The sequence below is a fragment of the Nocardia anocheti genome, from assembly GCF_029675105.1.
Classification (GTDB): domain Bacteria; phylum Actinomycetota; class Actinomycetes; order Mycobacteriales; family Mycobacteriaceae; genus Nocardia.
Genome location: NZ_JAQQFV010000002.1, coordinates 573,178 through 764,281, shown reverse-complemented (window position 1 = coordinate 764,281; position 191,104 = coordinate 573,178). Strand labels below are relative to the sequence as shown.

The 191,104-nt window shown below is 69.4% G+C and carries 192 protein-coding genes, 2 tRNA genes, 3 pseudogenes and 3 riboswitches (1 of these 200 cut by a window edge); of the genes and pseudogenes, 104 read left to right on the top strand and 93 right to left on the bottom strand.

Annotation, left to right across the window (positions count from 1 at the left end):
• A pseudogene (locus QC180_RS07570) lies at positions 1-1,203 on the bottom strand (Fe-S oxidoreductase); the annotation flags it as partial.
• Between the two features lie 505 nt (positions 1,204-1,708).
• On the opposite strand from QC180_RS07570, the gene QC180_RS07565 reads away from it, so the two are divergent.
• Positions 1,709-2,404 (top strand): DUF8020 domain-containing protein, encoded by a 696-nt coding sequence (locus tag QC180_RS07565; protein ID WP_278261880.1) that lies wholly within the window; start codon positions 1,709-1,711, stop codon positions 2,402-2,404.
• A 74-nt stretch (positions 2,405-2,478) separates the two neighbouring features.
• Here QC180_RS07565 and QC180_RS07560 read toward each other — a convergent pair whose 3' ends face one another.
• The 6 genes from QC180_RS07560 to QC180_RS07535 all read right to left on the bottom strand — a co-directional run bounded on the left by QC180_RS07560 (position 2,479) and on the right by QC180_RS07535 (position 12,072).
• Positions 2,479-3,312: an NRDE family protein gene (locus QC180_RS07560; protein WP_278261879.1), complete on the bottom strand. Its 834-nt coding sequence runs from the start codon at positions 3,310-3,312 to the stop codon at positions 2,479-2,481.
• 87 nt (positions 3,313-3,399) lie between these two features.
• On the bottom strand, positions 3,400-4,662 hold the full coding sequence (locus QC180_RS07555) for a S1 family peptidase (RefSeq protein WP_278261878.1): 1,263 nt from the start codon (positions 4,660-4,662) through the stop codon (positions 3,400-3,402).
• Between the two features lie 154 nt (positions 4,663-4,816).
• Complete coding sequence (locus QC180_RS07550) at positions 4,817-6,163, bottom strand: S1 family peptidase (protein WP_278261877.1); 1,347 nt, start codon at positions 6,161-6,163, stop codon at positions 4,817-4,819.
• Positions 6,164-6,271: 108 nt separating this feature from the next.
• The gene (locus QC180_RS07545) at positions 6,272-7,390 is read right to left on the bottom strand and encodes a hypothetical protein (RefSeq protein ID WP_278261876.1); all 1,119 of its coding nucleotides are present in this window, start codon (positions 7,388-7,390) and stop codon (positions 6,272-6,274) included.
• 27 nt (positions 7,391-7,417) lie between these two features.
• Positions 7,418-10,036, bottom strand: coding sequence for a LuxR C-terminal-related transcriptional regulator (locus QC180_RS07540; RefSeq protein ID WP_278261875.1), 2,619 nt, complete (start codon positions 10,034-10,036; stop codon positions 7,418-7,420).
• Positions 10,033-12,072: an Hsp70 family protein gene (locus QC180_RS07535; protein ID WP_278261874.1), complete on the bottom strand. Its 2,040-nt coding sequence runs from the start codon at positions 12,070-12,072 to the stop codon at positions 10,033-10,035. The genes QC180_RS07540 and QC180_RS07535 overlap by 4 nt, the downstream gene beginning before the upstream one ends.
• Positions 12,073-12,287: 215 nt before the next feature.
• Here QC180_RS07535 and QC180_RS07530 point away from each other — a divergent pair, with 215 nt between their 5' ends.
• From QC180_RS07530 to QC180_RS07520, 3 genes are all read left to right on the top strand, one after another.
• Positions 12,288-13,811, top strand: coding sequence for a dynamin family protein (locus tag QC180_RS07530; RefSeq protein WP_278261873.1), 1,524 nt, complete (start codon positions 12,288-12,290; stop codon positions 13,809-13,811).
• Between the two features lie 120 nt (positions 13,812-13,931).
• Positions 13,932-16,787: an IniB N-terminal domain-containing protein gene (locus tag QC180_RS07525; RefSeq protein WP_278261872.1), complete on the top strand. Its 2,856-nt coding sequence runs from the start codon at positions 13,932-13,934 to the stop codon at positions 16,785-16,787.
• Positions 16,784-18,595 carry a dynamin family protein gene (locus tag QC180_RS07520; protein ID WP_474646404.1) on the top strand — a complete coding sequence of 604 codons (1,812 nt, stop codon included), beginning with the start codon at positions 16,784-16,786 and terminating at the stop codon, positions 18,593-18,595. Before QC180_RS07525 ends, QC180_RS07520 begins: the two co-directional genes overlap by 4 nt.
• Positions 18,596-18,665: 70 nt before the next feature.
• Here the strand turns inward: QC180_RS07520 and QC180_RS07515 are convergent, their stop codons facing one another.
• Positions 18,666-18,935 (bottom strand): hypothetical protein, encoded by a 270-nt coding sequence (locus QC180_RS07515; RefSeq protein WP_278261870.1) that lies wholly within the window; start codon positions 18,933-18,935, stop codon positions 18,666-18,668.
• Positions 18,936-19,288: 353 nt separating this feature from the next.
• Here QC180_RS07515 and dnaK point away from each other — a divergent pair, with 353 nt between their 5' ends.
• The 7 genes from dnaK (at position 19,289) to QC180_RS07480 (ending at position 25,868) form a co-directional block, all read left to right on the top strand.
• Positions 19,289-21,151: a molecular chaperone DnaK gene (gene dnaK, locus QC180_RS07510; RefSeq protein ID WP_278261869.1), complete on the top strand. Its 1,863-nt coding sequence runs from the start codon at positions 19,289-19,291 to the stop codon at positions 21,149-21,151.
• A gap of 35 nt (positions 21,152-21,186) precedes the next feature.
• Entirely contained in the window at positions 21,187-21,711 is a 525-nt protein-coding gene (grpE, locus tag QC180_RS07505; RefSeq protein WP_278261911.1) for a nucleotide exchange factor GrpE, read from the top strand.
• A 21-nt stretch (positions 21,712-21,732) separates the two neighbouring features.
• Positions 21,733-22,920, top strand: coding sequence for a molecular chaperone DnaJ (gene dnaJ / locus QC180_RS07500; protein ID WP_278261868.1), 1,188 nt, complete (start codon positions 21,733-21,735; stop codon positions 22,918-22,920).
• Between the two features lie 128 nt (positions 22,921-23,048).
• The gene (locus tag QC180_RS07495; RefSeq protein ID WP_278261867.1) at positions 23,049-23,396 is read left to right on the top strand and encodes a heat shock protein transcriptional repressor HspR; all 348 of its coding nucleotides are present in this window, start codon (positions 23,049-23,051) and stop codon (positions 23,394-23,396) included.
• Positions 23,397-23,586: 190 nt separating this feature from the next.
• A complete protein-coding gene (locus QC180_RS07490) occupies positions 23,587-23,919 on the top strand; it encodes a hypothetical protein (RefSeq protein ID WP_278261866.1) in 333 nt (110 codons plus the stop codon).
• 91 nt (positions 23,920-24,010) lie between these two features.
• Entirely contained in the window at positions 24,011-25,180 is a 1,170-nt protein-coding gene (locus tag QC180_RS07485) for a globin domain-containing protein (RefSeq protein WP_278261865.1), read from the top strand.
• A gap of 112 nt (positions 25,181-25,292) precedes the next feature.
• Positions 25,293-25,868 (top strand): suppressor of fused domain protein, encoded by a 576-nt coding sequence (locus QC180_RS07480; RefSeq protein ID WP_278261864.1) that lies wholly within the window; start codon positions 25,293-25,295, stop codon positions 25,866-25,868.
• Here the strand turns inward: QC180_RS07480 and QC180_RS07475 are convergent.
• The 3 genes from QC180_RS07475 to QC180_RS07465 form a co-directional block, all read right to left on the bottom strand.
• Complete coding sequence (locus QC180_RS07475; protein WP_278261863.1) at positions 25,865-26,620, bottom strand: FAD-binding oxidoreductase; 756 nt, start codon at positions 26,618-26,620, stop codon at positions 25,865-25,867. The two genes, QC180_RS07480 and QC180_RS07475, sit on opposite strands and share 4 nt — an antisense overlap.
• 14 nt (positions 26,621-26,634) lie before the next feature.
• Positions 26,635-27,795 carry an FAD-binding oxidoreductase gene (locus QC180_RS07470; RefSeq protein WP_278261862.1) on the bottom strand — a complete coding sequence of 387 codons (1,161 nt, stop codon included), beginning with the start codon at positions 27,793-27,795 and terminating at the stop codon, positions 26,635-26,637.
• 236 nt (positions 27,796-28,031) lie between these two features.
• The gene (locus tag QC180_RS07465; RefSeq protein ID WP_278261861.1) at positions 28,032-28,397 is read right to left on the bottom strand and encodes a hypothetical protein; all 366 of its coding nucleotides are present in this window, start codon (positions 28,395-28,397) and stop codon (positions 28,032-28,034) included.
• Between the two features lie 88 nt (positions 28,398-28,485).
• Here QC180_RS07465 and QC180_RS07460 point away from each other — a divergent pair, with 88 nt between their 5' ends.
• The 4 genes from QC180_RS07460 to QC180_RS07445 are packed head-to-tail and all read left to right on the top strand — an operon-like array spanning position 28,486 to position 31,527.
• The gene (locus QC180_RS07460; RefSeq protein ID WP_278261860.1) at positions 28,486-29,010 is read left to right on the top strand and encodes a DUF3558 domain-containing protein; all 525 of its coding nucleotides are present in this window, start codon (positions 28,486-28,488) and stop codon (positions 29,008-29,010) included.
• Positions 29,011-29,025: 15 nt separating this feature from the next.
• Entirely contained in the window at positions 29,026-29,403 is a 378-nt protein-coding gene (locus tag QC180_RS07455) for a hypothetical protein (protein ID WP_278261859.1), read from the top strand.
• Complete coding sequence (locus QC180_RS07450) at positions 29,404-30,735, top strand: hypothetical protein (protein ID WP_278261858.1); 1,332 nt, start codon at positions 29,404-29,406, stop codon at positions 30,733-30,735.
• Between the two features lie 33 nt (positions 30,736-30,768).
• Positions 30,769-31,527 (top strand): ESX secretion-associated protein EspG, encoded by a 759-nt coding sequence (locus tag QC180_RS07445; protein ID WP_278261857.1) that lies wholly within the window; start codon positions 30,769-30,771, stop codon positions 31,525-31,527.
• Here QC180_RS07445 and QC180_RS07440 read toward each other — a convergent pair whose 3' ends face one another.
• A complete protein-coding gene (locus QC180_RS07440; protein WP_278261856.1) occupies positions 31,528-31,977 on the bottom strand; it encodes a hypothetical protein in 450 nt (149 codons plus the stop codon). It lies immediately after the preceding gene.
• A gap of 49 nt (positions 31,978-32,026) precedes the next feature.
• Positions 32,027-32,269: a hypothetical protein gene (locus tag QC180_RS07435; RefSeq protein ID WP_278261855.1), complete on the bottom strand. Its 243-nt coding sequence runs from the start codon at positions 32,267-32,269 to the stop codon at positions 32,027-32,029.
• 667 nt (positions 32,270-32,936) lie between these two features.
• Between QC180_RS07435 and QC180_RS07430 the strand changes: the two genes are divergently transcribed.
• The gene (locus QC180_RS07430) at positions 32,937-33,419 is read left to right on the top strand and encodes an Ltp family lipoprotein (protein WP_278261854.1); all 483 of its coding nucleotides are present in this window, start codon (positions 32,937-32,939) and stop codon (positions 33,417-33,419) included.
• 216 nt (positions 33,420-33,635) lie between these two features.
• Positions 33,636-34,376, top strand: coding sequence for a hypothetical protein (locus QC180_RS07425; protein WP_278261853.1), 741 nt, complete (start codon positions 33,636-33,638; stop codon positions 34,374-34,376).
• Between the two features lie 97 nt (positions 34,377-34,473).
• Here QC180_RS07425 and QC180_RS07420 read toward each other — a convergent pair whose 3' ends face one another.
• The 3 genes from QC180_RS07420 to QC180_RS07410 are packed head-to-tail and all read right to left on the bottom strand — an operon-like array spanning position 34,474 to position 38,093.
• Positions 34,474-35,625, bottom strand: a complete 1,152-nt coding sequence (locus tag QC180_RS07420; RefSeq protein WP_278261852.1) for an antitoxin YezG family protein — start codon at positions 35,623-35,625, stop codon at positions 34,474-34,476.
• Positions 35,625-36,134 (bottom strand): hypothetical protein, encoded by a 510-nt coding sequence (locus QC180_RS07415; RefSeq protein ID WP_278261851.1) that lies wholly within the window; start codon positions 36,132-36,134, stop codon positions 35,625-35,627. The genes QC180_RS07420 and QC180_RS07415 overlap by 1 nt, the downstream gene beginning before the upstream one ends.
• Positions 36,135-36,167: 33 nt before the next feature.
• On the bottom strand, positions 36,168-38,093 hold the full coding sequence (locus QC180_RS07410) for a DNA/RNA non-specific endonuclease (protein WP_278261850.1): 1,926 nt from the start codon (positions 38,091-38,093) through the stop codon (positions 36,168-36,170).
• Positions 38,094-38,307: 214 nt separating this feature from the next.
• Between QC180_RS07410 and QC180_RS07405 the strand changes: the two genes are divergently transcribed.
• Both QC180_RS07405 and QC180_RS07400 read left to right on the top strand, forming a co-directional pair.
• Positions 38,308-39,138 (top strand): hypothetical protein, encoded by an 831-nt coding sequence (locus QC180_RS07405; protein WP_278261849.1) that lies wholly within the window; start codon positions 38,308-38,310, stop codon positions 39,136-39,138.
• A 6-nt stretch (positions 39,139-39,144) separates the two neighbouring features.
• Positions 39,145-39,600 (top strand): hypothetical protein, encoded by a 456-nt coding sequence (locus tag QC180_RS07400; protein WP_278261848.1) that lies wholly within the window; start codon positions 39,145-39,147, stop codon positions 39,598-39,600.
• A gap of 707 nt (positions 39,601-40,307) precedes the next feature.
• Here the strand turns inward: QC180_RS07400 and QC180_RS30320 are convergent.
• The 5 genes and pseudogenes from QC180_RS30320 to QC180_RS07375 all read right to left on the bottom strand — a co-directional run.
• Positions 40,308-40,709, bottom strand: a pseudogene (locus QC180_RS30320) (WXG100-like domain-containing protein); the annotation flags it as partial.
• 3 nt (positions 40,710-40,712) lie between these two features.
• Positions 40,713-41,030, bottom strand: a complete 318-nt coding sequence (locus QC180_RS07390) for a WXG100 family type VII secretion target (protein WP_278261846.1) — start codon at positions 41,028-41,030, stop codon at positions 40,713-40,715.
• Entirely contained in the window at positions 41,027-41,515 is a 489-nt protein-coding gene (locus QC180_RS07385; protein WP_278261845.1) for a YbaB/EbfC family nucleoid-associated protein, read from the bottom strand. Before QC180_RS07385 ends, QC180_RS07390 begins: the two co-directional genes overlap by 4 nt.
• Positions 41,516-41,623: 108 nt before the next feature.
• Positions 41,624-42,337, bottom strand: a complete 714-nt coding sequence (locus tag QC180_RS07380; protein WP_278261844.1) for a DUF6882 domain-containing protein — start codon at positions 42,335-42,337, stop codon at positions 41,624-41,626.
• 244 nt (positions 42,338-42,581) lie between these two features.
• Positions 42,582-43,571 carry an NADP-dependent oxidoreductase gene (locus QC180_RS07375; RefSeq protein ID WP_278261843.1) on the bottom strand — a complete coding sequence of 330 codons (990 nt, stop codon included), beginning with the start codon at positions 43,569-43,571 and terminating at the stop codon, positions 42,582-42,584.
• Between the two features lie 220 nt (positions 43,572-43,791).
• Here QC180_RS07375 and clpB point away from each other — a divergent pair, with 220 nt between their 5' ends.
• From clpB to QC180_RS07335, 8 genes are all read left to right on the top strand, one after another.
• On the top strand, positions 43,792-46,365 hold the full coding sequence (gene clpB, locus QC180_RS07370) for an ATP-dependent chaperone ClpB (RefSeq protein WP_278261842.1): 2,574 nt from the start codon (positions 43,792-43,794) through the stop codon (positions 46,363-46,365).
• Between the two features lie 63 nt (positions 46,366-46,428).
• Positions 46,429-47,217 (top strand): DUF5666 domain-containing protein, encoded by a 789-nt coding sequence (locus QC180_RS07365; RefSeq protein WP_278261841.1) that lies wholly within the window; start codon positions 46,429-46,431, stop codon positions 47,215-47,217.
• 68 nt (positions 47,218-47,285) lie between these two features.
• The gene (locus QC180_RS07360) at positions 47,286-48,395 is read left to right on the top strand and encodes a type III secretion system chaperone family protein (RefSeq protein ID WP_278261840.1); all 1,110 of its coding nucleotides are present in this window, start codon (positions 47,286-47,288) and stop codon (positions 48,393-48,395) included.
• 58 nt (positions 48,396-48,453) lie between these two features.
• Entirely contained in the window at positions 48,454-49,260 is an 807-nt protein-coding gene (locus QC180_RS07355) for an SDR family NAD(P)-dependent oxidoreductase (protein WP_278261839.1), read from the top strand.
• A gap of 22 nt (positions 49,261-49,282) precedes the next feature.
• On the top strand, positions 49,283-49,846 hold the full coding sequence (gene pyrE / locus QC180_RS07350; RefSeq protein WP_278261838.1) for an orotate phosphoribosyltransferase: 564 nt from the start codon (positions 49,283-49,285) through the stop codon (positions 49,844-49,846).
• Positions 49,847-49,914: 68 nt separating this feature from the next.
• A complete protein-coding gene (locus QC180_RS07345; protein ID WP_278261837.1) occupies positions 49,915-50,973 on the top strand; it encodes a beta-ketoacyl-ACP synthase 3 in 1,059 nt (352 codons plus the stop codon).
• A 1-nt stretch (position 50,974) separates the two neighbouring features.
• Positions 50,975-51,670 carry a lysoplasmalogenase gene (locus QC180_RS07340; RefSeq protein WP_278261836.1) on the top strand — a complete coding sequence of 232 codons (696 nt, stop codon included), beginning with the start codon at positions 50,975-50,977 and terminating at the stop codon, positions 51,668-51,670.
• A 97-nt stretch (positions 51,671-51,767) separates the two neighbouring features.
• Entirely contained in the window at positions 51,768-52,769 is a 1,002-nt protein-coding gene (locus QC180_RS07335; RefSeq protein WP_278261835.1) for an alpha/beta fold hydrolase, read from the top strand.
• Here QC180_RS07335 and QC180_RS07330 read toward each other — a convergent pair.
• Entirely contained in the window at positions 52,751-53,551 is an 801-nt protein-coding gene (locus QC180_RS07330) for an SDR family NAD(P)-dependent oxidoreductase (RefSeq protein ID WP_278261834.1), read from the bottom strand. The two genes, QC180_RS07335 and QC180_RS07330, sit on opposite strands and share 19 nt — an antisense overlap.
• A gap of 126 nt (positions 53,552-53,677) precedes the next feature.
• Here QC180_RS07330 and QC180_RS07325 point away from each other — a divergent pair, with 126 nt between their 5' ends.
• Positions 53,678-54,361, top strand: coding sequence for a TrmH family RNA methyltransferase (locus tag QC180_RS07325; RefSeq protein WP_278261833.1), 684 nt, complete (start codon positions 53,678-53,680; stop codon positions 54,359-54,361).
• Positions 54,362-54,539: 178 nt separating this feature from the next.
• Positions 54,540-55,628, top strand: a complete 1,089-nt coding sequence (locus QC180_RS07320) for a glycoside hydrolase family 76 protein (RefSeq protein ID WP_278261832.1) — start codon at positions 54,540-54,542, stop codon at positions 55,626-55,628.
• Position 55,629: 1 nt separating this feature from the next.
• Here the strand turns inward: QC180_RS07320 and QC180_RS07315 are convergent, their stop codons facing one another.
• Positions 55,630-56,328 (bottom strand): DedA family protein, encoded by a 699-nt coding sequence (locus tag QC180_RS07315; RefSeq protein WP_278261831.1) that lies wholly within the window; start codon positions 56,326-56,328, stop codon positions 55,630-55,632.
• A 5-nt stretch (positions 56,329-56,333) separates the two neighbouring features.
• On the bottom strand, positions 56,334-56,990 hold the full coding sequence (locus QC180_RS07310; protein WP_278261910.1) for a DedA family protein: 657 nt from the start codon (positions 56,988-56,990) through the stop codon (positions 56,334-56,336).
• Positions 56,991-57,142: 152 nt separating this feature from the next.
• Here QC180_RS07310 and fbaA point away from each other — a divergent pair, with 152 nt between their 5' ends.
• Both fbaA and QC180_RS07300 read left to right on the top strand, forming a co-directional pair.
• Positions 57,143-58,216 carry a class II fructose-bisphosphate aldolase gene (gene fbaA, locus QC180_RS07305; protein ID WP_278261830.1) on the top strand — a complete coding sequence of 358 codons (1,074 nt, stop codon included), beginning with the start codon at positions 57,143-57,145 and terminating at the stop codon, positions 58,214-58,216.
• A gap of 36 nt (positions 58,217-58,252) precedes the next feature.
• Positions 58,253-59,371, top strand: a complete 1,119-nt coding sequence (locus tag QC180_RS07300) for a BTAD domain-containing putative transcriptional regulator (protein ID WP_278261829.1) — start codon at positions 58,253-58,255, stop codon at positions 59,369-59,371.
• Here the strand turns inward: QC180_RS07300 and QC180_RS07295 are convergent.
• Positions 59,368-59,694 carry a winged helix-turn-helix transcriptional regulator gene (locus QC180_RS07295; RefSeq protein ID WP_278261828.1) on the bottom strand — a complete coding sequence of 109 codons (327 nt, stop codon included), beginning with the start codon at positions 59,692-59,694 and terminating at the stop codon, positions 59,368-59,370. The genes QC180_RS07300 and QC180_RS07295 overlap by 4 nt on opposite strands.
• Positions 59,695-59,851: 157 nt before the next feature.
• On the opposite strand from QC180_RS07295, the gene QC180_RS07290 reads away from it, so the two are divergent.
• Positions 59,852-60,679 carry an NAD(P)H-binding protein gene (locus QC180_RS07290; RefSeq protein WP_278261827.1) on the top strand — a complete coding sequence of 276 codons (828 nt, stop codon included), beginning with the start codon at positions 59,852-59,854 and terminating at the stop codon, positions 60,677-60,679.
• A 12-nt stretch (positions 60,680-60,691) separates the two neighbouring features.
• Here the strand turns inward: QC180_RS07290 and QC180_RS07285 are convergent, their stop codons facing one another.
• From QC180_RS07285 to QC180_RS07275, 3 genes are all read right to left on the bottom strand, one after another.
• On the bottom strand, positions 60,692-61,750 hold the full coding sequence (locus tag QC180_RS07285; RefSeq protein ID WP_278261826.1) for a fused (3R)-hydroxyacyl-ACP dehydratase subunits HadA/HadB: 1,059 nt from the start codon (positions 61,748-61,750) through the stop codon (positions 60,692-60,694).
• A gap of 98 nt (positions 61,751-61,848) precedes the next feature.
• Positions 61,849-62,514, bottom strand: a complete 666-nt coding sequence (locus QC180_RS07280; RefSeq protein WP_278261825.1) for an Rv0361 family membrane protein — start codon at positions 62,512-62,514, stop codon at positions 61,849-61,851.
• 1,190 nt (positions 62,515-63,704) lie between these two features.
• Entirely contained in the window at positions 63,705-63,896 is a 192-nt protein-coding gene (locus QC180_RS07275) for a hypothetical protein (protein WP_278261824.1), read from the bottom strand.
• 1,028 nt (positions 63,897-64,924) lie between these two features.
• Here QC180_RS07275 and QC180_RS07270 point away from each other — a divergent pair.
• Positions 64,925-65,359, top strand: coding sequence for a DUF3151 domain-containing protein (locus QC180_RS07270; protein ID WP_278261823.1), 435 nt, complete (start codon positions 64,925-64,927; stop codon positions 65,357-65,359).
• Positions 65,360-65,422: 63 nt separating this feature from the next.
• A complete protein-coding gene (locus QC180_RS07265; protein WP_278261909.1) occupies positions 65,423-66,550 on the top strand; it encodes an FUSC family protein in 1,128 nt (375 codons plus the stop codon).
• Between the two features lie 4 nt (positions 66,551-66,554).
• On the opposite strand, the gene QC180_RS07260 is transcribed toward QC180_RS07265, so the two are convergent.
• Genes QC180_RS07260 through QC180_RS07250 form a run of 3 tightly spaced genes read right to left on the bottom strand, consistent with a single transcriptional unit; the run spans position 66,555 to position 68,853 of the window.
• A complete protein-coding gene (locus tag QC180_RS07260; RefSeq protein WP_278261822.1) occupies positions 66,555-67,400 on the bottom strand; it encodes a glycosyltransferase family 2 protein in 846 nt (281 codons plus the stop codon).
• 11 nt (positions 67,401-67,411) lie between these two features.
• Positions 67,412-68,197 (bottom strand): site-2 protease family protein, encoded by a 786-nt coding sequence (locus QC180_RS07255; protein ID WP_278261821.1) that lies wholly within the window; start codon positions 68,195-68,197, stop codon positions 67,412-67,414.
• On the bottom strand, positions 68,194-68,853 hold the full coding sequence (locus tag QC180_RS07250) for a hypothetical protein (protein ID WP_278261820.1): 660 nt from the start codon (positions 68,851-68,853) through the stop codon (positions 68,194-68,196). The genes QC180_RS07255 and QC180_RS07250 overlap by 4 nt, the downstream gene beginning before the upstream one ends.
• Before the next feature lie 178 nt (positions 68,854-69,031).
• Here QC180_RS07250 and QC180_RS07245 point away from each other — a divergent pair, with 178 nt between their 5' ends.
• From QC180_RS07245 to QC180_RS07235, 3 genes are all read left to right on the top strand, one after another.
• Complete coding sequence (locus tag QC180_RS07245; protein ID WP_278261819.1) at positions 69,032-70,321, top strand: adenylosuccinate synthase; 1,290 nt, start codon at positions 69,032-69,034, stop codon at positions 70,319-70,321.
• 219 nt (positions 70,322-70,540) lie between these two features.
• Entirely contained in the window at positions 70,541-71,593 is a 1,053-nt protein-coding gene (locus tag QC180_RS07240; RefSeq protein ID WP_278261818.1) for a hypothetical protein, read from the top strand.
• A gap of 236 nt (positions 71,594-71,829) precedes the next feature.
• Positions 71,830-72,123: a hypothetical protein gene (locus QC180_RS07235; RefSeq protein ID WP_278261817.1), complete on the top strand. Its 294-nt coding sequence runs from the start codon at positions 71,830-71,832 to the stop codon at positions 72,121-72,123.
• 9 nt (positions 72,124-72,132) lie between these two features.
• On the opposite strand, the gene QC180_RS07230 is transcribed toward QC180_RS07235, so the two are convergent.
• The 3 genes from QC180_RS07230 to QC180_RS07220 form a co-directional block, all read right to left on the bottom strand.
• Complete coding sequence (locus QC180_RS07230; protein ID WP_278261816.1) at positions 72,133-72,951, bottom strand: alpha/beta fold hydrolase; 819 nt, start codon at positions 72,949-72,951, stop codon at positions 72,133-72,135.
• 84 nt (positions 72,952-73,035) lie between these two features.
• A complete protein-coding gene (locus QC180_RS07225) occupies positions 73,036-73,608 on the bottom strand; it encodes a methylated-DNA--[protein]-cysteine S-methyltransferase (RefSeq protein ID WP_278261815.1) in 573 nt (190 codons plus the stop codon).
• Positions 73,609-73,657: 49 nt separating this feature from the next.
• Positions 73,658-73,903, bottom strand: a complete 246-nt coding sequence (locus QC180_RS07220) for a hypothetical protein (RefSeq protein ID WP_278261814.1) — start codon at positions 73,901-73,903, stop codon at positions 73,658-73,660.
• Positions 73,904-73,965: 62 nt separating this feature from the next.
• On the opposite strand from QC180_RS07220, the gene yczR reads away from it, so the two are divergent.
• The gene (gene yczR, locus QC180_RS07215) at positions 73,966-75,468 is read left to right on the top strand and encodes a MocR-like transcription factor YczR (RefSeq protein WP_278261813.1); all 1,503 of its coding nucleotides are present in this window, start codon (positions 73,966-73,968) and stop codon (positions 75,466-75,468) included.
• A gap of 1 nt (position 75,469) precedes the next feature.
• Here yczR and QC180_RS07210 read toward each other — a convergent pair whose 3' ends face one another.
• On the bottom strand, positions 75,470-75,844 hold the full coding sequence (locus tag QC180_RS07210) for a hypothetical protein (protein WP_278261812.1): 375 nt from the start codon (positions 75,842-75,844) through the stop codon (positions 75,470-75,472).
• Positions 75,845-75,921: 77 nt separating this feature from the next.
• Positions 75,922-77,019: a CaiB/BaiF CoA transferase family protein gene (locus QC180_RS07205; protein ID WP_278261811.1), complete on the bottom strand. Its 1,098-nt coding sequence runs from the start codon at positions 77,017-77,019 to the stop codon at positions 75,922-75,924.
• Positions 77,020-77,144: 125 nt separating this feature from the next.
• Between QC180_RS07205 and QC180_RS07200 the strand changes: the two genes are divergently transcribed.
• A complete protein-coding gene (locus tag QC180_RS07200; protein ID WP_278261810.1) occupies positions 77,145-77,627 on the top strand; it encodes a DUF456 domain-containing protein in 483 nt (160 codons plus the stop codon).
• 1 nt (position 77,628) lies between these two features.
• Here QC180_RS07200 and QC180_RS07195 read toward each other — a convergent pair whose 3' ends face one another.
• Complete coding sequence (locus QC180_RS07195; protein ID WP_278261809.1) at positions 77,629-78,498, bottom strand: amidohydrolase family protein; 870 nt, start codon at positions 78,496-78,498, stop codon at positions 77,629-77,631.
• Between the two features lie 130 nt (positions 78,499-78,628).
• A complete protein-coding gene (locus QC180_RS07190; protein ID WP_278261808.1) occupies positions 78,629-80,017 on the bottom strand; it encodes an FAD-dependent oxidoreductase in 1,389 nt (462 codons plus the stop codon).
• A 162-nt stretch (positions 80,018-80,179) separates the two neighbouring features.
• On the opposite strand from QC180_RS07190, the gene QC180_RS07185 reads away from it, so the two are divergent.
• From QC180_RS07185 to QC180_RS07175, 3 genes are all read left to right on the top strand, one after another.
• Positions 80,180-80,638, top strand: coding sequence for an Rv0361 family membrane protein (locus QC180_RS07185; protein WP_278261807.1), 459 nt, complete (start codon positions 80,180-80,182; stop codon positions 80,636-80,638).
• Positions 80,639-80,683: 45 nt separating this feature from the next.
• Positions 80,684-80,800, top strand: a riboswitch (SAM riboswitch).
• Between the two features lie 14 nt (positions 80,801-80,814).
• Positions 80,815-81,231, top strand: a complete 417-nt coding sequence (locus QC180_RS07180) for a rhodanese-like domain-containing protein (RefSeq protein ID WP_278261806.1) — start codon at positions 80,815-80,817, stop codon at positions 81,229-81,231.
• Between the two features lie 11 nt (positions 81,232-81,242).
• On the top strand, positions 81,243-82,451 hold the full coding sequence (locus QC180_RS07175; protein ID WP_278261805.1) for an O-succinylhomoserine sulfhydrylase: 1,209 nt from the start codon (positions 81,243-81,245) through the stop codon (positions 82,449-82,451).
• 3 nt (positions 82,452-82,454) lie between these two features.
• Here the strand turns inward: QC180_RS07175 and QC180_RS07170 are convergent, their stop codons facing one another.
• The 4 genes from QC180_RS07170 to QC180_RS07155 form a co-directional block, all read right to left on the bottom strand.
• Positions 82,455-82,877 carry a type II toxin-antitoxin system VapC family toxin gene (locus tag QC180_RS07170; RefSeq protein ID WP_278261804.1) on the bottom strand — a complete coding sequence of 141 codons (423 nt, stop codon included), beginning with the start codon at positions 82,875-82,877 and terminating at the stop codon, positions 82,455-82,457.
• On the bottom strand, positions 82,874-83,119 hold the full coding sequence (locus tag QC180_RS07165; RefSeq protein ID WP_278261803.1) for a type II toxin-antitoxin system Phd/YefM family antitoxin: 246 nt from the start codon (positions 83,117-83,119) through the stop codon (positions 82,874-82,876). The genes QC180_RS07170 and QC180_RS07165 overlap by 4 nt, the downstream gene beginning before the upstream one ends.
• A gap of 81 nt (positions 83,120-83,200) precedes the next feature.
• The gene (locus QC180_RS07160) at positions 83,201-84,298 is read right to left on the bottom strand and encodes an SPFH domain-containing protein (protein ID WP_278261802.1); all 1,098 of its coding nucleotides are present in this window, start codon (positions 84,296-84,298) and stop codon (positions 83,201-83,203) included.
• A 14-nt stretch (positions 84,299-84,312) separates the two neighbouring features.
• Positions 84,313-84,546, bottom strand: a complete 234-nt coding sequence (locus QC180_RS07155; protein WP_278261801.1) for a hypothetical protein — start codon at positions 84,544-84,546, stop codon at positions 84,313-84,315.
• Between the two features lie 104 nt (positions 84,547-84,650).
• Between QC180_RS07155 and QC180_RS07150 the strand changes: the two genes are divergently transcribed.
• The 3 genes from QC180_RS07150 (at position 84,651) to QC180_RS07140 (ending at position 86,480) form a co-directional block, all read left to right on the top strand.
• A complete protein-coding gene (locus QC180_RS07150; protein ID WP_278261800.1) occupies positions 84,651-85,265 on the top strand; it encodes a DJ-1/PfpI family protein in 615 nt (204 codons plus the stop codon).
• On the top strand, positions 85,262-85,720 hold the full coding sequence (locus QC180_RS07145) for a MarR family winged helix-turn-helix transcriptional regulator (protein WP_278261799.1): 459 nt from the start codon (positions 85,262-85,264) through the stop codon (positions 85,718-85,720). The genes QC180_RS07150 and QC180_RS07145 overlap by 4 nt, the downstream gene beginning before the upstream one ends.
• Before the next feature lie 100 nt (positions 85,721-85,820).
• Positions 85,821-86,480 (top strand): chymotrypsin family serine protease, encoded by a 660-nt coding sequence (locus QC180_RS07140; protein ID WP_278261798.1) that lies wholly within the window; start codon positions 85,821-85,823, stop codon positions 86,478-86,480.
• A 57-nt stretch (positions 86,481-86,537) separates the two neighbouring features.
• Here the strand turns inward: QC180_RS07140 and QC180_RS07135 are convergent, their stop codons facing one another.
• The 4 genes from QC180_RS07135 to QC180_RS07120 form a co-directional block, all read right to left on the bottom strand.
• The gene (locus QC180_RS07135) at positions 86,538-87,086 is read right to left on the bottom strand and encodes a YceI family protein (protein WP_278261797.1); all 549 of its coding nucleotides are present in this window, start codon (positions 87,084-87,086) and stop codon (positions 86,538-86,540) included.
• Positions 87,083-87,700 (bottom strand): FMN reductase, encoded by a 618-nt coding sequence (locus QC180_RS07130; RefSeq protein WP_278261796.1) that lies wholly within the window; start codon positions 87,698-87,700, stop codon positions 87,083-87,085. The genes QC180_RS07135 and QC180_RS07130 overlap by 4 nt, the downstream gene beginning before the upstream one ends.
• On the bottom strand, positions 87,697-88,785 hold the full coding sequence (locus QC180_RS07125) for an LLM class flavin-dependent oxidoreductase (RefSeq protein WP_278261795.1): 1,089 nt from the start codon (positions 88,783-88,785) through the stop codon (positions 87,697-87,699). Before QC180_RS07125 ends, QC180_RS07130 begins: the two co-directional genes overlap by 4 nt.
• A 78-nt stretch (positions 88,786-88,863) precedes the next feature.
• Entirely contained in the window at positions 88,864-89,625 is a 762-nt protein-coding gene (locus QC180_RS07120) for an HAD-IIA family hydrolase (protein WP_474646403.1), read from the bottom strand.
• 152 nt (positions 89,626-89,777) lie between these two features.
• On the opposite strand from QC180_RS07120, the gene fgd reads away from it, so the two are divergent.
• The 5 genes and pseudogenes from fgd to QC180_RS07095 all read left to right on the top strand — a co-directional run bounded on the left by fgd (position 89,778) and on the right by QC180_RS07095 (position 94,830).
• Positions 89,778-90,788, top strand: coding sequence for a glucose-6-phosphate dehydrogenase (coenzyme-F420) (gene fgd, locus QC180_RS07115; protein WP_278261793.1), 1,011 nt, complete (start codon positions 89,778-89,780; stop codon positions 90,786-90,788).
• Between the two features lie 52 nt (positions 90,789-90,840).
• Positions 90,841-90,990: pseudogene (locus QC180_RS30215) on the top strand (type II toxin-antitoxin system Phd/YefM family antitoxin); the annotation flags it as partial.
• Positions 90,991-91,088: 98 nt separating this feature from the next.
• Entirely contained in the window at positions 91,089-91,487 is a 399-nt protein-coding gene (locus tag QC180_RS07105; protein ID WP_278261791.1) for a type II toxin-antitoxin system VapC family toxin, read from the top strand.
• A gap of 68 nt (positions 91,488-91,555) precedes the next feature.
• Entirely contained in the window at positions 91,556-93,634 is a 2,079-nt protein-coding gene (gene pta / locus QC180_RS07100; RefSeq protein WP_278261790.1) for a phosphate acetyltransferase, read from the top strand.
• Complete coding sequence (locus QC180_RS07095) at positions 93,631-94,830, top strand: acetate kinase (RefSeq protein ID WP_278261789.1); 1,200 nt, start codon at positions 93,631-93,633, stop codon at positions 94,828-94,830. The genes pta and QC180_RS07095 overlap by 4 nt, the downstream gene beginning before the upstream one ends.
• A 13-nt stretch (positions 94,831-94,843) precedes the next feature.
• Here the strand turns inward: QC180_RS07095 and QC180_RS07090 are convergent, their stop codons facing one another.
• The 3 genes from QC180_RS07090 to QC180_RS07080 all read right to left on the bottom strand — a co-directional run bounded on the left by QC180_RS07090 (position 94,844) and on the right by QC180_RS07080 (position 99,711).
• On the bottom strand, positions 94,844-97,153 hold the full coding sequence (locus QC180_RS07090) for a serine/threonine-protein kinase (protein WP_474646402.1): 2,310 nt from the start codon (positions 97,151-97,153) through the stop codon (positions 94,844-94,846).
• Between the two features lie 117 nt (positions 97,154-97,270).
• Complete coding sequence (locus tag QC180_RS07085; protein ID WP_278261787.1) at positions 97,271-98,233, bottom strand: glutamate ABC transporter substrate-binding protein; 963 nt, start codon at positions 98,231-98,233, stop codon at positions 97,271-97,273.
• On the bottom strand, positions 98,230-99,711 hold the full coding sequence (locus tag QC180_RS07080) for a hypothetical protein (protein ID WP_278261786.1): 1,482 nt from the start codon (positions 99,709-99,711) through the stop codon (positions 98,230-98,232). The genes QC180_RS07085 and QC180_RS07080 overlap by 4 nt, the downstream gene beginning before the upstream one ends.
• 133 nt (positions 99,712-99,844) lie before the next feature.
• Here QC180_RS07080 and QC180_RS07075 point away from each other — a divergent pair, with 133 nt between their 5' ends.
• Entirely contained in the window at positions 99,845-100,480 is a 636-nt protein-coding gene (locus QC180_RS07075; protein ID WP_278261785.1) for an NUDIX domain-containing protein, read from the top strand.
• A gap of 146 nt (positions 100,481-100,626) precedes the next feature.
• On the opposite strand, the gene thiE is transcribed toward QC180_RS07075, so the two are convergent.
• Positions 100,627-101,325: a thiamine phosphate synthase gene (gene thiE / locus QC180_RS07070; RefSeq protein WP_278261784.1), complete on the bottom strand. Its 699-nt coding sequence runs from the start codon at positions 101,323-101,325 to the stop codon at positions 100,627-100,629.
• Positions 101,326-101,404: 79 nt separating this feature from the next.
• On the opposite strand from thiE, the gene thiO reads away from it, so the two are divergent.
• From thiO to QC180_RS07040, 6 genes are all read left to right on the top strand, one after another.
• Complete coding sequence (gene thiO, locus QC180_RS07065; RefSeq protein ID WP_278261783.1) at positions 101,405-102,499, top strand: glycine oxidase ThiO; 1,095 nt, start codon at positions 101,405-101,407, stop codon at positions 102,497-102,499.
• A complete protein-coding gene (gene thiS, locus QC180_RS07060; protein WP_278261782.1) occupies positions 102,496-102,711 on the top strand; it encodes a sulfur carrier protein ThiS in 216 nt (71 codons plus the stop codon). Before thiO ends, thiS begins: the two co-directional genes overlap by 4 nt.
• The gene (gene thiG, locus QC180_RS07055; RefSeq protein WP_278261781.1) at positions 102,704-103,462 is read left to right on the top strand and encodes a thiazole synthase; all 759 of its coding nucleotides are present in this window, start codon (positions 102,704-102,706) and stop codon (positions 103,460-103,462) included. Before thiS ends, thiG begins: the two co-directional genes overlap by 8 nt.
• Positions 103,463-103,555: 93 nt before the next feature.
• On the top strand, positions 103,556-104,488 hold the full coding sequence (locus QC180_RS07050; RefSeq protein WP_278261780.1) for an ABC transporter ATP-binding protein: 933 nt from the start codon (positions 103,556-103,558) through the stop codon (positions 104,486-104,488).
• The gene (locus QC180_RS07045) at positions 104,488-105,243 is read left to right on the top strand and encodes an ABC transporter permease (RefSeq protein ID WP_278261779.1); all 756 of its coding nucleotides are present in this window, start codon (positions 104,488-104,490) and stop codon (positions 105,241-105,243) included. The genes QC180_RS07050 and QC180_RS07045 overlap by 1 nt, the downstream gene beginning before the upstream one ends.
• A 196-nt stretch (positions 105,244-105,439) precedes the next feature.
• Positions 105,440-106,306: an adenylate/guanylate cyclase domain-containing protein gene (locus QC180_RS07040; RefSeq protein WP_474646401.1), complete on the top strand. Its 867-nt coding sequence runs from the start codon at positions 105,440-105,442 to the stop codon at positions 106,304-106,306.
• 1 nt (position 106,307) lies between these two features.
• Here the strand turns inward: QC180_RS07040 and QC180_RS07035 are convergent, their stop codons facing one another.
• Positions 106,308-106,460 carry a hypothetical protein gene (locus tag QC180_RS07035; protein ID WP_278261778.1) on the bottom strand — a complete coding sequence of 51 codons (153 nt, stop codon included), beginning with the start codon at positions 106,458-106,460 and terminating at the stop codon, positions 106,308-106,310.
• Between the two features lie 84 nt (positions 106,461-106,544).
• On the opposite strand from QC180_RS07035, the gene QC180_RS07030 reads away from it, so the two are divergent.
• From QC180_RS07030 to QC180_RS06990, 9 genes are all read left to right on the top strand, one after another.
• The gene (locus tag QC180_RS07030) at positions 106,545-108,260 is read left to right on the top strand and encodes an acyclic terpene utilization AtuA family protein (RefSeq protein ID WP_278261777.1); all 1,716 of its coding nucleotides are present in this window, start codon (positions 106,545-106,547) and stop codon (positions 108,258-108,260) included.
• Complete coding sequence (locus QC180_RS07025; protein ID WP_278261776.1) at positions 108,257-109,408, top strand: acyl-CoA dehydrogenase family protein; 1,152 nt, start codon at positions 108,257-108,259, stop codon at positions 109,406-109,408. The genes QC180_RS07030 and QC180_RS07025 overlap by 4 nt, the downstream gene beginning before the upstream one ends.
• Positions 109,405-111,003 (top strand): acyl-CoA carboxylase subunit beta, encoded by a 1,599-nt coding sequence (locus QC180_RS07020; RefSeq protein ID WP_278261775.1) that lies wholly within the window; start codon positions 109,405-109,407, stop codon positions 111,001-111,003. The genes QC180_RS07025 and QC180_RS07020 overlap by 4 nt, the downstream gene beginning before the upstream one ends.
• A gap of 11 nt (positions 111,004-111,014) precedes the next feature.
• Positions 111,015-113,009, top strand: a complete 1,995-nt coding sequence (locus QC180_RS07015; RefSeq protein ID WP_278261774.1) for an acetyl/propionyl/methylcrotonyl-CoA carboxylase subunit alpha — start codon at positions 111,015-111,017, stop codon at positions 113,007-113,009.
• Entirely contained in the window at positions 113,006-114,166 is a 1,161-nt protein-coding gene (locus QC180_RS07010) for an acyl-CoA dehydrogenase family protein (protein WP_278261773.1), read from the top strand. Before QC180_RS07015 ends, QC180_RS07010 begins: the two co-directional genes overlap by 4 nt.
• A 64-nt stretch (positions 114,167-114,230) precedes the next feature.
• On the top strand, positions 114,231-115,013 hold the full coding sequence (locus QC180_RS07005) for an enoyl-CoA hydratase family protein (protein WP_278261772.1): 783 nt from the start codon (positions 114,231-114,233) through the stop codon (positions 115,011-115,013).
• A 4-nt stretch (positions 115,014-115,017) separates the two neighbouring features.
• Positions 115,018-115,629 (top strand): TetR/AcrR family transcriptional regulator, encoded by a 612-nt coding sequence (locus QC180_RS07000; RefSeq protein WP_278261771.1) that lies wholly within the window; start codon positions 115,018-115,020, stop codon positions 115,627-115,629.
• A gap of 72 nt (positions 115,630-115,701) precedes the next feature.
• Positions 115,702-115,908 carry a DUF2191 domain-containing protein gene (locus QC180_RS06995; protein ID WP_278261770.1) on the top strand — a complete coding sequence of 69 codons (207 nt, stop codon included), beginning with the start codon at positions 115,702-115,704 and terminating at the stop codon, positions 115,906-115,908.
• The gene (locus tag QC180_RS06990) at positions 115,899-116,330 is read left to right on the top strand and encodes a PIN domain-containing protein (RefSeq protein WP_278261769.1); all 432 of its coding nucleotides are present in this window, start codon (positions 115,899-115,901) and stop codon (positions 116,328-116,330) included. Before QC180_RS06995 ends, QC180_RS06990 begins: the two co-directional genes overlap by 10 nt.
• A 51-nt stretch (positions 116,331-116,381) precedes the next feature.
• On the opposite strand, the gene QC180_RS06985 is transcribed toward QC180_RS06990, so the two are convergent.
• Together QC180_RS06985 and QC180_RS06980 are read right to left on the bottom strand one after the other, a co-directional pair.
• Complete coding sequence (locus QC180_RS06985; protein ID WP_278261768.1) at positions 116,382-118,442, bottom strand: glycosyltransferase family 39 protein; 2,061 nt, start codon at positions 118,440-118,442, stop codon at positions 116,382-116,384.
• Complete coding sequence (locus tag QC180_RS06980) at positions 118,439-119,824, bottom strand: bifunctional glycosyltransferase family 2/GtrA family protein (RefSeq protein WP_278261767.1); 1,386 nt, start codon at positions 119,822-119,824, stop codon at positions 118,439-118,441. The genes QC180_RS06985 and QC180_RS06980 overlap by 4 nt, the downstream gene beginning before the upstream one ends.
• Positions 119,825-119,944: 120 nt before the next feature.
• Here QC180_RS06980 and QC180_RS06975 point away from each other — a divergent pair, with 120 nt between their 5' ends.
• Entirely contained in the window at positions 119,945-120,433 is a 489-nt protein-coding gene (locus tag QC180_RS06975) for a DUF6790 family protein (RefSeq protein WP_278261766.1), read from the top strand.
• Here QC180_RS06975 and QC180_RS06970 read toward each other — a convergent pair.
• The gene (locus QC180_RS06970; protein ID WP_278261765.1) at positions 120,430-121,059 is read right to left on the bottom strand and encodes a class I SAM-dependent methyltransferase; all 630 of its coding nucleotides are present in this window, start codon (positions 121,057-121,059) and stop codon (positions 120,430-120,432) included. The genes QC180_RS06975 and QC180_RS06970 overlap by 4 nt on opposite strands.
• A gap of 108 nt (positions 121,060-121,167) precedes the next feature.
• Between QC180_RS06970 and QC180_RS06965 the strand changes: the two genes are divergently transcribed.
• Entirely contained in the window at positions 121,168-121,893 is a 726-nt protein-coding gene (locus QC180_RS06965; protein ID WP_278261764.1) for a TetR/AcrR family transcriptional regulator, read from the top strand.
• Positions 121,894-121,935: 42 nt separating this feature from the next.
• On the opposite strand, the gene QC180_RS06960 is transcribed toward QC180_RS06965, so the two are convergent.
• The 4 genes from QC180_RS06960 to thiD all read right to left on the bottom strand — a co-directional run bounded on the left by QC180_RS06960 (position 121,936) and on the right by thiD (position 124,870).
• Positions 121,936-122,538, bottom strand: coding sequence for a TetR/AcrR family transcriptional regulator (locus QC180_RS06960; RefSeq protein WP_278261763.1), 603 nt, complete (start codon positions 122,536-122,538; stop codon positions 121,936-121,938).
• Complete coding sequence (locus QC180_RS06955) at positions 122,535-123,506, bottom strand: NADP-dependent oxidoreductase (protein WP_278261762.1); 972 nt, start codon at positions 123,504-123,506, stop codon at positions 122,535-122,537. The genes QC180_RS06960 and QC180_RS06955 overlap by 4 nt, the downstream gene beginning before the upstream one ends.
• Positions 123,503-123,940, bottom strand: a complete 438-nt coding sequence (locus QC180_RS06950; protein ID WP_278261761.1) for a nuclear transport factor 2 family protein — start codon at positions 123,938-123,940, stop codon at positions 123,503-123,505. Before QC180_RS06950 ends, QC180_RS06955 begins: the two co-directional genes overlap by 4 nt.
• Positions 123,941-124,030: 90 nt before the next feature.
• Positions 124,031-124,870, bottom strand: coding sequence for a bifunctional hydroxymethylpyrimidine kinase/phosphomethylpyrimidine kinase (gene thiD, locus QC180_RS06945; RefSeq protein WP_278261760.1), 840 nt, complete (start codon positions 124,868-124,870; stop codon positions 124,031-124,033).
• Positions 124,871-124,947: 77 nt separating this feature from the next.
• On the opposite strand from thiD, the gene QC180_RS06940 reads away from it, so the two are divergent.
• The 4 genes from QC180_RS06940 to QC180_RS06925 all read left to right on the top strand — a co-directional run bounded on the left by QC180_RS06940 (position 124,948) and on the right by QC180_RS06925 (position 128,942).
• Positions 124,948-126,084: a GTP-binding protein gene (locus tag QC180_RS06940; protein ID WP_278261759.1), complete on the top strand. Its 1,137-nt coding sequence runs from the start codon at positions 124,948-124,950 to the stop codon at positions 126,082-126,084.
• A gap of 180 nt (positions 126,085-126,264) precedes the next feature.
• Positions 126,265-127,071, top strand: a complete 807-nt coding sequence (locus QC180_RS06935; RefSeq protein ID WP_278261758.1) for an ABC transporter permease — start codon at positions 126,265-126,267, stop codon at positions 127,069-127,071.
• A gap of 94 nt (positions 127,072-127,165) precedes the next feature.
• The gene (locus QC180_RS06930) at positions 127,166-127,915 is read left to right on the top strand and encodes an ABC transporter ATP-binding protein (protein ID WP_278261757.1); all 750 of its coding nucleotides are present in this window, start codon (positions 127,166-127,168) and stop codon (positions 127,913-127,915) included.
• A 31-nt stretch (positions 127,916-127,946) separates the two neighbouring features.
• Positions 127,947-128,942 carry an ABC transporter substrate-binding protein gene (locus QC180_RS06925; protein ID WP_278261756.1) on the top strand — a complete coding sequence of 332 codons (996 nt, stop codon included), beginning with the start codon at positions 127,947-127,949 and terminating at the stop codon, positions 128,940-128,942.
• Between the two features lie 46 nt (positions 128,943-128,988).
• Here QC180_RS06925 and QC180_RS06920 read toward each other — a convergent pair whose 3' ends face one another.
• Positions 128,989-130,233, bottom strand: coding sequence for a KasA/KasB family beta-ketoacyl-ACP synthase (locus tag QC180_RS06920; RefSeq protein WP_278261755.1), 1,245 nt, complete (start codon positions 130,231-130,233; stop codon positions 128,989-128,991).
• A 39-nt stretch (positions 130,234-130,272) separates the two neighbouring features.
• Between QC180_RS06920 and QC180_RS06915 the strand changes: the two genes are divergently transcribed.
• From QC180_RS06915 to QC180_RS06900, 4 genes are all read left to right on the top strand, one after another.
• Positions 130,273-130,836 carry a TetR/AcrR family transcriptional regulator gene (locus QC180_RS06915; protein ID WP_278261754.1) on the top strand — a complete coding sequence of 188 codons (564 nt, stop codon included), beginning with the start codon at positions 130,273-130,275 and terminating at the stop codon, positions 130,834-130,836.
• A gap of 117 nt (positions 130,837-130,953) precedes the next feature.
• On the top strand, positions 130,954-132,468 hold the full coding sequence (locus QC180_RS06910; RefSeq protein ID WP_278261753.1) for an MFS transporter: 1,515 nt from the start codon (positions 130,954-130,956) through the stop codon (positions 132,466-132,468).
• A 69-nt stretch (positions 132,469-132,537) separates the two neighbouring features.
• Positions 132,538-132,969 (top strand): SRPBCC domain-containing protein, encoded by a 432-nt coding sequence (locus QC180_RS06905; RefSeq protein WP_278261752.1) that lies wholly within the window; start codon positions 132,538-132,540, stop codon positions 132,967-132,969.
• The gene (locus QC180_RS06900; RefSeq protein ID WP_278261751.1) at positions 132,959-133,288 is read left to right on the top strand and encodes an ArsR/SmtB family transcription factor; all 330 of its coding nucleotides are present in this window, start codon (positions 132,959-132,961) and stop codon (positions 133,286-133,288) included. Before QC180_RS06905 ends, QC180_RS06900 begins: the two co-directional genes overlap by 11 nt.
• A gap of 1 nt (position 133,289) precedes the next feature.
• Here QC180_RS06900 and QC180_RS06895 read toward each other — a convergent pair whose 3' ends face one another.
• Both QC180_RS06895 and QC180_RS06890 read right to left on the bottom strand, forming a co-directional pair.
• A complete protein-coding gene (locus QC180_RS06895) occupies positions 133,290-134,084 on the bottom strand; it encodes a thioesterase family protein (RefSeq protein WP_278261750.1) in 795 nt (264 codons plus the stop codon).
• A 47-nt stretch (positions 134,085-134,131) separates the two neighbouring features.
• The gene (locus QC180_RS06890; RefSeq protein ID WP_278261749.1) at positions 134,132-134,305 is read right to left on the bottom strand and encodes a hypothetical protein; all 174 of its coding nucleotides are present in this window, start codon (positions 134,303-134,305) and stop codon (positions 134,132-134,134) included.
• 134 nt (positions 134,306-134,439) lie between these two features.
• Between QC180_RS06890 and QC180_RS06885 the strand changes: the two genes are divergently transcribed.
• The gene (locus tag QC180_RS06885) at positions 134,440-134,742 is read left to right on the top strand and encodes a hypothetical protein (protein WP_278261748.1); all 303 of its coding nucleotides are present in this window, start codon (positions 134,440-134,442) and stop codon (positions 134,740-134,742) included.
• Between the two features lie 4 nt (positions 134,743-134,746).
• Here the strand turns inward: QC180_RS06885 and QC180_RS06880 are convergent, their stop codons facing one another.
• The 13 genes from QC180_RS06880 to QC180_RS06820 all read right to left on the bottom strand — a co-directional run bounded on the left by QC180_RS06880 (position 134,747) and on the right by QC180_RS06820 (position 148,706).
• Positions 134,747-135,517 (bottom strand): HEAT repeat domain-containing protein, encoded by a 771-nt coding sequence (locus QC180_RS06880; RefSeq protein ID WP_278261747.1) that lies wholly within the window; start codon positions 135,515-135,517, stop codon positions 134,747-134,749.
• Positions 135,505-135,711, bottom strand: coding sequence for a hypothetical protein (locus tag QC180_RS06875; RefSeq protein ID WP_278261746.1), 207 nt, complete (start codon positions 135,709-135,711; stop codon positions 135,505-135,507). The genes QC180_RS06880 and QC180_RS06875 overlap by 13 nt, the downstream gene beginning before the upstream one ends.
• A 295-nt stretch (positions 135,712-136,006) precedes the next feature.
• Complete coding sequence (locus QC180_RS06870) at positions 136,007-136,660, bottom strand: response regulator (RefSeq protein ID WP_278261745.1); 654 nt, start codon at positions 136,658-136,660, stop codon at positions 136,007-136,009.
• Positions 136,657-137,664: a sensor histidine kinase gene (locus tag QC180_RS06865; protein WP_278261744.1), complete on the bottom strand. Its 1,008-nt coding sequence runs from the start codon at positions 137,662-137,664 to the stop codon at positions 136,657-136,659. Before QC180_RS06865 ends, QC180_RS06870 begins: the two co-directional genes overlap by 4 nt.
• A complete protein-coding gene (locus QC180_RS06860) occupies positions 137,661-139,103 on the bottom strand; it encodes a serine hydrolase domain-containing protein (RefSeq protein WP_278261743.1) in 1,443 nt (480 codons plus the stop codon). The genes QC180_RS06865 and QC180_RS06860 overlap by 4 nt, the downstream gene beginning before the upstream one ends.
• Before the next feature lie 97 nt (positions 139,104-139,200).
• Positions 139,201-140,820 carry a phosphomethylpyrimidine synthase ThiC gene (thiC, locus tag QC180_RS06855; RefSeq protein WP_278261742.1) on the bottom strand — a complete coding sequence of 540 codons (1,620 nt, stop codon included), beginning with the start codon at positions 140,818-140,820 and terminating at the stop codon, positions 139,201-139,203.
• 308 nt (positions 140,821-141,128) lie between these two features.
• Complete coding sequence (locus QC180_RS06850; RefSeq protein WP_278261741.1) at positions 141,129-143,384, bottom strand: MMPL family transporter; 2,256 nt, start codon at positions 143,382-143,384, stop codon at positions 141,129-141,131.
• Positions 143,385-143,511: 127 nt separating this feature from the next.
• On the bottom strand, positions 143,512-143,694 hold the full coding sequence (locus QC180_RS06845) for a hypothetical protein (protein ID WP_278261740.1): 183 nt from the start codon (positions 143,692-143,694) through the stop codon (positions 143,512-143,514).
• A 59-nt stretch (positions 143,695-143,753) separates the two neighbouring features.
• The gene (gene fahA, locus QC180_RS06840; RefSeq protein ID WP_278261739.1) at positions 143,754-144,935 is read right to left on the bottom strand and encodes a fumarylacetoacetase; all 1,182 of its coding nucleotides are present in this window, start codon (positions 144,933-144,935) and stop codon (positions 143,754-143,756) included.
• On the bottom strand, positions 144,932-146,134 hold the full coding sequence (locus QC180_RS06835; RefSeq protein WP_278261738.1) for a homogentisate 1,2-dioxygenase: 1,203 nt from the start codon (positions 146,132-146,134) through the stop codon (positions 144,932-144,934). Before QC180_RS06835 ends, fahA begins: the two co-directional genes overlap by 4 nt.
• Positions 146,135-146,198: 64 nt before the next feature.
• Positions 146,199-147,014 (bottom strand): exodeoxyribonuclease III, encoded by an 816-nt coding sequence (locus QC180_RS06830; protein ID WP_278261737.1) that lies wholly within the window; start codon positions 147,012-147,014, stop codon positions 146,199-146,201.
• Positions 147,015-147,056: 42 nt separating this feature from the next.
• On the bottom strand, positions 147,057-148,004 hold the full coding sequence (locus QC180_RS06825) for an N-acetylglutamate synthase, CG3035 family (RefSeq protein WP_278261736.1): 948 nt from the start codon (positions 148,002-148,004) through the stop codon (positions 147,057-147,059).
• A 111-nt stretch (positions 148,005-148,115) separates the two neighbouring features.
• A complete protein-coding gene (locus QC180_RS06820) occupies positions 148,116-148,706 on the bottom strand; it encodes a peptide deformylase (RefSeq protein WP_278261735.1) in 591 nt (196 codons plus the stop codon).
• Between the two features lie 180 nt (positions 148,707-148,886).
• Here QC180_RS06820 and QC180_RS06815 point away from each other — a divergent pair, with 180 nt between their 5' ends.
• The 5 genes from QC180_RS06815 to QC180_RS06795 all read left to right on the top strand — a co-directional run bounded on the left by QC180_RS06815 (position 148,887) and on the right by QC180_RS06795 (position 153,173).
• A complete protein-coding gene (locus QC180_RS06815) occupies positions 148,887-149,189 on the top strand; it encodes a DUF3263 domain-containing protein (RefSeq protein WP_278261734.1) in 303 nt (100 codons plus the stop codon).
• 48 nt (positions 149,190-149,237) lie between these two features.
• Complete coding sequence (locus tag QC180_RS06810; RefSeq protein WP_278261733.1) at positions 149,238-149,816, top strand: LytR C-terminal domain-containing protein; 579 nt, start codon at positions 149,238-149,240, stop codon at positions 149,814-149,816.
• Between the two features lie 90 nt (positions 149,817-149,906).
• Complete coding sequence (gene sodC, locus QC180_RS06805; RefSeq protein WP_278261732.1) at positions 149,907-150,602, top strand: superoxide dismutase[Cu-Zn]; 696 nt, start codon at positions 149,907-149,909, stop codon at positions 150,600-150,602.
• 10 nt (positions 150,603-150,612) lie between these two features.
• Entirely contained in the window at positions 150,613-151,755 is a 1,143-nt protein-coding gene (locus QC180_RS06800; RefSeq protein ID WP_278261731.1) for a glutamate--cysteine ligase, read from the top strand.
• Positions 151,756-151,805: 50 nt separating this feature from the next.
• A complete protein-coding gene (locus QC180_RS06795) occupies positions 151,806-153,173 on the top strand; it encodes a phosphatase PAP2 family protein (protein ID WP_278261730.1) in 1,368 nt (455 codons plus the stop codon).
• A 105-nt stretch (positions 153,174-153,278) separates the two neighbouring features.
• Here the strand turns inward: QC180_RS06795 and mnhG are convergent, their stop codons facing one another.
• From mnhG to QC180_RS06755, 8 genes are all read right to left on the bottom strand, one after another.
• Complete coding sequence (gene mnhG, locus QC180_RS06790) at positions 153,279-153,650, bottom strand: monovalent cation/H(+) antiporter subunit G (protein WP_278261729.1); 372 nt, start codon at positions 153,648-153,650, stop codon at positions 153,279-153,281.
• Positions 153,647-153,907, bottom strand: a complete 261-nt coding sequence (locus QC180_RS06785; RefSeq protein ID WP_278261728.1) for a monovalent cation/H+ antiporter complex subunit F — start codon at positions 153,905-153,907, stop codon at positions 153,647-153,649. Before QC180_RS06785 ends, mnhG begins: the two co-directional genes overlap by 4 nt.
• The gene (locus QC180_RS06780; protein ID WP_278261727.1) at positions 153,904-154,458 is read right to left on the bottom strand and encodes a Na+/H+ antiporter subunit E; all 555 of its coding nucleotides are present in this window, start codon (positions 154,456-154,458) and stop codon (positions 153,904-153,906) included. The genes QC180_RS06785 and QC180_RS06780 overlap by 4 nt, the downstream gene beginning before the upstream one ends.
• The gene (locus QC180_RS06775; RefSeq protein ID WP_278261726.1) at positions 154,455-156,050 is read right to left on the bottom strand and encodes a Na+/H+ antiporter subunit D; all 1,596 of its coding nucleotides are present in this window, start codon (positions 156,048-156,050) and stop codon (positions 154,455-154,457) included. Before QC180_RS06775 ends, QC180_RS06780 begins: the two co-directional genes overlap by 4 nt.
• On the bottom strand, positions 156,047-156,430 hold the full coding sequence (locus QC180_RS06770; RefSeq protein WP_278261725.1) for a Na(+)/H(+) antiporter subunit C: 384 nt from the start codon (positions 156,428-156,430) through the stop codon (positions 156,047-156,049). Before QC180_RS06770 ends, QC180_RS06775 begins: the two co-directional genes overlap by 4 nt.
• Positions 156,427-159,216, bottom strand: a complete 2,790-nt coding sequence (locus tag QC180_RS06765; RefSeq protein ID WP_278261724.1) for a Na+/H+ antiporter subunit A — start codon at positions 159,214-159,216, stop codon at positions 156,427-156,429. The genes QC180_RS06770 and QC180_RS06765 overlap by 4 nt, the downstream gene beginning before the upstream one ends.
• A 114-nt stretch (positions 159,217-159,330) precedes the next feature.
• Positions 159,331-160,617, bottom strand: coding sequence for a hypothetical protein (locus QC180_RS06760; protein ID WP_278261723.1), 1,287 nt, complete (start codon positions 160,615-160,617; stop codon positions 159,331-159,333).
• A 39-nt stretch (positions 160,618-160,656) separates the two neighbouring features.
• The gene (locus QC180_RS06755; RefSeq protein ID WP_278261722.1) at positions 160,657-162,855 is read right to left on the bottom strand and encodes an AAA family ATPase; all 2,199 of its coding nucleotides are present in this window, start codon (positions 162,853-162,855) and stop codon (positions 160,657-160,659) included.
• Positions 162,856-162,993: 138 nt separating this feature from the next.
• Here QC180_RS06755 and QC180_RS06750 point away from each other — a divergent pair, with 138 nt between their 5' ends.
• Entirely contained in the window at positions 162,994-163,359 is a 366-nt protein-coding gene (locus tag QC180_RS06750; RefSeq protein WP_278261721.1) for a hypothetical protein, read from the top strand.
• Here QC180_RS06750 and QC180_RS06745 read toward each other — a convergent pair.
• The 5 genes from QC180_RS06745 to QC180_RS06725 all read right to left on the bottom strand — a co-directional run bounded on the left by QC180_RS06745 (position 163,356) and on the right by QC180_RS06725 (position 168,383).
• Positions 163,356-163,703 (bottom strand): UBP-type zinc finger domain-containing protein, encoded by a 348-nt coding sequence (locus QC180_RS06745; protein ID WP_278261720.1) that lies wholly within the window; start codon positions 163,701-163,703, stop codon positions 163,356-163,358. The genes QC180_RS06750 and QC180_RS06745 overlap by 4 nt on opposite strands.
• Before the next feature lie 130 nt (positions 163,704-163,833).
• Complete coding sequence (locus QC180_RS06740; protein ID WP_278261719.1) at positions 163,834-165,273, bottom strand: ATP-binding protein; 1,440 nt, start codon at positions 165,271-165,273, stop codon at positions 163,834-163,836.
• A gap of 8 nt (positions 165,274-165,281) precedes the next feature.
• The gene (locus QC180_RS06735) at positions 165,282-166,949 is read right to left on the bottom strand and encodes an NAD(P)/FAD-dependent oxidoreductase (RefSeq protein WP_278261718.1); all 1,668 of its coding nucleotides are present in this window, start codon (positions 166,947-166,949) and stop codon (positions 165,282-165,284) included.
• A 26-nt stretch (positions 166,950-166,975) separates the two neighbouring features.
• Positions 166,976-167,167 carry a hypothetical protein gene (locus QC180_RS06730; protein WP_278261717.1) on the bottom strand — a complete coding sequence of 64 codons (192 nt, stop codon included), beginning with the start codon at positions 167,165-167,167 and terminating at the stop codon, positions 166,976-166,978.
• 187 nt (positions 167,168-167,354) lie between these two features.
• Positions 167,355-168,383 (bottom strand): beta-ketoacyl-ACP synthase III, encoded by a 1,029-nt coding sequence (locus tag QC180_RS06725; RefSeq protein ID WP_278261716.1) that lies wholly within the window; start codon positions 168,381-168,383, stop codon positions 167,355-167,357.
• A 240-nt stretch (positions 168,384-168,623) separates the two neighbouring features.
• Between QC180_RS06725 and QC180_RS06720 the strand changes: the two genes are divergently transcribed.
• From QC180_RS06720 to QC180_RS06680, 9 genes are all read left to right on the top strand, one after another.
• Positions 168,624-168,896 carry a GlsB/YeaQ/YmgE family stress response membrane protein gene (locus QC180_RS06720; protein ID WP_278261907.1) on the top strand — a complete coding sequence of 91 codons (273 nt, stop codon included), beginning with the start codon at positions 168,624-168,626 and terminating at the stop codon, positions 168,894-168,896.
• 69 nt (positions 168,897-168,965) lie between these two features.
• Entirely contained in the window at positions 168,966-169,679 is a 714-nt protein-coding gene (locus QC180_RS06715; RefSeq protein ID WP_278261715.1) for a phosphatidylserine decarboxylase, read from the top strand.
• Positions 169,676-170,548 (top strand): CDP-alcohol phosphatidyltransferase family protein, encoded by an 873-nt coding sequence (locus tag QC180_RS06710; RefSeq protein WP_278261714.1) that lies wholly within the window; start codon positions 169,676-169,678, stop codon positions 170,546-170,548. The genes QC180_RS06715 and QC180_RS06710 overlap by 4 nt, the downstream gene beginning before the upstream one ends.
• Positions 170,549-170,783: 235 nt before the next feature.
• Positions 170,784-171,665 carry an RNA polymerase sigma-70 factor gene (locus tag QC180_RS06705; protein ID WP_278261713.1) on the top strand — a complete coding sequence of 294 codons (882 nt, stop codon included), beginning with the start codon at positions 170,784-170,786 and terminating at the stop codon, positions 171,663-171,665.
• 82 nt (positions 171,666-171,747) lie between these two features.
• A complete protein-coding gene (locus QC180_RS06700) occupies positions 171,748-172,833 on the top strand; it encodes an NAD(P)/FAD-dependent oxidoreductase (protein WP_278261712.1) in 1,086 nt (361 codons plus the stop codon).
• A gap of 53 nt (positions 172,834-172,886) precedes the next feature.
• Entirely contained in the window at positions 172,887-173,615 is a 729-nt protein-coding gene (locus tag QC180_RS06695) for a Clp protease N-terminal domain-containing protein (protein WP_278261711.1), read from the top strand.
• A gap of 214 nt (positions 173,616-173,829) precedes the next feature.
• On the top strand, positions 173,830-175,455 hold the full coding sequence (gene groL, locus QC180_RS06690) for a chaperonin GroEL (protein WP_278261710.1): 1,626 nt from the start codon (positions 173,830-173,832) through the stop codon (positions 175,453-175,455).
• Between the two features lie 142 nt (positions 175,456-175,597).
• The gene (locus QC180_RS06685; protein ID WP_278261709.1) at positions 175,598-175,939 is read left to right on the top strand and encodes a hypothetical protein; all 342 of its coding nucleotides are present in this window, start codon (positions 175,598-175,600) and stop codon (positions 175,937-175,939) included.
• Entirely contained in the window at positions 175,933-176,274 is a 342-nt protein-coding gene (locus tag QC180_RS06680) for a type II toxin-antitoxin system PemK/MazF family toxin (RefSeq protein ID WP_278261708.1), read from the top strand. The genes QC180_RS06685 and QC180_RS06680 overlap by 7 nt, the downstream gene beginning before the upstream one ends.
• A gap of 6 nt (positions 176,275-176,280) precedes the next feature.
• Here QC180_RS06680 and QC180_RS06675 read toward each other — a convergent pair whose 3' ends face one another.
• On the bottom strand, positions 176,281-177,030 hold the full coding sequence (locus QC180_RS06675; RefSeq protein ID WP_278261906.1) for a DUF6585 family protein: 750 nt from the start codon (positions 177,028-177,030) through the stop codon (positions 176,281-176,283).
• Between the two features lie 213 nt (positions 177,031-177,243).
• Between QC180_RS06675 and QC180_RS06670 the strand changes: the two genes are divergently transcribed.
• Positions 177,244-178,020 (top strand): alpha/beta fold hydrolase, encoded by a 777-nt coding sequence (locus QC180_RS06670; protein ID WP_278261707.1) that lies wholly within the window; start codon positions 177,244-177,246, stop codon positions 178,018-178,020.
• Here the strand turns inward: QC180_RS06670 and QC180_RS06665 are convergent.
• Positions 178,017-178,964, bottom strand: a complete 948-nt coding sequence (locus QC180_RS06665; protein ID WP_278261706.1) for an SMP-30/gluconolactonase/LRE family protein — start codon at positions 178,962-178,964, stop codon at positions 178,017-178,019. The genes QC180_RS06670 and QC180_RS06665 overlap by 4 nt on opposite strands.
• Before the next feature lie 114 nt (positions 178,965-179,078).
• Between QC180_RS06665 and QC180_RS06660 the strand changes: the two genes are divergently transcribed.
• Complete coding sequence (locus tag QC180_RS06660) at positions 179,079-179,528, top strand: MarR family winged helix-turn-helix transcriptional regulator (RefSeq protein ID WP_278261705.1); 450 nt, start codon at positions 179,079-179,081, stop codon at positions 179,526-179,528.
• Between the two features lie 51 nt (positions 179,529-179,579).
• Here the strand turns inward: QC180_RS06660 and QC180_RS06655 are convergent, their stop codons facing one another.
• Entirely contained in the window at positions 179,580-180,032 is a 453-nt protein-coding gene (locus QC180_RS06655; protein ID WP_278261704.1) for an SRPBCC family protein, read from the bottom strand.
• A 144-nt stretch (positions 180,033-180,176) separates the two neighbouring features.
• Positions 180,177-180,292, top strand: a riboswitch (SAM riboswitch).
• A gap of 14 nt (positions 180,293-180,306) precedes the next feature.
• Between QC180_RS06655 and QC180_RS06650 the strand changes: the two genes are divergently transcribed.
• The 6 genes from QC180_RS06650 to QC180_RS06625 all read left to right on the top strand — a co-directional run bounded on the left by QC180_RS06650 (position 180,307) and on the right by QC180_RS06625 (position 184,237).
• Positions 180,307-181,074: an AfsA-related hotdog domain-containing protein gene (locus QC180_RS06650; protein WP_278261703.1), complete on the top strand. Its 768-nt coding sequence runs from the start codon at positions 180,307-180,309 to the stop codon at positions 181,072-181,074.
• The gene (locus QC180_RS06645) at positions 181,071-181,790 is read left to right on the top strand and encodes an HAD family hydrolase (protein ID WP_278261702.1); all 720 of its coding nucleotides are present in this window, start codon (positions 181,071-181,073) and stop codon (positions 181,788-181,790) included. The genes QC180_RS06650 and QC180_RS06645 overlap by 4 nt, the downstream gene beginning before the upstream one ends.
• Positions 181,784-182,626: a hypothetical protein gene (locus QC180_RS06640; RefSeq protein ID WP_278261701.1), complete on the top strand. Its 843-nt coding sequence runs from the start codon at positions 181,784-181,786 to the stop codon at positions 182,624-182,626. Before QC180_RS06645 ends, QC180_RS06640 begins: the two co-directional genes overlap by 7 nt.
• A 60-nt stretch (positions 182,627-182,686) precedes the next feature.
• The gene (locus QC180_RS06635; protein ID WP_278261700.1) at positions 182,687-184,069 is read left to right on the top strand and encodes a hypothetical protein; all 1,383 of its coding nucleotides are present in this window, start codon (positions 182,687-182,689) and stop codon (positions 184,067-184,069) included.
• Positions 184,070-184,083: 14 nt separating this feature from the next.
• Positions 184,084-184,156: transfer RNA gene (locus tag QC180_RS06630), tRNA-Lys, on the top strand.
• An 8-nt stretch (positions 184,157-184,164) separates the two neighbouring features.
• Positions 184,165-184,237, top strand: a tRNA-OTHER gene (locus tag QC180_RS06625).
• A gap of 130 nt (positions 184,238-184,367) precedes the next feature.
• Here the strand turns inward: QC180_RS06625 and QC180_RS06620 are convergent.
• The 3 genes from QC180_RS06620 to QC180_RS06610 all read right to left on the bottom strand — a co-directional run bounded on the left by QC180_RS06620 (position 184,368) and on the right by QC180_RS06610 (position 186,749).
• Positions 184,368-184,868, bottom strand: a complete 501-nt coding sequence (locus tag QC180_RS06620) for a DUF5063 domain-containing protein (protein WP_278261699.1) — start codon at positions 184,866-184,868, stop codon at positions 184,368-184,370.
• Positions 184,869-184,948: 80 nt separating this feature from the next.
• Positions 184,949-186,145, bottom strand: a complete 1,197-nt coding sequence (locus QC180_RS06615; protein ID WP_278261698.1) for an MFS transporter — start codon at positions 186,143-186,145, stop codon at positions 184,949-184,951.
• Positions 186,123-186,749, bottom strand: coding sequence for an FMN-dependent NADH-azoreductase (locus QC180_RS06610; protein ID WP_278261697.1), 627 nt, complete (start codon positions 186,747-186,749; stop codon positions 186,123-186,125). The genes QC180_RS06615 and QC180_RS06610 overlap by 23 nt, the downstream gene beginning before the upstream one ends.
• Positions 186,750-186,967: 218 nt before the next feature.
• Positions 186,968-187,083: riboswitch (SAM riboswitch) on the top strand.
• 45 nt (positions 187,084-187,128) lie between these two features.
• Here QC180_RS06610 and QC180_RS06605 point away from each other — a divergent pair.
• The 4 genes in view from QC180_RS06605 to QC180_RS06590 are tightly spaced (each overlapping or abutting the next) and all read left to right on the top strand, a layout consistent with a single transcriptional unit that may run on beyond the window.
• Positions 187,129-188,292, top strand: coding sequence for an ABC transporter substrate-binding protein (locus QC180_RS06605; RefSeq protein ID WP_278261696.1), 1,164 nt, complete (start codon positions 187,129-187,131; stop codon positions 188,290-188,292).
• Positions 188,292-190,127 (top strand): ABC transporter permease, encoded by a 1,836-nt coding sequence (locus QC180_RS06600; RefSeq protein WP_278261695.1) that lies wholly within the window; start codon positions 188,292-188,294, stop codon positions 190,125-190,127. Before QC180_RS06605 ends, QC180_RS06600 begins: the two co-directional genes overlap by 1 nt.
• Complete coding sequence (locus QC180_RS06595) at positions 190,108-191,001, top strand: ABC transporter ATP-binding protein (protein ID WP_278261694.1); 894 nt, start codon at positions 190,108-190,110, stop codon at positions 190,999-191,001. The genes QC180_RS06600 and QC180_RS06595 overlap by 20 nt, the downstream gene beginning before the upstream one ends.
• Positions 190,991-191,104, top strand: the start of a protein-coding gene (locus QC180_RS06590) for an ABC transporter ATP-binding protein (RefSeq protein WP_278261693.1). The gene runs 633 nt beyond the window's last position; the window shows 114 of its 747 coding nt (coding positions 1-114); the start codon lies at positions 190,991-190,993; the stop codon falls past the right edge of the window. The genes QC180_RS06595 and QC180_RS06590 overlap by 11 nt, the downstream gene beginning before the upstream one ends.

Below are 191,104 nucleotides of genomic sequence, written 5' to 3'. Positions count from 1 at the left end.
GGCACCACAGCTCGTGCAGCTCCACAGGACTTCGGGGTCGATGACACCGTTGACGTCCTCGCCACCGATCAGCGGACGCTCCGCCTCGAGACGCGCCGCCTCGGAGATCTTGGCCAGCTTGGCCTCGTCGGGCTTGCCGTCGGCGTCGACCAGGCCGATCTCGTCGCCACCGGGATCCTTGCGGCCACCGGCCAGCAGGTAGGGGGCGGCGGCGTAACCGTGGTCGCGCAGCGACATGATCAGCAGCTTGGGCGAGAGCGGCTTACCGGTGTTCCAGGCGGGGCACTGCGACTGGCAGCGACCGCACTCGGTGCAGGTGCTGAAGTCCAGCCAGCCCTTCCAGGAGAAGTCCTCCATGCGGCCGACACCGAGGTTGTCGACATCGGGGTCGACGTTCTCCATGTCCAGGACCTTGCCGTTGGACATCATCGGCTTGGCCGCGCCCAGGGCGACGCTGCCGTCGGCCTCGCGCTTGAAGTAGATGTTGAAGAAGGCCGAGAAGCGGTGCCAGGCCACACCCCAGGAGATGTTGCGGCCGACCACGAACAGCCAGACCATGCCGGACATCAGCTTGACGAACGCGAAGATCGAGATCAGCGTGACGTTGGCCGGGATGAGCTTGGCGATCTGGCCGGTGACCGGGTCGGTCCAGGCGGAGTGTCCGGTCAGCGACAGCACACCGGCCTTCACCAGCACCATGCCGATGCCCTCGGTGAGCACGACCCACTCGACGAAGTACGCCGGACCGAACTTGGAGCCGCTGAAGCGGGAGATCCGCGCGGGAATGCGCGGGTGGTTCAGCTGGCGGATGATCATCAGGGTGCCGATGCCGACGACGGTGCCGACGCCCAGGATCTCGTCACCGAGGTGGAACCACCAGGTCTCGCCGATGAACGGCCACGCCCAGGTGGGATCGAAGGTCTGCCCGTAGGCCATGAACCAGAACTGCGCACCGGCCAGGAAGCCGATCATGACCAGCCAGTGCGCCCAGCCGACGGTGCGGAACTTGTTCATGCGGGTGTGCGCGATGAACTCGACCATCATGGTCTTGAAGCGCGGGAAGAACGGTCGCCACCGGTCCGGCGCGGACTGGCCGATCGTCACGGCTTTGCCGATCTTCCAGGCGCCGCCGAGGAACGACGCCCAACAGAACAGGCTGAGCACAGCTCCAATCGTGCCCAACGTGATTGTCAGGGCATTCATGTCGCGACCTTTCTTTAGAGGCAACACGAGGGTCGTGCGGGCGAGAGACTCACCCGGTTGGCTCGTATCGTAACCGGCGCTAAGTTACCGGCCAGTAACTACCGGTGTCCACCGTAGGATCGGCATTTGTGCTCTGACCTTGTTTACTGGGGCTTGACCTGGGATTTGCCTGTGAGCAATCTCACATAAAAGTTTGCTCCAAGATTCCCACGTCTGCTGGTGAACACCGTAAACCGCGCGTGAACTGCGGTGGAGCTAAGGTCAGGCTTACTAACTCGTTCGAGAATCCGTCTGGTCTACCGGGTTTCATTCCATTAAGCTGCGGCTGTTCTGTCTGCTGTGCCGGTCTTCACACTGCTCGGGGAGAAGTAAGGGACATCTCACGGATGTCACCGCTTGACGAGTCTCGCGTGTCGCGGATCGCACGCCGCACCACACCTGATGGATTGGAACCTGAATGAACTTCCGTAGGACCACTGCGGCTGCCGCACTGGTTATCGGGGCGATGACCGTGGCTACCGGCGTTTCGCATGCCGAAGAAGCGCCGCAGGACATCAAGTACTCGGTGAAGCTCGTCGACAAGACCGTCGTCGCCACCGTCAAGAACGGGACCGTCGCGCTGGTCGAGCAGGACGGCGAGACCCCCGAGGCGCCCAAGACCCAGGTCGCCGAGATCAAGGACAGTCGGGGGGCTGTCGTGGTCTCGCTGCCGATCGCCTTCACCATCAACGGCACCGACATCCCGACCAAGGCCGAGGTCGTCAAGGACTCGACCGTGCTCGAGCTGACCCCGGAGAAGCCGGAAGGCGTCGACGTCTCGGCCAGCCAGGTGGGCGTCAACCCGGTCATCAAGGCCGAGTCGATCGCCTCGGTGCAGGAGAACCAGAAGGCCATCAACGACTTCTCCTCGAAGTTCAGCATCGGCACCGCCATCGGCACCTTCGTCGGTTCGGCCATCGGCGCGGTCGTCGGCTGCATCGCGGGCGGCATCGTCGGCGTCGGCGTGTTCTCGGTTCCGCTGTGCCTCGGCGGCATCGTCGGCGGCGCCGCGATCGGTGGCGTCATCGGCATGATCGCCATCGGCGGTCCGACCATGCTGGTCGCCGGTCTGGAGCTGCTCAACATCCTGCAGGCGCCGGACGGCACCACCGCGTGGGCCGAGAAGCCCAAGACGGTCGCCACCCCGGCTCCGGCGAACTGATTCGGCTCCGCCCGAACAGCTTTCCCGCGAAGGCCCCGCTCCCCTCGGAGCGGGGCCTTCCGCGTTCCGTACCGCTAACCCAGCCGCCCGGACGCCGTTTCGGCCCCCTGGACGACCCCGTGCGGACCGAACGACCGCTCGGCCATGACGTAACTCCCGTCGGCCCGCACCAGCAGCACCGTGCTCGCCCTGGTGCCGTGCAGATCGTGCGCGACGAACCGCGCCGAGACCGCCCGCTCGAACTCCGGCGCGATCCCGGTACGCGGCAGCAGCTCGGCCGCCGCCTCGGTGCGGTCGGCCAGCAGCGCGAAGTAGTCGTCGACGGAATCGGGTGCGGTCGCGATGATGTCGCGCAGTTCGGTCAGCCCGTCGGCGACCTTCGGCCAGACCGGCGGCGCGCCCACCCCGGTCACCTCGAACTCCTGGGGACGACTGTGCACAACCTCGCCGGGCGCCGAAACCAGATGCGCCCCGTTCGACAGCCCGTGCAGTCCCGGCGCGAGCTCGGCGGGCGCGGTGCCGCTGCGATTGGATTGCCACCACAGCGCGTCCGCGTCGCCGGTGAGCAGGTTGTAGCCGAGGTAGCGGGCCGGGTCGATCGCGGTCTGATAGGCGCCGGGTGCGGTGTCGGCGCGCAGGAAGTCCATCAGCAGGGCGCCGCGGGAACGCGCGTCCGGCACGCGGTCCAGGGGATCGCGCACATTGGTGACGGTGGCGAAGCGGGCGTCGGCCGGACGGAACCCCAGCCAGGTGCCCGGCGCGTCGGCGCCCAGATCACGCCCGGCCAGCAGGCCGTCGGGCCAGCGCGTCAGCGATTCGGTGGCGCGGGTGTAGAACTCGTCCCGGTTGGCCGCCACGATCAGCCGATACTCCGGGTGCGCGCGCCAGGCGAGCAGAACCAAACACATGCCCCCAGCTTGCCGCAGACGCCGGAAGGGCCGGTAGCGCGCTGCTACCGGCCCTTCCGAGCTGCTCTGTTGCCGCGGGTTCCGCGATCAGTTGGTGCGCACCGACAGACCCGGGTTGTCCGACAGGACGACGCTCAGCGGCTGCGCGAACAGCTGCGGGACGTCACCGGTGATCGCGCCGATGATGTTGGGGATCTCGCAGATCGGGTAGTCGGCGACCGACGACGCGCTCGAGATGCCCAGCGCCAGCCGCCCGGTGACGATGGCGCCGCCCGAGTCGCCGGGCAGGGCGCAGATGTTGGCCGAGAAGCTCTGGGTCATCTGTCGGTCGCCCACCTGCACGGTCTGGTCGACGCCGTTGATGATGCCGCAGCTGAAGCCGGTGCGCGCACCCGACTTGCAGACCGGCGCGCCGACGACCGGCACCGCGACGCCCTCGACCGCGATCGGGGCGTTGCCCGGCACGCGGACCAGGTTGTTCTCGAAGCGCGGGCGGGCGTTGTCGTTGATCGAGATGATCGAGTAGTCCTGCGCGCCGAGCACCGACTTCTGGAAGGTGCCCAGCTGGGCACCGGCGCGGTCGCCGTTGATCTCGTAGATCGCGGCGGCGGAATCGCTACCGGCGGTGCCGAGGTCGGGGTTGCAGTGACCGGCCGAGATGTTGACGACGTTGCCCGAGCGGTCGGTGCCGTTGAAGCCCAGCGAGCAGCGCAGCGAGCTGCGGCCCACGATCGAGGCGTAGCCGTCGCCACCGGCCAGCGCGCCGTTGCCGTCACCGGCGACGGGGGTGGCGGTCAGGTCGACGCGCTCACCGGCGACCGGCGGCGCGGTGACGACCACGCGGGCCGGGTCGATGAAGCTGGGCAGCGGCAGCCCGGCCTGCTCCACGCGCACGGCGATGGCGTTGTTGACGGTGTCGATGACGACACCACGCACCAGGTTGGCGACCTCCGGCGGCGCGGCGGCCAGCCAGGTCTCGAACGCGGTCTTCTCTCCGCGCAGCATGGACTCGCTCTTGGCGACGTTGCGCACCTCGAACCCGGCCGACTCGGCCGCGGCCCGCGCCTCGTCCGCACCCGGGCCGTGCGACAGCGCGATCACGGCCTTGCCCTGGTCGCTCAGCCAGGAACCGGCGAAGACCTGCGGGAACTGGCGCTGCGCGGTGGTGGAGAACGCGGCCACCTGCTGGGCGACGTCGGCGCGGTGCAGGTACTCCTCGGGGGAGATCTTCAGGTCGCGGGTGACCGCCTCGATCAGCTGGGCGGGCAGGTCGCCCGCGGGGGCGGGCTGCGCGTCGGCGACTGCCATCGTGGGGCCGAACAGCAGAATCGCCGCGGACGCGGCGATCACGGATTTGCGCGCTCTTCTCGAGCTGCGCGCGGACGAGGTTCGACCCATACGTGGCAGGAGCATGATCGAACTATATGGGCTCGGGCGGGTTATGCCTACTCGGACCGGGCAAGAGATTTCGCTCACCCGGTCCGGTCGGCGTTTCGGGGCGGACTCAGCCCGCGTTCGGCTTGGTGCGCACCGTGATTCCGCCGATCGCGCCCGCCGCGTCGGCCAGGATCGGCCGGATCGGGATGCCGAGCGAGGCGGTGCCGCCGTAGGGCGCGAGCTGGGTGTTGGCCTCGGCGCAGTTGGGGGCGTCGGCGGCGTTGGAACCGCTGGTGATGCCCAGTGCCAGGGTGCCCGAGACGATCGCGCCGCCGCTGTCGCCGCCCAGGGTGCAGGCGCTGTTGGCGAAGCCGCGGATCGTCTTGCTGACGCCCTCGGCCGTGAACAGCTGGGTCTCCACGTGATCGGCCGAGACGAAGCCGCAGGTGAAGGTCGAGGACTGCCCGGTCTTGCAGACGGGCGCGCCGGTCACCGGCTCGGCGGTGCCGGTGATGGTGAGGGTGGTGCCCTCCGCGCCGCGCACGCGCGGCTGGTCCATGCCCGCGTTCACCGCGCGCTCGTTGAGCCGGATCACCGAGTAGTCCAGCGCGGCGGGCCCGCCGAGCACCGAGTGGGCGAAGCTGCCGACCTCGGGGCTGTTGGGGATGTCGCGCACGTTGGGCACGTAGACCGGGGCGGTGCCGCCGTTGTCGATGTTCGGATTGCAGTGGCCCGCCGAGATGTTGAGGGCGCTGCCCGCGTCGTCGGTGGCGTTGAAGCCGAACGAGCACACGTCCACGCCGCGCAGCGAGGTGTCGTGCAGGTCCTTGGTCGCGGTGATGTAGGTGTCGCCGCCCATCGGCCGACGTTCCACCGGACCGCCGCCGCCGGGGGAGAGCACCACCTTGATGGTGGCGATCAGCGTCGGCAGGTTGAGCAGATGCCCGGTGGGGGTGTTGGCGACATTGAGCACCAGCTGGCTGTTGAGGGTGTCGATCGCGACCGAGCTGATCGGCTCGGAGATCTCGCGCGGCAGGCTCGCGATCCACTGGCTCAGCTGCACCAGCGCGCCCTCGAGGCCGTTGGCCGAGATCGGCGCGAGCTGGGTCTGGTAGCCGTCGGCCGCGGCGAGCTTGCCCGTCTCGGCGTCGGTGACCGCGACGACGGCCTTGCCCTCCGGCGTCAGCCAGGCACCGGCGAAGGTGTCGGGGTTCGCGGCGCGGAAGTCGGTCGCGTACTGGCGCAGCTGCTGCGCGCGGGCGGCGCGGTCGAGGTACTCGACCGGTGTCATGCCCAGGTCGCGGGACAGCGCCGTCACCATTTGCGCGGGTAAGGCGTCCGCGGCGAGCTGAAGGGGCGCATCGGGTTCCGCCGTGGCGGGACCGGAGCCGAGCAGTGGTGCCAGGAGAACAGTCGCGGCGAACCCGGCGGAGGCTGCCTTGACCGCGGCGCGACGCGCCACCAACTTGCGCATGAAATCCCTTCGTCGGCACGAGTGACCGGCGACACTGCCGATGGCTGTGATGTCGGTCGCCGCATCACTCTAGGGCACGGCCGCGACACAGGCGCGACAACGTCTGCCCTACCGCTGATAGTCGTAGCCCGGGATCCGCAGTGGTGACGGAAGATTCCCCGGCGGGTAGTCCTCGAAGGGGATCAGCGGACGGGTGGTGCTGCGACTGGGGGTGGTCGGCTCGGTGGTGGTCGGCGCCGGTTGCTCGGTGGTGGTGGTCGGTTCCGGCGGCGCCTCGGTGGTGGTCGTCGGTTCCGGTTCGGGCGCGGTGGTGACGGGCGCGGGCGGCGTGCTCGTCTCGTCGACCGGCGGCGGCAGCGGGGCCGGGGTGGGTTGCTCGGTCGACTCCGGTCGCGCGTCCGAGATCGACGGCGGGGCCGCCGGTTCACCACCGCGCAGCAGCACCGACACCGCGATCCCGCCGAGCAGCAGACCGATCAGCGCGGCCACCGCGATGAGCAACGGCGTGCGGTTACGCGCGGGCGGTGGTGCGGCGGCGGGCGGCGGTTCGGCGGGCAGCACCGCGGCGGGCACGGCCATCGCCTTGGTCGGCAGCACGGCCGCGGGCATGGCCGCCGAATACGCCTGCGCGGTCGCCGCTGTCTTCTGCACCGCGGGCATCACATCGGTGACGACCAGCGAGTTCTCGGTGACGATCGGGTCCGGCGGCGTCGCGCCCGCCGGGGTCGCCAGCACCGCGACCAGCGCGGCCTCGGCCGCCGAGGTGACATACGAACGACCCGGCGCGACCCCGGCGGCGGGCTGGGGCAACTCGTCCTCACCCAGCAGCGCCACCGACTTCAGGCCCAGATAGTCCAGCGCCTCGCGCACCCCGCGCACGACCTCGGTGCTCCACTGCGCCGGATGCGTCGCGTAGAACTCGGCCGGTCCGCTGAGGTGCTCGGTGGTCTGATCGATGAGACAGAACATGGCCGTGGCCAGCAGATCCTCGGCCCGATAGGCTTCGCCGCCGTCGACGTCGACGCCCGCCGGATCGCCGATCGCGCGCACGAACCCGCTGATCGAGTGCGCGTGCCCGGAGGGCGCGGGGCCGCCCAGGGCCGCGTCGCCGTCGTCGGACATGTGCAGCACCGACTCGCGCACGAGGTGGATCGGCGGGCCGTCCTCGGTGACCACCGCGGCGACGCACTCGTCGTCGGCGATGCGCAGGCCCACCCCAGTGGCCATCCGGTTTACCTCCCTACCCCGGGCCGGTCACACCAGCAGTGAACCGTGTCCCATCGCGCGGAGCATCGACAATAATTCGGATCGGGATCGCGCGCCTATCCGACGTCGGATTCGCGCGACGTGATGCTCCACCGTCTTCGCGGAAATGTACAGCCGTGCGCCGATCTCCCGGTAGGTCAGCCCGAGCAGCACCAGCTCGGCCACCTCCCGTTCGCGATCGCTGAGCGCCTGCGGTTCGACCAGCGGTCTCGGTCCCGCCTGTGGGTCATCAGTGCTGGTCACAGCCGAATCCAGGCGTGCGGGCACCCGGACCGAAGCGGCCAGCTCGAGCAGGTCGGCGGGGTCCTCGACCACCCGCGCGGCGTCCTCGGCCAGCCGCGCCGCGTCGTAGGCGTGTCCCCGCGCGGCCAGCGCGAGCACCGCCGCGCGCACGGCAGTGACATCGGCCTCACCCCGGCGCACCCGCAGCCAGGTCCGTCCGGCGTCGGCGAGCACCGCCGCGTGCGCGTCGCCCTCGGCGGCGGCCTGCTTCAACGCGTGCGCGTGCGGCAGCAATCTCTGCGGGGCGTCCTCGGCGAGCGCGGCCTGGACGCCGTACCAGTGGAAACCCGCGGACCACGCCGTCACCGGCCCGCGCACCAGCCCCGCGGCCGCCTCGACCAGCGGCCGCACCCGCCCCTCGTCGCGCACCGCGATCCCCGCCAGCCACAGCTGACCGACCGCCCGCAGACTCAACAGATCGACATCGACCTTGTCGAACACGGGCACCGCGACGGTCCAGGCCCGCCGCAGCGTCGGCAGATCCCCACTGCGTCGAGCCAGCTCGACCGCCAGGCCGTGCGCCAGCAGGCGGTCCCGGACCGGGAGGGTGACCTGACCGAGCGTCGCCAGAATCGCGGCCGCCCGCTGCTCGTCACCGGTGGCCAGGGCGACGCTGGCGGCGAGGACGGCGTGGTGGTGATCGGTCGACGCGGATCGGAGGCCGCGCACGGGGTCGCGCCGGTCGGTCGACAGGGGGAATGGCACGCTGTCGTGACGCGCGGTCGTCCGGCTGGCCGCGTCTTCTTTGGCGAGCGGCGCGTGATCGAGTTCCGCCGGTGCGTGGTCTGTGCCCGGCTGCCCGGCGACGGCCCACAGCACCGCGGCGGCGCGATCGGGTTCGCCGATGCTCAGGTCGAGGAGGGTGGCGACGGCGGTCACGGTGCACGGTCCGGTGTGGTGGTCGGTGTGCAGGGCTTGGTTGAGATCGGTGAGGGCGGTCGAGGGCAGGGTTCGGGCGCGGGCAGTGTCGAGCGAAGCGAGCAGGGCGCGGGCGACCAGGCGTGGACCGGCGGTGGACTCGGTGGGCGGCCAGTGGTCGGCGTCGGTGGCCATCTCGGTGGCGGCGGTGCCGTCGCCCGCCAGGGCCAGGACGGTGGTGGCCACGGCCCAGTCGGCGCCGACGCGGCGGGCGCCGAGCCAGCGATAGAGGGCGGCGGCCCGCTGGACGAGGCCGCGGCGGGTGAGCACGGTCGCGCAGATCCGGACGGCGGCGGCGAGGTCGGTGGGGGCGGTGTCGGCGCGGTCGAGGATCGGTTCGGCCAGGCGCAGGGCGGTGTCGTCGTCCCCCGCCGTGGCGGCCGCCTCGGCCCAGGGGAGGGCGATCCGGCGAGGGTCGGCGCCAGCGGCGGCCGCGGCGGCGTAGTAGCGGGCGGCGTCGTGTCGCTGGTGTTCGGCCGCGTGGCAGAGGAATTCGGCCAGCCGTTCGTCGCGCACGCCCGACTCCGCGAGCAGCAGCCCGGTGTGGTCGCGCAGCAACCCGGCGGCCAGGCGGGTGTCGAGCAGCCTGCGCTGCACCCCCACATAGCGCCGATCGCCGAGCAGCACCCGCAACTGCGGGACGGCGGCCTTCAACAGCAGATCCGCGTCGGTGACCAGCGCGCTCGTCCTGGCCCGCACCAGCAGATCCCGCGCGACCGGCGGTTCGAGGTCGAGCACCTCGGCCAGCTCGGCCGCGTCGAGCCCGGTGCCGGTCGCGGCGACGACCAGCGTGTCGAGCAGAGCCGGGTCGGCACCCGAGAGCTGCGCCCGCGTCCACATCGCCAGCGCGTCGTCGACGGCGGCCATCCCCTGATCCAGCCGCGCCGCGCCCGCCGCCAGCAAGGCCGCCACCACACCGCCGTGCACGCCCGCGGTCTGGGTGTGGATGTAGTCGATGATCGGACGCGGCACGGTGACGCCGAGTTCGCGTGCCAGCGAACCGATATCGCCGCTGCCCAGCGCCCGCAACTCCACCGTGCGCCCGTGCCGAGCCACGGTCTCACACAGCGCACGCAGCGCGGGCTGCTGCGGACGCGGCTGCGTCGCGCACAGGAAAGACTTCGTTCCCGAAGCGATCTCCGAGCTCAACGCTTCGAGCTGCTCGGCCGAAAGCGTGTGCAGATCATCGAGGACGACGACAGCCCCGCTGTCCGGTGCCACCGGCACGCTCCCGATCACCGCGAGCCCCCGCCCTCGCAATCGCTGCCGTGCCGCGTCGAGCAGCACCGACTTCCCCGTGCCCGACCGCCCCGACAGCAACAGGACAACCGGTTTCTGCGGTGCGGCTTCGATGGTGCGGAGGATCTCGCGGGCGTTCGGCAGGCAGTCGAGCGCGATCGGCCTCAATTGCCGCCTCCCAGCAGCTCACCGGGCAGTTTTGTGACACCGCCGACCGTCCCCTCCACCACCTCACCGGCACCGTCGATGATCTTGCCGGGAACCTGGCCGAGATTCGGGTACTGCGGCTGCTGTGGCTGTTGCGGTGCGGGCGCGGGAGACGTGGTGGTCGGCGGTGTTTGGGCGGGCGGCGCCGGAGCGGGTGAGTTCTGCGACGGCGGAGTCTGCTCGGGCGCGGGCGACTGCGGCGTGCCCGCCTGCGGTGACCCCGGCTGCGGCGCACCGCCCTGAGGCGTGCCACCCGCAGACGCCTCACCCTGCGGTGCGCCTCCCTGCGGGGCTCCGTTGGCGGCCTGAGTCTGGTTGGGCTGCACCGAATTCGGCGTTGTCACCGCGGGGGTGACGGTTCCGGGAATCGGTTGCCCGTCCGCGTCGAGTAGGGGAGCGCCGGGAACCGGCTTGCCGTCCGCGTCGAGTGTCGGCGTCCCGAGCACCGTCTTGCCCTCGGCGTCGACGGCCGCGATGGGCGTCACCGCATTCGTCGCCGGGGCGCCGGAACTCGTGGCCGCCGCGTCGGCGGAGCTGGGCGTCGGCGTACTGGCGGAACCGAATTGCGGTGCCAGGGCGATGGTTGCGGCGGTCAACGCGCCGAAGGCGGCGAGGGCGGCGGCCACGACGGCCAGCCGCTTGCGCGACTTCCGCGGCGATGCCTCGTCGTCCTCGGGCAGGCCAGTGTCGGCGAACAGGCTGATATCGCCGGAATATCCCTTGTCTGCCAACCGATTCGCGCCGCTGGACTCGCCCGATCGATACCCGGGCGTGGTCCGATCATCGCGCCGCGAACTGGAAGCCGTCTCGGCGAGTTCACTCCCGGTATCCGCCCGCCGGTCGTCCGAAGAACCCCCGAACCGTTCGTCGTCGAACAGTCCGGGTTCCGCGGCCGCCACGCCCGCCATCGGCGACTCGCCGCTGTGCGCGCTCACCGGCTCGGTATACGCGGAGTACGCGAGCTCGCCAGAAGAAACTGCGCCATAAGAAGATTCGGATGCCAACAGATCGGCCGCCAACTCGGCCGCCCCCGCCGCGCTCGCCGTGGCCGGATCCGCGCAGGCCACCACCGGCAACCCGAACTCCGCCGAAACCAACTCCGCCACCAGCGGAATCGCCCCACCCCCGCCGGTCAGCAACACCGCCCGCACATCGCCGAATTCGATCCCCGCCTGTCGCACCGCGGTACGCACCAGGTCGAGAGAGTCCCGCAGGTCCGCACGCACCACGTCCTCGAACTCGCCGCGCACGATCCGCACCGGCCCACCGGTTCCGAGCGCGCCCACCGACACCACCGTCGCGGTGTCGCGCGAGAGCTCTTCCTTGGCGATCCGGCAGCGCTCGCGCAGCGCCGCCAACTCGGCCTCGACCACCGGATCGAAGGGGTCGAACTCGGTGTCACCGAGCGCGTGCGCGAGCACATAGCGCATCGTCAGCAAATCGAATTCCGCACCGGCGATGGTGTCGCTGTGGGTCGGGGTGCCGAGGAGTCCCGATTCGTCGCCGGTGCGCACCACCGAGACGGTCAGCCCGCTCGCGCCGAGGTCGTAGACGATCAGCGCGCCGTCGTCGAGCAGTCCGTGCTCGGCCTCGTAACGGCGCAGCACCGCGAGCGGTTCCGGGATCAGCACCGTCGTCCCGGCGTCCGCCGCGTCGAGCGCGTCCCGCACGGCGCGTACCTGGTCATCCGCCCACCAGCCCGGATGGCAGGCGATCACCGTCGGTTCCGCGCCGGTCTCGGCGGCGATGTCGGTGATCAGGCTGGTCGTCGTGCGGGCGACGAGGTCGGCAGCGGCGTGGATGGACCCGTCGTCGGCCAGCATCGGCACCGGATCGCCGACCCGGGCGAGGAACCCGTCGAGCGCGTACCCGGGCGCGACTTCCACCACGCTGGGGCGCTGGATCACCGCCACCGGCACACCACCGTCGGCCGTCGTCGCGACGGCCACCGAACGGGATGCGCCGACAGTGATGCCGAGCGGGAGACGGTCAGTCATGAGAACCTCTTGCCAATGCGTGAGCGGTGGACACCATCGAGCGAACTATCCCGATAGTCGGTTGCTGCCCGAAAGCTGTTACGCCGCCGCTCAGGATCCCCTAACCTCCGCTAACCATCCCGCCGGAGTTGGACGCTTGATCACCGAGCGGCGACCGCCCGCGGAGCGTGGTGATCACGCGTCCAGGCCGGTTCGGGCGTCGGTAGGGTGTCCGCGTGAACTACCCCGCGCACGCACATTCGGTCGGTCTCGGCGAGGCTCAGCTGTTGGTGGCGAGTGCCGCGCGGGAGTTCGGTGGCGACCCGGACGCGCAGGTGCTGCTGCGCGAGTGCGACGAGCGGCTGCGTCAGCCGTTGCGGGTGGCACTGGCCGGGTCGATCAAGGCGGGGAAGTCGACCCTGCTCAACGCGCTCGCCGGGCAGAGCATCGCCCCGACCGACGCGACCGAGTGCACCCGCGTGGTCACCTGGTACCGCACCGGCGCCACGCCCACGGTCACCGCGTTCGCCGCCGACGGCGCCGCCGCCAATGTCGCCCTGCGCCGCGGCGCGGGCGCGCACGGACTCACTTTCGAACTCGACGACCTGCGCTGGAACCCTGCCGGGCCGCACGCCGTCGACCATCTCGAAGTGCGCTGGCCGACCCCCGCCCTCGCGCGCACCACCATCATCGACACGCCCGGCACGTCCTCGCTCTCCCGCGAGGTCTCCGAGCGCACCCTGCGCCTGCTCACCCCCGCCGACCTCGACGCCGACGCGGTCTCGATGCCCGGCGCCGACGCCGTCGTCTACCTGCTGCGCCGACTCGACGCCGCCGACCTGCACTTCCTCGAACAGGTCGGTGCCGGTGGACCCGCGGGACCGCTCGGCGTGGTCGGGGTGGTCTCGCGCGCCGACGAGATCAGCGCGGGCCGCATCGACGCGCTGCATTCCGCGCGTCAGGTGGCGGCGCGCTTCGCCACCGAACTCGAGCGCACCGGGCTGTGCCAGGCGGTCATCCCCGTGGCCGGGCTGCTCGCCTTCGCCGCGGCCACCCTGACCCAACCCGAATTCCTCGCCTTCGCCGCCCTGGCCGCGCTCCCCGCCGACACCCTCGAACTCGCCCTGCTCTCGGCCGACCGCTTCGCCCGCCCCGACATCGTCCTGCCGGTCCCCGCGCCCATACGTGCCCAATTGCTCGACCGCTTCGGCATGTTCGGCGTCCGCATGGCCACCGAGTTGGTCCGCACCGGCATCCGCGACGCCGCCACCCTGGCCGCCGAACTCGCCGCCCGCAGCGGCATCGACGACCTGCGCACCGTCCTGGACGTGCAGTTCGGTCAGCGCGCCGAGCAGCTCAAGGCCCACTCCGCCCTCACCACCCTCGACCGCGTCCTCACCGCCCACCCCGGCCGCGCCGACCACCTGCTCCCGCGCGTGCGCACCCTGCTGGCCGACGTCCACGGCTTCGCCGAACTGCGTCTGCTCGGCCGCCTGCGCACCGACGAATTGCCGCTGCCCGCCGACGATCTCGCCGAACTGTTCCGCCTGATCGGCGGCGCGGGCGTCGCCGCGCACGTGCGCCTGGGCCTGCCCGCCGACACCGATCCGGGCACCCTGCGCGCCCACGCCGCCGACGCCGCGCGCCGCTGGCGCACCCGTGCCCGCCACCCCCTGATCGACCAGGCCACCGCCGCCGCCTGCCTGACCGCGGTGCGCAGCGCCGAGGGAGCACTCAGCCAGTTATCGCCGCCCGCGTAACGAAACCGTCGCGGATCGGGACAAGCTTTTCGAACACTCGCATGGCCAGCGTGACAAGCATCCCCGACAGACGAGTACGGATCCGGCGCATTAGCCCCGATCTGGAGGAGCTGACCCCGAATGACCCCCACCGCGATCCTCGAGTTCATCCTGAACCTGCTGCGCGACCCCGAGGCCGCAGCAAACTATTGCAAGGCCCCCGTCCAGGTCCTCTGCGACGCCGACTTGCCTGTCACCCCCGCCCAGATCGCCACCCTGGCCCCCACCATCTGCCAATCCCACAACCTCGACACCACCCCCCTCCACTCCATCATCGCCGCGGGCGCCACCACCGCGACCACCGACCTCGGCCTCACCACCGCCGCAGGCAGCACCCTCGCCGCCGACCTGGGCGCGGACGCGAACCTCGGCTTGGACGCGGGCGCAGACACGAACCTGGGCTTGGGCGCCAACCTGGGCGCGGACCTCGGCCTGGGCGCGGGCGTAGGCGCGGGCCTCGGCGCGGGCGCTGACCTCGGCCTGGGCGCAGACGCGAACCTCGGCCTCGGCACAGGCATCGGCACGGACCTCGACCTCGGCGCCACCATCGGCACCGACCTGGGCCTCGACACCGACCTGTCCACCGGTCTCAACGCCGCCCTCGACCTCGGCACCGACCTGGCCGCGAACATCGGCATCGGCCTCGGCGCAGGTGCGGGCGCCGCCCTCGACGGAGCCCTCGACCTGGGCGCCGATCTGGCTGGCAACGTGGGCGCTGCCCTCGGCGCGGGCCTCGGCATCGGCGCGGGCACCGCACTCGACGGAACTCTCGACCTCGGCACCGACCTGGCCGCGAGCGCAGGCGCCGGTGTGGCCGCTGGTCTCGACGGAGCCCTCGATCTCGGCGCGGGTGCGGGTGTGGCTGCTGGTCTCGACGGAGCTCTCGATCTCGGCGGCGACCTGGTTGGCAACGTGGGCGCTGGTCTCGGTGTAGGCGCGGGCGCCGCTCTCGACGGCGCTCTCGACCTCGGCACCGACCTGGCCGCGACCGTCGGCGCCGGTCTCGGCGCGAGCCTCGGCCTGGGTGCCGACTCGGCCACCGCCATCGACACCGGCCTCGGCGCGGTCGCCGACCTGGGAGCCGTTCTCGGCGCTGATCTCGGCGCCACTGTGGGCGCTGGCACCGAAGCCACCGTCGGTCTCGGCACCGACTTGGCCGCCGGTGTCGACGCGACTCTCGGCCTCGCCGCCGGAGTCGGTGCGGGTGTGTCGGGTGCCCTCGCGGGCGCAACGGGCCTGGGTGGCGAGCTGACCGGTTCTCTCGCAGGCGGTACGGATCTCGTTGCAGCCCTTGGCGGTTCACTTGCCGGAGCGGCGGATCTCGGTGCGGGTATCTCCGCGGTAGTGGGCGGTGCCGCGGGGCTCGGCGGTGCGCTCGACGGTGCTGCTGGCTTGGAGACCTCGTTGAACGGTGCGGTGGACGCCGCGGCCGGGGTGGGCGCCGGGCTCGGTGCCGGTGTATCCGGTGCGGTTGACACGTCGGCGGGCATCGGTGCGGCGGTTTCGGGTGCGACTGGTGCGGCGGCGGGTCTCGGTGCGGCCGTTTCCGGTGCGGTCGACTCGGCCGCTGTTCTCGGTGCCGATGTGTCGGGTGGGCTCGGTGTAGCGGCTGGGGTCGGGGCGGATGTCGATGCTGCGGCTGCGGGTATCGTGGAATCCGGTGTCGGCCTGGGCACCTCGCTCGATTCCGCTGTGAGCACCGGGCTTGAGACCTCCCTGTCCGGGGCGAGTGGACTCACCGGCCAGGTCGGTGCGGGAGTCGGAGCTGCCGCGAACGCCGGTGTCGCCGCGGCATCTTCGTTGACCGGAGCTGCTACCGCGACCACCCAGATCGGCCTCGGCAGTCTCGCCAGTGCGGGCGTGGAACTTGTCGGAACCGGTTCCGCCGGAGCCGATCTCGGCGGTCAGATCGCCGCAGGACTCACAACAGGCGCGGGCCTCACCACCGGCGCCCAAGCCGCCGTCGACGCCGCGACCACAACCGGTCTCGAAACCTCCGCTAGCACAGCCTTCTCCACCGCGACATCCCTCTCGACCGGCCTGACCGCCGCCGCAGAATCCGGCGCCACCCTCACCGGCCAACTCGGCTCGTCCTTCGACACAGCCCTGTCCGGCGCAGCGGGTACCGGTGCCGCCCTGAGCGGCCAGTTCGGTTCGGCACTCGACACAACCCTGTCCGGCGCAGCGGGCACCGGCGCCGCCATGGGCGGTCAGTTCGGTTCGGGTCTAGACACGGCTCTGTCCGGCGCAGCAGGCACCGGCGCCACCCTGACCGGTCAGTTCGGTTCTGGCCTCGACGCCAGCCTGTCCAGCGCAGCCGGTACGGGCACGGCCGTAAGCGGTCAGTTCGGTTCGGCGCTCAACACGACCCTGTCCGGCGCGGCTGACACTGCCGCCGCGTTGAACGGCCAGTTCGGTTCGGCGCTCGACACCACCCTGACCGGCACCACCGACACCGCCCTGAACGGGGCACTCGATTCCAGCGCAGCCCTCACCGGCGCCGCCGACCTCGTCGGCGCCACCACCGTCAGCTCCGCCCTCCAGTCCTCCTTCACCAGCGCCGCGAACTCCGGCCTCACCGCAGGCGGCTCCCTCACCTCCGGCGCAGACAGCGCCCTGAGCACCGGCCTGGCCACCGGCGGATCGTTCGCCACCGGCACCACCACAGTCGAATCCACCGCCGACACCTCAACCGGCATCTGGTCCGACCCCGACCTCTCCGGAGCCTTCGGCGCCGACCCCGCCATCGCCGAACCCACCCCGGAACCCACCATCGGCGTAGCCTCCGGCCTCGGCACCACCTGGTCGAACATCGACCCGGACAACGCCTTCGGCCCCGGTCTGCACGACTCGCCGCTCACCGGCAACAGCAGCCTCCTCGGTGACTCCACGGCCCCGACCGACCAGCATCTCGACCCCGCCGGTCTGTTCCACTGAGCCGAGAAGCGACGGAGAAAGCGGTGGACACGGTGCTCGCGGTGCTCGACGACACCGTGGCGGCCGCCCGCGCCGCGGGTCGCGACGACCTGGTCGCCCGGCTGGAGACAGCCGCGGCCAGGATGCGCGACCCGCGCAGGCGGATCATCGTCGCGGGCCAGCGGGATCAGGGCAAGAGCCGCTTCGTCAACGCCCTGCTGAATCTGGATGTCTGCCCGGTCGGTGACGAACTCACCACCACCATCCCGATCCAACTGGCCCACGCCGACCAGCCCAGAGCCGAATTGATCCTCGCGGCAACGGGTTCCGAGGAGCATGTCGAGTTCCCCCTCGCCGACCTCTCGACGATCGACGCCCGCACCCCCCTCGCGGCGGGCAGGCAGATCATCCGCATCGATGTCCACCTGCCCAACCCCCTGCTCGCCGACGGCATCGTCCTCGTCGACACCCCGGCCATCGGCGGCACCGGCACCACCCTCGGTGTGCTGGAAATGCTCCCCGCCGCCGATGCCGTGCTCTTCCTCACCGACGCCTCGACCGAGCTCACCGCCCCGGAACTCACTTTCCTGCGCCAGGCTCGTGAATTATGTTCGGCCACAGTGGTATTGATGACGAAGACAGATCTCTATCCGCACTGGCGCCAGGTCTTCGCCGCCGACCGCACCCACCTCGCCGCCGCCGAACTAACCGTCCCCCTCCTCCCGGTCTCGTCCTTGCTGCGCGCCCACGCCGTGCGCCTGCAGGACGCCCAACTCGGCGCCGAGTCCGGCTTCGGCGAGCTGTTCCAATTCCTGCGCGACCAGGTGGTGACCCGTGACGAGGCCACCGCCCGCGCCGGGGCAATGAAGGAAATGTCTTCCGCCGCCGAACATCTGGCGCTCACCGTCGGCAGCGAACTGGTGGCCCTGCGCGACCCGCGACAGGCAGCCGCGGCGGTCGCCGAACTACACGCAGCGAAAACCGCTGCCCAGCAACTACATCGCCGCACCGCCGCCTGGCAGCAGACCCTCGCTGACGGCATCACCGACCTCGCGGGCGATGTCGATCACGACCTGCGGGAACGTCTGCGCACCATCTCCCGCGAGGGCGAGGAATGGATCGACGAGCACGATCCCGGCCGCCACTGGAACGCCATCACCGAATGGCTCACCGGCACAGTCGATACCGCGCTCGGTGAGAACCTGCTCTTCGCGCACACTCGCGCCGAGGCCCTCGCCGAGCGCGTGGCCGAACACTTCCGGGAGCTCGGCGCGGTGGAACTGCCCGCCGCGCTCGACCATTCCGGCGCGGTCGGCGGCACGGCCACCCTGGGTGAACTCGAACCCGACATCGGCCTGGTCTCCAAGGTCCTCGTCGGTATGCGTGGTTCCTACGGCGGCGTGCTGATGGTCGGTCTCGCGACGACGTTCGCGGGCCTGGCCATGCTGAACCCGATCTCACTCGGCGCGGGCATGCTCGTCGGCGGCAAGGCCTACCGCGACGACAAGCAGGCCAGGATGACCCGTCGGCGCGGCGAGGCCAAGAACGCCGTGCGCCGTTTCCTCGACGACGTCGCCTTCCAGGCTGGCAAGGATTCCAAGGACCGCATGCACCGCATCCACCGGTCCCTGCGCGACCACTACGCGGGCATCGCCGAACGCAGCCTGCGCTCGATCGACGAATCCCTCACCGCCGCACAGGAAGCCGCGAATGCCGAGGCGTCGCACCGGGCGCAGCGCATCGGCACGCTGGAACGTCAGCTGACCGCCGTCGCCGCGCTGCGCCGCTACGCCGAGCAGTCCCTGGCGAGCCTGGAACCGGCGACCTGACCGTCGAGTGGGCGGGCCTGCTCCCTCTCGCGACTAGTGCACATCAGGCCCGCCCAAATCCGGAAACCCCTCAGATGAAGTAGGCGGTGCCCGAGGAACTGCCGGTGCCGTACCCGAGGCTCTTGGCGAATTCCTTGAGCGCGATCAGCGCGTGCCCGACCGGTCCGGGATCGCTGCACGAGCCGCCCACCGAGGAGAAGGTGCAGCCGTCGTCGGCGACCGCACCGGCGTCGGCCGCCGCGGTGCCGGTGCCGAGCAGCGCGCCGCCGGTCATCGCTGCGGCCACGGCCGCCCCGCCGAGCGCTCGCCGCCACCGAACCTTGCCCATAGATCCACGCATGCTGTCGAAAATAGCGGTTCACCCCCGCTCACCACCCCTCCACGGATGCCCCCAAAATTCGGGGCGACCGTCCGGTCTCATCCGCCCACAGGTTCCGTCACGATCGAGCATCGCCCGTCGCGGTTGAGTCCAGGCCGCGCAAGAATGGCTAGGGTTCGGCAGGGGGTGGGAAATTTTTTCGCGGCGGCGGGAATGGATCGTCGCAGCTGCTGGTTGTCCTGATCAACAAGGTTGAGTGAAGCAGACTCAAGTCTGGGTTGACTCCGGCAGGGCCCGGAGGCAGGATTGAGCCCACCACGCTCAGCGTTGCTCGAGACTATTGCCCTAGAACGTCCAAACAGGAGGAAATCACTATGGCTCGTGCGGTCGGAATCGACCTCGGGACCACGAACTCTGTCGTCGCCGTGCTGGAAGGCGGTGAGCCGGTCGTCGTCGCGAACTCCGAGGGTTCGCGCACCACCCCCTCGATCGTCGCCTTCGCCAAGAACGGCGAGGTTCTCGTGGGTCAGCCCGCGAAGAACCAGGCGGTCACCAACGTCGACCGCACGATCCGCTCGGTCAAGCGCCACATCGGCACCGACTGGACCGTCGAGATCGACGACAAGAAGTACACGCCGCAGGAGATCTCCGCGCGCACGCTGATGAAGCTCAAGCGTGACGCCGAGGCCTACCTCGGTGAGGAGATCACCGACGCGGTCATCACCGTCCCCGCCTACTTCGAGGACGCCCAGCGTCAGGCCACCAAGGAAGCCGGTCAGATCGCCGGTCTGAACGTGCTGCGCATCGTCAACGAGCCCACCGCGGCCGCGCTGGCGTACGGCCTGGACAAGGGCGACAAGGAACAGACCATCCTGGTCTTCGACCTCGGTGGCGGCACCTTCGACGTCTCGCTGCTGGAGATCGGTGAGGGCGTCGTCGAGGTCCGCGCGACCTCCGGTGACAACCACCTCGGCGGCGACGACTGGGACGAGCGCGTCGTCACCTGGCTCGTCGACAAGTTCAAGGCCAGCTCGGGCATCGACCTGACCAAGGACAAGATGGCCCTGCAGCGTCTGCGCGAGGCCGCCGAGAAGGCGAAGATCGAGCTGTCCTCGAGCCAGTCGACCTCGATCAACCTGCCCTACATCACCGTCGACGCGGACAAGAACCCGCTGTTCCTCGACGAGCAGCTGACCCGCTCGGAGTTCCAGAAGATCACCTCCGATCTGCTGGATCGCACCCGCGCGCCGTTCCAGTCCGTCATCAAGGACGCGGGCATCAACGTGGCCGACATCGACCACGTCGTGCTCGTCGGTGGTTCCACCCGTATGCCCGCCGTCTCCGAGCTGGTCAAGGAACTGACCGGCGGCCGTGAGCCGAACAAGGGCGTGAACCCGGACGAGGTCGTCGCCGTGGGCGCCGCCCTGCAGGCCGGTGTGCTCAAGGGTGAGGTCAAGGACGTCCTGCTGCTCGATGTCACCCCGCTGTCGCTGGGTATCGAGACCAAGGGTGGCGTGATGACCAAGCTCATCGAGCGCAACACCACCATCCCCACCAAGCGGTCGGAGACCTTCACCACCGCCGACGACAACCAGCCGTCGGTGCAGATCCAGGTCTTCCAGGGTGAGCGCGAGATCGCCTCGCACAACAAGCTGCTCGGCTCCTTCGAGCTGACCGGCCTGCCCCCGGCCCCGCGCGGCGTGCCGCAGATCGAGGTCACCTTCGACATCGACGCCAACGGCATCGTGCATGTCACCGCGAAGGACAAGGGCACCGGCAAGGAGAACAAGATCAAGATCCAGGACGGCTCCGGCCTGTCCAAGGAAGAGATCGACCGGATGGTCAAGGACGCCGAGGCGCACGCCGCCGAGGACAAGACCCGCCGCGAAGAGGCCGAGACCCGCAACCAGGCCGAGTCGCTGGTGCACCAGACCGAGAAGTTCATCACCGAGCAGAAGGCGAGCGAGGGCGGCGCGCAGGTGTCGGCCGAGCTGCTGGCCGATGCCGAGAACGCGGTCGCCGAGGCCAAGAAGGCGCTCGAGGGCACCGACATCGCGGCCATCAAGACCGCGGTGGAGAAGCTGGCGACCGAGTCGCAGAAGGTCGGCCAGGCGATCTACGAGTCGCAGGCCGCCCAGGACGCGCAGACCGGCGCCGCCGGTAACGGCGCTTCCCCGGCCGACGACGACCAGGTCGTCGATGCCGAGGTCGTCGACGACCCGGCTGACAAGAAGTGACCGAGGCCAACTCCGGGGAGGAGTTGATCGAAGACATCGTCGAGGACACCGACGCCCCCGCCGAGGCGGAGGCGGACGTTCTCGACGCCGAGACCGAGGCGCCGGTCAGCGACGAGCTGGCCGAGCGCACGGCCGACCTGCAGCGGTTGACCGCGGAATACGCGAACTACCGCCGCCGCGTCGAGCGCGACCGGCAGGCCAACATCGACGCCGCCAAGGCGTCGGTGGTCAACGAACTGCTCGGCGTGCTCGACGATCTGGACCGGGCCAGGGCGCACGGCGACCTGGAGGCGGGCCCGCTCAAGTCCGTCGCCGACAAGCTCGAGACCGCGCTCACCAAGCAGGGTCTCGTCGAGTTCGGCGCCGTGGGCGAGCCCTTCGACCCGACGCTGCACGAGGCCGTGCAGCACGAGGGTTCCGGTTCGGATCCGGTGATCGGTCTGGTCATGCGCAAGGGCTATCGGTTCGGCGAGCGCGTGCTTCGGCACGCACTCGTCGGGGTAACCGACGCCGAGGACGCCGAGGCATCGGATCCGGATGCCGACGCCGACAACGAATAAGGCGAGAGGAGGAGATGCCCGGTGAGCCAACGGGAGTGGATCGAGAAGGACTTCTACAAGGAGCTGGGTGTCTCCGCCAGCGCCTCGCAGGACGAGATCAAGAAGGCCTACCGCAAGCTGGCCCGCGACCTGCATCCGGATTCCAATCCGGGCGACACCAAGGCCGAGGAGAAGTTCAAGGCCGTCAGTGAAGCCAACGCGGTGCTGTCGGACCCGGCCAAGCGCAAGGAGTACGACGAGACCCGTCGCCTGTTCGCGGGCGGCGGTGGTGGCGGCCGTGCCTACGGCGGGTTCAACCCCGGTGCGGGCGGCGGCTTCTCGCAGGACTTCAACATCGGTGACATCTTCGGTCAGGCCGGTGGCGCTGGCGCGGCCGGTGACGGCGGGCTCGGCGATCTGCTGGGCGGGCTGTTCAACCGGGGCGGCGGCGCGCGCGGTGCGAGCCGTCCGCGTCGCGGCGCCGATGTGGAGACCGAGACCACGCTGGGCTTCCGCGAGGCGGCCCAGGGTGTCACGGTGCCGTTGCGGATGACCAGTCCGTCGCCGTGTACGACCTGTCACGGATCGGGCGCCAAGCCGGGCACCAGCCCTCGGGTGTGCCCGAACTGCAACGGGGCCGGTGTCGTCAGCCGTAATCAGGGCGCGTTCGGTTTCAGCGAGCCCTGCGACGACTGCCGCGGCACCGGGTCGATCATCGACGACCCGTGCTCGGACTGCTCGGGCACCGGCATCCAGAACCGGACCCGCACCATCACGGTGCGGATTCCGCCGGGTGTCAGCGACGGGCAGAAGATCCGGCTGGCCGGGCAGGGCGAAGCGGGCCTGCGTGGGGCGCCCTCGGGCGACCTCTACGTCACCGTGCACGTCAGCCAGGACAAGGTCTTCGGCCGCCAGGGTGACGACCTCACCCTGGTGCTCCCGGTGAGCTACAGCGAATTGGTGCTGGGGACAACTGTTTCCGTGCCGACGCTGGACGGCCGGGTCGGTGTGAAGGTGCCCGCGGGCACTGCCGACGGGCGTATCCTGCGGGTACGCGGTCGTGGTGTGCCCAAGCGCGGCGCGGCGGGCGGCGCCGGTGACCTGCTGGTCACGGTGAAGGTCGCGGTTCCGCAGGCGCTGGACTCCGACGCCACCGATGCGCTCAAGCGCTATCAGGAGGCCGAGAAGGCCAGTGGCTTCGATCCGCGTGCGGGATGGGCGGGTGCTTGATGCCGCGCATCGAGCTCAGCGCCCGGAGGAGGTAGCGCAGCGTGACCACGGAGGGCGTCGGGAGAGGCGCAGATCGGCACGATAGTCCGAAGTCCGCGTCGGGTGGTGGCTCGCGCGCCGAGTTCTTCATGATCTCGGTGGCGGCCCAGCTGGCGGGTATGCACGCGCAGACGTTGCGCACCTACGACCGGCTGGGTCTGGTCACGCCCCAACGCACTTCGGGCGGCGGACGCCGGTACTCGGCCCGCGACGTCGAACTGCTGCGCGAAGTGCAGCGGTTGTCGCAGGACGAGGGCGTCAACCTGGCGGGCATCAAACGCATCATCGAGCTCACCAACCAGGTCGAGGCGTTGCAGCAGCGCGTCGAGGAGATGAGCGCGGAGTTGGAGCGGTTGCGGGCCGGATACCGGCCCGACCTGACCCCGCCCCAGCGCAGTACCGCACTGGTGGTGTGGCAGCCGCGTCACCGGCGCTGAGAACGTTCGTCACGCCGAACCCCCGGTTCGATATCCATTGCGATGGATGCGGACCGGGGGTTCGTTCGTGTTCGGTCAATGACCGGCGATCGGCTGGTGATTATTCAGCAACCTCTTTATTCCTGATCTTGTTGTCCGAAAGGTCCGGTCCAGCCCTGTGAGGTGCGGATTTATGCTGGGGAACCGGTAAATGTTTGCTGGCGGGACGCTGAATTCGGATCAGCGCAAGGGTATTTCGACACTGCACACGGGACGCTCCAGTGTGCATGTCCCGCGTGTCATGGCACGGCGCGTCGCCGTCGCCTGTCCGGTGGCTGTAGCGGAAAAGTCGCTCTACCAGGCATATTGGGTCGCGTATGCCGGTTATGCCCCGAAGATCGCGGAAGCGTCCGGTCATGTTGATGGCCGTTTTACCGTCGCCAGGTCTGTTTCTGAGGGATACTGCCGCATCCTGCCTGGTATTTTTAGAATTACACGCGTGATGTTTAAGAGTACGATTCCGAACCTGGCAAACCTCGCCTAGACTTCTCGCATCGGCTGCTGACGAGTGTCCTCCCAGCCCGTCACTCGCCGGCGCGGACTGCGTTCGATGGCGAAACGAGGTTGTGACACATATGGATTCGCGGACTGTCGCTTTGATCCGTACCACGTTCAAGGCGGTTGCTGCGGAAGACGGTGGGTCCGAACGGCTGTCGAGGTCGTTCTACTCGATCCTGTTCACGGACTACCCCCCGATCCGTGACTACTTCCCGGCGGCCATGGACGCCCAGCGCGACCGTCTGGTCACCGCGATCGGCTACGCGCTCGACCGGCTGGAAGAGCCGGACAAGCTGCTGCCGTTCCTGGCCCAGCTCGGACGCGACCATCGCAAGTACGGTGTGCAGCCCGCGCACTATGTCGCGGTGGCCAATTCGCTGAAGTCGGCCATGCGTCAATTCGCGGGCACCGAGATGTGGACCGACGAGGTCGCCACCGCCTGGGACGAGGGCCTGGCCATGATCAGCGGCGCCATGATCAGCGCCGCCGAGAAGGAGGCCACCCCCGCGGTGTGGACCGCCTCGGTGGTCGAATGCCGCGAGGTGCTGCGCAATCTGTCGATCATCCGGGTGCAGCTCGACCAGCCGATGGAATACGCGGCGGGCCAGTACCTCAGCGTGCAGATCCCCGCGCGGCCGCGGATGTGGCGCTACCTGTCCCCGGCCAATCCCGCCAATGCCAACGGCGAGATCGAATTCCACGTGCGCAGTGTGCTCGGCGGCTGGGTGAGTCCCGCGATGGTCGCGCACACCAGCGTCGGTGACCAGTGGCAGCTCGGCTCCCCCCTCGGCGGCCTCGGCGTCCCGCGCAACACCAAACGCAAGATGCTCATGGTCGGCTGCGGCACCGGCATAGCCCCCCTGCGCGCGCAGATCATGTCGATGGCCCAGCGCCGGGTCAACCCGAAGGTCCACCTCTTCGTCGGCGGCCACCACCCCTGCGACCTCTACGACCTACAGGTCCTCAGCCAACTCGCCGTCGCCAACAAATGGCTCTCGGTCACCCCCGTCACCGAAAGCGACGAAAACCCCTGGTGGTACTTCGATTCCGGCGAACCCACCACCGACCTCCCCGGCCTCGAACCCCGCATGACCGGCCAGATCGGCAAGGTCGTCGCCTCCTACGGCCCCTGGTCCGACCGCGACGTCCAAATAGTCGGCTCCCCCTCCATGGTCCAAACCACCAAGTTCCGCCTCATGGCCGCAGGCACCCAAGCCGACTCCATCCGCCACGACCCCCTGTTCTGAGGCCTCACTCCCGAGAAACCTCCTCAACCATTCGGCGATTGCCCGGCTGAGGTGATGATCGCCGCTGCTAGGGTGATCCGGCTACGCCGGGTGGGAGTCGGAAGGGTTCACGGTGGGTGCTTCTCCGTTGTTACGGGCGGTTTTTCGTGATGTCTGGCAGCTGTACGGTCCCGAGGACGAGGGCTATGTCTTCGAGGACGGACCCGGCCCGATCGGGCATATCGACGTACTGGTGTATCGCCCGACACCGCGCATCCCGGTGACCACCTTCGCCACGGTCGGCATGGCCGCGGGCGAGATGCCCGCGACCCCGGGCCCGGGCGCCGGTGGCCGGGCCGAACTGCGGTTCTCCTGGCGCGGACATCCCACCCCGGAGTGGGAATCCGACGTCGCCCAGCTGATGGCCAATCTCGCCGCCTACCCCTGGATCACCGACCAACAACTCGGCTGGGGCCACATGATGACCCTCGAAGACGACTTCCCCGGCTTCCCCGACTGCCGCACAGTGATGTTCGCGGGCCCCCTGTTCCCCGACGCCCAGGACATCTTCGACGCCGACGGCACCACCGTCCGCATCCTGAACGTCGTCCCCCTCACCGACTCCGAAACCGCCCGAGCCCGCACGATGCCCTCCGGCCACTTCCTCACCGAACTGATGACCGAGGTAGACCTCTTCAGCCCGCGCTAGGCCCCTTCGGTGGTGATGTTCGCGGCGGGTGTTCCCGTATCGAGCAGCCGGTCGACGGTGGTCCGCACCATCGCGGGCGACCCACACACCAGCACTCGCTGCTGCGTGAACGGTCCGTGCGAGGCGGCGACATCGGCGAGTGTCCCGTAGAACATCTCCTCGGGCGCGAACCCGATATCGGAGCGCGTCTGCTCGTGCCATTCGTCGCGAATGGCGGGATCGTCGGCACTTTCCACCACGGGAATGACTGTCAGCCAGGGCAATTCCCCCGCCAGGAGGAAAAGCATGTCCGAGGCGTAGAGGTCGCGGGGAGAGCGTCCGCCGTAGAAAAGGTAAGTGCGGGGCGGGGTTTCGCGGCGGGCGAGGTCGAGAATCTGCGCGCGCATGGGCGCCAATCCCGTGCCACCGGCGATCATGACGACCTCCGTCGCCTCGGGATCGATCCAGAAAACCCCGTGCGGCGCGTGGATTCGCCACTGATCACCGGGCTTGGTGTCGCTCACGATCGAATCCGAGCACCACCCGCCGGGCACCGTGCGCACATGGAATTCCAGCTTCCCGTCCAGCGAGGGCGGCAGCGCGGGGGAGTACCGCCGACGCACGCCGGGATGCTGCGGCACCTCCACCTCGACCGACCCGCCCGCCGCGAACGGCACGAAATCGCCGATCAACCGGATCACGGCCAGGTCGTTGCGCAGACGGTGATGACCGACGACGGTCGCCGTCCACGCGGGATCGGGAAACTCGCTCACGAGCGCTCCTTGACTCAGCCGACGGGATCGGCGGCGATGATCTGGCTGGGTGTGCCCGCCCGGATGAGCGCCCGGCGGGTGTCGGCGATCATCCGCGGCGACCCGGCGATCTGGATCTGCCGGTCGGCCCAGTTGCCGAAGCTGGTCACCACCGCACCCAGATTACCGATCAGCCGCCGATGCATGCCGACCGGCGGCTCGGCCGAATCCTGCGGATACCACCAGGGATTGGTGTCCTCCTCGCACACCGGCACCACCGTCAGCCACGGGTTCGACTGCGAGAGCTGCCACATGTTGTTCACGTCGTACAGGTCGCCCGGATACCGGCCGCCGACGAAGAAGTGCACCCGCGGATTGATCCCGCGCTGACTCATCTCGATCAGCTGCGCGCGCAGTGGCGCGATACCCGTCCCCGAACCGATGAGCAGCACGTCGCGACCCGATTCCCGGTCCACGTGCAACCCGCCGAGCGGCCCAGCGATCTTCCACCGGTCGCCCACCTTGGTGTCGTTGACGATCGCCGGGCTCACCCAGCCACCGCTGATCCGCCGCACATGGAACTCGACCTCGCCATACGGATTGGCCGGAATGGCGGGGGAGTAGTAGCGCCACATATTCGGCCGCTGCGGAATGGCGACCGGCACGTACTGGCCCGCCTTGAACGGGATCGGCCCGTCGGCCTGTAGCCGCACGATCGCCAGATCGTCGAGCACCCGGCGGTGTCCCACGACCGTCGCGTCCCAGTACGGCTGCGACTTGTCCTCGTTCGCGCCGATCGCCATCGACGCCGAGACGAGGATGGTGATGTCGCTCCAGCCCTCGTGCAGCTCGCGGGTCCAGCGATTGCCGTGGTAGGTGCGCAGCGCGCCGAGCAGCGCGCGGCCCGCCATGTCGTAGTGATCAGCCTCGACCCCGTATTTGCGGTGGTCGCGAGCCAGTTGCTCGAGGAATTTCTGCGCGCGGTCGAAGTCCTCGAGATTGTCGAGGACGAACTGCAGCGCCGTGACGAGCCGCTTGGGTTGCATGTCCATCGCGGGCGGGAACAGCTCCCGCAGCCTCGGGTCCTGCGCGAACAGGTGACCGTAGAACGCGCTGATCAGCCGCTCGGGACCGCCCGGTGCCTCCGACACCCCGCGGAAATCGGCGCGGACCAGCGCAAGCGAACGCGCATCCACGTCGTCAAGCTCCCTTTCCCTGGAATTGCTGCGATGTGGCCCCGCCCGACGGCGGTCACCGGTTCCAGTATCCCCCGAAACCGCTGGTTGGGTGCAGGGATGCTCATCACGCCACCCCACGAGCCGCACGGATCCTATCGATCGGGGTCGCCGATCCCCCGCAATTGCGCTCGCGAGTCCTCAGAAATCGGCTGCTTGGGGCGGCGTCGGAAGGGGTACTCCAGGCGCTCGGCCGGTCAGCCGGTGACAGTCGCGACGGCTCGTTGCCGGTCGGCCTCGGCCACCTCGCCGAGGGTGAACCCGCGCGCGACGATGTGCTGGACGAGCGCGGGCTCCGGCGGCAGGCCGTACTTGCGCAGATAGTGCGGGACGGCGCCGGGCCAGACGAACACCCCGTCGGTCTGGAAATTCATCGGCACATCCCGCTCGGCGGGGGCGAAATCGTCGGCGCTGTAGCTGCGCGCGCTCAAGACCACCGGCGCGTGCTCGAGATAGGCCAGCACTCGATCACGGATCTGAGGGTCGACGGGCGGCCGGTTCACCACCGGTTTGCCTTCGGAATCACGCCCGTCGAAGGGCGCCGAAAGTCGGAGATCGGTCATAGTCGATCAACTTACGCGGCCACCGTACGTGTCGGGTGTTCGTGCTAATGTGCCTGGTCAGAGCAGTAACCGGCGAGAAGGGGTGGGGATGAAACGCGCAGGTATGGCGGTGGTGACGGCCGGTGTGGTTGTCCTCGGAGTCGCGGGATGTGACTCTGGGGAGCCGTCGTCGCAGGGGGCTACGACGACGGCCGCACCGGTGCTGTGGGATCCGTGTTCGGAGATCTCGGATGCGGTGTTGACGGAGGCGGGGGTTGATCCGTCGACGGAGGAATCGGGTGTCGGCGGGCATGCGCAGTCGGGGTGGAAGATCTGTGCATGGGACGCCCCTGATTACTCCCTCACGGTGTACACGACCAACAAGACTGTCGGGGAATTCGAGCAGAAGCCGGGCAACGTCGAGTTCCAGGACGTGACTATCGCGGGTCGCGCGGGTCGACAGTTCAAGGTGCAGGGCGCATCGAAAGACCTCGGCTGCGACGTCGTATTCCCCGCTGAACAGGGTGTCGTCCAGTTGGAGATCCTGAACTCGCCGCTCGAGTCCGGGCTGGACGACCCGTGCGTGTATCTGGAGCGCGTCGGCCAGGTTCTCGTTCCGATTCTTCCGAACTGACCTTGGGGAGGGTTTATGAGTGATCGCACCGTCTACAGCTCATTGCTCGACCAGGCCAAGGCCGGAGAGGTCTACCTGAACGACGAAGCTGCGGCCTATCACATGTTCAAAGCCTGCGACGACCGTCTCTCGGACCTCCGGGAGATCCTCGGCATCACGCGGCGAGTGCAGAACGTCAGCGGATTCGGCGACTTCCAGATGGGCAAGGAACTCGAATCGAAGTTCCTCGCGCAGGCGACCGGCGAGGACAACTCGATCGACGCCGTCGTGCTGAAGGACATCGAGGCCGTGCAGCAGCTTCGCGAGGTCTTCTCCATTTCCTTCAAACGCGTAGCGGGCAAAGACATCGAGAACGCCAACGCCCTCGACTACGTCACCGAGCAGGTGAACTGAATGTCCTACCCCAATATCAGCGGCCTGGACCTCTTCGGCGGCCTCCGCAATTTCGTCACGTCCCCCTTCGGCGGCGACGACAACGAACTCGACTCCTCCGATATCGCCGACATCCAGGACCGGTACAACACCCAGCGCGACCGCACCCGCCAGCGCGCCAGCGACCTCGGTTTCGACGGCGACTACCGCCCGGCCGTGGTCACCAAGACCGACCCGTTCGAGGGCACCGTCGCCGAGCTGCGCGCCAAGGTCGACAAGATCGATATCACCGCCGTCAGCGATCTGATCAGCGCGTGGAACGAGATCTCCACCCGCAACAGCACCTCACTCGACGAATTCCGCAAGCAGATCTCGCGTGGCATGTCGCCCGACGTCTGGTCGGGTGCCGCGGCGACGGCGGCGGCGCAAACTGTGGCCGCCTACGACATCACCGGCAAGAAGGTCACCACGGCGGCCGCGCTCACCAGCAACAAACTGGACGAGCTGCGCACCGGCCTCGAGCCCACCAAGCGCCTGGTGCCCTTCGCCCCCGAGCACCGCAGCGGCGTGGACAACGCGCTGGGCCTGTTCCAGGGCCGCGCGTGGCGCAATGACGATGTGGCGCAGGAGAATGCGCGCGTCGAAGCCGTGCGCGTGCTGCAGACCGTTTACGCGCCGGTCATCCACGAGTCCGACGAGAAGGTCCCGGTCATCCCGATCCCGAAAACCGTCGAACCCGGCGGCACTCCCGAGATCCCGGGCGGCTCCCAGATCCCCGGCAACCAGAATTCGTCCAACCCGAACTCCGGCCAGCCGTCGTCTCCGACCACCCCCGCGGCCACCACCCCGGCCACGGACCCCGGCGACACACCCACCACCGACGACCCGTCGACCGACAGCCCATCGACCGACGACGACCCCACCACCCCGGATTCGACCACCCCCGACTCCACCACCCCGCAGTCCACCGTGCCCGCGGGCACCACCCCCGCCTCGACCCCGACCACTCCAGGTTCCGGCCTCCCCTCCGGAAGTCCCGGCGGCGCAGGCACTCCCGGCGGCGGCTCGCCCGGCGGTGGCACCCCGGGCGCGGGAACTCCCGGTGGCGCGGTGCCCGGTTCGCCCAACGCGGGCGCCACCGGCGCGGCCGTCAGAGCGGGCGGCGCGAGCTCCGGCACTGCGGGCCGTTCCGGCTCGCCCGGCATGATGGGCCCCGGCGCGCGCGGCGGCGGCCAGGACGACGAGTCGAGCAAGGCGATCCCCGACTACCTCATCACTCAGGAACACGGTGACGAGCTCACCGGTCTGGACAACCTGCCCAAGATGGTCCCGCCGGTCATCGGCGGAGATTAGCCGCGAATCCTGATGGAACAGAGTAGATCTCCCGTGCGCACCTGGCATCTCACCGCTCTCGACTTCCGCACCCTCTGGGAAGCGGCAGGCCGCGACGTCCTCCCGTATCCGCTGCACCACCGACACACCGACGTCGAATCCCAGGCCGAGATCCTGCGCCTGCGCGGCAAAGCCGCCGAGAACCTGATGGCCGAGTTCGACAGCGACCTCGACCGCGCCATGGCCGCCCTGCTCGTTCCGCACGCCCGCGTGGAGGTCGCGGGCGCCACCCGTGGCGTCCGCACCATCCGCGCGCACGGCGGCACCCGAGACACCTACGCCGCCTTGGCGATCCAGGCCCCCGGCCCCGAAACCAACCCCGGCGACATCACCCTGCACCTGTTCCCCCCGAAGTCCCTGGCCGCCGCCGTGTTATCCACCCTCCCGCGCGTGCGCGCCGGTACCGGCCGCGAAATCCGCGTCACCGCAGCCGAACTCGCCGCCCCCCGCCCCGACACCCGCGACCCCTGGGACCCCACCCCCCGCGAGCAGCTGGAAACCTTCCTCACCAAACCCACCGACACCCTCACCCACATCGGCGTCTACGCCCACGCCAGCGTCGACAATCGCCACACCGACGCCCGCGACGACTTCCAGCTACACGACATCACCGGCGACGGCCGCTACGTCTTCTACGGCGACACCACCTTCATCGCCAAACCCACCACCACAACCCGCATCCACCAAACCCTCACCACCATCCTCTCCACCACCGCCGCCAAGGCCCGCACCGCCACCTACGGCGCCCTCTGATCAACCCGCGAGTGCCGCGAGCTGCCCGGTCTCACCACCCAACAGCCGCCGCGCCCGCACCAAATGATCTGCGGCGGCAATGATTCGGTCGTAGTACGTGGTGGTGTCCGGAATCCCGTAGTGTTCGGCGAACCATCGCGCGACCTCGGTCCACGAGTAGAGGGCATAACCGTCACCACTCATCGGCGCGGGAAATCCGCCGGGCCCCCGCTCACCGTTCGCCAGTCGGCGGACCGCCTCGTACGTCCGGCTGGTCCTGGCCGCGATCGTCTTCAATGTGACGAGATCTTCGGTACGAACCCCCACCACCTCCAACCCCGCGGCTTCCGCCTGCGCGACCGCGCCGACGACCGCCGTAGCCAACGAGTCGGCATTCCGGTGCACATGCAGCACCGGCACTGTGCGCGGCCCGAACTCCGGTGTCGAGTCGTCGAGACCCGCATCGAACAACGCATCGAGCTCGTCCTCGGTCGGTGTGCGGTCGAGGACCAGCGTGAATTCATGCTGACTCATGGCTTTCCTTCATATCGGTGTGCTGTCGCGCGAACCGTCGGATGGCATCCGCGTTGTCCTCGGGCACGCGCGGGGTCGACCAAATGGCGATCGTGTCGCCAGTTGCCAGGTGACGGACGAGTCCCCACCGGTGACCGCGATGCACTTCCACGATCTCGAACTGACTCAGATCGAGATCGCCGAGTGCTGCATTGATCGCCTTCTTCGGGTGCCGCCCCCTGCTGACCATGTGGTGTGACTATACACCACATGGTGTGTAATCACACCACCGAATCGGAGCACCCAAAGGTGCCGGTGTCGTAACCATCCCTGCCCGGCTCCCCGCTCACTGACCCCGATTCGCGACCTCGGCCAACACCGGTAGCCCCACGCCCGATGCGGCGTGTGGCGGGGTTGGACCCGGTCGAAGGTGTGCACTCCCGAACCGACCAGGTGCGTACGTGCGAGGCGTACGACGATGGTTCTCGCAGGAGGCTGGGTGTCAGGGCTGTCTGCCCATCGGTCGGGCTCTCCGATAACGACCGGCAGGAGCGGCCACGCCTGGACACGACACAGTCAGCTCGTCACGCGGGGCAGACCTCACCCCGAAGACGACGATGGCCCGACGCCATGAGGCATCGAGCCGTTGCATGTAGGATTTCATCCCACGGTGCGAACAGCTTGTTCCTGTTTCGTACCCAGGCCGTTCGGTGAGTTGGCGCTCACCGGGCGGCCGTCCTTGCTGGTGTGACGCTACACACTCCGCCGTCACCGAGCAACGAGTCGGCACATTCCTGAATGACGCAGTGCGCGGCGGTCGTTCAGCCATGCCGTGTCGGTGGGCTGTGTCATCCTGTGCTGTTCTCGCACGTGCGAGACGCGTCGGCGACGACGCACCTCTCCAGTAGGAGCAAGAGATGATCGAGCAGTTCCCCGCCGAGCAGACCAGCGTTCTGTCGGCCGCGCCGAAGAAGCGGACGACGTGGCCGCTGTTGGTCGGCGCCCCGCTTCTGGCTCTCGCCATGGCGGCTCCGGTGTGGAACAGCGCCGCGGCCGTGGCAGACGTCGCAGCGACGCCCACGTTCGCATTCGCTTCGCCTGCCAGAGAACAGGTCACCTCCAGCCAGCGCAACGCCATCCAGTCCGCCCAGGACTACCTCGAGATTTCGGCCTTCTCCCGTAGCGGGCTGATCGAACAGCTCGAGTACGAGGGCTACTCCACCGAGGACGCTACTTTCGCGGTGGACAGCCTGAATACGGACTGGAACGAGCAGGCGGCACGCAGCGCCAAGCAGTATCTCGAGCTGAGCTCGTTCTCCCGGACAGGGCTGATCGAACAGTTGGAGTACGAGGGCTTCACGCGCGAACAGGCCGTCTACGGAGTCGATGCCGCGTACTGACAGTCTCTTTCGGCGATGACCGTGCACCGCCCACCCAGACCGAGCCTCTTCGCTCGACGGTGGTGCGGTGTCGCGGAGCGGCCTCGTCACACGTCGACCCGCGCCCGATTCCGAACCTTTCTGTGCGCGCGACAGCAACTCAGATCGCGAAATCCGGACACCTACTCAAAGTTGCGAAACAGCGCCTGTCCCAAGTTGACTGGGACGTTGCAGGACTTGACCGACGAAGACCTCCGGATGCAGTACAACGGCGATATGTGGACGCTGATGGACGAGTTCTGGCAGTCGTGGGGTCGGCTCGTCGAACCTCCCATGGCGCCCGCGTACCAATCCCGGATCTTTCCCGCCGAGCTGTGGCAGCAGATGAACTTCCTGCACGAACCCGAACCGGCGAGCATCGAGTACCCCAGCTTGCGGGTGGTCCGCAGCGAGGACGGCGTGCTGGTGAGCAGCTGCGGCTTGTCCTGGCCCGCGCGATGGTCCGACGCGGAGCCGACCAATGGTTTCGAAGTCGAGGTCTACGCGGCATCGAGCACGGTGCCGTCGGATGCCGACGCGGCCGCGGTCGCGAGCGGCTGGCTGGGCAGGCTGGTGGCCCGCATCGCCAACCTGATCAGCCGCGACGGCTTCGCGTTCACCCACGCGCTCGAGCGCTACGGCACGCTGTCCATCGGCCTCGGCGAATTCGACCTGCCCGCCGAACTGGCCGAAACGTACCTCGACGAATCCGGGTACGCGACGGTCCTTCTCGGCATGGACATCGCCGACGTGCCCCGCACCATCACCGGCCCCCTGTCGGAAATCCGACTCGTCCACATCAAACTGCTGACACCCGCCGAAACAGAATTCTGCGTCTCCGGCACCACCGGAGTCACCGACGCCCGATCCGCCCTGGCCCAGCGCTTCACCTCAGCAGGCGACGCCCTCTGGACCAACCCCCGCCCATCGGTAGCCTGACCAGTCCCACTCCGTGCCGAGCGAGGGCTCTCGAAAAGAGTTGTTGCACGACTCTTTTCGGAACGGTAGGTTCGCTAGTTTTTCGCTACCGTTAAATCTATAGCAGCCTGTCGGGATTTGTATCAGCTATGGTTACCGCTTCCGATAGCCACGGTGGCGTCCGTGAAGAATCTCTCGGAAATACCTGAAGATCATAAGCGTACATACCGACTGATAGCCTAGGAATAAATTCCGGTTGTTCGTCGTAGCTGTATTCTACGTTGAACCGTCCCGACGTATCGAGTGAATATTTTGCTGTGAACCAAGTGCCGCGGCCTGGCTGGTACGACGATCGCCGGTGTTGTGACCACAGCTCATGTAGGGGCTCTTCCGACCATTCCGCATAATCGCGTCGACCTTCGTGCACAGCGACGCGCTTGTCCTGGACAGTCAGCGGCCGGAGAATTCTCGAACGAGCGCCGACGGCGTTGGTGTATTCCAACGTGCCATGCCGACACAGTCCTGCCTCTCTGTAGGTGTAGGTCAGGGAGTGCCACCCATTGGGAACGCCTTGCTGTAGGTGCCTTCCTATGTTTTCGAGGACAGCGTTGTCTCGATACGGATCGTCATGCCAGGGTGCGATTGAATGTGCCGTGCTGCAAGGCTCGGCTGGGTGGATCGTATAGCCAGTGCTTACAAACGTTCGGATCGAATCTGGATCGCGTTCAGCATCGTCCTCGACGATATTAATCGTGAAATCCACAGGTTGGGGATCACGACGAACATTTTCGGCATTTGGGCTCAGGTACCAGCCGGGCTCGTGGTTTGCCGAGTCGAGCTCGTCAATCAGCCATTTTGGTAGGTTTGACGTATCGCGCGGAAAGTGCTCGAAATCTCGAGCATAATCGTCGGGCGACAAACCCATCTCGACCGGAAGCTTGGAGTCATAGTCGAATGCGAAATTGTAGTCGCCGTCTTGGTCGAATTCGTAAACTGCGGCCAGCCAAGTGCCCTTGCCCGGCTCGAACATCGAAGTTCGAAGCGTGTGAAAAAGTTCGATCAGCTCAGGCGAGGGAAAAAGGGGAATTTCAGAAGATTGGTCGGTGATTGCGACCGACTTGTATGCATGATGATCGATAGTCGAATAGATCGTGTACCTGATCCGAGTCCAACCGGTCGGAGCGGATTCGATCAGATAATCACTGTATTCTTCGTGTAGTTCGTTGAGATCTTCCTCGGTCAACGCTGACGCTGAGTTGTCCGGAGTCATCAGTGTCCCTTCGTCGACTGCTGTGTGTTGTGTCCGGGCTCGGTGGTCTCTGACCTGTTCATTTCGACATTGGCGATCTTGGTGCGGAGCCAGTCGGGGATATGTGTTTCGGGGCGGGGATACTCGATGAGATCGAGGGCATACGTTTCGTTGGACCATTCTGGCGTGTACTGATCGACTGCGGGGAGACTGTCATAGTCGAACATCGATTCGTAGCCGCCAGTGCTGTCGATGGTGATCTTCATCGACAGCCACGTTCCTCTGTCCGGTCGGTACATCATTCGTCGGAGGGAATCTACTTCGCGGTACACCGTGCTAGGGACATCATGTCGTTTGATGATCGAGTTGTCGTCGGTAATCTGCAAATCATATGTACTGACGCTTGTTGTGCAGTGTGCCGAGAAGGATATCGTCTTCCACTTCGTCGGTGCGTGGTCGACAATGATTTGTCCGATGAGTTGTAGTGCGCGCTCCTCGAGGAGGCGTGGATCGGGCTCCATAGTCGTCATCGTCCGCACTACCTTTCGTCATTGTGCACGCCGTCAGCGGCGGGGAGGCATATTATCGTACCGGAACGGCGGTATGGTGACTCCGTCGACAGTGTAGGTCACCTCTAGGAACTTCGGTGCCCTCGAATCCGGATCGTTCGGGTCGTACTGCAGGTCGATCCGTGCGTTGACTGTCGGCGGTGGTTCCCGCGAAAGTATGTCTTCCCAGAGCATTTCCAACCTTCGCCAGTTATCGGTCGGCGTCGTGTTGGATTGACTCTGATTGAGCAATTCGAGCATCGGGACCATGTTTATCGCCTCGCCAGGACCGTCGAATTCGGTTCCGAACAGATGGCCGCCATTGAATGAAACTATCTCATACAGGAATGCTTCTTGTGGTGTCGGTTCACGACCGAACTCGCGTTTGAACTCGGCGACCGTCTCGGCATTTATGCGGCGGTATTCTCGCGGCCCGTCCCGTCCGATCGGGCTCTGGTCTGGGCCACGTCGAAGATCGTTCGATACGGTGTGTTCCAGCCGACCCTCAGCTTGGACTACTCGACCTTGCGAATCGGTCGAGTATATGAACTTTTGATCGACGGTGTATACGGCGTCGGGAAGTGGATGCCGGAGGTCGGGATTGAATCCTTCGCCGGGGATTCCGCGTGGTGTGCCGATTCCAGAATTCGTGACCACCTCCGAGATCCGGCCATCCGGGCCAGTAATGAAAAGTCCGCGGTCACGGCCCGATCTGTCGGTGACTCTGTAGGCGGTATTCGGAGCCAACGGTATCGGCGCCCCAGCGTCCCGCACTCGACGTCCAGGAACACGCCCGAATGGTCTGCTGCGGACAGGCGATAGAGGGTGGGTGGGTCCGATGTTTTCGACTGGCCTGTCGCCGATGAGGTCCGAGTACGGGTTGGGTGTTATCCCTGGTCGTTGGAATGCGCTCCGCGCTGCCGAGGAGTGCCGACTGCTCTCGTAGTCGACCGGTTTGGTAGTGCCTGGCGGATTCGGGTCACTCCCCGCCGGGGTTGTCGTTCCGTTCGGATGGTGCGTCTGCCATTGTCCGTCCGGCGGAACTCTAGGGCTGGTTGTGCCGTCCGGATTCGTCACCGAGCTGGCGCTGAAGACGTTGCCGTTGGTGTCGGTCCAGGCGGCTTGGGTGGGGGCCAGGACTTCTACGCCGAGGTGTTGGGCGAGGCGGTTGGCGAAGTCGTTGGAGGAGGCGTCGCAGCCGATGAGGCGGATGGGGGTGGTGCCGTCCCAGGTGGAGCGGCGGAGGAGGTCGCCGTATTGCTCGGGGGTGAGGGTTTGGCCGCCTACTACGGCGTGGCCGTCGGGGGTGATGTGGGTGTCGGCGGTGAAGCGGGTGGGGTCGGCGGGCACTCGGTGGGGGAGGTCGCCCATGGTGGGATCGCCGCGGTGGTGGGAGACGCCTGCGGGGGTTTGTTCGGCGTGGTTGTTGTGGATGGCGTCAAGGTCGACGGTGGTGTCGGTTGTGGGGTCGATGGTCGGGTCGGTGTTGGGGTTCGTGTTGACGGTGGGAGTGGTGTCGACCGTCGGGTTGGTGTTGGCCGTGGGGGTGGTGGTGACGGTTGGGTTGGTGTTGACCGTGGGGGTGGTGTGCTGGTTGGCCCAGGAAGGGATGGTGGCTCGGGCCAGGTCGGCTCGGGAGATGTCGGAGCCGAGTTGGCGGATGTCGTCGGGGGTGACGGTGGGGGTGGTGGTCGGGGGGAGGCCGAGGTTGGCGCGGACGGTGTTGGCGAGGTCGGTGAGGGAGGGGTTGGTGTCGGCGTCGATGGTGAGGTCGGCGGTGGTGGGGTTGGTGGTGGGGACCACGTCGACCATCAGCCAGTCGCCGAGGGGGAATTGGGTGCCCTGGTTGAAGGTGAGGTCGGTGGCGAGTTGGGTGCGGTCGGTGACCGTGTCGATCGTGGTGGGAGGTGTTGTGGGGGAGGCGGTTACGGCGGCGGTCACGCGGATGACGCGGACCGGCTGGCCGAACGTGTTCGGGTAGCTGGCGCTGCGGTAGGGGCGGCCGGTGGTGGGGGTGACGTGGAGGGCCTGGTCGTTGGCGGGGGTTACCGGGCGGAGGGATTCGCGGGCCTGGCGGGCTCGGGTGGAGTTTTCCAGGTCTTGGGGGGTGAGGGTGGGGTCGGCGGGGTGGGTGTTGGTGGCGGGGGTGGTGTCGGTGGAAGGGCTGTTGGTGGCGGTCGACTCGGTTGCCGGGGGTGTGTCTGTGGGGGTCGACTCCGTCGGGGGCGACGCTTGGGTGGGATCGGCGTCGGTCGACGGGGTGGGCGGCGATGTCGCGTCTGGTGATGGAGTGGTTGGCGTCGCGGGGCCTGGCGATGGGGTGGTTGGCGACGCCGGGTTTGTTGACGGGGTGTGGTCGGGGGTCGGTGTCGCGTCGGAAGTTGGTGTCGAGTCGACGGGCGGGGCGGTTTGTCGCGGCGCGTCTGTGGAAGGGTTTGTGGGGGTGCGCGGGGGCGTCGGGTTGGTCGACGGGTTTCGCGGTGGGGCGGTCGTTGGGTTCTGTGGGCGCGCGGACGTGGGTGGGGTGGTCGGCGGGGTGGTGCCGTTGGTGGGAGTTGGGCGCGTGGTTGTGGATGGTTGGGGAGTAGTCGTCGGCTGGCTCGTCGATGGACTGACCGGCATGGCAGTCATCGGGGGGACCGAGCTGGTCGGTGAGCTGGGGGTGGAAGGGGTTGTCGGCGTGATGTTTCCGGCCGGTTGGGCTGTGGTCGGGGCCGTGGGGGCCATTGTTGCCGCGGCGGTGGTGGTGTCGGCCGACTGTGGGGTGCGGTTCGGGTCGGTCTGGGTGTTCGGGGTGAGCGAGGGGGACGACGGTGTGCCGGGGGTGGACGGGGTGCCCGGGGTTGTGGGTTGGGTGGTCGTGCCAGGGGTGGTGGGGGAGGTGCCGGGGTTGGTCGACGTGGTGTCGCTGGGGGTCGACGGTTGTGTGGTCGACGGGGAGGGCGTCGTGGCGGCGGGGGGTGACGGGGTGACCGGCTGGGTCTGAGCTGGGGTGTCGGTTGAGGGGAGGTCCAGCGACGACGGGGTCTGGGGTGACGGGGTCGTCGGGTTTTGGTTGGGGGAGCCGGTGTCGGTGGGTGTGGAAGGGCTGGGGGTGGTGTCGCTCGGCGTCGAGGGGTTGGTGGCGGGTGTGGATGGATTGGTGTCGCCGGGCGTGGAGGGGCTCGGGGAGTTGGTGCCGGGTGGGTTCGGTGAGGTGTCGCCTGGCGTCGACGGGCTGGGTGAGGTGTTGCCCGGTGAGCTGGGGGACGTATCGCCTGGCGTAGTCGGGCTGGGCGAGTTGTCGGTGGGCGAGTTCGGGGTCGGTGAGGACGGGGATGGGGAATCGGCTCCCGGTGAGCTGGGTGACGGTGAACCGTCGCCCGGCGAACTCGGCGACGGGGATGAATCTCCCGGCGAGCTCGGCGAATCACCGCTAGGTGAGGAGGGATTCGTGCTCGCGGGTTGAGTTCCGCCGTCGCCGTTGGGTGTTGACGGGGAATTGGGGGCGCCGGTGGAGACGGGTGAGGCCGAGGGAGTGGTGTCGCCTGGGGTGGAGGGGGTTTCGGTGCCTGAGGGGGTGGCGGGGGCGTCGGTGCCGGGGACCTCGCCCAGGTCGGGAACCTCGGGGGCGGTGGTGGTTCCGCCGTTGTGGAGGCTGGATTCGATGCCGCTCTGGAGGCCGCCCGCGCCCGCGCTGGTGAAGGTGTCGACGCCGATGTCGAGTTTGAATTCCTGGCCGGTGAGAGCGGAGTTGAGGCCTGCGGTGGCGACCTGGGCGGAGAGGTCGGCGCCGAGTTCGGTGGCGGCGCCGGTGAGGGTTTGGGTGGCGAGTTTGCCGACCTTGTTGGAGATGTTGTCGCCGACGCCGCCGAGTTTGTCGCCGAGGCCGCCGCCCACGGCGCCGCCGACCGCGCCGCCGAAGGTGGCCAGGCCGAGGTCGGCCCAGCCGAATTTGTCCATCGAGCGGTCGCCGTTGGCGACCTGGATGGTGCGGGCGAGAGCGTCTATGCCGCCCTCTTCCAGTGCCTCGAAGGCCGCCCCCTTCAGCGCCGCGCGGGCCGCGGCCTTGGCGATGCCGCGCGCGATCATCCGGGTGATCAGCTGTTTCATCGCGATGCGCACTGCGACTTGCGCGGCGACGCGGGCCGCTACACCGGCGGCGGCGCCGATGCCGGTCCAGGCGGTGGCGATGGCGGCGGCGATCTCGACGGCGGCCACGATCATCGTGCCGATGATCACGAGCTTGGTGTGCTCGATGTCGTTGGCGCCGTCTTCGAGGATCTCGGCCTGTTTCTCGCACCATTTGCGGATGGCGGTGAAGGCGGCCTCGTCGCCGGACAGCAGTTTGTCGCGGTAGGCGGCGATCGCGTCGTGGGCCTCGCCCTCCGAGAGCGCGGTCAGGGTGGCGGTCAGCGCGGCGGCGGCGGTGTCGTCGACGGTGTCGAGGGTTTTGGCGGTGGTGGTCCAGGCGTCGGCGAGCCGGCGCATGGCGGTTTCGTCACCGTCGGGCCAATCTCCCGCGCCCAGAATGTATTTCGCGACCCACTGCAGTGAGTCGGGGATCTCGATGCCCACTGGCTAGGTTCCCGTCGACTGCTTCAGGGCGGCGGCCTGGGTGGTGTCCTGCTCGACGAGTTTGTCGGCCAGGGTGACCATGTTCGTGCCGAGTTGGGTCATCGTGGTGGCCAGATTGGCGACGGCCTTCTTGCCCTGCTCGACGCCCGGTGTGTAGTTCTGGGCGAAGGCGGTGCCGGTTTCGTCGGCGCCCCAACATTCGCCCTCGGCATCCAGGGCAGCGGTGAGGGCTTGGAGTGCGGAAGTCAGTGTGGTGGCGGCGGATTCGTAGGAACCCTTGGTGTTGCGCAGGGCGTCGGGGTCGACGTCGATCGAGCTCAACGCAGGTACCCCCGGTTGCGGAAGTACTCGTCCTCGTCATCGATGGGTGCCGCGGGTGGTGGGGTCGTCTCCGGTGGTGTGCGGAACTGGGCCATCAGGTCTTTGGTGTTCGGCGCGCCGGGGATGAGGTCGGGGAGGTCGGGGAGTTCGGCGGCGAGCTCGGTCAGCGGGGCGAGGGCCTGCTCCTGGCCCTGCGCCACGGACTGTTGCGCGGCGTGGATGGTCGCGGTGATCGCGGCGCCCAGCTTCTCCGGTGTCGAACGACGGAACGCCTCCGGCTCGACGTGGACCTCGATGACGCCGCCCGCGTTGGCGGTGACGCGCACCAGGTTGTCGTCCGACCACCGCGTCACCGGTTCGGCCGCCTTGCTCTGGGCGGCGAGCAGGGCGGCCGAATCCCGTTGATAGGCATCGAGCATCTGATCGATCTGCGAACGCAGGGCCGCGTTGCTGTCACGCGTGAACTCGGGCAGATCGTCGGTCATCGCGAATCCCACTCTCGGCAACAGGGTGTCGAGATATTGGACGCGCGGGGTTCGCGGAGAGATCCCTAATGTGTGCTATGTCTCATTTCGCGAGGGTTCGCTACGAAATCAGTTGGCGCCCAGGTGGGCATCGATGCCGGTGACTCGGGCCCATTCGTCGAAGGTGAGTCGCGCTTCGAGGGCGGGGCCGGTGAGGGTGGCGTGGCGGTGGTCGTCGGACCAGTGGATGGTCAGGCCGCGGTGGTTGGCGTAGGAGTGCACGGCGCGGCGGTGGTCGGTGATCGGGAATTCGGTGAGGGCCTGCTGGAGGACGCGCATCACGCGGGAGGATTCGGGGGCGGGCAGGGCGAACAGGGGGTGTTCGATGAGGAAGGCGGCGCGGGTGCCGCCGCCGACGGGGCCGCTGTAGGCGGTCCAGACGCCGGAGATGGCCTTGGCGGCGTCCATGAAGACGTTCACCACGGCCTCGGGGCGATCGGTGGGGGTGGGCAGCGCCGCGAACGGGACCTCCACGTCGGCGAGCGCGCTGATGCCGTAGCGGGTGCCGGTCTCGCGCACCGACTGGGCCAGGCCGGTGACGGTCTCCGGATATCCGGCCGGATTCCCCCACGACCACAACCACGACTGCGGGCCGGGCGCCGCCGAGCCGAGCAGGTGCATGCGCTCGCACTCGATCGGCTGGTCGCCGGTCAGCGTGAACCGGCCAGCGCGCAGATCGACACTCCACCCCCGGTCGCCGACGACGTCCGCGAGATGCAGCTGATGCTCGAACGAGTAGAGGGCGGCATCGTCCAGCAGATTCGACAGTGTCAATTCGGACATATCGACGAGCCTACCGAGATCGAGTCCCGTTGCTTCGCGGACGATTCGGGTGACAGTGCTCGCGGGGCTCAGTCATCGAGGCGGTCTGCGCCGAAGGCCGCCTCGATCTCGGCGCTCTCTACCGCCGCGTCAGCCGTTCCGGCGAACCGCGCGAGCCGTGCCTCGAGGTCGCTGGTCGCTACCTCTCGCGGTACCTGGATCGGTTGAAGTTCGCCGTCCGAACGCCCGTGTGGTCGGCGGGTGGTCATATCGCCAGGACGGTTTTTCCTCGGGCGTTGCCTGTGCCGAGGATGGTGGGGGCGGCTTCGAGGGGGACGGTCATCTGGACGGGGACGACGACGTCGCCCGCTGCTACGCGGGCGAGGAGGCGGGTGAGTTCGGGGGCGCGGCCCTTGGATTCGAAGTTGCCGCCGGTGATGTCGCGGGCGCGCAGGGCGGCTTCGTCGGCGGCCCAGGTGGTGGAGTAGGCGTGGCCGCCGCGGCGCACGAGGGTGGCGTGGCGGGCGAAATCGGCGGCGGGGCTGATCAAGTCGAACAGGACGTCGATGCCGTCGGGGTGGGTGAAGTGGACGGCGTCGGTGACGCTGGAGTCGCGGTAGGCGGCGGGGTCGGGGTCGACGAGGTTCGGGTCGGCGGGACGCGGCCGGGTGTAGTCGATGGTTTCGGCGGCGCCGAGGCGGGCGACCTGGTCGGCGGCGTCGCCGCGCGCCGTCGCGATGACGTGCGCGCCCGCGATATTGGCCAGCTGCACGAGGAACGAGCCGACGCCGCCGGTCGCGCCGACGATGAGCACCGTCTGGTCGGGCTGGATGTGCGCGGCGTCGACCAGGTCCTGCGCGGTGACACCGGCGATCGGCAGCGCGGCCGCGGCCACCGAGGTGACGCCATCGGGAATCGGCACGAGCGTCGCGTCTTCGGGCACCACCGAGAACTGCGCCCAGCTGCCGTGTCCGGCGGGCGCGGTGAGGAATTTGCCGACCACCTTGTCGCCGATGGCGAACTTGGTGACCCCGCTGCCCACCGCCGAGACCGTGCCCGCGCCGTCGACGCCGAGGATCATCGGGAAATCGGTCGGCATCTTGCCCTCGAGCAGGCCGTCGGCCATCTTCAGATCGAAGGGGTTGACCCCCGCCGAGTCCAGGGCGACCTGCACCTCGCCGGGGCCGGGCTCGGGCACCGGCACGTCGGCCAGCTCCGGGGTGCCGCCGAACTTCTGAACCACGATCGCGCGCATGTCGACGAACTCCTCGCATCGGTGAGAGCCGGGCAGGGGTAATCCTAGGCGGAACCCCTTCCGACATGCGGTGATCGACGGGCTTCGGTGGTGTCGCGGCGTACCGTCGAAGCGGTGCCGGGCCCCTGTCGACACGCTCAAACTTGAGCGGAATAGACTCAACTCTGACGCCGTTGGATGAAACGACAACAAAACGCGCTCCAACACACACGGAGGATCAGTGGATTCGTTCAATCCCACCACCAAGACTCAAGCGGCGCTGACCGCCGCGCTTCAGGCCGCGTCGGCGGCGGGCAATCCGGAGATTCGTCCGGCGCACTTGCTGGTGGCGTTGCTGGATCAGACCGATGGCATCGCGGCTCCGCTGCTCAAGGCCATCGGCGTGGATCCGGCGACGGTCGAACGCGAGGCGGGTGACATCGTCGACAAGCTGCCGAGCGCGACCGGTGCCACCACCACCCCGCAGCTCGGGCGCGAGGCGCTGGCCGCGGTCACCGCGGCGCAGCGGTTGGCCACCGAGCTCGGCGACGAGTACGTCTCCACCGAGCATCTGCTGGTCGGGCTGGCCACCGGCGATTCCGAGGTGGCCAAGCTGCTGCAACGGCACGGGGCGACCCCGGAGGCGCTGCGCGAGGCGTTCACTGCGGTGCGCGGCAGCGCGCGCGTCACCAGTCCCGATCCGGAGGCCAGCTACCAGGCACTGGAGAAGTACTCCACCGACCTGACCGAGGCCGCGCGCGCGGGCAAGCTCGATCCGGTGATCGGGCGCGACACCGAGATCCGTCGCGTGGTGCAGGTGCTGAGCAGGCGCACCAAGAACAACCCGGTGCTCATCGGCGAGCCGGGCGTGGGCAAGACCGCCATCGTCGAGGGCCTGGCCCGGCGCATCGTCGAGGGTGACGTGCCCGAGTCGCTGCGCGGCAAGAAGGTGATCTCGCTGGACCTGGGCGCGATGGTCGCGGGCGCGAAGTACCGGGGTGAGTTCGAGGAGCGGCTCAAGGCCGTGCTCGACGACATCAAGAACAGCGCGGGCGAGATCATCACCTTCATCGACGAGCTGCACACCATCGTCGGCGCGGGCGCGACCGGCGATTCGGCGATGGACGCGGGCAACATGATCAAGCCGCTGCTGGCGCGCGGTGAGCTGCGACTGGTCGGCGCGACCACGCTCGACGAGTACCGCAAGTACATCGAGAAGGACGCGGCGCTGGAACGGCGCTTCCAGCAGGTGCTGGTCGGGGAGCCGTCGGTGGCCGACACCATCGGCATCCTGCGCGGCATCAAGGAGCGCTACGAGGTGCACCACGGCGTGCGGATCACCGATTCCGCGCTGGTGGCGGCCGCGACGCTCTCGGATCGCTACATCACCTCGCGGTTCCTGCCGGACAAGGCGATCGACCTGATCGACGAGTCGGCCTCGCGGCTGCGCATGGAGATCGACTCGCGGCCGGTGGAGATCGACGAGGTCGAACGCGCGGTACGGCGCCTCGAGATCGAGGAGGTGGCGCTGGAGAAGGAGACCGACGCGGGCTCCAAGCAGCGGCTGGAGAAGCTGCGTCAGGAACTGGCCGACGATCGCGAGAAGCTCGGTCAGCTCACCACCCGCTGGCAGAACGAGAAGAACGCCATCGACTCGGTGCGCGTGCTCAAGGAGCAGCTCGAGGCGCTGCGCGGGGAGTCCGAGCGGGCCGAACGCGACGGTGACCTGGGCAAGGCCGCCGAACTGCGCTACGGCCGGATTCCCGCGCTGGAGAAGGACTTGGCCGCGGCCGAGCAGGCCAGCGGGGCGGCCGCCGACGGCGAGGTGATGCTCAACGAGGAGGTCACCCCGGACGACATCGCCGATGTGGTGTCGTCGTGGACGGGTGTGCCGGTGGGCCGGATGCTCGAGGGCGAGACCGCCAAGCTGCTGCGGATGGAGACCGAGGTCGCCGGGCGTGTGGTCGGGCAGGAAGAGGCCGTGCGGGCGGTGTCGGACGCGGTGCGTCGCGCCAGGGCCGGGGTCGCCGATCCGGACCGGCCGACGGGCTCGTTCATGTTCGTCGGACCGACCGGTGTGGGTAAGACCGAGCTGGCGAAATCGCTGGCCGACTTCCTCTTCGCCGACGAACGCGCGATGGTCCGCATCGACATGAGCGAGTACAGCGAGAAGCACTCGGTGGCTCGCCTGGTCGGCGCGCCGCCCGGATACGTGGGCTACGACCAGGGCGGACAGCTCACCGAGGCGGTGCGCAGGCGGCCGTATTCGGTGGTGCTGTTCGACGAGATCGAGAAGGCGCACCCGGACGTGTTCGACATTCTGCTGCAGGTGCTCGACGAGGGCAGGCTCACCGACAGCCAGGGCCGCACGGTCGACTTCCGCAACACCATCCTCATCCTCACCTCGAACCTCGGTGCGGGTGGCGACAAGGACGAGGTGATGGCGGCGGTGCGGCGCGCGTTCAAGCCGGAGTTCATCAACCGGCTCGACGACGTGGTGATGTTCCACGCGCTCGACGCCGAGCAGTTGGAGTCGATCGTCGACATCAACCTGCGTCAGCTGCAGAAGCGGCTGGCCCAGCGCAGGCTGACCCTCGACGTGAGCACCGAGGCCAAGCAGTGGCTGGCCGTGCGCGGCTACGACCCCGCCTACGGCGCGCGGCCGCTACGCAGGCTCATCCAGCAGGCCATCGGCGACAGCCTGGCCAAGGAACTGCTCTCCGGCGCGATCGTCGACGGGGACACCGTGCGGGTGAGTGTGGACGACGCCACCGACAAGCTGCTCGTCGGGCGCGAGGTTGTCCACAGCTCGTGATTTGTCCACAGCCCGGTGCGTGAGGGCCTCCCAAACGCACCGGGCTGACCTACGCTGGAGCCCATGACGAACCCGAACGATCCGTGGGGGCAACACCCGGAGGATTCGCCGACCGAACGGTTGGGTTCGCCGGGTGTGGAATCGACCAAGCCGTACGGCTCGGGGTTCGACGAGTGGGGGCAGCCGTCGAACCCGACCCAGGCCCTACCACCCCACGACGCGCAGTGGGGTGCCTATGAAAGTGGTTATCCCGCAGCGCAACCGCCCCCGCAGCAGGCTCCGCCGCCCGGCTACGGCCCGGGTTATCCCGGTGCGCCGCCGCCGGGGTATCCGCCGCAGCCGCACGGCGGTGACCAGGGCCCGCCGCCCAAACGCAACACCGGATTGTGGATTCTGCTCGGACTGGGCATCCTGGCGCTGATCGCGGTCGGCGGTGTGCTGGCCGGGCTCATGCTCAGTGGCGGCGGTTCCGACGACGACACCCTGGCCACCGCGCCGACGAGCACCCAACCGCTGGTGCCGCCGACCTTCGGTCAGCCGACCACTCCGGTCACCCCGCCCGACACGCCCGGCCTCCCCGGATTGCCCGGTTTGGGCGGTGGCGAGGACCTCGGTGCGACGATGGGCAGCATCACGGCCAACACCGGCACCGAGATCACCATGAGCACGCTGGGTGGTTCGACGGTGCGGGTGCTGATCGACGATGCGACCCAGGTGATCTCGCTGACCAGCACGAAGGCGAGCGAACTCCCGGTCGGCGACATGGTTATGGTGCAGGGCGACAAGAATCCAGACGGGTCGATCCACGCCGAGATCATCATCAGCACGGCGTTACCGAGCGGCCCCCGATGAGCGACCCGCGCGTCGAATCCCCGGTGCTGCCGGGCAATCACGGCGACGGCTGGATAGGCTAGGCGACGATGACGGCTATGTGGTTCGGGTTGGCGGCGATCGCACTCGTGGGTGCGGTCGTGCTGCTGTATTTCGATCGGGTCCAGCGACAGCGGACCGGGCACGCCAGGCAGGTCTGGGCGAAGTCCCAGGGCTATACCTATGTCTCGGTGGAGCCCGCGCTCGCCTCGACCTGGCGTCGCGGCGCGCTGGCCAAGCTCGGCTACCTCTCGGCGGTCGACGTGGTCTCCGGTATTCGCAAGGGCGAGAAGTTCGTGCTCTTCGACCTCGAGGACGCGGCCACCCTGGTGGCGGTGCGCAGGCAGATCGGCTCGGAGATCGATGTCGACATGCGTCTCAAGACCGCGGCCCCGCCCAAGGACCACGACCTGGAACTGCTCGGCGCCATCGGTGACCGGGTGGTGTTCGCCACCGATCCCGAGATCGCCCGCCACGCCGTCGACCAGCGCATGGTCGGCTTCATCGAATCGCTCACCGACACCATGCAGATGCTGTGGAGTGAGGGCAACTGGACCCTGGGCATGCTGCCGGTCGGCAGCGGCGCCAAGGACTGGGAGTCGGCGATCGACGCGGTGCTGCGCCTGTCGGGTCTGCTGCACGTGCTGCCGCCGGTGGCCGAACCCAACGAGTACAACCGTCCGCGCTCCAACGCCGACGAGCCGCTGGGCGAGGGCTTCCGCCCCGAATACGACGACGAGCTCGACGACGCCGCGCCCCTCGACCTCGAGGACCGCGGCCGCGCCCGCTTCCCCGGCCCCGACGACGAGGACGATCGCTACCGTCCGCAGCCCGAGCGCGCCCCCGCCAACCGCGCGCCCGCCGCGTCGGAGGACGACTACCCGTTCGAGCCGCGTCCGGCCGCCAACCGCCCGCCGCGCCCCGCCGACTACGACCCCGACCTCGACGATCCCGAGTTCGAGGACCAGCCCGCGCCCGGCCGCCGCCCGCTCGGCGAGCCCCCACGTCGGCCCTCGTTGGCGGTGGTCCCGGAGCCGCGGCCGCGCGTCGAGCCGCCGCGTCCGCGATCGGAGTCCGACGACGACGACTCGGAGCCGGGTCGTCCCGGTGGTCCGTTCCATCCGGGTTTCCGGCCGTATCAGGGGCCGGTTCCCAAGTGATCCCGGGCCGTGGTGACCCCTCGCCACGGCCTTTTCCGTCGAACCGAATCGACCAGCGATGACCGATAGTTCCGCGCGCCTGCCCGGCGCGTCCCGCCCCGTCGCCATGATCACCGGACCGACGTCCGGCATCGGCGAGGGTTTCGCCCACCGCCTCGCCGCCCTCGGCTACGACCTGGTGCTCGTCGCCAGGAACGAGACCCGGCTGCGCGCGCTCGCCGACGAACTCGCGCGTCGCTACGACACCGGCACCGAGGTCCTGGCCGCCGACCTCGCCGATGACGACGACCGCGCCCTGGTCGCCGAGCGCGCGGGCAAGGGCATCCAGTTCCTGGTCAACAACGCGGGCTTCGCGCACTCGGGCGAGTTCTGGACGCTCGAGCCCGGTGAGCTACAGGCCCAGCTCGACGTCAACGTCACCTCGGTCCTCCAGCTGACCAGGGCCGCGCTGCCCGCGATGGTCGCCGCCGCGTCCGGTTCGATCGTGAACGTGGCCAGCGTGGCCGGGCTGATCCCCGGACGGGGGTCGACCTACTCGGCCTCCAAGGCCTACGTCGTATCCTTTTCCGAAGGGTTGGCGGGCGGCCTGGTGGGTACCGGGGTGCGCGTGCAGGCGCTGTGCCCCGGATTCGTGCGCACCGAGTTCCACGAGCGCGCCGGGATCGAGATGGATTCGGTGCCGAAGCGGATGTGGCTCGAGGTCGATCAGGTGGTCGACGGGAGCCTGCGCGACCTCGACTCCGGCCGGGTGATCAGTGTGCCCGGTGTGCAGTACAAGGTGCTCACCACGGTGGCCGGGTTCGTCCCGCGGACCCTGATGACCCGGATGAATCGCGGACTGTTCAACGCACGCGGAAGGACCTAGGCATGAGAGGAACACAGCCATCATGATCGACCAGGCACGTCAGGCGCTCACCGAGGCCGATCGCGACCGACTGGCCGCGCTCGTGCGCGAGCTCGCGGTCGTGCACGGCAAGGTGACACTGTCCTCGGGCAAGGAGGCCGACTACTACGTCGACCTGCGCCGCGCGACGCTGCACCACCAGGCGGCCCCGCTGATCGGCTCGCTGCTGCGCGAGCTCGTGGCCGACTGGGATTTCGACGCGGTCGGTGGGCTCACCATGGGCGCCGACCCGGTCGCGATGGCGGTGATGCACGCTCCCGGTCGCCCGATCGACGCGTTCGTGGTGCGCAAGGCCGCCAAGGCGCACGGCATGCAGCGCCAGATCGAGGGCCCCAATGTGGTGGGCAAGCGGGTGCTGGTCGTCGAGGACACCACCACCACCGGCAACTCGCCGCTGACCGCGGTGCGCGCGCTGCGTGACGCGGGGGCCATCGTGGTGGGCGTGGCCACGGTCGTCGACCGGGAAACCGGCGCCGACCAGGTGATCGCCGAGGAGGGGCTGGAATATCGGTCCATCCTCGGACTCGATGACCTTGCTCTGAGTTAGCCTGAACAGCGCCAAGCCCGGGCGACGATGTGGTCGCCCGGTAATTCTGAAGGACGTGTGAGTCACCTGTGGTGAGCATTGCAGTAAACAAAGGTCGCGACAACGTTGCGATGCTCGGGATCGGTGCCTACCGTCCGCAGCGCATCGTCAGCAATGCCGAGGTGTGCGAGACCCTCGACTCGACGCCCGAGTGGATCTTCGAGCGCACCGGTATCCACAACCGGCGCTGGATCAGCGGTGACGAGACCATCCGCTCGATCGCCGCGGCCGCGGGCGAGCGCGCGCTGAACAACACCCCGCTTGACCGCACCAAGATCGGCGCGGTCATCCTGTGCACCTCGAGCTGGCTCAAGCTCACCCCGCACGGCGCCCCCTCGGTGGCCTCGGATCTGGGCCTCAACGGCGTCGCCGCCTTCGACCTCACCTCCGGCTGCGGTGGCTTCGGCTACGGACTCGGCGTCGCCGCCGACCTGATCCGGGCCGGTTCGGCCGACTACGTGCTGGTGATCGGCGCGGAGACGATGACCGTGGGCCTGGACAAGTCCGACCGCGGCACCGCGATGATCTTCGGTGACGGCGCGGGCGCCGTGGTCGTCGGTCCGGCGGAGGAGAACGGTATCTCGCCGACGGTGTGGGGCAGCGACGGCGAGAACGCCGAGGCCATCGCCCAGAACATCGACTTCCTGGCCTTCCAGGACCGCGCCCAGAAGATGCAGGGCACCGATCCCGAGGTCGAGCCGGTGGGTCAGATGTCGCTGCGGATGGAGGGCCCGAAGGTCTTCCGCTGGGCCGCGGTGACGCTGCCGCGCGCGCTCTCGGCGGCGCTGGAGAACTCCGGGGTGGCCAAGGAGGACATCGAGGTCTTCATCCCGCACCAGGCCAACGCCCGGATCAACGAGCTGATGAAGAAGAACCTCGGCCTGGCCGAGGGCATCCCGATGGCCAACGACATCGAGAACACCGGCAACACCTCCGCCGCCTCCATCCCGCTGGCCATGGAGGAGATGCTGGTGACCGGCAAGGCCAAGGGCGGACAGCTCGCGCTGCTGCTCGGCTTCGGCGCCGGACTGAGCTACGCGGGCCAGGTCGTCACCCTGCCGCCCGCCCCGAAGGAACCGAGTTTCTGACGTGCGCGCGCTGCGGGTCGGCTATCTCACGGCGGCGGCGGTCACCGTCTTCGGTGCCGTCACCGGCCGCGAGCGGCTGCAATGGGTCGCCAAGCCGCTGCTGATGCCGCTGCTCGCGGCCGACGCGGTGACCAGCGGAAACGAGCTCGATCCGGCCGAACGCCGGATCCTGCTCGGCGCGCTGGCCGCCGCCACCGTCGGTGACGTGCTGCTCATCGACCCCGACGACGATCGCCGCCTGATCGCGGGGGCGTCCTCGTTCGCGGTGATGCAGACCGGCTACTCGCTGCTGTGGTGGCGTCGCGGTGCCCGCCCGCGCGCGGAGATCGCCGCGCCCCGGGTACTCGCCTGGCTGGGTGCGGCGGGTTTGCTGCGCGCCAAGGCCCCGAACCTGGCCCTACCGCTGAGTGCCTACGGCGCGACCCTCGGCACCGCCGCCACCCTGGCCTCCGATCCGGCGCTCGCACCGGGTGCGAAGAACATCGCGGGCCTGAACATTCCGGATGCCGATCCGCGCAGCCGGTACGGTGTGGGCGCGCTGCTGTTCACCGTCTCCGACGGGTTGATCGTGCTGCGCCGGTTGTTCGCCCGCGAGGAGCGCACCCGCCGTGTCACCGAGGGCGTCATCCTGGCGACCTACGCGGCCGCCCAGTATGTCCTCACTGTTCCGCCTCCGCGCGATCCTGACCAGAGCTAGGACTATGGGGTTCGCCGGTGCCCGGTGATTCCAGGGGTCATCCACGGCTAACGCTGGGGGTACCTTGGGCGCAATATTTCTGGCGCACGCTTCGGGGATGAACGGGAAAGTGCGGTTCGTCGAGGTGCACGGGTATCGGCGCGCGTACCGGATGGCGGGGTCGGGGCCGCCGGTGTTGCTGATCCACGGGATCACCGACAGCTCCGGGACGTGGGCGCCGGTGTTCGACAAGCTGGCCGAGCACTACACCGTGATCGCGCCCGATCTGCTCGGTCACGGCGAATCCGCCAAGCCGCGCGCCGATTACGCGGTGGCCGCCTACGCCAACGGCATGCGTGATCTGCTCAGTGTGCTGGGGATCGACCGGATCACCCTGGTCGGGCACTCGCTCGGGGGCGGGGTGGCGATGCAGTTCGCCTACCAGTTCCCGGAGAAGGTGGAGCGGATCGCGCTGGTCTGCCCGGCGGGGATGGGTGCGGGCGTGCATCCGGCGTTCCGGCTGGCGACGTTGGCCGGGGCCGGTCCGGCGCTGATGGCCATGACCAGCTGGCCGGTTCGCACGGCGGTGCTGACCTCGATTCCGCTGGTCCGGGCGCTCGGCGGCCTTGGCCTCGGGCCCGACGCCGAATACGTGCTGCGCCTCTACGGCGACCTCGCCGACCCCGGCGCCCGCAATGCGTTCCTGCGCACCATCCGCGCCGCCGCCGACCGGCGCGGCCAGACCATCACCATGCTCGACCGCGGCTACCTGGCGGCCCACCTGCCCACCATGGTCATCGGCGGCACCCGCGACACGGTCATCCCGTCCGGTCATGCCGAACGCGCCCACCGCGCCTTCCCCGGCAGTCGCATCGAGATCTTCCCCGGCGCGGGCCATTTCCCGCACCACTACGACCCCGAACGCTTCGTCGCCCTCATCCACGATTTCGTCCAGCACACCGAACCCGCCGTCTTCGACCCACTGCGCTGGCAACGCACCCTCCGGCGCGGCCGCCCGATCGTGGCCCTCCCGTCCCCGGGAACCGGCCCGTCCGTGGGTCTGCCGAGCGCGGCGCCCACCGTGGGCGAAGACCGAAGTCCTCAGCGCAGCCTGCCGTAGGCCACGCGCAGCAGCGGCGCGACCAACCCGCGCGGGGTGTACTGCCCACCGACGGTCTGCGCCTTGGCGAACAGCCCGGGAACCACCCGTCGACGCCCGGCGGCCAGGCCGGTGAGCGCCTTCTCGGCCGCGTCCTCGGCCGACACCCACAGCGGGCCCGGCACCAGATCGTCGAGGTTGGACACCCCGGCGGCCTCGCCGTATTCGGTGCGAACCGGCCCGGGCGCGAGCAACGTGCACACCACGTTGGTTCCGTTCAGCTCGCCGTGCAGGGATTCGGCGAGAGTGTTGGCGAACGCCTTGGTGGCGGCGTAGGTGGCATTGCGCGGGCCGGGCTGGTTGCCCGCGGTGGAACCGGTGATCAGGATGGCGCCGCTGTCACGCGCCAGCATGCCCGGCAGGACGGCCAGCGTGAGGTCGTGCACGGCGACACAGTTCAGCTCCACCTCGCGACGCTCGCGCTCGGCGTCCGCGTCGGCCAGGTCGCCGTAGGTGGCGTAGCCCGCGTTGTTGCACAGCACGGTGACGGTGCGGGTGGACAACTCGTCGCACAGCGCCGCGCGGGCGGCACGATCGGCCAGGTCGACGGCGCTGACCTCGACCTCCACATGATGCGCGTCGCGCAACCGCGCGGCGAGCTCCCGGAGGCGGTCTTCGCGCCGCGCCACCAGGATCAGCGACTGGCCGCGCCGGGCGAGCCCTTCGGCCAGCGCGGCGCCGATCCCGGACGACGCGCCGGTGACCACCGCGCGGCTACCGGTGACGGGAGTGGGCAGAGGCATGGGTTCCCCTTTCGGTCGATTCGGCATCGATGGTGGCTGGCCGGTGCCGAGGGTGGGCCGCGCCGCGCCGCAGGGCGGTCAGGTCCGGTTCCGGGCGGGTGGGTCGGCGGGCCTAGCATTCTCGGGGTGAGTGAGTCTGCGCAGGAGCCCGACACCCAGGTCATCGGACCGACCGAATGGGGCGAGCATCCGCACGGACTCGGCCCGTGGGAGCAGGAGTACGGCACGCCGCCGCCCACCGACGAACGCTATGACCCGGTGCTGCTGGCCGAGGGGGACCGGCGCAATGTCGTCGATGCCTACCGGTACTGGACCAGGGAGGCGATCGTCGCCGACATCGACGCGCGCCGCTTCCCGTTCCACGTCGCCATCGAGAACTTCGGCCACGACGCCAATATCGGCACGGTCGTGCGCACCGCCAATGCCTTCGCCGCCGCGGCCGTGCACATCGTCGGCCGACGGCGCTGGAACCGGCGCGGCGCGATGGTGACCGACCGCTACCAGCACCTGCACCACCACGCCGACCTGACCGAGTTGCGCGCCTACGCCACGGCCCAGGATCTGACCGTGGTCGCCGTCGACAATGTCCCCGGCGCGGTCCCCCTCGAGACCGCCCAGCTGCCCGAGCGCTGTCTGCTGCTGTTCGGGCAGGAGGGCCCCGGCGTCAGTGATGACGCGAAAGACGCAGCGGCCCTGACGGTTTCGATCGCGCAGTTCGGTTCCACCCGCAGCATCAACGCGGGCGTGGCGGCGGGCATCGCCATGCACGCCTGGATTCGCCAGCACGCCGACCTGTCCACGGCCTGGTGAACCGGATGGCGGCGAGCGGTGTGATCGAATCGGCCTCGGAACGGTAACGGAACGGGCGCGGAAACCGGGCGGCAGCTGGCACCATGGTGCCATGACCTCGCGCAGCGGCCGGCGCCCACAGCCCTCTGATCGCGCCGGATCCGTGCCGACCCCGGCGCTGTGGTCCGAGCGTGCCGACATGGCCGAGTCCGCGATCGTCTCGCGGCACCTGCGCACGCTGTGGGGTTGTCCCGGAACGGAATTGGGTGTCGTGGGCTGGCCCGCCACCCGTCGCGAGCGGGCCTTCGCCAGCTGGCACTACTGGTGGCAGGCGCATCTGCTCGATGTCGCCGTCGACGCGGCCAACCGCGTCCCGACCCCGGCCCGCCGCCGTCGCATCGGCGCGATCGCCCGCGCGCACCGACTACGCAACATCACCGGCTGGACCAACCGCTACTACGACGACATGGCCTGGTTGGCGATCGCGCTGGAACGCGCCGAACGCACCCAGGAACTCACCACCGCGCGCCGCGGTCTGATCGCCCTCGAACAGCAACTGCACGGCGCGTGGGCCCCCGAACTCGGCGGCGGCATTCCGTGGCGGGTGCGTTCGGACTTCTTCAACGCTCCGGCCAACGGCCCGGCCGGTATCGCGCTGCTGCGCCTCGGCCGCGTCGAACGGGCCCAGGAGATGGCCGACTGGCTCGACGCCACCCTGCGCGATCCGGAATCCGGCCTGATCCTCGACGGCATCCACCTGCCCTCGGGCGAGATCGAACGTCCAGTGTTCAGCTACTGCCAGGGTGTGGTGCTCGGCCTGGAGACCGAACTGGCCGTGCACACCGACGACGATCGGCACGTCGAACGGGTCGGTCGCCTGCTGGCCGCGGTCGAGGAACACATGACCACCCGCTCGGTGATCGCCGGTGGCGGCGGTGGTGACGGCGGCCTGTTCAACGGCATCCTCGCCCGTTACCTCGCGGTCGTCGCGCTGATGCTGCCCGGTGACGGCAAGCAACAGCAGAGCGACCGGCGCACGGCCGCGGCCATCGTCAAGGCCTCGGCCACCGCCGCATGGGCCAATCGGCTCGAGGTCGAGGGCGAGCCGCTGTTCGGCCACGACTGGAGCAAACCGGCCCGGCTGCCCGGCGGCAGCGCGGGCGCGGGCAAGTTCACCGCGGGCGGCTCGGTGACGGCCTCGACCGTCCCCGAACGCGACCTGTCGGTGCAGCTCTCGGGCTGGATGCTGATGGAAGCCGCCTACCAGGTGACCGCCGCCGGGCTGTGACTCAGCGCTCCGACTCGGCGGCCAGGCGCGGCGTCTGGTCCAGGTCGTAGTCCTCGGCGGGCTTGGCCATCTCCTGGCGGTAGTGGCGGATGCCCAGGACGGTCCCGATCACCAGTCCGGCGACGAGGGTGCCGATCACCACGGGCATCAGCCAGGAGACCCGCTCCAGGAACTCGCCCGCGTAATAGCCGATGAGCAGCAGCACCGGCGCCCAGATGATCGCGCCGAGCGTGCTGGCGATGGTGTAGCGGCGGTGGTCCATCCCGGCCGCGCCCGCCACCATCGGGCACAGCGTGCGCACCCACGGAATCCAGCGCGCCACCAGCACCGCGAAGAACCCGTGCCGTTCCAGCAGCGCGGTGACCTTGGCCAGGTTCTCGGTGTTGATATAGCGGCCGTTCTTGCGCGCGACCAGGCGATGCCCGGTGCGGTGGCCGACCACATAGCCCACCTGGTTACCGGCGATCGCCGCCAGCATGGTGCCCACCGACAGCGCCCACACCTGGGATTCGCCGTTGGCGTGCGAGGCGAGCACGATGCCCGCGGTGATCAGCATCGAGTCGCCGGGCAGGAACAGCCCGATGATGAAGGCGCACTCGAGGAAGACGAAGACCAGCACCACCGTGCAGACCACGGCGGGGCCCGCCGAGATCAGCGGATCGAAGGTGCCCAGAGCGTGTGTCGACGGTCCCGCTGTCACTGCGATCAGTGCGTCTCGTTCGCCGACGCGGCCAGCTCATTGGCCTGCACGGGCTCGGCGGGCGCGTTGCGCCGCTCGAGCACCTTCTTACCGACGGTGATGATGGCGGGCAGGATCGAGACGAACACGATCAGCAGGAAGATCGCCTCGATGTGGTCGCGGATGAAGCCGACATTGCCGAGGAAGTAGCCCAGCACCGTGACGCCACCACCCCAGAGCACCGCGCCGACGATGTCGAAGGCCACGTACTTGCGGTAGTCCATCTTCGACACACCCGCCAGCACCGGCATGAACGTGCGCACGATCGGCACGAACCGGGCCAGGATGATCGTCTTCGGGCCGTGCTTTTCGAAGAACTCGTGCGTCTCGGTGATGTATTGCTTCTTGAAGAAACGGCTGTCCTCCTTACGGAAGATGGCCGGGCCGATCTTGCGGCCGATCCAATACGCGCACTGATCACCGAGGAACGCGGTGACGATCACCGCCGGAACCAGCACCCATACCGACATCGGCGCGTTCTCCTGCGCGGCCAGCATGCCGCCGGTGAACAGCAGCGAGTCACCGGGCAGCAACGGGAACAGCAGACCGGTCTCGATGAAGACGATGGCGAGGATGGCGGGTAGGACCGCGTTCTTCAGCCAGGTCTCCTGGAGCAGATACATCGGGTCCAGCAACTGGGTCAACGCGAGGTTGTTCGTCACTGCATCGGATACCGCCAGCAAAGTCACGGCCCCCACAGTACCGGGCGAATCTGTGACGTGAGCACCGGTGAACCCGTCCTTGCCTTCCTAATTTAGGGTGTGGCCTGACAGAATTGGTTTTTCGCTCCCGACACACGGAGGTCACTGCTGTGCCTATCGCGACTCCGGAGGTCTACGCCGAGATGCTCGGCCGGGCCAAGGCGCACTCGTTCGCATTCCCGGCCATCAATTGCACTTCGTCGGAGACGATCAACGCCGCCATCAAGGGCTTCGCGGACGCGGGCAGCGACGGCATCATCCAGTTCTCGACCGGTGGCGCCGAGTTCGGCTCCGGCCTGGGTGTGAAGGACATGGTCACCGGCGCGGTCGCGCTGGCCGAGTTCGCGCACGTGGTCGCCGCCCGCTACGACGTGACCATCGCACTGCACACCGACCACTGCCCCAAGGACAAGCTCGACACCTACGTGCGCCCGCTGCTCGCGATCTCGCAGGAGCGCGTGAACAACGGCCTGAACCCGCTGTTCCAGTCGCACATGTGGGACGGTTCGGCCATCCCGATCGACGAGAACCTCGAGATCGCCAAGGAACTGCTGAAGCTGTCGAAGGCCGCCAACATCATCCTCGAGGTCGAGATCGGCGTCGTCGGCGGTGAAGAGGACGGCGTCGAGGCCGAGATCAACGACAAGCTCTACACCTCGCCCGAGGACTTCGAGAAGACCATCGACGCCCTGGGCGCGGGGGAGAACGGCAAGTACCTGCTGGCGGCCACCTTCGGCAATGTGCACGGTGTGTACAAGCCGGGCAACGTGGTGCTCAAGCCCGAGGTGCTGGCCGAGGGCCAGCGGGTGGCCGCGGCCAAGCTGGGCCTGGACAGCGACGCCCAGCCCTTCGACTTCGTCTTCCACGGCGGCTCCGGCTCGCTGAAGTCCGAGATCGAGGACTCGCTGCGCTACGGCGTGGTGAAGATGAACGTCGACACCGACACCCAGTACGCCTTCACCCGCCCGGTCGCCGGTCACATGTTCGCCAACTACGACGGTGTGCTGAAGATCGACGGTGAGGTCGGCAACAAGAAGGTCTACGACCCGCGCAGCTACCTGAAGAAGGCCGAGACCTCGATGGCCGAGCGCGTGCTCGAGGCCTGCAACGACCTGAAGTCGGCCGGACGTTCCGTCAGCGGTTCCTGACCGGCCTCTCGTATCGATCTGACGGGGCCCGAGCTCATGAGTCTTGATGTCCGTGTGCTCGGGCCCGTTCGACTGCTCGTCGGCGGTGAGCCGGTGGCGGTCGGCGGGCCCAAGCCGCGCGCTCTGCTTGCCGCGCTCACTGTCAACCGGCGGCGCGCGGTGTCTTCCGCGGTGCTGGCCGAGATGGTGTGGAACGAGGATCCGCCGGACTCCTATGCCGCGAGTCTGCAGGTGTTCGTCTCCAATATCCGCAAGGCGCTGCGCAACGCCGGGGTGGATTCGGCGCAGGTGCTGCGCACCGAGGGGGCGGGCTACCGCCTCGAAATCCCGGACACCGCGTGCGATCTCGGCCGTTTCGAGACCGCGCGGGAGGCGGGCTCGCGCTGCTTCGAGCTCGGTGACCATCCCGGCGCGTCCAATCTGTTCGGTGCCGCGCTGCGCGAATGGTCGGGTCGCGCCCTGGCCGATCTGGCCGGACTGCAGTTCGCCGACGGCTTCGCCACCGCCATGAACGAGGAGCGTCTGCTCGCGGCCTCGGCCCGCGTGGACGCCGAGATCGCCTGCGGGCGCGCGTCTTCGGTGATCGGCGAGCTGGTCACGATGACCAACGAGCATCCGCTGCGCGAACCGCTGTGGGGTCAGCTGATCACCGCGCTGTACCTGTCCGGCAGGCAGGCCGACGCGCTCGAGGCGTGCCGTCGGGTGCGCGGTGTGCTCGCCGAGGAACTCGGGATCGATCCCGGCGCCGCGCTGATCGAGCTGGAGCAGCGGGTGCTGCGCCAGGAGCCGCTGAATGTGTTGACCGCCAAGCGATCCGATCAGGTCGCCGCGGCCATGACCGAGACGGTCACCGAGGTCCCGCGCTCGATCCGCAACGGCAATCTGCGCTTCGCCGACGGCCGCACGATCCCGATTCCGCACGGCGGCATCAGGATCGGGCGGATGACCGACAACGAACTGGTCCTCGACGACCCCAAGGCCAGCCGCTACCACGCCCACATCATGCCCAGCCGGGCCGGACTGCTGATCAAGGATCTGCACTCGGCCAACGGCGTGTACGTGAACGAAGTACCCATCGACAGTGGGGCTCTGCTGGCCGACGGGGATGTCATCCGGATCGGCGCGACCCTGCTGACCTTCCTCGCGGTGGCCTAGCGGCTCAGGCGCTGCTTCGTGTCGTAGCTCTCGCGCGCCCGGTCGACCTCGGTGAGGTTCACCGACCATTCGGCCAGCGCCGCGAACAGTGGTGCCAGGCTGCGTCCGAGATCGCTGATCTCGTAGACCACCCGTGGGGGCACCTCCGCGAAGTAGGTGCGCGCGATCAGTCCGTCGCGCTCGAGCTGCCGCAATCGCTCGGTCAGCACCTTGGGCGTGATCGTGCCGATCCGCCGCTGCAACTCGACGAATCGATGCGGGCCGTGCTGATGCAGCACCCAGAGGATCGGCGTGGTCCAGCGGGAGAACACGACGTCGACCACGGGTGCGATCGGGCATGCGTTCTCCGGGGCGACGTCATCGCCTGGGTTCCATGCTGTGTCGCTCGTCACGTATCCATTACTTTCCTCTAGGTACCTACTATCTCTACGATAGTAGCGTCGCCCGAGTACACAGACGAACTCGGAAAGAGGAACGAACATGATCGTGGTGACCGGAGCGACGGGCAATATCGGGCGGCCGTTGGTGGAGGCGTTGGTCGCGGCTGGTGAGCGAGTGACAGCGGTCTCGCGCGGGGTGACGGGCGCCGATGTGCCCGCGGGAGTGCGGTGGCAGCAGGCCGATCTCGCCGAGCCGACGGATCTCGCGGCGGCCTTCGAGGGAGCCGAGTCGCTGTTCCTGTTGACCTCAGGGGATTTCGTCGCCGACGGCGGCCAGGTGACCGAGGTGATGGACATCGCGAAGGGTGCCGGAATCCGGCGGGTCGTCCTGCTGTCCTCGCAAGGGGTCGGCACCGGCAGCCATCCGTCGGCGATGGAGGACACCGTCCGGGAATCCGGTGTCGAGTGGACGATGCTGCGGCCGGGCGGATTCGCGTCCAACGCGGTGCAGTGGGCGGAATCGGTGCGCGCGCGACGCATGGTCGCGGCGCCGTTCGGCGATGTCGCGCTGCCGGTCATCGACCCGACCGATATCGCCGCTGTCGCCGCCGTCACCCTGCTCGACAGCGGGCACGGCGGCCGCGCCTACGACCTGACCGGGCCGGTGGCGATCTCGCCGCGTGAGCAGGTCGCCGATATCGCGGCGGCGTTGGGCGAGCCGGTGCGCTTCATCGAATTGTCGCGCGCCGAAGCCAAGGCCGAGATGGTGCGGTTCATGCCCGAACACATCGTCGAGTCGACCCTGGACATCCTCGGCTCACCCAAACCTGTTGAGCGGCAGGTCAGCCCGGATGTCGAACGGCTGCTCGGGCGCGCTCCGCGCACCTTCGCGGAGTGGGTCGCCCGCAACAGCGCGGCCTTCGCCTAGTCGGAAAACGCCTCAGGTGAGGCGGATTTCGGCGGCGGCGCGCCCGAAGAGCTTGCGGCCGTCGGAGATTCCGCTCAGCAGGACGGTGGCCGCGCGGCGCTCGGGGTCGATCGACTTGATCTTGCCGGAGAACTCGATGAGGCCCGCCTCGGTGGGCGGCACGGGGACGAAGCCGGAGAAGCGCACGCTCAGCTTCTCGATGGCGGTGGGGTCGCCGAGCCAGTCGGTGAGGTACTGCGCCGTCAGGCCCATGGTGAGCAGGCCGTGCGCGACGACGGTCGGCAGTCCGGCCAGTTCGGCGGCGCGGTCGCTGAAGTGGATGGGGTTGGGGTCGCCGGAGACGCCCGCGTAGTTGGCCAGATCGCCGCGGGTCACCCGGGCGGTGGCGGTGGGCAGCTCCGCGCCCTTGACCAGGGAGTCGAACTCGGGAGTGGTGTTCACCGGCGCGGTCTCGCGCACGCCGCCGGGGCGGACCGGGCCGGTGTGGCGGAACAGCACGTCGGCGGTGTCGACACCGGCGATCACCGCGGGGCGCGGATGCATGCTGATGTTCTCGACGGCCTCGACGATGTTCGGGTCCACCTCGACGCCCTTGCGGGCCACGATGGTGGTGGTGCCCTGCACGGTGATCTGGTCGTGCTGGTTCACCAGCTTGAACCCCACCACGATGAAGTCGTTGTCACCGAACTGGCGGATCGACTCGATATCGATCTCGGTGCTGATCCGGTCACCGGCCAGGATCGGGCGGAAGATCTCGAAGACCTGGTCGGTCTGGAGCACGCGGGAGATGTCGTACTCGGTCAGCACGCTGTCGAGCAGGGCGCGCGTGGCGCTCATGCCGATCACCGAGGCGAAGGTCGGCGGCGCGATGACACCGTCGTAGCCGAGCTTGCGCGCGTCCACTTCGTGCTGGTGGGCGGGATGCAGATTCTGCACGGCCCTGGCGAATTCCCGGATCTTCTCGCGACCGACCTCATAGTGATCACGGAAGCCGAAACGCTGGCCGACCAGCGTCGTATCCGGGACCACAGCTTCGATGTCCGGCTGCGACACTGTCTGTTCCCTGCTCATGATCCGGAAAATGTTACCGGGGCGTACAGCAGGAAGACCAGTTATGTGTGACCCGTCATAGCGGGCAGCTCGCCCACTACGACGGGTTCAGCACCAGGTCACGGGGTTCCCGCGGGGTCGCAGACCTTCCACTCGCCGTCCGTGCGCTGCAGATCGAAGGTTCGCGCGGTCTGCTTCGAGGGGTCGCCCTCGGTGGAGACCGTGGCCTCGGCCAGCGCGGTGTCACCGGTGATGCGCACCGCGTTCACGCTGGATACGACCGGAATCGAGCCGTGCTCGGCCGAGATCTTGTGCACGGTGTCGAACTGCTGGGCGCTGATGCCCTGATAGAAATCGTGCAGTTCGCCGCAGGTGCTGGCGCGCAGATCGTCGAGGTTTCCGCTACGCAGCGCGTCGGTGTAATCACCGATAGCCGCCTTGACCTGACCCTCCGGCGAATTGTCCCCGCCGGTCATCAGCGCGATGACCGTGCCGAGCAGCGCGATCACGACCACGGCCGCGCCCCCGACCGCCAGCCACCACTTCTTCGACCGCTCCGGAGTGGCCGTCTCACCGGACCCCTCCGCGCCGACCCGCTGCGGCGGTGCCACCTGCCGCTGCCCCGCCAACTGCTCGGCGGGCCTGGTCGGCTGGATATCGGCAGGCGAAGGCGCCGACGCGGCCCCCGGCCGCTGCCCCGCCCCCTTGGGCGGCGAAGGCTGAGTCTCCTCGACCCCACCCCGCTGCGACCCCAGCCCCTGCTGGAACTGCTGCGCGGGCACCACCGGCCGCTGCCCGGGCTCACCACCCGGCCGCCCGGCCCCACCCGGCCCCTGCTGCCCGGCACCGGCCAGCCCCTGCGAAGCCGAACCACCCGGTCCCTGCTGCCCCGGACCACCCGGCCCGGAACCGCCCGGTCGCCCGGGCCCACCCGGCCCTTGCTGCCCGGGCCTGTCGGGACCTTGTTGCCCGGCTCCACCCTGGCCCTGCTGTGTCGGCCCACCGCGACCTTGCTGACCGGGGCCCGCCGGACCCTGCTGACCGGGAGCGCCCGGTCCCTTCTGGAGTCCACTGGGCCCCTGCTGGCCGGGGGCGCCGGGGCCTGCCTGGCCTTGCTTACCCAGCCCGACGGCACCCGCCGCGCTGATACCACCGGCACTCTGCTGACTCTGTCCACCGGGCCCATCGGCTCCAGCGTCGACAGGTCGACTCGGCCCGGCTTGTCCGGGCGCACCGGGACCCTGCGGCCCGCGAACACCCGCGCCCTGCGGACCGCGACCACCCTGGCCGGGCCCACCCGGCCCCTGCGGTCCGACCTGTTGACCGGGTCCACCGGGGCCCTGCTGACCGGGTCCACCGGGACCCTGGTTGCCGGGCCCGCCGGGACCCTGCTGGCCAAGGCCGCCCGCGCCCTGCCGAGCCTGCACTCCCGGGCCTTGATTACCGGGTCCACCCGGTCCCTGCGGACCGGCACCCACAGGCCGCTGCGGTCCGGGAGCGTTCTGACCCGGACCCGCCGGACCTTGCTGGCCGGGCCCGCGGGGACCCTGCGGGCTGGGGCTTGCCTGACCCTGCTGACCGGGCCCACGCGGCCCTTGCGGCCCGGGGCTTGTCGGACCTTGCTGACCCGGACCACCGGGTCCTTGCGGGCCGCTGCCCGTCTGGCCCTTCTGGCCGGGGCCGCCAGGACCCTGCGAACCCGGACCTGCCGGACCCTGGTGACCGGGTCCTTGCGGGCCCGGACCTGCCGGACCCTGGTGACCGGGTCCACCGGGTCCCTGCGGGCCTGGACCCGTCGGCCCCTGCTGCCCTGGACCACCCGGCCCCTGCTGACCGGCCTGACGCGGGCCGCCCGGTCCGCGCGGAGTAGACGGCGGGGGAGTCATCGCCGGGCGCCCACCCGCAGGCGGCACCACCCGATCTGTACCCTTCGGACGCTGGATCGGCATAGCCGTCGTCGGAGCCTCGGCCGGATTCACCACCCGCATCGCCACGGTCTGGTCGTCCGCCGCCGCGCCAGCGCCAGCCGCCGCGCCAGCGCCAGCCGCCGCGCCAGCGCCAGCCGCCGCGCCAGCGCCAGCCGCCGCGCCAGCACCAGCCGCCGCACCAGCACCAGCCGCCGTGCCAGCGCCAGCCGCCGCATCAGCACCAGCGCCCGCGACCGCATTCGGGGCGGAATCCGCACCCGTAGCGGAGGAATCCGTGCCCGCGCCATCGTCGAGACCAGAGATATCGGCGCTGCCCTCGGCGGTCGTACCGGCGCCCGCAGCCGCCTCGGCCGCACCACCGGCAGCCGCACCGGCACTGTCCGCCCGTGTTGTGAACTTGTGGGTGGCGTCGTCCACACCACCTTGATCGGGCGAACCGGCCTTGCCCGCAACCCCTTCGGAGGAGGTTTCGGACGAGCTTCCTTCCGCCGAAGCGACTTTCGCGTCCTGGACGCGCGGCGCGGCCTTCGATGACGCCTCCGCGCTACCTTCGGGCTTCCCGCTCGACGCGGCAGCTTCGGTGGAAGTCGCGTCCGAGCCGACACCCCCACCCTCCGCACCGGCATCGCCCGCGGACTCCGCGTCGTCCGCTTCATCCACCGACGACAGCTCGGCGCGGGTCATCGCCGCGGTGGCGATATCCGCCGGTCCCGGTTTCGCCTGTTCGCGAACGGTTTTCACGGTCTGGTCGTCGCCACGGTCGACCGAGGGGGTCTTGCCCGGGATCGACATGGAGGTCGTCGGTGCGTCCGGACCGGCGGGGTCGACCCGGTCGGGGGTCGGGGAGCCGGTGTCGGTGGGCTCGGGTTCGGCGCCGGGCAGGCCCTGGGACAGCCCGGCCAGCGGGGAGCCGCCGGGGGCGCCACCGGGCAGCGAATCCCGGCGGATCACCACCGTCTCCGCGGTCGGCGGCGGGGCGGTCGGTCTGCCGCCGGGTTCGGTGACCGCTTCGGGGGTCGACTTCGGTGCGCCGGGGGCGCTCGACGAATCGCCGCGCTCGGCGGGCCGCTTCCCGGGCGTGCCGGGACCGGCAGGATCGGCTGCCGGGTTGTTCTCGTCGGTCGGGTCGGACACCTCTGTACCCCTCGCTCAGGCTCGAACGTCGCTCTCGCCGATCAGCCTAATGGGCCGTGCACGCGAGACGTCGCCGATCGCGCGTGCGGCGGGCCGGGCGGCGTCGGGTGGACGCGCGGTGCACAATGAGTCCATGTCCTCCTTCGGTGACCTGCTCGGACCCCAGCCAGTGCTCCTCCCTGAACTGATCGACGCCGAAGACGCCATCGCGGCCGGTACCGACCCGGTCGAGGTCGCCGCCGCTCATCCGGCCGCCTCGATCGCGTGGGCGAAACTCGCGGAGGCGGCGCTGGAGCGTTCCGGCGGCGAAGCCGACTACGACACCATCGCCGCCTACGCCTTCGCCCGCACCGGCTACCACCGCGGCCTGGACCTGTTGCGTCGCAACGGTTGGAAGGGTTTCGGCCCGGTGCCGTGGAGCCACGAGCCCAACCAGGGTTTCCTGCGCAGCGTCGGCGCGCTGGCCAGGGCCGCCAAGAACATCGGCGAGTCCGAGGAGTACGCGCGCTGCCTCGACCTGCTCGAGGACTGCGACCCGCACGCCGCGGCCGAGCTCGGCCTGGACTAGCCGACCCCGCGGATGCGTCCTCGGGTACACGATCCCAAGGCCGTCGTGGCCGCGGCGACGCCCATGGTCACCGCGGCCAGGGCGAGCACGGTCGACCGGCTGCGGGCCTCGGTCGTGCGCCTGCGGCTGTCGGCGATCCCGATCATCCAGTGCGCGCTCGGCGCGTCGCTGGCCTGGTTCGTCGCGCACAATCTCGTCGGCCATACGCAGCCGTTCTTCGCGCCGACCGCGGCGGTGGTGTCGATCGGTGTCTCCTTCGGCGCGCGGATCCGCCGCTCGGCGGAGCTGGTGGTGGGTGTCGCGGTGGGGATCGGCATCGGTGACCTGTTCATCGCCCAGGTCGGGACCGGGGTCTGGCAGGTCGCGCTGGTGGTCGGCGGGGCAATGGCGGTGGCCGTATTCCTCGACAGCGGCGCGATTCTCACCATCCAGGCGGCCGGTTCGGCGGTGCTGATCGCCACCCTCGACCAGTCCGACGCCACCGGGCCCGACCGGATGATCGACGCCCTGATCGGCGGACTCGTCGGCGTGCTGATGGTCGCGGCCATCCCGCTGCACCCGGTGCGCCGCGCCCGCGAGCACGCGGCCGACGTGCTCGCGGTGATGAGCAAATCCCTGATCACCTGCGCCGACGGCCTGCTCGAGCAGAACTCCGACAAGGTGCACGAGTCGCTCACGGCCGTGCGGGCCACCCAGAAGCAGATCGACGCGCTGCGTTCGGCGCTGGAGGGCGGGCGCGAGATCAGCCGGATCTCGCCGCTGTACTGGAACTCCCGCAAACGCCTCGAGCGCATCCATTCCGCCGCCGACCCCCTCGACAACGCCATCCGCAACACCCGCGTGCTGCTGCGCCGTTCGCTGACCCTCGTGCGCGACGACGAGGTGCTCGACCCGCGCCTGATCGACCTGGTCGACCAACTCGGCAACGCCGCCGACGTGGTGCGCCGGATGATGCTGGCCGATCCCGGCGAGCAGCCCGATCAGGCCGAGGCGACGCGCGGGCTGCGCAGCGTCGCCAAGAACGCCCGCCCGGAACTCGTCGCGGGGGCGGGCCTGTCGGCGCACGTGGTGTTCGCGCAGATCCGGTCGATCGTGGTGGATCTGATGGTGGTCTGCGGGATGCAGCGGATCTCGGCGATCGCGCTGCTGCCGCCGACCGTGCCCAATCCGTATGTGACGCCGGAGGAGTGAGCGCTCAGTCGCCGACGGGGGAGACCCTCGGCCGATTCGGGGTCAGCGAGAAGCGCTTGCGGTCGAAGTCCCAGATCCGGTAGATCGGCCACTGCGAAGTGTGCATGATCCAGGCGCCGGTGATCACCGCGCGGTGGAACGGCACCACCTGGTAGCCCTGGTTGGCGATGGTCTGCAGACCGCGCAGCTGGTATTTCCACCAGACGTGCGGCGGAGTCTGCCTGCGGCGGGCCGAGATCTGCGCGCGCAGCCGGGGCAGCTGGTCGATGCGCAGCTTCGCCTTGGTCAGGCACAGCGCGAGGTCGAGGTCTTCGTGCAGGTCGCGGCGGGTGGTGGTGACCTGCTGCACCTGCTGCCAGGCGCTGCGCCGGATCGCCATATTGGCGCCGTGCACATTGCCCACCGGCTGGTGGCGGATCATGCCGAGCCGGTGCTGGGCGTCGATCGCGCCCGCGAGGAAGAAGCCGATCGGCGAATCGTGATAGGTGCTGATCCCGGTGACGGCCATGGTGTCCGGATGCTCGTCGAGGTGCGCGCGGACGGTGGCGCCCCAGTCGGGCGAGACCAGCGTGTCGGCGTCGATGCGGCCGAGGTAGTCACCGCGCGCCTGCTCGAATCCGGCGTTGCGGGCATGGGCGACACCGGGATTGCGCTCGTCGACCAGCTCGATCTTCGGATGCCGACGCGCCAGCGTGTCGACGATCTCGCGGGTGCCGTCCGTGCTGCCGTTGTCGACGACGACGATCTGATCGATCGCGTCCTGGCCGACCAGCCGTTCCAGGCAGGCCGAGATGCAGGACGCCTCGTCGAGCGTGGGAATGATGACCGACAGCACAGCGGTGGAGCTCATGTCGTTTCCGTTCATCTCCAGAATCGGGTGAGGTAGCTCCCGTTGGAAGCCCACCAGTCAGGTACCCCGGAGAACTCGAACAATGCGTACACCGCGTCGAAGAACACACGGCTCAACGGGGTGAAGAAGATGAACGCGAACAGGATCAGCATCCCGAAGGGCTTGATCTGGTCGAGCGAGCGTCGGGTCTGGTAGCTCAGCGAGGGCTCGATGATGCCGTACCCGTCCAGGCCCGGCACCGGCAGGATGTTCAGCAGGAACGCCGTGATCTGCAGGAACGCCAGGAAACTGAGTCCGTACCAGAACGCCTCGTGCTCCACCGGCGAGCCGAACGCGCGGATCACGACCAGCAGGACGATCGCGCACAGCGCGTTGGAGAACGGGCCGACCGCGCTCACCAACCGCTGGATCGACGCCTTGAAACCGGTGGTGTCGACATACACGGCGCCACCGGGCAGACCGATGCCGCCGAGCGCGATGAACACCAGCGGCAGACCGATCGAGAGCACCGGATGGCTGTACTTGAGCGGGTTCAGGGTGAGATAGCCGCGCACCTCCACCTGGTGGTCGCCCGCGCGCCAGGCCACATACGCGTGCGCGAACTCGTGCAGGCACAGACTGATGATCCAGCCGAACACCACCAGCACGAACACGCCGATCTTGGCGCGCACCGACTCCACGTCGGCGTCCCAGGCCAGCGCGCCGCCGAGCACCGTGATCAACACGATGAGCAGGAAGACCGGGCTCGGCCGCACGGCGTTGTGGCCGGAACGCCGCGGCGTGAAGGAATACGTCATCTCACCAGCAACCAGGGTCGTTCGAAGCGATAGAAGGTGGAGCGGGGGACCTTGCGGTCGGTGGTGACACCGTCGCGGGTGACGATCGCGCCCGGCGTCCCGAGCTGCGCGGCCCGCCCCGACACCCAGGTGCGCTTACGCATGCCCTTGCGGACGCGGGCGCGCACGCCGGGCATGGTCATCGTGGGCGAGATCAGCATGGTGGTGACGATGCCGGAGAACAGCAGCGTGTCGTCGACATAGGCCTCGCCCTCGAGCTTGGCGCCCTCGAGACCGGTGATGCTCGCGCGCCCCACCAGCACGGTGCCGGTGTCGTCGCGGATCAGCGGGGTCTCGATCGCGCGGCCCTCGATGGCGATCTTGGCGGCGGCGTTGCCGGTGGCGGTCTGGTAGACCCGCGAGGCGTAGGTGGTCTCGACCGGCACGTAGCCGACCTCGACGTGCAGGCGCTCGGTGCGCATCAGATGGGTGAGCACGGCGGCCAGCGCGGCGTCATCGCCCAGCACGATCAGCCGGGGCAGGCTGTCGGCGGCCAGCACGGGCAGCAACTCGTCGATCACGGCGGTGTCGGGGATGCGATCGGTCTGCGTGGTGGGCAGTGCGGCGAGGGCGATGGGGACCGGGATGTCTCCGCATCGGAGAACGTGGGTACTCAAACCGCGGTACACCCTCCTCGATCCGGACGACTGCGCGTCGCCCCTCGAACACGTGGCAAAACCCCCTGCCGACAGGTAACCGTAGCCGATGGCTAGACTGTGTCTCCGGCCACCGCCTCATTACGGCAGGTAGCTGCAGTGCTGATGTGCGCTGCCGTCGATCTGTAGGAGACTCCTGATGCCGGCAATCGTCCTCATCGGCGCCCAGTGGGGCGACGAGGGTAAGGGCAAAGCCACCGACCTGCTCGGTGAGCGGTTGCAGTGGGTGGTCCGTTACCAGGGTGGCAACAACGCGGGCCATACGGTGGTTCTCCCCAATGGCGACAAGTTCGCGCTGCACCTGATCCCGTCCGGCATCCTCACCCCGGGCGTGAAGAACGTCATCGGCAACGGTGTGGTGGTCGATCCCGGCGTGCTGCTCGACGAGCTGGCCGGTCTGGAAGAGCGCGGCGTGGACACCTCGGGCCTGCTGCTCTCCGCCGACGCGCACCTGATCATGCCGTACCACGTGGCCATCGACAAGGTCACCGAGCGCTTCCTCGGCAACCGCAAGATCGGCACCACCGGCCGTGGCATCGGTCCCTGCTACCAGGACAAAGTCGCCCGCGTGGGCGTGCGCGTGGCCGACGTGCTGGACGAGAAGATCCTCACCCAGAAGGTCGAGGCGGCCCTGGAGTTCAAGAACCAGGTGCTGGTGAAGATCTACAACCGCCGCGCGCTGGACCCGCAGCAGGTGGTCGACGAGGTGCTCGGCCAGGCCGAGGCGTTCAAGCACCGCATCGCCGACACCCGCCTGGAGCTGAACCTGGCGCTCGAGCGCGGCGACACGATCCTGCTGGAGGGCTCGCAGGGCACCCTGCTCGACGTCGACCACGGCACCTACCCGTTCGTCACGTCCTCGAACCCGACCTCCGGCGGTGCCGCGGTGGGTTCGGGCATCGGCCCGAACAAGATCGACACGGTGCTCGGCATCCTCAAGTGCTACACCACCCGTGTCGGCTCCGGCCCGTTCCCGACCGAGCTGTTCGACAACTTCGGCGAGTTCCTGGCCAAGCAGGGCGGCGAGGTGGGCGTCACCACCGGCCGCGCCCGTCGCTGCGGCTGGTTCGACGCGGTGATCAGCCGCTACGCCACCCGCGTCAACGGCATCACCGACTACTTCCTCACCAAGCTCGACGTGCTGTCGGGCCTGGACACCGTGCCGATCTGCGTGGCCTACGAGATCGACGGCAAGCGCGTCGAGCAGATGCCCACCACGCAGACCGAGTTCCACCACGCCAAGCCGGTCTACGAGGAGATGCCCGGCTGGTGGGAGGACATCTCGCACGCGCGCACCTTCGAGGAGCTGCCCGCCAACGCGCAGGCGTACGTGCTGCGCCTGGAAGAGCTCTCCGGCGCGCGGATCTCCTGCATCGGCGTCGGCCCCGGCCGCGACCAGACCATCGTGCGCTACGACGTCATCGCCTGATTCCCGCGTCGCCACAGCCCCTCCCCGCTATCGGGTGAGGGGCTGTGGCGTTTCCGCATCACCCCAGTTCACGGCCGACACGCGCGGGTGATGTCGACTCGCTATCGATTTGGGGCAGCCTCGCGGCAAACGCTATCGTCGCTGCGCGGTACGCGGGGACGTGCCGTTTTCCGAAGAGTGTGTGAGTGGGTGTTCGGCGTGATCCGTCGGTCAGATGATGTGAACTACTCGACGGCGCGGCGTCTCGCCCGCCCGATGGCCGGGGTGTTGCCCATGGCGTTGGCGGTGGCCTGCGCGGGCATCGCGGTCGCGGTGCCGGTGCAGCCGGGTGTCACCGATACGCCGGTGCAGCCGGGCGTCTCCGAACCGGCCGAGGAGGGCCGTTCCGAGCTGGGCGCCTTCGACGGTCCCGACACGCTCGACCGGCTGCGTCCCGAGTCGCGCCCGGTGCCCGAGTACACCGCGCCCGCCCCGCCGGTCGTCCTCGAGGACCTGCACCTGCCCGAGGCGGTCGAGCTGGTGGCGCCCATCGCCCCGCCGCCGCGCACCCTGCGCGTGGGTGACTTCACCCGCCCGGTCCCGGACGAGGTGCCCGAGGACCTGCTCGGCCCCGTCAACACCACCGCCGCCGATATCGAGGCCGCGATCGCCACCCAGGGCCGCTCGATCGGCATCAACCCGAGCCGCTCGGACAAGATCGCCGCGGCCACCGTCGGCGGCGCGCTGCTCGGCGCCACGGTGGTGGGCGTGCCCGCCGCGGTAGCGGGTGGTGTGGTCGGTGGTGCCGCCGGTGCTGTGGTCGGTACGGCCATCGGCTTCGGTGTCGGGGTGGCGGGTTCGACCGCCGCGACCGCCGGTGTCGCCGCGCTGGCGGCCGCCGCGACCGGGCCCTTCGCCGTGACGACCTTCCCGGCGGTCTGGTTCGCCGAATCGCCGCTGATCCTCGCGGCGGGCGCGGGTGCCGCCGGTGCCGGTGCGCTCATCGGCGCTGGCGTCGGCGCCGCCGGTGGTGCCGCGCTCGCCGGTGTCCCGGCCGCCGCCGTAGGCGCGGTGGGTGGCGGTGTCATCGGCAGTGTCGTCGGCGCGACCGCCTTCCAGGGCGACCCGAACGCTCCGGCCAGCCCGGCCGACCCGCTCGAGGCTCTGGTCGACGACCAGCTGGCGAACATGCCTTGCCCGGAACTCCCGCCCCTGCCGGTGATCCCCCTGCCCCAGGTCGACCTCCCGCGGGTCGCCCTGCCCCAGCTGCCGGACTGCCCCTGCGAGGACTGACGGTCCCCGCGACAGAGCCCCCGATCGGGGGCACTGATCTTGTCCGGAGGTAGCGGGCCGACGCGGCAGCTCCGAGGTACATCGGTATCCGCGCTGGTCATGGCGAGTAGCGCCTTGACCTGCGATTTCCACGATTCGCGTGCTTCACGAAGGATGTCCGGATCAGGACGACCGCGACCGCACGAGGCGCAGCGAGGGGAGTACCGTCGGAGCTGGTCGGCGGACGGAGGTGACTGATGGCGATGCGTGGTCTCGCGCTGGCGTTGCTCGCGGTCGGTGTCGCGGCGGGGTGCGCCCCGGCCGCCGACGCGCCGCCCACTCCGTCGCCGAGCGTGTCACCGGTGAGTACGGCGCTGCCGCCCGCGCAGACCCTCGCCCCCGCCCAGCAGCGCAACGAGCGCATCCGGGGCATGCTCTACACCCTCGGCTGTACCAGCAACGCCTGCGTGCAGACCTACTTCGCCTGCATGGACGGCTACCTCGACGGCGATCCCTGTCAGTTCTACCGCGATCACCCGCCCCCGCCCTGAGGGGCCGAGCTACTTCGCGCGCGTGAGGAATGCGCCCACGGCGGGCGCGAGGACGGCGATCTTCGGATCGTGGCTCACCCCGGGCAGCTCGGCGAACTCCGCCTTCGGCAGCACTTCGGCGACGGCCTTGGCCCCCTTGGTGAGCATCGGCGCGGTGCGGTCACCGGCGAGCACCAGCACGGGGACGCGCACCCCGGCCCAGTCGGCCTTGGTCGGCCGCGCACCGCGCATGTACGGCCGCATCACCGCCCAATCGTGCGCCGTGGAGTTCGCGGTGGCCGTCAGCTTCTTCCAGAACGGTGTGAGCCGCATGACCCCGACCATCAGCCACGGCATGCCCATGGCCTTGGTCATGTAGTAGCGCACGGTCTTGCCGCGCTTGCCCGCCGCGATCATCGGGTGCAGCTTGTCGGCCAGATCCTTGGGCGGCACATGGTCTTTCGGGTCCACGATGAACGGCGGCTCGAACGCCACCACGGCGGTCACGCCCGGCACCTGCTGCGCGGCCAGCAGCGCCAGCACCGCGCCGGAGGACCACCCGAACAGCGCCGCCTGCCCACCGGCGGCCTCGACCAGCGCCGCGATGTCGGCGATCTCGTTGGCCACGTCGTACACCCCGGGCGAGTCGGCGCTGTCGCCGCGCCCGCGCCGGTCCACATTGAGCACCGTCAGGTCGTAGTCGCTGGACAGCGTCCGCGCCAGTTCGACCATGGCCGGGAACTCCCGGTAACTGAACGCCCCGCCGAGCAGGATCACCGTCCCCGCGGTGCCCTCCCCGACCCGGTCGTAGGCGATCGTCGTGCCATCGGCCGACGTCACTGTCTGCATGCTGGTTCCTCTCGATTCCTGGGCGCCCCCCGACCGTACGCGATCCGGTGCGGCCCTGGTCGGAGCGGGTTTCCCGGAATCTGCTCAGAACAGCATCGGCTCGCCGAACCCCGGCGTCCGCTCGATCTCGAGCAGCCGGGCCTTGGTACCGATCCCGCCCGGCGCCGAGAACCCGTGCAGCGCGTGATCGGCGGCCAGCACCCGGTGGCAGGGGATGATCAGCGGAATCGGATTGCGCCCGAGCGCCTGCCCGACGGCCTGGGCCGAGCCGGGCGCGCCGAGGCGGGTGGCGATATCGCCGTAGCTGAGGGTGCGGCCGGGGTCGATGTCGCGGGTCACCGCGTAGACGGCGCGATGGAATTCCGGCACGCCGACCAGGTCGACGTCGATCCAGCGCAGCGGGTCGATCTCGCCGTCGAGATGCGCCCTGGCCCCCGTGATGGCCGCGGTGACCACCGGTCCCGGCTCGCCCTCGGTCACCGGCGTGCCGCCGAACGGCCGGGTGATCCGGGCCAGCGTCTCCTCCTCGCTCGCCTCGGGCAGCTGGAATCGGACGACGGTGTCGCCGCGCCAGGCGATCGCGCACAGTCCGATCGCGGTGTCGAAGAGGGCGGCGACCACCGTGTCGGTCCGGGTCGATTCGGTGCCGGAACTCATGAGCACAGTGTGCGCCGCCCGGGTGACACATTCCGCCCGGCCCCCTCGATCAGGCGGCCAGCGGCTTGTGGAAAGAGCCAGTTTCGGGCAACTGGACTGATTCTTCGGGTTCGGGTTCGTGGGCCCGTACCGCGTCCAGATCGCGCAGCGCCCGCTGCTCGTCATAGGTGCTGAAAGCCCGGTCGTGGGGCAGATATTGGAACGGCCAGAAGGGGAGATCGTCCCGCTTCGGGAAGGCGCGGTAGACGGCGAGTCCGACGAGAACGGCGACGGCGAGGGCGAGGAAGGTGGTCATGTTTCCCACCATCCTCCGACTGGCCTTGCCTAGAAATATCCACTTACGGAATACTGGACTTTATGGCGACAAGAGTGATCGGCGCGTCGGGCCTGGCCCGCGACCTCGGCCGGTGGCGTGACCCCGAAACCGACGGCGACACCCCCGAACGTCGCCCGCACCGGCCCGCCTATCTGGCACTGGCCGAGGCCATCCGCCTGCTCATCCACGACGGTCGCGCCCCGCTCGGGGTCGCCCTGCCCAGCGAGCGCGATCTGGCCACCACCCTCGGCGTCAGCCGCACCACCATCACCTCCACCTACTCGCTGCTGCGCGAGCACGGCTACCTGATCAGCCGCCAGGGCTCGCGCAGCACGGTGGCCCTGCCCCCGGCCATCCAGCACGACGGCGCCAAGCCCGCGCGCGGCATCATGGCCCTGATGGCCCAGCCCGAGCTGCCGACCATCGACATGACCTACGCCGCCATGTCGGCCCCGCCGGAACTGCACGACGCGTATGCCACTGCCCTGCAAGGCATTCCGGCCTATCTCGGCACCCACGGCATGGACCCGGTCGGCGTGCTCGCGCTGCGCGAGGCATTGGCCCGCCGCTACACCGCGCGCGGTCTGCCCACCGAGCCCGACCAGATCCTGGTGACCCTCGGCGCCCAGCACGGCCTGCGGCTGCTGCTCAACGTCCTCACCTCGCCCGCCGCCCGCGTGCTCATCGAGCACCCGTCCTACCCGAACGCGATCGAGGCCATCCGCGATGTCGGCGCGCGCCCGATCCCGGTGCCGCTGCGTCCCGAATTCCCCCACGCCGGTTGGGATCTCGACGGTATCCGCAGCACCGCCCGGCAGACCGCCGCGACGCTGGCCTACCTGGTGCCCGACTTCAACAACCCCACCGGCCTGCTGCTCGACGAGGCGGGCCGGGCCGAACTGGCCGCCATCGCCCGCGACACCAGGATGACCATCGTCATCGACGAGTCGATGAGCGAGCTCAACCTCTCCGGCGCCCCGATGCCGCCGCCGGTGGCCGCCTTCGCCAAGGGCGCCGAGATCATCACCATCGGCTCGGCCTCGAAGTCGTTCTGGGGTGGCCTGCGCGTGGGCTGGATCCGCACCAACCAGGCGCTGATCACCAAGCTGCTCGGCATCCGCGCCACCGTCGATCTGGGCACCCCCGTGATGGACCAGCTCGCCACCGTCGACCTGCTCGAGCACGCCGACCCCATCCTCGAACGCCGCCGCGACCAGCTGCGCGACCAGCGCGCCGCCCTACTCGACGCCATCTCCGAAGACCTTCCCGGCTGGCACGTCCTGCCCGGCGCGGGCGGGATGTCGCTGTGGGCGCAACTGCCGAGCCCGGTCTCCACCGCGCTGGCCGCCACCGCCCCCAACCACGGCGTCCTGCTCGCCGCCGGACCGCGTTTCGGCGTGCAGGGCGCCTTCGAGCGCTTCCTGCGCCTGCCCTTCACCCACCCCGAACCGGAACTGCGCCTAGCGGTGAAGTCCATCGCTTCGGCCTACGCCGCGCTCACCCCGCGCGCGGCCGACCCGCTGCAACCGCTCACCTGCTACTGAGTCAGCCGAAGCCACACGGCCGGTAGCCGCTCGACGCGGGCAGCAGGGGATCGGGGTTCACGGTCTCGTAGCCCACCCCGAGCAGGAACAGCGCCGACACCACGAAGGCCAGCGTGGTGAACGGCACCGCCACGGCACTGCGCGTCGACGGATACCGGAACAGCAGCACCAGCAGCCAGATCAGCGAGGCGCCGGTGACCACCAGCAGACCGGTGGCGATGCCGGTGAACGCGGTGGCGGCGACGGGGACGGGAATGTCACGGCGACAACCGGTTTCGAGCAGCTGTGCGCGGCGGTTGTCCAGGAATCCCTCGGCGAAGGCGAACGCGAGCAGTGCCGAACCGAAGGTGGCGGCCGCGATGAATGCGGCGAGCACCTTCGGTGGCCGATGGCCGGTGCGGACCCGAATCCTGTCGTCGATAGCCGTCAGACTACCGACGACAGGTCGGGAAATCAGTCAGCCCAGACCGTTTCGATCGGTGTCGCGACCGAAGGCGGCGGAGTGGGGACGCCACCCGGGGTGCGCGAGAAACGCGGGGCGGGCGCGTGCTGCACCACACCGTCGATCTCGATCAGGCCGGTGCGCGCCGCGATGTGCGGGTTCTCGGTGGCCTCGGTGAAGGTGAGCACGGGGGTGGTGCAGGCGTCGGTGCCGTCGAAGATCGCGGTCCACTCGTCGCGGGTCTTGGTCTTGAACTTGTCGGTGAACAGCTTGCGCAGCTGCTCCTGCCCGTCCGGGTCCAGCTGGTTGGGCAGCCCGTCCGCCTCGATCCCGAGCCCGGCCAGCAGCTGCTCGTAGAACTGCGGTTCGATCGCGCCGACGGCCATGTACTTGCCGTCGGAGGTCTCGTAGGTGTCGTAGAAGGCCATGCCGGTGTCGAGCAGGTTGGTGCCGCGCTCGTCGGACCACAGGCCGATGCCGCGCATGCCCCAGATCATGTGCGACAGCGCCAGCGCACCGTCGACCATGGCGGCGTCGATCACCTGGCCCTTGCCCGAGCTCTGCCGCTCCACCAGCGCGGCGAGCACGCCGAACACCAGGAACATCGAGCCGCCGCCGAAGTCGCCGACCATGTTCAGCGGCGGCACCGGGCGCTCACCCTTGCGGCCGATGGCGTTGAGCACGCCGGTCAGCGAGATGTAGTTGATGTCGTGACCGGCACGGTCGGCCAGCGGGCCGTGCTGTCCCCAGCCGGTCATCCGGCCGTAGACCAGGCGCGGGTTGCGCGCCAGCGCCTCGTCGGGGCCCAGGCCCATGCGCTCGGTGACGCCGGGGCGGAAGCCCTCCAGCAGCACGTCGGCCTTCTCGACCAGGTCGAGGATCTTGGCGACGTCGGCGGGGTCCTTCAGGTTCGCCTCGACGATGGTGCGGCCGCGCCACTGCGGACGTTCCAGGAAGCCGGGCAGCTGCTTGGGGCGCTGCACGCGCACCACGTCGGCGCCGAGGTCGGCCAGCAGTAGTGCGGCGTGCGGGCCGGGGCCGATGCCCGCCAGCTCGATGACCTTGATGCCCGCGAGGGGCCCCTGCTTGGCGGTGGACTCGCTGCTCACGCCTGACCTCAGTTCGTCGTCGAACGGTATTGACACTTCGACAATAGCGTCGGGATGGCGGCTCGGGTAGGCCATGGGCGAGAATTCGATGGCGCTACTCGGCGCGGAAACGGGAGGACCCGGTAGTGAGCGTGTGGGGTGAGGTCGTGGTCGGCCTCGTCATTCTCGTCGGCATCGTCGGCGTGATCGTACCGATTCTGCCGGGGGTGATCCTCATCTTCGCGGCCATCGCGGTGTGGGCGTTCCTCACCGGCGGCACCACGGCCTGGACGGTGCTCGCGATCGCCTCGGTCGCGCTGATCATCTCCGGCGTCGTGAAATACACCTGGCCGGGCCGCCGGATGCGCGAGGCGGGCGTGTCCAACAGGGCCCTGCTGGCCGGGGCGATCCTCGGCGTCATCGGCTTCTTCGTGATCCCGATCGTCGGCCTGTTCATCGGCTTCGTGCTCGGCGTCTACCTGGCTGAGCTGTACCGCCTCAAGGTCAACCGGCTGGCCTGGCCCGCCACCGTGCACGCCCTCAAAGGCGTCGGCCTGTCCATGCTGGTCGAACTCTTCGGCGCCCTGGTCGCGGCGGGCGTCTGGTTCACCGGCGCGATCATGGCCTGAGCTACTTCTCGATGACCGGCAGCGGGCGCGTGTGGGCGTCGGCGCTGGGGAGTTGGTCGCGGGGGATCGGGACCGTGGGGTTGTCGGTGCGGGGGATCGGCATGGTGGGGAGTGGGTCCGCCGCGGGGCGGTCGACGGCGGGGAGGCGGTAGAACTCGCGGGCGTTGTCCTCGAGGACGGCGTGCACATCGGCGCCGACGACGCGGCTGATCAGCTCGACATCGCGGTCCTCGAACGGCCTGCCCGCGCGGGTGCCCGGCAGGTCGGTGCCGAACATGAGCGCGCCGGGGTTCACCGCGTGGATGCGGCGCAGCGTCTCGGCCACGTCCATGTCGACGCGGCCGAAGCCGGTGGCCTTCACCCTGGCACCGCGATCCACCAGGTCCAGCAGGTACGGCAGACCCTCCTCGGACATGCCCAGGTGGTCGATCGACAGCGCGGGCAGCTTGGAGATCACCGGTTGCAGCGAGGCCAGCATCTGCCCGTCGATGTAGAGCTCCACGTGCCACCCGGCCAGCTCGTGCGCGCGCAGCGCTTGCAGGGTCATCTCGGTGATATCGGCGGCGGCGCGCTTGAGGTTGAAGCGCAGCGCGCGCACCCCGGCGCGGTCCAGTTCGACGATCTCGTCGTCGGTGGCGTCCAGATCCAGCCGGGTGACCCCCACCCAGTCGGGCCCGAGGGCGGCCAGCGCGGCCTTCAGGTACGACTGGTCGGTCCCCTGGAACGAGGCGCTCACCACCGCCCCACCCCGAACCTCGAAGCGCCGCATGCGCTTTCGATAGTCATCGATGATGTAAGGCTCAGGTAGGTAGCCCTCGTTCTCGATCAGCGGAAACCGCGGATCGATGATGTGGACGTGCGCATCGAACACGTGTACCAGAATGCCTCGAGATCGCCGGAATGGAAGAGTGCGCCCGTGTGAGCAATCACATCGAACGAAAAAAGCCGGTGGTTCCCGGACGTGATGTCCCGGTTCGCACCGGCTCTTCGTGGCGTGTGCCCTAGACCTTGTTCGGCTCCGAGGCGCGCAGCATGTCCTCGCGCTCGACGACCTTCACGCGCTCGCGGCCCTCGGGCTCGCCCAGGGCGCGCTCGTGGGCATCGAGGCGGTACCAGCCCGCCCAGGTGGTGAACGGGATGCCCTTGCTCTCCAGGAACTCGGTCACCGCGTCGAGCTCCGGCTTGGCCGCCGGGGTGAAGTCCTTGGCGTCGTCGAGCAGGCAGGCGATGGTCTCGTTGGCGTCGCCCTTGGTGTGGCCGATCAGGCCGACCGGGCCGCGCTTGATCCAGCCGGTGACGTAGGTGGCGGGCATGAAGCGGGCCGAGCCCTCGGCGGCCTCGTCGACGAGCACGCGACCGGCCTCGTTGGGCACGGTGCCCGCCTGATCGTCGAAGGGCAGCTGGGTGACGTTCTGCGACAGGTAACCCACCGCGCGGTAGATCGCCTGCACGTCCCACTGCTTGAACTCGCCGGTGCCCTTGACGTTGCCGGTGCCGTCGAGCTGGGTGCGCTCGGTCTTGAGACCGACGACCTTGCCGTCCTCGCCGATGATCTCGGCGGGCGACTCGAAGAAGTGCAGGAACAGCTTGTGCGGGCGGTCGCCCTGGTCGCGGATGGCCCACTGCTCGAGGGTGTTGGCGACCATGTCGACCTGCTTGGAGTTGCGGCGCGCCGCCTCCGAGCCCTCGTCGTAGTCGATGTCCTCGGGATCGACGATGACCTCGATGGTCGGCGAGTGGTCGAGTTCGCGCAGCTCGAGCGGGGTGAACTTGGCCTGCGCCGGGCCGCGGCGGCCGAACACGTGCACCTCGACGGCCTTGTTGGCCTTGAGGCCCTTGTAGACGTTCGGCGGGATCTCGGTCGGCAGCAGCTCGTCACCGGTCTTGGCCAGCACGCGGGCCACATCGAGGGCCACGTTGCCGACACCGAGGACGGCGACCTTCTCGGCCTCGAGCGGCCAGCTGCGCGGCACGTCCGGGTGGCCGTCGTACCAGGACACGAAGTCGGCCGCGCCGTAGGAACCGTCCAGGTCGATGCCGGGGATGGGCAGCGCGCGGTCGGCGTTGGCACCGGTGGAGAAGATCACCGCGTCGTAGAACTGACGCAGGTCGTCGAGGTTGATGTCGGTGCCGTAGTCGATATTGCCGAGCAGGCGCACCTGCTCCTTGTCGAGCACCTTGTGCAGGGCGGTGATGATGCCCTTGATGCGCGGGTGGTCGGGCGCGACGCCGTAGCGGATCAGGCCGAACGGCGCGGGCATGCGCTCGTAGAGGTCGATCGACACCTCGGCATCGGACTTCATCAACGCGTCGGCGGCGTAGATACCGGCCGGTCCCGCACCCACGATCGCGATGCGAAGTGGGCGAGTCGCTGCACTCTGTTCGGTCATTTCTACGCGCACCCTTTGGTCGAAAACTGTTGACGGCGTCAATTTAGCTTAGGCTAAATTGACGATCCGGCTGCTGGCAGCATTGCGCCGATTCTATCTGCGGTGTGGTGGCCGCCCGGCGCGCGGTGCGGTTGCCCGCTCCCGGTCTGTCAGGATTACAACATGAACGTGCAGCGATCAGGGCCGGACGAGGAGCCCGTGGTGGTGGATCAGACCGACAAACGATCGGTCGTTCCGTTCGTCGCGGCCGCGGTCATCGCGGTCCTGGTGCTCATCGGCATCGTGCTGGGCGGCGTGCTCTCACCCGCTGAGAAAAATGTCACAGAGGCCGACCGGCTCGCGGCCGCCGTCACCAACTATATCGACGCGCGCTCGCGCAGTGAGCTGCGTCCGCCGCCCGGTGTCGCGTGCCCCGGCTTCGACGAGGAGAAGTCCGGTCTCACCGAGCGCCTCGGCGGCCCGAAATCGGCGGTGACGATCGACGAGAAGGGCTTCGACAAAGCCACCGTCAACGGCGATCGGGCCAAGATCGACGCCACCGTGCGCGTCGGCGACGCACCCTCGACCGGCACCTGGAACCTGACCAGGGTCGACGGCACCTGGCTGGTGTGCGCGCCCTGACCTGTTTGACACGGTGACCAGTGCCGGGGCAATCTCAGATCGCAAGGTCATGAGCGCCAGCGCCAAGCCCCGGCTCGCTGGCCGGCAACCCTCCTCCGCGGTGGGGTGCTCCGGGTGACGACCTGGCCGTGCGCCGGATTCCCGCCGCGGCAAGAGCGGATTCAGTAGGAGGCGACATGACTTACGCTGGCGACATCACCCCTGAGAAGGCGTGGGAGATCCTGACCGAGCACCCCGGCGCGGTGCTGGTCGACGTGCGCACCGAAGGCGAGTGGGCGCAGATCGGCATCCCCGACACCAGCTCCATCGAACGCCCGGCCCACTTCATCGAGTGGGTCGACGGCACCGGCACCCGCAACCCGAACTTCACCGCCGAACTCGAGCGCGCGCTGGACGGGCGCCCCGAGGACGCGCCGGTGGTGTTCCTGTGTCGCTCCGGACAGCGCTCCATCGGGGCCGCGACCGTGGCGACCGCGGCGGGCATCGCCCCGTCGTACAACGTGCTCGACGGTTTCGAGGGTGGTCCCGACGCGTTCGGTCAGCGTGGCAGCGTGGGCTGGCGCGCGGTCGGCCTGCCGTGGCGCCAGGCATAAGGAGACAGCAGATGATCACCGGTGGTTCGTTCGACAAGCCACTGCCCGAGGGCGTCGGCCCCGCCACCCTCGGGGTCCGCGGCGGTCTGCGCCGCTCCGGTTTCGAGGAGACCTCCGAGGCGCTGTACCTGACCTCCGGTTTCGTCTACGAGAGCGCCGAGGCCGCCGAGGCCGCGTTCACCGGCGAGGTCGAGCACTTCGTCTACTCCCGCTACGGCAACCCGACCGTGGCCATGTTCGAGGAGCGCATCCGCCTGCTCGACGGCGCCGAGGCCGCCTTCGCGACCGCCTCGGGCATGTCGGCGGTGTTCACCGCGCTGGGCGCGCTGCTGAAGGCGGGCGACCGGCTCGTGGCCGCGCGCAGCCTGTTCGGCTCCTGCTTCGTGGTGTGCAACGAGATCCTGCCGCGCTGGGGCATCGAGACCGTCTTCGTCGACGGTGACGACCTCGAGCAGTGGGAACAGGCCCTCTCGGTGCCCACCCAGGCGGTGTTCTTCGAGACCCCCGCCAACCCGATGCAGACCCTCGTCGACGTCCGCAAGGTCACCGAGCTGGCCCACGCCGCGGGCGCGAAGGTGGTGCTGGACAACGTCTTCGCCACCCCGCTGCTGCAGCGCGGTTTCGAACTCGGCGCCGATGTGGTCGTCTACTCCGGCACCAAGCACATCGACGGCCAGGGCCGCGTGCTCGGCGGCGCCATCCTCGGCGCCCAGGACTACATCGACGGCCCCGTCAAGAACCTGATGCGCCACACCGGTCCCGCCCTGAGCCCGTTCAACGCCTGGACCCTGCTCAAGGGCCTGGAGACCATGCCGCTGCGCGTGCGCCAGTCCACCGATTCGGCCCTGAAGGTGGCCCAGTTCCTGGAGACCGACAAGTCCGTGAACTGGGTCAAGTACCCCTTCCTGGAATCGCACCCCCAGCACGCCCTGGCCACCGAACAGATGTCCGGCGGCGGCACCGTCGTCACCTTCGAACTCGCGGGCGACGACGGCAAGAAGCGCGCCTTCGAGGTCCTCAACCGCCTGCGCGTCATCGACATCTCCAACAACCTCGGCGACGCGAAGACCCTGATCACCCACCCCGCCACCACCACCCACCGAGCCATGGGCCCCGAAGGCCGAGCCTCCATCGGCCTCAGTGACGGCGTCGTCCGCATCTCGGTCGGCCTCGAAGACATCGAAGACCTCCTCGGCGACCTCGACCACGCCCTGAACTGACGACTATGGCCCGGACCAGGGGTCGATGACCGGCACGCCCGTGGGGCCGAAGTCCTTCACGTTCCGGGTGGCCACCGTCATGCCGTGTTCGCCCGCCGTCGCGGCGATCAGGGTGTCGCGTTCGGGCCGCGGGTCAGGCACGTGCATGCGTGCGGCGCGGCGGGCTACGGCCAGATCGACGCCGAGGATTCTGCCCGCGAAGGTGTCGAGGACGGTGTCTTCCAGCCACGATCGCAGGCGCTTGCCCTGCACGGCGTCGCGTCGCTCGATTCGGCCGATGCCGATGTCGAGCTCCATGATCGTGACCACGCTGAGGTAGAGCTCCGACGGTCGCCGGGCCGTCGCCCACGCGCGGACCGCCGGGTCCGCTGTCCGCGCCGACTTTCGCAACTCGCTCAGGACGTTGGTATCGAGCAGATAGTTCACAGCGACGGAATCCGCAGGTTCAGCCCGAGCGGCGCCGGGTCGAAGTCGATCTCGTCGTCATCGTCCATGCTCAAACGGGCGACGAGGTCCTGGCTGTCGGCGCGGAGCCGCCGGTACTCCTCGATGGAGAGCAGTACGAAGGCCTCTTCGCCACGGTCGGTGATCACCACCGGTCCCTGCTGTGCCGCGCGCTTCGCGGCGCTGACATCCCGGTTGAGCTCCCGGGCACTCATAGTCGTCATCGCGCTCGCTCTCCTCGATGTAGGTACGTACCTACTGTACGCGAAGGGGCCGACCGTTCGGGGACGGTCGGCCCCTTCCGGTCAGTTCTTGTCGGCCTCGCCGTTGGACAGGGCCTTCTGCAGTGAGTTGAAGACCGTCAACCCCTGGCCGACCATTCCGTTGACCAGTTCGCCCACCCCGTCAGGGCCGTTGAGGACGGTGAGGTTGGCGTTGGCGAGGCCGGTGGAGGCCTGTTTGACGATTTCGGGCAGCTGTTCGATGAGCAGCTGGTCCAGGGCGATGCGGTTGTTGGAGGCGGCGGCCTCGGCCTGGATGCGGGTGCGGTCGGCTTCGGCCTCGGCGAGGATACGCACGCGCTCGGCCTCGGCCATGGCGGGCTTGACGACCTCGGCCTGCAGTTCCTGCTCGCGCAGTTCGGCGTTCTTGCGCGCCTGCTCGGCCTGCGCGGTGAGCACCTCCTGGCGGGCGATGGCGTCGGCGAGCGGGCCCGCCTGGGCGGCTTCGGCGCGCGCCTTGTCGATGTCGCGCTGGTACTGCGCCTTGAGGATCGAGGTCTCGCGTTCGTATTCGGCCTGGCGGCGCAGCGATTCCTGTTCGGCCTCGGCGGAGCGCTGGGCGGCCTGGGCCTGGGCGATCTGCGCGTCGCGCTGCACGGCCGCGTTGTGCGGGGCGGCCAGGGCGTTGATGTAGCCGAGGTCGCCGTCGTCGATGGACTGGATCTGGAACGAGTCGACCCACAGGCCGATATTGCTCATCTCCACCTTGGAGGCCAGCAGCACCTCGTCGGCCAGCTTCTGGCGCTCGCGGATGATCTCCTCGACGGTCATCGAGCCGACGATCGAGCGCAGGTGACCGGAGAAGATCCGCCCGGTCAGCACCGACATCTCCTGCTCCTGTTCGGACAGGAAACGCTGGGCCGCGTTGACGATCGACGGCGTGTCGTTGGCGACCTTGAACGCGATCACCGCGCGCACGTCCAGCTGGATGGCTTGCTTGGTGACACACCGTTCGCGGATCTCGGACTCGAACATCGCCAGCGACAGGTACCGCACCTTGCGGAACAGCGGAATCACCCAGGTGCCGCGCCCGATGACCACCCGGAACGGCGCGTTGTCCTTGCTCTTGGCACCGCTGACCAGCATGGCCTCGTCGGGATCGGGAACGTGATAGCCCAGCATGCGAGCCCCTTCTCTCAATTGTCCTGCGGCGGTTGCGGTGCGAGGGGAATCCAGCTGACCACGTCGACGACGCGTCCCGGATGGACCGCGACGATGAGCACCGTCGCGCCCGCCTCGATCGGCTCCTCGGCTCGTGCCAGATAGAGCTCGGTCCCGCCGCGAATCGCGACCAGGACCTCGCCGAGCGCGCCCGCCGCGCGGATCGATGACGTGATGGTGCCCGTCATGCCCTGCACGGGGTCGGTCATCTCGGCTGAACCTCCTTGTCTCGCACCGAATGCGGTGAGCTTACGAAAAGGGGGTTGCAAAATTCTTATTGACAGCATCCTGTCAATAATGACAGCATACTGTCATGACGAAGAAAACAGTCCACGCCGCCGTCTACGACACCCTCGCCGACTGGGAGGCGGGCGCCGCCCTGGCGAATATCGCCGACACCTCCTGGCATCGCGAGCCCGGCGTCTTCGAGGTGCGCACCGTCGGACTCACCACCGAGCCGGTCACCACCATGGGCCGCTTCCGCGTCACCCCCGACCTCGCCCTGGCCGATCTCGATCCCGCCGACAGCGCCATGCTGATCCTGCCCGGCGCCGAGCTGTGGTCCGGTGACGCGCTGAACCCGTTCGCCGAGGCCGCGAAACGCTTCGTCGACGCGGGCGTGCCCGTCGCCGGAATCTGTGGCGCCACCGTGGGTCTGGCGAGGGTCGGCCTGCTCGACACCCGCGCGCACACCAGCAACGATCCGGGAACCCTGGTGGAGACCGGCTATTCGGGCGCCGAGCGCTATGTCGACGCACCGGCGGTCACCGATGGCGACGTGATCACCGCGAATGCCATGTCCCCCTTCGAATTCGCGCGCGAGATCTTCGCCCGGCTCGATCTCTACGAGCCCCCCGTGCTCGACGCCTGGTTCCAGCTGTTCGCGCACAAGGACCCCTCCGCCTATGCGGCACTGGCCGCGCGGTGACGCCCGAACAGGATCTGCTCGACGGCGCCGCCCTCACCGTCTACCGCCTCAACGGCCAATTCCTCACCATCGGTGACGGTTTGGCGGCACCGTCGGGGATCTCGGTGGCGTGGTGGCAGGTGATGGCGGCGGTGCAGCAGCAGCCGCTGCCGGTCGCCGGGATCGCGCGCGCGATGGGGATCACCCGCCAGAGCGTGCAGCGGGTGGCGGATCTGCTGGTGGCCGAAGGGATCTGCGAGTATCGGCCCAATCCGGCGCACAAGCGGGCCAAGCTCGTCGCCATCACCGAGGTGGGCCTGGCCGCCATCGAGCGGATCGGTCCGCAGCACGCCGCCATGGCCGAGCGTCTCGCCGCCCTGCTCGGTCCGGCCGAGTTCGCCGCGACCGTGGCCACGCTCACCCGCCTGTCCGCCGCGCTCGACACCATCATCGCGGGCGCGGATCAGCCGGGATGACGCCACGCGGGTGCCTTCTGACATGGACTGATGCGACCTTGCTATGGTCTCGATCGCACGATCGAATTCGCCCGGAACCAGCGCACGGATCGGATCGAACATGTCGAAGACACTCGCGGCGGCAGGCGCCGTCCTGGCCGTTCTCGGAGCCCTCACGGCCGGACCGATCGGAACCGCGCACGCCGCGGACCCGGCGGTGCTCGGCGGTGGTTCCGGCATCCTGGTCGACGGCGCGACCTGCACCCTCACCACCATCGGCCACGATTCCGGCGGCAGGCTGGTCGGCCTCACCGCCGCGCACTGCGGGCCGGAGGGCGCGGGCATCGTCGCCGAGACGAACCAGGAGGCGGGCACCGTCGGTACCGTCGCCTATCGCAGCGAGGCCATGGACTACTCGGTGATCACCTTCGATCCGGCCACGGTGGTGCCGGTGAACCGGGTGGGCAACACGACGATCACCGGCGTCGGCGGGCCCGCGCAGTTCCCGGATATCGCCTGCAAGGAGGGCCGCAGCACCGCGCAGACCTGCGGTCTCGCCTACGGTGACCCGCTGGAGTCCGGGATCGCCACGCTCACCCAGATCTGCGTGGTCTCCGGTGATTCCGGCGGTCCGGTGGTGGTCGGCTCCACGCTGGTCGGCATGGTCAACGGGTATGTCTACGTGCCCTGCCTCGGCCCCGAGGTCGGCATGAACATCACCGCGATCCTCGCCGACATCGACGCGCGCGGCGATCTCGGCGCCGGTTTCCGGCCGATCTGAGCGACGGACACGACGAAGCCCTCGCCATGATCGGCGAGGGCTTCGTGGCGTCGGGGGTCAGCTCTGCAGGGCTACCTCGATCTCCAGGGTGAGGGTGATCTTGTCGCCGATCACCGTGCCGCCGTCGGGCAGCGGCATGTCGATGTCGAGCCCGAACTCGCGCCGCGAGACCACGGTCTTGGCCTCGAACCCGGCGACCGGGCCGTTGCCCATGCCCGGGTTCACGCCGAGGAACTCGACCTCGAGCGAGACCGGCTTGGTGTTGCCGCGCACGGTGAACTCACCGTCGACGACGAAATCGCTGCCCTCGCCGCGGAATCCGGTGGACGTGAACGTCATCACCGGGAACTGCTCGGCGTGGAAGAAGTCGGCGGTGCGCAGGTGACCGTCGCGCTGGGCGTTGTCGGTGGTCAGCGAGTCGACGCGGATCTCGGCGTGCGCGGAGGCGGAGCCGTCCTCGCCGATGACGAGCGCGCCGTCGAAGTCGGTGAAGCGGCCGCGGACCTTGCTCACCATGAGGTGGCGGACGGAGAAGCCGACGGTGGAGTGGCTGGCATCGATGGTCCAGGTGCCCGCGGTGAGGCCGTTGGCGAGTGCGGTGGTCATAGGGAACTCCTTGTGGGGGTGAGGTTTCCGGCTAGCAGATCTTCGAAGGGGGTGGTTTCGGCGTAGGGGTCGACGGTGCGGGTGCGGGACCGTCCGGCCAGGAGTTCGGTGAATTCCTCGGCGGCGCGGTCGATCCGGCGCTGCAATCCGTCGCCCGCGCCGTCGCCCCAATCCGTGGACGCCGCGTAGACGGCGGTCGGGACGACGACCGAGCGCAGGTAGGCGAACAGTGGTCGCAACGCGTGTTCCAGTGCGAGCGAATGCCGTTCGGTGCCACCGGTGGCGCCGAGCAACACCGGCATCCCGACCAGCGACTCCGGTTCGAGGACGTCGAAGAACGTCTTGAACAGGCCGCTGTAGGAGGCGTTGAAGATCGGCGTCACCGCGATCAGGCCGTCGGCGCCGACGACCCGGTCGATGGTGCTGCGCAGTGCGGGGGAGGGGAATCCGGCGACGAGGTTGTCGGCCAGGTCCCTGGCGTGTTCGCGCAGGTCGACGAAGTCGAGTTCGACGTCGCCGCCGCGCGCGGTGGCCGCGGCGAGTCGTTCGGCGAGCAGCCGGGTCGAGGAGGGCTGGGACAGCCCGGCCGAGACCACGGCGATGCGCTGGGTCATGCGGCGACCTCCGTGTCCTTGGCGGCCAGCAGCGACGCGTGCGTCGGCGCGTCGGGCACGTGCGCCGGGCGTCCGGCGGCGAATTCCTTGCGCAGCACGGGAATCACTTCCTCGCCGAGCAGGTCGAGCTGTTCGAGCACGGTCTTCAGCGGCAGGCCCGCGTGATCGACCAGGAACAGCTGGCGCTGGTAGTCGCCGAAGTTCTCGCGGAAGGTGAGCGTCTTCTCGATCACCTGCTGCGGGCTGCCCACGGTCAGCGGGGTCTGCTCGGTGAACTCCTCGAGCGAGGGTCCGTGCCCGTAGACCGGCGCGTTGTCGAAGTACGGCCGGAACTCGCGCACGGCGTCCTGGGAGTTCTTGCGCAGGAACACCTGGCCGCCGAGTCCGACGATCGCCTGGTCGGCGCTGCCGTGCCCGTAGTGCTCGTAGCGGCGGCGGTAGAGCTCGATGAGCCGCTGGAAGTGGTCGGTGGGCCAGAAGATGTGGTTGGCGAAGAAGCCGTCACCGTAGTAGGCGGCCTGCTCGGCGATCTCCGGGCTGCGGATCGAGCCGTGCCAGACGAACGGGGGGACGTCGTCGAGCGGGCGCGGGGTCGCGGTGAACGACTGCAGCGGGGTGCGGAAGCGGCCCTGCCAGGTCACCACGTCTTCGCGCCACAGCTTGTGCAGCAGGGCGTAGTTCTCGATGGCCAGCGGGATGCCGTCGCGGATGTCCTTGCCGAACCACGGGTAGACCGGGCCGGTGTTGCCGCGGCCGAGCATCAGGTCGACGCGCCCGTCGGCCAGGTGCTGCAGGGTCGCGAAGTCCTCGGCGATCTTGACCGGGTCGTTGGTGGTGATCAGCGTGGTCGAGGTCGACAGCTGGATGCGGTCGGTGCGGCCCGCGATGTAGCCGAGCATGGTGGTGGGCGAGGACGGCACGAACGGCGGGTTGTGGTGCTCGCCCATGGCGAACACGTCCAGGCCCACCTCCTCGGCCTTCTGCGCGATGGTGGTCATCGCCTTGATCCGCTCGCCCTCGGTGGGGGTACGGCCGGTCGTCGGGTCGGTGGTCACGTCACCCACGGTGAAGATTCCGAACTGCACTGGCCCTCCTCGGCTCGCTTTGGTTGCCATGGCAACTATAACTAGTGGACGAGGAAACTTATTCCGGTGAGAGCTAGCTCACAGCTCGGCGAAGGGCCTGCTGGTGCGGCCGACCAGGTCGGCGACGGAATCGACCACCATGGTCGGCCGGAAGGGGTAGGCCTCGACCGAGGACTTGGTGGAGATGCCCGAGGTGACCAGGACGGTGCGCAGGCCCGCTTCGAGTCCGGCGATGACGTCGGTGTCCATGCGGTCGCCGATCATCACGGTGCTCTGCGAGTGCGCGCCGATGCGGCGCAGGGCCGAGCGCATCATCAGCGGGTTGGGCTTGCCCACGTAGTAGGGGTCCTTGCCGGTGGCGCGGGTGATCAGGGCGGCGACCGAGCCGGTGGCGGGCAGCACGCCGTCGCGGGAGGGGCCGGTGGCGTCGGGATTGGTGGCGATGAACTTGGCGCCGCGGTCGACCAGGCGGATGGCGGTGGTGATGGCCTCGAAGGAGTAGGTGCGGGTCTCGCCGAGCACCACGTAGTCGGGGTCGACGTCGGTGAGCACGTAGCCGATCTCGTGCAGGGCGGTGGTGAGCCCGGACTCGCCCACCACGTAGGCGGTGCCGTTGGGGCGCTGTTCGTCGAGGAAGGTGGCGGTGGCCAGCGCGGAGGTCCAGATGGACTGTTCGGGGATGTCCAGGCCGGTCTGGCGCAGCCTGGCCTGCAGGTCGCGCGGGGTGCGGATGGAGTTGTTGGTGAGGACGAGGAACGGGATCTCGTTGGCGCGCAGCTCGGCGAGGAATTCGTCGGCGCCCGGGATCAGTTGGTCCTCGTGGACGAGTACACCGTCCATGTCGGTCAGGTACGACAAGATCTGCTCATCCTTGGCGGTCACCAGCTAATCATCCGCTAAACCCGGTCGCGGTGCTACCGGGCAGTCGGTACGCGTGTTGGTTAGTGTCGAGACGGCAGGGGCGCGACGAAGCGAAGACAGGAGTGGCTGAGATGGTTGATCTCAAGCTCGGATACAAGGCGTCGGCGGAACAGTTCGGACCGCGCGAGCTGGTCGAGCTGGCGGTGGCCGCCGAGGAACACGGTCTCGACAGCGCGACGGTCAGCGATCACTTCCAGCCCTGGCGCCACGAGGGCGGGCACGCGCCGTTCTCGCTGGCCTGGCTGGCCGCCACCGGTGAGCGCACCGAGCGCATCATGCTCGGCACCTCGGTGCTCACCCCGACCTTCCGCTACAACCCGGCGGTGATCGCCCAGGCGTTCGCCACCTTCGGCTGCCTGTACCCGGGACGCGTCATGCTCGGTGTCGGCACCGGCGAGGCGCTCAACGAGATCGCCACCGGTTACAAGGGCGAATGGCCCGATTTCAAGGAGCGTTTCGCCCGGCTGCGCGAATCGGTGCAGCTCATGCGCGCGCTGTGGACCGGTGACCGCGTCGATTTCGACGGCGAGTACTACCACACCGTGGGCGCCTCCATCTATGACGTGCCCAAGGGCGGCATCCCCGTCTACATCGCCGCGGGCGGCCCGGTCGTCGCGCGCTACGCGGGCCGTTCGGGTGACGGTTTCATCTGCACCTCCGGCAAGGGCATGGACCTCTACACCGAGAAGCTGCTGCCCGCCGTCGCCGAGGGCGCGGCCAAGGCCGAGCGCGATGTCGCCGGGATCGACAAGATGATCGAGATCAAGATCTCCTACGACACCGATCCCGAACTGGCCCTGCAGAACACGCGCTTCTGGGCGCCGCTGTCGCTGACGCCCGAGCAGAAGCACGACATCACCGACCCGATGGAGATGGAGGCCGCCGCCGACGCGCTGCCCATCGAGGAGGTCGCCAAGCGCTGGATCGTGGCCAGCGATCCCGACGAGGCCGTCGCCCAGATCAAGCCCTACCTCGACGCGGGCCTCAACCACCTGGTCTTCCACGCCCCCGGCCACGACCAGTTGCGCTTCCTGGACCTCTTCAAGCGCGACCTGGCTCCTCGCCTGCGCGCGCTGGGCTGAGGAGGCCACGCGTTCGTAGACATTCGTAGACAATGGCGCCTATCCTGGCACTATGAAGTCGATCAGCGTCGGCGAGCTGCGCCAGAACCCCACCGAGATGATCGCCGATGTGGAATCCGGCGAGGTCTACGAGCTCACCCGGCACAACAACCGGGTGGGCTACATCGTCCCGGCTGTCAGCTCCACCGAGATCATCCCGCGAGCGGTGGCGGGCGGCGCGCACACGCGCAGCATCGCCCGTCACCGGCTGCGCACCGCCGCGTCCATCGACGAGCTCCTCGACGCCGAGAAGGGCGAGTGGTGAGGGCCTATTACCTCGACAGTTCGGTCGCGATCAGGATCATCCTGGGTCACTCCATCGACGCTGCCGAGTGGTTCGACACGACCACGGCCGACCGCGACAGCCGGATCGTCTCCTCGCGGTTGTTGCGCACCGAGATCACGCGGGTGCTACGCCGGGAGGGCCTGCCTGCGCTGGATCGTGGCTTGATCACCGACTACATCGATACCATTCCGGTCGATCACGCGGTCCTGAACGAGGCCGAGGCGATCATCTCGCACATCAAAACGCTCGACGCCATTCATCTGGCATCCGCCCTGCGCAGTGGTCTGGAGGATCTCACGGTGGTCACTCATGACAAGACGATGGCCACCGTCGCCGGTGACCTCGGGTTCAAGGTCTACGACCCGGTGCGCTGAACCGGCCGAACCTGGTCGAACACCACACCGCCCGGCCGAATCGCCATCGATTAACTAAGCTCGCCAGCATGGTCGAACATGCGCCGTCCACCGTGTACATCGCTTCCCCGGAAGGTGACACCGGTAAATCCACCGTGGCGCTGGGCGTGCTGCAGATGCTGTGCGCGACCACCGCGCGGGTCGGCGTGTTCCGCCCGATCACCCGTTCCTCGGCCGAGACCGACTACATCCTCGAACTGCTGCTCGAGCACAGCACCGCCGATATCGGCTACGAGCAGGCCGTCGGCGTCAGCTACGAGGACGTGCACCGCGACCCCGACGCCGCGATCAGCGAGATCGTCATGCGCTTCCACGATGTCGCCAAGGCGTGCGACGCGGTGGTGATCGTCGGCAGCGACTACACCGATGTCGCGAGCCCCAGCGAACTACGCTTCAACGCCCGCATCGCGGTGAACCTCGGCGCGCCCGTGCTGCTGGTGGTGCGCGGCGCCGAGCGCACGCCCGCCGAGGTCAAGCACCTGGTGGAGTTGTGTTCCGGCGAGCTGGCCGGTGAGCACGCCCAGCTCGTCGCGGTGGTCGCCAACCGCTGCGCGCCCGACGACATCGACGAGATCGGTGCCGCACTGGCCGATTCCGAGGTGCCCTCCTGGACGCTGCCGGAGGTGCCGCTGCTGATGGCGCCGACCATGGGCGAACTGTGCGGGGCCATCGACGGCGAGATCTACAGCGGCGACCCGGAACTGCTGCAACGCGAGGCCCTGCGGATCATGGTCGGCGGCATGACCGCCGAGCACATCCTCGAGCGCCTGTCCGACGGCGTGGTGGTGATCGCCCCCGGCGACCGCTCCGACGTGCTGCTCAGCGTGGTGAACGCCCATGAGGCGGCGGGCTTTCCGTCGCTGGCCGGGGTGATCATGAACGGTGGCATCCGCCCGCATCCGGCCATCGCCCGGCTGATGGAGGGCCTGCACCCCAAGCTGCCGATCCTCACCACCGAACTCGGCACCTACGACACCGCCAGCGCCGTGCACCGCACGCGCGGACGGATGTGGGCGGGCAGCCCACTCAAGGTCGACACCGCGCTGGCCCTGATGGAACAGCGCGTCGACGCGCCCGCCCTGCTCGAACGCATCCAGGTCCCGGCCTCGAATGTGGTGACCCCACAGATGTTCGAGTACCGGCTCATCGACCGCGCGCGCGGCGACCGCAAGCGCATCGTGCTGCCCGAGGGCGACGACGACCGCATCCTGCGCGCCGCGGGCCGGGTGCTCCAGCGCAAGATCGCCGACCTCACGATCCTCGGTGACGAGACCGCCGTGCGCGCCCGCGCCGCCGAACTCGGCGTCGACATCGAGGCCGCGCAGGTGCTCGACCCGCGCACCTCCGGCTACCTCGACGAATTCGCCGCCGAGTACACCGAACTGCGCAAGCACAAGGGCATGACGCTCGAGCGCGCCCGCGAAACCATGGCCGACATCTCCTATTTCGGCACCATGATGGTCTACAAGGGCATCGCCGACGGCATGGTCTCCGGCGCCGCGCACACCACCGCGCACACCATCCGGCCCTCCTTCGAGATCATCAAGACGGTGCCGGGCGTCTCCACGGTGTCGAGCGTGTTCCTGATGTGCCTGGCCGACCGGGTACTCGCCTACGGCGACTGCGCCGTGGTGCCCGACCCCACCTCCGAGCAGCTCGCCGACATCGCGGTGTCCTCGGCCGAGACCGCCGCCCGCTTCGGCATCGAGCCCCGGGTGGCCATGCTGTCGTACTCCACCGGCGCCTCGGGCACCGGTGCCGATGTCGACAAGGTGCGCGCCGCCACCGAACTGGTGCGCGAGCGTTCACCGGAACTGCCGGTGGAGGGCCCGATCCAGTACGACGCGGCGATCGAGCCCGCCGTCGCCAGCACCAAGCTGCCGAACTCCACGGTGGCGGGCAAGGCCACGGTGTTCGTCTTCCCCGACCTCAACACCGGCAACAACACCTACAAGGCGGTGCAGCGCAGCGCGGGCGCCGTGGCGATCGGCCCGGTGCTGCAGGGTCTGCGCAAGCCGGTCAACGATCTGTCGCGCGGCGCGCTGGTCGCCGACATCGTCAACACCGTGGCGATCACCGCCATCCAGGCGCAGGGGGATCCGGCATGAGCGACTTGGTCTTGGTCCTGAACTGTGGGTCGTCGTCGATCAAATATCAGCTGCTGCACGCGGATTCGGCGCAGGTCCGCGCGTCCGGTCTGGTGGAGAAGATCGGTGAGGCGCACGGCGGACGCGTCGTGCACGAGTGCGGTGACCAGAAGCTGGTGCACGAGGGTCCGATCGCGGATCATCGCGCCGGGCTGCGTCAGGCGTTCGAGATGTTCCGCGACACCGGCATCGACCTGACCACCGCCGGGATCGGCGCGGTCGGACACCGGGTCGTGCACGGTGGCGAGGTGTTCTGGCAGCCGACGCTGATCACCGACGAGGTGCTCGACACCATCCGCGATCTGTCCCGGCTCGCGCCGCTGCACAATCCGGCCAATGCCATCGGCATCGAGTCGACCAGCGAACTGCTGCCCGGCATTCCGGAGGTGGCGGTGTTCGACACCGCGTTCTTCCACACCCTGCCCGAGGCGGCCCGCACCTACGCGCTGGACGCGAAACTGGCTGCCGCGCACGGTGTCCGCCGCTACGGCTTCCACGGCACCTCGCACCAGTACGTCTCGGAGAAGGCCGCGCAATTCCTCGGCCGCCCGTACGGGGAGCTGAACCAGATCGTCTTCCACCTCGGCAACGGCGCCTCGGCCTCGGCCGTGCGCGGCGGCGTCGCGGTCGATACCACCATGGGCATGACCCCGCTCGAGGGCCTGGTCATGGGCACCCGCCCCGGCGACCTCGACCCCGGCATCATGCCGCATCTGATGCACGCCGCCGGGCTGGATCTGCCCGCCGTGGAGCAGCTGCTCAATCGCGATTCCGGGATCAAGGGCCTGTCCGGCGTCAACGATTTCCGGGAACTCCAGCAGCTCATCGACAATGGTGACGCCCAGGCGAAGCTGGCCTTCGACGTCTACATCCACCGCCTGCGCCGCTACCTCGGCGCCTACCTGGTGGAGCTGGGCCGAGTCGACGCCGTGGTCTTCACCGCCGGTGTCGGCGAGAACAGTCCGGCCGTGCGCGCCGCCGCCCTGGCCGACCTCCAGAACCTCGGCATCGAGATCGACCCCGAGCGCAACGAGACGCGGACGCCGGGCGCGCGCCGTATCTCGCCGGACTCGGCGCCGGTCGCGGTGCTGGTGGTGCCCACCAACGAGGAACTCGCCATCGCCCGCGCGGCCCACGAATTGGTCAGCGGCGCTTAGTGTTCCGTCGGTCTCAGAACCAGGACTTCGGGCGTAGCGAGTTGGCCAGGTCGACCAGCGCGTAGCGGTGGGCGCGGCCGGGGGCGTTGCGGGCCAGGGCGCGTAGGCCCTTCTCGGTGCCGTCGCGCAGGTCGCGTTCGTCGAAGGGGCGGCCGAAGAGCTTGGCGTCCTTACGTTTCGGGGTGTTGCCCGCGCCCAGCCAGGCCAGCGCGGTGCCCTGGACGAGGGTGCGCATGAGGATGGCGCGGTGCTCGCCGGGCGGGATGGATTGGGCGCGGGAGGCGGCCAGGCGCAGCACCTGTTCGTCGAGCTCGGCGACGGGAGCGCTGGTGAGCAGCAACAGGATCGCGGTGGTCTGGGCGGTGGTGAAGTGCCGGGACGCGGCGGGCACCTCGTCGAGCGCGTGCACCGCCTCGCCCACCTGACCCGCCACCGCCAGCTGTCTGGCCAGGCCGAAGGCGGCGCTCACCACGGCGCGATCGGTGCGCCACACGGTGGCGTAATAGCGTTCGGCGAATGAGCGCCACTGTTCGGGCGCGTCGGTTTCCCAGTGTTGCAGAATCAGTTCCGCGGTGGCGGCCAGTGCCAGCTTGGGGGCGATCTCGCCGGGCAGGACCCGCAGCACCGCCTCGAAGGCACCGAAGGCCGCCTCGTAGTCCAGTTCGAGCAGATAGGCCAGACCGGTGAACCAGTCGGTGCGCCAGTCGGATTCGTTGGGCACGCGGTCGAGCAGATGCAGGACGGCGGCCGACTCGCCGAGTTCCAGCCGGGCCCGCGCCTCGGCGTAGAGCAGTTCGCCCGCCAGCGTATCCGGTGCGTTGTCGGGATCGGCCTCGGCGCGCTCGCGCGCGTCGTGCAGGGCCTCGAGGACGCGTTCGGGTTCCGGGTTGGCGGTGGCGGCCAGCAGCGGCGCGGACGGGTCGGCGGGGTCGATGAGCGGAATCGGCAGGGCGGCGACGACAGTGCCGGAGTCCAGCAGCGGGGAGCGGCCGACGCCGTCGAGGTAGGCGTCGGTCTGGCTGATCAGTTCCTCGGTGCCGAAACTGGTCCGCTGGGGACTGAAGACTGTGGACAGCTGGGGATGTTCGCTACCGGTGTCGTAGGCGAGGATCTCGCGCAGCACACCCGCGAGCTGCGCCGACATGGCGCGCGCCGTCGGAAAGCGTTGCGCCGGATCGAGTTCGGTGGCGGTGAGCAGGAAGCGGTGGAAGAACTCGTAGCGCGCCAGCAGCGGCTCGTCGGCGGGGTCGGGGATGCCGTCGAGGTAGCGGCCGTGCTCGCTGGGCAGGTCGAGGGTGAGCGCGGCCAGGGTGCGCCCGACGGTGTAGATGTCGGAGGCGGGGGTCGGGCCGGTGCGCGCGATCTCGGGTGCCTGGAAACCCTTGGTGCCGTAGAGGTTTCCGTAGGCTTCGATGGTGGCGACCGCGCCCAGGTCGATGAGCTTCACCTGGTCCTCGGTGACCATCACATTGTCGGGCTTGAGATCGTTGTAGGTCAGGCCGATGGAATGCAGGTGGTCGAGCGCGGGCAGGATCTCGAGCACGTAGGCGATGGCCTCGGCCAGCGGCATCTGCTCCCCGCGCGGACGGGCGTCGAGGATGTCGCGCAGCGAATGCCCGCCCACGTACTCCATCACGATGTAGCCGATACTCGAGCCGTCCGGGGCGGTGTGCTCGACGAAGTTGTGGATCTTGACGATGCTCGGGTGCGCCACCTCGGCCAGGAACTGCCGCTCGGCGACCGCCACCGCCTGCGCCTCGGCGTCACCGGCGTGCAGCAGGCCCTTGAGCACCACCCAGCGGTCGCTCACATTGCGGTCGATGGCCAGATAGATCCAGCCCAGCCCGCCGTGCGCGATACAGCCCTGGATCTCGTACTGCCCGGCGACCATATCGCCCTCGTGCAGTGACGGACGGAAATCGTAAGCGGCGCCGCAGGTCTCGCACACACCGCTGGAACTCGCGGCGCGCGCCGGGGTGGAGCGGCCGACCGGATTCGCGCAGCGCCAGCAGAACCGCCTGCCCTCGGAGACCACCGGATCGGCGAGGACCGCGTCGCGCGGGTCGGCGGGGGTGACGGTCGGGATCGGCACCAGGCCCGCGCCCAGTCGCCGGGTCGGCCGCGAGCGGGCGGTGCGCACGCTGCGCCCGGAACGGGAGGTGGCGACCGGCTCGGACACCCACGAACCCTGGGTGGCGGCCGGGCCGCTCGGTGGGGTCGGCCGGGCGGCGATCTCGGTGACGGCGTGCGAGGGCAGCTTGGGCAGCGGCTGGGTCTCGTCGTCGGCGGGTGGGTCGTCGGGTTCGGGGGTCTCGGGCGGCAGGGTCCAGCCGCCGGGCAGGGTGCCGGGGCGGGGGCGTTCGGTCAGTTGTGTCGGCTCGCGCCGGGACAGCTCGGTGGGGGTGTGTTCGGCGGGGTCGTCCTGCGTACTCATCGGCGATCAGTCCTGGTACGTGGGGGCGGGTGGGGTCGGCGGGTCGCCCAGGGAGGCGAGCCAGCGCCGGTGGATGCGCGTCCAGGTGCCGTCGTTGCGGATGCGCTCGAGCGTGGCGTTGACGAAGCGCACCAGATCGTCGTCGCCCTTGGGGATACCGATCCCGTACGGCTCGGCGCTGATGCTGCCGCCGACCACCTCGGTGTAGGGGTCCTGCGCGGCCAGTCCGGCCAGGATGGAGTCGTCGGTGCTCACGGCGTCGACCTGACGTTGCTGCAACACGACCAGGCAGTCGGCCCAGGTGGGCACGGTGAGGATGGTGGCGGCGGGCTGGTCGCGGCGGATGTGGTCGAGCGAGGTGGTGCCGCGCGCCACGCAGACCCGCTTGCCCGCCAGATCGGCCAGGCCGTTGATGCCGGAGTTCTTCACCGCCAGCACCCGCTGGTCGGCGCGCAGGTACACCGTGGAGAACGCGACGCGCTGGCGGCGTTCGCAGGTGATCGTCATGGTCTTGGCGATCAGGTCCACGGTGTGGTCCTGCAGGGCGCGTTCGCGTTCTTCCGAAGCGAGACTGCGGTATTCGATGAGGTCGGGGTCGCCGAGCAGGTCGCGGGCGATCTCGCGGGCGATGTCGGCGTCGAAGCCGACGATGCGGCCGGTGAGCGGGTCGCGGAAGCTGAACAGGTTGCTGCCCGCGTCCAGCCCGACCACCAGGCGCCCGCGCGCGCGGATGGCCTCGATGGTGGGTCCGCTCGCGGTGCTGGGGCGCAGGCTGGCGGTGGGGTCGCCGCACTGTTCGCCGCCGCGCGGCGGGACGGGAGTGTCGGTGCCGACGGGAATCGCCTTGGCGGGCAACGGCGGTTCGGAGTACACGCCGCGTTCGTCGGGTGCCGGGGTGCTGTCGGAACAGCCGCCGACCAGCGCCGCCGTCGCCAGGGCCAGCGCCGCCAGGGCGCGCGCGGGCCTCATCGGTACTCCCGCAGCCGGGGCCACAGGCCGAGACCGACGCAGACCGCGCCCGCGATGCCGAGGATCATGGCGCCGGGCGCCAGGAACGACAGCACGTCGACGGCCTGGGAAACCTTGGAGCGCAAGGTGTCACGGGTCGCGGCGGAGGCTTCGTCGAGGGCCCGGTCGAGCGCGTCGACCTGGGCGGTGGCGTCGGCGGCACCGGGGCCGGTGGCGACCGCGGCCGCGCCGGTGAAATCGCCGCGCTCGAGGGTGTCGTTCATGCGGTCGTGGGCGGACTGCCAGCGGGTGAGCGCGGCGCGGGCGTCGGCGACCTCGGGGCGGGCGGGGGCGTCGTCGGGATAGCCGTCGAGCAGTTCGATCAGGCGCGTCGCGTTGACCTCGAAGGTGCGGTCGTAGTCGCCGGTGGCGTCGCGGCGCACCAGCTTCACCATTTCGGCGGACCTGGCCTGCTGCACCAGGATTCGGCTCTCGGCCAGCCGCGCCGCCGGAACCGCGCCCTCGTCGCGACAGCGGATCATCGCCACCGCCGACAGCGAGCCCGCCGCCACCGTCCACAGCAGCGTCAGCGCGAGCGCGGCCGTGCCGAGCAGCAGGCCCATGTTGAAGAAGCGACGCGAGCGCCGGGCCAGCTCCACCTGCACCCAGACCAGGGCGCCGAGGGTGAGCACGAGCAGCACGATCGCGGGCCACGGCGGCTGCACGTGTCGGTGCTGGGCCGCGGTCACCGCGTCCATGCGGTGGCTCTCGAGCTCCTCGGCCATCGGCAGCAGCGTGGTCTGCATCTGGTGCGAGGCCTCGCTGAGGTAGGCCGCGCCGACCGGATACCCGTTGCGGTTGTTGGCGCGCGCGGTCTCGATCAGGCCGGTGTAGACGGGCAGGCCGGTGGCGATGCCGGTGCGCAGGCGCCGGTCGGTGCCGCTGGGGTCGGCCGCCTCCTCGGCGGAGATGTGCCCGGCCTGGGTGACCAGCTCGGCCGCGGCCTCGCCGACGGCCTGGGTGTAGCGGTCGCGCACCGCCTGTGGTTCCAGGCCACCGGCGATGAAGGCGGTGCCCGCGGCGGCGTCGGCGATGGAGAGCGAGGTGTAGAGGTGGTTGGCCGAGTGGGCGTCGGGTTCGGTGTCGTCGAGTAGTACGCCCAGAGCTTGCTGGCGATCGCGCACGATGGTGGAAGTCACCGCGCCAGCGGTGACGCACAGGGCCATCAGGATGAGTCCGGCGGCCACCAGACGGCCCGGCGAGGACTGCACGAAGCTGCGCATCCTGGCCGGATGGAACTGCGCGCGCAGGGCCGCGACGTCGGGCGCGGGCGGTCGCTCGGTGACGATGGCCGGTCGCCGCAGGCCCGCGCGGCGGCCACCGGAACCGGCGGGCGCGGGTGTCTTCGTGGGCGTCTTACCCGCCGCTGCCTGCGCGGACGGGGCCGGACGCACGGCCGCCACCTCGGTCGAGGCAGTACGGTTCCCCGGTTCGACCACCGTTCACCTCCCCGACTCGTCCGCGCAGCGTTGCTATAGCGGAGTTTATTGTTGTCCTACCGGCGGCGCAGCCTCTCAGACACCCCCGAAGCGGTTGCTGAACGGCTGCTACGGACACAGAGAGTAGTGACTTATGCGCGGTGACGGGGACGGCTGGTCGAACAGTCCCGGCGGGGTTCGGCATTGGGGCAAGTTCGGCGCGGCCGGGTTGCTGTTGCGCGCGCCGCTGCCTGCCGGTGGGTCGGCGGTGCTGCTGCAACATCGCGCGCCGTGGAGTCATCAGGGCGGCACCTGGGCGATTCCCGGCGGCGCCAGGGACTCGCACGAGTCCGCCGAGCACGCCGCCGTCCGCGAGGCCGAGGAGGAGGCGGGGATCACCGCCGACCTGCTGCGGGTGCGCGCCCAGCGACTCACCATGACGGCGCCGAGTGGCTGGACCTATGTCACGGTCGTCGCTGACGCCGCGTCCCCGCTGGCCACCGTCGCCAACAAGGAGAGCGACGAGCTCGCGTGGGTCCCGGAGAACGAGGTCACCGACCGTCCGCTGCACCCCGGGTTCGCCGAAGCCTGGCGCACCCTGCGCGCGGTCCCGCTGCGCGTGGAGACCCCCGACGCCGAACTCGCCGCCGCCCTGCCCCGCACCGTCTACCTCGCCGACCAGGGCTTCTACTGGCTACACACGGCCCTCGACGGTCCCGGCGCCGAGGTCGTCCTGGACGCCGACCCGGCGACCGGCCCTCTCCTGACCCGCGCGGACATCCTGTCCTGAGGTCTTGCCCCACACCCCGCGACCGGGTCGCGCCCGGTGTCAGCCGCGGGTCCGGTGAACAGCCGCTCGAACCTCGCCCGCGCGATCCGGCCCCCAGCCGGAATCTCTTGGTCCGGGGGTAGCGATGGGCCGCTCAGCGAATGCGGTCAGTTCGCGGCGAGCAGCGCGGTCTTGAGCTCGCGGGCCGCGGCCTCGGGATCGGCGGCCTCGGTGATGGCTCGCACCACGACGACGCGGCGGGCGCCCGCTTGCAGGACCTCCGGGAGCCGGGCGAGGTCCACCCCGCCGATGGCGAACCAGGGCAGCGTCGGGTGAGCGTCGGCCGTGGAGCGGATGAAGTCGACCCCCGCCGCCTGACGGCCCGGCTTGGTGGGGGTGGTCCAGATCGGGCCGGTGCAGAAGTAGTCGAGATGGCCGTCGATGGCCGCGATGCCCGCCTGATTGCGGTTGTGCGTGGACCGGCCGATCACCACCTCGGGGCCGAGGATGCGCCGCGCGTAGGCGGGCGGCAGGTCGCCCTGGCCCAGATGCAGCACGTCGGCGCCCGAGGCCAGCGCGATATCGGCGCGGTCGTTCACCGCCAGCAGCGCGCCGTGACGCCGGGTCGCCGCCTTGATCTCGGCCAGCGCGCCGAGCTCGGCCTTGGCCTCGAGCGGGCCGAACTCGGCCTCACCGGGCGACCCCTTGTCACGCAACTGGACGATGTCCACGCCACCGGCGAGCGCGGCGTCGACGAACCTGGCCAGATCACCCTTTTCCCGGCGCGCGTCGGTGCACAGATACAGCAGTGCGCTCGACAGGCGCTCCCTGGGCGGGACGGAACGATTCGGATGGGAGGGCTGCACGGTGTCGACGGTAGTCGCGCTACCGTGGGGATGCGAACGCCATGGCGGGCGACAGGCGGAAAAAGACAGGTGGAACGTGATGCGGACTCTGGCGGTCGTGGGTGGCGGCGCCGTCGGACTCGCCGTCGCCTGGCGGGCCGCGCGGGCGGGTTGGACGGTCACCGTCTTCGATCCCGCGCCCGGTTCCGGCGCCTCTTTCGTCGCCGGGGGCATGCTCGCGCCGCTGTCGGAGGGCTGGCCGGGGGAGGACCGCGTCCTCGGCTTCGGCGCCGCCGCCCTGGACGCCTGGCCCGCCTTCGCCGAACAGCTTCGCGCGGTCACCGGTGAATCGGTCTTCGTCGCCGACGAGACCCTGACCGTCGCCCTGGACGCCGCCGACGCCGCCGACCTGCGCACCGTCGCGGACTGGCTCGCCGGATTCGGCCACGACCTGCGCGTGCTCGACCGCGCCGGAGTCCGCGCCATCGAGCCCGCCCTGGCCCGCACCGTGCGCGCCGGTCTGCTGGCCACGACCGAACCCGCCATCGACAACCGCCGCGTCCTGCGGGCTCTGCTGACGGCGTGTACGTCGGCCGGGGTCGAGATCCGCACCGAAACCGTTGCCGCCCTGGAAGATCTGCCGCACGATCGGGTGGTGCTCGCCGCCGGTGCGCACTCCGCCGACCTGTGGCCCGGCCTGCCGGTGCGCCCGGTGAAGGGCGAGATCCTGCGGCTGCGGCGCCGTCCCGGCGTGAGCGCGCCGCCGCGCCGGGTCATCCGGGCCAGGGTGCACGGTCGACAGGTCTACCTGGTGCCCCGCGAGGACGGAATCGTCCTGGGCGCAACGCAATACGAAGCCGGACATGACACCACCGTCACCGTCGGCGGGGTCCGCGACCTGATCGCCGACGCCGAGGCCGTCCTGCCCGGCATCGCCGAATACGAACTGGCCGAGGCGAACGCGGGCTCGCGCCCGTCCACCCCGGACAATCTGCCCCTGCTCGGCGCGCTCGACGAGCGCGTCGTGGCCGCCACCGGACACGGCCGCAACGGCATGCTCACCCTGGCGATCACCGCCGAGCTGGTGCCCGCGCTGCTCGACGGACAGACGCCCGCCGTCGCCGAAGCCGTGTCCCCCCACCGTTTTCCGGCATCACCGATGCCTTCGCTGTCGTCCCCAGGAGGAGTTCGATGACCTCGACCATTCCGATCGGCATCACCGTCAACGGTGCCGATCACGAGTTCGCCGAGCCGCTCAGCATTCGCGAACTGCTGACCCGGCTCGAATTGCCCTGCCAGGGTGTCGCCGTGGCCGTCGACGGCGCGGTCTTCCCGAAATCGCGCTGGGACGAGCCCGTCGGACGCGGCTGGAACATCGAGGTGCTCACGGCGGTTCAGGGTGGCTGAGCAGGGTTTGCGCATCGCCGACAAGGAGTTCGGCTCGCGCCTGATCATGGGCACCGGCGGCGCCGAGAACCTCGCCGTGCTCGAGGAGGCGCTGGTCGCCTCGGGTACCGAGCTCACTACCGTCGCGATGCGCCGCGTCGACGCGGTGGGCGGCACGGGCGTGCTCGATCTGCTGAAGCGTCTCGACATCACCCCGCTGCCCAATACCGCGGGTTGTCGCACCGCCGCCGAGGCCGTGCTCACCGCGCAGCTGGCCCGCGAGGCCCTCGACACCAACTGGGTCAAGCTCGAGGTCGTCGCCGACGACCGCACCCTGCTGCCCGACCCGATCGAGCTGCTCGACGCCGCCGAACAGCTGGTCGACGACGGTTTCGTCGTGCTGCCCTACACCACCGACGATCCCATCCTGGCCCGCAGGCTGGAGGAGGCGGGTTGCGCGGCGGTCATGCCGCTGGGCTCGCCGATCGGCACCGGGCTGGGCATCGGCAATCCGCACAACATCGAGATGATCGTCGGCGCCGCGAACGTGCCGGTCATCCTGGACGCGGGCATCGGCACCGCCAGCGATGCCGCGCTGGCCATGGAACTGGGCTGCTCGGCGGTCCTTTTGGCGACCGCGGTGACCAGGGCGCGCGAGCCCCGGCTGATGGCCGAGGCGATGGCCGCCGGGGTGCGGGCGGGATATCTGGCCAGGCAGGGCGGTCGCATCCCCAAGCGGTTCTGGGCTCAGGCGTCCTCCCCGGCGCGGTAGTCCCTTCCTCGGGGTCGGGTCATCCTCGAGGATGACCCGACTCGCGACCTCACGGCGACGCGCTCGCCATCTTCGTCCGGCAAGCTGGGGCCCATGATCGAGCTGAAGGGCCTGACGAAGCAATTCGGCCAGACCGTCGCGGTGCAGGACCTCTCGTTCACCGTCCAGCCTGGACTGGTGACCGGGTTCCTCGGACCCAACGGTGCCGGTAAATCGACGACCATGCGGATGATCCTGGGGCTGGACAAGCCCACCTCGGGCACCGCGCTGATCGGCGGCAAGCATTACCACGACCTGGAACGCCCGCTGACGCAGGTCGGCGCGCTCCTGGACGCCAAGTGGGTGCATCCGAACCGCTCGGCGCGCGCGCACCTGGAGTGGCTGGCCGCCGCCAACGACCTGCCGAAGTCCCGGGTGGAGGAGGTCCTGCGCCTGGTCGGCCTCTCCGAGGTCGCCAACAAGAACGCGGGCGGGTTCTCGCTGGGTATGTCGCAGCGGCTCGGCCTGGCGGGCGCGCTGCTGGGTGATCCGAAGGTGCTGCTGTTCGACGAGCCGGTCAACGGGCTCGACCCCGAGGGCATCCTGTGGATCCGCCGGTTCATGCAGCGCCTGGCCGGGGAGGGTCGCACGGTGCTGGTGTCGAGTCATCTGCTCTCGGAGATGGCCCAGACCGCCGAGCACCTGATCGTCATCGGGCGGGGTCAGCTCATCGCCGACACCACCACCAAGGACTTCATCGACCGCGCCTCCGAGCAGTCGGTTCGCGTGCGCAGCCCGCAGCTAGACCAGCTGCGCAGCCTGCTCACCTCGCACGGCATGACGGTGCGCGAGGAAGGCGACAACGCCCTGATCGTGGCCGGTGTGTCCAGTGACGAGGTCGGCAAGGTGGCGGGCACCAACAACGTCACGCTCTACGAGCTCGCGCCGCAGCAGGCCTCGCTCGAGGAAGCGTTCATGCGGATGACCGGCGGCGCGGTGGAGTACCACGGCGAAGGTCTCGACCAGGTGATGGGAGGTGCGCTCTGATGGGCGTGCTCGCTGCGGAACGAATCAAACTCACCTCGACCCGGTCGCCCTGGTGGTGCTCGGCGGTGGTGGTGCTGCTCGGCATCGGCTTCGCCGTGCTGATGTCGCTGATCACCAATATCGACGCCGAGCCGGGGCAGGGCCCGCCGCCGCTCACCCCGGCGCTGGCCGCATCCGGCGTGACCGGTTTCGGCGTGATGGTCCTGATGATCATGGCCGCGCTGACGGTCACCAGCGAATACCGCTTCGGCGTCATCCGATCCAGCTTCCTCGCGGTACCGAACCGGTCGAAGGTGATCTCGTCCAAGGCCGGTCTGGTCGGCGTGTACGCCGCCGTGCTGACCGGTGTGCTGGCGTTGGTCGCCTTCGCGGTGGCCAAGCTGATCGTCGGTGACGACGCCCCCGGCCTGGTGCTCGAAGGCAACTGGCGCGAGATCTACGGCATTCCGATCTACGCCCTGCTCGGGGCGATCCTGGCGATCGGTGTCGGTGTGCTGGTCCGGCAGTCGGCCGCGGCCATCTCGCTGATCGTGCTCTGGCCGCTGCTCATCGAGAGTCTGCTCGGAGCCTTCGGCAGCTTCGGCCGCAACGTCACCCCGTTCTTGCCCTTCGCCAACATCAACCGCTTCCTGACCGCCGAGGAAGTGTCCGGCAACTGGCACTGGGGCGTGTGGGGCAGCCTGATCTACTTCACTGTGTTCGTGGCGATCGTGTTCGGCGCGGCCCTCGTGGTCGTCAACCAGCGCGACGCCTGACAGACGAGCCCGGGCGGCCCTCGCAACGGCCCGGGCTCCCCTCCGACGGCCGCTGCCCGGCTGTCGGAGGCACGATCGCCGGTCCGCTGGACACAAACAGCGGACCGGCGGTTGTCGTTGCGTGAGATACCCTCGTGGCGTGAGTGAAACGCCTTCTGGCGGGGCGGATCCGCGACCGCACGACAAGGTCCCGGAGGTGGTCATCCCGTTGGAGCCGATCGAGACCGACGAGACCCTCCCCACGGCGGGAACCGACGCCGCGCGGGCTGCTCGCAGGCGTGTCCAGATCTCCTCGAAACTACAGGCGGCCAACCGGCGCGCCGATGTCATCGGGGCCGTGCGCAAGGCCAGGCAGCAGCTGCCCGGTGACCCCTCCTTCGGCGATCCGCTCTCGGTCTCCGGACCCGGTGGGGCCAGGGCCGTGGCCCGGGTCGCGGACAAGATCGTCGGCGGCACGCCCACCGCGGCCAGGGAGATCGGCTTCGGCGCCCTCCAGGTCTGGCAGGCGGCCCTGGAACGCCTCGGCCGCGGGCGCGGCACCGAGGAGGTGACCATCGTGTTCACCGACCTGGTCGCCTTCTCCAGCTGGTCGCTGGCCGCGGGTGACGAACGCACCCTCGAACTGCTGCGCAAGGTCGCCAGGGCGATCGAGCCGCCGATCGCCGAGCGCGGCGGTCAGGTGGTCAAGCGCATGGGTGACGGCCTGATGGCGGTGTTCTCCTCGCCCGATCGCGCGGTCCGCGCGGCACTGGCCGCCCGGCGCAATCTCGCGCACGTCGAGGTCGAGGGCTACAAACCCCGCATGCGCGTCGGCCTGCACACCGGCTCGCCGCGCGAGATCGGCGGCGACTGGCTCGGCGTCGACGTCAATATCGCCGCCAGGATGATGGAGGCGGGCGGCAACGGCAACATGATGCTGTCCAGTACCACCCTGGAGGCGCTGCGCCCGGACACGCTCGCCGAACTGGGCGCCACCGTCAAGCCCTACAAACGCAACTTCTGGGCCGCGCCGCTCAACGGCGTCCCCGAGGACGTGCGCATCTTCAAACTCACCGCACCCTGAGTCACAGCCACAGCAGCGCGCCCACGGCCGCCATGACCGCGGCCACCAGCAGGGCGACGGAGAGCTGACGGTTGGTCTTCCAGGTGGTGTAGGCGCCGCCCAGCAGGAAACCGGTGAGGGCGAACAGCAGGATCACCGCAGTGGAGTTGGACATGCTCCCATCTTGCCTGGTCGATTGCCCGCAATTAACAAGCACGCTTGCTTGCTTTTTTTCTGAACCGATGTGATCCTGGACCGCATGAGTCCACTCTCGGCCGACCCCGACCTGATCCGGATCGGCAACTGCTCCGGCTTCTACGGTGACCGGCTCAGCGCCATGCGCGAGATGCTCGAAGGTGGGCAGCTCGACGTGCTGACCGGCGACTACCTCGCCGAACTCACCATGCTCATCCTCGGCCGCGACCGGATGAAGGACCCGAGCCTCGGCTACGCCAAGACCTTCGTCCGACAGATCGAGGACTGCCTCGGCCTCGCGCTCGAACGCAAGGTCCAGATCGTCACCAACGCGGGCGGCCTGAACCCGGCCGGGCTCGCGGAGCGGTTGCGCAAGGTCGCCGCCGATCTCGGCCTGGACGCCAAGATCGCCCACGTCGAGGGCGACGACCTGGTCGGCCGCGCCGCCGAGCTCGACCTGGGTCAGCCGCTCACGGCGAATGCCTACCTCGGCGCGTGGGGCATCGTCGAGTGCCTGAACTCCGGCGCCGACATCGTCGTCACCGGACGGGTCACCGACGCCTCGGTCATCGTCGGCCCGGCCGCCGCCCACTTCGGTTGGGGCCGCGCCGATTACGACGCGCTGGCGGGTGCCGTCGCCGCCGGACACGTGATCGAATGCTCCACCCAGGCCACCGGCGGCAACTTCGCCTTCTTCACCGAACTCGGCGAGCTGGGCCGCCCCGGCTTCCCGATCGCCGAGATCCGCCGCGACGGCTCCAGCGTCATCACCAAGCACGCGGGCACCGGTGGCGCGGTCACCGTCGACACGGTCGAAGCCCAGCTCATGTACGAGATCCAGGGCGCCCGCTACGCCGGTCCCGACGTCACCACGCGTCTGGACAGCATCACCCTCGAGCAGGAGGGCCCGGATCGGGTGCTGATCAGCGGTGTCACCGGTGAGGCACCGCCGCCGCAACTCAAGGTCTCGCTCAACACCCTCGGCGGCTTCCGCAACGAGATGGAGTTCATCCTCACCGGACTCGACATCGAGGCCAAGGCCGCGCTGGCGCAGCGTCAGCTGGAAGCCTGGCTGCCGGACAAGCCCGCCGAACTCACCTGGACCCTGGCCCGCCTGGATCGCCCCGACGCCGAGACCGAGGAACAGGCCAGCGCGCTGCTGCGCTGCATCGTGCGCGACCCCGACCCGAACAAGGTCGGACGCGGATTCTCCAGTGTCGCGGTGGAATTGGCGCTGGCCAGCTACCCCGGCGCGACCTTCACCTCGCTGCCGGGCAACGGCTCGCCCTACGGCGTGTTCACGCCCGGCTTCGTCGACGCGCACGAGGTGCCCCACATCGCCGTGCTCGCCGACGGCACCCGCGTCGATATCGCGCCCGCCACCGAAACCGCTGTGCTGGAACCGGTTCCGGAACCCGAGCTGCCCGCCGCGCCCGCCCCGTCGGAGACCACCCGCGTGCCGCTGGGCACTATCGCGCTGGCCCGTAGTGGCGACAAGGGCGGCGACGCGAATATCGGCGTCTGGGTGCGCACCGACGCGCAATGGCAGTGGCTCGTGCACACCCTCACGGTGGAAAAGCTCCAGGAGCTGCTGCCGGAGACGGCCGCGCTGACCGTCACCCGCACAGTGCTGCCGAATCTGCGCGCGGTCAACTTCATCATTTCCGGCCTGCTCGGCAAGGGCGTCGCCTACCAGGCGCGTTTCGACCCGCAGGCCAAGGGGCTCGGCGAATGGCTGCGCTCCCGCCACCTAGAGATGCCGACGGAGCTGCTCGCATGACATCTGTTTGGGATACCCCGGAACGTAAAGAGCTGCGCGCCACCGTGCGCGGGTTCGTCGAGCGGGAGATCCTGCCCGACCTCGACACCTGGGAACGTGAGGGCGAACTGCCGCGCGAACTGCACAAGAAGGCGGGCGAACTCGGGCTGCTCGGTATCGAGTACCCCGAATTCGCCGGTGGCGAGGGCGGTTCGGCCATCGACGGCGTGATCGTCGGCGAGGAGTTCCACTACGCGGGCGCCTCCGGCGGCACCTGGGCCTCGCTGTTCACCTGCGGGATCTCCCTGCCGCACATCATCGCCTCCGGCAACGAGGAGCAGATCGAGAAGTGGGTCAAGCCGACGCTGGCCGGTGACCTGATCGGCTCGCTCGCCATCACCGAGCCCGGCGGCGGCTCCGATGTCGGCCACCTCACCACCTCGGCGGTGCGCGACGGCGACGACTTCGTCATCAACGGCGCCAAGACCTTCATCACCTCGGCCTGTCGCGCGGACTTCATCGTCACCGCGGTGCGCACCGGTGGATCGGGCGCGGCGGGAGTCTCGCTGATCATCGTGCCCACCGACACACCGGGTTTCGAGGTGACGCGCAAGCTGGAGAAGATGGGCTGGCTGGCCTCCGATACCGGTGAGCTGTCCTACACCGACGTGCGGGTGCCCGCGAGCAACCTGGTCGGCGCGGAGAACTCCGGCTTCGCCCAGATCGCCAACGCCTTCGTCAGCGAACGGGTGGGCCTGGCCGTGCAGGCGTACTCGATGGCCCAGCGCGCCCTCGACCTCACCCTCGAGTGGACCCGCAACCGCGAGACCTTCGGCCGCCCGCTGATCAGCCGCCAGTCGGTCCAGATGACCCTCACCGAGATGGCGCGACGCGTCGACCTGGCCCGCGTCTACACCCGCTCGCTGGTCGAGCGCGTCGAGAACGGCGAACAGGGGCTGATCGCCGAGGTCTGCTTCGCCAAGAACACCGCTGTCGAAACCGTCGAGTGGGTCGCCAACCAGGCCGTCCAGCTGCACGGCGGCATGGGCTACATGCGCGAATCCGAAGTCGAGCGCATCTACCGCGACATCCGCATCATCGGCATCGGCGGCGGCACCAACGAGATCCTGACCATGCTGGCGTCGAAAGTATTGGGGTACCAGTCGTGACGACCTTCCGTTCCACCCTCGACCCCGCGTCCGAGGAGTACACCGCGGCCGCCGAGGCCATGACGACCAAGCTCGCCGAGATCGAGGGCGAGTTCGCCAAGGCGATCGCCGGTGGCGGGCCCGAGAAGGTGGCCCGGCATCACAAGCGCGGTAAGCTGACCGCGCGCGAGCGCATCGAGCTGCTGCTCGACGAGGACTCGCCGTTCCTCGAACTGTGCCCGCTGGCCGCCTGGGGCAGTGACTTCCATGTGGGCGCCTCCACGATCGCCGGGATCGGCATCGTGGAGGGTGTCGAGTGCATGATCGTCGCGCCCGACCCGACCGTGCGCGGTGGCACCTCGAACCCGTGGACGCTACGGAAGACCTTGCGCATCAACGACATCGTGCGCGAGAACCGGCTGCCGGTGATCTCGCTGGTGGAGTCCGGTGGCGCCGATCTGCCGACGCAGAAGGAAGTCTTCATCCCGGGCGGCGCGATGTTCCGCGACCTGACCCAGGCGTCGGCGGCCGGAATCCCCACCATCTCCCTGGTTTTCGGCAACTCCACCGCCGGTGGCGCCTACATCCCGGGTATGTCCGACTATGTGGTGATGGTCAAGGAGGGCGCGAAGGTCTTCCTGGCCGGACCGCCGCTGGTGAAGATGGCCACCGGTGAGGACTCCGACGACGAGACCCTCGGCGGTGCCGAGATGCACGCGCGCACTTCGGGTCTGGCCGACTACATGGCCGCCGACGAACAGGACGCCATCCGCATCGGCCGCAATATCGTGCGCAGGCTGAACTGGAAGAAGCAGGGCCCCGAGCCGCGCGCCGAGGTCATCTCGCCGCTCTACGATCCCGAGGAACTGCTCGGCATCGTGCCCTCGGACCTGAAGATCCCGTTCGACCCGCGCGAGGTCATCGCCCGCGTGGTCGACGGCTCGGACTTCGACGAGTTCAAGCCGCTCTACGGTTCCAGCCTGGTCACCGGCTGGGCCGAGATCAACGGTTACCCGATCGGCATCCTGGCCAACGCGCGCGGTGTGCTGTTCTCCGAGGAATCGCAGAAGGCCACCCAGTTCATCCAGCTGGCGAACAAGAAGAACACGCCACTGTTGTTCCTGCACAACACCACCGGCTACATGGTCGGCAAGGAGTACGAGCACGGCGGCATCATCAAGCACGGCGCGATGATGATCAACGCGGTCGCCAACTCCAAGGTGCCGCACATCTCGCTGCTCATGGGCGCCTCCTACGGCGCGGGCCACTACGGCATGTGCGGGCGCGCGTTCAACCCGCGCTTCCTGTTCGCCTGGCCCAGCGCCAAGTCGGCCGTGATGGGTGGCGCGCAGCTCGGTGGGGTGCTCACCATCGTGCAGCGCGGTGCCGCCGAGGCCAAGGGCCTGCCTTTCGACGAGGAGGCCGCCGCCGGGCTGGCCGCCATGGTGGAGTCGCAGATCGAGGCCGAGGCCATGCCGATGTTCCTGTCGGGCAGGCTCTTCGACGACGGCATCATCGACCCCCGTGACACCCGCACCGTGCTGGGAATGGCCCTGTCGGCCATCCACAACGCACCGATCCAGGGCGCCGAGGGCTTCGGCGTCTTCCGAATGTGAGGCGCGACCACATGGCTATCACCAATGTTCTTGTCGCCAACCGTGGTGAGATCGCGCGTCGCGTGTTCGCCACCTGCCGTCGGATGGGCATCGGCACCACCGCCGTCTACTCCGACGCGGATGCCGCGGCGCCGCACGTGTCCGAGGCCGACGCCGCCATCCGGCTGCCCGGCAACACCCCCGCCGAGACCTACCTGCGCGGTGAGCTGATCATCGAGGCGGCGCTGTCGGCCGGTGCCGACGCCATCCATCCCGGCTACGGATTCCTCTCGGAGAACGCCGAATTCGCGCGAGCGGTGCTCGACGCCGGGCTCGTGTGGATCGGCCCGCCGGTCGCGGCCATCGAGCAGATGGGCTCCAAGGTCGAGTCCAAGAAGATGATGGACGCCGCGGGGGTGCCGGTGCTGGCCGAGCTGGACCCGGCCGAGGTCACCGAGGCGCACCTGCCGGTGCTGATCAAGGCGTCGGCAGGTGGTGGCGGTCGCGGTATGCGCGTGGTGCGCGAGCTGGGCGAGTTGCAGGATCAGATCGCCGCCGCCCGCCGCGAGGCCGAATCAGCCTTCGGCGACCCGACCGTGTTCTGCGAGCGCTATCTCGAGACCGGCCGTCACATCGAAGTGCAGGTCATGTCGGACACTTTCGGCAAGACCTGGGCGGTGGGCGAGCGCGAGTGCTCGATCCAGCGTCGGCACCAGAAGGTGGTGGAGGAAGCCCCGTCGCCGCTGGTCGAGAAGATCGACGGCATGCGTGATCGCCTGTTCGAGGCGGCCCGGTTGGCGGCCGAGGCCATCGGTTACGAGGGTGCTGGCACCGTCGAGTTCCTGGCCGACGAGAAGGGTGACTTCTTCTTCCTGGAGATGAACACCCGTCTCCAGGTGGAACATCCGGTCACCGAGCAGACCACCGGCCTGGACCTCGTCCGCCTGCAATTGCAGGTCGCGTCGGGCCTGCCGCTGCCCGCGACCCAGCCCGCCCTGCGCGGCCACTCGATCGAGGTCCGCCTCTACGCCGAGGACCCCGCCCACGATTGGCAGCCGCAGAGCGGACCGGTCCACAAGATCGAGATTCCGTTCACCGCCGGTGAATTCACCGTGCTCGACCAGCCGGGCGTACGCCTGGACACCGGCGTGGTGGACGACTCGGTCGTCGGCGTGCACTACGACCCGATGCTGGCCAAGGTCATCTCCTACGCCGAAACCCGTGCGGAGGCAGCGCATCTGCTCGCCACCGCCTTGCAGCGCGCCAAGATCCACGGCCTGGTCACCAACCGCGACCTGCTCGTGCGGGTGCTGCGGCACCCGGCCTTCCTGGCGGGCGACACCGACACCGCCTTCTTCGTCACCCACGACCTGGCCGCGTTGTCGGCGCCGCTGGCCTCCGAGGCCGACGAAGCCTTGTCGATCATCGCTGCCGCCCTGGCGGATTCGGCCGCGAACCACGCGTCCAGCCGCTTCACCCGGCTGGCACCCAGTGGCTGGCGCAACCTGGCCTCGCTGCCACAGACCAAGTCCTACGAGAGCCGCACCTCCGGCACGCACGAGGTGCGCTACCGCTTCACCCGCACCGGCGTACAGGTCGAGGGCCACGACGGCCTCGAGCTGATCTCGGCGACACCCGAACGCGTTGTGCTGGCGGTGCCCGGCGAACGCGGCCCGGTGCGCAGGCAGTTCGAGATCGCCCGCTACGGCGACCTCGTCGCGGTGGACTCCCCGCTCGGCCCGGTGGCCGTGCGCAGGCTGCCGCGCTTCACCGACCCGTCCGAGCAGGTGGCGGCCGGTTCGCTGCTGGCACCCATGCCGGGCAGCGTGATCCGGCTCGGTGCCGCCGAGGGCGACCAGGTGACCCAGGGCCAGCCCATCCTGTGGCTCGAGGCCATGAAGATGGAACACACCATCGCCGCGCCCGCCACCGGCGTCCTCAGCGCACTCAATGTGACCGTCGGCCAGCAGGTCGAGGTCGGAACCGTCCTCGCGGTGGTCGAGGAAGAAGAGCAGGAGCAGGCATGACGTTCATCGAAACCGAAGAGCAGACCGCGCTGCGGGCGGCGGTCGCGTCGCTGGCGGCCAAGTACAACTACCGCGACTACGTGCTGCCGCTCTCGCGCAAGAACGAGCCGCTCACCGAACTGTGGGACGAGGCGGGCAAGCTCGGTTTCCTCGGCGTGAACCTGCCCGAGGAGTTCGGCGGCGGTGGCGCTGGCATGTACGAGCTGGCGCTGGTGCAGGAAGAGCTCTCCGCCCAGGGCGCCGGTCTGCTGCTCATGGTGGTCTCCCCGGCCATCTGCGGCACCATCATCACCAAGTACGGCACCGACGCGCAGAAGCAGAGCTGGCTGCCCAAGCTCTCCGACGGTTCGGCCAAGATGGTCTTCGCCATCACCGAGCCCGACGCGGGTTCCAACTCGCACCAGATCACCACCACCGCCCGCCGCGACGGTGACGACTGGATCCTCAACGGCCGCAAGATCTTCATCTCCGGTGTCGATCAGGCCGAGGCCATCCTGGTGGTCTCGCGCACCGAGGACCACAAGACCGGCAAGCTCAAGCCCGCGCTGTTCATCGTGCCGGTGGACGCGCCCGGCCTGGTGAAGAACGTCCAGGAGATGGACGTCATCGAGCCGGACAACCAGTACACCCTCTTCTTCGACGACGTGCGCCTGCCCGCCGACGCCCTCGTCGGCTCCGAGGACGCCGCCCTGGCCCAGCTGTTCGCGGGTCTGAACCCCGAGCGCATCATGGGCTCGGCCATGGCCATCGGCCTGGGCCGCTATGCCATCGATCGCGCGGTGGAATACGCCAAGGAGCGCACCGTCTGGAAGACCCCGATCGGCGCGCACCAGGGCATCTCACACCCGCTGGCGCAGATCAAGATCGAGCTGGAACTGGCCAAGCTGATGATGCAGAAGGCCGCCACGCTCTACGACCAGGGCGACGAGTTCGGTGCCGCCGAGGCCGCCAACATGGCCAAGTACGCGGCGGCCGAGGCCAGCATCAAGGCACTGGACCAGGCCATCCAGACCCACGGTGGCTCGGGCCTGACCAAGGAGGTCGGCCTGTCGGCCATGCTGCAGGCGGCGCGCATCATGCGCATCGCCCCGGTGAGCCGCGAGATGATCCTCAACTTCGTCTCGCAGCACTCGCTCGGCCTGCCGCGCTCGTACTAGTCCCGAAGGTGGCCGCCCCGGTGGTGGGGCGGCCACCTCTCCTCCCGGATGAACAGGAGTCCCGATGAGTGACGTGACGGAAGCACCGTTCGTCCGTTACGAGGTCGTCGACGGGTTCGCCACGTTGACCTTCGATTCCCCGCACAACCGCAACGCGCTCTCGTCCAAGCTGGTGCGTGAGCTGCTGGCCGGGCTGGACGCGGCGAACACCGATCCGGCCGTGCGCGGCATCGTCCTCGCGCACACCGGCGATACGTTCTGCGCCGGTGCCGACCTCAAGGAGGCCAGCACCGCCGACCCGGCGACGGCGGCCGATCAGCGCACCCGGGTGATGATCGACGTGCTGCGCGGCATCCTCGCCTCGCCCAAGCCGGTCGTCGCGCGGATCGACGGCAATGTCCGCGCCGGGGGCATGGGCATCATCGGTGCCTGCGACCTCGTCGTGGCGGGGCCGGGCAGCAGTTTCGCGCTCACCGAGGTACGCATCGGGATGGCGCCGTTCATGATCTCGCTCACCCTGGTGCCGCGCATGGACCAGCGCTCGGCGAGCCGCTACTTCCTCACCGGCGAGAAGTTCGACGCGGCCACCGCGCGGGAGATCGGGCTGGTCACCGTGGCGGCCACCGATGCCGCCGCCGAGGTGAAACGCCTGTGTGGCGAGCTGCGCAAGGGGTCGCCGCAGGGGCTGGCGGAGTCCAAGCGGCTGGTCAACTCGGTGCTGCTGGCGCGCTTCGACGCCGAGGCCGAGGAGCTCGCGCGGCGCTCGGCGGGGTTCTTCGGCACCCCCGAGGTGATCGAGGGCATGACGGCCTTCTTCCAGAAGCGTCCGCCCAGCTGGGCACAATAGTCCGATGGCGACACCCCACGAACCCAAGCAGGACCGCAGCCGGGCCACCCGGCAGCGGCTGCTGGAGGCCACCATCGACTGCCTGGCCGAGACCGGCTGGGCGGCCGCGACCGTGTCGGTGGTCGCCGAACGGGCCGGGGTGTCGCGCGGGGCGGCCCAGCACCATTTCCCCACCAGGGAAGACCTGATCACCGCCGCGCTCGAGTACATGTTCGACACCAGGATGGAACAGTCCAGCGCCGAGGCGACCGCGATCAGCGGGGTCGCCGAGGGCGCGGGCCGCACCCGCGCGGTGGTCTCCGGCCTGGTCGAGTCCTACACCTCGCCGCTGTTCAAAGCGGCGCTACAGGTGTGGACGCACGCCGCCGCCGACCCGGCCCTGCGCGAACGCATCGTCCCCCTGGAGGCCCGCTTCGGCCGCATCGCCCACCGCCGCGCCGTCGAAGCCCTCGGCGTGGACGACTCCGACCCCGTCAACCACCACCTGGTCCAGGCCACCCTCGACCTGGCCCGCGGGCTCGGCCTGGCCGACGTCCTCACCGACGACTCGGCCCGCCGCAAACTGATCGTCGACCAGTGGGCGGCCACCCTCCACGCCGCCCTGAACGGGCCGTAACAGCCCTTGTGACCTGCGCGTTCACGGGTATATAGTCTCCGCATGGGGGAATATATATCGAGGGATAGCGACATGACCAAGCGACTGATCGAGATCGACGACGAGCTGCTCGCGTCCGCACAGGACGCACTGGGCACCTCGGGGGTCTCCGATACGGTGCGCGCCGCGTTGAGTTCCGCGGTGGTGGCTCGGGCGCGCGCCGCCGAAGTCGAGTGGCTCATCGAGGGTGGCTTGGCCGAGATGGCCGACAAAGAGCGGCGCGATGACGTATGGCGATAACCGCTCGCTACCTCATCGACACCAGCGCCGGTGCCCGGATGCGGCATCCCGAAGTCGCCGCCGAGTTGGGCCCGCTTCTCACCGCCGGTCTGGTGGCCACCTGCGCTCCCTTGGATTCGGAGGCGCTCTACAGCGCCCGCGGCCCCGCCGAGTATGAACAGATCCGGTTCCGCCGCCGCGCTGCCTACGAATATCTGCCCACCAACGACGAGCACTGGCACAGCGCGTTCGCGGTCCAACGTGAACTGGCCCGTTCCGGTCGCCACCGCGCGGTCGGCATCCACGATCTGCTCGCCGCCGTACTGGCGGTCGAGCATCGCCTGGTTCTCTTCCACTACGACGCCGATTTCGAAACCGTCGCCTCGATCCTCGACCTGAACCACCGCTGGGTGGCCCCACGCGGCACGCTCGAGAAGTCGTAACGGCCGGATGGCCTGGCGGATTGTGTTCCGCCAGGCCACATTTCGGGCTGACTACACCTTCGGCTGGGTCAGGTCGTACATCGTGACCCCGTCGACGGTGATCGCGGTGTAGTTCTCGGTGACCCACGTCGTGATCGCCGAACTCACCGAGGCGCTTTCGCCCCCACCGGGCCCACCATGTCCACCGGAGATGAAGTAGTGGATCTTCCCGGCGGCGACATAACGCTGGAACTGTTCGAGAGTGGGCGAGGGATCGCTGCCGTTGAATCCGCCGATCGGCATGACCGGGAGTTCGGTGGCGAGCTGATACCCGGCGGCACTGTTGGAGCCGACCGTCGCGGCGACCCAGGTGTACTCGGTGCCGTTCTGTTCGAGCAGGGTGACGATCCCGTCGCTGGGCCGCGACCCGTTCAACAGCCCACCCGCCCCTCCACGCCCCGGGCCACCCTGCATCCGACCACCTCGACCATCCGACCCACCCGACCCGGCGCCATCCGCTGTGACGGAACTACCGGGGGGAGCGGCGCCGTCAGGTGAGGTGCCGTCCGAGGACAGGGTGCCGTCAGGGACGACGCCTGCCCGGCCACCGTTCCACTCGGGGCGCATGCCGGGGCCGCCCATGCCGTGCATCCCACCGGCATTCGGACCCGCGCTCGGGATCGCGCCGGAGTGACCGGTGGCGAGGGTGTCGATGGAGTAGGCCACCGGACCCGCGAGGGCGACGAAGGCGGCGGTGAGGGCGGCGACCAGGGATTGCTTGCGGGCCAAGGGGAATGCGAGGGCGATGGTCGCCACGATTCCCGCGACGAGGATCGTCCAGCGCAACCACGGCTGGAAGGAAGCGCTGCGCGACAACAGCATCCACGCGGTGGCGGTGGTCAGGCCGACGCCGAGCGCGCAGGTGAGACGGACCCACAGCCGATCGCGCGCACCCCACAGCTGAACGGCGCCGATACCGACCAGCGCGGCGACAGCCGGTGCGAGGGCCACCGTGTAGTACTGGTGGAAGATGCCCGCCATGTAGCTGAAGACCAGCCCGGTGACGAGAAGCCAACCGCCCCAGAGGATCAGCGCGGCGCGGCGCCGATCGGTGCGCGGCGCACGGCCACGCAACACCAGTCCGGCCACCAGGCCGAGCAGGGCCGCCGGGATCAGCCACGCGATCTGACCGCCCTGGGCTGGCTCGAACAGGCGGGTGATGCCGGTGCTGCCCCACATGCCACCACCGCCAGGACCACCGCCGGGCATATCGCCGCCGCCCGGCACCACGCTGCCGCGTTCATTGCCATTGAGACGGCCGAGTCCGTTGTAGCCGAGGGTGAGTTCGATGATCGAATTCTCGTGCGACCCACCGATCCACGGCCGCTGGTCGGCGGGCCACAGCTCCACCGTCAGCAGCCACCAACCCGCCGCCACCACCATGGCGGCACCGGCGGCGAACAGTTGCGCGATGCGCTTGCCGAGCTTCGGCGGGCCCGCGATCAGGTAGGTGAGTGCCAGCGCGGGCACCACCAGCAGCACCTGGAGTTGCTTGGCGAGGAAGCCGAAGCCGATCAGGCCGCCGGTGAGCAGCAGCCAGCGCCACCGGCCGTCGGCCACGGCGCGGGTCATCGCCCAGGCGGCCGCCGTCATCAGCAGCACCAGTAGCGCGTCGGGATTGTTGAAGCGGAACATCAGCACCGCGACGGGTGTCACCGCGAGCACCGTGCCCGCGATCAGTCCGGCGGCCGGGCCGAACGACCGGCGCACCGCCGCCCACAGCACGGCCACGGTCGCCACTCCGAGCAGCACCTGCGGCACCAGCATGCTCCAGCTGTTGAGCCCGAACACCCGCACCGACAGTTCCATCACCCACAGCGAGGCCGGTGGTTTGTCGACGGTGATCGAATTGGCCGCGTCCGAGGACCCGAAGAAGAACGCCTCCCACGACTGCGAACCCGCCTGCACCGCGGCGGCATAGAAGTCGTTGGCCCAGCCGTTGGCACTCAGGTTGATCAAATAGGCGACGACGGTCCCGAGCAGCAACACCGCCAATGCCGGGTATTCCCAGCGCTTTCGGCGTTCGGCGGCGATCTCGACGCTCGCCGGTGTCTCCACGATGGTCGCGGTCATCGGCGCACCTCCACGCCGTCCGCGTGCCGCACATCCTGGGGATCGCTGGGCGTCCTGTCCTCGGCCGGGCGAACCATGGCGTACATCGGCTCGGTAGCGGCATTGGCGGCCGAGGTGCCTTGCGCCGATGCGAGGCCATTGGTCGCGAGCGACGCACCGGAGCCGGGCAGATCAGTGCCCGCGTGGCGGAAGACCCAGCGCAATCCGACGAAACGCGCCAGGGTGGCAACGAGGTTCGCGGTGATCAAGACACCGAGCTCGACCCCCACGGCGACGTCAGGTGCCCAGCGGTGCAGCGCGAAGAGGGAGCCGCTGGTGACGGCGAGGCCGAAGGCGAAGATGGCCAGGCCCTGGAACTGGTGGGATAGCGCATCGGCGCGTCCGCGCACGCCGAAGGTGAAGGCGCGATTGGCGGCGGTATTGCCGACGGCGGTCAGCAGCAGGGCCAGCAGGTTGGCGCCCTGGGCGCCGAGCAGCGGTTGCAGCAGCAGGTACAGCACGATGTAGGCCAGCGTGGAGCTCACGCCGACGATGGCGAACCGCACCAGCTGCCCGACCATTCCGAGCGGAACTCCGGCGACCAGCGGTTCGCGGCCGACCGCGGCGCGCAACTCCTCCAGCGGCAGCGCGCCCGTGGCCAGCGCCTTGGTGAGCCGCCAGATGCCGCGCAGGTCCTTGCTGGCGGTGTCGACGATGTCGACGCGACTGTCGGGATCGTCGATCCAGTCCACCGGCACCTCGTGGATGCGCAGCCCCGCCCGTTCGGCCAGCACCAGCAGTTCGGTGTCGAAGAACCACTCGCCGTCCCGTACCAGCGGCAGCAGTTCGCGCGCGACTTCGCTACGGATGGCCTTGAACCCGCACTGCGCGTCGGAAAAGCCCGCGCGCAGAGTGGTTTTCAGCAGCAGGTTGTAGCAGCGGGAGATGATCTCGCGCTTGGGGCCGCGCACCACCCGGGCCGAGGCGTCCAGGCGGGTGCCGATGGCCAGCTCGGAATGTCCCGAGACCAGCGGGGCGACCAGCGGCAGCAGCGCGTTCAGATCGGTCGACAGGTCGACGTCCATGTACGCCACCACCGTCGCGTCCGACGCGCTCCACGCCGCCCGCAGCGCGCGCCCGCGGCCCTTGGCGTCCAGGTGCAGCACCCGCACGCCGTCGAGTTCGCCCGCCAGCAGCTGGGCCACCGCGAGGGTGGCGTCGGTGCTGGCGTTGTCGGCGATGGTGATGCGCGCGGTGAAGGGGAATCCGTCGCGCAGATACGCGTGCAGTCGGCGCACGCACAGTCCTAGATCGGTCTCCTCGTTGTAGACGGGTATCACCACGTCGAGCACCGGTGCCCGGCTGCTCGGCGTGGCCTTCGGCTCGGCCTCGGTCTGAGTCATGGCACCACCCTCGATGCCAGCGCTGCCACTGAGCTGGGACCGAGCTGGGAGGTTGCTGGGGATCCCGCGCGGGCCCCTCACCAGCTAAAATGGGGAGGTTCGACGACACGGGAGGCTCCGATGCCCACCCTTATCGCAGTACTGGTCGCCCTGGTCGGCGCGTTCGTCCAGATCCGTCGGCACCCGGACCGCCCGGCGGCCGACATCCACCTGGTCTGGTGGATGGTGGCCGTGGTCGGCGTCGCGTCCGTGCTGGGCGCGGCCGCCCACATCTTCGACGGCCCGCAGGTCGCCGAGCAGATCGGCTACACCCGCGGCGACGGCGGTTTCCAGTGGGAGAACGCGATGGGTGATCTGGCCATCGGCGTGGTCGGCATCATGGCCTACTGGTTCCGCGGCCACTTCTGGCTGTGTGTGATCGTGGTGCTGAGCATCCAGTACTGGGGTGACGCGGCCGGGCACCTCTACTTCTGGATCGCCGAGGACAACACCAAGCCCTACAACATCGGTATCCCGCTGTGGACGGACCTGCTGCTGCCGATCGTCATGTGGGTGCTCTATCTGCTCTCGCGGCACCGCAACGGTGACGCGGTGCCGAAGGCCGGTTAGTCGCGGCGCACCCGCAGCACGCTGTCGGCGCGCTCGCCGACCACGCCGTCGGGGCTGGTCGAGGGGCTGTAGACGAGTTCGTCGGTCTCCACCCGCCACTGCGGGCCCAGTGCGAGCTGCGCGAGGATCTGCTCGGTGGTGGGGAAGTCGGCGTGGTGCGGCGGTTCGGTGACCCAGCTCGGCCAGCCGTGGTGTCCGCCGATCACCAGCACGCCGCCGGGCGCGACGGCGGCCGCGGCCCGGCGCAGGATCACCGCGCGCTCGTCGGGCCGCTCCACGGGCGAATGCAGGAACTGCGCGGAGACCAGGTCGAAGCCGCCCGCCGGGAAGCTGGCGGTCAGGTCGTGGCGCTCCCAGTGGATCGTGAGTCCGGCCTCGCGCGCCCGGCGCTCGCCGCGTTCCATGGCGACGGCCGAGATGTCGACGGCGGTGACCCGCCAGCCGCGTTCGGCCAGCCAGATCGCGTCGCCGCCCTCGCCGCAACCCAGGTCCAGCGCGGTACCGGGCGTCAGCTCGGTGACCTCGCGGACCAACAGCGGATTCGCCCTGCCGGTCCATACCTGCTCGCGGTCGCGGTAGAAGCCTTCCCAGAACTCTTCGGCGGTGGGGGTGGTGGTATCGGTCATGCGTCCATCGTGTGGGCGCCTCGCGGAATCGCGCAACAAATCTTGCCGTTCCGGCAAACTTCACCCCTGCCAGCACCGGGACCCCGCGACGACAATAAGCTGCTGTTTGTGACGCGCGGTTACCCGAAATCAGGCGAGGCACCGGGCCGCCGTGTCGACGCGCGGACCGAGCGCTGGCGCGAGCATCGCGTGCAGGTCCGCATCCAGTTCGTCGACGCCGCCTTCCGCGCGCTGGACCGGGTCGGACCCGATGTGAGCATGGGTGATATCGCCAGGGAGGCGGGCGCCGCCAAGCCCAAGCTCTACCGCCACTTCGAGGACAAGACCGACCTCTACAACGCCATCGTCGACCGGGTGCGCGACATGCTCTGGGAGCGGGTGCTCACCAGCGTCGACCTCACCGACGACTCGCTGGCCGAGCTGGTCCGCACCGGCGCCGCCGCCTACGTCTCGGTGGTGTCGGAGCATCCGAACGTCTTCCGGTTCATGCTGCACAGCCACTTCAGTCAGCAGGCCAAGGAGACCGAACGGGCGCTGGAGGCAGCCCGGCAGTCCGCGCGCCGGGCGGCGGAGTTCTTCGCGGGCCTGCTGCCGACCGAATCGGTCGACGTGGCCGGGATCGAGCTGGTGAACTATTCGATTTTCGGCGCGGTGGCCTCGGCCACGGACTGGTGGCTCGGCGCGAATCAGCGCGAGGTCTCGGCGATGCCGGTGGAGCGCTTCGTCGACTATCTGGCCGAGAGCATCTCGGCACTGGCCCAGGCGCATGCCAGCTTCAACCAGGTCCGCGTGGACCTGTCCCAGCCGCTGCGCGACGCGTTCGTCGCCGACTGAACGTCCTGCCGCGCCCGACACGAACTCCGTTGTTCTCGCCGGTCACGTCGTTGGAACCGGTGGGGGTGCCTCACCCAGCAAGCTCGCCGCCAACGTCCGCAGCTGATCTGCCGGACCACCCGACTCGTAGATCCCGCCGGTCGCGAAGGCTCCGACGATCCCGAGATGCATCAGGTCGGCGAACCGCGCGCTGTCCTCTACCGCGAGACGCTCGGCGAGCGCGCGCAGCCTGCGTCGCAGTTCCTGCTCGTGGTCCAAGCAGCGCTGCCGCACGGCCGCCGAGGCGCCGTCACCGAATTCGGCGGCGGTGTTGACGAAGGCACAGCCCCGGTAGTCCGGATGGGTCGCGAGCCGCTGGATCCAGGTGAGCTGCGCGTCGAGTTCGGCACGCGGATCCGGGGCCGATTCGGCGGCGGAATCCCAGGCGGCCCAGAAGTTCTCGTCGCGCCGTTGCAGGACCGCGAGTACCAGATCGTCCTTGCTCGGGAACCACCGGTACAGGCTGGCCTTGGCCATGCCCGAGCGGCGCACCACCTCGTCGACGCCGACCGCCCGCACGCCGTCGGCGTAGAAGAGGTCGGCCGCGATGCCGACGAGGGTGTCGCGCACCGCCGCTCCGCGCGCCTGCTTGGGCTTGTCGCTCATTCGTGTCTCACCACGATGGCAGCTTTGCCGAACCCGCGCCGATCCGCCACCCACTGCTGCGCCGCCGCGGCCTGCGCCAGCTCGAACTCGGCGCCGATCTTCACGCGCACCGCCCCGTCGTCGACCAGCGTCGCGAGCGCGCGCAGCCCCTCCGGATCGGGTTCGACCAGGTAGGAGACCGCGTGGATACCGCGAGCCCGCGCCTCGGCGCGGAAGTGGGGGATCGACCACGCCATCGCCAACACGGCGCTACCGCCGTGCCGGACCCGGTCGAACAGCGCGGTGCCGAACGCGCCGCCCACCAGATCGAGTACCACGTCGACCGGCTCGATCGCCGCCACCGCCTCGGCGTCGGTGTAGTCGACGCACGCGTGCGCGCCCAGCTCGCGCAGGGTGGCGTGGTGCTCGGGCCGTGCCAGGGCCGTCACCGTGGCGCCGCGCGCGGCCGCGATCTGCACCGCCAGATGACCCACCCCGCCCGAGGCCCCGCTCACCAGCACCCGCTGTCCGGCGCGCACTCGTCCGGCGTCGAGCATCTGCCATGCCGTCAACGCGCCCATCGGCAGACTCCCGGCCTCGGTGAACGAGGCCGAGACCGGCATGGGCGCGAGCTGATACGCGGGCACGGTCAGGTACTCCGCGTAGGCGCCCGCAGGGTGCGGGAACCAGGCCAGTCCGAAGACCCGGTCGCCCACCGCGTACCGGGTGACGCCGTACCCGACCGCGTCGACCACCCCCGCGACATCCCAGCCGGGCACGAACGGCAACCGCATCGACTGCTCGTACCCCGCGTTGAGCCCGGTGAACCGATCGACAGGATTGACGCTGGTCGCGTGCACCGCGACGCGCACCTCTCCGGCCGCGGGCTCCGGCCGCGCCATGTCGACCACCGTGAGCGGCGCACCCCACTGCTCGTGGCGCGCGGCGCGCATCGAGACATCGCTGGACTTCCTGGCGCCGACGATCATGCCGCACGCACCAGCGCCGAGGCGGCCACACCGCACTGCCGCGCGACACCCGCGACATCGAAATGGAAACTCTCCCAGCTCACCAACCCGTCCCGGAACCGGAACAGGATGAACACCGGCACCGTGGCCCGCGTGCCGTCGGGCACCGAACCGTCGAAGGTGAAGGCCGGGGTGAAGGTGATCTCGCCCCAGCAGCACAGCGTGTCGCCGTCCGCGCCGTGGCCGTCCAGCCGCACCTCGTAGTCGGGGGCGAACAGGAACCAGCCCGCGATCGCGTCGCGGATCTCGGCGCCGACGCTGCGGGTGCCCAGTGGCGGCGATTCCAGGACGCCCTCCGGATGGTAGATCGACAACGCGGTCGCCGCGTCCTGCCTGCTCTTGGCCTCCGCCAAGCGTTCGATGATCGCGAATGCCGCCGCGGTCTGCTCGGTCATCTGCTGCCCACTCTCTCGAATAGAGACAGATCTGTCTCTTTTTGTGAATGTAGGCCGACACGCAGGGCCGGTCAAGAGTTCAGGGCAGATTCAGTGCAGGCGCCAGAGCGGGGAGACCGGGCCGTGGCCCGCGCCGAGGTCGTAGGAGGCGGCCAGGCAGCGGTAGGTCCATTCCTTGGCGAACTCGACCGCGTCGGGCACGGAGTAGCCGTTGGCCAGGGCGCTGGCGATGGCCGCGGCCAGGGTGTCGCCGCCGCCGTGGTCGTTGCCGGTGGCGATGCGGGGGGCGGTGTACTCGCGGAAGGTGTCGCCGTCGTAGAGCAGGTCGGTGCTCACCTCGGAGGTGCGCAGGTGCCCGCCCTTGACGATCGCCCACTGCGCGCCCAGCGCGTGCAGGGCCTCGGCGGCCTTGCGGGCGGTGGTGTCGTCGACGACCTCGATGCCGGTGATCAGCCGGACCTCGTCGAGATTCGGGGTGACCACGGTGGCCAGCGGGATCAGGGTGTTGCGCACCGCGTCGAGCGCCTCGGCGTGCAGCAGCGGGTCGCCGTGCATGGAGGCCGCGACCGGGTCGACGACGAGCGGAATCGTGCCGTCGCGACCGATGCCGAGTTCACGGCACACCCCGGCCACCGACTCGATGATGGCGGTGGAGGCGAGCATGCCGGTCTTGGCCGCGCCGATGCCGATATCCCGCACCACCACCCGCACCTGATCGGCGACGATGTGCGCCGGAATCTCGTGAAACCCGCTGACGCCCACCGTGTTCTGTACGGTCACCGCCGCCACCGCGACGCAGGCGTGCACGCCGCACAGCGCCATCGTCCGCGAATCGGCCTGGATCCCGGCGCCGCCGCCGGAGTCGGTGCCCGCGATGGTGAGCGCGCGGACGGGGGTCTGGCCATCGGGGGTCAGCGGCAACATCTTCACGGTGTCACCCTACGGCCGCCGGAGCGCCGTCGGGACCCCGACCGAGTGGTGCAAATGAAAACCATTATCATTAACTTGTGACCACAACTTCCCTCCCCGTCACCGTCCTGTCCGGGTTCCTCGGCGCGGGCAAGACCACCCTGCTCAACCACGTGCTCGCCAATCGCGACGGCCGCCGGGTCGCGGTGATCGTCAACGACATGAGCGAGGTGAACATCGACGCCGCCCTGGTCGCGGGCCAGGGCCACCTCGACCGCACCGAGGAGAAACTGGTCGAACTCACCAACGGCTGCATCTGCTGCACGCTGCGCGAGGACCTGATCGAGGCCGTCGCCCGGCTGGCCCGCGCGGGCCGCTTCGACCAGTTGGTGATCGAGTCGACCGGCATCTCCGAGCCCATGCCGGTGGCCGCCACCTTCGACTGGGAATTCGAGGACGGCTTTCGCCTGGGCGAGATCGCCCGGCTCGACACCATGGTCACCGTGGTCGACGCGTCCACCTTCCTGGCCGAGCTGGTGCGAGGCCAGGGCCTGGCCGAACGGGAACTCGAAGCGGGCGAAGGGGATTCGCGCACCATCGCCGATCTGCTGGTCGACCAGGTGGAGTTCGCCGACGTGCTGCTGATCAACAAGACCGACCTGGTGAGCGCCAACGCCGCCGCCACCGTCGAGGCCACCGTCCGCCGACTCAATCCGCGCGCCCGCGTGCTGCGCACCGAGCGGGGCGCGGTCGACCTGGCCGAGGTGCTCGACACCGGCCGCTACAACCCGCTCGTCGCCGCCGAGGCCGAGGGCTGGGCCGAGGAACTCGCGGGCGGGCACACCCCGGAGACCGAGGAATACGGCATCAGCAGCCTCGCCTACGTCGCCGACCGGCCGTTCCATCCCGACCGGCTCGCCGCGGGGCTGTCCGGACTGCGAGGCATGTTGCGCAGCAAGGGCTTCTGCTGGATCGCCAGCCGCCCCGAGCTGGCCGCGATCTGGTCGCAGGCCGGACCGAACCTGACCTTCGAGCCGGGCGCCTGGTGGTCCGCGCTCGAGGTGCCCGCCGGTCAGGAGATCGTGTTCATCGGCGTGCGCCTGGACGCCCCCGCCGTGCGCCGCGCCCTCGACGCCGCCCTGCTCACCGAGGCCGAATACGCCGCCGGACCCGCCGCCTGGGCGAATTACACCGACCCGTTCCCGGCCTGGGGCGAACTGCACGAACACCATTGATCCACGGCATTGTTGCGCGGAAGATACTGTGCTGGTGCATGATTCGAGAGGGCCGCGACCCACGCGCCGATGAGGGGAGCGTGGGCCGCGGCACCGGGGCCCGATCGGTGGGTGGCGGAGAAATTCTCGAGCTGATTCCAACCCTGTCGGCGGGTGTGGCCCGGCGGGCACCATGCACCCATGTTGTTGGCCAAGCCCACCGAGAACGGCGCGCGCCGGGTTCCGCTGTACCGTCGCGCTGGGTTCCTGCGTGCGCTCTCGCCGATCGCGCTGCTGCTGATCTGGCAGGTCGGCAGCAGTAGCGGCTGGATTCCGGCCAAGAAGCTGCCCGCGCCGTCGAAGGTCGTCGACGCCGGGCTCGAGATCTACCGTTCCGGGCAGCTCGGTGACGCCCTGCTCGTCTCGGGTGGGCGCGCGCTCTACGGCTTCGCGCTCGGCGCGGTGCTCGCGCTGGTGCTCGGCGTGCTCGCGGGGCTGAGCCGCATCGGCGAATACGCCGTAGACCCGCCGTTACAGATGATCCGCACCATTCCGCTGTTCGGGCTGATCCCGCTGTTCATCATCTGGTTCGGCATCGGCGAGGAACCGAAGGTCTACCTGATCGCCCTTGGCGTGTTCTTCCCGCTGTACCTCAACACCTTCTCCGGCATCCGCCAGCTCGACCCCAAGCTGCTCGAACTCGGCAGTGCCCTGGAACTCGGGCTGGTCGAGCGGCTGCGGCTGCTGATCCTGCCCGGCGCGCTGCCGCAGATCCTGGTCGGCGTGCGGCAGAGTCTCGGCATCGCCTGGCTCTCGCTCATCGTCGCCGAGCAGATCAATGCCAGCGCGGGCCTGGGCTTCGTGGTCAACAACGCCCGCGAGTTCCTGCGCACCGACATCGTGGTGTTCGGCCTGGTGATCTACAGCCTGCTCGGCCTGCTCACCGACTCGATCGTGCGCCTGCTCGAACGCCGCGCCCTGCGCTGGCGCCCGGCGGTCCATCGCTGATGTCCGCCACCACCTCTTCCCGCCGGAGGGTCCACCCGATCCGCCCGGTGGTACGGCCCGCCACCCGCCGCCGCTCGATCGCGAGGTTCCCGTCATGACCGCTGCCGCCGTCACCCCCATTCCCAGCAGGTCGGCCCGTACCCCGGCCGCGCGAATCACCGGACTGGCCAAGCACTTCGGTGAGCGCACCGTGCTCGACGGCATCGATCTCGATATCGGCACCGGCGAGATCGTCGCGCTCGTCGGACGCAGCGGCTCGGGCAAATCGACCCTGCTGCGCGTCCTCGGTGGACTCGACACCGCCACCCACGGCGAGGTGTCCGTCGAGGGCAGGCCGACCATCGTCTTCCAGGAGGCGCGGCTGATCCCGTGGCAGCCGGTGGTGCGCAATGTCGCTCTCGGCAGGCCCAAGCCGCGCAACCGTCGCGCCGACGAGAAGGCCGCGCGCGAACTGCTCGCCGAGGTCGGCCTGGCCGGACGCGCCGACGCCTGGCCGCTGACGCTGTCCGGCGGCGAGGCCCAGCGCGCGGCGCTGGCCAGGGCGCTGGTGGCCGAGCCGACGCTACTGCTGCTCGACGAGCCCTTCGGCGCCCTCGACGCGCTGACCCGCCTGACCATGCACGAGCTGCTGCTCGGCCTGCACGACCAGCGCGCCTTCGGCGTGCTGCTGGTGACCCACGACGTGCTCGAGGCCATCACCCTGGCCGACCGCGTGCTCGTCCTGGACGAGGGGCGCATCGCCGCCGACGTGGCCATCGACCTGCCGCGCCCGCGCACCGCGGGGTCACCGGAGGTCGCCGACTACGCCACCCAGCTGCTCACGCTGCTCGGCGTCACCCCCTGATTTCCGCACCCCACGCACGAAAGTTGTTCCTGTGAAACGCACTCCGAAGTCTCGCCTGGCCGGGCTCGCCCTCGCCGTCGTCGCCGCTCTCTCGCTGAGCGCCTGCGGTGATGACGCGGCCACCGACGCGGCGCCCTCGGGCCCGGTCGATCTGAGCACCGTCACGCTGAAAGTCGGTGACCAGAAGGCGATTTCGATCGAGGTGCTGCTCAAGGCGTCGGGTCAGCTGGAGAATCTGCCCTACAAGATCGAGTTCTCCACCTTCACCGCCGGGCTGCCGCTGGTCGAGGCGGCCAGCGCGGGCGGTATCGATATCGCCCAGACCGGCAACACCCCGGTCATCTTCGGCGCGGCCGCCGACGCCGATGTGAAGATCGTCGGCGCCCTGTCGGCCACCGGCAAGGGCGACGCCATCCTGGTCGGCAAGGACTCGACGGTGAACTCCGTGGCCGGGCTCAAGGGTAAGAAGGTCGCGGTCTACAAGGGCAGTTCGGCCAATGCCAATCTGCTGCTGCAGCTGAAGAAGGCGGGCCTGTCGCTCAGCGATGTGGAGCCGGTCTACCTCTCGCCCGCCGACGGCTACACCGCGCTGACCCGCGGTGACGTCGAGGCATGGGCCACCTGGGACCCCTACACCGCCATCGCGGAGAAGGAGATCGGCGCCAAGTCCATCGCCACCGCCGACCAGGCCGCCAACGGCTACAACTTCTGGGTCGCGGGCAACAAGACCATCGCCGACGCGGGCAAGTCCGCCGCGCTCGCCGACTTCTTCCAGCGCTACGCCGCGGCCACCAAGTGGTCCTCGGACAACCTCGACACCTGGTCCACCAAGTACGCCGAGCTGACCCAGATCAGTGTCGACGCCTCGCGCACCACCTGGACCCGCTCGATCAAGGAGCCGATCCAGCTCAGTGATCAGGTGGTGGCCTCCGAGCAGGAGATCGCCGACGCCTTCACCGACGCCAAGGCGCTGCCCGGCAAGGTCGACTTCAAGTCCTTCGTCGACACCCGCTTCGACAAGTCCTGACCGAAAGCTCCACGCGGCGCCCCTGATCCACGGATCGGGGGCGCCGTCACGCTTTTCCGAAGGCCAGGGCGACATTGTGTCCGCCGAAGCCGAAGGAATTGCTCACCGCGTAGTCGAGTCGCTGTGGCCGCGCGGACCCGGCCACGATGTCGAGGTCGATCGCGGGGTCCGGTGTCTCGAAATTCAGTGTGGGCGGGACGATCTGCTCGCGCAGGCTCAGCATCGTGATGAGTGATTCCAGCGCGCCGACGGCCCCGATCGAATGGCCCAGCGCGGATTTCGGCGCGTAGACCGAGGCGTGTGGCGTGACGGCGGTGATGGCCGCGGCCTCGGACGCGTCGCCGATCGGCGTCGAGGTGGCGTGCGCGTTCACATGGTCGATGTCCGAATGTGTCAGTCCCGCAGTCTGTATGGCCTTGCGCATGGCCCGTGCGGCGCCGGTGCCCTCGGGGTCGGAGGCCACGATGTGGAAGGCGTCGGAGGTGATGCCAGCGCCGAGCACCCGCGCGTGCACCCGCGCGCCGCGTGCCCTGGCATGGCGCTCGGACTCGAGGACCAGCAGTGCGCCCGCCTCGCCGAAGACGAACCCGTCGCGGTCCCGCTCGAAGGGCCGGGAGGCTCGCTCGGGTGCTTCGTTGCGGGTGCTCATGGCCCGCATCATCGCGAACCCGGCGATCGGCACCGGGTCGATATGGCCCTCCACGCCTCCGGTGACCACCACGTCCGCCTCGCCGGTGCGGATCAGCCGCCACGCGTGCGCGATGGCCTCCGAGCCCGACGAACACGCCGATACCGGCGCGAAAACGCCCCCCTGCGCGCCGATGTCGAGTCCGACCGTGGCCGCCGGGCCGTTCGGCATCACCATCGGCACGGTCAGCGGCGACACCTTGCGATAGCCGCCCGCGCGCATCGCGTCGACCGCGTCGATCAGCGCGTCACCGCCGCCCAGTCCGGTGCCGATGGCCACGGCCAGCCGCTCGGGGTCGACTTCGGGCGCGCCCGCCGCCTGCCAGACCTGGCGGCCGAGCACCAGCGCCATGCGTTCGACGTAGGAGTGGCGGCGCTGCTCGACGCGCGTCAGCTCCGCGTCCGGCGGGGTGACCAGCGGGCCGCCGATCCGCACCGGCAGATCGTGCTCGGCCAGGAAATCCGGTGCCAGCGCGCGGATTCCGCTCTCGGCGCGCAGCAGCCGGGTCCACGTCTCGTCCATGGTGTCGGCCAGCGCGGTGGTCGCCGCGTACCCCGTCACCACGACGTCGTCGCCAGTTTCTGTAGCGATCGGTACATTCATGGCGTCATGAATACCTGTAGCACTCGCTACAGTCAACCCATGGCCCGTCCTCTCGATCACCGCAAACGCGCCGACCTGCTGGCCGGTGTCGTCGCCTATATCGCCGCGCACGGCCTGGCCGAGCTGTCGTTGCGGCCGCTCGCCGCCGCGCTCGGGACCAGCTCGCGCATGCTCATCCACTACTTCGGGACCAAGGAGGAACTGCTGGTCCAGGCCCTGGCGACGCAGCGGCCCGACCTGACCGCGGTCTTCGACGATGTCACCGAGCCCGCCCAGCTGCGCGAGCGGTTGATCGCCTTCTGCGAACTGAACCTCGTCGGCGCCGAGTCCGACAGCGTGCGGGTGCTGCTCCAGGTGATCGGTGCCGCGTGCGCGCCGGACTCGCCGTATCAGGACTACGCGCACGGCGCGATCGCCGTCTTCGTCGCCGAGCTCGCCGCCGCCCTGCGCCGGACGGGACTGGCGGTGGACCCCGAGGTGGTGGCCACCCTGCTCGTCTCGGGGCTGCGCGGGATCATCCAGGACTATCTGATCACCGGGGATCGCGACCGCACCCAGCGCGCGGCGCGCACCCTGGTCGAACTGGCGCTGCCCGGGGCCTGAGTCGAGAACCCGTCACCGAACCGGCGCTGTGGCGCGCGGTTGCGGGTGGTCCGCTCGCGTGGGTTCGGTCGGTAGGTTGGCTACGGCGGACATCCGGCGAGCGCGCGAGGTGTGCTGATGGACGAAGTGCGGACGTACGGCGCGGTGCGGTGGGTGATGCTCGGTGTCCTGTGCGCCAGCCTGTTGCTGGTGGCCATGGACGCCACCATCCTCAATGTGGCCCTGCCCTCGCTGATCGACGACCTCCAGGTGGGCCCGCTCGAACAGCTGTGGATCATCGACATCTACGGGCTGGTGCTCGGCGGCCTGCTCATCACCACCGGGGCGCTCGGTGATCGGGTGGGCCGGAAGTTGTTGTTCCTCAGCGGTTTCGTGCTGTTCGGGCTCGCCTCGGTGGTCGCCGCGACCGCGAGCAGTTCGGCCCAGCTCATCGGCGGCCGTGTGCTGCTCGGCATCGGCGGCGCCATGGTGATGCCCTCCACGCTCTCGCTGATCCGCAATATCTTCACCGACGCGCGCGAGCGGACCATGGCCATCGGCGTCTGGGCCGCGGTCGCCGGGGTGGGCGCGACGGTGGGGCCGATCGTCGGTGGATTCCTGGTCGAACACTTCGGCTGGGCCTCGGCGTTCTGGCTGAATGTGCCGGTGGTGCTGGTGACGGTGCTGGTCGGGCTGTGGGTGCTGCCGGAGTACCGGGCACCGCAGACCGGCGGCCTCGACTGGTTCGCCGCCGCGCTCTCGATCACCGGCATCGTGTGCCTGGCCTGGGGCATCAAGCATCTCGCCAAAGGTGAGGCGAGCGTGGTCGATTGGACGATCCTGGTGGTCGGCATCGCCGCGATGGTCTGGTTCGTGCGGCGTCAGCTCACCGCCACCGATCCGCTGCTGGACGTGCGGCTGTTCCGCAACGGCGCCTTCACCGCCGCCGCGGTCGCGACGCTGCTGGCCATGATGGCCATCGGCGCGGCCATGTTCCTGGTCTCGCTGTGGTTGCAGTACGTCCACGGATACAGCCCGTCGCAGGCGGGTGTGCGGATGCTGCCCGCCGCGCTCACCCTGCTCACCGCCTCGCTGCTCACCCCGTTCCTGATGGAGAAGTTCGGGGTGCGCGCGGTGCTCGGTGTCGGTCTCGGCGCGGTGGCGCTGGGTTTCCTACTGCTGGCGGTGAGTCCGGAACCGACGACCTATCCGGTGATCGCCCTGGTCCTGGTGTCCTTCGGGCTCGGCGACGGCATGGCGGTGACCGCGGCGGCCGCCGTGCTCGTCGGTGCCGTGCCCGCCGATCGCGCGGGTCAGGCCGGGGCGGTGGAGGAGACGAACTACGAGGTCGGCGTCGGCTTCGGCGTCGCCCTGCTCGGCAGCCTGCACGCCCGCATCTTCAGCCAGCACATGACGAACCTGCCCGTGCCACCCGAGCGACTCGACCAGGCCACAGGCTCGGTCGGCGGCGCCGCCGAAGTCGCCGAAGACCTCCCCGAACCGGCCCGCGCCGATCTCCTGCACGCCGCCGAACACGCCTTCGATTCCGCGCTGACCACCACCTCCGTCATCTCCGCCGTCGTCATCGCCGTGGTCGCCGTCGGCACCGTGCTGCTCGTCCCGCGCGGCTTCCGCGTCACCGGCGGACACTGACCCTTGTAGCAACTCGAAGGTTGCTATACATTGGATGGCAACCCATTGGTTGCGATAAAGGAGAGTGTCATGGGATTCCCTGATCAGATCGTGCGGACCGTCGAGCTCGCCCATCCGCCCGTGAAGGTGTGGGCCGCGATCACCACCGCGGAAGGGCTCGCGAGTTGGTTCGGCAATACCGCCGACATCGACCTGCGTCCCGGCGGCGCGGCTCGGATGACCTGGACCGAAGGTCATGTGGCGAACATGCGGGTGGAGCGGGTCGAGGAGCCGTCGGTGTTCGGGTTCACCTGGCATATCTACGGCCTGCCCGAGGAGGACCCGCGCCGCACCTACGTGGAGTTCACCCTGGAACCGGACGGCGCTGGCACCCGGTTGACGGTCGTGGAGAGCGGCTTCGCGCAGCTGCCCGACGAGGCGTACCAGGCGGCCTTCGGCGGCAATACCGACGGCTGGAAGAGTGAGCTGGGTGAGTTGGTCGAATACCTCGATGCGGCCTGAACCGGAGGCCACCGCCGAGCGGGTCTTCGTGGCGCTGGCCGATCCGAGTCGGCGCGCGGTGCTCGCCGCGCTCGCCGCCGACGGACCCGCCACCGCGACCGACCTGGCCGATCGCCTGCCCATCACCCGGCAGGCGATCGCCAAACACCTTGCGCTGCTGGCCGACGCGGGCCTGGTGATCGCGGAACCGGGGGAGCGTCGCCGGGTGCGCTACCGCTTGGACTCCGCGCCGATGCGGGTGGCGCAGCAGTTCCTGGCCGCGCTGGCACGGGATTGGGACGGGCCGCTCGACGCGCTGCGTCGCCACCTCGACGGCTGATTCACCCGCGCGGAGCGATGAGCAGGGTCTGGGTGCTGCGCCCGAGGGGCCCGGTCTCGTCGAACAGGGCCGATTCGGCCAGGCCGATGCCGTGTGGTTGCGGATGGGTGATCGCGTCCAGGCACACCCACTCGCCGACCGGGTGCCGATGCAGGCTCACGGTCAGATCGGTATTGATGAACAGGTACTTCGACCAGTCCAGCACCGAACTCACGCCATTGCCGGAATCGGCGGCCGCGAGGGTGCGTTCCAGCGGGCTCGGCGTGGTGCCAGCGACGATCGGGTACTTCAGCCTGATCCAGCAGACGGCCGGACCGGGTTCGGCGAAAGTGCCTGCGGTGAAACGGTATTCGATGCCGGTGTGGAAGCCGATCGGCTGATCCGACGGGAACATCTCCGGCTCGGTCTGCGCGGGCAAGGTCCGGGACCCGCTGGGCAGGAACTCCACCGGCAGATCCAGCGGCGTCTCGGCGAGCTTGAGCCGCCACGCGGTGGCCCGCATGACCGGCCCGCGCTCGGTGGACAGCGTCGCCTCGATCAGCTCCACACTGCGCCCCGACCGCACCACCTCGGCCCGTGCGGTCAACGGCGCCAGCGGCACCGGCCCGAGAATCTCCACCGCGACCCGACCCACCTGGAACCCGTCGCGCGGCGCACACCGCTCGATCACGTGCCCGAGCAGCGCCGACGGCGGCCCGGCGTGCTGCGCGTCCGGCGACCACGGCCCCCGGGTGAGCTCGGTCGACGCGAAACGGCTCGGATCAGCCGGGTCCGGAACATAGAAGGCATCGGCCATACCGCCGACGCTACCCCGAGCCGTTTCGCGTCCGAAAGAACGGTCGGTTACTGCCCGCCGCCCGAGGAACCGCTCAGCAGCGAGGTCCACAGGTCCAACAGCGGCCGGATCGGGCACGGGTTGATATCGGTCGACGTGCACCCCAGCGACGAGGAGCCACTGTCGGCCACCGGCAGCGGCGCGGCGGCCTGGGCGGTACCGAGCGGGGCGGCGATAGACACAGCGGCAGCCGCGACGGCACCGGCTACGATTCGTTTCATACGAGCAGACATGCCCGCACTCTACTGATCTGCTAGGGAAGCGAAAGCCCCTGGAAATCAGGGGAGCTGACGCCGAACCCCAGAGAGGACGCGCGATGTCGTGGCGCGACAACACCCCGCAGCTGGTACAGGATGACGTGGACAATCTGCTCGATTCCGCCCTGACGCTGGCGGAAGGCCATCTCCGGGACAACGGCACCTTCTTCCCCTTCGGACTGGCTGTCGATCGGGCGGGTTCCGTGCAGGTCATCGATGTCGACGCCCCGGACGCACCGCGAGCCAAGACGATGCTCTTCGCCGCACTGTCCCAGCTGCGAAGCGACCTACGGGCTGCCGCGGTGATTACCGACGTGGCGTTGCCCGAGACCGCATCCACTGCGGTCCGCGCGGTGTGGTGAGGCGTCAACTCTGGTCGTGATCGAGGATTCGTTTCGCGAGCTGGCGTATCCTCGCTTTCGGCGAATTCAGGAATGGCTCGATCTGTTTGCGCGCACCCTGAACTCGCATTTTCGCCAGGGCCTCCAGAGCGTTGCCTTCGACGGATTCGTCATCGATCAGGCCGAGGGCGACCGTAGTGGCGTCGGGATGGCGGGATTTGCCCAGCCATGTCACGACCATGCCTCGGCTTCGGCCGAATGCTCGGTCGGTGGCTATGGTGGCCAAGTCGTCGAAGTATTCTTTGCCAGCGGGGATGTCGTACAGTGCGTTGCCCGCTGCCCAGCGGGTTCGTTCGCTGAGAATCTTCGCGTGGTCGAACTGTGTTATCAGTGCCGGTATGGCCGTTGACTTGCGGGACGTCTTGTGACCGAGCGTCCTGACGATCATCAGCCTCGCCATCTCGCGCCCGCTGGATTCCTCTCCGGGCCAGCGGGTCTCGAGCTCCCCCAGCCATGCTGACAGCACGCTTATGATCTGTGCGTCAGTCGGTTTGTCGGGGAGTTCGAAGATAGTGCGCGCGGCGCCGCCCGCCCGGCGGTATTCCTCGAGCAGTTGGGGTCCAACGCCTTCGAGTCTGTTTCGTCGGGTCGTGCCGGAACTCGCCGGGGGTGGCGGCGTCTTCAGTTGCTTGTCGAGGACGGGCTGGAATTTGGATGTCATCACGAATCGGACGGTTCCGGAGGCGGCGGTGAAGGTACTCGAGCTGAGTATCTCGGCTTGGGTCAGGGCTTGCATCGCGGTCTGAATGCGGTCGCGAACAATATCGATCCGCTGACCGCACCGGAGATGTTGCGCATGGCATCGCTCAGTGTGTCGAAAGCATCCACTACGGAATTATGGGCATCCCGGGTGTTGTAGTCCTCCGCGTCTTCGGACTGATCATGGTTGATACCGCTCTGCCGGATCAACAGCGCCATCTTCTCGAGCACTTCGGGTCGCCCTACCCGCCGTTACTGTCGCCTCGATCCCGGAGACGAAGTACCCACGGCCCCAGCTTTCTCCTTTGGGGTCGGCTTCGATCGCCGCCGCGTTCACACCTTCCTGGGCGAGGTAGGCCTCGGCACTGTCGTCCAGCGCGACGGTGGTGTCACGGATGGCGTCCAAGAGTTCGGAGAGGCCGTCGCGGACATCGGCGAAACCAGCGGCGAACCGTTCGCCTTGGTTGCCTTTCCGGAGCCATAGTAGCCATCGATGACGAAAGAGCTTCTTGTCCAGTCGATCTGGTCAGGGGGTGGTGAGACCGGCCTCGTGGGCCAGGATGGCGGCTTGGACGCGGTTGCTCAGGGCCAGGCGGCGCAGGATGGTGCTGACGTGGGCTTTCACCGTAGATTCCGCGACGTGGAGTTCGGTGGCGATGTCCTGGTTGGACAGGCCGCGGCCGACGCCGGTGAGGACGGCGCGCTCGCGGTCGGTGAGTTCGGCGATGCGGGTGCGTGCGGCCGCGCTCGGCGCGAATCCGCCACCGCCCCATCGTGCTATCAGCTTCTTCGCGATGCGGGGTGACAGATAGGCTCCGCCGTCGGCGACCGCGTGGACGCCGAGTAGCAGCTCGCGCGGGTCGGAGGCTTTGAGCAGGAAGCCCGCGGCACCCGCGTCCAGTGCCGCGGTCACGTAGTCGTCCTCGTCGAAGGTGGTGAGGACGACCACCGCGATATCGGGTGCCGCCGCACGGAGGGACGCGGCGGCGGACAGGCCGTCCAGGCGGGGCATGCGGACATCCATCAGGACGACATCGGGCCGGTGCGCGAGGGCGAGGTCGACCGCTTCCCGGCCGTCACTCGCCTCGGCGACGACCGCGAGGCCGGGATCGGTGGACAGGATCGCGGTGATCCCCGCCCGGATCATCGCCTCGTCGTCGGCGACCAGCACCCTGATCATGCTGCCGCCGTGGGGAATCGGGCGCGGACGACGAAGGTGTCGTCGTCGGGTCCGGCGACGAGGGTGCCGCCGACGAGACGGGCTTGTTCGCGGAGACCGGCGAGGCCGCTGCCATCGGGGTCCATTGAGTGAGAGGTGTTTTCGCGCAGCGGGTTGGTGATGGTGACGGCCGTGTGCTCCGAGGTTCGTTCGATGGTGATCGTCACGGGCGCGCCGGGGCAGTGGCGTGCGGCGTTGGTCAGGGATTCCTGGACGGTCCGGTGGATCGCGCGATCGATCAAGGGCGGCAGCGTGTTCGGCTCGATCGGCTGATGGAGCTCGACCGTCATCCCGGCCTCGACCGCGCGCCGGACCAGGTCGGTGACCGGCTCGTCGCGGGGTGTGGCAGGTATCGCGCCCTCGCGGAGCACCGCGACCGACGCGCGCAGGCGGTCGGTGGCTGTGACGGCGGAGGTACGCAACCGTTGTGCGGCAGCGCGATTCGCCTCGGACAGCTCGGTGGACAGCTCGAGCGCGCCCGCTTGCAGGGCGATGAGAGCGAGGTCGTGACCGAGCGAATCGTGCATCTCGGTGGCGATCCTGGCCCGCTCCCGCAGCGTGACCCGCTCGGCGAGCAGGGCCTGTTCCTGCTCGAGCCGCGCCACCCGCTGCCTGCTCGCCACGACCAGCTCGGCCTGCTGACGCCGGAACCGTCCGGCCAGCCAGGGCAGGACCACGAACACCAGCAGGCACAGCAGCGCCCCGAACCCCACCGAGAAGTCCACCACCGCGCACCCGAGCGCGGGCAGCGCCACCACGCCCAGCACCGGCCAGCCCCGTGCCATCGCCACCCGACGTCCGTGCAGGTAGGCGACCACGGTCAGCGCGGCGAAGACCAGTTGCCGCTCCAGGGGGAGCGCGTCGAGAAAGCAGCCGTTGAGGACACAGAGTCCGGCGATCAGGGCGAGGCTCGCGGCGCCGAACCCGCGCGGGGCGCGGGACGGGGTGCCGTGCGGGTCGCTCACCGGGCCGAGCTTAGTGAGCGCAGGCGGATCAGGCGGGCCGCGAGGGTGACGGCACCGGCGCAGGCGCAGGCCAGCAGGGCGATCGAGAGCGGTGCGGCGAAGTAGGTGAGCTGGGCCCAGGTGACGGTGCGGCCGTTGGTCAGCACCGAGACGAGCTGGGGATAGCACGCGAACAGCAGGATCGGCAGCGGGGCGGGCACGCAGCGCAGGGTGGTCGTCCACCAGCGGCTCGTCCGGCGTCGTCGGGCCCAGCCGCCCGCGCGGACGACCCCCGTGATCCCGAGGCCGAGCGCGCCCAGCGTGAGCGCCGCGAGCGCGCCCTCGGTCCACCGTCTGGCGTTGCCGGTCTCGGCGGGCTGCTCGCCGCGACCCAGGGCGACCAGTCCGGTGAGGATCTCGTAGGTGGCGTCGTGGAGCGCGGCGCTGTTGGCGAACACCGCGTAGCCGTAGCCGGTGGACGGATCGAGGGCGGCGGCCGAGGTGTAGGTGAACAGATTGCCCGAATGGGTGAGCAGCGGTGCGCCGTGGTCGGTGTCGAGGCCCCAGCCCATGCCGTAGTCGCGCACCGGGGTGGGCGCGTGCATGAGGGCCAGGCTCTCGGCGCTCACCAGCCGCTGGCCGTCGCCGGATTGGGTGATCAGCCAGCGGCCCATGTCGGCGGCCGTGGTGATCACGCCGCCACTGCCGCTGTCATCGAGGAACGCGGGGAGTTCGTCGCGGGCGATCCAGCGGCCGAACAGCGAATTGAAACCCTGTGTGGGCGTGATGGTGTCGTCGCCGAGTGCGGAGTCGGGCATGTCGAGCGGGGTGAAGATCCGCTGTCGCAGGAACGCCCCGAAGTCGGTGCCGCTGGCCACCTCGACCAGCCGGGCGGCGAGGTTGTAGTTGACGTTCGTGTACGCCCAGCGGGTGCCCGGGTCGGCGGTGAGCCGGGCGGTGCGCAGCGTCGCGGTGTACTCCGCGAGCGACCCGGCGGACTCGGTGGCGCGGATATCGGCGCCGCGATCGGACAGGCCGGAGGTCTGATTCAGCAACTGGCGCACGGTGATCCGGTCCGAACGCGGATCGTCGGTGCGGAACTCGGGCAGCTGGTCGACCACCGGCCGATCGAGACCGATGGCCCCGTCCTCGAGCAGGATCATCACCGCCGTCGCCGTGAACGCCTTGGTCAGCGAGGCGATCCGCATCGGTGTCCGCTCGGTGACGGCCGCCCCCGCCGAATCCCGCCCGTACCCCGCCGCGTGCACGATCTCCCCGCCTCGGGTGATCACCGCCGACAGGCCAGGCACCCCGGTATCGGTCACGGCTCGCGACAGATACTCGTCGAATACCCGGTCGGACACCGTATTCCGCGCCGGATCGGCCACGGCGGTGGTCGGGAGGACGAGCCCACCGACCACCGCGGCGACCGCGACCGCCACCCTCACTCTGTTTCGCATGTTCCGAAACTAGGTATCCGGCCCACCCCGGCGAATCCGCCGAACGGATCGACCGCCCCCTACGAAAGTCGATACGCGTGGGCCGGATACGGGGGTGTCAGACGACCGGGAGATAGACCTTGCTGCCCTGGTCGGCGAACTCGGCGGACTTCTCGGCCATGCCCGCCTCGATGGCGGCCACATCGGTGAGGCCCTGCTTCTCGGCGTATTCGCGCACGTCGGCGGAGATACGCATGGAGCAGAACTTGGGACCGCACATGGAGCAGAAGTGGGCGGTCTTGGCTGGCTCGGCGGGCAGCGTCTCGTCGTGGTACTCGCGCGCCGTGTCGGGGTCGAGGGAGAGCGCGAACTGGTCGTGCCAGCGGAATTCGAAACGGGCCTTGGACAATTCGTCGTCGCGGGCCTGCGCGTGCGGGTGGCCCTTGGCGAGGTCGGCGGCGTGGGCGGCGATCTTGTAGGTGATCACGCCGACCTTGACGTCGTCGCGGTTGGGCAGGCCCAGGTGTTCCTTCGGGGTGACGTAACAGAGCATGGCGGTGCCCGCCTGGGCGATGATCGCGGCGCCGATGGCCGAGGTGATGTGGTCGTAGGCGGGCGCGATATCGGTGGCCAGCGGACCGAGGGTGTAGAACGGGGCCTCTTCGCAGAGTTCCTCTTCGAGGCGGACGTTCTCCACGATCTTGTGCATGGGCACGTGGCCGGGTCCCTCGATCATCACCTGCACGCCATAGGATTTCGCGATCTTGGTGAGCTCGCCGAGGGTGCGCAGTTCGGCGAACTGGGCCTCGTCGTTGGCGTCGGCGATGGAACCCGGACGCAGGCCGTCGCCGAGGGAGAAGGTGACGTCATAGCGCGCCAGGATCTCGCAGAGTTCCCGGAAGTGCGTGTACAGGAACGATTCCTGATGATGGGCCAGACACCACGCGGCCATGATGGAACCGCCGCGCGAGACGATGCCGGTGACGCGCTTGGCGGTGAGCGGGATGTAGCGCAGCAGCACGCCCGCGTGCACGGTCATGTAGTCCACGCCCTGCTCGCACTGCTCGATCACGGTGTCGCGGTACAACTCCCAGGTGAGGCGGGTGGGATCGCCGTTCACCTTCTCCAGCGCCTGATAGATCGGGACGGTGCCGATCGGGACCGGCGAGTTGCGCAGGATCCACTCGCGGGTCTCGTGGATGTTCTTGCCGGTCGACAGATCCATGATGGTGTCGGCGCCCCAGCGCGAGGCCCACACCATCTTCTCCACCTCCTCGGCGATCGAGGACGACACCGCCGAGTTGCCGATATTGGCATTGATCTTCACCAGGAACTTCTTGCCGATGATGGTCGGCTCCAGCTCCGGATGGTGGTGGTTGGCCGGGATCACCGCGCGACCGGCGGCGACCTCCTCGCGCACCAGCTCCGGGGCGACGCCCTCGCGCGCGGCGATGAAACGCATCTCCGGGGTGACGATGCCCTGGCGCGCCCAGGCGAGCTGGGTGGGCGGGCCGTCGACAGTGGGCTTGTCCCACTCGTCGCGCAGTTTCGGCAGTCCGGCCTCGAGATCGATCACCGCGTTGTCGTCGGTGTACGGGCCGGAGGTGTCGAAGACGTCGAAATGGTCGCCGTTGGTGAGGTTGATCCTTCGCACCGGAATGCGCAGGCCATCGACCTCTTCGTAGTGCTTGACGCTGCCCTCGATCGGGCCGGTGGTGACAGACGTGGCTGTACCCATGGTCGTTCCTCCCTACGCTGGCATTACCCAGTCAGGTTCATACGGTCGACAGCCCTGACCGCCCGAGATGGGCTAGCTGTCCTCTCAGCCCGCTGGTGCGAGCCCCCGTGTTTGTTGGAGCGCTGGCGCGCTCGAGTTCGCGGCCCTTTGGGTCCCGCCGATGGGAGGCCGTTGCTTGCTCCTTCGTCGCCTACGCAACGACCTCCCATCGGCGGGACGGCCGCGAACCGCCGCTGCGCGGCGGGCCCCTCCTCGAGGTCGGGGCGTGCGTGGCGCTTAGCAGTGTAGGCGTGCGGTCCCGGTTTTTGTTAGCGAGCGCCGACTTTTTCTGGTTGCGGTGCGGGTGCGGCGGGCTCCTCCGATTCGTCCAGACCGAACCTGTTGTGCAGCTGGACCAGTGGCTTCGGCGCCCACCAGTTCCAGCGGCCCATCATGCGCATGAGCGCCGGGGCCAGCAGGCCGCGGATGACGGTCGCGTCGCTGATCACCGCCAGGGCACAGCCCAGGCCGAACAGCTTCATCATCGACACCCCGGAGCTGGCCACGCCGAGGAACACGATGCTCATCAGCAGGGCGGCGGCGGTGAAGATGCGGCCGGTGCGGGCCACGCCCATGGCGACGGCCTCGGTATTGCCCTCGGTGGTCTTGGGCCCGGCCAGCCACTCCTCGCGGATGCGGGAGAGCAGGAACACCTCGTAGTCCATGGAGGCGCCGAAGGCGAGGCTGAACATCAGGATGGGCATGGCCAGATTGAGGGTGCCGGTGGCGGTGAAGCCGAGCAGCCCGGCCAGGTTGCCCTCCTGGAAGATCCACACCATGGCGCCGAAGGTGGCCGCCAGCGAGAGCATGTTCAGCGCCAGCGCCTTCACCGGCAACACCACACTGCCGGTGAACAGGAACAGCAGGACCAGGGTGGTGATCGCGATCAGCGCGCCCGCCAGCGGCAGCTTGCCGGTGATGGCGGTGACGGAGTCCTGATTGAGCGCGGCCGGGCCGGTGAGCAGGGCCTGCGACGGCGCCTCGACGGCCCGCAGCGCGTCGAGCTGGGCGGTGCCCGCGTCGGAATACGGGTCGAGTCGAGTGCCCACCGACAGGTAGGCGCCCGCCTGTGGGTCCGACATCTCCGGCACACCGGCGGCCACGCGCAGGCCATTGCGGTACACGGCCGCGCTGCTCAGCACCGCCGGGACATCCGGCACCTTCGACAGCTCGCGGGCATAGGCGTCCAGTTGCTCGGGGGTGCCCCGGAACTCCGGCAGCACCACGGTCGCGCTGGCGGCCATGTCGGCGTCGAACTCGGTGCGCAGGATGTCGCCGACCTGACGGCTGGCCACCTCGGCGGGCAGCGCGCGGTCGTCCGGGTAGCCGAACTGCACGCCCAGGAACGGCGAGCCGAGCAGCAGCAGGAAGGCGGTGGTGGCCAGCGCGATCGGCAGCGGGCGCTTCATCACCGCCACGACCAGCCGGTACCAGAAGGTCTGCTGCGGTGCCTTCTCCACGCGCGGCGGTCGTCGGAACAGCCTGCGCAGCGGCCCGCGCAGGTCACCGGCATTGATCCGGTCGCCGACCAGGATGAGCAGGGCGGGCAGCACGATCACGGCCGCCGCCGTGGCCGCCGCGACCACGGCGATCCCCGCGTAGGCGAAGGACTTGAAGAAGTACTGCGGGAACACCAGCAGCGCCGACAGCGACAACGCCACCACCAGCGCCGAGTACACCACCGTGCGGCCCGCGGTCTGGATGGAGCGGATGACCGCGGCGGTGGGCGTGGCACCGGCGGTGAGTTCCTCGCGATACCGGCTGACGATGAACAGGCTGTAGTCGATGGCCAGGGCCAGGCCGAGCGCGGTGGTCATGTTCAGCGCGAAGATCGACACATCGGTGAGCGAGGTGAGCACCCGCAGGATGCCCAGCGCCGCCGCGATGGCGAACAGGCCGATCGCCACCGGCAGCGCGGCCGCGACCACACTGCCGAACACCAGTGCCAGCAGCAGGCCGGTCACCGGGATGGCGATGGCCTCGGCGATCACCAGGTCCTTGCTGATCTGGGTGTTGATATCGGCGAAGGTGGCGCCCAGGCCACCGGCGCGGATGGTCACCGGGCCGTCGAGCTGGAGTTCCTCGCTGAGTTTGCTCGCGCGCTCGGGCAGCTCGGCGTCGTCGCCCTCGATGCTGGCCAGGATGAGCGCGCGCTTGCCGTCGGTGCTGCGCAGCGCTTGGCGCAGGTCGGGGCGGGCGGTCCAGTAGGACTGGACGCCGCTCACCTCGGTGGGATGGGCGCGCAATGTCGCGATGGCGGCGTCGGCGGCCGCGCGGGCAGCGGGGGAATCCGGGCCGTCCTCGGCGGTGACGGTGAGGACGTAGTTGGGCTCGCTGCCGGGGAAGTGCTCGCTCAGGTACTGGCTGGCCCGCACCGATTCGAGATCGTCGGTGACGAATCCGCCCGATTTCATATGCGAGTGCACCGTGGCGCCGATCGCGCCACACAACACCATCAGCAGCAACGCCACCGCGACCACCAACCGTGGTCGGCCAACGGCGGCGCGGGCGATTCTCGTCAACATCGTCGGGCTCTCTCTCGGTGAACGTCGACCGTCACCGTAGCCCGCGTCGAAATATCGCCGATACCACCTCGGGGCGGAGGTCTGCGGAGTACTATCTCCGCCCCTGGGTGGATGCCGGAGTCGTCGACTACCGCCCGGACGACCCGGTGAAGAGTCCCTCGAGGGCGTTGAGGAAGGTGCCCGCCGCGGCGGCGGAGCTGGGCTCGCAGGGCACCGGATGCGGGCCGCATTCCGCCGACGCGGGCGCGGCGAGGGGGAGCTGAACGAGGGCGACGGCGATGCCACCGAGGAGGGCCAAGCGAGGTTTCATGCCGTCAATGTAGGAGGCCGCTCGGCTTCCGGGCAGCCCTGATTTCTCGGGGGCGAGGATCAGTGGGCAGCGAGAACCGTGCCACCGACCGCACCGAGACCGATCGGCCTGCCCGCCGTTCCGGGAGCGGTGGCGGTGATGGTCACCTCGTCGCCGTCGAGGAGGAAGGTCCGGATCGTCTCGCCGACGGTGATGGGTTCGTTTCCACCCCAGGACAATTCGATGAACGAACCACGCTGGTCGGGTTCGGGGCCGGAGATGGTGCCGGAGGCGTAGAGGTCACCGGGACGGATCGAGGCGCCGTTGGCGGTGAGATGGGCGAGCATCTGTGCCGGGGACCAGTACATGTGCGAATACGGTGGGCGCGAGACGGTTTCGCCGTTCCAGGTGACTGTCAGCGCGATATCGAGGCCGTGGTCGTCGGTGCCGCGCAGGTAGGGCAGGGGCTCGGGCTCCTGGGGCGGCAGGGGGACCCGGGCCTGTGTCAGCGCGGCCAGCGGGGTGATCCAGGCCGATATGGAGGTGGCGAAGGACTTACCGAGGAACGGGCCCAGCGGCTGATACTCCCAGGCTTGGATATCGCGGGCGGACCAGTCGTTGACCAGGGCGACACCGAAGACGTGGTCGGCGAACTCGTCGACGGTGACCGGTTCACCCCGCCGCGAGGCCGTTCCGACGACGAAGCCCAGCTCGGCTTCGATATCGAGCCGCTGCGACGGCCCGAATTCCGGTGCGGGGGAGTTGGTTCGACGCTGACCGTGGGGCCGCGTCACCGGAGCTCCGGACACCACGACTGTGCCCGCCCGCCCGTGATAGCCCACCGGAAGATGACGCCAATTCGGCAGCAGCGGTTCGGCATCCGGCCGGAAGAGCCTGCCGAGATTGGTGGCGTGGTCGATGCTGGCGTAGAAGTCGACATAGTCACCGATCCCTACCGGCAGGGCGGTGCGAATCGAGTCGAGGGCGTGCACGGCCTCGGTGGGTAGTGGTGATTCGGCGAGTTCACGGAGCTTCTCGCGCACGACGCGCCAGGAATTCGGACCCTGGGCGAGAAAGGAATTCAGGTCCGCCCGGGCGAAGGCGGGATCATCCAGCAGGCGGGACAGATCGAGAACGGACTCGCCCAATCGAACTCCCACGCGGAATTGCCCACCAGGTGGTGCGAAAACGCCGTAGGGCATGTTCTCCGGGCCGAACAGGGAGTCGTCGGGGACCTCGACCCGCACCGTCGCGCCGCTCACCGGCGGGCCCCCGGTCCGCGCCCCGACCAGGTCCAGGCGTAGTCGGGGTCTTCGCAGGCCAGCGCCCCCTCCCCGAGTTGGAGCGGGCGGAAGGTATCCACCATCACCGCCAGTTCGTCGAAGAACTCCGCGCCGATACTGCGCTCGTAGGCGCCCGGCTGCGGGCCGTGCGCGTAACCGCCGGGATGCACCGAGACCGAACCCTGGGTGATCCCCGAGCCCTTGCGCGCCGCGTAATCGCCGCCGCAATAGAACATGATCTCGTCGGAATCCACATTCGAGTGGTAATAGGGCACCGGAATCGAGAGCGGGTGGTAATCGACCTTGCGCGGCACGAAATTACAGATCACGAAATTGGTGCCCTCGAACGCCTGGTGGGCGGGCGGTGGTTGATGCACCCGGCCGGTGATCGGCTCGAAATCGGCGATGGCGAAACGGAAGGGATACAGGCAGCCGTCCCAGCCGACCACATCGAACGGATGCGTCGCGTAGACCATGCGGGTGCCCGCGATCTCGGTGCCCGGCCGGTGCTTCACCAGCACCTCGATCTCGGTGCCCTCGGCGAGCAGCGGTTCGGTGGGTCCGTGCAGGTCGCGTTCGCAGTACGGCGAATTCTCCAGCAGCTGACCGAATTTCGACAGATAGCGCTTCGGCGGGGTGATGTGACTGGACGCCTCGATCACGTAGGCGCGCAACGGTTCCTCGCCGACGGGCAGCCAGCGGTGCGTGGTGGCCCTCGGCATGATCACCTGATCGCCCTGGCGCACCGCCAGCGCGCCGAACACGCTCTCCACCACGGCCGCACCGGATTCCAGGTACACCAGCTCGTCGCCGATGGCATTGCGGTACAGCGGGGAGGCGCCCTTGGCGGCCACATAGGAGATCCGCACGTCCGCGTTGCCCAGCAGCAGTCGGCGGCCGGTGACCGGGTCGGTGGTGGCGGGGGTGTCGCCCGGGAACAGCTCGGGCAGGCGCAGATGCCGGTGGTGCAGGGGGTGATTGGGGGTGAGTGTCTGGTCGGGGAGTTCCCAGACCGTGGCGTCGACGATCGCGGGCGGCAGGCCGCGGTGATAGAGCAGGGAGGAGTCGCCGGAGAAACCCTCCTCGCCCATCAGCTCCTCGTAGTAGAGATTGCCGCGCTCGTCACGATGCTGCGTGTGCCGCTTCGGCGGCACCGCTCCCACGCGCCGGTAGAACATGACACCTCCCGCTTCGCCGCAGGTCGGATGGTCCTGCCACCACGGTACCGCCGCACGGGTGGTGTCAGTCGGTGAACTCGGCGATGACGGGGGCGTGGTCGCTGGCGCCCTTGCCCTTGCGTTCCTCGCGGTCGACGTGGGCGTCGGTGACGGTGTCGGCCAGGGCGGGGGAGGCCAGGACGAAGTCGATGCGCATGCCCTCCTTGCGGGGGAAACGCAGCTGGGTGTAGTCCCAGTAGGTGTAGACGCCGGGGCCGGGGGCGAACGGGCGCATGACGTCGCGGTAGCCGGTGTCGAGCATGGCCTGGAAGGCGGCGCGCTCGGGGGCGGAGGTGTGGGTCTTGCCTTCGAACAGCTCGGGTGACCAGACATCGTCGTCGGTGGGGGCGATGTTCCAGTCGCCGACCAGGGCGATCTTGGCCGCCGGGTCCGCGGTGAGCCAGCCGCTGGCCTGGTCGCGCAGGGTCGAGAGCCAGTCCAGCTTGTACGCGTAGTGCGGGTCGTCGAGGGCGCGGCCGTTGGGCACGTACAGGCTCCACACCCGCACCCCACCGCAGGTCGCGCCGATCGCGCGCGACTCGACCACCGGCGAGTCGATCAGCGAGTCACCGGCGTTCTTGTCGAAACCGGGCTGGTGCGGGAAGGCCGTCTCGACATCGCTGAGCCCGACCCGCGAGACGATGGCGACACCGTTCCACTGGTTGAGGCCGACGTGGGCGACCTCGTAGCCCGCCGCGTCGAACTGCTCGAACGGGAACTGGTCGTCACGGCACTTGGTCTCCTGGATCGCCAGCACGTCGATGTCGTGGCGGTCGAGAAAGGCCGTCACCCGGTCGACACGGGAGCGGATCGAGTTGACGTTCCAGGTGGCCAGACGCATCGTCAGGTCCTTTCGGGATACCGAGAACCGCGGCACCAGCCGCTAATGTCGCGGCGCGGCGTAGCGGTAGGTGTGGTGGTCGAGGAAGCCGAGTTCGTGGTAGAGCGCGAGACCGGCGGCATTGCCGACCTCCACCTGCACATAGGCGTGGGTGGCGCCGTGTTCGGCGCCCCAGCGGATGAGCTCGGCGCACAGCAGGGCGCCCAGGCCGTTGCGGCGGTGCGCGGCGGCCACCGCGACGCAGGTGAGGCCGACCCAGCGGCGGCCGTCGGGGGCGGTGGTCACCGCGCCGCGCCCGATCGCGAGGGGTTCGGGCAGGCCGAGGGCGGCGAAGCCGAGCACACCGTCCTGGACCGCGGTGAGCACCGAGACATCCGGGACGCGGACCGACGGGTCGACGGGGATCTCGCCGCGGTAGCGGTGTGCGGTGAGCCAGCCCTCGTCGGGGGCGGGGGCGACGCGCACCATCGAAGGGCCTTGGGGCAGCACGAAGTTCGCGATGTCGAGGCCGAGGACGACGGTCTCGCTCCAGGTGTTCCAGCCCGGCGGGACCGGGGCCAGCCGGTCCGGTAGTTGCAGCAGCAGCGGCAGGCCCTGCTCGGTGTACCAGTCGGCGATCTTGTGCATGGTGTCGACGGACAGCGTCGCGGGGACACCCGACTCGCCCAGTGGCACCGCCGAATTCGCGCGCCCGGTGTACCCGTTGCCCGCGCGCACCAGCCACCCGTCGATCCAGCGGTGCGTGGCACCCGGCCAGGCCAGGGCCGCCGCCGTCTCCAGGGAGCGGATCTCCTTGGTCCGAATCGGTCTGGGGCCCAACGCTTTCAGCGCCACCACCCGATCCGGCGCGACCGACACCAGCTCGCCCTCGGCGGTCCGCACCGAGGGCGGCTCCAGCGAGACCAGCTCACCGATCACATCGGTGAGCGGCTGCGGATAGCCCTCGGGGAGCTGGTACCGCATGACCACGCGGCGGCCGAGGGGGATCATCGTTCTCGGCCGCCTCGGCCTGGACTGAGCGGAGGGTGCGACGAAGGAGTGCCCGGAGGGAGGGAAGGCCGAGGGAACAGGCCGAGAACGCGCGGCGCCAGCCGCCATGACTCAGTCGTCATGGCCGAAGGGGTCGGGGACGGTGCCGGGGATCCAGCTCAGACCCGGTGTGCCCCAGCCGTTGCGCTTGATCGCCTTCTTGGCCGCGCGGGCGTTGCGGCCGATCAGCACGTCGACGTAGAGGAAGCCGTCGAGGTGGCCCACCTCGTGCTGGAGCATGCGGGCGAAGAAGCCGGTGCCCTCCAGTTCGACCGGGTGGCCGTTCTCGTCGGTGCCGGTGACCTTGGCCCAGTCGGCGCGACCGGTCGGGAACTGCTCGCCGGGGACCGACAGGCAGCCTTCCTCGTCGTCGTCGGGGTCGGGCATGGTCTCGGGGATCGCCGAGGTCTCCAGCACCGGGTTGACCACGACGCCCTTGCGGCGGACCTGCTTGCCCGCCGCGTCGACATCGGGGCAGTCGTAGACGAACAGGCGCTTGCCGACGCCGACCTGGTTGGCCGCGAGGCCGACACCCTTGGATTCGGCGAGCGTGTCGTACATGTCCGCGATCAGCGGGGCCAGCTCCTCGGGCGTCTCCGTCACCTTCGCGGTGGGGTTGTGGAGGACGGGGTCACCGACGATCACGATCGGGAGAATTGCCATGTCGGCCATTATCGCCGCCTGCGCGCTGGTGCGAACGGCGACCCCTGTGGCAGCCGACACCCTGCTGGCCGTCGGTCAACACGCCGGGGCATCGGTCGGACGATCCGGTGGGGGCGTGGTTGAATGATCCGCGACGTGCAAGCGTCATTTTCATCTCGTGATACTCGGCGAGGGAGCAAGATGGACGGCGCAGCGGCTCGCAACATCGAGGAATCGGCGGTCGACGACGAGACCGGCCTGAGTCGCCGTGAGCTCGACATCCTCGACTTCGAGCGCAAATGGTGGAAGTACGCGGGGGCCAAGGAAGACGCGATCCGCGAACTGTTCGCCATGTCGGCCACCCGGTACTACCAGGTGCTCAACGCGGTCGTCGACAAGGACGAAGCGCTGGCGGCCGACCCGATGCTGGTCAAGCGGCTGCGCAGACTGCGGGCGAGCAGGCAGAAAGCGCGCGCCGCGCGCCGACTCGGCTTCCAGGTCTGACATGACAGTCACCGACACGGCCACCCCGATGCGACTAGGGTTGCGCGGGTGAGCAACCCGAATCCCACCCCCGGCGGCCCACCGCTGCGCGCGCTGGCGATGGTGTTGATCGCGCTGGCCATCGTTTTCGCCGGGCTGGGTGCGATGTCGCTGTCGAACTCCGACGCCGACGCCACCGACGCGGCCGAGCATACCGAAACCTCCACCACGACCAGCGCGGTCGCGCAGGCGCCCGCGACCACCGCGCCCGTGACGACCACCAGCGCGGCCGCGACCCCGACGACGACCACCGCCGCGCCGAGCACCACCACCACGACGACCACGCCGACCACCACGCCCGCCGAGGCGAGCGGCGTGGATCAGAGCGTGCCGGTGCGGGTGCTGAACAACAGCCTGGTCGCCGGACTGGCCGCGCGCACCGCGAGCGAGTTGACCTCCTCGGGCTGGAGCAACGTCAGCACCGGCAACTACAGCGGCGCGAATCTGACCACCACCACCGTGTTCTACGGGGGCGGCGCCAACGACAAGGCCGCCGCGACCGAGATCGCGCAGGAGATCGGTGGCACGGTGGCGCCCAAGGAAGGCGACACCAGTCCGGGTGTCGTGGTCGTGCTGACCGGTCGCTGAACCAGGCCCGGCACGCGGTGCCGGGTGCCGCCCCGACGCTGTGGCATCATCTTGAGCGGTACAGCCCTGTCCACGAAGGAGAGTTCCCCGATGGCCACGTCGACCACTCGTCGCCCGTCCTGGCGCACTGTGACCCCGGTTCTCGCGGTCGCCGTGTTCGGGCTCGCCGCCTGCACCAACAGCCAGGAGTCGACGGACGTCAAGGGGACCACCCCGCCGGTGTGGACCAGCTCGCCTCCGCCCGCGGGCAGCGAAGGCGGACACGGTGGCGGCCACGGCGCGCCGACCACCGAGGGTGGCGATCACGGTGACAGCCACGGCGCGCCCGCCGCGGGCGGACTGAAGGCCGAGCTCAAGGACGGTTCGGGCGCCGATGTGGGCACCGCGACCATCGTCTCCGAGGGCGGCCACCTGGTCGTCACCGTCGAGGCGCGCAACCTGCAGCCCGGCTTCCACGGCCTGCACTTCCACCAGACCGGCAAGTGCGAGGGCGACTTCGCTTCCGCCGGTGGTCATCTGCAGGTCGGCGCCGCCAACGCGCACCCGGCCAGCGGCGACCTCGCCTCGCTGCAGGTGCTCGGCGACGGCACCGCCGAGCTGGTCACCCAGACCGACGCGATCACCCTGGACCAGGTCAAGGGCAAGGCGCTGATCGTGCACTCGGGTGCCGACAACTTCGGCAACATCCCGCCGCGCTACACCCGCGAGGGTGGCACCGGCCCGGACGAGACCACGCTGTCCACCGGTGACGCGGGCACCCGCGTCGCCTGCGGCGTCGTCGGTTAGCGAGACGCGGATGGCCGGTGCGATCCCCTCGGTGGCGTTTCACGGTTCGCCCCGGCCCACGATCGGGATCGAATGGGAGATCGCGCTCGTCGACAAGGTGACGCGCGATCTGTCCAATACCGCGTCGACGGTGTTCGACGCCGTCGGTGATCTGCGGGCCCACGACGGGACCCAGCAGGTCACCAAGGAATTGCTGCGCAACACCGTCGAACTGGTGACCGGTGTGCACGACACGGTCGGCGGGGCGGTCGAGGACCTGCGCGGCACCATGGACGCGGTGCGCCGGGCCGCCGATCCGCTCGGGGTCGACCTGTTCTGCGCGGGCACCCATCCCTTCGCGCCGTGGTCGACCCAGCAGCTCACCCGCTCGCCGCACTACGACGAGCTGATCGAGCGCACCCAGTGGTGGGGCCGCCAGATGCTGATCTGGGGCGTGCACGTGCACGTGGGAGTCTCGCACCGCGACAAGGTCTTCCCGATCCTGAACTCGCTGCTGCTGTCGTATCCGCATCTGCTGGCGCTCTCGGCGTCCTCGCCGATGTGGTCCGGTGACGACACCGGCTACGCCAGCAATCGCGCGCTGATGTTCCAGCAGCTGCCCACCGCCGGACTGCCGTTCCAGTTCGAGAACTGGCGCCAGTTCGAGGGTTTCGTACACGACCAGCTCAAGACCGGCGTGTTCGAGCAGCTCGGCGGCATGCACTGGGACATCCGGCCCGCGCCCAAGTGGGGCACCATCGAGGTGCGGGTGTGCGATGGGCTCTCCAGCCGGGCCGAACTGGCCTCGGTGGCCGCGCTGATCCACTGTCTCGTGGTGGATCTGGAGCGCAGGCTCGACGACGGCGAGGACCTGCCGACGCTGCCGCCCTGGCACGTGCAGGAGAACAAGTGGCGCGCGGCGCGCTACGGACTCGACGCCATCGTGATCGTCGACGACGCCAGCAATGAGCGCTTGGTCACAGACGATCTGATGGATCTGCTCACCCGGCTCGAGCCCACGGCCAAGCGGCTCGGCTGCGCCGACGAACTGGCCGCGGTGGCCGAGATTCCCCGGCACGGGGCCTCCTACCAGCGGCAACGTCAGGTGGCGGCGCGTTCGCAGGGTGATCTCGTCGCGGTGGTCGACGCGCTGGTTCGGGAGCTGGATCAGTAGCGTTCAGCTACGCGTCCTGACGCCGTTCACCGGCCGTTTACGATGTTTGGATGCTTGTCGAACATCCACGCATCGTGGCGGGGGGTGGGGCCCTGGGCGCTCGCCTGCGCGAACCACGCACACTCGCTGTTGTCGCGGTGTGCGCGGTGCTCGCGCTGCTGATCGGGCTCCAGGTCGCCGCGTGGCTCAACGGCTTCGGCGGTCCGCTGGCGAGCCTGGCCAGGGACTACGTCGGCACGCCGAAGTCCATGTCGGTGCCGTGGGCCGGGCTGATCCTGGCGCTGGTCGGGGTCAACGCGCGACGACGGGTCCTCGCGGTCGCGGCGGCGATCGGGATCGACGCGGTGTGGGTGGCGCTGCGGCTGCTCGACGGCAAGCCGTTCACCGTCGGCAACGGGCCGACCATCGTGCTCACCGCGCTCGCGGTGATCGCGGCGGTGCGCTGGCGGGGCCGCGAACGCGCCGACGCGCTGAAGGCCGCGGCGCTGGGCGCGCTGCTGGTGCTGGCCACCAAGGTCGGCGATGTGTGGTTGCACGTCACCTCGGCGGTGCACCCCACCGTGCTCGACGAATATCTCGTCCTCGCCGATCACGCGCTCGGTGACCCGTCCTGGGTGGTGGGGCGGGTGCTCGACGTGCTCGGGCCCGAGGTCTACGCGGTGCTGCACTGGGTCTATATCGAACTGCCGGTGGCGGCGATCGTGGTCGCGGTGTGGCAGCTGCGCCGGGTGGTGCCGACCGGGCAGTGGCCGAGCCACTATCTGGTGCGCACATTCCTGGTGCTCGGGCTGGTCGGGCCGCTGTTCTATGTGCTGTTCCCGGTGGTCGGGCCGATGTTCGCCTACGGGGCCGACGGCGCCGGATTCCAGGTGGGCAATTTCTGGCCCTCGATGGTGCCGCCGATCGACCGCGATCCGGCCGCGCTGCCCTTCGACGCGTTCACCCCGCGCAACTGCATGCCCTCGATGCACACCGCCTGGGCGCTGTCGCTGTTCATCCACACCCGTCGTGACGTCGACGGGTCGCGCGCGCCCGCCTGGCTGCGCTTGGGCGGGGCTTTCTGGCTGGCCGCCACGGTGGCCGCGACGCTGGGCTTCGGCTACCACTACGGCGTCGACCTGGTGGCCGGTGCGGTGCTGTGCCTGACCGTGGAATCGGCCCTGCGCGCGCCGGAGCGCGGGTGGGGGCTGTTCCGGGTGCGGCTGGTGGCCTTCGGCGCGGTGGTGTTCGCGGGGCTGCTGGTGGCCTACCGGTACCTGGCGGTGCCGATGGCGGAGTATCCGGTGGCGGCGGGCGCGATCGTCATCGGTGCTCTCACCGCCGTCGTCCTGGCCTTCCACGCCACCTGGTTCGCCACCGCGCCCCACGGCGTCGCGCAGCAACCCCCCGTTACGACTGGACCCGCCCCGGCGACCTGACCACGCCACCCCCGAACCGGACCACCACGGATTCTCGGCTGCCTCGCCTCCGAGGGGCGAGACGTCCCGGCGCAGCCGAAGTATCGCCCCTCGGAGGCGAGGCCCTCAGGGCCGAGAATCCCGCGGCCCCGGCCGCACATCCAACTCAGCCTCGTCGCCGAGTTCGTTGATCCGGAGCAGGCCGTCGCGGTGACGTTGTTCGCGGTAGGCGGTGCGGCCGATGAGGTGCGCGATGACGGGCGCGGTGATGATGGTGAACAGGCCGGTGAGCACCAGCATCCAGACGTTGACGTCGTCGCGGATGTCGATGCCGGTGCCGATCAACACCAGGATCAGGCCGACCACCTGCGGTTTCGTCGCCGCGTGCATGCGTGTGAGGGTGTCAGGGAAGCGCACGATGCCCAGGGCCGCGGTGAAGGCGAAGGCGCAGCCGGTGAGGATCAGGATCGCCGAGATCCACTCCCAGAAGGTCGTCATCGGTCGTCCCGGACGCGGAAGCGGGAGACGGCGGCCGAGCCGAGGAAACCGACCAGGGCCAGCGCCACGATCGCCGGGATGACGGTGGTGTCGCCGCTGTAGGCGGCCCAGACCGCCAGCCCGCTGGCCGCGATGGCCATCAGCGAGTCGATGCCGACCACCCGGTCCAGGGTGCTCGGCCCGGCCAGCACCCGATAGCTGGTGATGACGGCGGCGGCGACGAGCAGTACGCCCGCGATGACGGCGACGACGGTCACGACTGGACCTCCGCCGCCGGGTCGACGCGGCGGCGTTCGCCGGGCCGCTCGAAGGTGTCGATCATCAGGCCCTCCAGTCGCCGGGTGACGCGATAGAACTTCTCCACCGCCGCGTCACTGCCGACATCGAGTACGTGCACGTAGACCACACAGCGCGGACGATCCAGTTCCAGCACCATGGTGCCCGGGATGAGATTGAGCAGGTCGGTGCACATGACCAGCACCAGATCGGACTGGAAGGCCAGGTGCACGCGCAGCACCCCCGACACCGGCGGGCCCGAGCGCCGCACGCTGAACCAGGCCACCTGCAGGCTCGATTCGAGCGCGTAATAGGTGCTGACGACGACGAGCTTCAGGAACGACAGCGGATGGAACCAGCCCGCCACCGGGATGAGCGGCAGCGGCAGCGCGAAGACGACGATCACCGCGACCACCAGCCCGGCGATCACATTGGCGATGCTCAGATCACCCCACAGGGCCACCCAGACCGTGGTCAGCCAGATCAGGATGCCGATGCGCACGGCATTGTCGCGATTGATCAATCGGCTCATCGCGGCTCCGGTCCCAGGACCGCGCCGATGTAGACCGACGGGTCGTGCAGGTCGTCGGCCGCGCGTTCGGCGATGCCGAGCACCGGCCCGGCCAGCACGGTCAGCGCCAGGCCCGCCACGATCAGACTGATGGTGGCGACGGTCATCAGCACGGGCATGCGGCCGGGGTCGGTGCGGTCCTCGTAGTGCACGTCGGTCGAATCCTCGACCAGGGTGGGCAGATTCGCGGCGGTGAGATGGCCTTCGGGCGCCTCGGCGCGGGGTCGCCAGAACGCCTTGCTCCACACCCGCGCCACCGCGTACAGGGTCAGCAGACTGGTGACCACCGAGCCGCCGACCAGGACCCAGGCCAGCACCCCGCCGTTGGCGGCACCCGCCTCGAGCAGCGCCACTTTCCCGATGAAGCCGGAGAACGGCGGGATACCACCGAGATTCAGCGCCGGGATCAGGAACATGATCGCCAGCAGCGGACTGGCGGCGGCCAGCCCACCGATCCGGCGCAGCGAGACCGACCCGGCTTGTCGCTCGATCAGGCCGACGGCCAGGAACAGCGCGGTCTGCACCAGGATGTGGTGGGCCACGTAGAACACCGCGCCGGTGAGTCCGGCGGTGGTGGCCAGGCCGATACCGAACATCATGTAGCCGATGTGGCTGACCAGGGTGAACGACAGCAGGCGGCGGATGTCGTTCTGGGCGATGGCGCCGAGGATGCCGATCAGCATGGTCGCCAGGCCGCAGACCAACAGGATGTTGTCGAAGGCGCCGTCGGGGAACCACAGGCTGTGCGTGCGGATGATGGCGTACACACCGACCTTGGTGAGCAGACCCGCGAACACGGCGGTCACCGGCGCGGGCGCGGTGGGGTAGGAGTCGGGCAGCCAGCTCGACAGCGGGAACACCGCCGCCTTGATGCCGAAGGCCACCAGCAGCACCGCGTAGCAGGCCGTGCGCACGCCGTCGGGGATGGCCTCGAGCCGCAGGGCCAGCTGGGCGAGGTTCAGGGTGCCGGTGGCGCCGTAGGTCAGCGCGATGCCGATCAGGAAGATCAACGACGACACCATCGACACCATCACGTAGGCGATGCCGGTACGGATACGTTCCTCGGTGGCGCCCACGGTGAGCAGCACGAACGAGGCCACCAGCAGCACCTCGAAGCCGACGAACAGGTTGAACAGGTCACCGGCCAGGAACGCCTGGGAGACACCGGCGGTCAGCACCAGGTAGGTGGGGCGATAGATCGAGGTGGGCTGGTTGTCGTCGCCGTCGGAGATGTTCTGTCCGGCACCGTAGATCGACACCACCAGCAGCACGAACGCCGAGACCAGCAGCATGGCGGCGCTGAGCCGGTCGACCACCAGGGTGATCCCGATCGGCGTCGGCCAGCCGCCCACCTGCACGGCGGTGGTGCCATCGCGGTCGGCCAGGTACAGCAGCAGCGCGCTGATCACCAGCACGCTCGACAGCGCGGTCAGCGAGATCAGCGATTGCAGGCGCGGGCGGCGGCCGAAGATCAGGGTGGCCGCGGCGCCGAGCAGCGGCACCAGCACCGGCAGCGCGGCGAGGGTGGGCAGCAGGCCGGGGGACAGGGTCACTGTTCGGGGTCCTCCAGTTCGCGGCGGCTGGCGACCTGGGTGTCCTCGGGGTCGTTGGTGACGTCTTCGGTGGTGGTCAGCATGTAGGAGCGGTAGGCCAGCGCGAGGACGAAGGCGGCCAGGCCCATGGTGATGACGATGGCGGTGAGCACCATGGCCTGGGCCAGCGGGTCGGCCATGCCCTCGGTGGAGGTGTCCGAGCCGCTCAGGATCGGCGGTTTGCCGTCGGGACCGCCCATGGTGAGGATCAGCAGGTTCACCGCGTTGCCGAGCAGGATCATCCCGAGCAGCATCTTCGAGACCACCCGCTCGAGCAGCAGGTAGACCCCGCAGGCGGTGAGCGCGCCGATGGTGATGAGCAGAACGAGGTCGGCGGTCATACCAATTCCTTGTCCAGGCGGGCGCCGAGGCTGCGCAGCACGTCGAGGACCAGCCCCACGACCACCAGGTAGACGCCGAGGTCGAAGAACGTCGCGGTGACCAGCTTGATGTGGCCGAGCAGCGGCAGGGTCACCTCGATGATGGCCGAGGACAGCGGCGGCGCGCCCAGCAGCAGCGAGGCGGTCGCGGTGCCCGCGGCCAGGGTCAGGCCAGCGCCGAGCAGGTGTCCGGCGTCGACCGGCAGTGCCTCGCCGAGTTCGTAGCGCCCGCCCGCGAGGTAGCGCAGGGTCAGCGCGAGTCCGGCGATCAGGCCGCCCGCGAAGCCGCCGCCGGGCGCGTTGTGGCCGGAGAAGAAGAAGTACACCGACAGCACCATGATGGTGGGGAAGATCAGCCGGGTGGTGATCTGCAGGACCATCGAGCGGTCGCGACGGTCGACGAGTCGGGCGGCGGGCAGCCAGGACACCGCGTCGGGGTCGTAGTGCGGGGAGTCCGCGGCGCGCGGGGCGGCACCGAAGCGGCGGCTGCGGAACACCAGCGAGGCCACGCCGGTGGCGGCCACCACCAGCACCGAGATCTCGCCGAGGGTGTCCCAGGCGCGGATGTCGACGAGCAGCACATTGACCGCGTTCTTGCCGCCGCCGATCGAATAGGCCGCCTCCGGGATGGCGTGCCAGATGGGTTCGGCGCGGCGCGCGGCGGTGGCGAAGGCGGCCAGCACCGCGACGGTGACGCCCACGCCGACGGCCAGCAGCGCGCGGCGCACCTTGAAGGCGGTGGCGTCGCCGTCGGCGATCTCGGCGGGGAACGCGCGCAGCACCAGCACGAAGACCACGAGCGTGAGTGTCTCGACCAGGAATTGGGTCAGCGCCAGGTCGGGCGCGCCGTGCAGCGCGAAGATCACACCGCAGCCGTAGCCGGTGACCCCGACGACGAGCACGCTGGCCAGGCGGTTGCGCAACACCGTCGCCGCCAGCGCCATCGCGATCATGATCGCGCCCACCCCGGCTTGCAACGGCGAATCCCACAGTCGCAGTTCCACGCCGGTGCGGGTGCCGACCGCGAGCAGCACCGTCGGCAGCACGATGAGCGTGCCGAGGATGGCGGCCTGGCTGGCGGGCAGCGAGCCGGACTGCACGGTGCCGGTGATGCGCATGGACAGCCGGTCCATCGCGCGCAGCGCGCCGTCGTAGGCGCGGTCGGCGTTGCCCAGGCGCGGGTGCGCCGGTTCGCCGATCCGCTTGCGGATCAGGAACAGCGCGATACCGGCGACGACGATGAGCCCGGTCAGCATGAGCGGCCAGGTGAGGTCGTGCCAGAGCGCCAGATGCAGGTCGAGGCCGCCGGGCAGGGTGGCGGCGTAGGGGCTGAGCCACCGGTCGACGGCCTGGGTGTCGAGCCCGCCCGCCAGCCCGGCCAGCGCGAGCAGCGCGGGCGGGCCGAGCAGCAGCGCGCCGGGCGCGTGCCAGGTGTCGACGACCTCGGGCCCGTCGCTGACACCGAAAGCGCCCCAGACGAACCGGATGCTGTAGGCCACCGTGAACGCCGAGCCCACCGCGATCCCGGCCAGCAGCGCCACCCGCGCGGGCATACTCAGGTTCTCGGCCGACCACACCGCGGTCAACGCCGTCTCCTTGCCGACGAACCCGAGCAGCGGCGGCAGCGCGGCCATGCTCAACGCGGCCGTCACCGCGATCGCGCACAGCACCGGCGCCCGCCTGCCGAGCCCGGACAACCGGCGCAGATCCCGTGTTCCCGCACCGTGATCGATGATGCCGACCACCATGAACAGGCACGCCTTGAACAGTGCGTGCGCCACCAGCAGGGTGATCCCGGCCAGCGCCGCGTCGGGCGTGCCGACGGCCATCATGGTGATCAGCAGACCCAGCTGACTCACCGTCCCGAACGCCAACACCAGCTTCAGATCGTGCACCTGGATGGCCCGCCAGCCCGCGAGCAGGATCGAGGCCACCCCCAGCGGCAGGATCAGCACGTGCCACGGTGGGGTCTGCGCGAGCGCGGGCGCGAGCCGGGCGATCAGGTAGATACCGGCCTTCACCATCGCGGCCGCGTGCAGATAGGCGCTCACCGGGGTGGGCGCGGCCATGGCGCCGGGGAGCCAGAAGTGCAGCGGCACGATCGCCGACTTGCTCAGCGCGCCGATCACCACCAGCACCACACCCACCGATACCGCGCTCCCGGTCGGCGGCGCGTCGGCGGCCAGCAGATCCGAGAACAGGAAACTGCCGTAGCGCATCCCGAGGATGACGATCCCGACCAGCATCGCCAGCCCGCCCGCCCCGGTCACCAGCAGCGCCTGGATGGCCGCGCGCCTGCTCACCGCCCGCTCGGCGTAGTGGCCGACGAGCAGGAACGACAGGACCGTCGTGATCTCCCAGAACACGTAGAGCAGCAGCATGTTGTCGCTGGTGACGAGCCCGAACATGGCCCCGGCGAAGCCCATGAGCTCGGCGGCGAACACACCGAGCCGGGCCTCGTCACGCGCGAAATACCGTCCGCAGTAGGCCATGATCAGCGCGCCGATGCCGAGCACGAGCGTGCACATCACCGCGGCGAGGGAGTCGAAGCGCAGATCGATGTCCATCGAGATCTGCGGGGCCCACTCGATCCGCGTGCTCACGGTGGTTCCCCAGTGCGCGATCACCCAGCCGAGACTGCCCAGCGGAACCAGCGCGAGCAGGTAGAAGGCGTTGCGGCCCAGGACCCGTACGCACAGCGGGGCCAGCAGCGCGGCCAGCGCGTGGACGAGCAGTACGGCGAGCAAGCCCCCTCCGGCGGGTCGTTAGCGGTCGGATAGCGCGTGCTCGATCCTACGGGCGCGCACGGCCGGTCGCGGGGTAGGGCGGTTGTCGCGTCGGCCATGTCGCGGGGTCGGCGGCTATGGCTCGGCTACGTTTTCGGCGGTGCGGACCGGGGTGATCGGGCGGATCCGCAGCAGCAACCACAGCGCGGCCGCCGCGCCCGCGGTGATGGCCAGCGCGGCCCGGCCGGGGATGCTCCCGTCGACGGGCGTGCCCCCGATCGGCCAGTTGCGCGCCTTGGTGGGGATCACCCACATCACCGTCGGCAGGTACAGCGCGCCGAGGCCGAGCACCGCGCTGGGCAGATAGCCGACCCGCACGGAGCCGAAGGCGTACCCGGTCACGAAGGCCAGCAACGCGAGCCCGACGCCCCAGGCCAGCGCCCACGGCAGGCGCTCTTCCAGCGCGGCGTACCCGCAGAGCATGGCCGCGCCCGCCAGCACCAGCCACGCCGAGGACCACCGCAGGCCGATCAGCACCCCGACGGTGCCCAGGATCAGCACCACGATGAGATGCGGACCCATGTGCTGCGAATCGGCCATCGTGTCGGCCGCCGCGGACAGGCTCACCGCCACCAGCGCCCAGGTGCCATCGCGCGCGGGCAGCAGCAGCGCCGCGACGAACGCGGCGATCACCGTGACCGTCACCGCGATGCCGATCTGCCAGGAATTACCCACCCGCCCGTCGAATTCGTGGGCCAGCCATTCCGAGGCCAGCAGCACCGACAGCGCCAGCACGGTGGCGGCGATGATCGGGGTGATCGGCAGGTCGGCGGCGATCCTGGGCAGCGCGGGCAGCATCACGCCGTGGCGATGCCGCACGGTGCTCACCGCCAGCAGCACGACCGCGGCCAGCACCAACCAGGCCGGGGTGGACACCGACTTCTGGGCGTTGAGCGTGTTGGAGCTGAACGCCGAGATCAACTCGCCGTAGACGAACACCACCACCGTGCCGACCCCGAACCCGACCGCGGGCCAGCGTCGGCGCAGCGAACACACGGCGAGCGCGCCGAACAGCGCGCCGCCGCTGAGCGCGTCGATGTAGTTCTGGGTGGTGAGCACGTCGGCGTCGGAGATCGTGCGCCCGACGAAATAGTTGATCGCCAGGATCGTGGCGGCGCAGGCGGCCGAGAGCCAGACCAGGCCGGGCCGGTTGAGCGGGCGTACCAGCACCGCCACCACCACGGCCACGATCAGGCCGAGCGCGGCCGCCCTCGGCACGCTGTTGACCAGACTGGTGACCCGATACGGCGAGCCGAGCGCGGTGGCCGTGGCGAAGGTGAAGGGCAGGAACAGCGCCATACCCGCGGCCACGGCGCCAGCGAACGCCGTGACCGCGTCCAGGCCATCCCCAACTCTGGGCACCCTCCGACCATACCGGCGAATCTCCGGCTATCGGGGAAGCTAGGCCCTGCTCTCGGCATAGCGGCGCAAGGACTCCACCTGGGCGGGGTCCAGCGACGGGCGGACGGCGGCGCGCGCGGCGGCCACGTCCTCGGCGGTGACATCGGCGGCGGTCATGTCGCGGCGCAGCGCCGACAGCGCGGCCTCGCGCAGCAGGGCCGAGCAGTCCGCGGCGGAGTAGCCGTCGAGGTCGGCGGCCAGCGCGGGCAGGTCGACGTCGGCGGCCAGCGGCACCGAGCGACCCGCCGTGCGCAGGATGTCCAGGCGCGCGTCGGCGTCCGGCGGCGGCACGAAGACCAGCCGTTCGAGTCGGCCCGGCCGCAGCAGCGCGGGGTCGATCAGCTCCGGCCGGTTGGTGGCCCCCAGGACGACCACATCGCGCAGCGGTTCCACCCCGTCGAGTTCGGTGAGCAGCGCGGCCACCACCCGGTCCGACACCCCGGAGTCGCTGCTCTGCCCGCGACGCGGGGCCAGCGCGTCCACCTCGTCGAGGAAGATCAGCGACGGCGCCGAGTCGCGGGCGCGCTGGAACAACTCGCGCACCGCCCGCTCCGAGGAACCGACCCACTTGTCCATCAGCTCAGCGCCTTTCACCGCGTGCACACTGAGCTGACCGGTCCCGGCCAGCGCGCGCACCAGGAAGGTCTTGCCGCAGCCGGGCGGCCCGTAGAGCAGCACCCCGCGCGGCGGGTCGATGCCGAGGCGGGCGAAGGAGTCGGGGTGGCGCAGCGGCCAGAGCACCGCCTCGGTGAGCGCCTGTTTGGTCTCCACCATGTCGCCGACATCGTCGAGATCGAGCGAGCCGATCGCCAATTCTTCGGTGCCCGAACGCGAGAGCGGACGGATCACCTCGAGCGCGCCGACCAGATCGTCCTGGGTGAGTGCGGGATCGGTCTGGTCGCGACTGGCCCGGCCCGCCGCGCGCACCGCCGCCTCGCGGCACAGCGCGGCCAGGTCGGCGACGACGAAACCCGGTGTGCGCGCGGCGATCGCGTCGAGGTCGAGGGCGCCCGCTGGCACCTTGCGTAACAGCTGCTCGAGCAGGGCGCGGCGCACGGCGGCCGTCGGCAGGGGGAGCGCGAGTTCGCGGTCGCACAGGTCGGGGGCGCGCAGCCGCGCGTCCACCTGGGCGGGATGGGCGGTGGTGACCAGCAGCGCCACACACGGCGCGCGCATGGCGGCTCGCAATTGGTCGAGGATGAGGGTGGCCACCGGCTCAGGCTCCGCGGGCAGCAGCGCGTCGACATCGGTGATCAGCAGGATGCCGCCCTGCCCGGCGCCCACGTCGGCCACGGCCTCGGCGACCGCGCGCAGCCGGGTGCCGCTCTCGGTCGCGCCGATCCCCGGCCCGTCGATCTCCACGATCCGGCGCGGCGCTGCCACCGCCCTGGCCAGCGTCGTCTTGCCCACCCCGGCGGGTCCGGTGACCAGCACGCCCAGATGCGCGGGCGCGCCGAGGGTCTTGAGCAGCTCGGGTTCGTCCAGTGCCAGACTCAGCCATTCGGCCAGCTTGGCCGCCTGCCCCTGCACCCCGGCCAGTTCCTCGACCGCGATCGGCGCGTTGCCCGAGCTCACCGACACCGCCGTCGGCGCCGCCCCGTCCGGTTCGCTGTCGCGTTCCCGCGCGTGCAGCGCGGCGGCCGGACCGCTGCCCCAGCCCACCGCCGAATTGGGTTGCACGCTCACCGGACCGGGCATCGGCTCGATCCCGGTGACGGTGAGCAGCTCGGTGGTCCAGGCGATGCCGAAGGTCCGCGACAGCGCCTGGGTGGCCGCCGCCGAACTGATGTCGGGGCCCAGATCGCGCGGCAGCAACGACACGGTGTCGCCCACGGTGACGACCTTGCCCAGCAGCGCCTGGCGCAGCGTGGCCGCGGGCACGCTGGCCGTCGCGTGCGCCGAGCCGCTCAGGGTGAGCTGTTTGGCGCCGTACACCGTCACCGGGGCGACGGTCACCGCCGCGTTCTCCCGCAATCCCACATTCGACAGTGTCACGTCGTCGAGCAGGGCCACCCCGGGCGGACTGCCCGCGGGCGCCTTGGCCACCACCGCCGCGGTCCGCCGGGCGCCGATCAGCGCGATACCGTCCCATTCGCGCAGGCCGAGCGCGGTGAGGGTCTCGGGGTGCAGGCGCACCACCCCGCGCCGCGCGTCGGCCGCCGAGGGATTGAGCCGGGCGGTCAGCGAAAGTTCAGCCACCGTGCCATTCTGCCGTCGCCGCGCGCGATGCGCCCGGATGATCAGGAATCGATTGGCTCATGACAAGGCCGAACTCGGTACAGTGCACCGGACGCGCCGGAGGTTCCGGCGCCGTGATCTACCCGGGGAAGTCTGCAGATGAACCGAATCTCCCTCGCCGTCCTCGCCGCCGGGGCGCTCACCCTGACCCTGGTCGGCTGCGGTTCCGGTGACGACTCCGCCGACGCCAGCGGCCTGCGAAAGGGCACCCCCGCGAGCGCCTCGGCGAGCACCACCACCGCGGCCCCCACCACCAAGGCCGCCGCGGGCGGGATCACCTGCGCCGAATTCAAGACCCTCGACACCGAGGGCGAGAAGGCGGCCATCGAGAAGATCCTGGCCGAGAACCCCGGCGGCCCGTTCGAGGGCAGCCCCAATGTCGCCCTCGGCACCGCCAAGCTGGTCTGCCTCGCGCCCGGCAATGCCGACAAGACCGTCGCCGAGGCCGCGGGCCTGAAGCCCTAGTGGATCTGTGACTGCCAGTCGGCGGGCACCCGGTCGGCCGGTCCCGGCACGGACTGACCGATCGGGTGACTCGTCGGCGGCGCCAGCTCGGGCCCACCGCTGTACATCTCGCTGGTGGTGAAGTTCCAGAACCAGTCCTCGCCGGGCTCGAAACTCTGCACGAACGGGTGCCCGGTCGAGGCGAAGTGCTTGGTCGCGTGCTGACTGGGCGAACTGTCACAGCAGCCCACGTGCCCGCATTCGGCGCACCGGCGCAGATGCACCCACCAGCCGCCCGCCGCGGTGCACTCCGCGCACCCCGGCCCACTCGGCGCCGCGCTCACATCGATCCCGTCCTCGGACATCTCAGACCTCCGTAACATGGGCGGCTGGCGCCGCGGTTCTCGGCCCTGTAACCCCGGTTCTTCCCTCCCTACGGGTACTCCTTCGTCGCACCCTTCGGTCAGTCCAGAACCGGGGGCGGGCCGAGAACGACTACTGTTCTCCCGATTCTGCCTGGGGATTCAATGGCAGCCGGACTATGAAACGCGTGTCGCCCGGTTCGGATTCGACCCGGATGTCGCCGTGGTGTTTGTTGACCACGATCCGGAACGAGATGTCGAGCCCGAGCCCGGTGCCGTCGCCGACCGGTTTGGTGGTGAAGAACGGCTCGAAGATGCGGCCCTTCGCCTCGGGCGCGATGCCGGGACCGGTGTCACCGATCTCGACGGCGGCGCAGTCGTTCTCCTGGTAGGTGCGCACGGTGAGGGTGCCCTCGCCGTTCATCGCGTAGACCGCGTTGTCGATCAGGTTGGTCCACACCTGGTTGAGTTCGGCGGCGAAGCAGGGCAGCGGCGGCAGCGCGCGGTCGTAGTCCTTGACCAGGCGCACCCCGTCACCGAGCTTGCGGTTGAGCATCACCAGCGTCGAGTCGAGCAGTTCGTGCAGGTCGACGACCTGATACGGCGCGCGGTCCATCTGCGAGTACTGCTTGGCCGCGCCGACGAGGGTGGAGATGCGGGTGGTGGAGTCGGCCACCTCGTTCATCAGCAGCTCGGTCTCGATGGTGTAGTTCAGCCAGCGGATCGCGCCCTCGAACACCTGCGCCCGGCACGACTCGAGGGTGGCCCGTACGCCCTCGAGCCAGTCGACGTCCAGTCCGGCCTGCACGAAGGTGGGCGCGAGGTTCCAGCCGTCGTCGATGCCCTGGTCGGCGAACCAGTCGGCCAGCGCGTCCTCGCGATCGGCGGCTTCGAGCGGGCTGAGGTCGGGTGCCTTGGCGACCTGTTCGGCGGCCTGTTCCTGCAACTCGACCAGCTGCACCAGCGCGTCGGGCGGGAACTTGCCCGTGGCCATCATCTTGAGCTTGTGCCGCATCCCGGCCACCCGTTCGCGCAGCCCGGCGGTGGCCCGTACGGCGGCGGCCGCCGGATTGTTGAGTTCGTGGGTGAGCCCGGCCGAGAGCGAGCCCAGCGCCAGCAGCCGCTCCCGCTCGGCGATGCGCTGACTCGACTTCTGCCCGCCGAAGAACGCGCCCTCGAGCAGATGCACCGCCATCGGGAACCACTCGGTGACCATCCGCGCGAACTCCGCCGCGTCCAGCACCAGGAACCGCGACCGCCGCTCGACATACATCGAACCGGCGTAATCCTGGCTCACCTTGTCGCCGAGATAGGCCATCCAGGCCCCGGCGTACACGCCCCGGTGATCGGTGCGATTGACCTCGATCTCGATACCGCCGGAGAGCTTGGTCAGCCGCACCTCGCCCTCGATGAGCACATAGAAGCAGGTGGCCGGGTCGCCCTCGCGATACACCTGCCCCGGCTCGATGTACTCGATCCGCCCGACCGCGCACAGCTGGGCCAGTTGCTCGTCGTCGAGCTTCTCGAACAGGAACAGCGTGCGCAGTTCCTCCGGATCACAGATCAACCCCATCCGCACTCCTATGCCAGATACCGGTGGACGAGCATGACCGCCATCGCGCCCTCGCCGACGGCGGAGGCGACCCGCTTGGCGGATTCGGCGTGCACGTCACCGGCGACGAACACACCCGGCACGCTGGTCTCCAGATGATGCGGCGGACGCGGCAGCTCCCAGCCCGCCGGACGGGCGCCGTCGACCATCAGGTCGGGCCCGGCCAGGACATAGCCCGCGTCGTCGCGCACCACCACGCCGTCGAGCCAGCCGGTCTGCGGCGCGGCGCCGATGAACAGGAACAGCCGCTGCGCCTCCACCTTCTCCTCGGTACCGGCGCGGTTGTCGCGCAGGATGATCCGCTCGAGGTGGTCGTCCCCGTCGACCCCGACCACCTCGGTCTCGGTGCGGACCACGATGTTCGGGATCTGCGCGATCTGCTGGATCAGATAGTGCGACATGGACTTCTCCAGCGAGTCGCCCCGCACCACGATGTGCACGCGGCGGGCGTTGCGCGACAGGAACACCGCCGCCTGCCCCGCCGAGTTCGCCCCGCCGACGATGTAGACGTCCTGGTCGGCGCAGTCGGCGGCCTCGGTCATCGCCGAGCCGTAATACACGCCGCGCCCGGTGAATTCGTCCACACCCGGCGCCGGATGACGGCGGTAGTCGACACCGGTCGCGATCAGCACGGTGTGCGCGCACAACCGCCCGCCGTCGGCGAAGCGCACCGTGCGCGCCGACCCGTTGACCTCCAGTCCCACCACATCGCGGGTGGTGATGATCTCCGCGCCGAACTTGTTGGCCTGCCTGCGCGCCCGATCGGCCAGCTGTGCCCCGGAGAGCCCGTCGGGGAAGCCGAGATAGTTCTCGATCCGCGAACTCTGCCCGGCCTGTCCGCCGGTCGCGGTGCGCTCCACCAGCACCGTGCGCAGGCCCTCGGACGCGCCGTACACCGCCGCACCGAGTCCGGCTGGCCCACCGCCGACGACGATCAGGTCGTAGAAATCCCCGCTGGGTTGCACTGCGAGACCGACGTTTTCGGCCAGCTCGCTATCGGTGGGCTGGATCAGCGCGTCGCCCGCCGGGGTGATCACCACCGGACAGGTCAGCGGATCGGCGCCCGCCGCCTCCAGCAGCCGGGTGCCCTCGGGTTCGTCGACGGGATACCAGCGATACGGCAACTGGTTGCGCGCCAGGAACTCTCGCACCTGCGAGGAACGCGGCGACCAGCGATCGCCCACCACCTTGGTCTCGTGCACCGGCCGCTGCTCGGCGCCGCGCCAGGCGTCGAGCAGCCCGTCGAGCACCGGATAGAGCTTCTCCTCCGGCGGGTCCCACGGCTTGAGCAGGTAGTGGTCGAGATCGATGACGTTGATCGCGTCGATCGCGGCGTTGGTATCGGCGTAGGCGGTCAGCAGGACCCGGCGGGCGTAGGGGTGCAGGTCCATCGCCTGCTCCAGGAACTCGATGCCGTCCATCCCGGGCATCCGGTAGTCGGCGATCAGCACCGCCACCGGCTGGCCGCGCAGCTTCATCTCGCGCAGCGCCTCGAGCGCCTGCGGTCCCGATTCGGCCCGCAGAATCCGGTAGTCGGCGCCGTAGCGGCGGCGCAGGTCGCGCACCACCGCCCGGGAGACTCCGGGATCGTCGTCAACGCTCAGAATGGCCGGTTTGGTTACCGCGGGAGTGCTCACTACTCGAGTATCCCCTCTGCCCGGGGTCAGAGCTGATGGTGGAGTACCAGGTCGAGCTCGGTGGGGGTGAGCAGGCGTTCGAGGCGTTCCTCGCGTTTGTGACGGGTGCCGCGCGGCACGAACGCGTCGGGCAGCGCGAAGCCGTCCTCGGGCTCGATGGTCGGCAGCAACGGGACATGGTTGATGTGCCTGCGGGGCAGGAGTGAGCGCAGTTTCACGGCCGATCACCTCGGGTTGACGACGGGAACGCTGGGCTGAACGCCTTCGGTCAGCGAGTCGATAGCGAAGAGTTTGCCAGCAGGCCCGAGTCGGTGCAACCGGGACAAGGTGGACACGGCGAGCCGACGCGCCGGTGGCCCGCGTCGTCGCAGGCCACCGGCGTTTCGGCGGCGATTGCCAGCTACGTCACTGCCAGGCGGGCAGCGTGACAACCTGTGCGGCGTAGGACAGTCCGGCGCCGAAGGCGATCAGCAGGGCGGCGTCGCCCGGCTTCGACTCGCCCTTGCGCAGCAGCGCCTCCATGGCCAACGGGATCGAGGCAGCGGAGGTGTTGCCGGACTCCTCGATGTCGTTGGCCAGCGCGCAATTCTCCGGCAGCTTCAGCACCCTGGCCATGATCTCGATGATCCGGCCGTTGGCCTGGTGCGGGATCATCGCGTCCAGGTCGTCGGTGGTGAGTCCGGCCCGGTCGATCGCCTCGCGACACACCTTCTCCAGCGAGTGCGCCGCCCAGCGGAACACCGCCGTGCCCTCCATCGTGAGATAGGGGCGCACCGCGTCGGTGCCCAGCTCGTCGATCTCGGTGAAGAACTCCATCCAGTCCTTGGTCTGGCGGATGGCGTGGTGCTGGGTGCCGTCGGAGCCCCACACGGTCGGGCCGATGCCCTGTTCCTCGGCGGGGCCGACCAGCACCGCGCCCGCGCCGTCGGCGAACAGGAAGGCGGTGGAGCGGTCGGTGAAGTCCAGTGCGTCGGTGAGCCGTTCGACACCGATCACCAGCACGTGCTGAGAAGTGCCCGCGCGCACCAGATCCGAGGCCATCCCCAGCGCGTGACAGAACCCGGCGCACCCCGCCGAGATGTCGAACGCGGCCGCCCCGGTCATCCCCAGTTCGGTCGCGATGCGCGGCCCGACGGCGGGGGTGAGCAGCAAGTGCGTCGAGGTGGCGACGATGACGCAGTCGACCTGATCGGCGGCGACCCCGCTCGCGGCGATGGCGTCGCGGGCCGCGGCCACGCTCATGCTCTGGATGGTCTCCTCCGCCGAGGCGAAGCGGCGGGTCTTGATCCCCGACCGGGTGCGGATCCACTCGTCACTCGAGTCGATCGGCCCCGCGACCTCGTCGTTGGTGACCACCCGGGCCGGGCGGTAGACGCCCAATCCGAGAATTGCGGTGTGCTCCGCACCCGTCGTCTGGGCGATTCGAGCAGCCATTGTGCGTCTCCTATGTACCTGTCAACCTGCGGTCGCACCGCCGGGTGTACCCGAGCCATCGAAATCCGTGCCGCCTCGCCCGTAGCTCGCGTGTGGACAGCATGTGAACGCGAAGACATGAGGCGCCCTCATATTAGCGTGATCTTGTTGGAAAGTCGTGTCTTATGTCACAACTGGTCGGGGGTATACCTTGGAGAGAAGGCGATTGCTCGCCCGGCCCATCGAGGGATCGAGGACACCATGCTCGGACTCGGCATCATCAGTTGGATCATCATCGGCGGTCTCGCCGGATGGATCGCGAGCAAGTTCATGAAGACCGACGCGCAGCAGGGGATCCTGCTCAATATCGTCGTCGGTGTCGTAGGCGGCCTGCTCGGCGGCTTCATTCTCAGCCTCTTCGGCGTCGACGTCGAAGGCGCTGGCTGGATATTCAGTTTCTTCACCTGTCTGGCGGGCGCCTGCGTCCTGCTGTACCTGGTGAAACTGTTCACCGGACGCAAAGCGGCACACTGACCACGGGTGGAAGCGGCGGGGTTCCCGTAAGGTGTGAGCGCTGTTGTCGTCACACGAAAGAGGGAATCCGTGGCACGCCGCCCCACCCCGCCCGGCACCCCCGAGACCACCGGAGTCGGCCATGTCGTCGACCTGGTCCGGGCCGCCGTACCCCCGCTGCATCCCGCCGGTCTGCCGTTCGTCGCGGTGCCGCTGGCGGTCGCGGTCGTCGGCGGGAAGAACAAGTGGGTGCGCCGGGCCGGTCTGGCCGCCGCGGGCGCCTGCGCGGCGTTCTTCCGGCACCCGCACCGGGTCCCGCCGAACCGTCCCGGTGTGGTGGTCGCGCCCGCCGACGGTGAGGTCGCCCTGGTCGACACCGCGGTGCCGCCCGCCGAGCTCGGTCTCGGCGATCAGCCGCTGCCGCGGGTGAGCATCTTCCTGTCGGTGCTCGACGTGCACGTCCAGCGTGTGCCCGTGTCCGGGACCGTGCGCGAGGTGCTGCACCAGCCGGGGCAGTTCCTCTCCGCCGACCTGCCCGAGGCCTCCGACGCCAACGAGCGCAACAGCATGCTGATCGACACCGCCGACGGCAAGCAGGTCGTCGTGGTGCAGATCGCGGGCCTGATCGCCCGCCGCATCGTCTGCGACGCGCGCGTGGGCGACGTGCTCACCATCGGTGACACCTACGGCCTGATCCGCTTCGGCTCCCGCGTCGACACCTATTTCCCGGTCGGCACCGAACTGCTGGTGAACCCCGGCCAGCGCACGATCGGGGCCGAAACCGTCCTGGCTGTGCTGGGATGATCGAACAGGCGCACTCCTCGCGACGTAAGCGCCCTCGTTCGGTGCGTCTGCTGCCCAGCGTCGTCACCATCCTCGCGCTGTGCGCGGGCCTGTCGGCGGTGAAGTTCGGCCTCGACGGTGAGCTGGGCATCGCGCTGGCGATGGTCGGCGCCGCCGCGGTGCTCGACACCCTCGACGGCAGGCTCGCGCGCATGCTCGACGCCACCACCAAGATGGGCGCGGAGCTGGACTCGCTGTCCGACGCGATCTCCTTCGGCGTCGCCCCGGCGCTGGTGCTCTACGTGACGCTGCTCGACGGCTACAGCGCGGGCTGGATCGTGGCCCTGCTGTACGCGGTGAGCCTGGTGCTGCGCCTGGCCCGATTCAACACCCTGCTCGACGACGACTCCCGCCCCAACTGGGCGCGGGAGTACTTCGTCGGCGTCCCCGCCCCGGCGGGTGCGCTGATCGCCCTGGTTCCGATCGCGCTGAAGGTGCAGTTCGGTGACGGCTGGTGGGACGGCTTCACCTTCGTGGCCGCCTGGACCATCTTCGCCGCGCTGCTGTGCGTGAGCACCATCCCGACGCTGGCGATGAAGTCGGTCTCGGTGGCGCCGCAGGCCGCCGCGGGCCTGCTCGTGCTGACCGCGCTGGCCGCGGCTCTGCTGGTGACCTACCCGATCGTGCTGCTGCTGATCCTGGTCGGCCTGTACCTGGCGCACATCCCGTTCGCCTGGCGCTCGGCGCGCTGGGTGGCCGCGCGCCCGGAGACCTGGCAGCACAAGCCCGCCGAACGACGTGCCCAGCGCCGCGCGCAGCGCAAGATGCCGGGCATCCGCCGCCCGGCTATCCGCGGGTCGGCGCGCCTACGGCTGCGCAGACCGCGGTAGTTCCCGGATCGGTGCTGGTCAGCGGTTGGACTCGTCGGTCACCAGGCGGTAGGCCATGTAGCCCATGAACCAGACGGTGAGGGCAATCGCCGAGTAGAAGAGCACTTCGATCGCGGTAACAAGCATGAGAGGGTGTTCCTTTCCGGGTACCGGGGTTGCCCATACTCTAACGGCCGCCGGAAACGCGGCGAGCACCCCGGCGCCCTCCCGCCCGACCCGCACTCGAGGGGATCTCGTGGAATCAGCGACCGTCACCGAGTTCCTGACCCATCGCCCACGGCTGTTCGGCCTCGCCTACCGCATGTTCGGTGCGGCCACCGAGGCCGAGGACGTCGTCCAGGAGGCGTATCTGCGCTGGTCGGCGGCCGATCGCGCCCGCATCGCCGATGCCGAGGCATGGCTGACGACCGTCACCATGAACCTGTGCCGCACCGCCTTGGTCTCGGCCAGGGCCCGCCGCGAGACCTATGTCGGCCCATGGTTGCCCGAACCGGTGCCCACCGGCGCGCTGGGCCCGCTGGAGTCGCTCGAGGAGCGCGAATCGGTGTCGATCGCCCTGCTCACGGCGATGGAACGGCTCAATCCGGTCGAGCGCGCGGTGTTCGTCCTGCGCGAGGCGTTTGGCTATCCGCACGCCGAGATCGCCACCATGCTCGATCTCACCGAGGCCAATTCCCAGCAGATCCTGCATCGCGCGAGCACTCGTCTACGGGCGGGCAAGCCGCGTTTCCCGGTGCCGGAGGACCGGGCCCGCGCCTTGATCGAGCAGTTCCTGCGGGCCGCGTCCGAGGGCGACGTCGCCGGTCTGCGCACGCTGCTCACCGATGACGTGATGTCGATGGCCGACGGTGGCGGCAAGGTCACCGCGGCGCGGCGCCCGGTCACCGGGCCGGAGCTGGTTGCGCGCTATCTGATCGGCCTGGCCAGGCACCTCACGCCCGAGAGTGCGGTGACCCTGGACCGGATCAACGGGGAACTCGCCCTGGTGGTGCGCGCCGACGGTGTGCTCCCGACCGCCGTGATGCTGTTCGACCTCGCCGAGCACGGCGGCGTCGAGGTGGTCCGCATCGTGGTCAACCCCGACAAGCTGCGTTTCCTGGTCGCCGCCGAGGCGTGACCCGGATCACGGCGCCGGACTGTCAGGAAATCGGGGGCTGTCCGGTCTGGTTGGTGTCGGCGTTGTCGAGAGGAGCCACATCATGACCGGTCAGCAGCAGCGAATCGTCGTCCTCGGCGCGGGATACGCGGGCCTCGCCGCCGCGCGCGGGCTCGCCCGCTCGATGCGCGGTGCGCGGATCACCGTCGTGGACACACGTGCGGAGTTCGTCGAACGGGTCCGCCTGCACCAGGCCGTCGCCGGGCAGCGGGTGCGGCGCTGGGATCTGCGGAAGATGCTGGGGGACAAGGGTATCGAGTTCATTCAGGCGCGAGTCACGGATCTGGACCCGGCGGCCCGACGCGTCCGCCTCGACACCGGGACCGAACTCGCCTACGACACTCTGGTCTACGCGCTGGGCAGCGCCGCCGACCGCAGCGTGCCCGGCGTGGTCGAACACGCCCGCTGCCTGGCCACCCCGGAGGACGTGCGGACCCTGCCCGCCGGTCCGGTGGTCGTGGTCGGCGCCGGGGCGACGGGGATCGAACTGGCGGCGGAACTGGCCGAGGCGCACCCGGAATCGCTCGTGACGCTGCTCGGCGTGCGCGCGCCCGGCGCCTGGCTGTCGGCGCGCGCGGTCGAGCGGATCGGCGGTGCCCTGGCCGATCTCGGTGTCGAGATCCGCACCGAGGCGAAGGTCGTCGAGGTGCTGCCCGAGGGCGTGCTGCTGGCCGACGGCACCGTCGTGCCCGCCGCGACCGTCGTGTGGACCGCCGGTTTCACCGTCCCCGACCTTGCCCGCCGCGCCGGACTCGAGGTCGACGAGCACGGCCGCGTCCGCACCGACGAGACCCTGCGCTCGCGCTCGCATCCCGCCGTCTACGCGGCGGGCGACGCGGCCCTGATGACCGGTCCGGGCGACCGGCCGCTCCGGATGGCCTGCGCCACCGCCATCCCCACCGGCGGTTACCTCGCCCGCGCGATCGCCGCGCGCGCCCGGGGCGCCGAGCCGAAGCCGATGCGCTTCCGCTACTACCTGCAGTGCCTGAGCCTGGGCCGCCGCGCCGCCGTCATCCAGGTGCTCACCCCCGACGACCGCCCGGCCCGGACCGTCCTGCACGGACGACTCGGCGCGTGGGTCAAGGAGTTGATCGTGCGCGGCGCTGGCATGTCGGTGGGCGCCCGCTGACCAATCGTCAACCAATGGTTGACGCGCGGGAATCGTCAACCTAGAGTTGACGCATGAGCACTCCCAACTTCCGCCTCGACGATCTGATCGACGGCATCAAGAAGGCCCGCCCCGACAATGTCCTCGACCAGCTCAGCGATGCCGTGGTCGCCGCCAACCATCTGGGCGAAGTGGCCGATCATCTGATCGGCCACTTCGTCGATCAGGCCCGCCGCTCCGGCGCCTCCTGGACCGAGATAGGCGCCAATATGGGCGTCAGCAAGCAGGCCGCGCAGAAGCGGTTCGTCCCCAAGCAGCCCGGTGACGCCGCGGCCATGGACCCGCAGGCCGGGTTCGCCAAGTTCACCGACCGCGCCCGGCAGGTCGTCGTCGGTTCCCAGGAATCGGCGCGCGCGGTGGGCAATGCCCAGATCACCCTCGGGCACCTGATTCTCGGGCTCATCGGCCAGTCCGAGGGCTTGGCCGCGCGCGAGATCGAGGCGCGCGGCGTCACGCTCGACGCGGTGCGCGCTGCCGCCACGGCCACCCTCCCGCCCGCCGACGCCGAGGTACCCGCCCTCATCCCGTTCGACGGCGAGACCAAGAAGGTGCTGGAACTGACCTTTCGGGAGGCGCTGCGCCTCGGGCACAACTACATCGGCACCGAGCACATCCTGCTGGCCCTGCTCGAGCAGGAGAACGGCACCGGCGTGCTCAGCGACCTCGGCCTGGACAAGGCCCGCGTCGAGGCGGACCTGGTGGAGTTGCTGGCCGCTTTTCTGAAACCCGCCGAAGGGGAGTGACATCGGGACCGACCTTGCACTCTCGGTCCTCGAGTGCTAAAAATGCCTTGGCACTCTCGACTGTTGAGTGCCAGGTCGGGACGGTGAGATCGGGTTCCATCGACACCCTCGGTCGTCCGTCGCGGGCACCGCACCTGGCCAGCGTACTTGTGGGGCGATCCAACCAGCGGTCGTCTCGTGTGTCAGCCATAGACATGTGGAGGATCTCAACGCAATGGCCAAGACAATTGCGTACGACGAAGAGGCCCGTCGCGGCCTCGAGCGGGGTCTGAACGCCCTCGCCGACGCTGTCAAGGTGACGCTGGGCCCGAAGGGTCGCAACGTCGTGCTCGAGAAGAAGTGGGGCGCCCCCACGATCACCAACGATGGTGTGTCCATCGCCAAGGAGATCGACCTCGAGGACCCGTACGAGAAGATCGGCGCCGAGCTGGTCAAGGAAGTCGCCAAGAAGACCGACGACGTCGCGGGCGACGGCACCACCACCGCCACCGTGCTGGCCCAGGCGCTGGTGCGCGAGGGTCTGCGCAACGTCGCGGCCGGTGCGAACCCCCTCGGCCTGAAGCGCGGCATCGAGAAGGCCGTCGAGGCCGTCACCGCCAAGCTGCTCGACACCGCCAAGGAGATCGACACCAAGGAGCAGATCGCTGCTACCGCTGGTATCTCCGCCGGTGACGCCGCCATCGGCCAGCTCATCGCCGAGGCGATGGACAAGGTCGGCAAGGAAGGTGTCATCACCGTCGAGGAGAGCAACACCTTCGGCCTCCAGCTGGAGCTGACCGAGGGTATGCGCTTCGACAAGGGCTACATCTCCGGTTACTTCGTCACCGACCCCGAGCGTCAGGAAGCGGTCCTCGAGGACCCGTACATCCTGCTGGTGTCGTCGAAGATCTCGACCGTCAAGGACCTGCTGCCGCTGCTGGAGAAGGTCATCCAGGCCGGTAAGCCGCTGCTGATCATCGCCGAGGACATCGAGGGCGAAGCCCTGTCGACCCTGGTCGTGAACAAGATCCGCGGCACCTTCAAGTCCGTCGCCGTCAAGGCCCCCGGCTTCGGTGACCGCCGCAAGGCCCAGCTCGCCGACATCGCCATCCTCACCGGTGGCGAGGTCATCAGCGAAGAGGTCGGCCTCTCGCTGGAGACCGCTGGCATCGAGCTGCTCGGCCAGGCGCGCAAGGTCGTCGTCACCAAGGACGAGACCACCATCGTCGAGGGCGCGGGCGACGCGGAGGCCATCAAGGGCCGCGTGGCGCAGATCCGCACCGAGATCGAGAACTCGGATTCGGACTACGACCGTGAGAAGCTGCAGGAGCGCCTGGCCAAGCTGGCCGGTGGCGTCGCGGTGATCAAGGCCGGTGCCGCCACCGAGGTCGAGCTCAAGGAGCGCAAGCACCGCATCGAGGATGCCGTGCGCAACGCCAAGGCCGCCGTCGAAGAGGGCATCGTCGCCGGTGGTGGCGTGGCCCTGCTGCAGGCCGCTCCGGCGCTGGAGGGCTTCGAGGGCCTGACCGCCGACGAGGCGACCGGTGTCAACATCGTGCGCGTCGCGCTGTCGGCTCCGCTGAAGCAGATCGCCTTCAACGCGGGTCTCGAGCCCGGCGTGGTCGCCGAGCGCGTGTCCAACCTGCCCGAGGGCGAGGGCCTCAACGCCGATTCCGGCGTGTACGAGAACCTGCTGGCCGCCGGTGTCGCCGACCCGGTCAAGGTCACCCGTTCGGCCCTGCAGAACGCGGCCTCCATCGCGGCCCTGTTCCTCACCACCGAGGCCGTCGTCGCCGACAAGCCGGAGAAGGCCGCCCCCGCGGGCGACCCGACCGGTGGTATGGGCGGCATGGACTTCTGATCTCCTGATCAGCGGTTCTCGCGAACCGCGAAGGCCGATCCACCTCCGGGTGGGTCGGCCTTCGTCGTATTGTTCTGACGTAGCGTGCGCATGAGCTCTTCGGGCGTTTGACGAGGACGCGGCGGTGGCCCACACTGGTTGTATGACACCTGTACGACAAGACGGTGACGCGGTTACCCGCAAGCGGGTCGGTGGAAAGAAGGGCCGTGCCACGGTGACTTCGCTCGGCCCCAGCCGCTTGGCGCAGGTCAGACTCCGCAGCGACGAGCTGGCGGCCTTGCGGGAAGTCATGCGCACGCTGCGCATCGACTCGACCTCCGATGCCTTGCGTGAAGGGTTGCGGCTGCTCGCGCGCGAAGCTGCCGAGGTCGGTGCGGCCGAGGAGATCCGTGCGTTCTACGTCGAGCGGAAGGCTCCGCTGCCGGAGGGCGCGGTCGAACCGAGCGAGGCCGAGCTCGCCGCCGTCGACGAGATGCAGTGGTAAGCGCGGGAACCGCGCTACGGGGGGAAGTCTGGTCGTGCGCGCTGCCTCAGCCGGTCGGGCCGCACCCGGTCGTCGTCCTGACGGTCAATCGCGTCGCCGAGCCACTTTCCGCAGTGACGGTCGCGCTGATCACAGGCACCCCCGGCCCCACGGTGACCCACGTTCCGGTCGGACCGGATTGCGGACTGACCAAGTACGCCGAGTCCTACGTGAATTGCGCGGACTTGCACACGGTGGCCAAGCCCCGCCTGCGCCGCAAACTCGGGGTTCTCGCCCCGGCCGAGTTGCGTCGGGTCGAGTCCTCGGTGCGCCTGATTCTCGGCCTGCAGCCGTGAAGTCCGCTAGCCGACCGGGGTGAGGCGGAGGCGTTCGGCGAGTTCGTTGAAGATGTAGAAGTTGGGGATGGTGCTCACGGGGGCCAGGGAGCGCCAGGTGCCGGTGAGTTTGATGCGGATGTGGCCGCTGCGGGCGTCGATGAGCTGGATGTCCGCCCAGCCGAAGGACTCGCCGCGGAAGGTGAGGGCGTCCAGGGAAAGGCCCAGGTCACCGAAGGTGACGGTCTCGCCGTCGTCGATGGCGGCCACGGCGGCGGGGAGTTGGGTGGCGGTGACGGCGGACTGGATGGCGCGGGCCCACTCGCGGGCGCGGGCGAAGCCCTCCTCGTCGATGGTGGCCTCGGCGCCGGGGCCGCTCAGCGTCAGCAGGTAGGTGACGGCGGTGGTGTCGTGGAAGGGGATCGCCTCCTGCCGGACTTCGATGCTGTCCCACCGGAACCCGGCCACCCGCTGCCCGGACCGGTACACCGTGACGCCGTAGTCGAACAGATCGATGCGCGCCGCGCGATTGCGCCGGTTGATCAACCCGCGCCGCATCGCCAGCAGCACCGGCACCGCCGCCATCACCAGCAGCGCGAGCCCGCCCTGCCAGGCGCCGACGCCCACGCAGATGACGCCGATGGTGGCGATGGTCCCCGCGACGATGCCGCAGCCGCGCACGAAGGTGTCGTCGGCGGGGGCGGCGAGGAAGGTGTCACGGTGCGCGCCCAGATGCTGATACTCGGCCATCAGGTGTATCAACTGGGTCAACGGCACCTTGTGCCCGGCTTCGGTTACGTCCTCCGGCCTGTTCGGAGTGATCACTGGTCCCTCCAAGAGGCGTTTCATCCGCGGCGAAGCGTATTCCACCCGGCCGATAACCGCCACCGTTGCACGTCCCGGCATCGTGCACCCGCGCCGAATGCACTGCTACGCGGGGCGAATGCCGCTGTAGAGGGGGTATGACAGCGGCCCGGATAGGCTGGTCGCGTGCTGTTTCTGGACGAGGGACCGACAACCGCCGCCCCGATCGTGTGCCTGCACGGCATCCCCGGTTCGGTCGACTGGTTCGCCGCCGTGGCCGAACGGCTCAGCGGTGAGTACCGCGTGATCCGCGTCGACCTCCACGAACAGGGCGCGCACTCCGGCGATTTCGCCGCCGACACCAGGGCGAGGCCGATCGTGGAACTCCTCGACGAACTCGCGCTGACCGAGGTGACGATCGTCGGCCACTCCTTCGGCGCCGAACTGGCGTTGGCCGCGGCCGCCCGCTCGCCGCGCGTGGCCAAAGTGGTGGTGGTCGGCCAGGCCCCCGATTACCGGGCCGCGAGCATCCCGGCCGTCGCGCGCTGGGTGGTCCGGCCCTGGTCGGTGCGCCTGGCGCAGCGCTGGACGCCGAGCGTGGTGATCCGCTTGGCCAACCGCACCGTCTTCGCCCCGCGCTTCCGTTGGAGTTCCGCCCCCGGCCTGGCCGACGCGGTGGTGCGCGATTTCCGCACCGCCGTCCCCGCCGGTCTGGCCTACACCGTCGGCGCTCGCGCCGAGGATTTCGCCGCCGACCCCCTCGACGCCCGCGTGGCCGCGCTGACCCAGCCGGTCCTGGCCGTGCACGGCCGTCACGACCATCTCTACGACAGCGCCGAGACCCTGGCCCGCTTCGCCGCCGCGGGCGCGCGCACCCATCTGGTCGAGCACGCCGGTCATTCCCCGCAGGTCGAGCAGCCCGACGAATTCGTCGCGGTCCTGCGCGAATTCGTCGCCGGTTAGAGCCCGTCGACCGCCGTCACCACGAACGGCCCCGGCGTCCCCTCCGCACCCAGCGGCCCGCCCTTGTCGAACTGCGACGACACGATCAGCGCCCGATCACCCACGTGCACCATCGTGGTGGGGACGTGCAGGGCGGGATCGTGGAATTCGCTGTCGCGGGTGGCCGTGGCGCCGTCGTCGGTGAGCGTCCACCGGCTGATCGTGTTGTCGGTGTTGTGGACCACCCAGAGGGTGTTGTCGCGCAACTCCATTCCGTCACCGTGGCGCAGGTCGCCGCCCACCAGCGTCACCTTGCGCGTCGGTCCACCGCCGAGGTCGACGCGATACAGCTCGCCCGGCGTCATCGCCACCACCAGCAGGTAGTTCGCGTCTCGATCGACGACGATGCCGTTGAGCGCCAGCGCCTCCGCCGCCTCCACCGTCGCGGCGACGGTGAACTCACCACCGCCGGAACGCTGTTGCTCCGGTGACACCCGATAGATCACATTGCGCACGCTGTCGGTGAGATAGGCCGACCCGTCGGCGCCGAAATCCAGGTCGTTGACGAACCGTGGCCCGTCCCCGGGCACCGTGAACCGGCCCAGCAGCGCCCGCGACCCGGTGTCGTACATCGTGACGCCCACTCCGGAGTCGATCACCCACAACCGCCCGTCGGCGTCGACCTTCACCCCGTTGGTGGTCTTGCGACCGTCCGCGCCCGCGGGCAGGAACACCTCGGCGCGGGTGGCCCCGGCCGTGGCGCGATAGACCGACCCGTCGGCGAAGGACCCCACATAGGTGTCGCCGGTGCGCGCGTCGAGCCCGATGCCCTCGGGATACACGGCGGTCCCGGGCAGCTCATAGGCCGTGCTCAGGGTGGCGGCGGTCGCGGGTTCGTCGGTCCCGCAGGCCGTCGCGGCCAGACAGCAGGCGGCCAGGGCGGCGACGCCGATGGTCCTCATCATGATGAACCCTCTCAGTGAGGTAAATCCAAACATCTAACGATGAGCAGAAACATAGATTAGAACCTTTATGATCGTCAAGACAGTTATCGAATGATGACCGGATACCATGCACCCATGACGTCCATGCCCGCCGCCGACCGGCTCGGTTCGTACCTCAAGCGCGCCGAACAGGCGCTGATGGCGACCAAGACGGCCGCGCTGAAACCGGCTGGCCTGACCGTCCCGCAGTACAGCGCGCTGCTGAACCTCGCCGAACACCCCGGCATCTCCGCCGCCGCCCTGGCCCGGCTGGTCGGCGTCACCCCGCCCACGATGAACACCGTCCTGACCAACCTGCAGGACCGCGGCCTGGTCGAGCGCACGCCCCACGAATGGCACAAGAACATCCTGGAGACCCGGCTCACCGAGGCGGGCCGCGCCCTCACCGAAGCCGCCGATGTGCGTGCCATCGCGGTCGAGCGCACGCTCGCGCAGCGCTTCACCGACGAGGAACTGGCCGCGCTCACGGCGATGCTGGTCCGCGCGGCGGAGGCACTCGACGAGATCCGCGCCGACCTGGTCTGACAACGACGAGAGCCCGCCGGAAAGATCCGGCGGGCTCTCGCGAAAAAGGGCCTAGCGTTCGGCGGCGGCCTTCACCCGGGCGAGGGTCTCGTGCATGCCCGCGACCAGGTCGGCCTCGAACTTGTCCTCACCACCGGCGGCGGCGTTGACCAGGGTGCGCACCGGCGCGGGGATGCCCTTGGGGTCGACCGTGCGGGTCTCCACCACGCGGGTGCCGCTCGCGGTGGGCTCGAGCTCGTAGCGCCACACGGTGCGGTTCTCCAGCATCCGGAAGGCCAGGGTCTTGTTCGGCTCGAACGCGACGATGCGCGAGGTGGTCGGCCACACCTTCCAGCCGTCCTTGTTGACGTTGACCGTCAGCGCGCCGACCCGGACCCCGCCCAGCGCGATCATCTTCAGGGTGGTCGGGCTCAGCTCGGGCATCCGCTTGAGATCGGCGAGCACCGCCCACACCTGCTCCGGCGACGCGGCGATGTCGATGCTGGCTTCGAGATTGTTCGGCAACGTTGCCTCCGGGATCGTGTGACGTTCGGTAACGCTCAGCATAGGCGTCCGGCGCGGCCCGATCCTCGTGCCGTGGGTGGATTATTTGCACCCTGCTCCGAACGCTGTTCAAAAATATTGCGGCCGAATATCTTTCGTTTCGACGGTCACGAGTTCCAGCATCGAGCCCCGGCTTGCTGGGCGGCAACCCTCCATCGGCGGCGGGGTGCTCCGGGTGACGACCGGATGGTGAGGCGTCTTGCTCGCCATAAGCGTCCTTCTGGAGGGTCTATCCATGTCTGTTGTCCAACTCGATTCCACCGTGACCACCGCTTTCGTGGTGGTCGGTGACCGATTCCTCGGCATCTCCGCCGACGACCGGGTACACACCGTGTCCGGACTGGTCGCGTTGCTGCGCGGAGGGCGATTGCCCGCGAGTCAGGAACTGGCCGTCCACCTGGGACAGGGCGTCACCCGGCACGATCTCGACTATCTCGAGCACGTGGCCGCGGTGCACGCGCCGCACCTGCGGGTGCGGGTCGTCGGCGAGATCGCCGAGCCCGCGCGCAGGCACCATGTGCACAAGTATCAGCACTCCAATGTGCTGCTGGCGGGCCTGTCCAGGACCGAGGAGAACGTCTTCCAGGCCGATCTGCGCCTGGACGGCGACAACGAACTGCTCCTGGACCACCAGACCGGCGAGCACGTGCAGGGCATCGTGGTGATCGAGGCGGTGCGTCAGCTGTTCCTGGCCGCCTTCGAACTCGAGTACGGCGTGCGCCGCCCGCAGGAGCACTTCTACATCGTGTGGAACAACGTGGACCTGCGGTTCACCTCGTTCCTGTTCCCGCTGCCCGCGACCCTGCACGCCCGGCTCACCCCGGTCTCCGTCGACGACCCGGGCAAGTTGCAGTTCCGGATCGAGACCGAGGTGCACCAGTTCGGCAAGCCGGTGGCCGACGCGCGCATCGAGTTCACCGCCCTGCCCAACGAGCGCATCGCCCAGATCGAGCGCGCCAAGGCCGCCAAGGCGGTCGACGCGTACCTCGAGGCTTCGGCATGAGTTCGGGTGCGGCGTTCTTCGACGTGGACGAGACCGTGATCACGGTCAAGTCCATGTTCACCTTCCTGCGTTTCTGGCTCGCCGAACAGGGCGACGACGGCGGCGAATACGCCCGGATCACCGACGACCTCAAGCAGCGGGCGAACGCGGGCGCCCCGCGCGAGGAGATCAATCGCGAGTACTACCGGGCCTATCGCGGCGTCGAGTACGCCGCGCTGGTGGCGGCGGGGCAGCGCTGGTTCGACGAGTTCGCGGCCGGGGGCGCCGCGTTCTACGCCGAGCCCGTCCGGGCCCTGCGCGAACACGCGGCCGCCGGTGTGCGCACGGTGCTGCTGTCGGGTTCGTTCGCCCCGGCGATCGCCCCGGTCGCCGCGGCGGTCGGCGCCGACCACGTCATCGCCACCGAACCGCTGCTCGATGAGCACGGCGTACTCACCGGTGAGGTGCGCAGGCCGATGATCGGCGCCGCCAAGGGCGAGGCGGTGGTCGAGTTCCTGCGCGAACACGCGATCAGCGTCAACGACACCTGGGGCTACGGCGATCACGCCAGCGACCTGCCGTTCCTCTGGCTGGTGGCCCGCCCCGCGTATCGCGGCGACGACCCCAAGCTGGTCGCCGCCGCCCGAACCGGCTCCTGGCGTCTGCTGAGCGACCGCCTCGGCGACGCCGAGGGCAACGAATTCTCCGACGACCGAAAAGTGGCATCCGTATGGTGAAACGTCGCTACGAGCTGACCCCGACCACCCAGGGCCCGCTGTACCCGCCGAGTGAAATAGTCGACGCGGCAGGCGATTTCCTCGTAGTCGGCTTCCTCAACGAGGCGGGCCCCGACGGCACGGTGACGCGTCGATGGGGCAGAGCCGTGGTCGCCGCCGACACGCCACTACCGCCGTTCGGCGAGAACCTGCCCTACACCGTGGTCCGCGAACTACCCGACGAGCTCTCGGCCGAAGACAGCGCGCTCGTGCTGCACACGCTGCCACTTCCCCTGCCCGCCAACAACTATCCGATGGTCTTCGCCCCCGACCAACTCCCGGACGCCGCCTCGGTCACCCGTCCGAGCTACCCCTTCCACGAGGCCCCCATCCCCGACCTGCGTCCCGAGGACGGCCGCAAACTCACCGAGCCGGTCACCCTCGGCCGGTGGTTGGAAGCCCGTGGCACGCTGGACGTCTCGCTCGGCGACGACGAACGCTCGGCGCACTTCGCGTTCGAGTTCACCGGCCTGATCCCCGATTCGCTCTACACGGTCATGTCCCTGCGCTCCGGTGACCTGAATCCCGAATCGCCCACCCGCCCAGGCCCACTCGGCGTACCCAACGTCTTCATCTCCGCTCCCGACGGCACCGGCACCTACCGGGCCACCCTCCCCAACCCCTTCCCCGACCCCACCACCCCCGGCGCCAACCGCGTCATCAGCGTCGTCGTCCTCTGGCAGAGCTACCAGCAGAACTACGGCGGCGCCATCGGCCACTTCGGCCTCGGCGGCGACATCCACGCCCAACTCAAACTCCCCACCCCCACCTTCGAGGAATTCACCACCCACCCCTGACCCCGCCCGGTGGCGGCGAAACCGTTTGCCGCCACCGGTCATTCTTGTGATGATCTGGGCATGGATACGGGGGTATTGGAGCCCGACGAGGCGTTGATCCAACTGCACGCCACCTTGAACGCCCGGCTTCGCCCGGAAAGTGTGGCCCTGCTCGTCTGGTACGCGCTGAAGGACGAGATGGGGGAGGGCGAGCGTCGGCGAGTGGGCAAGGTGGCTGGGGCCGCCGGGCGCTGGAACGGGATGACCTCCCTCCCCGATGATTTCGCGGCGCCGGTGGGTGGCGCGAACCAGGTCGCGGCCACCAGTCGACTGTTCGACATCGTCGCCGACGTGGACGCCGACGCGCCCGCGTCACTGCTGTCGTTCGCGCACGAGGTCGGCGCCGCGATCGGTTTCGACCCCCGGCGTCCGGACTTCCTCGCCGACCGGCTCAACCGGCACGACCGGGCCGCCGCCGGAATGGACATCTCCAAGCGCCAGTACAACCGGCGATTCCGCGCGCTGCGCCGAGTGACGAGCAAGGCGCACACCCTCGACCTCGAGCGCGGTAAACGGCATCTCACCCTGCTCGCCAAGACCGGATTCGCCACCGAACTCACCCTCGACCGCTTCCGCGCCGACCCGGACGCCGCGTGCTTCATCGCCTACTTCACGGCCAAGCGCAAACTCCGCCGCGAATTCACCCTCTCGGGCCGGGCCAACCCCTTCGACGAGATCGCCGAGCTGCTGTTCGCGCGGTGTCGACACAACGCCGACACCGACTGGTGGATGATCGCCCAGGCGTATCCCACCCAGGAGGTGCTGGCCCGGCTCACCGAGGAGCAGCGCGGTGAGCTGCTCGGCCGGTGGTTCCACACCATGCGGTCGACGGCATCGGCGCTGGAAAAGGTATGGACCGCCAGCGAATTCGATCGCGAGCGGATGATCGTGCGGCGTGGCAACGATTCCTCCACCTGGAATCTGCTCTGCGGCGCCTACAACGCGGCCCGGGCGGCGTGGTTGTCGTGCCTGGCCGCCACCGACGCGACCGGTCTGCTCGAGGTGGCCTGTCCCGGCAAGGCCATGATGCTCATCGCCGGTGACCTGGCCGCCTGGCACATCGCCACCGGATCCGGACTCCACCCCGACACCCAGGTGTGGGCGGCACTGCCGCTGCCCTGGGAGGTGCTCGACGGCCGCGCCACCTGCACCGCCGCCGAGGTCACCGAGTACTGCGAGATCGCGGGTATCGACCCCCACCGCGGCGGCTGGACCGGCCCCAAGCCCCCCGGCCCCGTCGGCACCTTCCGCCCCACTCGCGAACTGGTCCACGGCGTAGCCGTAGCCGACCCGCTCTGGGCGAGCATGCTGCGCGGCGCCGGAGCCTTCAGCGGAAAACCCGTCAAAGCCACCCACGCACAAGAGCTTTCCCGACAACCCACTGGACACCCCCACCCGAACTGAGGCACGATCACCCTGCCCGCTGTAGCTCAGTGGTAGAGCATCCGGCTCTTCACCGGATGGACGCCGGTTCGAGCCCGGTCGGCGGCACAGCGGATGCTCGTCGTAGCTCAGCGGTAGAGCACCCGGCTAGCACCGGACGGCCGCCGGTTCGAGCCCGGCCGACGAGCATCCGCCCTCCGACCGTGAGTGTCCAGGTCGGGATATCCGGGATGCGACGCCCTGCGCGAAGTGGGCGCCCGATGGGAACGCCTCCACGCCGTATCGAAGCAAGGGACCCGGTGAACCTATTCGGCGTTGTTCAAGGCTGGAGCAGATCGGTGTGGAGAGTGGAGTGGAGGGCTCGGAGGGCGTCGGTCGCGTGGTTGCCCCAGTGGCCGAGGTAGGACAGGCGCCAGTCGAAGACGACGTCTTGCCAGGGTGAGCCGGTGTCGAGGGCGGTGAGGCCGGTGCGGAGGTCGCGCCAGATGTCGGCGAGGTCGTCGGCCACGGAGCCCGCGGTGAGCTGGGTGGCCGGGTCGGTGAGGTCGCGGTTCGTCCAGTAGATGTCGTGGGGGCCGAGGGCGGTCGCGCAGCGCGTGAAGCACGCGTACCAGGCATCGTGGTCGATGGTTGTCGGGACGGTGGCCTCGGTCGGTTCCACCCGGGGGAGTCGGCTGGCTGTGGCTATCAGGGTGGCGAGCAAGGGGACCAGGGCGCGAGGGAGTTCGATGCCCGCCGGGGTGTCGTCGATCGCCTCGATGGTGGCGCAGAATTCGCGGGCCGAGGAGGCGAAGGACACGACTTCGGGTGGCGAGCTCATCTGGCAAGGATGGTGGGTGTGCGGGGAGGGGGCAAGCCTGATTCCGGTCCGCCGGGTGACGGACCGGAATCGGGTTGCGATCAGGTGGATCGGACCTTCGTCGAGGCGAAAGCCAGGGTGGCTGCGGCGAAGCCGAGGACGGAGATCGCCAGGGCCACGGCGGTGAAGCCGTGTGCGGAGACCAGGTTGGCGAGTTGGGGGCCCGCGCTGGCGCCGAGGAAGAGGGCGAAGGTGTAGAGGGCGGTGGCCGCGCCTCTGGCTTCGCCCGCTTGGGCGGCGATGGCCTGCACCGCGGCCGGGGCGGCTACGGCCACCGCCGCCACGAAGACGAAAAGCCAGGTGGCCACCCAGATTCCGCCGAGTGGGACGGCGGTGATCGCCGCGGCGGCACCGGCTGCCGCGAGTGCGGTGATCAGGCGCAGTTCGGGGTTGATCGCGGCCAGCCGGGTGGCCAGCAGGGGGACCGCGATCATGGCGGGGATCGCGCTGGCGCGCAGGGCCAGTAGCGCGGTGCTACCGGTGCCGACGCCCTCGGGCGGCGCGAGTTGCACGCCGGTGTAGATCCCGACGAACGAGCCGAGCACGGCAAGGCAGCTGAGGTAGAGCAGGGCCAACCGTGGGGCGCGCAGCAGCGCGGCGAACGCGGTGAAGACCGAGCCCACCGAGGCCGCCGAGTCGCCACGGTGACCCGGTTCGAGCACCCCGCGCGACAGCACCGCCGAGATCGCGAACCCCACCGCCCCCGCCACGAACACCGCCCGCCAGCCGAACACGTCGTCGACGAGTTGGGCGAGCACCTGCGCGATCACGCCCGCCGCGAGGAACGAGCTGGTCAGGCAGGTGAGCGCGAAGACCCGCCGCGGCGGCGCGATGCGTTCGGCGAGATAGGCGAACGCGGCCGGAGCGAAGAACGACGCCGTCAGCCCCTGCACCACCCGCGCGGCCAACCCGGTACCCAGACTCGGCGCCGCGATCACCACAAGGGTGGACAAGGCCGTCGCCGCCAGACCCCCGACGATGACCGGGCGGCGCCCCCACCTGTCCGAGAGCGGGCCGGTGACCAGGAACCCGGCGCCGTAGGCGAGCCCGAAGGCAGTGGTTGTCCAGGTCGCCGCGGCGCGCGAGGTGCCCCACGCCTGAGCCAGGTCGCCGAGCACCGGCAATACCACGTAGAGCTGCCCGACGACGAGAATCCCTACGGCACAGATCGTCGCGACTGTTCTCCCCGTCGGTGCCCACCCCCGCACCGCCGTCTCAGTAGTCGGCGGCGAGCTCACGCGCCCGCTCCTGCGCGGCCGCGAATCCGACCTGCGGGTCCTCGGTGAGTACGGTCGGCGCGAACCGGATCTCCGCCACGTCCTTCACGCCGATGAACCGCAGCCAGTCCTGCGTGAACGGGGTCGCGAAGTCGTTGCCGAACTGGATCGGCACACCCGGCTGGTGCACGCCACTGGTGTAGACGGTGACCGCGCGCTTGCCCTCGAGCAGCCCGCTGTAGCCCACCTCGGGATCGAAGCCGAACGACCAGCCCGGCTGGGTGACGATGTCGACGTACTGCTTGAAGATGTAGGGCACGCCGTGGTTCCAGATCGGGATGTTGAGCACGTAGAGGTCGGCGGCGGCGAAGCGGTCGAATACGGCGCGCGCCTGTTCCCAGGCGGCCACCTGTTCGGGGGTCTGTTCCGAGCCGGTGAACACCGCCAGTTTGGCGGCCGCGGCGTCGGTGCCGAACTCGGGCAGCCCGGCGGTGAACAGATCGAGGGTGTCGACCCGCAGGTCCGCATCCTTCGCGGCGAGAGTTTCGATGAAAGTCTGTGCGATAGCGCGTGATTGGCTGAATTCGCCACGGGCGGAAGCGTTGATGTGCAGCACGGTGGTCATAGCAACAGGAGTACCGAGCCGGGCCGACGGCGACAATGATTTGTCGCAGGCTGCGCTGATTCCCGCCGCGGTGGACCCCGCATTTGTCTCGAGCTGATCCCAAGCCGGGCGTGCGCGCATCACCGCAGCTAGCCCCGTATCCGGCTGTCCCGGAATCGAATCGAGTACCCACGCGAGGCCCGGGTCATGCCCGAAGGTGCTGCTACATTTCGCTCCACGGTCACGAGTATCAGCACTATCGAGCCCCGGCTCGCTGATCGGCAACCCTCGCTTGGCGGTGGGGTGCCCCGGGTGACGACCAGGCGATATCGAGCAGATATCGCAAGCGCTGAATCTTCGCACTCGTCGTGTGCCGATTCATGTCTCGAAGGAACGATCAATGAGCAGGTTCTCGGTCGGTTCGCGCCGCCGTGTCAAGATCATCGCGGGTGCCTTGGCCGCCGTCACGGTGGCCGCCGCGGTGGTGGGTTGCAGCGATTCCGGCAGCTCCGCCGCAGACGGGGGCACCGTGTACTTCGGCGTCTCCGGGCCGCGCACCGGACCCTCGGCTGAGTACGGCCGACTCTGGCAGCAGGGCTTCGACCTGGCGCTCGAGGAGATCAACGCGGCGGGCGGCATCGACGGCCGCAAGGTCGAGTTGAAGTGGGAGGACTCGCAGTCCGACCCCAAGCAGACCGTTCCGATCGCCACCAAGTTCGTCGACGACAAGTCCGTCATCGCCGAGCTGGGCGACTTCTCCTCGCCCGCCTCGATCGCCGCCTCGCCGATCTACAACCGCGGCAAGCTCGTCCAGTACGGCTTCACCAATTCCGCGGTCGATTTCACCAAGGGCGGCGACTATTCGTGGAGCCCGTCGATCACCCTCGACGTGTTCCAGGAACGCAATGCCGAATGGGTGTCGAAGAAGGCCAAGAAGGTCTCGGTCGTCTATCTCGAAACCGACTGGGGTAAGCAGGCTTTCCAGTTCTTCAAGCAGTTCGCCGAGAAGAAGGGCGTGGAGATCGTCTATTCCTCGCCGATCCTGCCCGATTCCACCGACGTGAAGCCGATCCTGATCAAGGGTCGCGAGGCCAACCCCGAGGCGTTCGTGCACCTGGGCTACGGTCCCGACGGCGCGCTGGTGGTCAAGCAGCTGCGTGACGTGGGCTTCACCGGCCAGTTCTTCGGTGGCCAGAACACCCCGCAGTTCATCGAACTGGCCGGTGCGGCGGCCGACGGCGACATCGTCAACGGCATCTTCAGCCCCGCCGACCCGGACCCCAAGACCCAGGAGTTCGTCACCAAGTTCCGGGCCAAGTTCAACACCGACCCGGGCGACTTCAACGTCTATGCCTACGACGCGCTCACTGTGCTGGTGCAGGCGGCCAAGAAGGGCGGCGCCACCCGCGAGGGCATCCTCGAGGGCCTGAAGACCGAAAAGCAGTTCACCGGAATCGGTCTGGGCACCTTCGCCTTCGACCAGGAGACGCGTCGTCCGAAGGGTGTGGCCCCGCGTGAGCTGGTGCTGACGGGCGGCAAGTTCGTGCCGACCGGCAACCGCTGATGTTCGACACCCTGATCGCCGGTGTGGTCCACGGCAACGCGTACGCGCTGCTCGCCGTGGGCATCACCCTCATCTTCGGCGTCACCAATGTCATCAATTTCGCGCACGGCGCGGTGTTCGCGCTCGGTTCCATCCTGGGCTGGTGGTTCATCGCCGAGCTCGGCCTGCCGCTGTGGCCCGCCCTCGTCCTGGTGGTCGCGATCACCGCGCTGGTGGGCGTGCTGATCGATGTGCTCGCGGTGCATCCGCTGCGCAAGGCTCCCGCCATCGCGGCCCTGCTGGCCACGGTGGCGGCGGGCTTGATCATCGAGAACCTCACGCAGATCGTCTTCGGACCGGACACCCGTCCGTTCCCACAGATCTTGCCCACCAACAACTTCCAGCTCGGCGGTGTCCGCTTCGGCACCTCCGATCTGGTGATGTTCGCGATCACCGTGGTGGTCATGGCCGGGCTGGCCGGGTTCCTCCGGTTCAGCCGCTACGGCCTGGCCATTCGCGCCACCGCCCAGGACCCGGACGCCGCCGCGCAGATGGGCATCGGCGTCTCGCGCATCAAGGTGCTGGCCTTCGCCATCGCCTCCGGGCTCGGCGGTCTCGCTGGCATCTTCGTCGGCCTCTACAACTCGAACATCTCGCCGACCAGCGGAACCCTGGCCGGGCTCACCGGTTTCGTCGCCGCCACCATCGGCGGGCTCGGGTCCATTCCGGGCGCGGTGATCGGCGGCTTCGCCCTCGGCATCGTGGAGGCGTTCGGCATCTACACCTTCGGCGACGGCTACCGCGACCTGATCACCTTCGGCGTGCTGGTGGCCTTCCTGGTGCTGCGGCCCGGCGGTCTGCTGGCCAAGGTGCCCGCGATCAGCGCCGAACCGCTCACCGGCACCTTCCTCGGTCTCGGCAGACCCATCCGGGTGCGGTGGTGGCACGCGGTGCTCGCCTTCGCGGCGGCCGCGATCGTGGTGCCGCTGGTGGCCGACAACTACGCCATCGTGGTCGGCACGCAGATCCTGGCTTACGCGATCGTGGCCGTGTCGATGACGCTGGTCGCCGGATCGGCCGGGCAGTTGGTGATCGGTCAGGCCGGACCCATCGCCATCGGCGCCTACACCTCGGCCATCCTCACGGTGAACCACGACTGGCCGTTCCTGGCGGCCGCGCTGGCCGGTGGGGTGCTGGCGGCGGTGCTGTCCTCGATCCTGGCCGCGCCGCTGTGGAACCTCAACGGTCACTATGTCGCCATCGCCACGCTGGGGATCGGCATCGTGATCGTGGCGGTGATCCGCAACTGGGAATCGCTCACCCGGGGTTCCTACGGCATCTTCGGCATTCCGGTGCCGAGCATTCTCGGCCACGAGTTCACCGAGAACACCGAGGTCTATCTGCTGGACCTGGTGTTCCTGGCGATCACCCTGGCGGTGGTGGTCGGGGTGCAGCGCTCCCGGCTCGGTACCGCGTTGCGCGCGGTCGGCGCCGACGAGGTCGCCGCGCGCTCCTCGGGGATTCCGGTGCGTGACTACAAGGCGCTGGCCTTCGCCATCAGCGCCCTGTTCTCCGGGATCGCGGGCGCCCTGCTGGCACACCAGTACAGCTATATCGACCCGACCGTGTTCAACCTGCCCATGTCCCTGCTGATCATCACCATTCTCGTGCTCGGTGGCACCGGCTCGCCCTACGGCGCGGTGCTGGGCGCGGTGGTGCTGATCGGTGTTCCCGAGGCACTGCGGCTGGCACCGGAGGCCCGCATCCTGCTCTACGGCGTGGTGCTGCTGCTGATCATCCGGTTCCGTCCGCAAGGTGTGCTGGTGAGGAGTGACCGTGTCCGCATCGCCGCGTGACCCCGCCCTGGCGGTGCGTGACCTGCGCAAGTCCTTCGGTGGCGTGAAGGCTGTCGACGGCGTCGAATTGGTGGTCGCGCCAGGCGAATTCGTGTCGATCATCGGCCCGAACGGCTCCGGCAAGACCACCACCGTCAACCTCGTCTCCGGCGTCCTGCGTCCGGACTCGGGCCGGGTCGAGGTCGACGGAGTGCGCCTGCGGCCCGGTTCGCAGGAGGCCGCGGCGGGCGCTGGCATCGCCCGCACCTTCCAGAACGGGCGGGTGTTCGGCAGCCTGACGGTGCGCGAGAACGTCGAGATCGGCCTGCACACCACCGTCACCGCGGCCCGGCCCTGGCAGTCGCTGGCGCGATTCCCGGTATTGCGCTGGATTCCGCTGCTGGCCGAGACCGTGCTGGCCCTGGTCCCGACCCCCGCGGTGCGCGCCGAACAACGTGCCACCGAGGGCCTGGTCGACACCCAGTTGGCGCGATTCCCGGAGCGGCTGGTGCCGCGCGCCGACAACCACGCCTACACGCTGTCCTACGCCAACCGCCGCCGCACCGAGATCGCCAGGGCCCTGGCCCTGCGACCGCGCGTGCTGCTGCTCGACGAACCGGCGGCGGGCATGAACCAGACCGAGACCGCCGAGGTCGGCAGGCAACTCGCCGAGCTGAAAGCGGCCGGTCAGACCATCGTCCTGGTGGAGCACAAACTGGATCTGGTGAACGCGCTCTCGGACCGGGTGATCGTGCTCGACGAGGGTCGCGTCATCGCCGAGGGCACGCCCGAGCAGATCCAGCACGACGAGCGGGTCATCGAGGCCTACCTGGGGCGGCGCCGGTCGCGCCCCGCCGCGACCGTGACAGAGAAGGTGACCACCGGTGCCCAGTGACGAGAACACCACGCCCATCCTGGAATTCGACGAGGTCACGGTGCACTACGGGCACTCGCGCGCTCTGGACAAGGTGTCGTTGAGCGTGCGTCCCGGCGAGATC

What these genes read in the sequence shown, in the direction of transcription:
- QC180_RS06645 (WP_278261702.1), top strand. Translation starts at nt 181,071, where the DNA reads ATGAGTTCGGGTGCGGCGTTCTTCGACGTGGACGAGACCGTGATCACG.
- QC180_RS06970 (WP_278261765.1), bottom strand. Translation starts at nt 121,059, where the DNA reads ATGACCGATACCACCACCCCCACCGCCGAAGAGTTCTGGGAAGGCTTC.
- QC180_RS07465 (WP_278261861.1), bottom strand. Translation starts at nt 28,397, where the DNA reads ATGACCGATCTCCGACTTTCGGCGCCCTTCGACGGGCGTGATTCCGAA.
- sodC (WP_278261732.1), top strand. Translation starts at nt 149,907, where the DNA reads ATGGCCACGTCGACCACTCGTCGCCCGTCCTGGCGCACTGTGACCCCG.
- QC180_RS07435 (WP_278261855.1), bottom strand. Translation starts at nt 32,269, where the DNA reads ATGGTCAGCAGGGGGCGGCACCCGAAGAAGGCGATCAATGCAGCACTC.
- dnaK (WP_278261869.1), top strand. Translation starts at nt 19,289, where the DNA reads ATGGCTCGTGCGGTCGGAATCGACCTCGGGACCACGAACTCTGTCGTC.
- QC180_RS07235 (WP_278261817.1), top strand. Translation starts at nt 71,830, where the DNA reads ATGGCGATGCGTGGTCTCGCGCTGGCGTTGCTCGCGGTCGGTGTCGCG.
- QC180_RS06915 (WP_278261754.1), top strand. Translation starts at nt 130,273, where the DNA reads ATGGCCCGTCCTCTCGATCACCGCAAACGCGCCGACCTGCTGGCCGGT.
- QC180_RS07355 (WP_278261839.1), top strand. Translation starts at nt 48,454, where the DNA reads ATGACCGATAGTTCCGCGCGCCTGCCCGGCGCGTCCCGCCCCGTCGCC.
- fgd (WP_278261793.1), top strand. Translation starts at nt 89,778, where the DNA reads ATGGTTGATCTCAAGCTCGGATACAAGGCGTCGGCGGAACAGTTCGGA.
- QC180_RS06860 (WP_278261743.1), bottom strand. Translation starts at nt 139,103, where the DNA reads ATGCGAAACAGAGTGAGGGTGGCGGTCGCGGTCGCCGCGGTGGTCGGT.
- QC180_RS06685 (WP_278261709.1), top strand. Translation starts at nt 175,598, where the DNA reads ATGACACCTGTACGACAAGACGGTGACGCGGTTACCCGCAAGCGGGTC.
- QC180_RS07335 (WP_278261835.1), top strand. Translation starts at nt 51,768, where the DNA reads ATGAACGGGAAAGTGCGGTTCGTCGAGGTGCACGGGTATCGGCGCGCG.
- pta (WP_278261790.1), top strand. Translation starts at nt 91,556, where the DNA reads ATGGTCGAACATGCGCCGTCCACCGTGTACATCGCTTCCCCGGAAGGT.
- QC180_RS07450 (WP_278261858.1), top strand. Translation starts at nt 29,404, where the DNA reads ATGTCCTACCCCAATATCAGCGGCCTGGACCTCTTCGGCGGCCTCCGC.
- QC180_RS07495 (WP_278261867.1), top strand. Translation starts at nt 23,049, where the DNA reads ATGATCTCGGTGGCGGCCCAGCTGGCGGGTATGCACGCGCAGACGTTG.
- QC180_RS07310 (WP_278261910.1), bottom strand. Translation starts at nt 56,990, where the DNA reads ATGTATCTGCTCCAGGAGACCTGGCTGAAGAACGCGGTCCTACCCGCC.
- QC180_RS07525 (WP_278261872.1), top strand. Translation starts at nt 13,932, where the DNA reads ATGACCCCCACCGCGATCCTCGAGTTCATCCTGAACCTGCTGCGCGAC.
- QC180_RS07035 (WP_278261778.1), bottom strand. Translation starts at nt 106,460, where the DNA reads ATGTCCAACTCCACTGCGGTGATCCTGCTGTTCGCCCTCACCGGTTTC.
- QC180_RS06955 (WP_278261762.1), bottom strand. Translation starts at nt 123,506, where the DNA reads ATGATCGTCGGCGCCAGGAAGTCCAGCGATGTCTCGATGCGCGCCGCG.
- QC180_RS06720 (WP_278261907.1), top strand. Translation starts at nt 168,624, where the DNA reads ATGCTCGGACTCGGCATCATCAGTTGGATCATCATCGGCGGTCTCGCC.
- QC180_RS07430 (WP_278261854.1), top strand. Translation starts at nt 32,937, where the DNA reads ATGATCGAGCAGTTCCCCGCCGAGCAGACCAGCGTTCTGTCGGCCGCG.
- QC180_RS06820 (WP_278261735.1), bottom strand. Translation starts at nt 148,706, where the DNA reads ATGGCAATTCTCCCGATCGTGATCGTCGGTGACCCCGTCCTCCACAAC.
- QC180_RS07415 (WP_278261851.1), bottom strand. Translation starts at nt 36,134, where the DNA reads ATGACGACTATGGAGCCCGATCCACGCCTCCTCGAGGAGCGCGCACTA.
- QC180_RS07260 (WP_278261822.1), bottom strand. Translation starts at nt 67,400, where the DNA reads ATGAGCTCCACCGCTGTGCTGTCGGTCATCATTCCCACGCTCGACGAG.
- QC180_RS07545 (WP_278261876.1), bottom strand. Translation starts at nt 7,390, where the DNA reads ATGGCCACTGGGGTGGGCCTGCGCATCGCCGACGACGAGTGCGTCGCC.
- QC180_RS07300 (WP_278261829.1), top strand. Translation starts at nt 58,253, where the DNA reads ATGAGTCTTGATGTCCGTGTGCTCGGGCCCGTTCGACTGCTCGTCGGC.
- QC180_RS07360 (WP_278261840.1), top strand. Translation starts at nt 47,286, where the DNA reads ATGACGGCTATGTGGTTCGGGTTGGCGGCGATCGCACTCGTGGGTGCG.
- QC180_RS07045 (WP_278261779.1), top strand. Translation starts at nt 104,488, where the DNA reads ATGGGCGTGCTCGCTGCGGAACGAATCAAACTCACCTCGACCCGGTCG.
- QC180_RS07265 (WP_278261909.1), top strand. Translation starts at nt 65,423, where the DNA reads ATGGTCACCGCGGCCAGGGCGAGCACGGTCGACCGGCTGCGGGCCTCG.
- QC180_RS06660 (WP_278261705.1), top strand. Translation starts at nt 179,079, where the DNA reads ATGACGTCCATGCCCGCCGCCGACCGGCTCGGTTCGTACCTCAAGCGC.
- pyrE (WP_278261838.1), top strand. Translation starts at nt 49,283, where the DNA reads ATGATCGACCAGGCACGTCAGGCGCTCACCGAGGCCGATCGCGACCGA.
- QC180_RS07460 (WP_278261860.1), top strand. Translation starts at nt 28,486, where the DNA reads ATGAAACGCGCAGGTATGGCGGTGGTGACGGCCGGTGTGGTTGTCCTC.
- QC180_RS07330 (WP_278261834.1), bottom strand. Translation starts at nt 53,551, where the DNA reads ATGCCTCTGCCCACTCCCGTCACCGGTAGCCGCGCGGTGGTCACCGGC.
- QC180_RS06740 (WP_278261719.1), bottom strand. Translation starts at nt 165,273, where the DNA reads ATGGGGTTGATCTGTGATCCGGAGGAACTGCGCACGCTGTTCCTGTTC.
- QC180_RS06835 (WP_278261738.1), bottom strand. Translation starts at nt 146,134, where the DNA reads ATGTTCTACCGGCGCGTGGGAGCGGTGCCGCCGAAGCGGCACACGCAG.
- QC180_RS07245 (WP_278261819.1), top strand. Translation starts at nt 69,032, where the DNA reads ATGCCGGCAATCGTCCTCATCGGCGCCCAGTGGGGCGACGAGGGTAAG.
- QC180_RS06880 (WP_278261747.1), bottom strand. Translation starts at nt 135,517, where the DNA reads ATGCAAGCCCTGACCCAAGCCGAGATACTCAGCTCGAGTACCTTCACC.
- QC180_RS06800 (WP_278261731.1), top strand. Translation starts at nt 150,613, where the DNA reads ATGGCCGGTGCGATCCCCTCGGTGGCGTTTCACGGTTCGCCCCGGCCC.
- QC180_RS06905 (WP_278261752.1), top strand. Translation starts at nt 132,538, where the DNA reads ATGGGATTCCCTGATCAGATCGTGCGGACCGTCGAGCTCGCCCATCCG.
- QC180_RS07175 (WP_278261805.1), top strand. Translation starts at nt 81,243, where the DNA reads ATGATCACCGGTGGTTCGTTCGACAAGCCACTGCCCGAGGGCGTCGGC.
- QC180_RS07485 (WP_278261865.1), top strand. Translation starts at nt 24,011, where the DNA reads ATGGATTCGCGGACTGTCGCTTTGATCCGTACCACGTTCAAGGCGGTT.
- QC180_RS07030 (WP_278261777.1), top strand. Translation starts at nt 106,545, where the DNA reads ATGAGTCCACTCTCGGCCGACCCCGACCTGATCCGGATCGGCAACTGC.
- QC180_RS07385 (WP_278261845.1), bottom strand. Translation starts at nt 41,515, where the DNA reads ATGACCGACGATCTGCCCGAGTTCACGCGTGACAGCAACGCGGCCCTG.
- QC180_RS06605 (WP_278261696.1), top strand. Translation starts at nt 187,129, where the DNA reads ATGAGCAGGTTCTCGGTCGGTTCGCGCCGCCGTGTCAAGATCATCGCG.
- QC180_RS07490 (WP_278261866.1), top strand. Translation starts at nt 23,587, where the DNA reads ATGTTTGCTGGCGGGACGCTGAATTCGGATCAGCGCAAGGGTATTTCG.
- QC180_RS07270 (WP_278261823.1), top strand. Translation starts at nt 64,925, where the DNA reads ATGTCCTCCTTCGGTGACCTGCTCGGACCCCAGCCAGTGCTCCTCCCT.
- QC180_RS07220 (WP_278261814.1), bottom strand. Translation starts at nt 73,903, where the DNA reads ATGACCACCTTCCTCGCCCTCGCCGTCGCCGTTCTCGTCGGACTCGCC.
- QC180_RS07165 (WP_278261803.1), bottom strand. Translation starts at nt 83,119, where the DNA reads ATGACGACTATGAGTGCCCGGGAGCTCAACCGGGATGTCAGCGCCGCG.
- QC180_RS06895 (WP_278261750.1), bottom strand. Translation starts at nt 134,084, where the DNA reads ATGGCCGATGCCTTCTATGTTCCGGACCCGGCTGATCCGAGCCGTTTC.
- thiC (WP_278261742.1), bottom strand. Translation starts at nt 140,820, where the DNA reads ATGGGTACAGCCACGTCTGTCACCACCGGCCCGATCGAGGGCAGCGTC.
- QC180_RS06745 (WP_278261720.1), bottom strand. Translation starts at nt 163,703, where the DNA reads ATGTCCGAGGACGGGATCGATGTGAGCGCGGCGCCGAGTGGGCCGGGG.
- QC180_RS06870 (WP_278261745.1), bottom strand. Translation starts at nt 136,660, where the DNA reads ATGATCAGGGTGCTGGTCGCCGACGACGAGGCGATGATCCGGGCGGGG.
- QC180_RS07155 (WP_278261801.1), bottom strand. Translation starts at nt 84,546, where the DNA reads ATGACCGACCCCGTGCAGGGCATGACGGGCACCATCACGTCATCGATC.
- QC180_RS07050 (WP_278261780.1), top strand. Translation starts at nt 103,556, where the DNA reads ATGATCGAGCTGAAGGGCCTGACGAAGCAATTCGGCCAGACCGTCGCG.
- QC180_RS06845 (WP_278261740.1), bottom strand. Translation starts at nt 143,694, where the DNA reads ATGAAACCTCGCTTGGCCCTCCTCGGTGGCATCGCCGTCGCCCTCGTT.
- QC180_RS06920 (WP_278261755.1), bottom strand. Translation starts at nt 130,233, where the DNA reads ATGAATGTACCGATCGCTACAGAAACTGGCGACGACGTCGTGGTGACG.
- QC180_RS07275 (WP_278261824.1), bottom strand. Translation starts at nt 63,896, where the DNA reads ATGCGGTCGCGGGCGCTGGTGCTGATGCGGCGGCTGGCGCTGGCACGG.
- QC180_RS07225 (WP_278261815.1), bottom strand. Translation starts at nt 73,608, where the DNA reads ATGAGTTCCGGCACCGAATCGACCCGGACCGACACGGTGGTCGCCGCC.
- QC180_RS07455 (WP_278261859.1), top strand. Translation starts at nt 29,026, where the DNA reads ATGAGTGATCGCACCGTCTACAGCTCATTGCTCGACCAGGCCAAGGCC.
- QC180_RS06610 (WP_278261697.1), bottom strand. Translation starts at nt 186,749, where the DNA reads ATGACCACCGTGCTGCACATCAACGCTTCCGCCCGTGGCGAATTCAGC.
- QC180_RS06620 (WP_278261699.1), bottom strand. Translation starts at nt 184,868, where the DNA reads ATGAGCTCGCCACCCGAAGTCGTGTCCTTCGCCTCCTCGGCCCGCGAA.
- QC180_RS06830 (WP_278261737.1), bottom strand. Translation starts at nt 147,014, where the DNA reads ATGCGTCTGGCCACCTGGAACGTCAACTCGATCCGCTCCCGTGTCGAC.
- QC180_RS07005 (WP_278261772.1), top strand. Translation starts at nt 114,231, where the DNA reads ATGAGTGACGTGACGGAAGCACCGTTCGTCCGTTACGAGGTCGTCGAC.
- QC180_RS06700 (WP_278261712.1), top strand. Translation starts at nt 171,748, where the DNA reads ATGACCGGTCAGCAGCAGCGAATCGTCGTCCTCGGCGCGGGATACGCG.
- QC180_RS06710 (WP_278261714.1), top strand. Translation starts at nt 169,676, where the DNA reads ATGATCGAACAGGCGCACTCCTCGCGACGTAAGCGCCCTCGTTCGGTG.
- QC180_RS06950 (WP_278261761.1), bottom strand. Translation starts at nt 123,940, where the DNA reads ATGACCGAGCAGACCGCGGCGGCATTCGCGATCATCGAACGCTTGGCG.
- QC180_RS07185 (WP_278261807.1), top strand. Translation starts at nt 80,180, where the DNA reads ATGAACGTGCAGCGATCAGGGCCGGACGAGGAGCCCGTGGTGGTGGAT.
- QC180_RS06900 (WP_278261751.1), top strand. Translation starts at nt 132,959, where the DNA reads ATGCGGCCTGAACCGGAGGCCACCGCCGAGCGGGTCTTCGTGGCGCTG.
- QC180_RS07025 (WP_278261776.1), top strand. Translation starts at nt 108,257, where the DNA reads ATGACATCTGTTTGGGATACCCCGGAACGTAAAGAGCTGCGCGCCACC.
- QC180_RS06910 (WP_278261753.1), top strand. Translation starts at nt 130,954, where the DNA reads ATGGACGAAGTGCGGACGTACGGCGCGGTGCGGTGGGTGATGCTCGGT.
- QC180_RS06985 (WP_278261768.1), bottom strand. Translation starts at nt 118,442, where the DNA reads ATGACCGCGACCATCGTGGAGACACCGGCGAGCGTCGAGATCGCCGCC.
- thiO (WP_278261783.1), top strand. Translation starts at nt 101,405, where the DNA reads ATGCGGACTCTGGCGGTCGTGGGTGGCGGCGCCGTCGGACTCGCCGTC.
- groL (WP_278261710.1), top strand. Translation starts at nt 173,830, where the DNA reads ATGGCCAAGACAATTGCGTACGACGAAGAGGCCCGTCGCGGCCTCGAG.
- QC180_RS06780 (WP_278261727.1), bottom strand. Translation starts at nt 154,458, where the DNA reads ATGAGCCGATTGATCAATCGCGACAATGCCGTGCGCATCGGCATCCTG.
- QC180_RS07420 (WP_278261852.1), bottom strand. Translation starts at nt 35,625, where the DNA reads ATGACTCCGGACAACTCAGCGTCAGCGTTGACCGAGGAAGATCTCAAC.
- QC180_RS07290 (WP_278261827.1), top strand. Translation starts at nt 59,852, where the DNA reads ATGATCGTGGTGACCGGAGCGACGGGCAATATCGGGCGGCCGTTGGTG.
- QC180_RS07015 (WP_278261774.1), top strand. Translation starts at nt 111,015, where the DNA reads ATGGCTATCACCAATGTTCTTGTCGCCAACCGTGGTGAGATCGCGCGT.
- QC180_RS07095 (WP_278261789.1), top strand. Translation starts at nt 93,631, where the DNA reads ATGAGCGACTTGGTCTTGGTCCTGAACTGTGGGTCGTCGTCGATCAAA.
- mnhG (WP_278261729.1), bottom strand. Translation starts at nt 153,650, where the DNA reads ATGACGACCTTCTGGGAGTGGATCTCGGCGATCCTGATCCTCACCGGC.
- QC180_RS07075 (WP_278261785.1), top strand. Translation starts at nt 99,845, where the DNA reads ATGCGCGGTGACGGGGACGGCTGGTCGAACAGTCCCGGCGGGGTTCGG.
- QC180_RS07535 (WP_278261874.1), bottom strand. Translation starts at nt 12,072, where the DNA reads ATGACTGACCGTCTCCCGCTCGGCATCACTGTCGGCGCATCCCGTTCG.
- QC180_RS06990 (WP_278261769.1), top strand. Translation starts at nt 115,899, where the DNA reads ATGGCGATAACCGCTCGCTACCTCATCGACACCAGCGCCGGTGCCCGG.
- QC180_RS06935 (WP_278261758.1), top strand. Translation starts at nt 126,265, where the DNA reads ATGTTGTTGGCCAAGCCCACCGAGAACGGCGCGCGCCGGGTTCCGCTG.
- QC180_RS07230 (WP_278261816.1), bottom strand. Translation starts at nt 72,951, where the DNA reads ATGCAGACAGTGACGTCGGCCGATGGCACGACGATCGCCTACGACCGG.
- thiS (WP_278261782.1), top strand. Translation starts at nt 102,496, where the DNA reads ATGACCTCGACCATTCCGATCGGCATCACCGTCAACGGTGCCGATCAC.
- QC180_RS06695 (WP_278261711.1), top strand. Translation starts at nt 172,887, where the DNA reads ATGAGCACTCCCAACTTCCGCCTCGACGATCTGATCGACGGCATCAAG.
- QC180_RS07190 (WP_278261808.1), bottom strand. Translation starts at nt 80,017, where the DNA reads ATGACCGAACAGAGTGCAGCGACTCGCCCACTTCGCATCGCGATCGTG.
- QC180_RS07000 (WP_278261771.1), top strand. Translation starts at nt 115,018, where the DNA reads ATGGCGACACCCCACGAACCCAAGCAGGACCGCAGCCGGGCCACCCGG.
- QC180_RS06640 (WP_278261701.1), top strand. Translation starts at nt 181,784, where the DNA reads ATGGTGAAACGTCGCTACGAGCTGACCCCGACCACCCAGGGCCCGCTG.
- QC180_RS07375 (WP_278261843.1), bottom strand. Translation starts at nt 43,571, where the DNA reads ATGCGCGCGATCGTGGTTCAGAAGTTCGGCGGCACCCCGGAGCTGGCC.
- QC180_RS07285 (WP_278261826.1), bottom strand. Translation starts at nt 61,750, where the DNA reads ATGAGCAGGGAACAGACAGTGTCGCAGCCGGACATCGAAGCTGTGGTC.
- QC180_RS06960 (WP_278261763.1), bottom strand. Translation starts at nt 122,538, where the DNA reads ATGAGCGACAAGCCCAAGCAGGCGCGCGGAGCGGCGGTGCGCGACACC.
- QC180_RS06650 (WP_278261703.1), top strand. Translation starts at nt 180,307, where the DNA reads ATGTCTGTTGTCCAACTCGATTCCACCGTGACCACCGCTTTCGTGGTG.
- QC180_RS06665 (WP_278261706.1), bottom strand. Translation starts at nt 178,964, where the DNA reads ATGATGAGGACCATCGGCGTCGCCGCCCTGGCCGCCTGCTGTCTGGCC.
- QC180_RS06600 (WP_278261695.1), top strand. Translation starts at nt 188,292, where the DNA reads ATGTTCGACACCCTGATCGCCGGTGTGGTCCACGGCAACGCGTACGCG.
- QC180_RS07565 (WP_278261880.1), top strand. Translation starts at nt 1,709, where the DNA reads ATGACCGTGGCTACCGGCGTTTCGCATGCCGAAGAAGCGCCGCAGGAC.
- QC180_RS07550 (WP_278261877.1), bottom strand. Translation starts at nt 6,163, where the DNA reads ATGCGCAAGTTGGTGGCGCGTCGCGCCGCGGTCAAGGCAGCCTCCGCC.
- QC180_RS07380 (WP_278261844.1), bottom strand. Translation starts at nt 42,337, where the DNA reads ATGTCCGAATTGACACTGTCGAATCTGCTGGACGATGCCGCCCTCTAC.
- QC180_RS06850 (WP_278261741.1), bottom strand. Translation starts at nt 143,384, where the DNA reads ATGTTGACGAGAATCGCCCGCGCCGCCGTTGGCCGACCACGGTTGGTG.
- QC180_RS07010 (WP_278261773.1), top strand. Translation starts at nt 113,006, where the DNA reads ATGACGTTCATCGAAACCGAAGAGCAGACCGCGCTGCGGGCGGCGGTC.
- QC180_RS07140 (WP_278261798.1), top strand. Translation starts at nt 85,821, where the DNA reads ATGTCGAAGACACTCGCGGCGGCAGGCGCCGTCCTGGCCGTTCTCGGA.
- yczR (WP_278261813.1), top strand. Translation starts at nt 73,966, where the DNA reads ATGGCGACAAGAGTGATCGGCGCGTCGGGCCTGGCCCGCGACCTCGGC.
- QC180_RS07255 (WP_278261821.1), bottom strand. Translation starts at nt 68,197, where the DNA reads ATGACGTATTCCTTCACGCCGCGGCGTTCCGGCCACAACGCCGTGCGG.
- QC180_RS07120 (WP_474646403.1), bottom strand. Translation starts at nt 89,625, where the DNA reads ATGGACGGTGTACTCGTCCACGAGGACCAACTGATCCCGGGCGCCGAC.
- QC180_RS07180 (WP_278261806.1), top strand. Translation starts at nt 80,815, where the DNA reads ATGACTTACGCTGGCGACATCACCCCTGAGAAGGCGTGGGAGATCCTG.
- QC180_RS06815 (WP_278261734.1), top strand. Translation starts at nt 148,887, where the DNA reads ATGGACGGCGCAGCGGCTCGCAACATCGAGGAATCGGCGGTCGACGAC.
- QC180_RS06635 (WP_278261700.1), top strand. Translation starts at nt 182,687, where the DNA reads ATGGATACGGGGGTATTGGAGCCCGACGAGGCGTTGATCCAACTGCAC.
- QC180_RS07365 (WP_278261841.1), top strand. Translation starts at nt 46,429, where the DNA reads ATGACGAACCCGAACGATCCGTGGGGGCAACACCCGGAGGATTCGCCG.
- QC180_RS06980 (WP_278261767.1), bottom strand. Translation starts at nt 119,824, where the DNA reads ATGACTCAGACCGAGGCCGAGCCGAAGGCCACGCCGAGCAGCCGGGCA.
- QC180_RS06995 (WP_278261770.1), top strand. Translation starts at nt 115,702, where the DNA reads ATGACCAAGCGACTGATCGAGATCGACGACGAGCTGCTCGCGTCCGCA.
- QC180_RS06750 (WP_278261721.1), top strand. Translation starts at nt 162,994, where the DNA reads ATGAACCGAATCTCCCTCGCCGTCCTCGCCGCCGGGGCGCTCACCCTG.
- QC180_RS06825 (WP_278261736.1), bottom strand. Translation starts at nt 148,004, where the DNA reads ATGATCCCCCTCGGCCGCCGCGTGGTCATGCGGTACCAGCTCCCCGAG.
- QC180_RS07085 (WP_278261787.1), bottom strand. Translation starts at nt 98,233, where the DNA reads ATGAGGCCCGCGCGCGCCCTGGCGGCGCTGGCCCTGGCGACGGCGGCG.
- QC180_RS07320 (WP_278261832.1), top strand. Translation starts at nt 54,540, where the DNA reads ATGGCCGAGTCCGCGATCGTCTCGCGGCACCTGCGCACGCTGTGGGGT.
- QC180_RS06795 (WP_278261730.1), top strand. Translation starts at nt 151,806, where the DNA reads ATGCTTGTCGAACATCCACGCATCGTGGCGGGGGGTGGGGCCCTGGGC.
- QC180_RS07130 (WP_278261796.1), bottom strand. Translation starts at nt 87,700, where the DNA reads ATGACCCAGCGCATCGCCGTGGTCTCGGCCGGGCTGTCCCAGCCCTCC.
- QC180_RS07150 (WP_278261800.1), top strand. Translation starts at nt 84,651, where the DNA reads ATGACGAAGAAAACAGTCCACGCCGCCGTCTACGACACCCTCGCCGAC.
- QC180_RS07135 (WP_278261797.1), bottom strand. Translation starts at nt 87,086, where the DNA reads ATGACCACCGCACTCGCCAACGGCCTCACCGCGGGCACCTGGACCATC.
- QC180_RS06975 (WP_278261766.1), top strand. Translation starts at nt 119,945, where the DNA reads ATGCCCACCCTTATCGCAGTACTGGTCGCCCTGGTCGGCGCGTTCGTC.
- QC180_RS07560 (WP_278261879.1), bottom strand. Translation starts at nt 3,312, where the DNA reads ATGTGTTTGGTTCTGCTCGCCTGGCGCGCGCACCCGGAGTATCGGCTG.
- QC180_RS07515 (WP_278261870.1), bottom strand. Translation starts at nt 18,935, where the DNA reads ATGCGTGGATCTATGGGCAAGGTTCGGTGGCGGCGAGCGCTCGGCGGG.
- QC180_RS06725 (WP_278261716.1), bottom strand. Translation starts at nt 168,383, where the DNA reads ATGGCTGCTCGAATCGCCCAGACGACGGGTGCGGAGCACACCGCAATT.
- QC180_RS06930 (WP_278261757.1), top strand. Translation starts at nt 127,166, where the DNA reads ATGACCGCTGCCGCCGTCACCCCCATTCCCAGCAGGTCGGCCCGTACC.
- QC180_RS06770 (WP_278261725.1), bottom strand. Translation starts at nt 156,430, where the DNA reads ATGACCGCCGACCTCGTTCTGCTCATCACCATCGGCGCGCTCACCGCC.
- QC180_RS06885 (WP_278261748.1), top strand. Translation starts at nt 134,440, where the DNA reads ATGTCGTGGCGCGACAACACCCCGCAGCTGGTACAGGATGACGTGGAC.
- QC180_RS07160 (WP_278261802.1), bottom strand. Translation starts at nt 84,298, where the DNA reads ATGCTGGGCTATCACGTTCCCGATCCCGACGAGGCCATGCTGGTCAGC.